Source organism: Pseudaquabacterium pictum, assembly GCF_005403045.1.
GTDB lineage: Bacteria > Pseudomonadota > Gammaproteobacteria > Burkholderiales > Burkholderiaceae_C > Pseudaquabacterium > Pseudaquabacterium pictum.
In genome coordinates this window covers 564731-789575 of record NZ_BJCL01000001.1, presented here as the reverse complement: position 1 = coordinate 789575, position 224845 = coordinate 564731, and the positions used below count along the sequence as shown (strand labels likewise).

At 69.7% G+C, this 224845-nt stretch carries 211 protein-coding genes and 8 tRNA genes (2 of these 219 cut by a window edge); 118 read left to right on the top strand and 101 right to left on the bottom strand.

The window, feature by feature from the left end:
• The 3 genes in view from FFT10_RS03560 to FFT10_RS03550 are tightly spaced (each overlapping or abutting the next) and all read left to right on the top strand, a layout consistent with a single transcriptional unit that may run on beyond the window.
• Nucleotides 1–492, top strand: partial view of a type I restriction-modification system subunit M gene (locus FFT10_RS03560; RefSeq protein WP_137731362.1) — the end only. It extends 1344 nt beyond the left edge of the window; only the last 492 of its 1836 coding nucleotides appear in the window; the start codon falls outside the window, past its left edge; the stop codon is at nucleotides 490–492.
• Nucleotides 489–1808, top strand: a complete 1320-nt coding sequence (locus tag FFT10_RS03555; RefSeq protein WP_137731361.1) for a restriction endonuclease subunit S — start codon at nucleotides 489–491, stop codon at nucleotides 1806–1808. Before FFT10_RS03560 ends, FFT10_RS03555 begins: the two co-directional genes overlap by 4 nt.
• Nucleotides 1805–4936 carry a type I restriction endonuclease subunit R gene (locus FFT10_RS03550; protein WP_137731360.1) on the top strand — a complete coding sequence of 1044 codons (3132 nt, stop codon included), beginning with the start codon at nucleotides 1805–1807 and terminating at the stop codon, nucleotides 4934–4936. Before FFT10_RS03555 ends, FFT10_RS03550 begins: the two co-directional genes overlap by 4 nt.
• Before the next feature lie 303 nt (nucleotides 4937–5239).
• On the opposite strand, the gene FFT10_RS03545 is transcribed toward FFT10_RS03550, so the two are convergent.
• From FFT10_RS03545 to FFT10_RS03535, 4 genes are all read right to left on the bottom strand, one after another.
• The gene (locus FFT10_RS03545; protein ID WP_137731359.1) at nucleotides 5240–5497 is read right to left on the bottom strand and encodes a hypothetical protein; all 258 of its coding nucleotides are present in this window, start codon (nucleotides 5495–5497) and stop codon (nucleotides 5240–5242) included.
• Complete coding sequence (locus FFT10_RS27935; protein ID WP_162854844.1) at nucleotides 5498–5641, bottom strand: hypothetical protein; 144 nt, start codon at nucleotides 5639–5641, stop codon at nucleotides 5498–5500.
• An 855-nt stretch (nucleotides 5642–6496) separates the two neighbouring features.
• On the bottom strand, nucleotides 6497–8470 hold the full coding sequence (locus FFT10_RS03540) for a site-specific integrase (protein WP_306446333.1): 1974 nt from the start codon (nucleotides 8468–8470) through the stop codon (nucleotides 6497–6499).
• A gap of 83 nt (nucleotides 8471–8553) precedes the next feature.
• A tRNA-Gly gene (locus tag FFT10_RS03535) sits at nucleotides 8554–8627 on the bottom strand.
• A gap of 86 nt (nucleotides 8628–8713) precedes the next feature.
• Between FFT10_RS03535 and FFT10_RS03530 the strand changes: the two genes are divergently transcribed.
• Nucleotides 8714–9622, top strand: a complete 909-nt coding sequence (locus FFT10_RS03530) for a GGDEF domain-containing protein (protein WP_137731357.1) — start codon at nucleotides 8714–8716, stop codon at nucleotides 9620–9622.
• 13 nt (nucleotides 9623–9635) lie between these two features.
• Here the strand turns inward: FFT10_RS03530 and FFT10_RS03525 are convergent, their stop codons facing one another.
• From FFT10_RS03525 to FFT10_RS03510, 4 genes are read right to left on the bottom strand one after another with little or no spacing between them, the layout of a single operon-like run.
• Nucleotides 9636–11114, bottom strand: a complete 1479-nt coding sequence (locus tag FFT10_RS03525) for an NAD-dependent succinate-semialdehyde dehydrogenase (RefSeq protein WP_137731356.1) — start codon at nucleotides 11112–11114, stop codon at nucleotides 9636–9638.
• Nucleotides 11115–11125: 11 nt separating this feature from the next.
• Nucleotides 11126–11410: a cupin domain-containing protein gene (locus tag FFT10_RS03520; RefSeq protein ID WP_137731355.1), complete on the bottom strand. Its 285-nt coding sequence runs from the start codon at nucleotides 11408–11410 to the stop codon at nucleotides 11126–11128.
• A 49-nt stretch (nucleotides 11411–11459) separates the two neighbouring features.
• Nucleotides 11460–12656: a CaiB/BaiF CoA transferase family protein gene (locus tag FFT10_RS03515; protein WP_137731354.1), complete on the bottom strand. Its 1197-nt coding sequence runs from the start codon at nucleotides 12654–12656 to the stop codon at nucleotides 11460–11462.
• Nucleotide 12657: 1 nt separating this feature from the next.
• Nucleotides 12658–13842, bottom strand: a complete 1185-nt coding sequence (locus FFT10_RS03510) for an acyl-CoA dehydrogenase (protein WP_137731353.1) — start codon at nucleotides 13840–13842, stop codon at nucleotides 12658–12660.
• A 150-nt stretch (nucleotides 13843–13992) separates the two neighbouring features.
• Between FFT10_RS03510 and FFT10_RS03505 the strand changes: the two genes are divergently transcribed.
• The 3 genes from FFT10_RS03505 to alaS are packed head-to-tail and all read left to right on the top strand — an operon-like array spanning nucleotide 13993 to nucleotide 17293.
• Nucleotides 13993–14256 (top strand): type II toxin-antitoxin system Phd/YefM family antitoxin, encoded by a 264-nt coding sequence (locus FFT10_RS03505; protein WP_137731352.1) that lies wholly within the window; start codon nucleotides 13993–13995, stop codon nucleotides 14254–14256.
• A complete protein-coding gene (locus FFT10_RS03500) occupies nucleotides 14253–14648 on the top strand; it encodes a type II toxin-antitoxin system VapC family toxin (protein WP_137731351.1) in 396 nt (131 codons plus the stop codon). The genes FFT10_RS03505 and FFT10_RS03500 overlap by 4 nt, the downstream gene beginning before the upstream one ends.
• Before the next feature lie 17 nt (nucleotides 14649–14665).
• Nucleotides 14666–17293, top strand: coding sequence for an alanine--tRNA ligase (gene alaS / locus FFT10_RS03495; protein ID WP_137731350.1), 2628 nt, complete (start codon nucleotides 14666–14668; stop codon nucleotides 17291–17293).
• A gap of 33 nt (nucleotides 17294–17326) precedes the next feature.
• Here alaS and FFT10_RS03490 read toward each other — a convergent pair whose 3' ends face one another.
• Complete coding sequence (locus tag FFT10_RS03490; RefSeq protein WP_137731349.1) at nucleotides 17327–17599, bottom strand: hypothetical protein; 273 nt, start codon at nucleotides 17597–17599, stop codon at nucleotides 17327–17329.
• A gap of 65 nt (nucleotides 17600–17664) precedes the next feature.
• Between FFT10_RS03490 and FFT10_RS03485 the strand changes: the two genes are divergently transcribed.
• Together FFT10_RS03485 and FFT10_RS03480 are read left to right on the top strand one after the other, a co-directional pair.
• Nucleotides 17665–18237, top strand: coding sequence for a GNAT family N-acetyltransferase (locus FFT10_RS03485; protein WP_137731348.1), 573 nt, complete (start codon nucleotides 17665–17667; stop codon nucleotides 18235–18237).
• Nucleotides 18234–19001 (top strand): UPF0149 family protein, encoded by a 768-nt coding sequence (locus tag FFT10_RS03480; protein ID WP_137731499.1) that lies wholly within the window; start codon nucleotides 18234–18236, stop codon nucleotides 18999–19001. Before FFT10_RS03485 ends, FFT10_RS03480 begins: the two co-directional genes overlap by 4 nt.
• A 46-nt stretch (nucleotides 19002–19047) precedes the next feature.
• Here FFT10_RS03480 and FFT10_RS03475 read toward each other — a convergent pair whose 3' ends face one another.
• The 3 genes from FFT10_RS03475 to FFT10_RS03465 are packed head-to-tail and all read right to left on the bottom strand — an operon-like array spanning nucleotide 19048 to nucleotide 22022.
• Complete coding sequence (locus FFT10_RS03475) at nucleotides 19048–20043, bottom strand: cytochrome d ubiquinol oxidase subunit II (RefSeq protein ID WP_137731347.1); 996 nt, start codon at nucleotides 20041–20043, stop codon at nucleotides 19048–19050.
• Between the two features lie 13 nt (nucleotides 20044–20056).
• Entirely contained in the window at nucleotides 20057–21409 is a 1353-nt protein-coding gene (locus FFT10_RS03470) for a cytochrome ubiquinol oxidase subunit I (RefSeq protein ID WP_137731346.1), read from the bottom strand.
• A gap of 52 nt (nucleotides 21410–21461) precedes the next feature.
• Nucleotides 21462–22022 (bottom strand): GbsR/MarR family transcriptional regulator, encoded by a 561-nt coding sequence (locus FFT10_RS03465; RefSeq protein ID WP_174246069.1) that lies wholly within the window; start codon nucleotides 22020–22022, stop codon nucleotides 21462–21464.
• A gap of 131 nt (nucleotides 22023–22153) precedes the next feature.
• Here FFT10_RS03465 and coaBC point away from each other — a divergent pair, with 131 nt between their 5' ends.
• Nucleotides 22154–23386: a bifunctional phosphopantothenoylcysteine decarboxylase/phosphopantothenate--cysteine ligase CoaBC gene (coaBC, locus tag FFT10_RS03460; protein ID WP_137731345.1), complete on the top strand. Its 1233-nt coding sequence runs from the start codon at nucleotides 22154–22156 to the stop codon at nucleotides 23384–23386.
• Entirely contained in the window at nucleotides 23383–23838 is a 456-nt protein-coding gene (gene dut / locus FFT10_RS03455; RefSeq protein WP_137731344.1) for a dUTP diphosphatase, read from the top strand. The genes coaBC and dut overlap by 4 nt, the downstream gene beginning before the upstream one ends.
• Nucleotides 23839–23926: 88 nt before the next feature.
• On the opposite strand, the gene FFT10_RS03450 is transcribed toward dut, so the two are convergent.
• Nucleotides 23927–24448 carry an FKBP-type peptidyl-prolyl cis-trans isomerase gene (locus tag FFT10_RS03450; RefSeq protein WP_137731343.1) on the bottom strand — a complete coding sequence of 174 codons (522 nt, stop codon included), beginning with the start codon at nucleotides 24446–24448 and terminating at the stop codon, nucleotides 23927–23929.
• Between the two features lie 70 nt (nucleotides 24449–24518).
• On the opposite strand from FFT10_RS03450, the gene FFT10_RS03445 reads away from it, so the two are divergent.
• The 3 genes from FFT10_RS03445 to FFT10_RS03435 all read left to right on the top strand — a co-directional run bounded on the left by FFT10_RS03445 (nucleotide 24519) and on the right by FFT10_RS03435 (nucleotide 26595).
• Nucleotides 24519–25661 carry a JmjC domain-containing protein gene (locus tag FFT10_RS03445; RefSeq protein WP_137731342.1) on the top strand — a complete coding sequence of 381 codons (1143 nt, stop codon included), beginning with the start codon at nucleotides 24519–24521 and terminating at the stop codon, nucleotides 25659–25661.
• An 11-nt stretch (nucleotides 25662–25672) separates the two neighbouring features.
• The gene (locus FFT10_RS03440; RefSeq protein ID WP_137731341.1) at nucleotides 25673–26209 is read left to right on the top strand and encodes a hypothetical protein; all 537 of its coding nucleotides are present in this window, start codon (nucleotides 25673–25675) and stop codon (nucleotides 26207–26209) included.
• Nucleotides 26210–26358: 149 nt separating this feature from the next.
• Entirely contained in the window at nucleotides 26359–26595 is a 237-nt protein-coding gene (locus FFT10_RS03435; protein ID WP_137731340.1) for a hypothetical protein, read from the top strand.
• Nucleotides 26596–26667: 72 nt separating this feature from the next.
• On the opposite strand, the gene FFT10_RS03430 is transcribed toward FFT10_RS03435, so the two are convergent.
• The gene (locus tag FFT10_RS03430) at nucleotides 26668–28452 is read right to left on the bottom strand and encodes a serine/threonine-protein kinase (RefSeq protein ID WP_228026929.1); all 1785 of its coding nucleotides are present in this window, start codon (nucleotides 28450–28452) and stop codon (nucleotides 26668–26670) included.
• A gap of 333 nt (nucleotides 28453–28785) precedes the next feature.
• On the opposite strand from FFT10_RS03430, the gene FFT10_RS03425 reads away from it, so the two are divergent.
• Nucleotides 28786–29475, top strand: coding sequence for a hypothetical protein (locus tag FFT10_RS03425; RefSeq protein ID WP_137731338.1), 690 nt, complete (start codon nucleotides 28786–28788; stop codon nucleotides 29473–29475).
• Between the two features lie 10 nt (nucleotides 29476–29485).
• On the opposite strand, the gene FFT10_RS03420 is transcribed toward FFT10_RS03425, so the two are convergent.
• Together FFT10_RS03420 and FFT10_RS03415 are read right to left on the bottom strand one after the other, a co-directional pair.
• A complete protein-coding gene (locus tag FFT10_RS03420) occupies nucleotides 29486–30562 on the bottom strand; it encodes a phosphotransferase (RefSeq protein ID WP_137731337.1) in 1077 nt (358 codons plus the stop codon).
• Nucleotides 30563–30575: 13 nt separating this feature from the next.
• Nucleotides 30576–31280, bottom strand: a complete 705-nt coding sequence (locus FFT10_RS03415) for a Crp/Fnr family transcriptional regulator (protein WP_137731336.1) — start codon at nucleotides 31278–31280, stop codon at nucleotides 30576–30578.
• Between the two features lie 204 nt (nucleotides 31281–31484).
• Between FFT10_RS03415 and FFT10_RS03410 the strand changes: the two genes are divergently transcribed.
• On the top strand, nucleotides 31485–33035 hold the full coding sequence (locus FFT10_RS03410; protein ID WP_137731335.1) for a hypothetical protein: 1551 nt from the start codon (nucleotides 31485–31487) through the stop codon (nucleotides 33033–33035).
• Between the two features lie 12 nt (nucleotides 33036–33047).
• Here FFT10_RS03410 and FFT10_RS03405 read toward each other — a convergent pair whose 3' ends face one another.
• The 5 genes from FFT10_RS03405 to lptF all read right to left on the bottom strand — a co-directional run bounded on the left by FFT10_RS03405 (nucleotide 33048) and on the right by lptF (nucleotide 37906).
• Complete coding sequence (locus tag FFT10_RS03405) at nucleotides 33048–34235, bottom strand: pyridoxal phosphate-dependent aminotransferase (RefSeq protein ID WP_137731334.1); 1188 nt, start codon at nucleotides 34233–34235, stop codon at nucleotides 33048–33050.
• 7 nt (nucleotides 34236–34242) lie between these two features.
• Complete coding sequence (locus tag FFT10_RS03400; RefSeq protein WP_137731333.1) at nucleotides 34243–35199, bottom strand: CysB family HTH-type transcriptional regulator; 957 nt, start codon at nucleotides 35197–35199, stop codon at nucleotides 34243–34245.
• 75 nt (nucleotides 35200–35274) lie between these two features.
• Nucleotides 35275–35676 carry a sirohydrochlorin chelatase gene (locus tag FFT10_RS03395; RefSeq protein ID WP_137731332.1) on the bottom strand — a complete coding sequence of 134 codons (402 nt, stop codon included), beginning with the start codon at nucleotides 35674–35676 and terminating at the stop codon, nucleotides 35275–35277.
• Between the two features lie 8 nt (nucleotides 35677–35684).
• The gene (lptG, locus tag FFT10_RS03390; protein WP_137731331.1) at nucleotides 35685–36818 is read right to left on the bottom strand and encodes an LPS export ABC transporter permease LptG; all 1134 of its coding nucleotides are present in this window, start codon (nucleotides 36816–36818) and stop codon (nucleotides 35685–35687) included.
• Complete coding sequence (lptF, locus tag FFT10_RS03385) at nucleotides 36815–37906, bottom strand: LPS export ABC transporter permease LptF (RefSeq protein ID WP_137731330.1); 1092 nt, start codon at nucleotides 37904–37906, stop codon at nucleotides 36815–36817. The genes lptG and lptF overlap by 4 nt, the downstream gene beginning before the upstream one ends.
• 26 nt (nucleotides 37907–37932) lie before the next feature.
• On the opposite strand from lptF, the gene FFT10_RS03380 reads away from it, so the two are divergent.
• The 3 genes from FFT10_RS03380 (at nucleotide 37933) to FFT10_RS03370 (ending at nucleotide 41254) form a co-directional block, all read left to right on the top strand.
• Nucleotides 37933–39387 (top strand): leucyl aminopeptidase, encoded by a 1455-nt coding sequence (locus FFT10_RS03380; protein WP_137731329.1) that lies wholly within the window; start codon nucleotides 37933–37935, stop codon nucleotides 39385–39387.
• A 107-nt stretch (nucleotides 39388–39494) separates the two neighbouring features.
• Nucleotides 39495–39932, top strand: a complete 438-nt coding sequence (locus tag FFT10_RS03375; protein ID WP_137731328.1) for a DNA polymerase III subunit chi — start codon at nucleotides 39495–39497, stop codon at nucleotides 39930–39932.
• Nucleotides 39933–40123: 191 nt separating this feature from the next.
• Complete coding sequence (locus FFT10_RS03370; RefSeq protein WP_137731327.1) at nucleotides 40124–41254, top strand: branched-chain amino acid ABC transporter substrate-binding protein; 1131 nt, start codon at nucleotides 40124–40126, stop codon at nucleotides 41252–41254.
• Nucleotides 41255–41315: 61 nt separating this feature from the next.
• Here FFT10_RS03370 and malQ read toward each other — a convergent pair whose 3' ends face one another.
• The 4 genes from malQ to FFT10_RS03350 are packed head-to-tail and all read right to left on the bottom strand — an operon-like array spanning nucleotide 41316 to nucleotide 49670.
• Nucleotides 41316–42818: a 4-alpha-glucanotransferase gene (malQ, locus tag FFT10_RS03365; protein WP_137731326.1), complete on the bottom strand. Its 1503-nt coding sequence runs from the start codon at nucleotides 42816–42818 to the stop codon at nucleotides 41316–41318.
• A 16-nt stretch (nucleotides 42819–42834) separates the two neighbouring features.
• The gene (gene glgX, locus FFT10_RS03360) at nucleotides 42835–44970 is read right to left on the bottom strand and encodes a glycogen debranching protein GlgX (RefSeq protein ID WP_137731325.1); all 2136 of its coding nucleotides are present in this window, start codon (nucleotides 44968–44970) and stop codon (nucleotides 42835–42837) included.
• Nucleotides 44958–47168, bottom strand: coding sequence for a 1,4-alpha-glucan branching protein GlgB (glgB, locus tag FFT10_RS03355; RefSeq protein ID WP_137731324.1), 2211 nt, complete (start codon nucleotides 47166–47168; stop codon nucleotides 44958–44960). The genes glgX and glgB overlap by 13 nt, the downstream gene beginning before the upstream one ends.
• A 57-nt stretch (nucleotides 47169–47225) precedes the next feature.
• Nucleotides 47226–49670: a glycogen/starch/alpha-glucan phosphorylase gene (locus FFT10_RS03350; protein ID WP_137731323.1), complete on the bottom strand. Its 2445-nt coding sequence runs from the start codon at nucleotides 49668–49670 to the stop codon at nucleotides 47226–47228.
• 212 nt (nucleotides 49671–49882) lie between these two features.
• Between FFT10_RS03350 and glgC the strand changes: the two genes are divergently transcribed.
• The 3 genes from glgC to FFT10_RS03335 are packed head-to-tail and all read left to right on the top strand — an operon-like array spanning nucleotide 49883 to nucleotide 53464.
• On the top strand, nucleotides 49883–51160 hold the full coding sequence (glgC, locus tag FFT10_RS03345; protein ID WP_137731322.1) for a glucose-1-phosphate adenylyltransferase: 1278 nt from the start codon (nucleotides 49883–49885) through the stop codon (nucleotides 51158–51160).
• Nucleotides 51161–51170: 10 nt separating this feature from the next.
• A complete protein-coding gene (glgA, locus tag FFT10_RS03340; RefSeq protein ID WP_137731321.1) occupies nucleotides 51171–52637 on the top strand; it encodes a glycogen synthase GlgA in 1467 nt (488 codons plus the stop codon).
• Complete coding sequence (locus tag FFT10_RS03335; RefSeq protein WP_228026928.1) at nucleotides 52634–53464, top strand: gamma-glutamyl-gamma-aminobutyrate hydrolase family protein; 831 nt, start codon at nucleotides 52634–52636, stop codon at nucleotides 53462–53464. The genes glgA and FFT10_RS03335 overlap by 4 nt, the downstream gene beginning before the upstream one ends.
• Before the next feature lie 10 nt (nucleotides 53465–53474).
• On the opposite strand, the gene modC is transcribed toward FFT10_RS03335, so the two are convergent.
• The 10 genes from modC to FFT10_RS03285 form a co-directional block, all read right to left on the bottom strand.
• Complete coding sequence (gene modC, locus FFT10_RS03330; RefSeq protein ID WP_137731320.1) at nucleotides 53475–54551, bottom strand: molybdenum ABC transporter ATP-binding protein; 1077 nt, start codon at nucleotides 54549–54551, stop codon at nucleotides 53475–53477.
• Nucleotides 54548–55243: a molybdate ABC transporter permease subunit gene (modB, locus tag FFT10_RS03325; RefSeq protein ID WP_137731319.1), complete on the bottom strand. Its 696-nt coding sequence runs from the start codon at nucleotides 55241–55243 to the stop codon at nucleotides 54548–54550. The genes modC and modB overlap by 4 nt, the downstream gene beginning before the upstream one ends.
• A 7-nt stretch (nucleotides 55244–55250) precedes the next feature.
• Entirely contained in the window at nucleotides 55251–56006 is a 756-nt protein-coding gene (modA, locus tag FFT10_RS03320) for a molybdate ABC transporter substrate-binding protein (protein WP_137731496.1), read from the bottom strand.
• Nucleotides 56007–56047: 41 nt separating this feature from the next.
• Nucleotides 56048–56872 (bottom strand): TOBE domain-containing protein, encoded by an 825-nt coding sequence (locus FFT10_RS03315; RefSeq protein WP_137731318.1) that lies wholly within the window; start codon nucleotides 56870–56872, stop codon nucleotides 56048–56050.
• A 90-nt stretch (nucleotides 56873–56962) separates the two neighbouring features.
• Nucleotides 56963–58822 (bottom strand): arsenical pump-driving ATPase, encoded by a 1860-nt coding sequence (gene arsA / locus FFT10_RS03310; RefSeq protein WP_137731317.1) that lies wholly within the window; start codon nucleotides 58820–58822, stop codon nucleotides 56963–56965.
• Between the two features lie 109 nt (nucleotides 58823–58931).
• The gene (locus FFT10_RS03305) at nucleotides 58932–60587 is read right to left on the bottom strand and encodes an AMP-binding protein (protein WP_137731316.1); all 1656 of its coding nucleotides are present in this window, start codon (nucleotides 60585–60587) and stop codon (nucleotides 58932–58934) included.
• 23 nt (nucleotides 60588–60610) lie between these two features.
• Nucleotides 60611–60943, bottom strand: a complete 333-nt coding sequence (locus FFT10_RS03300; protein ID WP_137731315.1) for a thioredoxin family protein — start codon at nucleotides 60941–60943, stop codon at nucleotides 60611–60613.
• A 90-nt stretch (nucleotides 60944–61033) separates the two neighbouring features.
• Nucleotides 61034–61124 (bottom strand) — tRNA-Ser (locus FFT10_RS03295).
• A 17-nt stretch (nucleotides 61125–61141) separates the two neighbouring features.
• Nucleotides 61142–61522, bottom strand: a complete 381-nt coding sequence (locus FFT10_RS03290) for a DUF2237 family protein (RefSeq protein WP_137731314.1) — start codon at nucleotides 61520–61522, stop codon at nucleotides 61142–61144.
• 83 nt (nucleotides 61523–61605) lie between these two features.
• A complete protein-coding gene (locus FFT10_RS03285) occupies nucleotides 61606–63693 on the bottom strand; it encodes a 3-hydroxyacyl-CoA dehydrogenase NAD-binding domain-containing protein (protein WP_137731313.1) in 2088 nt (695 codons plus the stop codon).
• A gap of 183 nt (nucleotides 63694–63876) precedes the next feature.
• Between FFT10_RS03285 and FFT10_RS03280 the strand changes: the two genes are divergently transcribed.
• Nucleotides 63877–64941 carry an NAD-dependent epimerase/dehydratase family protein gene (locus tag FFT10_RS03280; RefSeq protein ID WP_137731312.1) on the top strand — a complete coding sequence of 355 codons (1065 nt, stop codon included), beginning with the start codon at nucleotides 63877–63879 and terminating at the stop codon, nucleotides 64939–64941.
• 7 nt (nucleotides 64942–64948) lie between these two features.
• Here the strand turns inward: FFT10_RS03280 and FFT10_RS03275 are convergent, their stop codons facing one another.
• From FFT10_RS03275 to FFT10_RS03220, 12 genes are all read right to left on the bottom strand, one after another.
• Nucleotides 64949–65860, bottom strand: a complete 912-nt coding sequence (locus FFT10_RS03275) for an SPFH domain-containing protein (protein ID WP_137731311.1) — start codon at nucleotides 65858–65860, stop codon at nucleotides 64949–64951.
• 18 nt (nucleotides 65861–65878) lie between these two features.
• The gene (locus FFT10_RS03270; RefSeq protein ID WP_137731310.1) at nucleotides 65879–66316 is read right to left on the bottom strand and encodes an NfeD family protein; all 438 of its coding nucleotides are present in this window, start codon (nucleotides 66314–66316) and stop codon (nucleotides 65879–65881) included.
• Between the two features lie 92 nt (nucleotides 66317–66408).
• On the bottom strand, nucleotides 66409–67305 hold the full coding sequence (locus FFT10_RS03265) for an SMP-30/gluconolactonase/LRE family protein (protein ID WP_137731309.1): 897 nt from the start codon (nucleotides 67303–67305) through the stop codon (nucleotides 66409–66411).
• A complete protein-coding gene (locus FFT10_RS03260) occupies nucleotides 67302–68129 on the bottom strand; it encodes an NAD-dependent epimerase/dehydratase family protein (protein ID WP_137731308.1) in 828 nt (275 codons plus the stop codon). Before FFT10_RS03260 ends, FFT10_RS03265 begins: the two co-directional genes overlap by 4 nt.
• A 36-nt stretch (nucleotides 68130–68165) precedes the next feature.
• On the bottom strand, nucleotides 68166–70583 hold the full coding sequence (locus FFT10_RS03255; protein ID WP_137731307.1) for a pectinesterase family protein: 2418 nt from the start codon (nucleotides 70581–70583) through the stop codon (nucleotides 68166–68168).
• Nucleotides 70580–71713, bottom strand: coding sequence for an oligogalacturonate lyase family protein (locus tag FFT10_RS03250; RefSeq protein WP_137731306.1), 1134 nt, complete (start codon nucleotides 71711–71713; stop codon nucleotides 70580–70582). Before FFT10_RS03250 ends, FFT10_RS03255 begins: the two co-directional genes overlap by 4 nt.
• 9 nt (nucleotides 71714–71722) lie before the next feature.
• Nucleotides 71723–73027 (bottom strand): ABC transporter substrate-binding protein, encoded by a 1305-nt coding sequence (locus FFT10_RS03245; RefSeq protein ID WP_137731305.1) that lies wholly within the window; start codon nucleotides 73025–73027, stop codon nucleotides 71723–71725.
• Complete coding sequence (locus FFT10_RS03240; RefSeq protein ID WP_137731304.1) at nucleotides 73021–74175, bottom strand: ABC transporter ATP-binding protein; 1155 nt, start codon at nucleotides 74173–74175, stop codon at nucleotides 73021–73023. Before FFT10_RS03240 ends, FFT10_RS03245 begins: the two co-directional genes overlap by 7 nt.
• A 1-nt stretch (nucleotide 74176) precedes the next feature.
• The gene (locus FFT10_RS03235; RefSeq protein WP_137731303.1) at nucleotides 74177–75034 is read right to left on the bottom strand and encodes a carbohydrate ABC transporter permease; all 858 of its coding nucleotides are present in this window, start codon (nucleotides 75032–75034) and stop codon (nucleotides 74177–74179) included.
• Nucleotides 75031–75921 (bottom strand): carbohydrate ABC transporter permease, encoded by an 891-nt coding sequence (locus FFT10_RS03230; protein WP_162520682.1) that lies wholly within the window; start codon nucleotides 75919–75921, stop codon nucleotides 75031–75033. The genes FFT10_RS03235 and FFT10_RS03230 overlap by 4 nt, the downstream gene beginning before the upstream one ends.
• A gap of 13 nt (nucleotides 75922–75934) precedes the next feature.
• The gene (locus tag FFT10_RS03225) at nucleotides 75935–78775 is read right to left on the bottom strand and encodes a TonB-dependent receptor domain-containing protein (protein WP_137731301.1); all 2841 of its coding nucleotides are present in this window, start codon (nucleotides 78773–78775) and stop codon (nucleotides 75935–75937) included.
• 68 nt (nucleotides 78776–78843) lie between these two features.
• Nucleotides 78844–79608 (bottom strand): FadR/GntR family transcriptional regulator, encoded by a 765-nt coding sequence (locus FFT10_RS03220; RefSeq protein WP_137731300.1) that lies wholly within the window; start codon nucleotides 79606–79608, stop codon nucleotides 78844–78846.
• A gap of 185 nt (nucleotides 79609–79793) precedes the next feature.
• On the opposite strand from FFT10_RS03220, the gene FFT10_RS03215 reads away from it, so the two are divergent.
• From FFT10_RS03215 to FFT10_RS03175, 9 genes are all read left to right on the top strand, one after another.
• Nucleotides 79794–80951 carry a mandelate racemase family protein gene (locus FFT10_RS03215; protein ID WP_228026927.1) on the top strand — a complete coding sequence of 386 codons (1158 nt, stop codon included), beginning with the start codon at nucleotides 79794–79796 and terminating at the stop codon, nucleotides 80949–80951.
• Between the two features lie 8 nt (nucleotides 80952–80959).
• Nucleotides 80960–82603 carry an ABC transporter substrate-binding protein gene (locus FFT10_RS03210; protein WP_137731299.1) on the top strand — a complete coding sequence of 548 codons (1644 nt, stop codon included), beginning with the start codon at nucleotides 80960–80962 and terminating at the stop codon, nucleotides 82601–82603.
• On the top strand, nucleotides 82600–83610 hold the full coding sequence (locus tag FFT10_RS03205; protein WP_137731298.1) for an ABC transporter permease: 1011 nt from the start codon (nucleotides 82600–82602) through the stop codon (nucleotides 83608–83610). Before FFT10_RS03210 ends, FFT10_RS03205 begins: the two co-directional genes overlap by 4 nt.
• The gene (locus FFT10_RS03200) at nucleotides 83607–84488 is read left to right on the top strand and encodes an ABC transporter permease (protein WP_137731297.1); all 882 of its coding nucleotides are present in this window, start codon (nucleotides 83607–83609) and stop codon (nucleotides 84486–84488) included. The genes FFT10_RS03205 and FFT10_RS03200 overlap by 4 nt, the downstream gene beginning before the upstream one ends.
• Nucleotides 84485–85351, top strand: a complete 867-nt coding sequence (locus FFT10_RS03195; RefSeq protein WP_137731296.1) for an ABC transporter ATP-binding protein — start codon at nucleotides 84485–84487, stop codon at nucleotides 85349–85351. Before FFT10_RS03200 ends, FFT10_RS03195 begins: the two co-directional genes overlap by 4 nt.
• A 2-nt stretch (nucleotides 85352–85353) precedes the next feature.
• Entirely contained in the window at nucleotides 85354–86112 is a 759-nt protein-coding gene (locus tag FFT10_RS03190) for an ABC transporter ATP-binding protein (RefSeq protein ID WP_228026926.1), read from the top strand.
• Between the two features lie 33 nt (nucleotides 86113–86145).
• Nucleotides 86146–87228, top strand: a complete 1083-nt coding sequence (locus FFT10_RS03185) for a mandelate racemase/muconate lactonizing enzyme family protein (RefSeq protein WP_137731295.1) — start codon at nucleotides 86146–86148, stop codon at nucleotides 87226–87228.
• Complete coding sequence (locus tag FFT10_RS28005) at nucleotides 87225–89252, top strand: rhamnogalacturonan acetylesterase (RefSeq protein ID WP_194150894.1); 2028 nt, start codon at nucleotides 87225–87227, stop codon at nucleotides 89250–89252. Before FFT10_RS03185 ends, FFT10_RS28005 begins: the two co-directional genes overlap by 4 nt.
• A 127-nt stretch (nucleotides 89253–89379) precedes the next feature.
• A complete protein-coding gene (locus FFT10_RS03175; protein ID WP_137731294.1) occupies nucleotides 89380–91632 on the top strand; it encodes an arginine/lysine/ornithine decarboxylase in 2253 nt (750 codons plus the stop codon).
• Nucleotides 91633–91700: 68 nt separating this feature from the next.
• Here FFT10_RS03175 and FFT10_RS03170 read toward each other — a convergent pair whose 3' ends face one another.
• The gene (locus tag FFT10_RS03170) at nucleotides 91701–93896 is read right to left on the bottom strand and encodes a sodium-translocating pyrophosphatase (protein WP_137731493.1); all 2196 of its coding nucleotides are present in this window, start codon (nucleotides 93894–93896) and stop codon (nucleotides 91701–91703) included.
• Between the two features lie 233 nt (nucleotides 93897–94129).
• Here FFT10_RS03170 and ppa point away from each other — a divergent pair, with 233 nt between their 5' ends.
• Complete coding sequence (gene ppa, locus FFT10_RS03165; protein WP_137731293.1) at nucleotides 94130–94672, top strand: inorganic diphosphatase; 543 nt, start codon at nucleotides 94130–94132, stop codon at nucleotides 94670–94672.
• An 85-nt stretch (nucleotides 94673–94757) separates the two neighbouring features.
• On the opposite strand, the gene FFT10_RS03160 is transcribed toward ppa, so the two are convergent.
• Both FFT10_RS03160 and FFT10_RS03155 read right to left on the bottom strand, forming a co-directional pair.
• Nucleotides 94758–97445, bottom strand: coding sequence for a bifunctional acetate--CoA ligase family protein/GNAT family N-acetyltransferase (locus FFT10_RS03160; RefSeq protein ID WP_137731292.1), 2688 nt, complete (start codon nucleotides 97443–97445; stop codon nucleotides 94758–94760).
• 100 nt (nucleotides 97446–97545) lie between these two features.
• Nucleotides 97546–98703, bottom strand: a complete 1158-nt coding sequence (locus tag FFT10_RS03155; RefSeq protein ID WP_137731291.1) for a GNAT family N-acetyltransferase — start codon at nucleotides 98701–98703, stop codon at nucleotides 97546–97548.
• A gap of 33 nt (nucleotides 98704–98736) precedes the next feature.
• Here FFT10_RS03155 and FFT10_RS03150 point away from each other — a divergent pair, with 33 nt between their 5' ends.
• On the top strand, nucleotides 98737–100440 hold the full coding sequence (locus tag FFT10_RS03150) for an NAD+ synthase (protein WP_137731290.1): 1704 nt from the start codon (nucleotides 98737–98739) through the stop codon (nucleotides 100438–100440).
• Between the two features lie 36 nt (nucleotides 100441–100476).
• Nucleotides 100477–100815, top strand: a complete 339-nt coding sequence (locus tag FFT10_RS03145) for a P-II family nitrogen regulator (RefSeq protein ID WP_137731289.1) — start codon at nucleotides 100477–100479, stop codon at nucleotides 100813–100815.
• A gap of 60 nt (nucleotides 100816–100875) precedes the next feature.
• Here the strand turns inward: FFT10_RS03145 and FFT10_RS03140 are convergent, their stop codons facing one another.
• Genes FFT10_RS03140 through FFT10_RS03115 form a run of 6 tightly spaced genes read right to left on the bottom strand, consistent with a single transcriptional unit; the run spans nucleotide 100876 to nucleotide 104115 of the window.
• Nucleotides 100876–101463: an LOG family protein gene (locus tag FFT10_RS03140; RefSeq protein WP_137731288.1), complete on the bottom strand. Its 588-nt coding sequence runs from the start codon at nucleotides 101461–101463 to the stop codon at nucleotides 100876–100878.
• Nucleotides 101460–101840, bottom strand: coding sequence for a diacylglycerol kinase (locus FFT10_RS03135; RefSeq protein ID WP_137731287.1), 381 nt, complete (start codon nucleotides 101838–101840; stop codon nucleotides 101460–101462). Before FFT10_RS03135 ends, FFT10_RS03140 begins: the two co-directional genes overlap by 4 nt.
• The gene (locus tag FFT10_RS03130; RefSeq protein WP_228026925.1) at nucleotides 101837–102349 is read right to left on the bottom strand and encodes an RDD family protein; all 513 of its coding nucleotides are present in this window, start codon (nucleotides 102347–102349) and stop codon (nucleotides 101837–101839) included. The genes FFT10_RS03135 and FFT10_RS03130 overlap by 4 nt, the downstream gene beginning before the upstream one ends.
• On the bottom strand, nucleotides 102346–103044 hold the full coding sequence (locus tag FFT10_RS03125; protein ID WP_228026924.1) for a DUF3106 domain-containing protein: 699 nt from the start codon (nucleotides 103042–103044) through the stop codon (nucleotides 102346–102348). The genes FFT10_RS03130 and FFT10_RS03125 overlap by 4 nt, the downstream gene beginning before the upstream one ends.
• Before the next feature lie 49 nt (nucleotides 103045–103093).
• The gene (locus FFT10_RS03120; protein ID WP_306446319.1) at nucleotides 103094–103552 is read right to left on the bottom strand and encodes a DUF3619 family protein; all 459 of its coding nucleotides are present in this window, start codon (nucleotides 103550–103552) and stop codon (nucleotides 103094–103096) included.
• A complete protein-coding gene (locus FFT10_RS03115) occupies nucleotides 103549–104115 on the bottom strand; it encodes an RNA polymerase sigma factor (protein WP_137731284.1) in 567 nt (188 codons plus the stop codon). The genes FFT10_RS03120 and FFT10_RS03115 overlap by 4 nt, the downstream gene beginning before the upstream one ends.
• A gap of 273 nt (nucleotides 104116–104388) precedes the next feature.
• Between FFT10_RS03115 and FFT10_RS03110 the strand changes: the two genes are divergently transcribed.
• The 7 genes from FFT10_RS03110 to pbpG all read left to right on the top strand — a co-directional run bounded on the left by FFT10_RS03110 (nucleotide 104389) and on the right by pbpG (nucleotide 113478).
• Nucleotides 104389–106170 (top strand): acetolactate synthase 3 catalytic subunit, encoded by a 1782-nt coding sequence (locus tag FFT10_RS03110; protein ID WP_137731283.1) that lies wholly within the window; start codon nucleotides 104389–104391, stop codon nucleotides 106168–106170.
• Between the two features lie 177 nt (nucleotides 106171–106347).
• On the top strand, nucleotides 106348–106839 hold the full coding sequence (ilvN, locus tag FFT10_RS03105) for an acetolactate synthase small subunit (protein ID WP_137731282.1): 492 nt from the start codon (nucleotides 106348–106350) through the stop codon (nucleotides 106837–106839).
• A gap of 50 nt (nucleotides 106840–106889) precedes the next feature.
• Nucleotides 106890–107906 (top strand): ketol-acid reductoisomerase, encoded by a 1017-nt coding sequence (gene ilvC, locus FFT10_RS03100; protein WP_137731281.1) that lies wholly within the window; start codon nucleotides 106890–106892, stop codon nucleotides 107904–107906.
• Between the two features lie 66 nt (nucleotides 107907–107972).
• Nucleotides 107973–108806, top strand: a complete 834-nt coding sequence (gene pssA / locus FFT10_RS03095) for a CDP-diacylglycerol--serine O-phosphatidyltransferase (RefSeq protein ID WP_174246068.1) — start codon at nucleotides 107973–107975, stop codon at nucleotides 108804–108806.
• A gap of 207 nt (nucleotides 108807–109013) precedes the next feature.
• Entirely contained in the window at nucleotides 109014–110729 is a 1716-nt protein-coding gene (leuA, locus tag FFT10_RS03090; protein WP_137731490.1) for a 2-isopropylmalate synthase, read from the top strand.
• 34 nt (nucleotides 110730–110763) lie between these two features.
• On the top strand, nucleotides 110764–112305 hold the full coding sequence (locus tag FFT10_RS03085) for a 2-isopropylmalate synthase (protein ID WP_137731280.1): 1542 nt from the start codon (nucleotides 110764–110766) through the stop codon (nucleotides 112303–112305).
• A 108-nt stretch (nucleotides 112306–112413) separates the two neighbouring features.
• A complete protein-coding gene (pbpG, locus tag FFT10_RS03080) occupies nucleotides 112414–113478 on the top strand; it encodes a D-alanyl-D-alanine endopeptidase (RefSeq protein WP_137731279.1) in 1065 nt (354 codons plus the stop codon).
• Nucleotides 113479–113498: 20 nt separating this feature from the next.
• Here pbpG and FFT10_RS03075 read toward each other — a convergent pair whose 3' ends face one another.
• From FFT10_RS03075 to hpnC, 4 genes are all read right to left on the bottom strand, one after another.
• A complete protein-coding gene (locus tag FFT10_RS03075) occupies nucleotides 113499–114272 on the bottom strand; it encodes an IclR family transcriptional regulator (protein ID WP_137731278.1) in 774 nt (257 codons plus the stop codon).
• A gap of 73 nt (nucleotides 114273–114345) precedes the next feature.
• Nucleotides 114346–115677: a hydroxysqualene dehydroxylase HpnE gene (gene hpnE, locus FFT10_RS03070; RefSeq protein ID WP_228026923.1), complete on the bottom strand. Its 1332-nt coding sequence runs from the start codon at nucleotides 115675–115677 to the stop codon at nucleotides 114346–114348.
• Entirely contained in the window at nucleotides 115641–116495 is an 855-nt protein-coding gene (gene hpnD, locus FFT10_RS03065) for a presqualene diphosphate synthase HpnD (protein WP_137731277.1), read from the bottom strand. Before hpnD ends, hpnE begins: the two co-directional genes overlap by 37 nt.
• A gap of 5 nt (nucleotides 116496–116500) precedes the next feature.
• The gene (gene hpnC, locus FFT10_RS03060; RefSeq protein ID WP_228026922.1) at nucleotides 116501–117355 is read right to left on the bottom strand and encodes a squalene synthase HpnC; all 855 of its coding nucleotides are present in this window, start codon (nucleotides 117353–117355) and stop codon (nucleotides 116501–116503) included.
• 218 nt (nucleotides 117356–117573) lie between these two features.
• Here hpnC and FFT10_RS03055 point away from each other — a divergent pair, with 218 nt between their 5' ends.
• The 10 genes from FFT10_RS03055 (at nucleotide 117574) to FFT10_RS03010 (ending at nucleotide 129689) form a co-directional block, all read left to right on the top strand.
• Nucleotides 117574–118671 (top strand): efflux RND transporter periplasmic adaptor subunit, encoded by a 1098-nt coding sequence (locus FFT10_RS03055; RefSeq protein WP_306446316.1) that lies wholly within the window; start codon nucleotides 117574–117576, stop codon nucleotides 118669–118671.
• 8 nt (nucleotides 118672–118679) lie between these two features.
• Complete coding sequence (locus tag FFT10_RS03050) at nucleotides 118680–121832, top strand: efflux RND transporter permease subunit (RefSeq protein ID WP_137731274.1); 3153 nt, start codon at nucleotides 118680–118682, stop codon at nucleotides 121830–121832.
• A gap of 73 nt (nucleotides 121833–121905) precedes the next feature.
• Nucleotides 121906–121992, top strand: a tRNA-Leu gene (locus tag FFT10_RS03045).
• A 26-nt stretch (nucleotides 121993–122018) separates the two neighbouring features.
• Nucleotides 122019–123326 (top strand): trigger factor, encoded by a 1308-nt coding sequence (tig, locus tag FFT10_RS03040; RefSeq protein ID WP_137731273.1) that lies wholly within the window; start codon nucleotides 122019–122021, stop codon nucleotides 123324–123326.
• A 147-nt stretch (nucleotides 123327–123473) separates the two neighbouring features.
• Nucleotides 123474–124082, top strand: a complete 609-nt coding sequence (clpP, locus tag FFT10_RS03035) for an ATP-dependent Clp endopeptidase proteolytic subunit ClpP (protein WP_137731272.1) — start codon at nucleotides 123474–123476, stop codon at nucleotides 124080–124082.
• Between the two features lie 92 nt (nucleotides 124083–124174).
• Nucleotides 124175–125446, top strand: a complete 1272-nt coding sequence (gene clpX, locus FFT10_RS03030; protein WP_137731271.1) for an ATP-dependent Clp protease ATP-binding subunit ClpX — start codon at nucleotides 124175–124177, stop codon at nucleotides 125444–125446.
• Between the two features lie 116 nt (nucleotides 125447–125562).
• Entirely contained in the window at nucleotides 125563–127992 is a 2430-nt protein-coding gene (lon, locus tag FFT10_RS03025) for an endopeptidase La (RefSeq protein WP_137731270.1), read from the top strand.
• A 116-nt stretch (nucleotides 127993–128108) separates the two neighbouring features.
• A tRNA-Gly gene (locus FFT10_RS03020) sits at nucleotides 128109–128184 on the top strand.
• A gap of 58 nt (nucleotides 128185–128242) precedes the next feature.
• Nucleotides 128243–128316: transfer RNA gene (locus tag FFT10_RS03015), tRNA-Cys, on the top strand.
• A 173-nt stretch (nucleotides 128317–128489) separates the two neighbouring features.
• Nucleotides 128490–129689 carry a site-specific integrase gene (locus FFT10_RS03010; RefSeq protein WP_162520681.1) on the top strand — a complete coding sequence of 400 codons (1200 nt, stop codon included), beginning with the start codon at nucleotides 128490–128492 and terminating at the stop codon, nucleotides 129687–129689.
• Here FFT10_RS03010 and FFT10_RS03005 read toward each other — a convergent pair.
• The 16 genes from FFT10_RS03005 to FFT10_RS02930 all read right to left on the bottom strand — a co-directional run bounded on the left by FFT10_RS03005 (nucleotide 129686) and on the right by FFT10_RS02930 (nucleotide 139755).
• A complete protein-coding gene (locus tag FFT10_RS03005) occupies nucleotides 129686–129934 on the bottom strand; it encodes a hypothetical protein (RefSeq protein WP_137731268.1) in 249 nt (82 codons plus the stop codon). The genes FFT10_RS03010 and FFT10_RS03005 overlap by 4 nt on opposite strands.
• Complete coding sequence (locus FFT10_RS03000; RefSeq protein ID WP_137731267.1) at nucleotides 129931–130347, bottom strand: sigma factor-like helix-turn-helix DNA-binding protein; 417 nt, start codon at nucleotides 130345–130347, stop codon at nucleotides 129931–129933. Before FFT10_RS03000 ends, FFT10_RS03005 begins: the two co-directional genes overlap by 4 nt.
• Nucleotides 130344–130688: a DUF4326 domain-containing protein gene (locus FFT10_RS02995; protein ID WP_137731266.1), complete on the bottom strand. Its 345-nt coding sequence runs from the start codon at nucleotides 130686–130688 to the stop codon at nucleotides 130344–130346. The genes FFT10_RS03000 and FFT10_RS02995 overlap by 4 nt, the downstream gene beginning before the upstream one ends.
• Nucleotides 130685–130987, bottom strand: a complete 303-nt coding sequence (locus tag FFT10_RS02990) for a helix-turn-helix domain-containing protein (protein ID WP_137731265.1) — start codon at nucleotides 130985–130987, stop codon at nucleotides 130685–130687. Before FFT10_RS02990 ends, FFT10_RS02995 begins: the two co-directional genes overlap by 4 nt.
• Nucleotides 130984–131520, bottom strand: a complete 537-nt coding sequence (locus FFT10_RS27615; protein ID WP_154694075.1) for a hypothetical protein — start codon at nucleotides 131518–131520, stop codon at nucleotides 130984–130986. The genes FFT10_RS02990 and FFT10_RS27615 overlap by 4 nt, the downstream gene beginning before the upstream one ends.
• Before the next feature lie 92 nt (nucleotides 131521–131612).
• Nucleotides 131613–133241, bottom strand: a complete 1629-nt coding sequence (locus tag FFT10_RS02980) for a DNA cytosine methyltransferase (RefSeq protein ID WP_137731264.1) — start codon at nucleotides 133239–133241, stop codon at nucleotides 131613–131615.
• 3 nt (nucleotides 133242–133244) lie between these two features.
• Nucleotides 133245–133832 (bottom strand): WDGH domain-containing protein, encoded by a 588-nt coding sequence (locus tag FFT10_RS02975; protein WP_137731263.1) that lies wholly within the window; start codon nucleotides 133830–133832, stop codon nucleotides 133245–133247.
• A gap of 2 nt (nucleotides 133833–133834) precedes the next feature.
• Complete coding sequence (locus tag FFT10_RS02970; RefSeq protein WP_228026921.1) at nucleotides 133835–134395, bottom strand: metal-dependent phosphohydrolase; 561 nt, start codon at nucleotides 134393–134395, stop codon at nucleotides 133835–133837.
• The gene (locus tag FFT10_RS02965; RefSeq protein WP_137731262.1) at nucleotides 134382–134873 is read right to left on the bottom strand and encodes a hypothetical protein; all 492 of its coding nucleotides are present in this window, start codon (nucleotides 134871–134873) and stop codon (nucleotides 134382–134384) included. The genes FFT10_RS02970 and FFT10_RS02965 overlap by 14 nt, the downstream gene beginning before the upstream one ends.
• 46 nt (nucleotides 134874–134919) lie before the next feature.
• On the bottom strand, nucleotides 134920–136860 hold the full coding sequence (locus FFT10_RS02960) for a ParB/RepB/Spo0J family partition protein (RefSeq protein WP_137731261.1): 1941 nt from the start codon (nucleotides 136858–136860) through the stop codon (nucleotides 134920–134922).
• Nucleotides 136861–136877: 17 nt separating this feature from the next.
• The gene (locus FFT10_RS02955; protein WP_137731260.1) at nucleotides 136878–137255 is read right to left on the bottom strand and encodes a hypothetical protein; all 378 of its coding nucleotides are present in this window, start codon (nucleotides 137253–137255) and stop codon (nucleotides 136878–136880) included.
• A complete protein-coding gene (locus tag FFT10_RS02950; RefSeq protein WP_137731259.1) occupies nucleotides 137245–137463 on the bottom strand; it encodes a hypothetical protein in 219 nt (72 codons plus the stop codon). The genes FFT10_RS02955 and FFT10_RS02950 overlap by 11 nt, the downstream gene beginning before the upstream one ends.
• Nucleotides 137464–137540: 77 nt before the next feature.
• Nucleotides 137541–137798 (bottom strand): hypothetical protein, encoded by a 258-nt coding sequence (locus FFT10_RS02945; protein ID WP_137731258.1) that lies wholly within the window; start codon nucleotides 137796–137798, stop codon nucleotides 137541–137543.
• An 8-nt stretch (nucleotides 137799–137806) separates the two neighbouring features.
• Nucleotides 137807–138568 (bottom strand): hypothetical protein, encoded by a 762-nt coding sequence (locus FFT10_RS02940; RefSeq protein WP_137731257.1) that lies wholly within the window; start codon nucleotides 138566–138568, stop codon nucleotides 137807–137809.
• Between the two features lie 253 nt (nucleotides 138569–138821).
• Complete coding sequence (locus tag FFT10_RS28925) at nucleotides 138822–139082, bottom strand: ECs_2282 family putative zinc-binding protein (protein ID WP_444544321.1); 261 nt, start codon at nucleotides 139080–139082, stop codon at nucleotides 138822–138824.
• A gap of 43 nt (nucleotides 139083–139125) precedes the next feature.
• On the bottom strand, nucleotides 139126–139755 hold the full coding sequence (locus FFT10_RS02930) for a S24 family peptidase (protein WP_137731255.1): 630 nt from the start codon (nucleotides 139753–139755) through the stop codon (nucleotides 139126–139128).
• A gap of 70 nt (nucleotides 139756–139825) precedes the next feature.
• Between FFT10_RS02930 and FFT10_RS02925 the strand changes: the two genes are divergently transcribed.
• The gene (locus FFT10_RS02925; protein ID WP_137731254.1) at nucleotides 139826–140107 is read left to right on the top strand and encodes a YdaS family helix-turn-helix protein; all 282 of its coding nucleotides are present in this window, start codon (nucleotides 139826–139828) and stop codon (nucleotides 140105–140107) included.
• A 146-nt stretch (nucleotides 140108–140253) separates the two neighbouring features.
• Here FFT10_RS02925 and FFT10_RS02920 read toward each other — a convergent pair whose 3' ends face one another.
• On the bottom strand, nucleotides 140254–140484 hold the full coding sequence (locus FFT10_RS02920; RefSeq protein ID WP_137731253.1) for a hypothetical protein: 231 nt from the start codon (nucleotides 140482–140484) through the stop codon (nucleotides 140254–140256).
• A 355-nt stretch (nucleotides 140485–140839) separates the two neighbouring features.
• Here FFT10_RS02920 and FFT10_RS02915 point away from each other — a divergent pair, with 355 nt between their 5' ends.
• The 30 genes from FFT10_RS02915 (at nucleotide 140840) to FFT10_RS02770 (ending at nucleotide 167503) form a co-directional block, all read left to right on the top strand.
• Nucleotides 140840–141049, top strand: a complete 210-nt coding sequence (locus FFT10_RS02915) for a hypothetical protein (RefSeq protein WP_137731252.1) — start codon at nucleotides 140840–140842, stop codon at nucleotides 141047–141049.
• Complete coding sequence (locus tag FFT10_RS02910) at nucleotides 141046–143835, top strand: DUF5906 domain-containing protein (protein ID WP_137731251.1); 2790 nt, start codon at nucleotides 141046–141048, stop codon at nucleotides 143833–143835. Before FFT10_RS02915 ends, FFT10_RS02910 begins: the two co-directional genes overlap by 4 nt.
• A 403-nt stretch (nucleotides 143836–144238) precedes the next feature.
• The gene (locus tag FFT10_RS02905; RefSeq protein ID WP_228026920.1) at nucleotides 144239–144745 is read left to right on the top strand and encodes an HNH endonuclease; all 507 of its coding nucleotides are present in this window, start codon (nucleotides 144239–144241) and stop codon (nucleotides 144743–144745) included.
• Nucleotides 144742–145308 carry a P27 family phage terminase small subunit gene (locus FFT10_RS02900; protein ID WP_137731250.1) on the top strand — a complete coding sequence of 189 codons (567 nt, stop codon included), beginning with the start codon at nucleotides 144742–144744 and terminating at the stop codon, nucleotides 145306–145308. Before FFT10_RS02905 ends, FFT10_RS02900 begins: the two co-directional genes overlap by 4 nt.
• A 4-nt stretch (nucleotides 145309–145312) precedes the next feature.
• Nucleotides 145313–147034, top strand: a complete 1722-nt coding sequence (locus FFT10_RS02895) for a terminase large subunit (protein WP_137731249.1) — start codon at nucleotides 145313–145315, stop codon at nucleotides 147032–147034.
• Nucleotides 147031–148326 carry a phage portal protein gene (locus tag FFT10_RS02890; RefSeq protein ID WP_228026919.1) on the top strand — a complete coding sequence of 432 codons (1296 nt, stop codon included), beginning with the start codon at nucleotides 147031–147033 and terminating at the stop codon, nucleotides 148324–148326. The genes FFT10_RS02895 and FFT10_RS02890 overlap by 4 nt, the downstream gene beginning before the upstream one ends.
• The gene (locus FFT10_RS02885) at nucleotides 148307–149134 is read left to right on the top strand and encodes a head maturation protease, ClpP-related (RefSeq protein WP_137731248.1); all 828 of its coding nucleotides are present in this window, start codon (nucleotides 148307–148309) and stop codon (nucleotides 149132–149134) included. The genes FFT10_RS02890 and FFT10_RS02885 overlap by 20 nt, the downstream gene beginning before the upstream one ends.
• 34 nt (nucleotides 149135–149168) lie before the next feature.
• Nucleotides 149169–150425, top strand: a complete 1257-nt coding sequence (locus FFT10_RS02880; protein ID WP_137731247.1) for a phage major capsid protein — start codon at nucleotides 149169–149171, stop codon at nucleotides 150423–150425.
• A 91-nt stretch (nucleotides 150426–150516) separates the two neighbouring features.
• On the top strand, nucleotides 150517–150801 hold the full coding sequence (locus FFT10_RS02875; RefSeq protein ID WP_137731246.1) for a hypothetical protein: 285 nt from the start codon (nucleotides 150517–150519) through the stop codon (nucleotides 150799–150801).
• Between the two features lie 67 nt (nucleotides 150802–150868).
• Entirely contained in the window at nucleotides 150869–152236 is a 1368-nt protein-coding gene (locus FFT10_RS02870; RefSeq protein ID WP_137731245.1) for an SGNH/GDSL hydrolase family protein, read from the top strand.
• A gap of 40 nt (nucleotides 152237–152276) precedes the next feature.
• Complete coding sequence (locus tag FFT10_RS02865; protein ID WP_137731244.1) at nucleotides 152277–152744, top strand: hypothetical protein; 468 nt, start codon at nucleotides 152277–152279, stop codon at nucleotides 152742–152744.
• A 4-nt stretch (nucleotides 152745–152748) separates the two neighbouring features.
• On the top strand, nucleotides 152749–153552 hold the full coding sequence (locus FFT10_RS02860) for a hypothetical protein (RefSeq protein ID WP_137731243.1): 804 nt from the start codon (nucleotides 152749–152751) through the stop codon (nucleotides 153550–153552).
• A gap of 2 nt (nucleotides 153553–153554) precedes the next feature.
• Nucleotides 153555–154286 (top strand): hypothetical protein, encoded by a 732-nt coding sequence (locus tag FFT10_RS02855; protein WP_137731242.1) that lies wholly within the window; start codon nucleotides 153555–153557, stop codon nucleotides 154284–154286.
• Nucleotides 154287–154296: 10 nt separating this feature from the next.
• Nucleotides 154297–154878, top strand: coding sequence for a head-tail connector protein (locus tag FFT10_RS02850; protein WP_137731241.1), 582 nt, complete (start codon nucleotides 154297–154299; stop codon nucleotides 154876–154878).
• Nucleotides 154879–154881: 3 nt separating this feature from the next.
• Nucleotides 154882–155232, top strand: a complete 351-nt coding sequence (locus tag FFT10_RS02845) for a head-tail adaptor protein (RefSeq protein WP_137731240.1) — start codon at nucleotides 154882–154884, stop codon at nucleotides 155230–155232.
• Nucleotides 155222–155731: an HK97-gp10 family putative phage morphogenesis protein gene (locus tag FFT10_RS02840; RefSeq protein ID WP_162520680.1), complete on the top strand. Its 510-nt coding sequence runs from the start codon at nucleotides 155222–155224 to the stop codon at nucleotides 155729–155731. Before FFT10_RS02845 ends, FFT10_RS02840 begins: the two co-directional genes overlap by 11 nt.
• Entirely contained in the window at nucleotides 155728–156126 is a 399-nt protein-coding gene (locus tag FFT10_RS02835; RefSeq protein ID WP_137731238.1) for a DUF3168 domain-containing protein, read from the top strand. Before FFT10_RS02840 ends, FFT10_RS02835 begins: the two co-directional genes overlap by 4 nt.
• A 42-nt stretch (nucleotides 156127–156168) precedes the next feature.
• Nucleotides 156169–157383 carry a phage tail tube protein gene (locus FFT10_RS02830; RefSeq protein ID WP_137731237.1) on the top strand — a complete coding sequence of 405 codons (1215 nt, stop codon included), beginning with the start codon at nucleotides 156169–156171 and terminating at the stop codon, nucleotides 157381–157383.
• A 54-nt stretch (nucleotides 157384–157437) separates the two neighbouring features.
• Nucleotides 157438–157875 carry a hypothetical protein gene (locus FFT10_RS02825; RefSeq protein ID WP_137731236.1) on the top strand — a complete coding sequence of 146 codons (438 nt, stop codon included), beginning with the start codon at nucleotides 157438–157440 and terminating at the stop codon, nucleotides 157873–157875.
• 20 nt (nucleotides 157876–157895) lie between these two features.
• Nucleotides 157896–158210: a phage tail assembly chaperone gene (locus FFT10_RS02820; RefSeq protein WP_137731235.1), complete on the top strand. Its 315-nt coding sequence runs from the start codon at nucleotides 157896–157898 to the stop codon at nucleotides 158208–158210.
• Complete coding sequence (locus FFT10_RS02815; protein ID WP_137731234.1) at nucleotides 158207–160489, top strand: coiled-coil domain-containing protein; 2283 nt, start codon at nucleotides 158207–158209, stop codon at nucleotides 160487–160489. Before FFT10_RS02820 ends, FFT10_RS02815 begins: the two co-directional genes overlap by 4 nt.
• The gene (locus FFT10_RS02810) at nucleotides 160486–161616 is read left to right on the top strand and encodes a hypothetical protein (RefSeq protein WP_137731233.1); all 1131 of its coding nucleotides are present in this window, start codon (nucleotides 160486–160488) and stop codon (nucleotides 161614–161616) included. The genes FFT10_RS02815 and FFT10_RS02810 overlap by 4 nt, the downstream gene beginning before the upstream one ends.
• Nucleotides 161616–162212: a hypothetical protein gene (locus FFT10_RS02805; RefSeq protein ID WP_137731232.1), complete on the top strand. Its 597-nt coding sequence runs from the start codon at nucleotides 161616–161618 to the stop codon at nucleotides 162210–162212. The genes FFT10_RS02810 and FFT10_RS02805 overlap by 1 nt, the downstream gene beginning before the upstream one ends.
• A gap of 21 nt (nucleotides 162213–162233) precedes the next feature.
• Nucleotides 162234–162629: a DUF6950 family protein gene (locus FFT10_RS02800; protein ID WP_137731231.1), complete on the top strand. Its 396-nt coding sequence runs from the start codon at nucleotides 162234–162236 to the stop codon at nucleotides 162627–162629.
• On the top strand, nucleotides 162626–165553 hold the full coding sequence (locus tag FFT10_RS02795; RefSeq protein ID WP_137731230.1) for a phage tail protein: 2928 nt from the start codon (nucleotides 162626–162628) through the stop codon (nucleotides 165551–165553). Before FFT10_RS02800 ends, FFT10_RS02795 begins: the two co-directional genes overlap by 4 nt.
• Complete coding sequence (locus tag FFT10_RS02790; protein WP_137731229.1) at nucleotides 165550–166014, top strand: tail fiber assembly protein; 465 nt, start codon at nucleotides 165550–165552, stop codon at nucleotides 166012–166014. Before FFT10_RS02795 ends, FFT10_RS02790 begins: the two co-directional genes overlap by 4 nt.
• Before the next feature lie 154 nt (nucleotides 166015–166168).
• Complete coding sequence (locus FFT10_RS02785) at nucleotides 166169–166597, top strand: hypothetical protein (RefSeq protein ID WP_137731228.1); 429 nt, start codon at nucleotides 166169–166171, stop codon at nucleotides 166595–166597.
• Between the two features lie 29 nt (nucleotides 166598–166626).
• Nucleotides 166627–167007, top strand: coding sequence for a hypothetical protein (locus FFT10_RS02780; protein WP_162520679.1), 381 nt, complete (start codon nucleotides 166627–166629; stop codon nucleotides 167005–167007).
• A gap of 11 nt (nucleotides 167008–167018) precedes the next feature.
• Complete coding sequence (locus FFT10_RS02775) at nucleotides 167019–167282, top strand: hypothetical protein (RefSeq protein ID WP_137731226.1); 264 nt, start codon at nucleotides 167019–167021, stop codon at nucleotides 167280–167282.
• Entirely contained in the window at nucleotides 167282–167503 is a 222-nt protein-coding gene (locus FFT10_RS02770) for a hypothetical protein (RefSeq protein ID WP_137731225.1), read from the top strand. The genes FFT10_RS02775 and FFT10_RS02770 overlap by 1 nt, the downstream gene beginning before the upstream one ends.
• A gap of 22 nt (nucleotides 167504–167525) precedes the next feature.
• Here FFT10_RS02770 and FFT10_RS02765 read toward each other — a convergent pair whose 3' ends face one another.
• Nucleotides 167526–167786, bottom strand: a complete 261-nt coding sequence (locus FFT10_RS02765) for a hypothetical protein (protein ID WP_137731224.1) — start codon at nucleotides 167784–167786, stop codon at nucleotides 167526–167528.
• Here FFT10_RS02765 and FFT10_RS27610 point away from each other — a divergent pair.
• A tRNA-OTHER gene (locus tag FFT10_RS27610) sits at nucleotides 167778–167925 on the top strand. The genes FFT10_RS02765 and FFT10_RS27610 overlap by 9 nt on opposite strands.
• A gap of 54 nt (nucleotides 167926–167979) precedes the next feature.
• Here FFT10_RS27610 and FFT10_RS02760 read toward each other — a convergent pair.
• The 3 genes from FFT10_RS02760 to FFT10_RS02750 all read right to left on the bottom strand — a co-directional run bounded on the left by FFT10_RS02760 (nucleotide 167980) and on the right by FFT10_RS02750 (nucleotide 169870).
• Nucleotides 167980–168243: a DUF1488 family protein gene (locus FFT10_RS02760; RefSeq protein WP_137731223.1), complete on the bottom strand. Its 264-nt coding sequence runs from the start codon at nucleotides 168241–168243 to the stop codon at nucleotides 167980–167982.
• A gap of 80 nt (nucleotides 168244–168323) precedes the next feature.
• Nucleotides 168324–168539 (bottom strand): hypothetical protein, encoded by a 216-nt coding sequence (locus FFT10_RS02755; RefSeq protein WP_137731222.1) that lies wholly within the window; start codon nucleotides 168537–168539, stop codon nucleotides 168324–168326.
• 83 nt (nucleotides 168540–168622) lie between these two features.
• The gene (locus tag FFT10_RS02750; RefSeq protein ID WP_137731221.1) at nucleotides 168623–169870 is read right to left on the bottom strand and encodes a polyhydroxyalkanoate depolymerase; all 1248 of its coding nucleotides are present in this window, start codon (nucleotides 169868–169870) and stop codon (nucleotides 168623–168625) included.
• Nucleotides 169871–170007: 137 nt separating this feature from the next.
• Here FFT10_RS02750 and FFT10_RS02745 point away from each other — a divergent pair, with 137 nt between their 5' ends.
• Complete coding sequence (locus tag FFT10_RS02745) at nucleotides 170008–170667, top strand: glutathione S-transferase family protein (protein ID WP_137731220.1); 660 nt, start codon at nucleotides 170008–170010, stop codon at nucleotides 170665–170667.
• Nucleotides 170668–170692: 25 nt separating this feature from the next.
• Here the strand turns inward: FFT10_RS02745 and FFT10_RS02740 are convergent, their stop codons facing one another.
• Nucleotides 170693–171130, bottom strand: coding sequence for a cupin domain-containing protein (locus tag FFT10_RS02740; protein WP_137731219.1), 438 nt, complete (start codon nucleotides 171128–171130; stop codon nucleotides 170693–170695).
• 109 nt (nucleotides 171131–171239) lie between these two features.
• Between FFT10_RS02740 and rraA the strand changes: the two genes are divergently transcribed.
• The 3 genes from rraA (at nucleotide 171240) to FFT10_RS02725 (ending at nucleotide 172374) form a co-directional block, all read left to right on the top strand.
• Nucleotides 171240–171737, top strand: a complete 498-nt coding sequence (gene rraA / locus FFT10_RS02735) for a ribonuclease E activity regulator RraA (protein ID WP_137731218.1) — start codon at nucleotides 171240–171242, stop codon at nucleotides 171735–171737.
• Entirely contained in the window at nucleotides 171734–172285 is a 552-nt protein-coding gene (locus FFT10_RS02730; protein ID WP_228026918.1) for a hypothetical protein, read from the top strand. Before rraA ends, FFT10_RS02730 begins: the two co-directional genes overlap by 4 nt.
• 12 nt (nucleotides 172286–172297) lie before the next feature.
• Nucleotides 172298–172374 (top strand) — tRNA-Pro (locus FFT10_RS02725).
• An 82-nt stretch (nucleotides 172375–172456) separates the two neighbouring features.
• Here the strand turns inward: FFT10_RS02725 and FFT10_RS02720 are convergent.
• A complete protein-coding gene (locus FFT10_RS02720; protein ID WP_137731217.1) occupies nucleotides 172457–173128 on the bottom strand; it encodes a hypothetical protein in 672 nt (223 codons plus the stop codon).
• Nucleotides 173129–173289: 161 nt separating this feature from the next.
• Nucleotides 173290–173366, bottom strand: a tRNA-Arg gene (locus FFT10_RS02715).
• Between the two features lie 127 nt (nucleotides 173367–173493).
• On the opposite strand from FFT10_RS02715, the gene FFT10_RS02710 reads away from it, so the two are divergent.
• From FFT10_RS02710 to upp, 3 genes are read left to right on the top strand one after another with little or no spacing between them, the layout of a single operon-like run.
• Nucleotides 173494–174222 (top strand): acetyltransferase domain-containing protein, encoded by a 729-nt coding sequence (locus FFT10_RS02710; RefSeq protein WP_137731216.1) that lies wholly within the window; start codon nucleotides 173494–173496, stop codon nucleotides 174220–174222.
• 22 nt (nucleotides 174223–174244) lie between these two features.
• Nucleotides 174245–174994, top strand: coding sequence for a 23S rRNA (guanosine(2251)-2'-O)-methyltransferase RlmB (rlmB, locus tag FFT10_RS02705; RefSeq protein ID WP_137731215.1), 750 nt, complete (start codon nucleotides 174245–174247; stop codon nucleotides 174992–174994).
• A 55-nt stretch (nucleotides 174995–175049) separates the two neighbouring features.
• Nucleotides 175050–175691 carry a uracil phosphoribosyltransferase gene (gene upp, locus FFT10_RS02700; protein WP_137731214.1) on the top strand — a complete coding sequence of 214 codons (642 nt, stop codon included), beginning with the start codon at nucleotides 175050–175052 and terminating at the stop codon, nucleotides 175689–175691.
• A 19-nt stretch (nucleotides 175692–175710) separates the two neighbouring features.
• Here the strand turns inward: upp and FFT10_RS02695 are convergent, their stop codons facing one another.
• Nucleotides 175711–177870 (bottom strand): putative bifunctional diguanylate cyclase/phosphodiesterase, encoded by a 2160-nt coding sequence (locus FFT10_RS02695; protein WP_162520678.1) that lies wholly within the window; start codon nucleotides 177868–177870, stop codon nucleotides 175711–175713.
• 261 nt (nucleotides 177871–178131) lie between these two features.
• On the opposite strand from FFT10_RS02695, the gene FFT10_RS02690 reads away from it, so the two are divergent.
• From FFT10_RS02690 to ntrC, 11 genes are all read left to right on the top strand, one after another.
• Complete coding sequence (locus tag FFT10_RS02690) at nucleotides 178132–178950, top strand: TIGR00266 family protein (protein WP_137731212.1); 819 nt, start codon at nucleotides 178132–178134, stop codon at nucleotides 178948–178950.
• A gap of 1 nt (nucleotide 178951) precedes the next feature.
• Nucleotides 178952–181036, top strand: a complete 2085-nt coding sequence (locus FFT10_RS02685; RefSeq protein WP_137731211.1) for an alpha/beta hydrolase family protein — start codon at nucleotides 178952–178954, stop codon at nucleotides 181034–181036.
• 163 nt (nucleotides 181037–181199) lie between these two features.
• Nucleotides 181200–182150: a YncE family protein gene (locus FFT10_RS02680; RefSeq protein WP_137731210.1), complete on the top strand. Its 951-nt coding sequence runs from the start codon at nucleotides 181200–181202 to the stop codon at nucleotides 182148–182150.
• The gene (locus FFT10_RS02675) at nucleotides 182137–182937 is read left to right on the top strand and encodes a polysaccharide deacetylase family protein (protein WP_137731209.1); all 801 of its coding nucleotides are present in this window, start codon (nucleotides 182137–182139) and stop codon (nucleotides 182935–182937) included. Before FFT10_RS02680 ends, FFT10_RS02675 begins: the two co-directional genes overlap by 14 nt.
• 10 nt (nucleotides 182938–182947) lie before the next feature.
• Nucleotides 182948–183898, top strand: a complete 951-nt coding sequence (locus tag FFT10_RS02670; protein ID WP_162520677.1) for a sterol desaturase family protein — start codon at nucleotides 182948–182950, stop codon at nucleotides 183896–183898.
• 74 nt (nucleotides 183899–183972) lie between these two features.
• Nucleotides 183973–184872 carry an EI24 domain-containing protein gene (locus tag FFT10_RS02665; RefSeq protein ID WP_137731208.1) on the top strand — a complete coding sequence of 300 codons (900 nt, stop codon included), beginning with the start codon at nucleotides 183973–183975 and terminating at the stop codon, nucleotides 184870–184872.
• Between the two features lie 11 nt (nucleotides 184873–184883).
• Nucleotides 184884–185681, top strand: a complete 798-nt coding sequence (locus FFT10_RS02660) for a competence/damage-inducible protein A (protein ID WP_137731207.1) — start codon at nucleotides 184884–184886, stop codon at nucleotides 185679–185681.
• A 231-nt stretch (nucleotides 185682–185912) separates the two neighbouring features.
• Nucleotides 185913–187328, top strand: coding sequence for a type I glutamate--ammonia ligase (gene glnA / locus FFT10_RS02655; RefSeq protein ID WP_137731206.1), 1416 nt, complete (start codon nucleotides 185913–185915; stop codon nucleotides 187326–187328).
• A gap of 116 nt (nucleotides 187329–187444) precedes the next feature.
• Nucleotides 187445–187975 (top strand): hypothetical protein, encoded by a 531-nt coding sequence (locus tag FFT10_RS02650; protein WP_137731205.1) that lies wholly within the window; start codon nucleotides 187445–187447, stop codon nucleotides 187973–187975.
• Nucleotides 187976–187996: 21 nt separating this feature from the next.
• A complete protein-coding gene (glnL, locus tag FFT10_RS02645; RefSeq protein WP_137731204.1) occupies nucleotides 187997–189076 on the top strand; it encodes a nitrogen regulation protein NR(II) in 1080 nt (359 codons plus the stop codon).
• A 39-nt stretch (nucleotides 189077–189115) separates the two neighbouring features.
• Nucleotides 189116–190642 carry a nitrogen regulation protein NR(I) gene (gene ntrC / locus FFT10_RS02640; protein WP_137731203.1) on the top strand — a complete coding sequence of 509 codons (1527 nt, stop codon included), beginning with the start codon at nucleotides 189116–189118 and terminating at the stop codon, nucleotides 190640–190642.
• A 25-nt stretch (nucleotides 190643–190667) separates the two neighbouring features.
• Here the strand turns inward: ntrC and FFT10_RS02635 are convergent, their stop codons facing one another.
• Nucleotides 190668–191354, bottom strand: a complete 687-nt coding sequence (locus FFT10_RS02635) for a hypothetical protein (RefSeq protein ID WP_137731202.1) — start codon at nucleotides 191352–191354, stop codon at nucleotides 190668–190670.
• A 94-nt stretch (nucleotides 191355–191448) separates the two neighbouring features.
• Entirely contained in the window at nucleotides 191449–192216 is a 768-nt protein-coding gene (gene xth, locus FFT10_RS02630) for an exodeoxyribonuclease III (RefSeq protein ID WP_137731201.1), read from the bottom strand.
• Nucleotides 192217–192433: 217 nt separating this feature from the next.
• Between xth and FFT10_RS02625 the strand changes: the two genes are divergently transcribed.
• The 7 genes from FFT10_RS02625 to nanR all read left to right on the top strand — a co-directional run bounded on the left by FFT10_RS02625 (nucleotide 192434) and on the right by nanR (nucleotide 200795).
• A complete protein-coding gene (locus FFT10_RS02625) occupies nucleotides 192434–193501 on the top strand; it encodes an alpha/beta hydrolase (protein WP_137731200.1) in 1068 nt (355 codons plus the stop codon).
• Nucleotides 193502–193603: 102 nt separating this feature from the next.
• Nucleotides 193604–195316: a gamma-glutamyltransferase gene (ggt, locus tag FFT10_RS02620; protein ID WP_137731199.1), complete on the top strand. Its 1713-nt coding sequence runs from the start codon at nucleotides 193604–193606 to the stop codon at nucleotides 195314–195316.
• Between the two features lie 106 nt (nucleotides 195317–195422).
• Complete coding sequence (locus FFT10_RS02615) at nucleotides 195423–196253, top strand: phosphogluconate dehydrogenase C-terminal domain-containing protein (protein WP_137731198.1); 831 nt, start codon at nucleotides 195423–195425, stop codon at nucleotides 196251–196253.
• Between the two features lie 101 nt (nucleotides 196254–196354).
• Nucleotides 196355–197335, top strand: coding sequence for a TRAP transporter substrate-binding protein (locus tag FFT10_RS02610; RefSeq protein WP_137731197.1), 981 nt, complete (start codon nucleotides 196355–196357; stop codon nucleotides 197333–197335).
• Between the two features lie 25 nt (nucleotides 197336–197360).
• The gene (locus FFT10_RS02605; protein ID WP_137731196.1) at nucleotides 197361–198644 is read left to right on the top strand and encodes a ribulose-bisphosphate carboxylase large subunit family protein; all 1284 of its coding nucleotides are present in this window, start codon (nucleotides 197361–197363) and stop codon (nucleotides 198642–198644) included.
• A complete protein-coding gene (gene oiaK / locus FFT10_RS02600; protein ID WP_137731195.1) occupies nucleotides 198638–200044 on the top strand; it encodes a 3-oxo-isoapionate kinase OiaK in 1407 nt (468 codons plus the stop codon). Before FFT10_RS02605 ends, oiaK begins: the two co-directional genes overlap by 7 nt.
• Before the next feature lie 22 nt (nucleotides 200045–200066).
• Entirely contained in the window at nucleotides 200067–200795 is a 729-nt protein-coding gene (nanR, locus tag FFT10_RS02595) for a transcriptional regulator NanR (protein WP_137731194.1), read from the top strand.
• Nucleotides 200796–200802: 7 nt separating this feature from the next.
• Here the strand turns inward: nanR and FFT10_RS02590 are convergent, their stop codons facing one another.
• Nucleotides 200803–201885, bottom strand: coding sequence for an isocitrate/isopropylmalate dehydrogenase family protein (locus FFT10_RS02590; RefSeq protein WP_137731193.1), 1083 nt, complete (start codon nucleotides 201883–201885; stop codon nucleotides 200803–200805).
• 104 nt (nucleotides 201886–201989) lie between these two features.
• Between FFT10_RS02590 and FFT10_RS02585 the strand changes: the two genes are divergently transcribed.
• Complete coding sequence (locus FFT10_RS02585) at nucleotides 201990–202868, top strand: NAD(P)-dependent oxidoreductase (RefSeq protein WP_228026917.1); 879 nt, start codon at nucleotides 201990–201992, stop codon at nucleotides 202866–202868.
• 6 nt (nucleotides 202869–202874) lie between these two features.
• On the opposite strand, the gene FFT10_RS02580 is transcribed toward FFT10_RS02585, so the two are convergent.
• Together FFT10_RS02580 and FFT10_RS02575 are read right to left on the bottom strand one after the other, a co-directional pair.
• On the bottom strand, nucleotides 202875–204608 hold the full coding sequence (locus FFT10_RS02580) for an N-acyl-D-amino-acid deacylase family protein (protein ID WP_137731192.1): 1734 nt from the start codon (nucleotides 204606–204608) through the stop codon (nucleotides 202875–202877).
• Nucleotides 204609–204713: 105 nt separating this feature from the next.
• Nucleotides 204714–205325 (bottom strand): LysE family translocator, encoded by a 612-nt coding sequence (locus FFT10_RS02575; RefSeq protein WP_137731191.1) that lies wholly within the window; start codon nucleotides 205323–205325, stop codon nucleotides 204714–204716.
• Between the two features lie 99 nt (nucleotides 205326–205424).
• Here FFT10_RS02575 and FFT10_RS02570 point away from each other — a divergent pair, with 99 nt between their 5' ends.
• Genes FFT10_RS02570 through selB form a run of 3 tightly spaced genes read left to right on the top strand, consistent with a single transcriptional unit; the run spans nucleotide 205425 to nucleotide 209305 of the window.
• Complete coding sequence (locus tag FFT10_RS02570) at nucleotides 205425–206858, top strand: thioredoxin domain-containing protein (protein ID WP_137731190.1); 1434 nt, start codon at nucleotides 205425–205427, stop codon at nucleotides 206856–206858.
• A complete protein-coding gene (locus tag FFT10_RS28720; RefSeq protein WP_273701380.1) occupies nucleotides 206855–207391 on the top strand; it encodes a UGSC family (seleno)protein in 537 nt (178 codons plus the stop codon). The genes FFT10_RS02570 and FFT10_RS28720 overlap by 4 nt, the downstream gene beginning before the upstream one ends.
• A 21-nt stretch (nucleotides 207392–207412) precedes the next feature.
• A complete protein-coding gene (selB, locus tag FFT10_RS02555; RefSeq protein WP_137731187.1) occupies nucleotides 207413–209305 on the top strand; it encodes a selenocysteine-specific translation elongation factor in 1893 nt (630 codons plus the stop codon).
• Between the two features lie 17 nt (nucleotides 209306–209322).
• Here selB and FFT10_RS02550 read toward each other — a convergent pair whose 3' ends face one another.
• The 7 genes from FFT10_RS02550 to FFT10_RS02520 form a co-directional block, all read right to left on the bottom strand.
• On the bottom strand, nucleotides 209323–210033 hold the full coding sequence (locus tag FFT10_RS02550) for an ABC transporter ATP-binding protein (protein ID WP_228026916.1): 711 nt from the start codon (nucleotides 210031–210033) through the stop codon (nucleotides 209323–209325).
• Entirely contained in the window at nucleotides 210033–210758 is a 726-nt protein-coding gene (locus FFT10_RS02545) for an ATP-binding cassette domain-containing protein (protein ID WP_137731186.1), read from the bottom strand. Before FFT10_RS02545 ends, FFT10_RS02550 begins: the two co-directional genes overlap by 1 nt.
• The gene (locus FFT10_RS02540) at nucleotides 210755–211807 is read right to left on the bottom strand and encodes a branched-chain amino acid ABC transporter permease (protein ID WP_137731185.1); all 1053 of its coding nucleotides are present in this window, start codon (nucleotides 211805–211807) and stop codon (nucleotides 210755–210757) included. The genes FFT10_RS02545 and FFT10_RS02540 overlap by 4 nt, the downstream gene beginning before the upstream one ends.
• On the bottom strand, nucleotides 211804–212670 hold the full coding sequence (locus FFT10_RS02535; protein ID WP_137731184.1) for an ABC transporter permease subunit: 867 nt from the start codon (nucleotides 212668–212670) through the stop codon (nucleotides 211804–211806). The genes FFT10_RS02540 and FFT10_RS02535 overlap by 4 nt, the downstream gene beginning before the upstream one ends.
• A gap of 19 nt (nucleotides 212671–212689) precedes the next feature.
• Nucleotides 212690–213916, bottom strand: coding sequence for an urea ABC transporter substrate-binding protein (locus tag FFT10_RS02530; protein ID WP_137731183.1), 1227 nt, complete (start codon nucleotides 213914–213916; stop codon nucleotides 212690–212692).
• 35 nt (nucleotides 213917–213951) lie between these two features.
• Nucleotides 213952–215469 (bottom strand): amidase, encoded by a 1518-nt coding sequence (locus FFT10_RS02525; RefSeq protein WP_137731182.1) that lies wholly within the window; start codon nucleotides 215467–215469, stop codon nucleotides 213952–213954.
• A gap of 199 nt (nucleotides 215470–215668) precedes the next feature.
• The gene (locus FFT10_RS02520) at nucleotides 215669–216826 is read right to left on the bottom strand and encodes a substrate-binding domain-containing protein (protein ID WP_228026915.1); all 1158 of its coding nucleotides are present in this window, start codon (nucleotides 216824–216826) and stop codon (nucleotides 215669–215671) included.
• Nucleotides 216827–216959: 133 nt separating this feature from the next.
• On the opposite strand from FFT10_RS02520, the gene FFT10_RS02515 reads away from it, so the two are divergent.
• From FFT10_RS02515 to FFT10_RS02495, 5 genes are all read left to right on the top strand, one after another.
• Complete coding sequence (locus FFT10_RS02515) at nucleotides 216960–217394, top strand: MarR family winged helix-turn-helix transcriptional regulator (RefSeq protein ID WP_137731181.1); 435 nt, start codon at nucleotides 216960–216962, stop codon at nucleotides 217392–217394.
• 104 nt (nucleotides 217395–217498) lie between these two features.
• Nucleotides 217499–218089: a polyhydroxyalkanoate synthesis repressor PhaR gene (gene phaR, locus FFT10_RS02510; protein WP_137731180.1), complete on the top strand. Its 591-nt coding sequence runs from the start codon at nucleotides 217499–217501 to the stop codon at nucleotides 218087–218089.
• A 30-nt stretch (nucleotides 218090–218119) separates the two neighbouring features.
• Nucleotides 218120–219529, top strand: a complete 1410-nt coding sequence (gene rimO / locus FFT10_RS02505) for a 30S ribosomal protein S12 methylthiotransferase RimO (protein WP_137731179.1) — start codon at nucleotides 218120–218122, stop codon at nucleotides 219527–219529.
• Nucleotides 219530–219556: 27 nt separating this feature from the next.
• Nucleotides 219557–220741 (top strand): PLP-dependent transferase, encoded by a 1185-nt coding sequence (locus FFT10_RS02500; protein WP_137731178.1) that lies wholly within the window; start codon nucleotides 219557–219559, stop codon nucleotides 220739–220741.
• Nucleotides 220742–220865: 124 nt separating this feature from the next.
• The gene (locus FFT10_RS02495; protein ID WP_137731177.1) at nucleotides 220866–221801 is read left to right on the top strand and encodes a GGDEF domain-containing protein; all 936 of its coding nucleotides are present in this window, start codon (nucleotides 220866–220868) and stop codon (nucleotides 221799–221801) included.
• Nucleotides 221802–221826: 25 nt separating this feature from the next.
• Here FFT10_RS02495 and argG read toward each other — a convergent pair whose 3' ends face one another.
• The 4 genes in view from argG to FFT10_RS02475 are tightly spaced (at most 35 nt apart) and all read right to left on the bottom strand, a layout consistent with a single transcriptional unit that may run on beyond the window.
• Nucleotides 221827–223167 (bottom strand): argininosuccinate synthase, encoded by a 1341-nt coding sequence (gene argG / locus FFT10_RS02490; protein ID WP_137731176.1) that lies wholly within the window; start codon nucleotides 223165–223167, stop codon nucleotides 221827–221829.
• Nucleotides 223168–223202: 35 nt separating this feature from the next.
• Complete coding sequence (locus FFT10_RS02485; RefSeq protein ID WP_137731175.1) at nucleotides 223203–224132, bottom strand: DMT family transporter; 930 nt, start codon at nucleotides 224130–224132, stop codon at nucleotides 223203–223205.
• Complete coding sequence (locus FFT10_RS02480) at nucleotides 224129–224632, bottom strand: methylated-DNA--[protein]-cysteine S-methyltransferase (protein WP_137731174.1); 504 nt, start codon at nucleotides 224630–224632, stop codon at nucleotides 224129–224131. Before FFT10_RS02480 ends, FFT10_RS02485 begins: the two co-directional genes overlap by 4 nt.
• On the bottom strand, nucleotides 224629–224845 hold the final stretch of the coding sequence (locus tag FFT10_RS02475) for a DNA-3-methyladenine glycosylase 2 family protein (RefSeq protein ID WP_137731173.1). The gene runs 1244 nt beyond the window's last position; only the last 217 of its 1461 coding nucleotides appear in the window; its start codon lies off the right edge, out of view — the gene reads right to left on this strand; it ends in the stop codon at nucleotides 224629–224631. The genes FFT10_RS02480 and FFT10_RS02475 overlap by 4 nt, the downstream gene beginning before the upstream one ends.

Sequence of the window (224845 nt, the reverse complement as noted above, 5' to 3'; positions counted from 1 at the left end):
GAGGCCAGCCAGGTCACTGTGCTGGGCGCCGATGGCAAGGAGATCAGCCGCCAGGTGCTGATGGACGGCGAGACGCATCCTGCAGCCCCGGCCGGAGGCAAGGTGAAGACCGTGCCGATCTCGCGCATCTTCCGCAACGAGGACTTCGGCTACCGCACCATCACTGTTGAGCGCCCGCTGCGCGACCAACAGGGCAAGCCCGTGGTGGGGGTCAAGGGCAAGCAGAAGGGCCAACCACAGCCCGACAGCAGCCTGCGCGACACCGAGAACGTGCCCTTGTCAGAAGACGTCGAGGCGTACTTCAAGCGCGACGTGCTGCCCCATGCGCCCGACGCCTGGATCGACCACGACAAGACCAAGGTGGGCTACGAAATCCCGTTCAATCGGCACTTCTATGTCTTCGAGCCGCCGCGCGAGTTGGCCGAGATCGATGCCGACTTGAAGAAGGTCATCGAGCGCATCAAGGCCATGATAGACGGACTCTCAGCATGACTGCTAAAAAGTATGCCCGATATAAAGAATCGGGAGTCGAGTGGCTAAATTGCGTGCCTGATCACTGGACCCTGCGGCGCCTCGGCTACTATTTTGAGGAGCGCCGTGAGAAGGTGAGTGATGCAGATTTTATCGCCCTCTCGGTGACAAAGAGCGGCATCGTTCCGCAATTGGAAACTGCAGCAAAGACCGACGACGGTGACAACCGAAAGCGAGTCGCTGTCGGTGACTTTGTGATCAATAGTCGATCGGACAGGAAGGGATCCTCTGGCGTTTCGGATCTTGACGGATCGGTGTCATTGATCAACACGGTCTTGATCCCACGCGATGAATTGCGCGGTAGATTTGTCCACCATCTCTTGAGATCGACAGTCTTTCAGGAAGAATATTATCGATTCGGTCGAGGCATCGTGGCCGATCTGTGGAGTACCAACTATTCGGAAATGCGAAACATCCAGCTCGCTGTCCCGCCTATAGATGAACAGATTGCCATTTCAGACTACCTCGACGTCGAGACCGCGAAAGTCAATGCATTAGTCGAAGAGCAGCGGCGCCTTATCGAGTTGCTGAAGGAGAAGCGCCGCGCGGTCGTCTCAAATTGTGTTACCAAGGGGCTCAACACGACCGTGCCGATGAAGGATTCGGGGGTGGATGGGTTGGGCAAAGTGCCGTCGCATTGGACAATCGCTCCACTTGGATGCCGGTACAGTGTGCAGCTTGGCAAGATGCTCGACACTTCCCGGATCACCGGCCAAAACCTTCGTCCATATCTTCGAGTTTTCGATGTGCAGTGGGGCTGCATCAACACCGAAGATCTCCCGCGAATGGACTTCAGCAAGCAGGAAAGAGAGAAGTTCCAGCTAATGCCAGGTGACTTGCTGGTGAATGAAGGCGGAAGCTACCCAGGCCGTTCGGCAATCTGGCGAGGCGAACTTGTCGACTGCTACTATCAAAAGGCTCTTCACCGCCTCCGAGCCAACCAAGTCCAACACGACACCTCAGAGTTTCTCTTTTACGTGATGCTGTGGGCGGCAGATCGGGGGGTGTTCAGAGCAGGAGGTAATGAAGCAACCATAGAACATCTCCCGGCTGAAAAGCTAAGGCGCTATCGACTGCCCTTCCCACCGATCAACGAGCAAAAATCGATCGCAGAGTTTCTCAGCTCAGTAACAAGCCGGTTTGACGCACTTATCGAAGAAGCATCTTCTGCAATGCTGCTGCTTCAAGAGCGCCACTCTGCCATAGTTTCTGCCGCCGTCACTGGCAAAATTGACGTGCGCGGCCTGGTGCCGCAACCAGAGGCAGTTGCTATATGACCATCCACAAGGAAATCCGCCTCGAAGATGAAATCTGTACCGGCCTGAAGGCCACCGGCTGGCTCTACGACGCGGCTGATGCGGGTCGCTACGATCGCACGCTGGCGCTGTTTGTTGACGACACCATTGCCTGGATTAAGGCCAGCCAGCCCAAGGCGTGGGAAATCATTCACGCGAACCACGGAGTCGGCGCCCCCAAGGTGGTCGCTGAGCGCTTGCGCAAGGCTTTGGACGGCCAGGGTGCGCTGCCCGTGTTGCGCCAAGGCTTCGACCTGATCGGCCTGAAGCACCCGGTCGCGATGTGCCAGTTCAAGCCCGCACTTTCGATGAATCCGGACCTGCAAGCCCGCTACGCCGCCAACCGACTGCGCGTGGTGCGGCAGGTGCGCTATTCCGTCCACCACGAGAACAGCGTCGACCTAGTGCTGTTCGTCAACGGCATTCCGGTGGCCACGATCGAGTTGAAGAGCCATTACACCCAGGGTGTGCAGGACGCGGTCTACCAATACAAGACCGATCGCCAGCCGGTGTTCAAGGCCAAGAATGCGCCCGAGCCGCTGCTGTCCTTCCCTGGTGGCGCACTTGTGCACTTCGCGGTGAGCAACAGTGCGGCCGAGATGAGCACGAGGCTGGCGGGCCTGGACACCGTGTTCCTGCCCTTCAATCTGGGTAACGCAGGCGGCGCTGGCAACCCGCCCAAGGCCGGCATCGCCACCGACTACTTGTGGCGTGAGGTGTGGCAGCGCGACAGCTTCCTGCAGATCCTCGGCCGCTACCTGGTCCCGGTGAAGAACAAGAAGGCCCAGCTGGTCGGCTGGATCTTCCCCCGCTACCACCAGCTGGCCGTCACCCGCAAGCTGGTGGCCGCGGTGCTGCAAGATGGCCCGGGCGCCAAGTACCTGGTGCAGCATTCGGCCGGCTCGGGCAAGACAAATTCGATCGCATGGACGGCGCATTTTCTGGCAGACCTGCACGACGCCAAGGATCAGAAGGTCTTCGACAGCGTGATCGTGATCTCCGACCGCACCGTGCTGGATGCCCAGCTGCGCGATGCCATCGAATCCTTCGAGCGCACCAAGGGCGTGGTGGCGGTGATCACCGGCGAGGGTGCCAGCAAGAGCAAAGAGCTTGCCGAGGCCCTGGCCGCGGGCAAGAAGATCGTGGTCTGCACGATCCAGACCTTCCCGTTCGCGCTGGAGGCGGTGCGCGAGCTGGCGGCCACCCAGGGCAAGCGATTTGCGGTGATCGCCGACGAGGCCCACTCATCGCAGACCAACGACACCGCGGCCAAGCTCAAGCTGGTGCTGGGCGCCGCCGAGCTGGCCGAGCTGCAGGATGGTGGTGAGATCAGCACCGAGGACGTGCTGGCCGCCCAGATGGCGGCCAAGGCCGGCGCCGACGAGAAGGCCGGCATCACCTACGTGGCATTCACCGCCACCCCCAAGGACAAGACGCTGCAGCTGTTCGGCACCCGGCCTGACCCGACCCGACAGGCCGCGGCCGACAACATCCCGGCGGCCTTCCACGTCTACTCGATGCGCCAGGCCATCGAAGAGGGCTTCATCCTCGACGTGCTGAAGACCTACACCGCTTACAAGGTGGCGTTCTCGCTGGCGCATGGCGGCAAGACCATCGACTCCGACCAGGTGGACCAGTCCGAGGCCATGAAGGGCATCATGGGCTGGGTGCGGCTGCACGCGTACAACATCGCCCAGCGCGTGCAGGTGGTGGTGGAGCACTACCGCAAGCATGTGGCCGGCCTGCTGGACGGCAAGGCCAAGGCGATGGTGGTGACCGGCAGCCGCAAGGAAGCGGTGCGCTGGCAGAAGGCCACGCGCAAGTACATCGCCGACCATGGCTACAAGATCGAGGCGCTGGTTGCCTTCTCGGGCGAGGTGATCGACCCCGAGAGCGGGCCCGATCCGTTCACCGAGAACAGCAAGGATCTCAACCCTAAGCTCGGCGGGCAGGACATCCGCACGGCATTCAAGAGCGGCGACTACCAGCTGCTGCTGGTGGCCAACAAGTTCCAGACCGGGTTCGACGAGCCGCTGCTGTGTGCCATGTACGTGGACAAGCGGCTGGCCGGCATCCAGGCCGTGCAGACCCTGTCCCGCCTGAACCGTTGCTACCCGGGCAAGGACCAGACCTACGTCGTCGATTTCGTCAACGACCCCGCCGACATCCTGGCGGCGTTCAAGCCGTACTACGAGACCGCAGAGCTGGACGGGGTGACTGACCCCTACATCGTCCATGAGCTGAAGGCCAAGCTCGACGGGCAGGCCCTCTACGACACCTTCGAGGTCGAGCGGGTGGTGAAGGTGGCGCTCAAGGGCAAAAAGGCCAAGACCTCGGACCTGGACGAGGCGATCGTCCCGGTGGCCAGCCGGCTGGTGGCGGCTTTCGCGGATGCCAAGAAGGCGCTGGAGGCTGCAGGTGACAACCAGAACGCCGCCAGAGCCGCCAATGACCGCATGGGTGCGCTGGTACTGTTCAAGAATGACATCGCCGCCTACGTGCGGATCTACGGCTTCCTGGCGCAGATCTTCGACTACGGAAACACCGACGTCGAGAAACGGTCGATCTTCTTCAAGCTGCTGCACCCGCTGCTGACCTTCGGGCGTGAGCGCGATGGCGTAGACCTGTCGGCCTTGAAGCTGACGGCGTACACGATCAGGAGCCTAGGTGACCCGACACTCGCCCTGGCAGCGAGCGAGCCGGTCAAGCTGTACGTCTCCGATGATGTGGGCTCTGGGCAGGTGCAGGACAAGACGAAGGTGGCTCTTGCCGAGTTGATTGCCAAGGTGAATGACCTGTTCGAGGGCGACCTGACGCCGGGTGACAAGCTGGTCTACGTGAACGAGGTGATCAAGGGGAAGCTGATGGAGTCGGAGAAGCTGGTCGAGCAGGCGGTGAACAACACGCAGCAGCAGTTCGCAGCGTCACCCGACCTGGACCAGGAGATCCTGAACGCAGCCATGGACGCGCTGACCGCACACAGCGCGATGAGTAAGCAGGCCCTGCAATCCGAGGAATTGCGTGCCGACATTCGGAACGTGCTGCTCGGGGCGGGCAAGCTCTGGGAAGCATTGAGGGCAAAGGGGCATGGATCCCAAGCGGGCGCTTGAACCGCGCCTCGCTGAACTGTCAGGGGCGATGAGCAACTGGCTCAGCGACTTCGCCCGGAATCATCTGATCGTCTGGTACCCAGACCCATCTCCCGCCGCGTGGGTGCGATCCAGCATCGAACGGGGACGGCCAGCACTTTGCAAAGTTGACGAACTCCTCGGCTGTCATCGGCGAAGTTTGACCAGGCGATGCCGAGTGATTCGACGGACCTAGCGCGATCTTCCGAAACTTGTTCTTCACTGTCGCTCCATCTCCACGTAATCGGGGCGGTCCTGTCGATTCGGCACCGCCCCGCAGAACTACTAGCTGGTGGTCAACGCATTCGGGCTGCGCAGGGTGCGGCGTGTTGCCCAGTCCGTCACCTGAGCGACCCACATTCCATCATCTGCGTCGATGAACTGACTGAAGTGATCGCGCAGGTTCGATGCGGTCGTGTTGAAGCGGTTGAAGCACCAGCTCGACTCAAGCATGCGGACTGCATTGAACCGGGCGAGTTCGTCGTAAAGGGGCTGGTAGGAGCGCTGCTTCCGCAGATCGTAGTCCAGAAAGTACAGAGCCATCTACTTCCCCTTCGGCTTGACCCGCTGGGTCAGCGCCGATGCCGCGACGGTCTTCACCGCGGGGGAGGTCCTCGGGTTGCGCAGCAGCTTGCTGGCAGTGGTGGCCACGCGGGCCGATGTGGTTTCATTTGGCTTCTTCGCCATGATGAACTTCCTAAAAAGTTGGTCGAGCTGCACCAGCAGCGAACCCGGATGGTTCGCTGCAAGCTGGAATCAGTCGGCCTTGGCTACTAGCATTCGGGTTGACTTGAGGCCCATCCTGCGTGTAGTGATTACCCCGAAGTTGTAACCACCGCGTAGACAGGACGCCATAGGTATGCCTAAACTAGTAGCCTGCTAGAGGCAACCGCTAGCAGGCCGTGAGGCAGTCACGCTCTATCGATAGGTGGACGGAACAGGTAGGCCCAGTTCGGGTCCGTTTGTTCGTCCGCAATTGCTAGTTGCATTCGATTGCCTTTCTCGGTCACTCAAAGCCTGCGTCCGTAGGCGCCCCGCCTGGGCAAAGTTGCAGAGGAGCTCGGCTGTGGTGCAAACACAGTCCGAGCTTTTTTCTTGTGCGGCTAGAGCAAGAGAGTTGGTCGAGCGGCAGCACAAGCTGTCCGTATTGTGCACGCGCTTTTGGAGCGTTGCTTCGAGGAATCGATGCTGCGCCGCAGCATGCTGAAAAAGTTATCCACAGGCAGTCAAGTTCACTTTACTGATGCTGCTTTACCTATGCGGCAGGTCTTGGGTGTTGAGGCACATGACCGCACTTACTCACAGCCGAGCTATCGCGCCTAGTACGCGGGCATATGCTCTGTCTTTGGGGCGGCGCAATCAGTTGCAAACTACTTCTTAAGCGCCGTTGGCGCTTAAGGTTAGCGACATTCAAGCCCTGTGGATAACCTCAGTCCAACTGTTTCAAGTTGTTACAATTCCGCTGGTTGATCAATTCCTACTAATTTTGTCGGAATTTAGGCGCATGGCTACGTCGCAGGCCACTCATCGGCCTTCGGCAACTCAGTCTTCTTCGGCGCCCAGGCCGCGGTTCTTCCGGTCGAGGGCATCCTTGACCGCCTTCAAGCCAGCGCTGATGTCAAAGGCCACGACACTTCCGAGAAAGTTGTAGTTGACGGAGTCGATCAAGCGCACCAACTTGCTGTCGGCACCGTCCGCCGTGACGTCCTTGCGGTAGGTGTTCACGGTCGTGCTATCCCCGCGCTCATGTCCCAGCACCTGCTTGGCGAGGACCGTGGGCGCGTCCAGCTCGTTGAGGAGCTTGTTGGTCATGTTGTGACGGAAGCTGTGGAACACTTTGCGTCCGTTGCGCGGCATTCCAAGTCCGCTGAGGTAACGCGAGAACGCCTTGGTGAACGACTTGCCGTAGCCCTTGACCTTGTCGTATTTCAGTTCGGGGAAGAGCCGCGTGTAGCCAGCTTCTCGCAACCGTTCTGTCCAGTCGATCAGCCCAATTCGAACAAGCTCGCGGTGAACAGGAATTTGCCTACGCGCATTGACGTTCTTCAGCCGCTTCTTGCCGGGAGCACCGTTCTCATCTTCGTCGCTGCCGTCGATGATGTCGAAGAGCCAGATCCCGTGATCGTTCTGCCAGATGTCTTCGAGATTCAGCTGCGCAATTTCGCCAAGGCGCGCGCCCGTATACAACCCGATCAACGGCATCCACGTGTTAGCAGGCATCCAGGTGCGATACGTGCCGTTCGCAGTCAATGCGCCATGGCCATCGCGAAACCAGCTGGCGCTGAAAATTCGCTCGAGCTCTTCTGCAGTGAACGGGTCACGCTTGTCCTGCTCCTTGCGAGACCGACGCCGCTCAGTGGCTTGGCGACCAGCGTGACCACCGCCGGCAATGCCTTCGATCAGCGAAGGTTCGGCCCAGCCCTCTCGGCCTAGCCATTCCAGCCAACCGGCGAGCCACCCGATGCGCTTCAGTTGCTGATCCGCAGACATTCGCGGCCAGTCGGTGCCTGCCACCGCTGCAATAGACTCGGTAACGCTGCTCGTCTTGTGGATCAGTCGAACCTTGTTCTCGTTGGCGGGCAGGGTGGGCAGCAGGTCATCGCGGTATCTGCGCATCAGGTCGCGTGACAGATCACAGCCTCGGAGCTCGGTGCCCATCAGGGCCAAGAACAAGGTGCATGCGTCTCGGATGCGGCGGGTTTGCTCATCACCTCGGGGCCGCGAGTGGTCACTCAAGAATGGCTCGATCGACTCCTTGAGCGGCCGGTGATCATGCGAACGCGCCGAAGTCGCCTGCCTGGTGCGATCGACGCTTGCCAAGTCGATCTGCTCCTGGGTGACCAGCATGGCGTGCCCGCGTCGCAAGGACTCGACCTCGCGTGCGACCAGTTCGATCGACTTCCTTCCCAATGCCAGCGCCTGATCGGGTGCAAATCCACGCTGAGGATCGTTCGGGATACCAAAAAGCACGGCACAGAAGCTGCCGCCAGCCAGCAGGTGAGCAGCCGCTTCCTCGCTGTCTAGCACCTGCAGGATGCCTGTTAGGTTCTCCTCAACAGCAGCTTCCGGCATCCGGTCAGGTTGAGGAACATCCCATCCGCCTTCCGGGTTTCGGTCTAGCGCATCGAAGGGCACTCGCATGCCTCGGCACCGGAGCAGGCGGGCGAAGAGCTGCAGCCGCCCCCTTGCTGCATCCCGCAGGAGGCTGTCCTCACCGATCCCGGAGGCTGTGGCGGCTTCAGCGAGGGGCAGGTACCCCGTGCCGCTGGTCAGCGCTGGCGAGCCGGTGGCGACCCTGAGAATGTCAATGTCCATGGGCGTTTGAAGGCGGTCAAGATCAAGGAACCTGCGCCGCCACTGTGCCAGCAGCTCGCCCGCAACGATGCGCGCAAGGGGCAGGTCTCGGGCACCAGTCGAGGCGATGAGTTCGGTCTGGCCGACCAACGCTCTGAGCCGCAATGGCACGGTCAGGCGTGCAACGTAGATGCCACTGGGGCGTCGAGAAAGTCCATCCACAGAAACGCACCTTCGTATGAGTGCGCTGTATCAGGGGCCTACAAGCCAAGAAATCGATCTCGGATCAACACCTTGGCGAGACGTGGAGCGGGTGATGGGAATCGAACCCACGTATCAAGCTTGGGAAGCTGGCGTTCTACCATTGAACTACACCCGCGGCGGGAGCAGTTTAACCGAGCGGCGACACCCCGTAGTTCCCAGCGTGGCGGGTGAGCGGGCACTGCGGCATCATCGATGCAGCCCATGAACGATCCCATCCAGCTCCTGCACCTCGGTGCCGCCGCGCCCGATCTGTCCACCTCGGCCTACGGCCCCTTCGTGGTGCACGACGTGCCGTCTTTCGATGAGCTGTCGGCGGCGCTGGACAGCCAGCATTACGACGCCATCGTGTTGCACCACGCCCGGCCCGATGGCCTGCGCCAGCTGGCTGCCTGGCCCGGCCTGGCCCGGGCGGTGCTGGATGCCGCGGTGCTGGTGGTGGCGCCCGAGCCGGCCAGCAGTGAGGCTCTGCGCCTCGTGCAGCTGGGCACGCAGGATGTGCTGCCACCGCACGATGCCCATCCGGCGGCGCTGGCGCGGGCAGTGCGCCTGGCGGTGGAGCGCAAGCGCCTGGAGCGTGCTGCGCGCAAGGCCTATGCCACCGACCTGGCCACCGGCCTGCCCAACCATGCGCAACTGATGGAGCACATGAACCACCTGCTGGCCCTGCGCGAGCGCGAGCCGGCGGTGATGGCCCTGCTGGCCCTGCGCATCGAGGGCCTGGCGGCCACCGAGGCACGCCTGGGCACCGAATCGGCCAACGTGCTGCGCCGCAAGGTGGCGGTGCGGCTGCGCTCCGGCCTGCGTGCCAGCGATGTGGTGGCCTCGGTGGGGGTGGACAGCTTCGCGGTGCTGCTGGCCTGGATCGACGATGCCGGCGATGGCGAGCGGGTGGCGGTGAAGCTGGCGCAATCGCTGCAGCGGCCATTCACCGTGGCCGGGCAGGATGTGGCGGTGGCGGTGTGCGTGGGCGTGGCCCAGTACCCGCAGCACGGCAAGGATGCCGACAGCCTGCTGCGCCGCGCCCTGGGCCAGGCCGGCGAGGGCACGGCCATCGGCCGCAGCGGGCTCAGCCCGCATGCGGCGGGCACGCCCGCCGCCAACGACGACTGAACCCGGCTGGCGACTACTTCAAGATATCGCCGAGGCAGAGGTACTTGATCTCGATGTAGTCGTCTATGCCCTGGTGGGCGCCTTCGCGCCCCAGGCCACTCTGCTTGACGCCGCCAAACGGCACCTCGGCCGTGCTGATCAGGCCGGTGTTGATGCCCACCATGCCGTACTCCAGCGCCTCGCCCACGCGGAACACCCGGCCGATGTCGCGGCTGTAGAAGTAGCTGGCCAGGCCGAATTCGGTGTTGTTGGCCAGGGCGATGGCCTCGGCCTCGGTCTCGAAGCGGAACACCGGCGCCACCGGGCCGAAGGTCTCCTCGCGGGCGCAGAGCATCTCGCTGGTCACGTCGGCCAGCACCGTGGGGGTGTAGAAGCGGTCACCGATGCGCTGGCCGCCGGCCACCAGGCGCGCGCCCTTGCCCAGGGCGTCGGCCACATGGCTTTCCACCTTGTGCACGGCCTGGTCATCGATCAGCGGGCCCTGGTGCACGCCGGCTTCGAAACCGTTGCCCACCTTGATGCCGCGGCTCTTGGCGGCCAGCTTCTCGACGAAGCTGTCGTACACGCCGGCCTGCACATAGAAGCGGTTGGCGCAGACGCAGGTCTGGCCGGCGTTGCGGTACTTGCTGACCATCGCGCCTTCCACCGCCGAGTCCAGGTCGGCATCGTCGAACACGATGAACGGCGCGTTGCCGCCCAGTTCCAGGCTGATCTTCTTGACGGTGGGGGCGCATTGCCGCGCCAGGATGCGGCCCACCTCGGTCGATCCCGTGAAGGACAAATGCCGCACCACATCGCTGCTGCACAGCACCTGGCCCACGGCGATGCTCTGCTCGGCGTCGGCGGTGATGATGTTCAGCACGCCGGCCGGCATGCCGGCGCGCTGGGCCAGCTCGGCCACGGCCAGGGCCGACAGCGGCGTGGCCTCGGCCGGCTTGATCACCACGCTGCAGCCAGCGGCCAGCGCCGGCGCCACTTTGCGGGTGATCATCGCGATCGGGAAGTTCCACGGCGTGATCGCCGCGCACACGCCGATGGGCTGCTTGATGACGATGTAGCGCTTGTTGTTGTCGGTGGTGGGGATGGTCTCGCCGTAGACGCGCTTGGCCTCCTCGGCAAACCACTCGATGAAGCTGGCGCCGTAGACCACCTCGCCACGCGCCTCGGCCAGCGGCTTGCCCTGCTCGGCCGTCATGATGCGGGCCAGGTCGTCGGCATGCTGGTGGATCAGGTGGAACCACTTCATCATCACTGCACCCCGTTCCTTGGCGGTCTTGCTGCGCCAGGGGCCCCAGGCCTTGTCGGCCGCCACGATGGCGTTGTGGCAGTCCACCGGGCCCAGGTTGGCCACGCTGGCCAGCTTCAGGCCGGTGGCGGGGTCGGTCACGTCGAAGCGGCTGTTGCCGCCCACCCACTCGCCGCCGATCAGGGCGTCGGTCTTCAGCAGGCCGGGGTCGGCCAGCGTGGCCAGGGGGGAGGTGCTCATGTCCATGGGGCGTTCCTTCACTTGATCTCGATCTCGACGAACACCACCTCGTGGTCGGTGTTGTTGATCACGTTGTGTTCCACACCCACCTGCCGGTTGTACGAGCGGCCCTTGACCAGCGGGGCTGTGCGGTTGCCTTCCGGCGTTTCCAGCAGCAGCTCGCCGTCGGTCATCGGCACCACCACGTAGTCGTGGCCATGGCGGTGCCAGCCGGTCTCGGCACCGGGGGCGAAGCGCCATTCGGTGACGATGACGCGGGCGTCGTCGATCTGCACGGTGGGCACGGCTTGCGGGCGGGTCATCGGTGTGTCCAGTCTGGGATGGGCCGGCCGCAACGGGCCGGCCTGGGGGTCAGCGGGCCGGCCAGCCGGTGCCGGCGGCCAGCGCGGCGCGGATGGCGTCGCCCTGTTCGTCGATCTTGGGCGGCGGCTGGTCGGCCATCGCACGCTGGCCGTCGAACAGCATCGGGTTCGGGATGGTCGGCATCGGCCGGTCGGCGCCCACGTCGAAGCCGGCCTGCATGCCGCGCGCCACCACCTGCTTCTGGGCGAACACGCCAGGCAGGGTGAGGATGGGCGCGCAGGGCACCGCATGCGGCTCCAGCAGGTCGATCCAGCCTTGCGTGGTGCGGGTCAGCATCCAGTCGGCGATCTGCGGGATCAGCGCCTCGCGGTTGGCCAGGCGGGCCGAGTTGGTGGTGAAGCGGGCATCGGCCGCCACCGCGGCATGGCCGGCCAGCTCGCAGAAACGGGCGAACTGGCCGTCGTTGCCCACGGCCAGCACGATGTGGCCGTCGGCCGTGGTGAACACCTGGTAGGGCACCACGTTCAGGTGGGCATTGCCCATGCGCTGCGGAATGATGCCGCCCACCAGGTGGTTGCTGGCCTGGTTGGCCAGCATGGCCACCTGCACATCCAGCAGGGCGGCGTCGATGTGGCGGCCCTGGCCGGTGCGGCCGCGTTCGACCAGCGCCGCCAGGATGGCGGTGGTGGCATACACGCCGGTGAACAGGTCGGCCACCGCCACGCCCACCTTCTGCGGCTGGCTGCCGGGCGTGCCTTCCTTCTCGCCGGTCACGCTCATCAGGCCGCCGGTGGCCTGGATCGCGAAGTCGTAGCCGGCAGCGGTGGCCATCGGCCCGGTTTGGCCGTAGCCGGTGACCGAGCAGTACACCAGCCGCGGGTTCAGCTTGCTCAGGCTGGCGTAGTCCAGCCCGTACTTGGCCAGCTGGCCGACCTTGTAGTTCTCCAGCACCACATCGGCCTCGGCGGCCAGCTGGCGGACCAGATTCGCGCCTTCTTCATGCGCGATGTCGATGGCGATCGACCGCTTGCCGCGGTTGGCGCTGAGGTAGTAGGCCGACATGCGGTCGGCCGGATCGCCCCACCAGGGTGGGCCCCAGGTGCGGGTGTCGTCGCCGCCGCCGGGGCGCTCGACCTTGATCACGTCCGCGCCGTAGTCGGCCAGGATCTGGCCCGACCAGGGGCCGGCCAGCACGCGGGACAGGTCGAGGACGCGCACGCCCTCCAGCAGCGACAGCCCGGCCATGTCAGTTGGCGAAGGCAGCGATGCCGGTGATGGCACGGCCCAGGATCAGCGCATGCACATCGTGCGTGCCTTCGTAGGTGTTCACCACCTCCAGGTTCACCATGTGGCGCACCACGCCGTATTCATCGCTGATGCCGTTGCCGCCCAGCATGTCGCGGGCCATGCGGGCGATGTCCAGCGCCTTGCCGCAGTTGTTGCGCTTGAGGATGCTGGTCACTTCCACGCTGGCGGTGCCGGCGTCCTTCATGCGGCCCAGCTGCAGCACGCCTTGCAGGCCCAGGGCGATCTCGGTCTGCATGTCGGCCAGCTTCTTCTGGATCAGCTGGTTGGCGGCCAGCGGGCGGCCGAACTGCTGGCGGTCCATCACGTACTGGCGGGCGCGGTGGAAGCAGTCTTCCGCAGCGCCCATGGCGCCCCAGGCGATGCCGTAGCGGGCGCTGTTCAGGCAGGTGAACGGCCCTTTGAGGCCGCGCACCTCGGGGAAGGCGTCTTCCTCGGGGCAGAACACGTTGTCCATCACGATCTCGCCGGTGATGGAGGCGCGCAGGCCCACCTTGCTGTGGATGGCCGGTGCGGACAGGCCCTTGGCACCCTTGTTCAGGATGAAGCCGCGGATCTGGCCGCCGTCGTCCTTGGCCCACACGACGAACACATCGGCGAACGGCGAGTTGCTGATCCACATCTTGCTGCCGGTCAGGCTGTAGCCGCCATCGACCTTGCGGGCGCGGGTGACCATGCTGCCGGGGTCGCTGCCATGGTTGGGCTCGGTCAGGCCGAAGCAGCCCACCCATTCGCCGCGGGCCAGCTTGGGCAGGTACTTCTGCTTCTGCGCCTCGGTGCCGAAGTCGTTGATCGGCACCATCACCAGGCTGCTCTGCACGCTCATCATGCTGCGGTAGCCGGAATCCACCCGCTCCACCTCGCGCGCCACCAGGCCGTAGCAGACGTAGTTCAGGCCCGAACCGCCGTACTCGGTGGGGATGGTGGGGCCCAGCAGGCCCAGCTCGCCCATCTCGTTGAAGATGGCGCGGTCGGTCTTCTCATGGCGGAAGGCCTCCAGCACCCGCGGTGCCAGCCGCTCCTGGCAGTAGGCATGGGCGGCGTCGCGCACCGCACGCTCGTCGTCGGTGAGTTGGGCATCGAGGTTCAGCGGGTCTTCCCAGCTGTATTTGGCGTGGCTGGCCATCGGAGGCTCCTGGGGATTGAGGCGAAACATGCACGATAACAACTCTGCCCGCCTCCAGGCTGCCGCATCGACGACAGACCCCCTGGCGGGCAGGCCAAGCCGGGTCGGCTCCGCTAGAATCTGGTTGATTCAACCAATTCGGGGCCAGCCGTGGAATCCATCGGTCTGTTCGAAGCCAAGACCCATCTGTCGGAGCTGATCGCCCGGGCCGAGCGTGGCGAGGAGGTGATCATCACCCGCCACAACAAGCCGGTGGCCAAGCTGGTGCCGATCAACGAGGTGCCGGCCGACTTGATCGCCCGCCGCCGCCGTGCCCTGGCCGAGCTGCAGGACATCGGCCGCCGCATGGTCGCGCGCGGTGGCCCGATCACCATCGAGGAGATCCTGCAATGGCGTGATGAGGGCCGCCGGTGATCGTCGTCGACTGTTCCTACACCATGGCCATGGTCATGCCCGACGAGCAACTGCCCGCCAGCATCCACCAGGCGATCGAGGGTCGGTTGGTGGCGCCGGCGCTGTGGCCCTTCGAGGTGGCCAACGTGCTGCGCAACGTGGTGCGCCGCGGCCGCCTGCAGAGCGACGAGATCGCCGAGGTCTGCGCCCGGCTCGATGTCTACGGCATCGAGGTGCTGGGCCATCTCGACGTTGCCATTCAGCAGCGCTTTGCCGCTGCCGTTGCCCATGACCTCACCGCCTATGACGCGGCCTACGTGGACCTGGCGGTGCAGCGCCGCTGTCCGCTGGCCACCGTCGATTCCCGCATGGCCGCTGCCGCGCAGCGTGCCGGCGTCACTGTTCTGAACTGAAGCCCGAAGAGCCCACCATGAAAGCCGCCGAGATCCGCTCCACCTTCCTCCACTTCTTCGAGAGCAAGGGCCACACCATCGTGTCCAGCTCGCCGGTGATCCCGGGCGACGACCCGACGCTGCTGTTCACCAACGCCGGCATGAACCAGTTCAAGGACGTGTTCCTGGGCTTCGACAAGCGCCCGTACAGCCGCGCCACCACCAGCCAGAAGTGCATCCGCGCCGGCGGCAAGCACAACGACCTGGACAACGTGGGCTACACAGCGCGGCACCACACCTTCTTCGAGATGCTGGGCAACTTCAGCTTCGGCGACTACTTCAAGAAGGATGCGATCGCCTATGCATGGGAGCTGCTGACCGTCCACTTCAAGCTGCCCAAGGACAAGCTCTGGGCCACGGTGTATGCCGAGGACGACGAGGCCTACGACATCTGGCTCAAGGACATCGGCCTGCCCGCCGAGCGCATCGTGCGCATCGGCGACAACAAGGGCGGCCGCTACATGTCCGACAACTTCTGGATGATGGGCGACACCGGCCCCTGCGGCCCGTGCAGCGAGATCTTCTACGACCACGGCCCCGAGGTGGCGGGCGGCCCGCCCGGATCGCCCGAGCAGGACGGCGACCGCTACATCGAGATCTGGAACAACGTGTTCATGCAGTTCAACCGCACGGACGACGGCGTGATGCACCCGCTGCCCAAGCCCAGCGTGGACACCGGCATGGGCCTGGAACGCCTCGCCGCGGTGCTGCAGCATGTGCACAGCAACTACGAGATCGACCTGTTCGCGCAGCTGCTGGCCGCGGCCAAGGGCGCGGTCGAAGCCTCTGGCGGCACCGATGTCGACCCGGCCAGTCCCAGCCTGAAGGTGATCGCCGACCACATCCGCGCCTGCACCTTCACCATCGTCGACGGCGTGATCCCGGGCAATGAGGGCCGTGGCTACGTGCTGCGCCGCATCGCCCGCCGGGCGATCCGCCACGGCTACAAGCTGGGTGCGCGCAAGCCGTTCTTCTACACCCTGGTCGCGCCGCTGGCCGCGGTGATGGGCGAGGCCTACCCCGAGCTGAAGCGCGACGCCGACCGCGCCACCGCGGTGCTGAAGGCCGAGGAAGAGCGCTTCTTCCAGACCATCCAGCACGGCATGGAAATCCTGGAAGCCGCCCTGGCCGGCGGGACGCAGCAGATCGATGGCGACACCGCCTTCAAGCTGCACGACACCTTCGGCTTCCCGGTCGACCTGACCGGCGATGTCTGCCGCGAACGCGGCGTCACGGTGGATGAGGTCGGCTTCAATGCCGCCATGAACCGCCAGCGTGAACAGGCCCGCGCCAGCGCCAAGTTCAAGATGGCCGCCGGCCTGGCCTACGAGGGCACGCCCACCACCTTCCACGGCTACGAGCACCTGGTCTGTGAGACCAGCAAGGTGACCGCGCTGTACGTGGACGGCGCGGCCGTGGCCAGCGTGAAGGCCGGCGACGATTGCGTGATCGTGCTCGACCACACGCCGTTCTATGCCGAAAGCGGCGGCCAGGCCGGCGACAGCGGCGAGCTGCGCAATGCCGTGGCCCGCGTGCTGGTGGAAGACACCACCAAGATCCAGGCCGACGTGTTCGGCCACCAGGGCCGGGTGGTCGAAGGCAGCATCGCCGTGGGCGACAGCCTGGCCGCCAAGGTCAACGCCGAACAGCGCGTCAAGACGGTGCGCAATCACAGCGCCACCCACCTGATGCACAAGGCCCTGCGCGAGGTGCTGGGCGGCCATGTGCAGCAGAAGGGCAGCCTGGTGAACGCCGAGCGCACCCGCTTCGACTTCGCCCACAACGCGCCGGTGACCGATGAGCAGATCCGCCGCGTCGAGGCCATCGTCAATGCCGAGATCCTGGCCAACGCCGGCGCCACCGCCCAGGTGATGGCGCTGGACGATGCGCAGAAGAGCGGCGCGATGATGCTGTTCGGCGAGAAGTACGGCGACACGGTGCGCGTGCTCAGCATCGGCAGCAGCAAGGAGCTGTGCGGCGGCACCCACGTCAAGGCCACCGGCGACATCGGCCTGTTCAAGATCGTGGCCGAGAGCGGCGTGGCAGCAGGCATCCGCCGCGTGGAAGCGGTGACCGGCGACAACGCGCTGGCCTACCTGCAGTCGCTGGAAGCCACCGTCGGCCAGGTGGCCGGCGCGCTGAAGGCCACGCCGGCCGAGCTGCCGGTGCGCCTGGGCGCGGTGCTGGACCAGGTGCGCGCGCTGGAGAAGGAGATCGCCGCGCTCAAGGGCAAGCTGGCCAGCGCCCAGGGCGACGAGCTGCTGGCCCAGGCGGTCGACATCAAGGGCCTGAAAGTGCTGGCCGCCGTGCTGCAAGGCGCCGACGCCAAGACCCTGCGCGACACGCTGGACAAGCTGAAGGACAAGCTCAAGACCGCGGCCATCGTGCTGGCGGTGGTCGAGGGTGGCAAGGTGCAGCTGGCGGCCGGCGTCACCGCCGACAGCACGGCCAAGGTCAAGGCCGGCGAACTGGTGAACTTCGTCGCCCAGCAGGTGGGCGGCAAGGGCGGTGGCAAGCCCGACATGGCCATGGCCGGCGGCACCGATCCGTCGCGCCTGGCCGAGGCGCTGGCCGGCGTGGCCGGCTGGGTGGGCGAGCGGGTCTGATCCCGGGCCGGGCAGGCCGCCCGGTTTGGCCCGTCAGGCCAGGCCGCGCGCCAGCAGCTCGGCCACCAAGCCGTTGAGCCCGCCGTCGTGGCTGGTGGCGCGCTCGCGCAGCTGCTGCGCCAGCGGCGCCGGCAGCTTGCAGGCAAACGGCACCAGGCCGGCAGCGGCATCCAGCTTGCGCTGGGCCTTGCGGTCGGGCATGGCGGCCGCAGCCTCGCCGAAGCGGCCGGGCACGCCCGCGGCCTTGCGCTGGTTGGCGAGCTTGCTCTCGAGCTGGCGCACCAGGTCGAATTTCTTGGAAGGCATGGCAGGGTCGTCTGGGCAGGTGGTCAACGGCTACATTGTCGGTCCCCGCGCTTGCTGCTCCGCCCATGACGCACCGCCCCGTCCACATCCGCCGCGCCGTCATCGGTGATGCAGCCGCATTCGCCCGGGTGATGGGCCACCCCGATGTCTTTCCCGGCACGCTGCAGCTGCCCCACACCAGCGAGGCCCTGTGGCTGGCCCGCCTGACCGACACCCTTGCCCTGGGCAAGCCCGACCTGATGCTGGTGGCCGAGCTGCCCGACAGCCGCGGCCAGCTGCAAGTGGTGGGCACCGCCGGCCTGCACCCGACCAGCGCGGCCCTGCGCCGCCGCCACGTGATGAACCTGGGCATCGCCGTGCATCCCGATGGCCAGGGGCAGGGCGTCGGCCATGCGCTGATGGCCGCGCTGTGCGACTGGGCCGACCATTGGGGCCAGGTGCTGCGCACCGAGCTGACGGTGTTCGTCGACAACGCCCGCGCCATCCGCCTCTATGAACGCCACGGCTTTGTGCAGGAGGGCCGCCACCGCGGCTATGCGCTGCGCAACGGCCAGTACACCGATGTGTTCTCGATGGCCCGTCTGCATCCACATCCACCCCGCTGGGACGCCCCGGCCCAACCCGAGACCCCCGCATGAGCCGCGTCGCCCGCCAGAGCACCGAAGCCGAGATCGCCGCCCTGGAGCAGGTGTGCGAACGCCTGGCCAACTTCGGCGCCGACATCTCGCTGGAATGGGTGGACGGCTACCTGACCGCGCTGCTGGCCAGCCGCCGGGTGTTCACGCCCAGCGAATGGCTGCCGCCGCTGTTCGGCGATGACTTCGGGCGCGTCTTCGCCGACCCCGACGATGTGCAGCAGGCCATGGCCGCGCTGATGGCCCGCTGGAACGTCATCGCCAGCCAGCTGGACGTGGACAGCCTGCTCGACGACCCCGAGACCGTGCGCCTGTCGCCGCTGATGGTCAGCTTCGACGATGCCGCCCGTGCCGAGGTGGTGGCCGCCGGCCACATGACGGCCGAGGAGGCCGACGACCAGCTGCAGACCGGCGCGCTGTGGGCCGAAGGCTTCCTGCAGGCCACCGACGACTTCGCCGACGACTGGCCCGACCTGGACACCGACACCGAGGACGGCCGCTGGTTCGACGACTGCTTCAGCCGCCTGCTGGCCCTGACCATGGGCCGCGCCGACCTGGCCGAGCACCAGGCACAGCACTACCCCGGCGAGACGCTGGCGCGCGACCAGCTGATCGACGAGGCGCTGTTCGCGGTGCAGGACCTGCGCCTGTTCTGGCTGGACCATGCGCCCAAGCCCGAAACCCGCCGGGTGGCGCCCACGCCCGGCCGCAACGACCCTTGCCATTGCGGCAGCGGCAAGAAATTCAAGAAGTGCCACGGCGCCTGAGGGCGCCACTGCAACCGCGCGCCTGAGCCGTGGCCTGCGTTGAACCTCAGGCGTAGCTGAGCGGCTGCGCCTTGCCGCCGAACACCCGGTAGGCAAAGATGCTGTATCCCACGATGGCCGGCACCGCAAAGCAGCAGCCCACGGCGATGATGGCCAGCGCCTCGGTGCTGCTGGCCGCCTGCCAGACGGTGAGCCGGTCCATCACCACATACGGGTACAGGCTGTAGGCCAGGCCCAGCCCGCCGAGCAGGAACACCGCCACCACGGCGGCCATCGGCAGCACGCACCATCGGCCCAGCACCTGCGGCTGCTGCAGCAGCCAGCGCAGCCCCAGCAGCGCGGTGGCGGTGGCCAGCGGGATGGGCAGCAGGGCGATGAATTCGGGCATGGCGAACCAGCGCTCGCGCACCGTGGCGCTGACCACCGGCGTGGCCAGCGACACCGCCAGCAGCCCCAGCACCAGCGGCCACCAGGCCCGCAGCGCCCAGCCGCGGGCGGCCTGCTGCAGCGCGCCCTCGGTCTTCAGCACCAGCCAGCAGGCGCCCAGCAGCACATAGGCCGCCGGCAGGGCCACCGCGATGGCGGCGGCAAACAGCGTGGCGCCCCAGCCCTCGGCCAGGCCGGTGACGTAACGGCCCAGCATCCAGCCCTGGGCGGCCGACGCCAGGAAGGAGCCGCCCATGAACACCTGGCTCCACAACCGCTGGCGTGCCGCATCCTTGGCGCGGAACTCGAAGGCCACGCCGCGCAGCACCAGGCCCACCAGCATCAGCGCCACCGGCAGGTACAGCGCGCCCAGCACCATGCCGTGGGCCTTGGGGAAGGCGATCAGCAGCACGCCCACGCCCAGCACCAGCCAGGTCTCGTTGGCATCCCAGAACGGGCCGATGCTGGCCACCATCATGTCCTGCTCGGCGGGCGCGGCGTGGTGCATCAGCATGCCCACGCCCAGGTCGTAGCCGTCCAGCACCACATAGGCCAGCATGGCCACGCCCATCAGCACCAGGAAGACCACCGGCAGGGTGTGCGTCCAGTCGATCATCACCGCAGCCTCCTCAGGCAAACGCCCGGCTGGGCAGCGACCGGCCGGCGGGCAACAGGCTGGCCTCGGGCTTCTCGGCCAGGTGGCGCACCACCGCCACATAGGCCACCAGCAGGCCCAGGTACAGGGTGCAGTACAGCGCCAGCGTCAGTGCGATGTGCGGTGCCGGCACGGCGCTGGCGACATCGGCGGTGCGCAGCAGGCCGTGCACGATGAAGGGCTGGCGGCCGATCTCCGTCACGTACCAGCCGGCCAGCGTGGCCACCCAGCCGGAGAAGGCCATGCCGGCGATCGGCCACAGCAGCCAGCGGGGCAGCGCGTCGGCGGCCCAGCGGCGGCGCCACAGCAGGCCCAGGCCGACAAAGGCCACCACGCCCATGAGCACGCCGGTGCCTACCATCACCCGGAAGCCGTAGAACACCGGCTTGACCGGCGGGTGCGCGCCCTGGAATTCATCCAGCCCGCGAAGGGTGCCGTTCAGGTCGTGCGTCAGGATCAGGCTGGCCAGCTTGGGGATGCCGATTTCCAGATGGTTGCTGCGCGTGGCTTCATCCGGCACGGCGAACAGCAGCAGCGGCGCGCCCGCTTCGGTCTGCCACACGCCTTCCATCGCCGCCACCTTGGCGGGCTGGTGTTCCAGCGTGTTCAGGCCGTGCAGGTCGCCCACCAGCACCTGCAGCGGCACCAGCAGCGCGCCCATGGTCAGGCCGGTGCGCAGCACCTTGGCCGTGCTGCGGTTGGTGGTGCCGCGCAGCAGCTGCCAGGCGGCCACGCCAGCCAGCAGGAAGGCCACGGTCAACGCCGAGGCCAGCAGCACATGCGCCAGCCGGTACGGGAAGCTGGGGTTGAAGATCACCTGCATCCACGAGGTGACGTGGAACACGCCGTCTTCCAGCCGAAAGCCGGCCGGCGTCTGCATCCAGCTGTTGAGCGCCAGGATCCAGAACGCGCTCATCGTGGTGCCGAAGGCGACCAGGAAGGTGGCCAGCAGGTGCATGCGCTCGCTGACCCGGCCGTGGCCGAACAGCATCACGCCCAAGAAGGTGGCTTCCAGGAAGAAGGCGGTCAGGACCTCGTAGCCCAGCAGCGGCCCGGCGATGTTGCCCACCCGCTCCATGAAGCCCGGCCAGTTGGTGCCGAACTGGAAGCTCATCACCAGGCCGCTGACCACGCCCAGTGCAAAGCTTAGCGCGAAGATCTTGGTCCAGAAGCGGTAGGCCAGCAGCCAGGCCGTCTGGTGGGTGCGCAGCCAGCGCCAGCGGAAGAACAGCAGCACCCAGCCCAGCGCGATGGTGATGGTGGGAAACAGGATGTGGAAGGAGATGTTGGCGGCGAACTGCAGCCGCGCCAGCACGAGGGCGTCCATGTCGGATCCGGGTTGAATGAAAGGGAACAGGGCAGGGTGGAGCGTGGGCCCGTCAGGGTTTGCCGCCGGCCACCACCTTCACCTTGCCGGTGAACTCCAGCAGCCGCTGCACCTTGCTGCCCATCTTCATCAGCTGCTGCAGCGTGGCCGCGTCCATGCGCTGCACGTCGTCGAACCAGGTCATCAGCATCTCGATCAGGTCGTGCATGCCGCGCATGCGCTCCTGGGCGATGCGATCGTCGTCGCTGGCGGGTGTCTCCAGCAGCGCATTGCGCAGCATTGACAGCGTGGGCTCGATCTCGCGGCGGCGGCGCTCCTCGGCCAGGGTGCGGAAGATCTCCCAGGCGTCGGTGGGCGCCTCGAAGTATTCGCGCCGATCACCGGGCAGGTGCTTGAGCTTCACCAGCCGCCAGGCCTGCAGTTCCTTCAGCCCCATGCTGACGTTGCCGCGGCTGAACTCCAGGTGGGCGGCGATGTCGTCGGCATTCAGCAGCACCGGCGAGACGAAGATCAGCGCGTAGATTTGGCCGACCGTGCGGTTGATGCCCCAACGGCTGCCCATCTCGCCGAAATGGCCGATGAAGCTGCGCATCAGGGGAGACAGGGTGTTCATCACAAGCTCTCAGGGTTTGTCCTGGGTCATATTCTGCTCTGATTTCAGAAAAAACTGAAAGTTCAGAACGTCAAAGTCCGCACGTCCAGGGTGGCAGCAGCGGCCGTTGGCCGTGCGCTACATTGCCCGCCATGTCGATTCCCGTCCCCCATCCCGCGCTGCCTTTGGGTGGCCGCCACATCGTGCTGGGCCTGTCCGGCGGCATCGCCTGCTACAAGAGCGCCGAGCTGGTGCGGGCCCTCACCCAGGCCGGCGCCAGCGTGCAGGTGGTGATGACCGAGGCCGCCTGCCAGTTCATCACCCCGGTGACGATGCAGGCCCTGTCGGGCCAGCCGGTGGTGCTGAGCCAGTGGGATGCGCGTGAGCCGAACAACATGGCGCACATCAACCTCAGCCGCGAGGCCGACGCCATCCTGGTGGCGCCTGCGTCGGCCGATTTCATCGCCCAACTGGTGCAGGGCCGGGCCAACGACCTGCTGGCCCTGCTGTGCCTGGCGCGGCCCATCGCCAGCTGCCCGCTGCTTCTGGCCCCGGCGATGAACCGCGAAATGTGGGACCACCCCGCCACCCGCCGCAACTGCGCCCAGGTGGTGGCCGATGGCGCCACGCTGCTGGGCCCCGGCAGCGGCAGCCAGGCCTGCGGCGAGACCGGTGACGGCCGCATGCTGGAAGCCGCCGAGCTGTGCGAGGACCTGATCGCCTTCTTCCAGCCCAAGCTGCTGGCCGGCCGCCGGGTGCTGATCACCGCCGGCCCCACCTTCGAGGCCATCGACCCGGTGCGCGGCATCACCAACCTGAGCAGCGGCAAGATGGGCTTTGCCATCGCCCGCGCCGCCCGCGAGGCTGGCGCCGAGGTGACCCTGGTCGCCGGCCCGGTGCACCTGCCCACGCCGCGCGGCGTGCGCCGCATCGACGTGCAGAGTGCGCAGCAGATGCACGATGCGGTGCTGCCCCTGGCGGCGCAGCACGGCGTGTTCATCGCCACCGCCGCGGTGGCTGACTGGCGGCCCGCCGCAGCGGCCGGCGAGAAGATCAAGAAGGATGGCTCGGGCCAGGTGCCGGCCATCGGCTTCACCGAGAACCCCGACATCCTGGCGGCGGTGGCGCGCCTGCCCGGTGGCCCCTACTGCGTGGGCTTCGCGGCCGAGAGCCACGACCTGGCCCGCCACGCCCGCGAGAAGCGGCTGCGCAAGGGCGTGCCGCTGATCGTCGGCAATGTCGGCCCCGCCACCTTTGGCAAGGACGACAACACGCTGCTGCTGGTCGATGCCGACGGCGAGCGCGCCCTGCCCACCGCCGACAAGCTGACGCTGGCCCGCGCCCTGGTGGCCGACATCGCCCAGCGCCTGGGAACTGCCGCATGACCACCGCCACCATCGACCTGAAGATCCTCGACCCCCGCATGGCCGGCCAGCTGCCGGCCTATGCCACGCCCGGCAGCGCCGGTCTGGACCTGCGCGCCTGCCTGGACGCGCCGCTGGTCATCGAGCCCGGGCAGACGGTGCTGATCCCCACCGGCCTGGCGGTGCACATCGCCGACCCCGGCCTGGCCGCGATGATCCTGCCGCGCTCGGGCCTGGGCCACAAGCACGGCATCGTGCTGGGCAACCTGGTCGGCCTGATCGACAGCGATTACCAGGGCGCGCTGATGGTCAGCTGCTGGAACCGCGGCAGCATGGCCTTCACCGTGCAGCCGCTGGAGCGCATCGCGCAGATGGTCATCGTGCCGGTGGTGCAGGCCGCCTTCCGCGTGGTCGACGACTTCGGTGCGTCGCAGCGTGGCGGCGGCGGCTTCGGCTCGACCGGCCGCGGCTGAGCGCCGACGCGCGTCAGAGCCTGGCGGCGTGTACCGCCGCCAGTCCTTCGCCAGCCTGCGAACGCCTTCCGGCATTCGCAGCGCGGGCTCAGTGCAGGTGCTGCGAGCCCGGCACCGGTGACAGGATGCTGACCGCGCCTTCGTCCACCGACTGGGCGGCGATCTCGTCCTCGGTGGCCTCGCGCACGGCCTGCACCTGCACCGCCAGGCGCAGCGCCATGCCGGCCAGCGGGTGGTTGCCGTCCAGCACCACGTGCTCCGGGTAGACCTCGGTGATGGTGTAGATCAGCGACGGCGGCATGTCCTTGGTCACGGCGCCTTCGGGCAGGCCGTCGAACTGCATGCCTTCCTCGATGTGCTCGGGGAAGATGCCGCGCGCCTCGAAGCAGACCAGCGCCGGGTCGTAGTCACCGAAGCCATGCTCTGGCTCCAGGTGCAGGTCGCAGGTGAAACCGGCTTCCTGGCCGGCGATGGCTTCTTCCAGCTTGGCCAGCAGGTCGTCGCCGCCGTAGAAAAACTCCACCGGGTCGGTCAGTTCGTCCAGCGTGGCGCCTTGGGCATCGGCCAGCGTCCAGGTCAGGCTGACGACGCAGGGTGAGGTGATCAACATCAGGGAATGATCGCACAGGGCCGCCGCGCCCATGCCGGGCGGGGCAGGGCGCCAGCGACAATCCGGCCCCATGGATGTCACCCTGCCCACCCCCTTGCTCGACGGCCTGTCGCCGGCCCAGTTCATGCGCCGCCATTGGCAGAAGAAGCCGCTGCTGGTGCGCCAGGCCTGGCCTGGCGTGCAGAGCCCCATCGGCCGCAGCGCACTGTTCGACCTGGCCGGCGCCGAAGGCGTGGAGGCGCGCCTGCTCACCGCCTTCGACGGCAACTGGACGCTGCGCCACGGCCCGTTCAGCCGCCGCGCGCTGCCGCCGGTGAAGAAAACGCACTGGACGCTGCTGGTGCAGGGGCTCGATCTCCACTGGCAGCCAGCCCACACGATGCTGCAGGCCTTCCGCTTCCTGCCCGAGGCCTGCCTGGACGATCTGATGATCTCCTACGCCACCGATGGCGGCGGCGTTGGCCCGCACCTGGACAGCTACGACGTCTTCCTGCTGCAGGTGCACGGCAGCCGGCGCTGGCGCATCGGGCCGGTGCCCGACCGCACGCTGGTGCCCGACCTGCCAGTGCGCATCCTGGCCAACTTCCAGCCCACCGAAGAATTTCTGCTGGAACCCGGCGACATGCTCTACCTGCCGCCGCTGTGGGGCCATGACGGCGTCGCCGAGGGCGAGTGCATGACCTGCTCGATCGGCTTCCGTGCCGCCACCGAAACCGCGCTGGCGCAGGAGCTGCTGCACCAGCTGGCCGACGAGCTGGAGCCGCCGTCGGCCGATGCCAGCGGGCGTGCCGCCGAGCGCATCTACCGCGATCCACGCCAGCCCGCCACCGCCACGCCGGGCCGGCTGCCTGACAGCCTGCGCCAGTTCGCCCAGGCCGCGCTGCAGAAGGCGCTGCGTGACCCGCAGGCACTCGACCGCGTGCTCGGCGGCCTGATGACCGAGCCCAAGCCCCAGGTCTGGTTCGACCCCGGCGCACCACTGCCACCCAGCAGCGGCGCGGTGCTGGACCGCCGCAGCCGCATGGCCTACGACGACACCCATGTCTTCATCAACGGCGAGGCCTTCCGCGCCGGTGGGCGTGATGCCCGCCTGATGCGCCAGCTGGCCGATGCGCGCCAGCTGTCCGCTGCCGAGGTCGACCGGCTCAGCGCCGATGCCCGCGCCCTGCTCGACGACTGGGCCGACGCCGGCTGGGTGCAGCCCGCGCCCTGAGGCCGCAGCAGATGCAGAACGCACCTGCCCCGGCACCGTGGCCAGCGGGCGGCCTGCACCAGGGCCGCCAGGTCTGCACCGACCTGCTGCGCCAGGCCCTGCTGGCGCTGTCGCCCACCGCGGGGGATGGTGCCTGGCCGCTGGCCGGCACCCGTCAGCTGTGGCTGGCCGACACCGACTTCGCCGACTGGCCGCTCGATGAGCCGGCCGTCCAGACAGCACTTGGTGCCTGGTTGCGCCAGGGCGGCCGCCAGCTGTGCATGGCTGGCGAACAGTTCGACATGGCGGCGCGCCTGCATCCGCGCTTCGCCCGCTGGCGCCGCGACTGGACACACGCCATCGCCACCTGGGCGCCGGTCGAAGGCCGCCTGCCACAGGCATTGCATGGCCTGCTGGCCGCACCGCTGTGGCTGCAGTGGCAGGACGCACCGGACTGGCGCATCCGCTGCTTCACCGATGCGGTGCATGCACGCGCCATCCAGGCCCAGATTGCAGACTTTTTACAACGCTGCGAGCCCGCTTGGCCGGCCACCACGTTGGGTTTATAGGTGGCTTCCCTATGTTTGCTATAATTTTTGGCTAGCTTCAGATGTGCTCGAGCTTTCTGAATCTGGTTTCTGAACACTCGGCTCCGCTGAATGCCTCGGATCCTGTTTCTCCCGCAAATGTTGATCAACACTTCTCACTGAGGACACCAATGAACAAGTCGCTCCTGCTGGCCACCCTGATCGCCGCCGCCGCCCTGACCGCCTGCGGCAAGAAGGAAGAAGCCGCTCCCGCCGCCGCCCCGGCCGCTGCCCCCGTGGCTGAGGCCGCTTCGGCTGTCGCCGCTGCCGCTTCTGGCGTGGCTGACGCTGCCGCCTCGGCTGCCACCGCTGTCGACGCTGCCGCTTCGGCTGCCGCCGGCGCCGCTGCCGCTGCCGCCAGCAAGTAATCGGTCTTCAGCCGATGCGAAAAAGCCGCCCTCGGGCGGCTTTTTTCATGGCCGGACCCGGGCTGACGGCGCTCAGTTCACGACGTCGACCGAAAACAGCGCCGCGCCATAGCGGTCGCAGCCGGCGGTGTTGCAGCGTGCCTTGCCCGCCATCACCGATCCGGGCCCGGCATGGCCATTGGCCAGGGCGCTGCCGGCCGCGCCGGTGGGCAGGCTCAGGAACCAGGCCACCTGCTGCTTGCTGAGGTGAGAGAAGTCGCGCGGGTGCTCCGACACGATCACCGCAAAGTGCTCCGGCCCGGCCGGCTCGGAGGTGTCCAGCGGCCAGCTGGATTGCGGCAACGCCAGTGTCTGGCCGGCGCGGATGCGGTTGTCGCTGGCCATCGCGTTGGGATAGAGCAGCAGCAGCGAGCCATCGGGCCCGCCCACCAGCACGTAGACATGGCCGTCACGCGATGACGTCACCTTGAAGCCAAGGCGGTCCTTGCCGATGCGCAGTTTGGGCGCGTTGGCGCGGGCTTGCACATCGAAGTCGGCGCTGCGGGCCTGCAGCAGGCGGTCGAACTCACCCTGGATCGACAGGTTGACCGGCTGCGCGGTGGTCGCGGGGACGGCTGCTGGCGCTGGCGCAGGGGCTGCGGCCCCCACAGCCGCTGGTGCAGCTGTCGCCGCCGGCTGCTGGCGCTGCCCAGCCCAGAAGGCCAGCCCGGCCAGCAGCAGCACGGCGGCACCCACACCGCCCAGCAGCACCGGGCGCGGCAGGCCGCCGGTGCGCGGCATCGGCAGCGGCGCCAGTGGCGCGGCGGCACCGGCAGCGGGGCGGGCGGCAGGTCCCGGCGCGGGTGCCGGGCGGGCCGGCATCGGCGCCGCCCCGGCTGGCAGGTCGTCGATCCCCAGGGCCTGGCGGAATTCCTGCACCGATTGCGGCCGGCCGTCGGGCCGCACGCTCAGGCCGGCGTCGATGGCCTGCAGGAAACGCGGGGAGTAGCGCCCGGCGGCCGCCTCCACCAGTGGCACGCAGCTGTCCGACACGGTGCGGGCCACCGACACCGGTGGCTTGCTGCCCATCACCGCGGCATAGATGACGGCGCACAGCGCGTAGATGTCGGTCCACGGCCCCTGCTTCAGCGACGGCACCTCGGCGTACTGCTCCACCGGCGCGTAGCCGGGCTTCAGGATCGCGGTCAGCGCCTGCGTGGCATCGCCGATCACCTGGCGGGCGGCGCCGAAGTCCAGCAGCAGCGGCCGGCCGCTGTCGGCAAGCAGCAGCACGTTGTCGGGCGCGATGTCGCGGTGCAGGCAGTGCTCGGCATGGATCACCGCCAGCGCCTCGGTCAGCGAGGCCAGCAGCGCGGTCAGCCAGCGCTCGTCGGGCGGGCTGCCCATCTGGCGCAGCGTGTCCTTCAGCGTGGCGCCCTCGTAGAACGGCATCACCATGTAGGCCGTGCCGTTGGCGCGCCAGAAACGGTAGACCTTCAGCAGCGACGGGTGGTCGAACTGGGCCAGCAGCCGGGCCTCGTTGATGAAGCTGTCCAGGCCGGCATCGAACACCGGCTGGTGCTTGTCGGCAGTGACCACCACATCCAGCGGGCCCGAGCGCATCGCCAGCGTCGACGGCATGTACTCCTTGATCGCCACCCGGCGCTGCAGCGAATGGTCGTGCGCCAGGTAGACGATGCCGAAGCCGCCTTCGCCCAGCACCCGCAGCAGTTCGAACTCGGCCAGGTGGGCGCCGGTGGGCAGGGCGTTGCCGCGTCCGGGCGCCGGCCGCGGCAGCACCTGCGTGGCTTCCCAGGCCGCGCCGGCAGGCGGCTGGGCAGGGGTCGGCGGCGATGGCTCGGGCGTTGGGCTGCTCATGGCGGCGGGATGCGACGGGTGGACACATTGTGATGCACCGGGCGGCAACGCCATCCCCAGGGAAGCCGATCCGTGCGCCGGCGGCGCCGCGGCTGCGGCGGTGGCGCCACAGCGCGGGGCCTGCTGCACGTCGCCGCGGCACAAACCGACAGGAATCGCACGGACTGGCCGGCCTCCGGGTGCCTGCACCAACGCATGCCAGCGACGGCCCAGGCATACACTTTCAAGCTCTGTCACCTCTGCAGGGCGGCCACCGGTCGGCTGCCACCTTCAACCATGCTGAAGACATTGCGCCGGTTGCTTTCCGGGGCGTCCGGGCAGGCGGATCCCACCGTGCTGCGGCAATGGGCGGAAGAGCGCGGCCACAGCTGGAGGCGGGTGCGCGACGCCGAGGGCTGCGTCATCGATGGCCGGATGGGCCAGCAGGACTGGCGCATCGAATGGGGCGCACCCCAGCGCGACTACATCAGCGGCATGGAGCTGCGCCTGATGGCCGAGCTCGATCTGCCGAAGGAACTGATCGCCATGGTGCTGAATCGCCAGCTGATGGAGGCGATGGAGAAGGCGGTCTACGAGCGCTATGTCGATGACGTGCAGACCCGCATCGAGACCGACACGCCGGCCGAGATGCGCTGGCTGGTGATGTTCCCGAAGACCGTGGCCGCCGACCTCGGCCGGCTGAAGGACCGCTACGGTGCGGTGAGCAGCATCGAGCCCTGGATGCAGCAGTGGTTGCAGAGCCCGCTCAACGATGCCCTGGTCGCCACGCTGGACATGGTCGATCCGGCCGACGCCGTGGTGCTGACCATCGGCCGGAGCCGCCTGACCTTGCGCACCAGCCTGCCCCAGCCGGATGCCAAGCGCCTGGCGCAGTGGTTTTCGGTGTTCGAGCATGCGCTGCGCGAGGCCAAGCGCCTCGGCACCGAATGGCGGGATGTGGCCGGCGCCGGGCTGACCACCCAGCCCAGCGCCTGGGCGCAGAGCGAGCTGCCCACCACCCGCCTGCCCGACATCCGGCTCTGAGCCAGGCCGCTCAGGCCCGGCTGGCGAAGGCCCAGCCCAGCTCGGCCAAGGGCCGGGTGGCGGCGCCGGTGGCGCGCGCCTGGGCGCTGGCGGCGGTGCCATCAACCACCCGCTTGGCGATGCCCTGGGTGATGGCTGCCAGACGGAACAGGTTGTAGGCCAGGTAGAAGTTCCAGTCGGCCAGCAGGGCATCGGGCGCGCCGCGGCCGGTGCGCACGCAGTAGCGCTGCACATAGTCACGCTCGGCCGGGATGCCCAGCGCCGGCAGGTCCAGCCCGGCGATGCCGCGGAACACGCCCGGCGGGATGTGCCAGCTCATGCAGTGGTAGCTGAAGTCGGCCAGCGGGTGGCCGATGGTGCTCAGCTCCCAGTCCAGCACCGCAATCACCCGCGGCTCGTGCGGGTGGAAGATCAGGTTGTCCAGGCGGTAGTCGCCATGCACGATGGCCACTTGCGTGTCGTCCAGCGCACTGGCGGGCAGGTGCGCCGGCAGCCAGTCGATCAGCTGGTCCATCTCGGCGATGGGCTCGGTGACCGAGGCCTGGTACTGCTGGCTCCAGCGCTTGATCTGGCGGCCGAAATAGTTGCCCGGCCGGCCGAAGTCCGACAGGCCCACGGCCTTGACCTCGACGTTGTGCAGCGCGGCCAGCACCCGGTTCATCTCGTCATAGACGGCGGACCGCTCGGCCGGCTGCAGGCCAGGCAGCGATTGCTCCCAGAACACCCGGCCCTCGACGAAGTCCATCACGTAGAAGGCGCGGCCGATGACCGACTCGTCCTCGCACAGCACATGCATGCGGGCCACCGGCACGCCGCTGAGGGCCAGCGCGTCCATCACGCGGAACTCCCGCTCGATGGCATGGGCCGACGGCAGCAGCTTGGCCAGCGGGCCGGGCTTGGCCCGCATCACGTACTGCCGGCCGGGCGTGACCAGCTTGAAGGTGGGGTTGGACTGGCCGCCCTTGAACTGCTCGACCGTCAGCGGGCCGGCAAAGCCGGGCAGGCGGTCAGTGAGCCAGCGCTCCAGGGCAGGAATGTCGAAGGCATGCTGCTGCGACACCGCGCCGCTGCCGGTGAATTGGTCCATCAGATGTCCTTGCTCAGCCTTCGGCGATGTCGAGCAGCTTGTCGCGTGACAGCACCACCAGCCGGGTGGGCTCGACGCGCACGGCGCCTTCCCGTTCGAAGCCCTTGAGCTCCTGGTTGACGCGCTGGCGCGAGGCGCCCAGCAGCTGGGCCAGGTCTTCCTGCGCCAGTTGCAGGCCGATGCGGATTTCCTCGCCCTGCTCGATGCCGTAACTCTTGGCCAGCATGATGATCTGCTTGGCCAGGCGCGCCGACAGCGGCTTGGTGTTGAGGTCCTCGAACTGGTTGAACATCAGCCGCAGGCGGCGGCAGTTCAGCCGCAGCAGCGCGTCGTACAGCTCGGAGTGCTGCGACAGCAGTTCCTTGAAATCGGCCTTGCGCACGCACAGCAGCGTGGTCTCGCCGTGGGCGTCGGCATCGTGGGTGCGCGGCAGGCCGTCGAACAGCGCGATGTCGCCGAACCAGACGCCCGGCTCGCAGTAGGTCAGCGTGACCTGCTTGCCCGACAGCGACACCAGCGACACCCGCACCGCGCCGCGGGCCACACCGCACCATTCTTCGGCCGGCGTGCCCCGCGAGGCCAGCGGTCCGCCGTCGCTCAGCCGCCGCACATACGCCCGGGACAGGATGGCGTGTCGCAGCGGCTGCGAGAGCTTGGAGAACCATGCACCGGACTCGATGTTTTGACGCTCTTCGATGGTAAGAACCGGGGTATTCATGTCTTGTCCCAGGTGCGACAACCGCACCAGCATGCACGGCCTATTGTCGTCCAGCTTGGCAGTGGGTGGTGCGCGGATGCGCCCGGGTGGCGGCACTGCCCCACGCCCGCGCTGGCGACGAGAAATCTGGCGGGTTTCGGCAGGTCGGTGCACGGGGCCTGCGTGCTAGAGTCAATTCCGACTTTCCACACCCACGGCCACCGCTTGGCAGCTGCTCCCATCCGCACCGCCCCTGGCCTGCGCCACCCCATCGCCGCCGCGGCAGCGACCTTGGTGCTGTGCGTGGTGCTGGCCGCGCCGGGGCGGGCCCAGGTGGTGCCGGAGCCGGTGCAGCAGCCGGCCACAGGCCCGGCCACCGCCGACGACATGCGTTCACTGGACCAGCAGGTGCAGACCGTGCTGGCCGAGGCCCGGCGCCAGCAGGAGCAGATCGCCCAGCAACGTGAACGCTTGAGCCGCGCCGAGGCTGCCAACCTGTGGCTGCCCTGGCTGGGGATGGCGGTGCTGGGCCTGGGTGGCCTGTCAGGCTGGCTGGGCTGGCGGCTGTGGCGGCTGCAGCGCCAGCAGGTGCAGCCGCCCGCGGCGCCTGCGGCGGCAGCGCCGGTCGACGACCCGGCCGCATTGAACATGGCGGCCCTGGTGGCCGCGGCCATGCCGGACAGCTTTTCGTCGCGCGGCACGGAACGGCCGCTGCTGTCGACCCCGGCGGCCGGCATCGCGCCGCCGGACATGACGGTGGCACAGGCCCGCCGGGTGCCGCTGCAGCGCGACAGCAGCGGCGCCAGCCTGGCCGGCAGCAGCGAGTTCTCGCTGGGCACCGGCGTGCCGCCGCGGCCGGTGACCGTCGAAGAGTTGCTGGACCTCGACCAGCAGGTGGATTTCTTCCTGGCGCTGGGCCAGGCCCAGTCGGCGATCGACCTGCTGCTGGGCCATGTGCGCGGCAGCGGCGGCGCCAGCGCGCTGCCTTACTTCAGGTTGCTGGAGATCTACCGCCAGCAGGGCGACGAGGAGGCCTACGAGCGCACCCGCGAGCGCTTCAACCAGCGCTTCAATGCCTACGCGCCCGACTGGTCGGGCGACCTGGCCGGCGGCCGCCTGCTGGAAGACTATCCCGATGTGCTGCGGCGGCTGCAGCGCGCCTGGCCGCAGCCCATCCGCGCGGTGGCCGAGATGGAAGGGCTGCTGCTGCGCCGGGCCGACCTGGAGCCCTTCGACCTGCCGGCCTACCGTGATCTGCTGATGCTGCACGCGCTGGTGCGCGACATGCCGGCGACGCCGGCCGTGCCGGAAGCGCGTGCGCTGCCCACGGTGCCGGCTGCCGCGCCACCTCGCCGGGCGGCACCGCCGATCACCACACCGGCGGTGCTGAACCTGGGCGACGCCGTGTCACCCCCCGACGGCGAGAGCGTGGACCTGCTGCTGCCGCTGGACGACGACCCGCTGGACATCACCGCGCCGCGGCCACACCTGGCCGAACAGGCGAATGCGCAGGCGATGTTGGCCGACTGGGTGTTCACCCGCGCGGCGCAGGCCCGGCGCGGCCATGCCGAGAGCCCGCGGGCGCAGCCGGCGGCACCCGTGCGGCGCGGCATCACGCTGGATCTGGACCTGAGCGAGCATGCACCCGCGCCGCGGGAGTTCACCCGACCCGCCGCCTTCACCGACATCGACATGCGCCGCGACAAGCGCCTGTCCGACCTGGGCGGGCTGGACGAGATCGACAGCGATCCGACGCCGCTACCGTCGCGCCGCTGAAGTCGGCCGCTGCTACAGCTTGGCCAGGCGGGCCAGCGCGGCCTGCAGCGTCTCGTCCTTCTTGGCGTAGCAGAAGCGGGCCAGGCCCTGGTTGCGGCCGTCGTCGTAGAAGGCCGACAGCGGGATCGCGGCGACGCCGATCTCGGTGGTCAGCCACTGGCAGAACTCGCCCTCCGGCAGGCTGCTGATGGCGCTGTAGTCGACCACCTGGAAGTAGCTGCCCTCGCTGGGCAGCAGGCGGAAGCGGGTGCTGGCCAGGCCGGCGCGGAAGAGATCGCGCTTGCGCTGGTAGAACGCCGGCAGCTCCAGGTAGGGCGCCGGGTTGGCCAGGTAGCGGGCCAGGCCGTGCTGCATCGGCGTGTTGACGGTGAACACGTTGAACTGGTGCACCTTGCGGAACTCGGCCGTCAGTGGCGCCGGTGCGGCCACGGTGCCGATCTTCCAGCCGGTGACATGGAAGGTCTTGCCGAAGCTGCTGACGACGAAGGCCCGGGCCGCCAGCTCGGGGTGGGCGCTGGCGCTGGCATGCGGCTCGCCGTCGTAGACCATGTGCTCGTAGACCTCGTCGCTGATCAGCAGCGCGTCGGTGGGGCGCAGGATCTCGGCCAGGCGGTCGAAGTCGGCCTGGCGCCAGATGGTGGCGCTGGGGTTGTGCGGGGAGTTGACCAGGATGGCCCGGGTGCGCGGCGTGATGGCCGCGGCGATGGCATCGAAATCGGGCCGGAACGTGCCGGCCTGCAGCGCCACCCGCACCACGGTGCCGCCGGCCAGCTCGATGTTGGGCACGTAGCTGTCGTAGTTGGGCTCCAGCACGATGACCTCGTCGCCGGGGCCGACGACGGCGAGGATGCAGGTGATGATGGCCTGCGTGGCGCCAGCGGTGACGGTGATCTCCGTGTTGGCGTCGTAGTGGCGGCCGTACAGCGCTTCGATCTTGCGCGACACCGCCTCGCGCAGCGCCGGCACGCCGGCCATCGGCGGGTATTGGTTCAGGCCCTCGCGCATCGCCTGGCCCACCGCATCGACCAGGGCCGGATCGCCCTCGAAATCGGGGAAGCCCTGGCCCAGGTTGACGGCGCCGCGTTCGGCGGCCAGTGCCGACATCACCGTGAAGATGGTGGTGCCCACCTTGGGCAGACGGCTGGGCGGCAGGGGCGTGCGGTGGCTGGCCGGGGCGGCGGTTGTCGTGGCGGTGGTCATGGCGCGGTCAGAGCTCGTAGGACGTGGGGGTGCTGCCAGGCCGCTCGGCCATGGCTTTCTCGATCAAGGGGCGGTTCAGGCGTTCGCTCAGCAGTTCGGCGAAGGCGTAGACGAAGTGGCGCAGGTAGGCGCCGCGCTTGAAGGCCACGCGCGAGGTGTTGGGGCCGAACAGATGGCCCACCGGGCGCCAGGCCAGGTCGCCGCCTGGCGGGTCGTCGCGCACCGCCATTTCGGCCACCAGCCCCACGCCCAGGCCGAAGCGCACATAGGTCTTGATGACGTCGGCGTCGATGGCCTCCATCGCGATGTTGGGCTTGAGCCGGGCGCGGGCGAAGGCCTCGTCGATGCGGCTGCGGCCGCTGAAGGTGGGGTGGTAGGTGACCAGCGGCTCGGCCGCCAGCTGTTCCAGCGTGGGCCGCTCCACATCGGCCAGCGGATGCTTGGCCGGCACCACCAGCACGTGCTGCCATTCATAGCAGGGCAGGGTGACCAGGCCGTCGACATCGGCCAGCGCTTCGGTGGCCAGGCCGATCTCGGCCACGTCGTCGGCCAGCATGCGGGCCACGTCGCCAGGCGTGCCCTGGTGCATCTGCACCTGCACCTTGGGGAACATGCGCCGCAGCCGCGCCACCGGCTCGGGCAGCACGTAGCGGGCCTGGCTGTGGGTGGTGGCGATGGACAGGGTGCCGGCGTCCTGCTTGCTGAACTCGTCGCCGATGCGCTTGAGGTTGGCCACCTCGCGCATGATGATCTCCACGCTCTGCAGCACCAGGCGCCCCGGCTCGGTGACACGGCGGATGCGCTTGCCGTGGCGGGCGAAGATGTCGACGCCCAGTTCCTCTTCCAGCTCCAGGATGGCCTTGCTGATGCCCGGCTGCGAGGTGTGCAGGGCCTTGGCGGTCTCGGTCAGGTTGAGGTTGCGCCGCACGGCCTCCTGCACGAAGCGGAACTGGTGCAGGTTCATGTCAGTCCCGCCCGGCCGTTCCGAAGGGACTGACCGCCACCTTGGGGGGCAGCGAACGCAGTGAGCGTGGGGGCATCATCGCCAGGCGATCTCCGGCCGGGTGCTGTCCAGCGCCACCGTGGCCATGGCATCGACCAGCGCCGCGGCTTCGCCGACGGCAGGCCGCAGCGTGAAGCGCACGCCGGGGTGCACCTCCTGCAGCCTGGCCAGCAGCACCGGCAGATCCTTGCGCACATGGCCGCCGGCGCCCAGGAACAGCGGCACCACATCCACCGCGGTGCAACCGGCAGCCACCAAGGTGTTGCCGCCGGCCACCAGGTCGGGCGCCATGAATTCCAGGAAGGCCAGCGCCACGCGGTCATCGCCGCGCTGCGCGCGGCAGCGCGCGGCCACCGCCTCGAAGGGGCGGGCCCATTGCGGATCGCGGGCGCCGTGGGCGAACAGCAGCAGGCCGGTGGAGGTGGTGTGGTCGGTCATCGGGGGAGTCAACGGAAGCGGACGAGCCAGGCGAAAGCGCCCATGGAGATCAAGAGGTACAGGCCGCTGGGGGCGGCGGCGGCCATCCAGGGCGTCCACTGCCGCAGCAGGCCCAGGTGGCCGCTGGCATTGTTCAGCAGCACGAAGCTGATGCCCAGCATGATGCCGCCGAAGACCTTGTAGCTGACACCGCCGGCGCGCGCATGCAGGTAGGCGAACGGCAGGGCCAGCGCCACCATCACCACGCAGGCCAGCGGGTACAGCGCCTTTTTCCAGAACTGGATCTGGTGGCTCTGCACCGCCTGGTCCTGGTCGGCCAGGTGGCTGGTGTAGCGCCACAGGTCGATGGTCGACATGTTCTTGGCCGGCAGAAGGGCGGCCGCCACCACGGTGGCGTCCAGCGTGCTGGGCCAGTCGAGGCTGTCCTGCGTCTGCAGGCGCAGCGGCTGGGCATCGCGGGCAGCCTCGGGCGTGGGCCAGTCGGTGCGCTGCACCTCGCGCAGCCGCCAGTGGCCGTTGGCCAGCACCTGGCCACTGGCGGCCTCGATGCGGCTGCGCAGCCGGCCGTCGGTGTCGAACTCGAAGATGCGCACGCCCAGCAGCGCGCCGCCCACGCCGGCCGCCCGCACGTTGACCGAGATGCTGCGCTCGCTGGTGTCGGCCGTCGCCGGGCCGGTGCCGGGGCGGCGCTCCTTCAGCCAGGCGCCGTTGCTGCCCAGGCTCACGCCGCCGCGCAGCCCGGCTTTCAGCGCCAGCGCCTCGCGCTCGGTGAAGGGCGCCACGTAGTCGCCGACGACGAAGGTGACGGCTGCAAACACCAGGCCGGGCAGGGCCAGCAGCCGCAGCGCCCGCCACGGCCCGAGGCCGCCGGTGCGCAGGATGGTGAACTCCGACGACTGCGCCAGCCGCGCCATCGCATAGATGGTGCCGATCAGCACCGCGATCGGGAACAGCTCGTAGAAATGGCCCGGCTGTTCCAGCAGGCCGCGCAGCACTGCCTGGCCCAGGGTGTAGCCGTTGCGGCCCACGTTCTCCAGTTCGTCGACGAAGTCGATGAAGAAGAACAGGCTGAGGAAGGCCAGGGCCACGAAGACCACCGACCAGACGATGTCGCGGTAGAGCAGCCGGCGCACGGTCCTCATGCCGCGGCCCTCCGCGGCAGCAGGCGCAGCACGGCGGCATGGTCGCGCCACCAGATCAGCGCCAGACCCAGCACGAACATGCCGCCGTGCAGCACCAGCAAGGCCGTGCCCATGCCGAATTTGCCGCTGGCGATCCAGGCCTGGGACAGGTTGATCAGGTTGAAGTAGACGATGAAGCTCAGCAGCGCCAGCAGCAGGTTCCAGTTGGTGGCGCGGCGCGGCGGGGTGGCGGCCAGGCCCACGCCCAGCAGCAGCAGGTTGGCCGCGGCCAGCAGCAGGCCGAAGCGCCAGGCCAGCTCGGCCTGGTGGCGCAGCGTGGGCTCGCGGATCAGTGCCAGCGTGGGCAGGGCCTTGGGCGCGGCGGCCTCGGCCTGGCGCGCCGCGGATTCGCCCACCACCACCCGGTACTGCTCGAAGCTGGAGAGGGTGTGCACGCCGGTCTGGCTGTCGGTTTCGGTGCGCTGGCCGGCGTCGAGCTGCAGCACGCGGTCGGCGCCCTCGGTCAGCAGCTGGCCGCTGCGCGCCGACACCACGCTCTCCAGCGGCGGCTGGCGCGTCAGCACAAAGACATTGTGGCCTTCCACGCCCTCCCGGCTGGCGCGGTCGACGAAGAACACGCGGCTGCCATCGCGCGAGGACTGGAAGACGCCGGGCGCCACCCGCGACAGGTCGCTGCGCTGTTCATACCGGCTGCGCAGTTCGGCGCTGCTCTGGTTGCCCCAGGGCCAGACGAACAGCAGCAGCGCGCCCACCACCACCAGCACCGGCCAGGCCATGCCCAGCACCGGCCGCACGAAGCGGCCCAGGCCCAGGCCGCTGGCGAACCAGATCGCCATCTCGCTGTCGCGGTACATGCGGCCCAGGCTCACCACCACCGCCACGAACAGGCTCAGCGCCAGCATGGTGGGCAGGTGGCCCAGCGCGGTGTAGCCCAGCAGCAGCACCACGTCCTCCGGCGCCACCGAGCCGCCCGCCGCCAGCCCCAGGGTGCGGATCAGCATCATCGTGATCACGATGGTGAGGATGACCACCAGGGTGGCGCCGAAGCTGCGGGCCAGCTCTCGGCGCAAGGTCGCATCGAATAACATCTTCGGATCTTATGACGAGGCTGAACATGGACTTCCAGACCCAACCGATGGCCCCCGGCGCCACCGCCAAACTGACAGCCGATGCCCTGCTGCTGGTGCTGGTGGGCGACAAGCTGCCGGCCGACCTGGACGCGCCGCTGGCCGATGCCGTGGCCGAGGCGATCAAGCTGGGCGACCTGGCGCTGAAGCCCGGCAAGACGCTGTATCTGCGCCAGGTGCCGGGCGTGAAGGCGCCGCGCGTGGCCGTGGCCGTGGCCAAGGACGGCAGCGCCCGTGCCATCAAGGCCGCCGGCGCCGCCGGCATCGGCGTGGTCAAGGGCCTGGGCGTGAAGCACCTGGCCGTGCTGGCGGCGGGCCCCATCGGCGCAGCGCAGGCCGAGGCATTGGCCACCGCGGCGGCCGATGCCGTCTACCTGTACCGCACCACCAAGCCCAGCGCCGGCGAGGCGCCTGCATTGGCCAAGCTGACGCTGCTGGTGGCCAAGGCCGATGCTGCCGATGCCGCCGCCGGCCTGGCCCGCGGTGCCGCCATCGCCGAAGGCGTGACGCTGGCGCGCGAACTGGCCAACCGCCCCGGCAACCACTGCACGCCCACGCTGCTGGCCGCCGAGGCCCGCAAGATGGCCAAGGCCCAGGGCCTGAAGATCGAGGTGCTGGACCGCAAGCAGCTCGAGGCGCTGGGCATGGGCAGCTTCCTGGCAGTGGCCCAGGGTTCGGACGAGCCGCCGAAGTTCATCGTCATGCACTACCAGGGCGCGGCCAAGACGGTGCCGCCGCTGGTGCTGGTGGGCAAGGGCATCACCTTCGATTCCGGCGGCATCAGCCTGAAGCCGGGCGAAGGCATGGACGAGATGAAGTTCGACATGGGCGGCGCCGCCAGCGTGGTCGGCACGCTGCGGGCGGTGGCCCAGCTCAAGCCCAAGCTCAACGTGATCGGCGTGATCGCCGCCTGCGAGAACATGCCCAGTGGCCGCGCACTGAAGCCGGGCGACGTGGTCACCAGCATGTCGGGCCAGACCATCGAGGTGCTGAACACCGATGCCGAGGGCCGGCTGATCCTGTGCGACGCGCTGACCTATGTGGAACGCTTCAAGCCGGCCGCGGTGGTCGACATCGCCACCCTGACCGGCGCCTGCGTGGTGGCGCTGGGCGCGGTGCATTCGGGCATGTTCTCGCCCGACGACGCGTTGGCCGCCGACCTGCTGGCCGCCGGCCATGCCGCGCTGGACACCTGCTGGCGCATGCCGCTGGACGACGACTACGACGAGGGCCTGAAGAGCAACTTCGCCGACATGGCCAACATCGGCGGCCGGCCGGGCGGCGCCATCACCGCGGCCATGTTCCTCAAGCGCTTCACTGCCAAGCTGCGCTGGGCCCACCTGGACATCGCTGCCACCGCCTGGAAGAGCGGCGCTGCCAAGGGCGCCACTGGCCGGCCGGTGGGCTTGCTGACGCATTGGGTGCTGTCGCAAGCCAAGTGAGCGGTCGATGCTGAACGAAGGGGGCGGGACGAGCGCCGGGCCGCTCCCAAGCCGGCCCGCCATCCCCTCGGGGGATCGTCGGCCGTTCTGGACGGCGAGGGGCTGACATGCACCAGCAGGTCGATTTCCACACCGGCTTGGGCGACAAGCTGGCCTACGCCTGCCGGCTGCTGCGCAAGGCGCACCGCAGCCGGGCGCGGGTGGTGGTCACCGGGGATGCCGCCCAGCTGGCGCGGCTGGACCAGCTGCTGTGGATCTTCGACCCCGGCGAGTTCATCCCCCATGCCCGCCTGCGTGCCGGCGAGCGCCCCACGCCGCGGCTGGCGCGCACGCCGCTGTGGCTGGCCGATCAGCCGGCCGATGCCGGTGCCTGCGATGTGCTGGTGAACCTGGGGCCGGGGGGTGTCGACGGCCAGCCGCTGCCGGCCCGCACCATCGAACTGGTGGCCCGTGCCGACGATGAAGTGGCCGCCGGCCGCCAGCGCTGGCGCGCCCATCTGGCCGCCGGCCGCGCGCCGGTCAACCATCCGCAGTCCGACGGCTGACAGCGGCCGCGGCAAACGCGGCACGCACCTTGCTCGTTGACGCTGCCGCGAGGCGTCTGCGCTAGGGCAAGCCCCGAGGGGCAGACCGCCGGAACCGGGCTGCAACCGGTGTATCGTCTCGCCGTTTGAGGAACAGCCGATCCGGCCGCGTTTCCACACACCATCCATCCATCCCATCCGGAGGTTTCTGCATGCAAGTCAAGCTCAATGTGATCGTCGCGGCCGCCGCGTCGGTGCTCACCGGCACCGTCATGGCGCAGGACATGGTCGTCAAGATCGGCCACGTCGGCCCGGTGTCGGGCGCCCAGGCGCACTACGGCAAGGACAACGAGAACGGCGCTCGCATGGCCATCGAGGATCTGAACGCCAAGGGCGTGACGATCGGCGGCCGCAAGGTCAAGCTGGAGCTGGTGGCCGAGGATGACGCTGCCGACCCCAAGCAGGGCACCGCCGCTGCGCAGAAGCTGTGCGATGCCAAGGTGGCGGGCGTGGCTGGCCACCTGAACTCGGGCACCACCATCCCGGCGTCGTCGGTGTACAACCAGTGCGGCATTCCCCACATCACGCCGTCGGCCACCAACCCCAAGCTGACGCAGCAGGGCTTCAAGACCACCTTCCGCCTGCTGGCCAATGACAACGCGCTGGGCGCCGGCCTGGCCCTGCATGCCGCCAACAACCTGAAGCTCAAGCGCGTCGCGATCATCGACGACCGCACCGCCTACGGTCAGGGCGTCGCCGAGGTGTTCAAGAAGACCGCGCTGGCCCAGGGCATCCAGGTGGTGGACGAGCAGTACACCAACGACAAGGCCACCGACTTCATGGCCATCCTGACGGCCATCAAGAGCAAGAACCCCGACGCGGTGTTCTACGGCGGCATGGACCCGCAGGCCGGCCCGATGCTGCGCCAGATGGACCAGCTGGGTCTGTCGAACCTGAAGTTCTTCGGTGGCGACGGCATCTGCACGGCCAAGCTGGCCGAGCTGTCGGGCGGCGCCAAGAGCCTGGGCGGCGTGGTCTGCGCCGAAGGTGGTTCCAGCCTGGAGAAGATGCCTGGCGGCAAGGCCTGGAAGGCCCGCTACGACGCCAAGTACCCGAACCAGTTCCAGGTCTACAGCCCGTACGTCTACGACGCGGTGCATGTGCTGGTGGACGCCATGGTCAAGGCCGGCTCGGCCGACCCCAAGGTCTACCTGCCCCGTCTGGCCGCCACCGACTACCAGGGCGTCACCACCAAGGTGGCGTTCGAGGCCGACGGCGAGCTGAAGAACCCGGCCATGACGCTGTACATCTACAAGGACGGCAAGAAGGTCGCCCTGAACTGAGCGGCGCAGCCGCGAAGACAAAAGGCGCCGCAAGGCGCCTTTTTTTCGTCTGGTGTGGGGCTCAGCCTCTGCCGAACAGCCTCGTCATGTCGGCCAGGCGCTGGCCGTGCCAGGGGTGGACCTGGCTCCAGTCGAAGCGCCACACCCACCAGCCGCTGGGGCTGCCGGGCAGGTTCATGCGGCAATCGGTGGGCAGCACCAGGATGTCCTGCATCGGGTGCACCACGGTGTCGGCCACGCTGGCGGCGCCGGCGCGCATCATGGCCCAGGCGATGTCGTGGCCGTCGGTGCCCAGGTAGGCTCGGGCATGGTGGCGTTCATGCTCGGTGGCGCTGGCCCACCAGCCGACGGTGGTGTCGTTGTCGTGGGTGCCGGTGTAGACCACGCTGTGCTGCTTGTGGTTGTGCGGCAGGAAGGGGTCGGTGGCATCGCCGGCAAAGCCGAACTGCAGGATGGCCATGCCGGGGAAGCCGGTGGCGGCCATCAGGTCCTTCACCGGCTGCGACAGCACGCCCAGGTCCTCGGCGATCAGCGGCAGCGGACCCAGCGCCGCGCGGATGGCATCGAACAGCGCCGCACCAGGCCCCGGCAGCCAGCGGCCGTTGACCGCGGTGGCTTCGCTGGCCGGGATCTCCCAGTAGTCGGCGAAGCCGCGGAAGTGGTCGATGCGCACGATGTCCACCAGCTCCAGCGTGCGCCGCACCCGCTCGATCCACCAGGCATAGCCCTCGGCGGCATGGGCCTCCCAGCGGTACAGCGGGTTGCCCCAGCGCTGGCCGGTGGCGCTGAAGTAGTCGGGCGGCACACCGGCCACCACGGTGGGCCGGCCGCTGGCATCCAGCGTGAACAGGTCCTGCCGGGCCCAGACCTCGGCGCTCTGGTGGGCGATGAAGATCGGTGCGTCGCCGATGATCTTCACGCCCCGGGCATGGGCATGGGCACGCAGCGCGGCCCACTGGCGGTAGAAGCACCACTGGCAGAACTGCCAGAAGCCGATGGCCTCGGCATGGCGCTGCCGCGCGGCGGCCATGGCGGCGGGCGTGCGCTGCGCCAGGCCGTCGGGCCAGGTGGGCCAGTCGGCCCAGCCGGTGGCTTCGCACTGGGCCATGAACAGCGCGTAGTCGTCCAGCCAGCTGGCCTGGCGCTGGCAGAAGGCGCTGAAGTCGGCATGGTCGGCGGCATCGCTGCTGGCGGCGAAGGCGCGGGCCGCCTCGGCCAGGCGCGCCATGCGCCAGGGCACCATGGTGGCGAAGTCGATGCGGTGCGGGTCGGCCGCTGGCGGGCTTGCCAGCGCATCGGCGGCCAGCCAGCCCCGTTGCTGCAACTCGGCCAGGTCGATCAGCAGCACATTGCCGGCAAAGGCCGAGCTGCTCATGTACGGCGAGTTGCCCGGACCGATGCCGCCCAGCGGCAGCGTCTGCCACAGCGTCTGGCCGGCGCTCTGGAGCCAGTCGATGAAGTGGTAGGCGGCGGGGCCGAGGTCGCCGCTGCCATGCGGGCCGGGCAGGGACGTGGGGTGCAGCAGCACACCGCTGGCGCGGGGCAGTCGCGAAGAGGTCGGCATGGTGGTCAGGTGCTGGTCAGGCGCTGGTGCGCGGTGGGGGAACGGGGTGCGCCGGCCCGGCCAGCAGCGCCACGCTGCGCGCGCGCAGCGGGAACTGGCCATGCACCGGCGCCGTGGTGTCGGGGCCGACGGCATCGTCGGCGGTGTCCAGCAGAGGCTGCCAGGCGCCACGTGGCAGCACGAAGCCGGTGTCGGCGGGCTCGGCATTGAACAGCAGCAGCAGCGGCCGCTGGCCGCGGCCCGGCGCGCCGATGAAGGCGCCCAGCACCCGCGAGGCGGATTGTGTCCAGTCCCAGTCGTTCAGCGCACCCCCGCCGCGGCGCAGCCAGCTCAGGTCGTGCAGGCCGCGCGCATCGGCCAGGCCGGTGTACCAGCTGGGGCGCAGCGGCAGCCACTGGCGGCGCAGGGCCAGCAGCCGGGCGGTGAACCGGCGCAGCGGTTCGTCGGCCTGCTGCCAGTCGATCCAGGTGATCGCGTTGTCCTGGCAGTAGGGATTGTTGTTGCCCTGCTGGGTGTGGCCCAGCTCGTCGCCGGCGGCCAGCATTGGCGTGCCCTGGCTCAGCAGCAGCGTGGCCAGCAGGGCCCGCTGCAGGCGGCCGCGCAGGCGCAGCACCTCGGGGTCGTCGGTGTCACCCTCGATGCCGCAGTTCCAGCTGAGGTTGTGGCCATGGCCGTCACGGTTCTGCTCGCCGTTGGCCTCGTTGTGGCGGAAGTCGAAGCTGACGAGATCTCGCAGCGTGAAGCCGTCGTGCGAGATGACGTAGTTCACCGATTCCGACGGCCCGCGCCGGGCCGCCTGCAACCGCTGCGACGAGCCGGCCAGCGCCTGGGCGAACTGGCCGCGGGTGACGGCGCCGCCCAGCCAGAAGGCGCGCACCGTGTCGCGGAAGCTGTCGTTCCATTCCAGCCAGCCACGCGGGAAGTTGCCGACCTGGTAGCCGCCGGGGCCCAGGTCCCAGGGCTCGGCGATCAGCTTGCCGGCGGCCAGCAGCGGCGCCAGCACCGGGTCCTGCGCGATGGCCTGGAAGAACGGACCGTCGCGCTCGAATCCACCCTGGCCGCGGCCCAGCGCGGTGGCCAGGTCGAAGCGGAAGCCGTCGACATGCATCTCCTGCACCCAGAAGCGCAGGCTGTCGAGCACCAGGCGCAGCATCGCCGGCTGGCGCATGTCGATGGTGTTGCCGCAGCCGCTGTAGTTGTCGTAGGCGGCGCGTTGCTCCGGCGGCAGGCGGTAGCTGCCGGCGTTGTCCAGCCCGCGCCAGCTGATCGTCGGGCCCAGTGCGTCGCTTTCGGCCGTGTGGTTGAACACCACGTCCAGCAGCACCTCGATGCCCGCGCCGTGCAGGGCCTTGACCATGCTGCGGAACTCCTGCCGGGCGTTGGCCGGATCGGCCGCCAGCCGCGGCGCCGGGCAGAAGAATCCCAGCGTGTTGTAGCCCCAGTAGTTGGTGAGGCCCATGCCGACCAGGCGCAGTTCGTCCAGCCACTGGTGCACCGGCAGCAGGCTGACCGCGGTGATGCCCAGGTCCTGCAGGTGGCGCAGCACGGCGGGCTGGGCCAGGCCGGCATAGGTGCCGCGCAGGGCGTCGAGCACGCCGGGGTGCAGGGCGGTGTAGCCCTTCACATGCAGTTCGCACAGCACGGTGTCGGCCAGCGGCGTGCGTGGCGGGCGGTCGTCGCCCCAGTCGAATTGGTCATGCACCACCCGGGCCTTCAACGCGGTGGCGGCGTTGTCGCGCGGGTCGGGCTGCAGCGGGTGGTCGCCGTCGTGGCCGAAGTGCTCGGGGCCCCAGTCGAAGTCACCGACGATCTGGCGGGCGTACGGGTCGAGCAGCAGCTTGCGCGGGTTGAAGCGGTGGCCGCGGTCGGGCCGCCACGGGCCGTGGGCGCGCAGGCCATACAGCTGGCCGGGGTGGCCCAGCGTGCTGCCGGCATCGGCCCGCAGGTAGCCGTGCCAGATGTCCAGCGTGCGGCCGGGCAGGCTGCCGCGGTGGGTTTCGCGCCGGCCGTCGGCATCGAACAGGCACAGCTCGATGGCATGCGCCGTGGTGCTGGCCACGGCGATGTTCAGGCCCTGGCCGTCCCAGTGCACACCCAGCGGCCACGGGCGGCCGGCGTCCAGCGCCAGCGGCGTGGGGCTCAGGCGGTCCATTCGAAGAACACCGTGGCCAGCGGCGGCAGCGTGATGTGGATGGACTGCGGCCGGCCGTGGGCGGCGATGGCCTCAGCCTGCGCCGCGCCCAGCGGCAGGCCGACATTGCTGCCGCCGTAGTGGGCGCTGTCGGTGTTCAGCCGTTCCGTCCAGGTGCCGGCGCGCGGCACGCCCACCCGCCAGCCGTGGTGCACCACCGGGGTGAAGTTGCAGACCACCAGCACCGGCCGCGCGTCGCCCTCGCCATGGCGCACCCAGGCCAGCACGCTGTGGGCGGCATCGTCGTGGCTGATCCACTCGAAGCCGTCGGGCGTGCAATCGCGCTGGTGCAGGGCGGGCAGGGACTTGTGCAGGGTGTTCAGGTCACGCACCAGGGCCTGCAAACCGGCATGGGCCGGGTCGGCGCCGGGCTGCAGCAGGTGCCAGTCGAGGCTGCTGTCGTGGTTCCATTCCCTGGCCTGGGCGAACTCGCCGCCCATGAACAGCAGCTTCTTGCCCGGGTGGCCCCACATGAAGCCGTAGTAGGCGCGCAGGTTGGCGAACTTCTGCCAGCCATCGCCCGGCATCTTGGCAATCAGGCTGCCCTTGCCGTGCACCACCTCGTCGTGCGAGAGCGGCAGCACGAAGTTTTCGTTGAAGGCGTACACCAGGCCGAAGCTCAGCTCGCCCTGGTGGTGGCTGCGGTGGATCGGGTCGCGCGCCATGTAGGCCAGGGTGTCGTGCATCCAGCCCATGTTCCACTTGAAGTGGAAGCCCAGGCCACCCGCGTAGGTGGGACGCGAGACGGCCGGAAAGGCGGTGGATTCCTCGGCCAGGGTGATGGCCTGGGGCCGCTCGCCGCCCACCACCTCGTTCAGCCGGCGCAGGAAGCTGATGGCCTCCAGGTTCTCACGCCCGCCGTGCACATTGGGAATCCACTCGCCGTGCTTGCGGCTGTAGTCGCGGTAGAGCATCGAGGCCACCGCATCCACCCGCAGGCCGTCGACGCCGAAGCGCTCCAGCCAGTACAGCGCATTGCCGATGAGGAAGTTGCGCACCTCCGTGCGGCCCAGGTTACAGATCAGCGTGTTCCAGTCGGGGTGGTAGCCCTCGCGCGGATCGGCATACTCGTAGAGGTGGGTGCCGTCGAAGTTGGCCAGGCCGTGGGCGTCGGTGGGGAAGTGGGCCGGCACCCAGTCAAGGATAACGCCCAAACGCGCTGCATGGGCGGCCTGCACGAAGCGGCGGAAGCCGGCGCCGTCACCGAAACGGGCCGTCGGCGCATACAGCCCCAGGGGCTGGTAGCCCCAGCTGCCGTCGAATGGGTGCTCGCTGATCGGCAGCAGCTCGATGTGGGTGAAGCCCAGGCCGGCCGCGTAGGGCACCAGCTCGGCCGCCAGCTCGTCCCAGGTCAGCCAGCGGTTGCCCTCCTCGGGCTTGCGCCGCCAGGAGCCGGGGTGCACCTCGTAGATGCTGATCGGCGCGCCCAGGGCGTTGGCCGCCTGGCGGGTGGTGCTGGCCGGCACCTTGTCGGGCAGTGGCGCCACCACGCTGGCGGTGGCCGGCCGCAGCTCGGCGGCCCGGGCCATCGGGTCGGCCTTCTGCGGCAGCAGCTGGCCCTGCGGACCCAGCAGCTCGTACTTGTAGCGCTCGCCGGCCGCCACGCCGGGGATGAACAGCTCCCACACGCCACATTCGCGGCGCAGGCGCATCGGGTGGCGGCGGCCGTCCCAGTGGTTGAAATCGCCGACCACGCTGACCCGCATGGCATTCGGCGCCCACACCGCAAAGCTGGTGCCGGCCACGCCGCCGTGCATGCGCGGCGTGGCGCCCAGCACCTCGAACGGGCGCAGGTGCGTGCCCTCGGCCAGCAGCCACGCGTCCAGCTCGCCCAGCACCGGGCCGAAGCGGTACGGGTCGTCGGCCACCTGCACCGTGCCGTCGGCCCAGGTGATCAGCAGACGGTAGTGGTGGATGTCGGCGGTGGCCGGGCCGGCCGGCAACGCCGCCGGGCCGGCCCACAGGCCGTCGGCATGCACCTGCTGCAGCGTGCCCAGCCGCTTGTCGCTGGCGGCGGCCAGCACCACCACCGCGCGGGCGCCGGGCAGGAAGGCGCGCACCGTCAGCCCGCCGGCCGCGTCCCGGTGCGGGCCGAGGATGGCGAACGGGTCGCCGTGGCGGCCCTGGCAGACCAGGTCGAAATCGGCGGCAGTGGCCATCACGGGATGTCTCGGTGGTTGTCGTTGTGGTGGCGGTGGCGGCAACCGCGGCCGGGGTCAGGCCTGCGGCGCCACGTGCCAGATCTGCGCAGCGTACTCGCGGATGGTGCGGTCGGCCGAGAACGGCCCCATGCCGGCCACGTTCGCGATGGCCTTGCGCGACCAGGCTTCCTGGTCCCGGTACAGCGCGTCGACCTTGGCCTGCGTGGCCACGTAGTCCTCGTAGTCGGCCAGCAGCAGGTAGTGGTCGCCGCCCCACAGCAGGCTGTCGATCAGCGGCCGGTAGCGCGCCGGCTCGTCGGGCGAGAAGGCGCCGGCGGCGATGGAATCGAGCACCGCCTTGAGCTGCGGGTTGCCCTCGTAGATGCGCATCGGCTGGTAGCCGGCGGCGCGGATGGCGGCCACCTCGGGCGTCTTCTTGCCGAAGATGAAGATGTTGTCGTCGCCGACGTTCTGGCGGATCTCGATGTTGGCGCCGTCGTCGGTGCCGATGGTCAGCGCGCCGTTGAGCGCCAGCTTCATGTTGCCGGTGCCCGAGGCCTCGGTGCCGGCGGTGCTGATCTGCTCGGACAGGTCGGCGCCGGGCATGATGGTCTCGGCCACGCTGACGCCGTAGTTGGGGATGAACACCAGCTTGAGCTTGTCGCCGATGCGGGCATCGTGGTTGATCACCTGGCCCACGTCGTGGATCAGCCGGATGATGTTCTTGGCCGTGGTGTAGCTGCTGGCCGCCTTGCCGGCGAAGACCACCACCCGCGGCACCCAGCCGGCGTTGGGCTGGGCCAGGATGGCGCGGTAGCGCGTCACCACATGCAGCAGGTTCAGCAGCTGGCGCTTGTACTCGTGGATGCGCTTGACCTGCACATCGAACAGGCTGGTGGGGTTGACGGTGACACCGGTGGTCTTGTGGATCAGCGCCGCCAGCCGGTGCTTGTTGTGGGCCTTGACGGCGCGGAATTCGGCGCGGAAGGCGGGATCGTCGGCCTGCGCCACCAGACCGCGCAGCAGGTCCAGGTCACGCCGCCAGGCGGTGCCCAGTCGGCTGTCGATCAGCTGGGTGAGGCCGGGGTTGGCCTGGGTGAGCCAGCGGCGCGGGGTGACGCCGTTGGTCATGTTGGTGAAGCGGTCGGGCCACAGCGCGGCAAAGTCCGAGAAGATGGTCTCGACCAGCAGATCACTGTGCAGCTTGCTGACGCCGTTGACCTTGTGGCTGCCCACGATCGACAGGTTGGCCATGCGCACGCGCCGCTCGCCACCCTCGTCGATCAGGCTGAGCCGGCGCTGGAACTCCATGTCGCCCGGCCGCAGCGCCTGCGCCTGCACCAGGAACTCATGGTTGATGCGGAAGATGATCTCCAGGTGCCGCGGCAGCACCTGCTGCATCAGTGCCACCGGCCAGGTCTCCAACGCCTCGGGCATCAGCGTGTGGTTGGTGTAGCTGAAGGTCTTCTGCGTCATCGCCCAGGCGGCCGCCCAGGTGAAGCCGTGCTCGTCGACCAGCAGGCGCACCAGCTCGGCCACGCCGATGGCCGGGTGGGTGTCGTTCAGGTGGATGGCCACCTTGTCCGACAGGTTGGCCAGGGTGCCGTGCTCGGCCAGGTGGCGGGCCAGGATGTCCTGGATGCTGGCGCTGGTGAAGAAGTATTCCTGGCGCAGCCGCAGCTCACGCCCGGCGGGCGTGCTGTCGTTCGGGTACAGCACCCAGGAGATGTTCTCGAACTGGTTCTTGAACTCGGCCGCGCGGGCGTAGTCGCCCGAGTTGAAGGCATGCAGGTCGATGTGGGCCGGGGCAGCGGCCTTCCACAGCCGCAGCGTGCTGACCCGCTCCGTGCCATGGCCGGGGATCACATGGTCGTAGGCCTTGGCCGACACCTCGCCGGCATGGCGCCACACCGGCACCGCATCGGGCGATTCGGCCCGCTCCACCCAGCCGCCGAAGCGCACCGGGTAGTGCACGCCGGGGCGCGGAAACTCCCAAGGCGTGCCATCTTCCAGCCAGGGGTCCGGGTGCTCGATCTGGCGGCCGCCCGAGATGCTCTGGGCGAACATGCCGAACTCGTAGCGGATGCCGTAGCCGAAGCTCGGCAGGCCCACGCTGGCCATGCTGTCGAGGAAGCAGGCGGCCAGCCGGCCCAGGCCGCCGTTGCCCAGCGCGGCATCGGGCTCGCAGGCCTGGATGTCTTCCAGCGTGCGCGCATGGTCGCCCACGCTGCCGGCGGCGGCGCTGTCCAGGCCCAGGGCGGCCAGGGCATTGCCCAGGCTGCGGCCGATCAGGAATTCCATCGACAGGTAGTACACCCGGCGGGCCTTGGCGGCGCGGTCGGCGCTGTCGCCGGCCACCCAGCGGCGCGACAGCTCGGCGCGGGCCACCTGGGAGACGGCGCTCATCAGGTCCACCGTGCCGGCATCGGCCGGGGCCACGCCCACGTTGTGCAGCAGGTGGCGCTCGACGCGGGCGGCCAGGGAGTCGGAGGCGTGGTTGGGGTTGTTGGTGGTGGGCATGGCGTTCCTGTTCGGGTTGCAGGGCGGGGCCACCGGCACCTCGCTGTGCGGATGGTGGTGCGGGCGGCCGGGGCCCCTGCAGGCTGGCAGCATTATTCATGCCTTGCCCGGGCGAAATCGCCCGCGAGGCATGGCACCATCCATCTTGTAACCACGTTGTTGCTGGCAAACGGGGCTGGCAGTGCGACAGTGGCTGCAGGAGACGAACCGACATGGCCAACAGTGATCTCGCGTCCAACTTCGACCTGCCCAAGCGCACGGTCGCCCTCGTGCTGGCGGGCGGCCGCGGCAGCCGGCTCAAGCAGCTGACCGACAGCCGGGCCAAGCCGGCGGTGTACTTCGGCGGCAAGTTCCGCATCGTCGACTTCGCGCTCAGCAACTGCCTGAACTCCGGCATCCGCCGCATCGGCGTCATCACCCAGTACAAGAGCCACAGCCTGCTGCGCCACCTGCAGCGCGGCTGGGCCTTCCTGAAGACCGAGATGAACGAGTTCGTCGACCTGCTGCCGGCCCAGCAGCGGGTGGACGAGGAGAGCTGGTACCGCGGCACCGCCGATGCGGTCTACCAGAACCAGGACATCCTGGCGGCCTACGGCGCCGACTACATCGTGGTGCTGGCCGGCGACCACATCTACAAGATGAACTACGCGCTGATGCTGGCCGACCATGTGGCCCAGGGGCATGACTGCACCGTGGGCTGCATCGAGGTGCCGCGCGACGAGGCCCATGCCTTCGGCGTGATGGCCATCGACGAACGCCGCAAGATCCTGGAGTTCGTCGAGAAGCCGCCCGAGCCGCCGGCCATGCCAGGCAAGCCCGACAAGAGCCTGGCCAGCATGGGCATCTACATCTTCAATGCCCGCTACCTGTACCGCGAGCTGGAGCGCGACCTGGCCGACCCGAACAGCACGCATGATTTCGGCAAGGACATCATCCCGGCGGCGGTGCGCAGCGGCAAGGCGGTGGCGCATCCTTTCGACCTGAGCTGCGTGGGCACCAAGCCAGGATCACTGCCGTACTGGCGCGACGTGGGCACGATCGACGCCTACTGGGACGCCAACATCGACCTGACGGCCACCGACCCCGAGCTGAACCTCTACGACACCCGCTGGCCGATCTGGACCTACCAGCCGCAGCTGCCGCCAGCCAAGTTCGTGCACAACCAGCCCGACCGGCGCGGCAACGCAGTGGAATCGATGGTCTCGGGCGGCTGCATCGTCTCGGGTGCGGTGTTCCGCTCGGTGCTGTTCTCCAGCGTGCGCGTGCACAGCTTTGCCACGGTGAACTGGAGCGTGCTGCTGCCCGAGGTGCAGGTGGGCCGCGGGGCGCGGCTGACCAAGGTGGTGGTCGACCGCGGCTGCCACATCCCCGACGGCATGGTGATCGGCGAAGACCCGGCCGAGGACGCACGGCGCTTCCACCGCAGCGAGCAGGGCGTGACCCTGGTGACACGCAGCATGCTGCGGGCGATCGAACTCGGCACGGTCTGATCGGATTTGCATGAAGGTTTTGCATGTGGCGGCGGAGGTCTATCCGCTGGTCAAGACGGGTGGGTTGGCCGATGTGACGGCGGCGCTGCCGCCCGCGCTGGCCGAGGCGGGCGCCGATGTGCGGCTGCTGCTGCCGGGGCTGCCGGCGATCCTGGATGCGGTGCAGTCGGCCCGCACCGTGGTCGACATCGGCAGCTGCTTCGGCGCGCTGCGGGTGCGGCTGCTGCTGGGCCGCATGCCGGGCACCCAGCTGCCGGTCTATGTGGTCGACGCGCCCCACCTCTACCGCCGCCCCGGCGGCCCCTACCAGGCGGCCGACGGCCAGGAATGGCCCGACAACCTGCGCCGCTTCGCCCTGCTGGGCTGGGTGGCTGCCCACCTGGCCGCCGACGATGCCGACCCGGCCTGGGTGCCCGATGTCGTGCACGCGCATGACTGGCACGCCGCGATGGCCTGCGCCTACATCGCCGACCATCCGGCCACGCAGGCCGCCTCGGTCTACACCGTGCACAACCTGGCCTTCCAGGGCCTGTTTCCCCACCATGACTGGGCGCTGCTGGGCATGAGCTCGCGCTTCATGTCGCCGGCCGGGCTGGAGTACCACGGCCAGCTGTCGTTCATGAAGGCGGGGCTGAAGTTCGCCGACAAGGTGACGACCGTCAGCCCCAGCTATGCCCGCGAGATCGCCACCCATGAGTTCGGCTGCGGCCTGGACGGCGTGATCCGCGGCCGTGGCAGCGATGTGAGCGGCATCCTCAACGGCATCGACGAGGCGGTGTGGAGCCCGGCGGCCGACCCGGCCATCGCCCAGCGCTACGACGCCGACCGCCTGTCCGGCAAGTGGGCCTGCCGCCAGGCGCTGCAGGCTGCGCTGGGGCTGGAGGCCGACCCCGATGCCCTGCTGCTGACGGTGGTGAGCCGGCTCACCGCCCAGAAGGGCCTGGACCTGGTGCTGGCGGCGCTGCCGGCGCTGGTGGCCGACGGCGTGCAGTTCGCGGTGCAGGGCACCGGCGAGCCGGCTCTGGAGGTGGCCTTCCAGATGGCGGCGCAGGCCCACCCGGGCCGGGTGGCGGTGCGCATCGGCTACGACGAGCAGCGTGCCCACGCGATGGTGGCCGGCGCCGACGTGATCGCCGTGCCCTCGCGCTTCGAACCCTGCGGGCTGACCCAGCTGTACGGCCTGCGCTACGGCACGCCGCCGGTGGTGCGGCGGGTGGGCGGCCTGGCCGACACGGTGAGCGACGGCGATGCCGCGCACCGCACCGGCTTTGTCTTCGACGCGGCCACGCCGGGCGCCTTCGAAGCCGCGGTGCGCAGGGCCCAGGCCTTGCGGCGCGATGTTGCGGCCTGGCAGACGGTGATGCGGCGCGGCATGGCACAGGAGCTGTCCTGGGCCGGCCCGGCCCAGGCCTACCTGGCGCTGTACACCCAGGCCCGTGCCGCCCGCGCCGCAGCGCCGCGCGGCCTGGTGGCGTGAGCCCGGCCACCCTGGCCGGCAGCACGGCCCGCCCGCTGCTGATCGGCGTCTCGGCCCGCATCTACCACCCGGCCAGCCCGGTGCTGGACCTGGGCGGCGTGTGGACCCGCACGTTGCACTACCTGGAGCAATCGGTGGCGCACTGGCTGATGTCGCCCCAGGTGCTGGCGGTGATGATCCCGGCGGTGGACCGCGACAGCATCGTGCAGCGCAGCGACCTCAGCCTGCACGGCTACGCCGATGCGCTGGACGGCCTGGTGCTGCAGGGCGGTGCCGACCTGGCGCCGACCACCTACGGCGAGACAGCGCTGCACCCTGACTGGGCCGGCGATGCGGTGCGCGACCGCTACGAGCTGGACCTGGTGCAGCGCTTCGTGCAGGCCGGCAAGCCGGTGCTGGGCATCTGCCGTGGCTGCCAGCTGCTGAACGTGGCCTTTGGCGGCACGCTGTGGCAGGACATCCCCAGCCAGCAGCCGCAGGCGCTGGAACATGTCTGCAGCAGCCGCTACGACCGGCTGCTGCACCCGGTGCGGTTGCTGCCGGGCAGCCGGCTGGCCGCGCTGTATCCGGGCCGTGCCGAGGCGGCCATCAACTCCATCCACCACCAGGCGGTGAAGGCCCTGGGCCGCGGCATGGTGGTGGAGGCGCAGGCGCCCGATGGCCAGGTCGAGGCCATTCGCTGGGACGGGCCGTCGTACGTGTTCGGCATGCAGTGGCATCCGGAATTCTTGGCGCTGCGCCAGCTGGATGCGCAGCAGCTGGACGGCGGGCCGATCCTGCAGGACTTCCTGGCGGCCTGCCGGGCTGCGCGGCAGCCCGGCGCCTGACCGGCCGCCGTCACATCAGCGCCACGCCCTTGATCTGGGCGAACAGCGCATCGCCGGGCTGCAGCGCCAGGGCGTCGGCGCTGCGGCGGGTGATGCGGGCCAGCAGCCACACCGGATCGCCTCCAGGTCCGCCCAGGCGCAGGCGCAGCAGGGCGGTGCTGCGGTCGGCCTGCACGCTGTCCAGCACCACCGGCAGCACATTGAGCACGCTGGTGTCCTGCGGCCGCTGGCGCGCCACGCTCACATCGCGGGCCAGCACCCGGGCCCGCACCGCCTCGCCTGGCGCGGCGGCGGTTTCGCCCACCCACAGCGTGCCGCCGTCGAAGGCCACCCGGGTCAGGCCATAGGCAGGGTCATGCTGGTCGACGCGGGCGCTGAGCACCACGCCGGCCTCGTCCTGCCGGGCCAGCGGCAGATCGGGCCTGGCCAGCAGTTCGGCCAGCGGGCCGGCGGCGCGCACGCGGCCGGCCTCCAGCAGCACCAGGTGGTCGGCCAGGCGGGCCACCTCGTCCATCGCATGGGTCACGTAGACGATGGGCAGGGCCAGTTCGCGGTGCAGCCGCTCCAGATAGGGCAGGATCTCGGCCTTGCGCGGCGCGTCCAGCGCGGCCAGCGGCTCGTCCATCAGCAGCAGGCGCGGTGCGGTGGCCAGGGCCCGGGCGATGGCCACGCGCTGGCGCTCGCCGCCTGACAGCGTGGCCGGCCGCCGGTCCATCAGGGCGCCGATGCCCAGCAGCGCCACCACCGCATCCAGCGCAAACGCCCGGGCGGCGCTGCCGGCGCGTTGGCGGCCGTAGTCCAGGTTGGCCTGCACGCTGAGATGCGGAAACAGCGCCGCCTCCTGGATCACGTAGCCCAGCGGCCGCTGGTGCGGCGGCACGAAGCGGCGCTGGGCATCGTCCTGCCATACGGCGTCGCCCAACGCCACCCGGCCGGCAGCGCGTTCCAGACCGGCCAGCGCGCGCAGCAGCGTGGTCTTGCCGCAGCCCGACGGGCCGAACAGCGCGGTGACACCCTGACCTGGCAGCTGCAGGTCGACATCGAGCGTGAAGCTGCGCCGGGCGAGCTGCAACCGGGACGCGATCACCGGGCGCCCCCCGGGTCGGCGCGGTCATCCCGAGGCGGGCGGTTGGCCAGGTACAGCGTCACCAGCACCAGCAGCGCGAACACCACCATGCCGCCGGCCAGGCGGTGGGCGGCGGCGAACTCGGCCGCCTCCACATGCTCGAACAGCGCCACCGACAGCACCCGCGTCTGCCCGGGGATGTTGCCGCCGATCATGAGCACCACGCCGAACTCGCCCACGGTGTGGGCGAAGCCCAGCACGCTCGCGGTGACGAAGCCCGGCCGCGCCAGTGGCACGGCCACGGTGAAGAAGCGGTCCAGCGGGCCGGCGCGCAGCGTGGCGGCGGCTTCCAGCGTGCGCTCGGGGATGGCCTCGAAGGCCTGCTGCAGCGGCTGCACCACGAAGGGCATCGACGCGATGACGGAGGCCACCACCAGGCCGCCGAAGGTGAACGGCAGCCGGCCCAGGCCCAGCCACTCGGTGAACTGGCCCACTGGCCCGTTCGGCCCCATCATCAGCAGCAGGTAGAAGCCGATCACCGACGGCGGCAGCACCAGCGGCATGGTCACCAGCGCCGCCAGCAGCGGCTTGGCCGGCGAGCGGGTGCGTGCCAGCCACCAGGCCAGCGGCGTGCCGATCAGCAGCAGCAGCACGGTGGTCAGCCCCGCCAGCTGGGCGGTGAGGCGCACGACGGTCCAGGTGGCGGCGTCCATGCCCGGGTCAGCCGCCGTAGCCGTGGGACTGGATCACCGCCTTGGCCGCTGGCGACTGCAGATAGGCCAGCAGCGCCTTGGCGGCGGGGTTGCTGGCGCCTGCCTTCAGCAGCACCGCATCCTGGCGGATCTCGCTGTGCAGGCTGGACGGCACGCGCCAGAACGAGCCGGTGACCGGCTTGCCGGGCACCACCACCTGCGACAGCGCCACGAAGCCCAGGTCGGCATTGCCGGTGAACACGAACTGGTAGGTCTGGGCAATGCTCTCGCCCGTCACCAGCTTCGGCGTGATCGCATCACCCAGGCCGCGGGCCTGGATCACCTGCAGCGCGGCCGCGCCGTAGGGCGCCAGCTTGGGGTTGGCCACCGCCAGCTTGTTGAACCTGCCGCTGGCCAGCACCGCGCCCTGGTCATCCACGACGCCGGGCCGGGCGCTCCACAGCACCAGCACGCCGATGGCATAGGTGAAGCTGCTGCCGGCCACCGCATGGCCTTCGGCGATCAGCTTCTTCGGCGTCTCGTCGTCCGCGGCGACCAGCACCTCGAACGGCGCGCCCTGGAGGATCTGGCTGTAGAACTTGCCGGTGGGCCCGGCCGAGGTCTTGACGGTGTGGCCGGTGGCGGCGGTGAAGCCTTCGGCGATGCGGGCCATCGGCCCGGCGAAGTTGGCGGCCACGGCCACCGTCACGTCACCGGCATGGGCGCTGTCTGTGGCCAGCAGGCAGGCGATGGCCAGGACCGACGTGCGCCACAGGTGCGGCATGGCCGGCATGCAGGCTCCTGGCAGGGCGCGGCGGGCGGGCGTCAATCGATCACCGCCAGGATCACGCTCGACACCTTGAACGCGGCGCAGGCGCGCACGCCCTCTGCCAGGCCCAGGCTGGCCACCGACTCCTGCGTGACCACCGCGGTGGCGCTGCGGCCGGCGCCCAGGTCGAGCGTGATCTCGGCATTCACCGGCCCGGTGACGATGCGGCTGACCGTGCCCCACAGCTGGTTGCGCGCGCTGATGCGCAGCGCGGGATCGGTCAGCAGCAGCAGTGCCGAGGCTTGCACCAGCACCAGCACCTCGCTGCCGACGGCCAGGCCCAAGGCCTCGGCCGCCGTGTGGGTGACCACCGCGGCCAGCTCGAGCGTGTCGTCCAGCCGCACCAGCACTTCCACGTCCACCGGGCCGCCGCGCAGGCTGCGCACCGTGCCGGCGAACTGGTTGCGCGCGCTGGTGCGCACCGCCATGCGCCGCAGCAGGCGCTGGAAGGCCGGCACATCGCCGCCGGGCGCGTCGGCCAGCTGGCCGGCCAGGCGGTCCAGCGACTGCTGGTGCTCGGCCTCCACCGCGCGGTACATGGCCACCACCCGGCGGCCATGCTCGGTCAGCACCGTGCCGCCGCCGGCGCGGCCGCCGGTGGTGCGGGCCACCAGCGGCTGGTCGGCCAGGTTGTTCATCGCATCCACCGCATCCCAGGCGGCCTTGTAGGACAGCGGCACATGCCTGGCCGCCTGCGAGATCGAGCCGTGCTGGCCGATCGCCTCGAGCAGGCGCACACGGGTGTCACCCAGGAAGTTGCCCAGCGCGGTGCTGATCTCCAGGCGGCCGGTGAGGCGGGGTGGCTGGCGTCGGGTGGGCATGGGGTGGCGGTCGGCAGGGCGTGCTGGCGCTGTATTCTGCGCGATATAACGCCATGCCCGCAGCGCACCGGTGCGCCACCTCCTGCAGCATCATGCCGATGCCGTGCCCTCGATGGGCGCGCGCGCCAGCGCCGCCAAGGCATCCAGCCCGACCGGTGGCGTGGCCAGCCAGGGCAGCGCGTAGAGCCGCCGGGCCAGGCCGGCGGTCAGGCGCGTGATCTGCCGGCGCTCGCCCGCCAGCCGGGCCTGCAGCAGGGGATCGTGCGTGCCGGCCGCCAGCACGCTCTTGTTCAGCACCCAGGCATGGGGTTCGATGCGGGCGCGGCGCAGGTCGTCCTGCAGGGCGGCGGCCTGCGACACCGGCGTCACCTCCGGCAGCGTGACCAGGATGATCTTCGTGTAGGCCGCATCCTGCAGCCGCATCAGCGGCGTGATCACGCGCCCCGCGCCATGGCCCTCGAAGGCGCGCGTCATCTGCCGGTGGTACGCGCCGGTCGCGTCCATCAGCAGCATCGAGTGGCCGGTGGGTGCGGTGTCCAGCACGACGAAGGCGCTGCGGCCCTCGCCGACGATGTGCGAGAAGGCGTGGAACACCGCCACCTCCTCGGTGCACGGCGATTGCAGGTCTTCCAGCAGCAGCGCCTGCGCCTGCGCGTCGAGCTGGGGCGACTTCGCGGCGAGGATCTTTTCGATGTAGCGCTGGGTCTCGACCTTCGGGTCGATGCGGCTCACCCGCAGGCCCGGCAGGTCGCCGTTCAGCGTGCCAGCGAGGTGGGCTGCGGGGTCGGTGGTGCTCAGGTGCACCGTCTTGCCGCGCTGCACCAGCCCGATGGCCAGGGCCGCTGCGATGGTGGTCTTGCCCACGCCGCCTTTGCCCATCACCATGACCAGCCCGTGGCCGGCGGCAGCCAGGTCGTCGGCCAGCGCGTCCAGGCCCGGGAGGGCATCGGAGGCTGCCGCCGGCAGCACGGCTGGCGCGGCGGGTGGCGTGGCGCGCGGGTCCAGCAGGGCCCGCAGCGCCGGCAGGCCGACGGTATCGAAGCCACGCAGCAGCACCTGGTCCTGAGGCAGGGCGCGCAGCGCTGCGGGCATGCTGTCCAGGGCCTGCTGGCCCAGGTCCTCGATGGCGCTGGCCACCGCGTCGCTGCGGTCGCTGGCGTGGAAGACGCCGTTGATCGCCAGGCGCTGGTTGCCCAGGCCCAGGGCCTGCAGCTCGACCGAGGTGCGGGCCGCCTCGGCGATGGCGCCGCGGTCGGGCCGGGTCACCAGCACCACGGTGGTCCGGGCCGGGTCACCCAGGGCGGCCAACGCGGCCTGGAACCGGGCTTCCTGCATCTTCAGGCCCGAGTGCGGCCCGAGGCAGGAGGCGCCGCGGTCGTTGCCGTCCAGGAAGCCCGACCAGGCCTTGGGCAGGCTCAGCAGGCGCAAGGTGTGCCCGGTGGGGGCGGTGTCGAAGACGATGTGGTCCCAGGCCGCTGACGCGTCGGCGAGCAGCGACGAGAACTCGTCGAAGGACGCGATCTCGGTCGTGCAGGCGCCGGAGAGTTGCTCCCGCACCGTGGACAGTTCCTCCTCGCTGGCCTGCGGCCCCATCTGCGCCAGCACCCGCTGGCGGTAGGCGGCTGCGGCGTTGTCGGGATCGATGTTCAGCACCGACAGGCCCGGCGCGCCGGGCACCGGCACCGGCGTGTTGCGCAGCGTGATGCCGAGCATCTCGTCGAGGTTGGATGCGGCATCGGTGCTGACCAGCAGTACCCGCCGGCCGGCGTCGGCCAGCGCCAGCGACGCGGCGGCCGACAGCGATGTCTTGCCCACGCCGCCCTTGCCGGTGAAGAAGAGGTGCCGCGTCGGGTGCTGCAGGAACCCGATGCCGTCCGGGCCCGCGACCGTGGTGGTCTCGTCTGTGCTGCCGCGCCTGCTGCCGTTCAATTCCGCAACCTGGATGTTCATCTGCTGGCCCTCCGAGGGAACTGTGCGCCCTCTGGCCGGGTGCCAGCTTGACCGCGATCAGCCTGACGGTGCGGCCACGCGGCGTCTGTTCACCACCGAACGCCCGGGGCTACTCGGCCGCCAGCCGGGCCTGCGCCATGTCGCGCAGCCGGGTGCGCTGGATCTTGGTGCCGTTGGCGCTGTGCACCACCGGAAAGGCCTCCACCCACCACAGGCGCGCCGGCACCTTGTAGGCGGCCAGCCTGTCGCGCACCGCCTGCAGTAGCGCGGCGCTGTCGGGCGCTGCACCCGGCGCGGCGATGGCAAAGGCCACCGCCCGGGCCTTGCCGTCCAGATCCACTGCCACCACCTGGGCCGCTGCCACGCCGGGCTGGGCGGTCAGCACTTCCTCGATCTCGGCCGGCGCGGTGAGGTAGCCGCCCAGTCGGATCGCGTCGCCCGCACGCGTCAGGTAGACGAAGCTGCCGTCGGCGCGCAGCTGGCCGATGTCGCCGCTGCTGAACCAGCCCTCGGCATCGATGGCACGGGCGGTGGCCTCGGGGTTGGCCAGGTAGCCGCTGAAGTTGCTGGGTGCGCGGAACTCCAGCAGCCCGGTGGCGCCGGGCGGCAGCAGGGCACCCGACTCGGCATCGCGCACCCGGATGGCCGCATCGGGGTTGACCGGCATGCCGCCACCCTCCAGCCGCTCGGCCAGCGGGCGGTCCAGGCCCTGGATGGCGAACAGCGCATGCACCTCGCTGGAGCCGTACAGCCCGGCCAGCGGCATGCCGCGGGCAATGCAGTCCGCCGCCACCGCTGCCGCCCCGGCGCGGAAGGCCGCAAAGCCGCATAGCCGCAGATGCGGGTAGGCCGGCACGGCCCGGGCATCGGGCGCCTGGGCGAGCAGGGCCTCGAACATCTCGTCGCTGCCGAAGCAGTGGGTGATGCGGTGGGCCACCAGCAGGCGCGCGGCTTCCACCGCGTCGAAGGTGTGTGGCGCCACCACCGGCTTGCCGGCGGCCAGCGCCGCCAGCATCGACACGTAGCCGAAGGTGCCGCCGAAGGGCAGTGCGGCGAGCAGGCGCACGCCGTCGGCGTGGTAGCCCATCGCATGGGCGACATGCTGCACATGCAGGCTGACGGTGCGCTGGGTGTGCACCACCAGCTTCGGGCCGCTGGTGGTGCCCGAAGTGGTGAACAGGATGGCGGGGTCGTCCGGCGCGGCCTGGCTGTCGGCCATCGCCAGGCAGCGGCCCGCCGGCAGGCTGGCCAGGTCGAAGCGCCAGGTGGGCCGGCCGAGCAGCGTGGCCGGCAACTGGCGCGCACCGGCAGCGCCTTCGGCGCCGGCGTCCACCACCACCACCTGTTGCAGGCTGGCGGCGCTGGCGGGGTCGATCTCCTGCAGCACCGCGCCGAAGTCGATGCGGCGGAAATGCTGCTGCAGCACCAGCAGGCGGGGCCGCGCCTGCGCCAGCAGGTGCGACACCTCGGCGCCGCGGTAGCGGGTGTTGACCGTCAGCACCGCCGCGCCCAGCCGGGCCAGGGCCAGGTGCAGCACCAGCCAGTCCAGCCGGTTGACCAGCCACAGCGCCACGGTGTCGCCCTGGGCCACGCCCTGGTCCTGCAGCCAGACGGCCGCGCGTCCGACCAGGGTGTCGAACTGGCGCCGGCTGAGCGCCTGTTCGGCACCGGTCTCGGGGTCGACCGTGGTGATGGCGGTGGCATCGGGCTGGCGGGCCAGCGGGCCGGCCAGCAGGGCATCCAAGGTGTGGGCGGTGTCGGGCATGCGGCGGGTCCTCGGTGCTGGCGTCACTGGCCGGTGAGGGCCTGCAGCGCGGCGGCGACCGGGGCCACCTCCCGCGGACGCACCAGGCGCTGGCGCTCCTGCCCGTCCTGCAGGAAGACCAGGGTGGGCCACAGCGTCACGCCGAAGCTGCGGCCCAGGGCGCGGCCCGGGCCGTCTTCCACCTGCACGTGGCGCACGCCGGGATGGGCAGCCAGCGCCTCGGCCACGGCCGGCCGGGCGGCACGGCAATGGCCGCACCAGCCGGTGCCGAACTCCAGCAGCAGCAGGCCGGGGGTGGTGTCGATGGCGGCGCGATCGGGCGCGTCGGCGGGGGCGAGGTAGTGGTGCGCGGGCATCGCGCCATTCTGGCGCCGGGCCGGCGGCGCTTGAATCCGGTGCCGCACAACGACAAAGCCCCGGCATGCGGGGCTTTGACTTGGGGGCGGTGGCGGAGAGAGCGGGATTCGAACCCGCGGGGGGCTGTTAACCCCCACACGCTTTCCAGGCGTGCGACTTAAACCGCTCATCCATCTCTCCGCGGCAAGCCTCAGATTCTAGCCGACGGCATCCAGCGCCTTCTCGCGCAACCAGTCCAGCGGCACGAAATCCGTCGCACGGGCGTGGGTGCTGTCCAGCACCACCGGCGGCGCGCAGCCGGCCAGGTAGGCCTCCTTCCAGCGCAGGGCACACACGCACCAGCGGTCACCGGCCTTCAACCCCTTGAAGCGGTAGTCCGGCCGCGGGGTGATCAGATCGTTGCCACGCTCGAACTGCTGGTTCAGGAAGGCCACCGTCACCCGGGCGCAGATCACATGGCTGCCATGGTCCTGCGCGTCGGTGTGGCAGCAGCCGTCGCGGTACCAGCCGGTCAGCGGGTCGTAGCTGCAGGGCACCAGGGGAGTGCCCAGCACGTTCAGGGCGGCATCGCGGGACATGGCCAGGGTTCCTTGTGTGGCAAACCCCGGATCATGCCCGGGCGCCGCCGGCCCGCTGGCCGTGCGGTTGCTTTTGGCAAGGTTCAGCGGGTGAAGAACCGGCCCTCGGCCGCCAGTTTCAGCAGCAGCGGCGAGATGCTGAAGCCCGCGCCCATGCGTTCGCCGTAGGCCTGGAGCTTGTCCACCACCGTGGCCGGGCCCACGGTGTCGGCGTAGAACATCGGGCCGCCGCGGTACACCGGCCAGCCATAGCCGTTGATGTAGACGGTGTCGATGTCGGATGCCCGCAGCGCGATGCCTTCCTCCAGGATCTTGGCGGCCTCGTTGACCATCGCGTAGACGGTGCGCTCGAGGATCTCGTCGTCGCTGATCGGGCGGGTGGTCTGGCCGGCCTTGGCCATGAAGTCGCGCACGATCTGGCGGGTCACCTCGCTGGGCTTGGCGTTGCGCTTGTCGTCGTAGTCGTAGTAACCGGCGCCGGTCTTCTGGCCGCGGCGGTCCATCTCGCACAGCACCTCGCGCACCGTGCTGCTCTTGCTCGTCTCCTTGCTCCAGCCGATGTCGAGGCCGGCCAGGTCGCTCATCGCGAACGGACCCATCGGCATGCCGAAGTCGTACAGCACGCGGTCGATGTCCCAGGGCATCGCACCTTCCATCAGCATGGCTTGGGCCTGCTCGCCGCGGGCGCGCAGCATGCGGTTGCCGATGAAGCCCGGGCACACGCCCGAGACCACCGCCACCTTGCCGATCTTCTTGCCGATCTGCATGGCGGTGGCCAGCGCGGTGTGGCTGGTCTTGGCGCCGCGCACCACCTCCAGCAGCTTCATCACATTGGCGGGGCTGAAGAAGTGCATGCCGACCACCGCCTCGGGCCGGCTGGCGGCGGCGGTGGCGATCTCGTTGACGTCCAGCGCCGAGGTGTTGGTGGCCAGCACCGCGCCGGGTTTGCAGATGGCATCCAGCTTGGCGAAGATCTCCTTCTTGATCGCCATGTTCTCGAACACCGCCTCGATCACCAGGTCGCAGCCGGCCAGGCTGTTCATGTCGACGCTGCCGGTCAGCAGGCCCATGCGCTTCTCGACCTGCTCGGCGGTGAGCTTGCCCTTCTTGGCGGTGTTCTCGTAATTCCTGCGCACCACGGCCAGGCCCTTGTCCAGCGCGGCGGGGGCGGTCTCGACGATGGTCACCGGGATGCCGGCGTTGGCAAAGCACATGGCGATGCCGCCGCCCATGGTGCCGGCGCCGATGATGCCGACGCTGGCCACCTTCACCGTCGGCGTGTCGTCGGGCACGTCGGGGATCTTGGCGGCGGCGCGCTCGGCGAAGAAGGCGTAGCGCTGGGCCTGGCTCTGGATGCCGCCCACCAGTTCCAGGAACAGCTTGCGCTCGACCGCCTTGCCTTCGTCGAACGGCAGGTTCACCGCTGCTTCGATGCAGCGGATGTTGTATTCGGGCGCCAGGAAGCCGCGGAAGCGCTTGGCGTTGGCCTGGCGGAAGTCGGCAAACAGCTCGGGCTTGCCGCGGAAGGGCAGCACCTTGTCGTCGCTGTCGCGCACCTTGCGCAGTGGCCGGCCTTCGGCCAGCACCTGGCGGGCGAAGGCGACGGCGCCGGCGCGCAGCTCACCTTCGGGCACCACCGCGTCCACCAGGCCGGAGGCCAGGCATTCGGACGCCGGGATGTGGGTGCCGGCGGTGATGTAGTCCAGCGCCTTGGCGGCGCCCACGATGCGCGGCAGCCGCTGTGTGCCGCCAGCGCCGGGCAGCAGGCCCAGGTGCACCTCGGGCAGGCCGCACTTGGCGCTGGGCACGGCCACGCGGTAGTGGCAGCACAGCGCCACCTCCAGCCCGCCGCCCAGCGAGGTGCCGTGGATCGCCGCGATGACAGGCTTGGTGCTGTTCTCGATCAGGTCTTGTGCCTCGTACAGCGACGGCGCCTGCGGCGGCTTGCCGAACTCGGTGATGTCGGCACCGGCCAGGAAGGTGCGGCCGTCGCAGATGAAGACGATCGCCTGCACATCCGGGTGGGCCTGGGCGGCCGCGATGCCATCGATGATGGCCTGGCGCATGCTGCGCGACAGCGCGTTGACCGGCGGATAGGCGACGGTGACGATGCCGATGGCGCCCTCGACATCGAGGCGCTGGGTGGCGTTGGCAGGGGCGTGGGTGGACATGGGGTCTCCTCGTGGACGGGCGCACCGGGCAGGCGGTGCGGGGTGTGGCGGGGCCAATGTGGCGCGCCGGGCGGCCTGCGGGCTGTCACCCGGCCGACTCCGCCGCCGGAATCCCGGTGCTAGCGTCGGCGCCGCAGGCTCAGGCCGGGCGCCGCCCGGGGCCGCGTGCACGAGGTGTTTGCCATGTCCCCAGTCCCCCGCCGCGGTGCGGTCATCGCCGTCACCGGCGCCGCCGGCTTCATCGGCGGCTGGGTGGTGCGCCAGTTGCTGGACCGTGGCCACCGGGTGCGCGCCTGCGTGCGTGACCCGGCTGACCTGGCCCGCACCGGTTTCTTGCGGGCCATGCCGGGCTTTGCCAGCGGCCGCCTGACGCTGCATGCGGCCGACCTGGACCAGCCCGGCTGCTACGACAGCATCTTCCGCGGCTGCCATGGCGTGGCCCACCTGTCGCACCTGGCCACTTACGACGACCAGGACCGCATCCGCCGCACCTGCGAGCACATCATCGCCAGCATCGAGGCTTCCGGCAGCGTCACCCGGGTGGTGGTCACCTCCAGCATCGCCGCGGTGATCTCCGAGATGGACCTGCAGGAACTGGTGCGCCGCCCGGTCTGCAACGAAGACCGCTGGCCCGACGAGACCAACCCCAAGCGCAGCCCCGAGCGTGGGCAGGGCTATTCGATGGGCAAGGTGCTGGCCGAGCGGCTGTTTGCCGCCGCCGCGGCCCGCCATGGCGGCTGGACATCGGTGGCCTGCTGTCCGGGCGACAACGTCGGCCCCATCCTGTCGGCCCACCAGCAGGACATGGGGCCGTGGCAGAAGCTGATCGCCGGCATGCTGCGCGGAGATTGCGTGCAGACCCCCGTCTACCGCCCCTGGATGCCGGTGGACGTGCGCGACGATGCGGCCTGCCACATCGGCTTGCTGGAAAGCGCTGCGGTGAAGAACGGCGAGCGCTACATCGCCTGGTCCACCGAGACGCGCCGGGTGGAAGACATCAACACCGACATCGGCCGCCTGCTGCCCGAACTGGGCCATGTGCCGGGGCCGGTGGTGGACGCGCAGGGCGAGCGCATCCGCGCCCGCGAGGCCGAGATGCGCGCGATCTGGGACGGCTGCGACCTGCGCAACGAGCGCATCCGCGCGCTGCTGGGCGTGGAGTTCCGGCCCTGGGACGTGTCGCTGCGCGACTGCGTGGAATCGCTGCTGGCCGTGGCCGGCGTGCAGCCCCAGCGCCGGGCCCGCTGACGGCGCGTCAGGCCTTGGGCGTGCCCTTCATCACCGCCATCGCGGTGGCGATCAGGCCCGACACCTCGGTCATGTTGCCGGGCACGATCATGGTGTTGTTGGACTTGGCCAGGTTGGCATAGGCGCCGATCGCCTTCTCGGCCACCTGCAGTTGCACCGCCTGGGCGCCGCCGGGCGCCTCGATGGCCGCGGCAATGCGGCGGATGGCATCGGCCGAGGCCTCGGCCAGCGCGGTGATCGCGGCGGCCTCGCCTTGCGCCTTGTTGATGTCGGCCTGCTTCTCGCCCTCGCTGCGGGCGATGCTGGCCTCGCGCTCGCCGGTGGCGATGTTGATCTGCTCCTGGCGCCGGCCCTCGCTGGCGGCGATCAGCGCGCGCTTCTCGCGCTCGGCAGTGATCTGCGCCTGCATGCTGCGCAGGATCTCGGCCGGCGGCGTCAGGTCCTTGATCTCGTAGCGCAGCACCTTCACGCCCCAGTTCAGCGCCGCCTCGTCCAGCGACAGCACCACCGAGCCGTTGATCTGGTCACGCTCCTCGAAGGTCTTGTCCAGCTCCATGCGGCCGATCACGCTGCGCAGCGTGGTCTGTGCCAGCTGGGTGATCGCGATGATGTAGTCGCTGCTGCCGTAGCTGGCGCGCATCGGGTCGGTCACCTGGAAGTACAGGATGCCGTCCACCGTGAGCTGGGTGTTGTCCTTGGTGATGCAGACCTGGCTGGGCACGTCCAGCGGGATCTCCTTGAGCGAGTGCTTGTAAGCCACCCGGTCGATGAAGGGCACCAGCAGGTTCAGGCCCGGGGTGAGGGTGGCGTGGTACTTGCCCAGGCGTTCCACCACCCAGGCATTCTGCTGCGGCACCACCTTCAGCGACCGGGCGATGAAGATGATGGTGATGACCAGCAGGATGGCGACGGTTTCCATGGCGGAGCCTTCAGGGGTTCAGTGGGGGGCGCGTTCGAGCAGCAGGCAGTTGCCGTCCACCGCGCGGATCACATGCAGGCCGGGCAGCAGGGGGCCGCTGCCGACATGGCGGGCCTCCCAGTGGCTGCCGCGGTAGGGGATGCGGGCCAGGCCGTCGGCGCCCCAGGCCGGCACCTGCACCGTGCCGCCCACATCGAGGTTGACGTCGCGGTTGGTGCTGGCCGGCTCGGCGGCTGGCTGGCGGCTGCGGTGCAGGTGCCACACCACCACCGCGGCGGCGCCCACCACCGCTGCGGTGGCGATCTGCCAGGTCAGCGGCACGCCGGCATGGGCTGCCACGGCACCGGCGGCGGCGCCCAGGGCCAGCATCAGCAGGTAGAAGGTGCCGGTGGCCAGCTCGGCGGCCACCAGCACGCCCGCGGTCACCCACCATGCCGTGGCGGCGTTCCAGTCCATCGTGCCTCCGGTTCTCTGGGTTGGCAGGCGGCCGGCTGGCCACCGCGGCGCAGTGTAGCCATGCGCCGTCCCGCACCCTGCCACCGGGGCGATCAGCCGCCGGCGGTGAACGGCGTGTCGGCCAGGCCCACGCAGCCCGGGTCGAGCACGAAGACCGCACCGGCCAGCGCGGGGTCCCAGCCGTCGATCGGCGCCGCCGGGCGGATGGTGGTGACCACCATCCGGTCCAGCCGCGGGCCGAAGAAGGCGCACATCGCCACCTTGGCTGCCGGCACGGCCAGCTGCCGGTCGAGCCGGCCGTTGGGCGTGAAGCGCAGCACCAGGCCGGCGTCGTTGGCGCAGATCCAGTAGCCACCGTCGGCGTCCACCGCCGCGCCGTCGGGCCGGCCCGGGTGCTGGCGCATGTCGATGAAGCCGCGGCGGTGGCGTGGTACGCCGTCGTCACCCAGGTCGAAGGCCCAGACCTGGCGCACCGTGGGGTGGGAATCGCTCAGGTACATCACCCGGCCGTCGGGGCTGAAGCCCAGGCCGTTGCCGGTGCGCAGGCCGTCGATGCTGCTGGGCGCCAGCCCGCCGGCATCGGCACGGTACAGCGCGCCGGCGGGGTTGGCGGCGGCCATGTCGCGCACCATGCTCGACACCCAGAAGCGGCCCTGGCGGTCGGTGCGGCCGTCGTTGAAGCGCATGGCCGGCAGCGGGAAGGCCACCGGTTGCCACAGCCGGCTGCCGACGGTGCCGTCGTCCTGCAGCTGCAGCAGGAACAGTCCCGTCTCCATCGCCGCCAGCAGGCCGCCGCCGGCCTGCAGCGCGATGGCGCCGATGCGCTCGGCCACCGGCCACTGGCGGTGGCGGCCAGCGGCGTCGACCCGGTGCACCGCGCGGCCCTCGATGTCGACCCAGTACAGCCACTGCGCCGCCGGATCCCAGAGCGGGCTCTCGCCGACCTGGCAGCGGACATCGCACAGCAGCTCGGGCAGCGCGGCACTCATTCGAAGAACGGCCCGGTGCGCACGAAGGCACCACCCTGGTGGTGGGTGGCAGGGTCGTTGCGGTCCAGCGGCGCCTGGCGCTGCTCGATCGCGGCGCGGAAGGGCTCCGAACTGTCCTGCGGCCGGAAGCCGATGTGGCGCGCCGGCGTGTTGTCCCACCAGGTCAGCGGGTTGTCGCTCATGCCGTAGACGATGCTGTGGCCGACCACCGGCGCGGTCAGTGCGGCGGCCACCAACCGCTCGGCGTCGTCGTAGCTGAGCCAGGTGGCCAGCATGCGCCGGTCCCGCGGCGCGGGGAACGACGAGCCGATGCGCAGGCTCACCGTCTCGATGCCGAAGCGGTCCCAGTAGAGCTGGGCCAGGTTTTCGCCGAAGGCCTTGCTCAGGCCGTACAGGCCGTCCGGGCGCACCGGATCGCGCGGGCTGACCACCTGGTCCTGCCGGTAGAAGCCGGTGACATGGTTGGAGCTGGCAAAGACGATGCGCCGGGTGCCGTGGGCGCGCGCCGCCTCGTACAGGTGCACCAGGCCGCGGATGTTGGCGTCGAGGATCGCGCCCCAGGCCTGCTCGGTGGACACGCCGCCCATGTGCACCACCGCGTCCACGCCCTCCAGCAGCGCATGCACCGCGGCGGCATCGGCCAGATCGGCGGGGACCAGTTCCTCGTCGTCGGCGGCCGCGCCCAGGTCGGCGCGGTCGGACAGGCGCAGCGTGCTGCACCAGCGCTTCAGGCGCGGGCGCAGCTGCTGGCCCAGGTTGCCGGCGGCGCCGGTCAGCAGCAGGCGGTTGAAGCGGATCTGCGTGGGCAGGGCGGGGTCGGTCATCGGTGGTCTCTCAGGCGCGTGTGGGAAAGGTGGGGATCATCGTGCCTCCAGCGGCAGCGCGACCAGCCGGCCGGCGCCGGCCAGGGCGCGCACACGGGCGGGCACCTCGGCGGCGGCGTCCAGCGGTGGCGGCGCCGGCGGCTGCCAGTCGACGGTGGCCGCCAGTGTGGCGGCCTCGGCCACATCGGCCAGCAGCGCGGCCCGGGTCAGTGGCTGGCCGTTCAGCGCCGAGCCCTGGTCGTCGAATGCGCGGGCCGTGCCCAGCCGCCGCACCAGGCGTGGCGGTGCCACGCCGCCGGTGGCCTGCCAGGCGTTGTGCCGGCTCAGCACCGAGGCCTGGTGACCCAGGCCGATGCTGTAGCCGAAGGCCGATGCGTCGGGCACCAGGTACAGGTTGTTGGCCAAGTGCACCTGGCCGAAACGCACCCGGGGTGCGCGCTCGCGGCTGGCCTGCCAGAGGTTGTGGTGGAAGCTGATCTGCAGCCGGCCGGCATCGTCGGTGTGGCGGTCGCTGCCGCCGATCAGCGCGGTCTTGTCGCCGCCGCGCAGCAGGCTCCAGCTGACGGTGACATGGGTCGCGCCTCGGGTGATGTCGAGCAGGCCGTCGGTGTGCTGCATCGTCCGGCCCAGCAGCACGGCCGGCGCCGGCGTGCCGGGCGCCAGCCGGTCGAACGTGCAGTGGTCGATCCACACCTGACTGGCGCGGCGCAGGGCCAGCAGGTCGTGTTCGGCGTTCCATTCGCCGTGGCCGTTGTCGACCGGATCCCAGGCGGGAAAGTGGTCGAACGCCTGCTGCAGGTGCAGGTTGCGCACGATCACGTCGCGCACGCCATCGAGCAGCAGGCCGCCGCCGCTGAGCGTGGCATCGGCGCCCAGGCCGATCAGCGTGGTGCGCGAGGGCACGCGCACGATGACATGCGCTGCCTGGGCCGCGGCCGAGGCGCGGCGGCCGTCTTCCAGCGGGCCGGCGGGTGGCCGGCGGCCCCAGGTGGCCGGGTCGTAGGCCGCGGCGAACGCCGGCCAGGAGAAGCCCGGCGCCTGGAAGTCGGCCGCGCCCAGCGGCCGGCCGGCGGCGTTGGTGGCCAGGTCGATGCGGCCCTGCACCTGCACGATGCGCGGCCGCGGGTGCGGGCGCAGCGCGGCCAGCAGCTCGGCGCGGTTGCGCACGGTGTGCACATCGCCTGGCGCGGCATCGGCGCCGCCGCGGGTGCCGCCGCCAGCGGTGGCCCAGCCGTGAGGCGCGGTCTCGCGGGCCGCGTCGGCCGGCGCGGGCTGGTTGTGGAACTCGGCAAAGCGGTTGGCGTTGGCGGCCGTGTCGGCCGACGGCGTGAACGGCCGCCGCGCGGTGGACGCGGCCCAGCCGCCGAGGTGCGGGCCCAGCGCGCTGTCGCGCACCAGGGCCTGGCCGTTGGGCGACACGCCGGCCTGCCAGGTGCCCGGTACGACGCCTTCGTCCCAGGCCCGGCCCAGGCTGGTGCTGGCGTCGGCCAGGCCGGGCTCGGCGATGAAACGGCTGCGCTGCACCAGAAAGCCCAGCGGCTGCGCGGCCGGCGTGCTGGGCGCCAGCACGTGGCCCCCGCCGCCGCTGCGCGAGCGCAGGCGGTCGGCCCGGCTGAGCAGGGTGCTGTCGTCGACCACCAGTGTGGCGTTGCCGAAGACGAAGTCGACATCGCCCTCGACCAGGCTGGCGCGCATGAACACCCGCGCCGGCGCACTCGGGGCGGGGCGGCGCACGTAGAGGGTGTCCTGGTGCGAGACCAGGCGCAGGTTGTCCAGCTGCACCCGGTCGGCCAGCGTCATCAGCGCCACTGCCTGCGCGCCCTCGCCCTGCGCGGCGGCGGGCAGCGGCGTGGGGCGGCTGAAGGCGCCAGTGGCGTCGTTGGCGATGGTCAGGTGGGCCAGCAGCACATCGGGGCTGGCGATCACCGCGGTGGCGCTGCCCGAGGTGCCATGCCGCTCGGCCTGCAGGTTGGGCTGGCAGGGCTGGGCGGGCGTGCCGGCGGGCTTGGCCAGGCCGGCATGGCGCTGGTCGACCAGCACCACGCCATCGCGGCCGCCGGCCGCACCCACCAGGGCCAGCGGCGGCTTGTCGCGCACGCACAGCGGCCCGCGGTAGACGCCGGGGCGGATGCGGATCACCCAGCGCCGGCCCGGGGTCGCAGCTGCGGCGGCGGGCACCGCATCGACCGCGGCCTGCACGCTGCGGTGGCTGCCGCTGCCATCGGCGGCCACGGTGAAGTCGGCGGTCAGGGCATCGGCATCGACGTCTTCCGGCTGCCAGGGCGACACGCCCTGCGCCAGGTAGGCCGCGGCGGTGTGGCGGGCGGCCGTGGCCGCATCGAGCTGCGGACGCCCCGCGTCGGCGGGCGTGGGCCCCGGCCCGGCGCAGCCTGCCAGCAGCAGGGCGGCCAGCGCTGCCGAGGCCACGCCGCCGGGCCGCCACCTGCAGTTCATGCCGGCAGCTCGGCCAGGTACAGCGCCGGCTCGCCGTCGCGGTCGCTGGAGAACAGCACCGCGCGGTCGTCGGGCGTGAACGAGGGATGCGGATGCGTGACCTGGCGGTTGCCCTTGTGCACCCGCCAGCTGCTGTCGTGCCGGGTGATGCGCCGCTGCGGCTGCACGGCGCCGGGCCGCAGATCGAACAGGTGCAGGTAAGGATCGCCCTGGTGGCCGTCGCCGGTCAGCAGCGTGCCGTCGTGGTTGCTCATCAGGTGCGAGCAGGGCGGCATCGTCGTCAGCAGGGTGGACTGCAACGTCACCGGGTCGAGCCGGCAGATGCGCCGCGGGCTGCCGGGCTGGTCATGCTGCAGGCTGACGTAGACCATGGCCGAGCCGTCGGGCACCCAGAACTCATGGGTGCAGTGCTCGCCGGGCGCATGCACCTTGCCGCAGCGGCGGTGGGCGCCGTCGTCGTCGATGAACCAGATGCGGGCGTCGATGCGGTCGCCCGGGCCTTCATGGCAGTAGGCCACGGTGCGGTCGTCGAAGGGGCGGAACTGCGGGTGGCCGAGCCAGCCCTGGCGCTCCAGGATCACCCGGCGCGCGCCGGTGGCCAGGTCGATGTCGATCAGCCGGCAACGCGGCCGGGCATCGAACAGCTGCGCGAACTTCTCCCAGGTGTCCAGTTCGAACCAGTCGGCCTCGGCGATCTCGATGCCCACCATGCGGGTGCAGGCGCTGTTGGCCACCCAGGTGCCGTAGCCCACCCAGCCGGGCGGCACGGTGTAGACCACCTGCTCGGCCAGCGTGTCCAGCGCCAGCCGCACCAGGGTGCGCTCGGCGCGCACGAAGTAGAGCTGGGTGTCGTCGGGCGACAGGAAGCCGCCGAAGGTGTTCTCGCCCTCGCCCTCGGTCAGCTGCAGGGCCTGGCCGGTGCGCAGGTCCAGCAGGTGGTAGTGCCAGTGCTGCGGGTGGTCGAAGCCTCCACCGAACAGCAGCTTGCTGCCATCGCGGGTGAAGCACTTCTGGTAGAAATAGTTGCGGTGGCAGGTCACGTCGGGCGGCGTCAACCGGGTGACGCGGGCGCCGGTGTCGGGGTCAGTGAAGTGGAGCGGCGACAGCGCGCGCAGGGTGTGCTTGGGCATGGTGAGGGGTCAGCGGATGCGGCGCAGCATGGCGTTGCCTTCGTCGACCAGGCGGCGCGCAGCGTCGGCATCGCTGGCCTTGCCGTAGGCCACGGTCTCGAAGACCTCGCGCATCAGCCGGTGCAGCCGGGCATGCTCGAACAACGGGTTGGGCAGGCCGATGCCTTCGGCGCTGCGGCGCTGCTGCTGGATCTGTTCATGCGCGGCCAGCTCCAGCGGTGGCAGCTGGCCGCCGGCCACCAGCGCCTGGAACGGCCCGCGCGCCGCCGGCACGCCGCGGGTGCGGCCCAGCAGCCTGGCCGCCTCGGGATCGGCCAGCAGGTGGCCGATCAGCGCGGCCGCCAGGTCGGGCTCGCGGCAGTTGCGGCCCACCGCGTACATCAGCGACGGGCGGCCGAACATGCCGCTGTCCAGCGCGCCGGCCATCCGCGGAAAGCGGCCCAGCGCCAGCGGCTGGTCCTTGGGCAGGGTGGAGCTGCGCAGCGCGATCACCGAATCCCAGGCGTAGTTGCCGGCCCAGCGGCCGGTGGTCCAGTCGGCCTGCTGCTCGGTGGGCTTCTCGGCGCCGCCCAGGCTGGCGCGCAGCGGCAGCGGCGTGGCCACCTGGCGGTCGATCAGTTGGCGGTAGATGCGCACCCAGTCCTGCGCGGCCGCCGGTGTCATGCCCACGCGCGCCTCGGTGGGATGCACATAGGCCATGCCGTGGCGTTGCTGCACCCAGGCCTGGGCCAGCAGCATCATGTCGTAGAGCTCGCCGTCCAGCGGATAGTGCTGCGGGCCCAGTGCTGCGCGCAGGCGTTCGCCGGCGGCAAACAGCTCGTCCCAGCCGGCGGGCAGGGGCAGGCCTGCGCGGGCGAAGGTGTGCTGGTTCCACAGCAGCACCCGCGCCGTGTACGACACCGGCAGCGCATTGAGCTTGCCGGCCACCCGGCCCAGCTGCAGGTCAGCCGGTGCGAACTGGTCCAGCGGCAGGCGCGCGGCATGCGCATCCAGATCGGTGAAGCCGTTGCCGCGCTTGCTGAACATCGCCAGCCACGCCCAGTTGATCTGCATCACGTCGGGCTCGGAGCCGCCGGCCACCTGCGCGGTCAGCCGCTCCAGGTAGCCGTTGAAGCCCATGTACTCGGCCTTGATGCGCACGCCCGGGTGGCGCTGCTCGAACAGGGCCAGTGCCTTCAGCGTGGCGGCATGGCGGCCGGCGCCGCCCCACCAGGCCATGCGCAGCACCCGCTGCGGCTGGGCATGCACCCAGGGGGCCTGCAGCGCCACCGGGGCGCCGGCCGCGGCCGCCAGCAGCGCCCGCCGCTTCAGCACAGGCGCACGCCGCTGTCGGCGTCGAACAGGTGGCAGGCGGTCATCTGCAGGTGCGCGGTGCAGGCCGCGCCGCGCTCGGCGCTGCCGAGCAGCGGCAGGTCTTCGGCCGGCACGCGGGCGGTCACCGGCAGGCTGCCCAGCAGCAGGTGCACGAACACCTCGTTGCCCATGTGCTCGACCGAGCGCAGGCGCGCCGCCACCGCGAAGGAGCGGCCATCGGCACGGGCGCGCAGGCCGATGTGCTCGGGCCGCAGGCCGAAGCGCACCGTCTGCGGCGCACCGGCCCGCTCGGGCAGGGCGGCGGCGGTGGCATCGGGCAGCGGCAGCCAGGGGCCGGGCAGCTCGCCATCGGTCGGGCGCAGGCGCACGCCGATCACGTCGCCCTGGCCGCTCACGTCGGCGGCATGGATGTTCATCTCGGGGCTGCCGATGAAGCCGGCCACGAAGGCATTGGCCGGCCGGTCGTACAGCGCCGTGGGCGTGTCGACCTGCTGGATGACGCCATCCTTGAGCACACAGATGCGCTCGCCCATGGTCATGGCCTCGACCTGGTCATGGGTGACATAGACCGCGGTGGCGCCACGGCCCTGCTCGCGCAGCGTGCGGTGCAGGTCGGTCAGCCGCACCCGCATGCTGGCGCGCAGCTTGGCATCCAGGTTGGACAGCGGCTCGTCGAACAGGAACACCCCCGGCTTCTTGACGATGGCCCGCCCCACCGCCACGCGCTGGGCCTGGCCGCCGGACAGCTGCTTGGGGTAGCGGTCGAGCAGGTGCTCCATCTCCAGCAGGCGGGCGGCCTCCTGCACCCGCTGCTGCACCTCGGCCTTGGGCGTGCCGGCCAGCTTCAGGCCGAAGGACAGGTTCTCGGCCACCTTCATGTGCGGGTAGAGGGCGTAGTTTTGGAACACCATCGCGATGCCGCGCTGCTTGGGCGGCAGGTCATTCACCCGCTGGCCGCCGATGTGCAGGTCACCGCCGGTGATGCGCTCCAGCCCGGCGATCATGCGCAGCAGCGTGCTCTTGGCGCAGCCGCTGGGGCCGACGAAGACCATGAACTCGCCGTCGCGCACCTCCAGGTCGACGCCATGCACGGCCTTGAAGCCGTTGGGGTAGGTCTTCTCGATCTTGCGCAGGCTCAGTGCAGCCATGTCATCCCTTGATGCCAGACGAGGAAGCGCCCTCGATGAAATGCCGTTGCGCGAGGAAGAACACCACCACGCTGGGGATCAGGGCCACCACCGAGATGGCGATCACGTTGGCCCACTCCACTTCCTCGGTGGCGCCGATGCTCATCTTCAGCGCCAGCGAGACCGGGTACTTCTCCACCGAGGCCAGGTAGACCAGCGGCCCCATGAAGTCGTTCATCGTCCAGATGAACTGGAAGACGACCACCGACACGATGGCCGGCTTGAGCAGCGGCACGATGATGTGCCACAGCAGCTGCAGCGCGTTGCAGCCGTCGATCACCGCGGCCTCCTCCATGTCGCGCGGGATGCCGCGCAGGAACTGCACCAGCATGAAGACGAAGAAGGTGTCGGTGGCGAAGGCGCTGGGCACGATCAGCGGCAGGTAGGTGTCCAGCCAGCCCAGTTCCTTGAACATCAGGTACTGCGGCAGCCGCAGCACGATCAGCGGCAGCATCATCGTGCCGACCATGATGCCGAACAGGAGCTTGCGGCCCCAGAACTCGAAGCGGGCGAAGGCATAGGCCACCAGCACGCAGGACACCACGGTGACCGCGATGCGCGGGATGGTGATCAGGAAGCTGTTGAGGAAGTAGGTGGCGAAGGTGTACTCGGTGCTGGTCTTCCAGCCCTTGGCATAGGCGCTGAAGTCCAGCCGGTCGGGGATGGGCCCGATCTCGGTGAAGATCTGCGCATTGGTCTTGAACGACGCGCCGACCAGCCAGATCAGCGGGTACAGCATCACCAGCGCCACGGCCAGCAGCAGCGTGGTGCGCACCAGCGTCTGGGTGCGGCTGGCGTGGTCCGACAAGGCGCTGCTCATCGCTTGCCCGCGTCCTTCTCACCGGCGTAGAACACCCAGTATTTGCTGCTCCAGAAGCTGATCGCGCTCAGCCCCGCCACCAGGGCCAGCAGCACCCAGCTCAGCGCCGCGCCGTAGCCCAGGTTGAAGAAGCGGAAGCTCTGGTCGTAGATGTAGAGCGCCAGCACATAGGTGCTCGACAGCGGGCCGCCCTCGGTGATCATGTACGGGCCGTTGAACTCCTGGAACGCGTGCACCATCTGCATGATCAGGTTGAAGAAGATCACCGGCGTGATCAGCGGCACGGTGATGCGCCAGAACTGCTGCCAGCGGCTGGCGCCGTCGCACTCGGCCGCCTCGTACAGGCTCTGCGGCACGTTCTGCAGCGCGGCCAGGAAGATCACGCAGGCCGAGCCGAATTGCCAGGTGAACAGCAGCACGATGGTCCACATCGAGTAGCGCTCGTCGGCCAGCCAGGCCACCGGCTCGAAGCCCAGCTTGACCAGCACCAGGTTGACCAGGCCGTACTTGCTGAAGATGAAGCGCCACAGCACCGCCACCGCGATGCTGCCGCCCAGGATGGACGGCAGGTAGAACGCGGCGCGGAAGAAGTTGATACCGCGCAGCTTGTAGTTCAGCACATGGGCCACGAACAGCGCAAAGCCCACCCGCAGCGGCACCGCCAGCACCGCGAACCACAGCGTCACGCCCAGGCTCTGGCGGAACAGCGGGTCGTCGCCGAACAGCTCGCGGTAGTTCTGCAGCCCCACCCAGACCGGCGGGTCGATGATGTCGAACTGGGTGAAGCTCAGCGCCAGGCTGGTGATGAACGGGAACAGCTTGAACAGCAGCACCCCCAGCACGAAGGGCAGCACGAACAGGAAGCCGGTCTTCTTGTCGTCGTACACGGGGGCAGGCGGATCAGAAGCTGTAGGTGGCCGACACGGTGTAGGCCCGGCCCAGCACATCGGCCACGCTGGTCAGGTAGCCGCGGTAGGAGCGGTGGTTGGTCAGCGGCGGGTTGGTGTCGAACAGGTTGTTGACGGCGGCATTCAGCGTCAGGTTGCGGAAGCCGGTGTAGCGCACCGACAGGTTGTACAGCGCGAACGACGACACATCCCGCGGCCCGGTGGTGCCCACACCGGTGGCGGCGGCCAGGTTCTGGTCGCGGATGGCGCTCTGGTAGCGCTGCGACAGCTGCAGCTTCCAGTCGGCGTTCTGCCAGGCCAGCTGGGCGGTGTGGCGCCAGCGGTTGTTCAGGCCGCGGGTGGCGTTGGACAGGCCGGCGTTGGGGTTGACCGGCACCACGTCGTTGTAGAAGCCCAGCGCGCTGACCCAGTTGGCCGACTCGGAGGCCCGGGCATCCCACTGGGTGAGGTAGGCGATGTCGATGCCGCCGCTGACCTGGCCCCAGGGGGCCTTGGGCGCGGTGAAGCGCAGGCCCACGTCGATGCCGGCCGCGCGCAGCGATCCCTGGTTGGCCGGCACGTTGTAGGCCGCCACCTTGTTGCCCGAGGCATCGGTCACGCCCAGCAGGTTGGTGGCCGGATCGCGCCGGAAGTAGCTGGCGTACAGCGCCGGGTTGGCCAGCATGTAGTCGATCGGGATGTTGCCGATCACGTTGTCGATCTGGGTCTTCCAGTAGTCGACCGTCATGGTCAGGTTCTTCACCGGCTCGAAGACCACGCCGAAGGTCAGGCTCTTCGAGGTCTCGGCCTTCAGGTCCAGCCCGGGCACCTTGGTGATCTGCCACAGCCGGCCAGCCGCGTTCGGGCTGAGGCCGCACACCTGCGCCGCGGTGTAGCCGGGCGCCGGCACCTTGACGCCACCGACCGTGGGGCACAGCAGCGGGTCGTCGAAGGTGCCGAGCTGGGTGTATTCCGTCTCGCGGGTGTAGAGCTCGGGCAGGCTGGGCGCGCGGAAGCCGGTGTTGGCCGAGCCGCGCAGCACCAGGCTGGGCAGCGGCTGCCAGCGCAGGCCGATCTTCGGGTTGACCGTGGTCTCCTTCAGGTCCTTGTAGTGGTCGGCGCGCACCGACAGGTTCAGCGTCAGGTCCTTGCGCAGCGGGGCATCCAGCTCGGCGAACAGCGAGCCAATGTCGCGGCCGATCTTGGTGCTGGTCTTGGAGTTGGCGCCGGCGGCCAGCGAGTCGCCGCCCAGGATGTCGACCTGGTTGTTCAGTGCGGCCACCACGTCGTTGCTGGCCAGGCCCTCGGCCTCCCAGGTGTCGCGCCGCAGTTCGGCGCCCAGCGCCAGGCTCAGCGGGCCGCCGGACAGCGCCATCAGCTCGCGGCTGAAGGTGGCATCCACGCTGGTGTTCTCGCCCTTGTGCACCCGCAGGGTCTGGCCCTCGATGCTGGCCGCCCGCAGCAGGGCCAGGCCCTCGGCCGTCTGCAGGCCGAAGGGGTTGAGCTTGGGGTCGAGGAAGAGGGTGGTTGCCGTGCCCTGCACGGTGGCAAGGCCGGTCACGCTGAGCCAGCCCGGGCCGGCCTTGGTCTCGCGCTTGGACCAGCCATGGTTGATGCCGCCGCGGTAGTCCCAGCCGGCCAGGCTGCCTTCCAGCGCCAGCACCAGGCGGTCGTTGTAGTGGTGGTCGTCGCGGATGCGCGGGCCGGCATCGGCCACCGACCACTGCACGTTGATCGGCCGGCCGGCCAGGTTCAGGCCGGCCACCGCCGGCACCAGGCCATTGCCCGGGTAGTAGGGGTGGGTGCTGGTCAGCCGCACCGTGGGCGCGGCGGCGGCGTTGTACTGGTCGACGCTGTAGTGGCTGTGGTTGAACTGGGCCGTCAGCAGGTGGTCGCCCAGGCGCAGCGAGCCCTTGGCGAAGAAGTTCTCGATGTCGTTCTTGTTGTTGAAGGCGGTGTACAGCACGTTGTCGTCCAGCACGCAGCGGTTGCCGGTGGCCGTGGGCGTGGAGTAGGGCGCCAGGCAGGTGCTGCCGTACGGGTTGAACAGCACCGTGCGCTGCGAACTGGTGGGGTTGTTCGGATCGGTGAAGTTGCCCGGCGTGGCCGCACCGGGGCTGGCCTGCAGCACGCCCAGGGTGTTGAGCACCGCGCGGTCGGTCAGCTCGGGGCGGTCGGCGCGCAGCAGCACGTCGCGCCGCTGGACATCCAGCGCGGCATAGACGTTCCAGCCCTGCTTGTCCAGGTTGCCCAGGCCGCCGATCAGCCCCAGGGAATGGGTGGCACCGCCGCCGCTCTTCTCCGGCTGGGTGGTCTCCAGCTTGACGCGGCCGCCCTGGAACTGGCCCAGGGTGTAGAAGGCCTGCACGCCGCCGATGGCGTCGGAGCCGTAGCTGGACGATGCGCCGTCGCGCAGCACATCGGTGCGGCCCAGCGCCATGCGCGGGATCACGTTGACGCTGGTGTACTGGTTGGTCAGCGGCTCCTTGGGCAGGCGGCGGCCGTCCAGCAGGGTGAGCGTGCGCATCGGGCCCAGGCCGCGCAGGCTGGTCATCGGCCCGGCGGTGCCCTGGTTGCTGCCCAGCGAGTTGGCCTGCGGCAGCTCGAGCATGAAGTCCTTCAGCTCGGTGTGGCCGCGCGCCTCCAGCTCGCCCGCGGTGATGCTGGTGACCGGCAGCGCGGTCTCGGCATTGATCGAGCGGCGGATGATCGAGCCGGTGATCTCCACCCGGCTGGTCGCTTCCGCCTGCTGGGCCAGCACGCTGGCCGGCAGGGTGAGCAGGCCGAGCACGGCCAGGTGGATGCGCGAGGGGCGGGCGGCGGGCATGGCGCTGCGGGGCAAGTGGGCGGGCATGGGCGTGTCTCCGTGGTCTGTCCAGGGGCGGTTGTTGTTCGGGGGGGCGGGCGTCCGGTGGGACAGCCTCAGCTGCCGCCGGCCGCCTGCATGCGGTCGCGGCTGTTGGTCAGGTGCATGTACATCGCCGCGCGGGCCAGGGCCGGGTCGCCGCGGCGCACGGCGTCGAGCACGGCGCGGTGCTCCTGTGCGGTGATGTCCTTGTTCGAGCGCAGCTGCGGCGACGGCTCGCCGAAGCGGGCGGGACGCGGCGCCGTCGGGCGGCGCTGGGGCCGGCCCGCGCTGCGCGGGATGGTGGCGCCACTGAGCGAGCGCAGCACCAGCACGAAGTATTCGTTGCCGGTGGCCTGGGCCAGCAGCTCATGGAAGCGGAAGTCGGCCTCGGCCGTGCCCTCGCCGATGCTGTGCTGGCGGTCGAAATCGGCCAGTGCGGCTTCCATCGCGGCCAGTTGCTCCGGCGTGCGGCGCTGGGCGGCCAGGGCCGCGGCGTCGGCCTCCAGGCTCATGCGCAGCTCCAGCATCGCCAGCTTCTGCCGCACCTTCAGGTCGGCCTGCGCCTGGGCGGCCAGCGGGTTCTCGGCCTGGGTGGCCAGCACGAAGCTGCCCACGCCATGGCGGGTGTGCACCAGGCCGTTGGCCTGCAGGCGCGACACCGCCTCGCGCACCACGCTGCGGCTGACACCGTACTCGCGCATCAGCGCCGGCTCGGGCGGCACCTTGCTGCCCGGGGTCAGCTCGCCGCTGCGGATGCGCGCCGTCACGCCATCGACCACGCGCTGTGACAGGCTGGTGGGGCGGGCGGCGTCGCCGGGCTGGGGGTCGACGGTGGGCATGGGGTGGTGGCTCGTGTCAAGTCATCAGACGACTGACTTCAGTATAGGCAGATCAATCCGCCGGCGGAACGGGTCACGCCCGGCTTGTTTCTCGGTGTTTTCCCCTGGAATCAGGGTTTTGGCGTGGTGGTGCGGATGGCTTGCTCTACACTTCAAGTCATCAGACGACTGATGAATCAATGCCCATGATCACGATCGCCAGCGTGGACGCGGTGGAGTTCTCGTTCCCCACCCGCCGGTCGGTGGATGCCGCCGGCCACAGCCATCCCGGCCCGCTGCGCACTGCGCAGCAGGCGCTGCTGCGCATCACCAGCAGCGATGGCGTCACCGGCTGCTGCTTCGCGCCCAGCCAGGTGGTGCGCCCGCATGTGCTGAACCAGTTCGTGCGCCGCGTGCTGCTGGGGCGCGACGCGCTGCAGCGCGAGGCCCTGTGGTGCGAGCTGGAGCATTGGCAGCGCGGCAGCGCCGGCCAGCTGACCGACCGCGCGATGGGCGTGGTGGACGCCGCGCTGCACGACCTGATCGGCCGCACGCTGGGCGTGCCGGTGTGGAAGCTGCTGGGCGGCGTGCGCGACCGCATCCCCGCCTACGGCAGCACCATGTGTGGCGACGAGCTGGCCGGCGGCCTGTCCACGCCCGCCGAATACGCCGCCTTCGCGGTGCAGCTGGTGGAGAAGGGCTACAAGGCGATCAAGCTGCACACCTGGATGCCGCCGGTGGCCTTCGCGCCCGATCCGGCCATGGACATCCAGGCCTGCACCGCGGTGCGGCAGGCGGTGGGCCCGGACATCGCACTGATGCTGGACGGCTACCACGAGTACAGCCGCACCGACGCGCTGCGCATCGGCCGTGCCCTGGAGGAGCTGGACTTCACCTGGTACGAGGAGATGATGAACGAGCAGAGCATGTCGTCCTACGTGTGGCTTGCGCAGCAGCTGCGCATCCCGCTGCTGGGGCCGGAGAGCCTGTCGGGCAAGCACTACGCGCGCGCCGAGTGGGTCAAGTCCGGGGCCAGCGACATCCTGCGTGCCGGCGTCAACGGCTGTGGCGGCATCGGCCCGGTGATGAAGGTGGCCCACCTGGCCGAAAGCTTCGGCATGCACTGCGAGGTGCACGGCAACGGCGCGCCCAACCTGGCGGTGTGCGGCGCCATCCGCAACACCACCTGGTACGAGCGCGGCCTGCTGCACCCCTTCCTCGACTACGACGAGCTGCCGCCCTACCTGCTGCGCCAGATCGACCCGCTGGACGCCGACGGCTGCGTGCCGATGCCGCCCGGCCCCGGCCTGGGCGAGGAGATCGACCACGACTACATCGCCCGGCACACCGTGGCGACCTTCTGAGCCCACCCATGCAGCGCCGCCAGTTCACTGCTCTGGCCCCTGCGGCAGCCGTGGCGGCCTGGGCTGCTGCGCCGGTGCAGGCTGCCGATGCCGCGGCCGACCAGCTGCTGGTGGGCATGAGCATGAACAACCTGCTGTCGCTGGACCCCGGCAGCGCCACCGGCCTGGACGCACTGGCCGTGGCCTGCAACCTCTACGACCACCTGCTGGAGACCGATGCGGCCGACACCACCCGGCTGCTGCCCGGGCTGGCCGAGGCGTGGCAGGTGGCCGAGGGTGGCCGCTTGCTGCAGTTCCGCCTGCGCAGCGGCCCGGCCTTCGCCGGCGGCCGGCCGGTGACGGCGGACGATGCCGCCTGGTCGCTGCAGCGGGTGCTGCGGCTGAACCTGGCGCCCGCCACGGTGTGGAAGAGCTACGGTTTCAGTGCCACCAACGCCGATGCCCTGGTGCGCGCCACCGATCCGCACACCCTGCAGATCACGCTGCCGCAGCCCACCGACCCGGCCCTGGTGCTCGCCACGCTGGCCACGTCGATGAGCGCCTGCGTGCTCGACCGGGCCGCCGTGATGGCCCAGGCCCGCACCGAGGCCCGGGGCAGCGACTTGGGCGCGACCTGGCTGACCACCCATGCCGCCGGCTCCGGCGCCTTCGTGCTGGAGGCCTGGCGGCCGAAGGAATTGCTGACGCTGCAGCGGGCCCCCGGCCACTGGCGCGGGCCGGCCCGGCTGCGCCGCGTGGTGCTGCGCCACATGACCGAATCGCAGACGCTGCGGCTGATGCTGTCGCGCGGCGACCTGGACGTGGCCGGGGGCCTGTCGGCGCCCGATGTGCGCGCCCTGGCCCGGCGGCCCGACCTGGCGGTGGAGCGGGTGCGCCGCGGCAACCTGTACTACCTGGCCGTCAACGCCCGCCGGGCGCCGTTCACCGACGAGCGGGTGCGGCGCGCCGTGCTGCGCCACCTGATCGACTTCCAGGGCGTGGCCGACGGCGTGCTGCCGTTCTACGGCGAGCTGCAGCAGCGCCCGGTGCCGCCGGGGCTGCCGGCCTCGCTGCCGCAGCCCGGCTACCGGCTCGACGTGGCAGAAGCCCGCCGCCTGCTGGCCGAGGCCGGCCTGGCCGGCGGCTTCGACACCACCATCCGCGTCATCGCCGAGGCGCCGTTCACTGCCATCGCCACCAGCGTGCAGGCCACGCTGGCCCAGGCCGGCATCCGCGCGTCCATCCTGCCCGGCACCGGCAACCAGGTCTATGGCGCGATGCGCGAGCGCAGCTTCGACCTCGTCGTCGGCCGCGGCGGCGGCGGGTCCGAGCCGCACCCGCACTCCAGCCTGCGCGCGCTGCTCTACAACCCCGACAACCGCGACAGCGCCAAGCTCAGCAACTTCCAGGGCTGGCGCACCGGCCATGCCGATGCGGTGCTCAACGGCCTGATCGAGCAGGCGCTGCTGGAGCGCGACCCAGCGCGTCAGCGTGCGCTCTACCAGCAGGCGCAGGAACGCGCCGATGCCGTGGTGGGCGGCCTGCAGCCGATCGCCCAGGTGCTGGACACCCAGGTGCTGCGCCGCGTGGTGCAGGGCTATGCCGGCCATCCGGCGGGCACGACGCGGCTGCACGGCGTGTCCAAGCTGCCGGCGGCGGAGGCCCGGGCATGACGGCGGGCAGACTGCTGCGCGGCAGCGGCGGCATCGCGGCCACGCTGCTGGGCCTGCTGCTGCTGACCTTCCTGATCGGCCGGGTGATGCCGCTGGACCCGGTGCTGGCCGTCGTCGGGCCCGACGCCGACCGCGCCACCTACGAGCAGGTGCGCCGCGACATGGGGCTGGACCAGCCGCTGGCGCTGCAGTTCGCGGGGTATCTGCATGCGCTGGCCCGGGGCGACCTGGGCCGGGCCCTGCTGACCGGCAATCCGGTGGCCACCGACCTGGCCCGTGTGCTGCCCGCCACGGTGGAGCTGGCCACGCTGGCCATCCTGATCGGCACCGTGCTGGGCGTGCCGCTGGGCGTGCTGGCCGCCAGCCACCACCGCCGCTGGCCCGATCACCTGGCCCGCGTCGTCGGCCTGCTGGGCCATTCCACGCCGGTGTTCTGGTTCGGCATGATGGGCCTGCTGGTGTTCTACGCCTGGCTGGGCTGGGCTGGCGGCATCGGCCGCATCGGACTGGCCTTCGAGGGCACGGTGCCCAACCGCACCGGCCTGCTGCTGGTGGATGCGCTGCTGGCCGGCGATGGCGCGGCCTTCCAGAGCGCGCTGCGCCACCTGCTGCTGCCGGCCTGCGTGCTGGGCCTGCACTCGATGGCCTACCTCAGCCGCATGACCCGCGCCTTCATGCTGGCGCAGCTGTCGCAGGAGTACGTCACCACCGCCCGGGTCAAGGGCCTGCCCGAGTGGCAGGTGGTCTGGGGCCATGCGTTCCGCAACATCCGGGTGCAGTTGCTGACCATCCTGGCCCTGGCCTACGGCGGCCTGCTGGAAGGCGCGGTGCTGGTCGAGACGGTGTTCGGCTGGCCCGGCTTCGGCAGCTACCTCACCAGCAGCCTGCTGCTGGGCGACATGAATGCGGTGATGGGATCGGTGCTGGTGGTGGGCCTGCTGTTCGTCGCGCTGAACCTGGGCGCCGATGCGCTGTACCGGGTGTTCGATCCGAGGGCCAGGGCATGACGGCGGCGGCGCAGGCATCCGCTGGCGCACGCAGCGCCTGGTCCGGTGAAGCGGCCGCGCTGGCGCGGCGGCTGCTGCGCAACCCGTTGACGGCGGCCGGCCTGGTGGTGATCGCGGGGCTGGTGCTGCTGGCCGCGCTGGCACCCTGGATGGCACCGCATGACCCGCTGGCGCAGAACCTGGCGCGGGCGTTGCAGCCGCCCGGTGCGGACCACTGGTTCGGCACCGACGAGTTCGGACGCGATGTCTTCAGCCGCCTGCTGCACGGCACCCGCATCACGCTGTTCATCGTCGTGCTCGTCACCGTCGTGGTCGGGCCGCTGGGCATGGCGGTGGGCGTGGTGGCGGGCTGGTTCGGTGGCGCCGTGGATGCGGTGCTGATGCGGCTGACCGACATCGTGCTGTCTTTCCCCGGGCTGGTGCTGGCCCTGGCCTTCGTCGCGGCGCTGGGCCCCGGCCTGGACCATGCCGTGCTGGCGATCGCGCTGACCGCCTGGCCGCCGATAGCCCGGCTGGCGCGGGCCGAGGCGATGACGCTGCGGCAGGCCGACTTCATCGTCGCCGCGCAGTTGCAGGGCGCCTCGCATGCCCGCATCCTGCTGCTGCACCTGGCGCCGCTGTGCCTGCCCTCGGTGCTGGTGCGGCTGACGATGAACATGGCCTCGGTGGTGCTGACGGCCGCCGGCCTGGGCTTCCTGGGCCTGGGCGCGCAGCCGCCGCTGCCCGAGTGGGGCGCGATGATCGCCGAGGGCCGCCGCTACATGCTCGACAGCTGGTGGCTGGTGGCCGCGCCCGGCGCGGCCATCCTGGCCGTCAGCATGGCCTTCAACCTGCTGGGCGACGGCCTGAACGACGCCCTGGATCCGCGCCAGCAATGACCACCACCGCCCCCCCGCCCACCCCGCCCACCACGCCGCTGCTGGACGTGCAGGACCTGCGCGTCACCTACGGCCAGGGCGCCGGCGCGGTGCCGGTGGTGCAGGGCGTGTCGTTCACGCTCGGCCGCGAGAAGCTGGCGCTGGTGGGCGAATCCGGCTCGGGCAAGACCACGGTCGGCCGGGCGCTGCTGCGCCTGCTGCCGCGCCAGGCGCAGATCACCGCGTCGCGGCTGCAGTTCGACGGATGCGACCTGCTGGCGGCCAACCCGGCGCAGATGGCCGCCCTGCGCGGCCGGCGCATGGCGATGATCATGCAGGATCCGAAGTTCTCGCTGAACCCGGTGATGACGGTGGGCGCACAGATCGCCGAGAGCGTGCAGCGCGACCGCCGCCTGCCGCGGGGCGAATGCGCCGACCGGGTGCACCAGCTGCTGGCGCGGGTGCACATCCGCGAGCCGCAGCGCGTGGCCGGCCAGCATCCGCACCAGCTGTCCGGCGGCATGGGCCAGCGGGTGATGATCGCGATGATGCTGGCGCAGACGCCGCAGCTGCTGATCGCCGACGAGCCCACCTCGGCGCTGGACGTGTCGGTGCGCCAGGAGGTGCTGGCCCTGCTGGACGAACTGGTGGCCGAGCAGGGTCTGTCGGTGCTGTTCGTCAGCCACGACCTGCCGCTGGTGCGCCGCTTCTGCGACCGGGTGCTGGTGCTGTATGCCGGCCGGGTGGTGGAGACCATCGCCGCGGCCGATCTGGACGAGGCCACCCATCCCTACACCCGCGGCCTGCTCGACGCCGTGCCCGGCCTGCGCCACCGCCGCGCGCAGCTGCCGGTGCTGCAGCGCGATGCGGCCTGGGCGCGATGACCATGACCGACACCACCCCGATGCTGCAGGTGCGCGGGCTCACGCTCGCCTTCGACGACGGTGCCGGCCGCGCACGCCCCGTGCTGCAGGGCATCGACCTCGACCTGGCCCCTGGCGAGGCCTTCGGCCTGGTTGGCGAATCGGGCTCGGGCAAGACCACGGTGCTGCGCTGCCTGGCCGGGCAGTACCGGCACTGGCAGGGCCGCATCGCCATCGCCGGCCAGCCCTATGCCGGCGGCGCCAGCGCCGCCCACGCGCGGCGGGTGCAGATGGTGTTCCAGGATCCGTACGGTTCGCTGCACCCGCGCCACACGGTGCACACCGCGCTGGCCGAGCCGCTGCGGGTGCAGGGGCTGGGTGACATCGACCGGCGCATCGATGCCGTGCTGGCCCAGGTCGGCCTGCCGCTGCACTTCCGCCACCGCTGGCCGCACCAGCTGTCGGGCGGGCAGCGCCAGCGGGTGGCCATCGCCCGCGCCCTGGTGCTGGAGTCGCCGCTGCTGCTGCTGGACGAGCCCACCTCGGCGCTGGATGTGTCGGTGCAGGCCGAGGTTCTGAACCTGCTGGCCACGCTGCGCCGCACCCAGGGTCTGAGCTACCTGCTGGTGAGCCATGATCTGGGGGTGGTGGCCCACCTGTGCGACCGGCTGGCGGTGATGCAGCAGGGCCGCATCGTCGAGACACTGACCACCGACGCCCTCTGCGCCGGCCAGGCCCGGCATGCCTACACCCGGGCGCTGCTGGCGGCGGCCGATGCCTGACAACCGAACCAAGCCCTTCTGGAGATCCCGACGATGACCCGCGTGGTGGCCTACACCTCCCTGTGCAGCCTGCAGCGCTGGGGCCGGCCGATCGGCGATGTGAACAGCATCAACCGTGACGGCAGCCGGCCGGTGCCGGTGCTGCTGCTGCACACCGACGACGGCCGCACCGGCGTGGGCCTGGCCCCGCACGAGGGCATCGAGCGCGTGTTCCCGGTGGTCGAGGGCGAAGACCCGCGTGCCGTGCCGGCGCTCTACGACCGCATGTTGGCCCGGGTGTTCAAGACCGGCCACGGCGGCGCGGTGTTCAGCGCCATCGGCGCCGTCGACATGGCGCTGTGGGACCTGAAGGCCCAGCTCGCCGGCGAACCGCTGTGGCGCCTGCTGGGCGGGCGCACGCCGTTCGTGCCGGGCTATGCCTCGGCGCTGGACTACGGGCTCGACGATGCCGCCCTGGTGGCCCTGCACGAGTGCTACCTGACCCACGGCTTCAGTGCGGCCAAGCTCAAGGGCGGCGCCGATCCGCAGGCCGACCTGCACCGGCTGCAGCTGCTGCAGCGTGTCTACGCCCGCAGCGGCCAGCCGGTGAAGCTGATGCTCGACATCAACGAGGCGCTGAGCCCGAAGGACGCGCTGCGCCATGTGGCGCAGATCGAGCAGGCGCTGCCGCTGCACTGGGTGGAAGAGCCGGTGCGCCGCTGGGATGCGCCGGGCCATGCGCTGGTGCGCGCCGGCGTGCGCGCCAACGTGGCCAGCGGCGAGAACCTGAGCGGCCTGGAGCAGTACCAGCCGCTGCTGGCGGCCGGCGCGCTGGACGTGGTGCAGACCTCGATGATCACCGGCATCACCCACTTCCTGCGGCTGGCCGCGGCGGCGCAGCTGCACGGCCTGCCGGTCAGCCTGGTCAGCTACCGCGGCCACCTGGTGGCGCATGCCGCCACCGCGGTGCCCAACCACACCCTGCTGGAGGTGAAGGAGCTGGACGAACGCCCGCTGGGCATCGACTACGACCAGCGCGTGGCCGACGGCGGCCTGCACCTGGGCGAGACGCCCGGCCTGGGCGTGCGGGTGGACCGGGCGGCCATCGAGGCGCACATGCGCGCCAGCGCGGCATGACGGCAGCCACCGGCCTGCGGCGCGCAGCCCGCCGGGCCGTGGCCCTGCTGCTGGCCGCTGCCATGCCCTGCCTGGCCCAGCCCGCACCGCCCGCGGCCTACCTGGTCGGCGATTCGACGATGGCCACCGCCACCGGCTACGGCGATGCGCTGTGCGCGCGGCTGCAGCCGGCGCTGGACTGCATCAACCTCGCCAAGGGCGGCCGCAGCACGCTGAGCTACCGCGCCGAAGGCCTGTGGGAGGCGCTGCTGGCCCGGCTGCGTGCCCGGCCGGCGGGCAGCGGCACGGCCCATGTGCTGGTGCAGTTCGGCCACAACGACCAGCCCGGCAAGCCCGGCCGCTCGACCGACCTGGACACCGAGTTCCCGGCCAACCTGGCCCGCTATGTGGCCGAGGCCCGGGCCGCCGGCGCGCAGCCGGTGCTGGTGACGCCGCTGACCCGCCGCAGCTTCCGTGGCGACCGGCTCGACGACAACCTCGGCCCCTGGGCCGCGGCGGTGCGGCGGGTGGCCAGCGCCCAGCGGGTGCCGCTGGTCGACCTGCATGCCGCCAGCATGGCCCTGGTGCAGCCGCTCGGCCAGGCCGGCGCCGACGACCTGGCCGAGGCGCCGCCAGGCGATCCGCGCTTCGACCGCACCCACCTCGGACACCGCGGCGCCTGTGTCTTCGCCGAGCTGGTGCAGCGCCAGCTGGCCCGGGCGGTGCCGGCGCTGGACACGCCGCGCACACCGCAGCCCGACTGCGCGACAGTGCTGCCGCCGTCACAGCGGTTTTCCATCGGCCCGGCCGACATGCGCGGCTGGACGGCCACCCGCGGCGGCGCCGGCGGCGCCATCCTGCGGGTGACCACACTGGCGGCCGACGGGCCCGGCTCGCTGCGGGCGGCGATCGACACGCCGGGCCCGCGCACCATCGTCTTCGAGGTCGGCGGCGTGATCGACCTGGCCGGCGGCACCCTGGAGATCCGCCAGCCGCACCTCACCATCGCCGGCCAGACGGCGCCCAGCCCGGGCATCACCCTCATCCGTGCCGAGACGGTGGTGCGCACCCACGATGTGGTGCTGCAGCACCTGCGCTTCCGGCCCGGTGGCTGGGGCCGGCCGCGGCAGGGCGGCGGCGACCAGGACGGGCTGTCGACCGCCGGCGGGGCCCGCGACGTGGTCGTCGACCACTGCAGCTTCTCCTGGGGCACCGACGAGAACCTGTCGGCCTCGGGCCCGCGCTTCGGCGCCGGCCGCGCCGACGAGACGCCCGACGACTGGCGCCGCGCCACCTCGCACCGCATCACCTTCAGCCACAACCTGATCTACGAGGGCCTGTCGCATTCGGTGCATGCCAAGGGCGAGCATTCCAAGGGCACGCTGGTGCACGACAACGCCACCGGCGTGCTGCTGTATGGCAACGTCTACGTGTCCAACCGCGAGCGCAATGCGCTGTTCAAGGGCGGCGCCCGCGGTGCGATGGTCAACAACCTGATCGTCAACCCCGGCCGGCTGGCGGTGCACTACAACCTGTGGCCGCAGGAGTGGGGCGACAAGCCCTGGCAGACCGGCCGCCTGAGCCTGGTGGGCAACCTGCTGCGCCACGGCCCGGACACCGAGCCTGGCACTGCGCTGTTCACGCTGCGGGGCGCCGGTCCGGTGGAACTGCACCTGCACGACAACCTGGCCTTCGACCGCCAGGGCGCGCCGGTGCCGCTGGTGGCCCTGGCCGGCACCGGCCAGGCCGCGGTGCTGCCGCTGCCCGAGGCCGACCTGCCGCCCGGCCTGCGGATCCGGCCGGCGGCCGTGCTGGCCGGCGAGCTGCCCGGCGCCGTCGGCGCCCGGCCCTGGGACCGCGACGACACCGACCGCCGGCTGCTGGCCGATCTGGCGGCCGGCCGCGCCCGCATCGTCGATGCCGAGCCGCCGCCCGGCCTGCCACCGGTGGCACCGCCCACCCGCCGGGCCTTCGACCCCGAGGCCTGGCACATCGACACCATGAGCCCGCGCCTGGGCTGGGCGCGCATCGGCCTGGTGCCCTGAGCCGCGGCGCGCTGTCATCGGCGTGCTGCGGTTCACCCCTACACTTCGCGCCTTGTCCGGCGGTGGCCCCCCTGGCCCGGCCGGTGGCACCCCTTGATTCCTGCCCCGCTCCCGAGGAGCCCCCCGCATGCTGCGTTTCCGCTTTCCCATCGTCATCATCGACGAGGACTACCGCTCCGAGAACACCTCGGGCCTGGGCATCCGGGCATTGGCCGACGCCATCCAGAAAGAGGGCTTCGAGGTGCTGGGCGTCACCAGCTATGGCGACCTGAGCAGTTTCGCCCAGCAGCAGAGCCGGGCCTCGGCCTTCATCCTGTCCATCGACGACGAGGAGTTCACCCCCGGCCCCGAGCTGGACCCGGCGGTGCTGAACCTGCGCAAGTTCATCGAGGAGATCCGCTTCAAGAACAGCGACATCCCGATCTACCTGTACGGCGAGACGCGCACCAGCCAGCACATCCCGAACGACATCCTGCGGGAGCTGCACGGCTTCATCCACATGTTCGAGGACACGCCCGAGTTCGTGGCCCGGCACATCATCCGCGAGGCCAAGAGCTACCTCGACGGCGTGGCACCGCCATTCTTCAAGGCGCTGGTGGACTATGCGCAGGACGGCAGCTACAGCTGGCACTGCCCGGGCCACTCCGGCGGCGTGGCCTTCCTCAAGAGCCCGGTGGGCCAGATGTTCCACCAGTTCTTCGGCGAGAACATGCTGCGTGCCGACGTGTGCAACGCGGTCGACGAACTGGGCCAGCTGCTGGACCACACCGGCCCGGTGGCCGCCAGCGAGAAGAACGCGGCGCGCATCTTCAATGCCGACCACTGCTTCTTCGTCACCAACGGCACCAGCACCAGCAACAAGATGGTGTGGCACCACACGGTGGCGCCGGGCGATGTGGTGGTGGTCGACCGCAACTGCCACAAGAGCATCCTGCACAGCATCATCATGACCGGCGCAGTGCCGGTGTTCATGACGCCCACGCGCAACCACTACGGCATCATCGGCCCGATCCCGAAGAGCGAGTTCAGCCGCGAGGCCATCGAGCGCAAGATCGCCGCCAATCCGCTGCTCAAGGGGGTGGACCCGAAGACGGTGCGCCCGCGGGTGATGACCCTGACCCAGAGCACCTACGACGGCGTGCTCTACAACACCGAGACCATCAAGGGCATGGTCGACGGCTACATCGACAACCTGCACTTCGACGAGGCCTGGCTGCCGCACGCCGCCTTCCACAAGTTCTACGGCACCTTCCACGCCATGGGCAAGAACCGGGTGCGGCCGCAGCAGGCGATGGTGTATTCCACCCAGTCCACCCACAAGCTGCTGGCCGGCATCAGCCAGGCCAGCCAGGTGCTGGTGCAGGATTCACAGACGGTCAAGCTGGACAAGCACCTGTTCAACGAGGCCTACCTGATGCACACCAGCACCAGCCCGCAGTACGCCATCATCGCCAGCTGCGACGTGGCCGCCGCGATGATGGAGCCGCCCGGCGGCACGGCGCTGGTGGAAGAGAGCATCAAGGAGGCGATGGACTTCCGCCGCGCGATGCGCAAGGTCGACAAGGAATTCGGCAAGGACTGGTGGTTCACCGTCTGGGGCCCCGACAAGCTGGTGGACGACGGCATCGGCCGCTCCGACGCCTGGACGCTGAAGGCCAAGGACAAGTGGCACGGCTTCGGCAACCTGGCCACCGGCTTCAACCTGCTCGACCCGATCAAGTGCACCCTGATCACCCCGGGGCTGGACATGTCGGGCAAGTTCGCCCCCACCGGCATCCCGGCGGGCATCGTCACCAAGTTCCTGGCCGAGCACGGCGTGGTGGTCGAGAAGACCGGCCTCTACAGCTTCTTCATCCTGTTCACCATCGGCATCACCAAGGGCCGCTGGAACACGCTGCTAACCGCGCTGCAGCAGTTCAAGGACGACTACGACCGCAATGCGCCGATGTGGCGCATCCTGCCGGAGTTCTGCCAGGCCCATCCGCAGTACGAGAAGATGGGCCTGAAGGACCTGTGCCAGGCCATGCACCAGGCCTATGCCGAGGGCGACATCGCCCGGCTGACCACCGAGATGTACCTGTCGGACCTGCAGCCGGCGATGAAGCCCAGCGACGCCTATGCCCACATCGCCCGGCGCCAGACCGAGCGGGTGGACATCGATGACCTGGAAGGCCGCATCACCACCGCGCTGCTGACGCCGTACCCCCCGGGCATCCCGCTGCTGATCCCGGGTGAGCGCTTCAACCGCAAGATCGTGCAGTACCTGAAGTTCACCCGCGCCTTCAACGCCCGCTTCCCCGGCTTCGCCACCGATGTGCATGGCCTGGTGGAAGACGAGGGCGGTGCCGAGGGCCGCTACTACGTGGACTGCGTTCGGTAACCTCGCTCGCCGGGCGCTATGAAAAAAGGGCCGCGTCAGCGGCCCTTTGTCATGCGTGGCAGGGCAGCTCAGTTGCTGGCAGCCGATGCCGCGGCCGGCGCAGCAGCAGGTGCCACCACCGCCGGCGCCGGCATGGCGGCCGGCGCGGTGACGGCGGCCGGCGCCGCATGCGCAGCGGCCGGCTTGGTGCTGGCGCTCATCGGCAGCAGCGGCACGATCAGCAGCGCCACGATGTTGATGATCTTGATCAGCGGGTTCACCGCCGGGCCGGCGGTGTCCTTGTACGGATCGCCCACGGTGTCGCCGGTCACGGCCGACTTGTGCGCGTCGCCACCCTTCTTGTGCAGCACGCCGGCTGCGTCGGTGAAGCCTTCCTCGATCAGCTTCTTGGCGTTGTCCCAGGCGCCGCCGCCGGTGCACATCGAGATGGCCACGAACAGGCCGGTCACGATGGTGCCCATCAGCAGGCCGCCCAGGGCCGCCGGGCCCAGCAGCAGGCCCACCAGCACCGGCACCACCACCGGCAGCAGGCTGGGCACCACCATCTCCTTGATGGCTGCGGTGGTCAGCATGTCGACGGCTGCGCTGTAGTTGGGCTTGCGCTTGCCGGCCATGATCTGGCCGTCCTTGAACTGGCTGCGCACCTCCACCACCACCGCGCTGGCTGCCCGGCCCACCGCCTCCATCGCCATCGCGGCGAAGAGGTAGGGGATCAGGCCGCCGATGAACAGGCCGATGATCACCATGTGGTCGCTCAGGTCGAACGCCACGTGCATGCCGCGGCCTTCCAGCGCATGGGTGTAGTCGGCAAACAGCACCAGCGCGGCCAGGCCGGCCGAGCCGATGGCATAGCCCTTGGTCACGGCCTTGGTGGTGTTGCCTACCGCGTCCAGCGGGTCGGTCACGTCGCGCACGCTGGCGGGCAACTCGGCCATTTCGGCAATGCCGCCGGCGTTGTCGGTGATCGGGCCGTAGGCGTCCAGCGCCACCACGATGCCGGCCATGCTGAGCATGGAGGTGGCTGCGATCGCGATGCCGTACAGCCCGCCCAGCTGGAAGGCCACCATGATGGCCGCGCAGACGAACAGCACCGGCCAGGCCGTGCTGCGCATGCTGACGCCGAGGCCGGCGATCACGTTGGTGCCATGGCCGGTGGTGCTGGCCTGGGCCACATGCTGCACCGGGCTGTATTGCGTGCCGGTGTAGAACTCGGTGATCCACACCAGCGCCGCGGTCAGCACCAGGCCCACGGCGCAGGCGCCGATCATGCGCATCTGGGTGCCGGCACCCAGCGCGTCGTCGGGCATCACCGCCATGGTCACGCCGATGAAGGCGATGAACGACAGCACGCCGGCGACGATCAGGCCCTTGTAGAGCGCGGGCATCACGTTCTTCATGCCCGGGCTGGCCTTGACGAAGCCGCAGCCGATGATCGACGCGATGATCGACACACCGCCCAGCAGCAGCGGGTAGACCACCGCGGCCATCGGCGCGGCGGTGACCATGATCGCGCCCAGCGCCATGGTGGCGATCAGCGTGACGGCGTAGGTCTCGAACAGGTCGGCGGCCATGCCGGCGCAGTCGCCCACGTTGTCGCCCACGTTGTCGGCGATCACCGCTGGGTTGCGCGGATCGTCCTCGGGGATGCCGGCTTCCACCTTGCCCACCAGGTCGGCGCCCACGTCGGCGCCCTTGGTGAAGATGCCGCCGCCCAGCCGCGCGAAGATCGAGATCAGGCTGGAGCCGAAGGCCAGGCCCAGCAGCGGCTTGAGCACGCTCGACAGGCTCTTGTCGGGCGTCATGTTGCCGTTGCCGGTGATGAACAGGAAGAAGATGCCCACGCCCAGCAGGCCCAGGCCCACCACCAGCATGCCGGTGATGGCGCCGCCCTTGAAGGCGACATCCAGCGCCGGGCCGATGCCTTTGGTGGCTGCCTGCGCAGTGCGCACGTTGGCCTTCACCGACACGTTCATGCCGATGAAGCCGCAGGCCCCCGACAGCACCGCACCCAGCACGAAGCCGGCGGCGGTGGTGCCGTCCAGGAACACGCCGATGGCAATCGCCAGCACCACGCCGACGATGGCGATGGTCTTGTACTGGCGTGCCAGGTAGGCCGCCGCGCCTTGCTGGATGGCGTCGGCGATTTCCTGCATGCGGGCGTTGCCAGCGTCCTGCGACAGGATCCAGCTGCGCTGGATGAATCCATAGATCACGGCAGCGATGCCGCACGCAAGCGCGATGTAGAGCGCCATGTTGGTCGATATCAAGGTATCTCCTTCCTCGGTCTAGCCCTGTGAACAAACGCGCCCGATGGGTGTTGTCGCCGGCTGGCCTGCGTGCGCCGCCGTGCCCGGGTCGCCAGGGCAATGTACGGCGCAGGCGCCGGGGTGGTGACGGTGTTTTCCTCCGGTGTCCCCGGCGCGACGTCAGGGCATGGCAAGCGCGCTTCGTAGAATGCGGGTGAACCCTTGTTCCTCCCACTCCAACGAGCCCATCCATGAGCCTGCACAACGTGACCCCCGGCGCCAAGGCGCCCCAGGAATTCAACGTGATCATCGAGATCCCGATGAATGCCGACCCGATCAAGTACGAGGTGGACCACGAGACCGGCGCGCTGTTCGTCGACCGCTTCATGAGCACGGCCATGCACTACCCGTGCAACTACGGCTACATCCCCAACACCCTGTCGGGCGACGGCGACCCGGTGGACGTGCTGGTGATCACGCCGGTGCCGCTGATCCCGGGCGTGGTGGTCACCTGCCGTGCGCTGGGCATGATGCAGATGGAAGACGAGGCCGGCGCCGACAACAAGCTGCTGGCCGTGCCCATCGACAAGGTGCTGTCGATCTACAGCCAGTGGAAGAAGCCCGAAGACCTGAACCCGCTGCGGCTGAAGACCATCCAGCACTTCTTCGAGCACTACAAGGATCTGGAGCCCGGCAAGTGGGTCAAGGTCACCGGCTGGACCGGCGTGGACGGCGCCCACAGGGAAATCACCGACGGCATCGCCAATTTCGCCTCGCAGAAGGACAAGGCCTGAGCAAGCGGGCCCCGTGGAACCGGCTTTGCCGGACCACTGGGGCCGCCCCTTTGAGGGGGAGCGCCGCAGGCGCTTCGGGGGTGGGTCATAACGCCTTGCTCACGAGCTTGAAATCCGGGTCCTCGGGGAACGGATGCACGGTGTAGCCCAGGCCGGTCATCAGCCGCAGCATGTTGGGGTTGTTGGCCAGCACCAGGCCGTCGATCTCGCTCAGGCCCTTGGCCCGGGCGAACTCCATGATCGACAGCATCAGCCGTGAGCCCAGGCCCTGGCCCTTGAACTGGTCGGATACCACCAGGCTGAACTCGCAGCTGGTCTGGTCGGGGTTGGTGATGTAGCGCGAGACGCCGATGATCTGCTCGGTCTCGGTGAAGGCGCCGTCGTCGCCCGCGGTGCGGGTGCGGTGCACCGCCACCAGGGCCATCTCGCGGTCGTAGTCGATCAGGGTGTAGCGGGCCAGCATGCGCGGCGGCAGCTCGGGCATGGCGCTGGCGAAACGGAAGTAGCGGCTCTCCTGCGACAGGCCGCGGACGAAGGCCTGCAGCATGTCGGCATCGTCGGGCTGGATCGGGCGGATGGTGTAGAGCCCGCCGCCCTTCATCGGCCACTCGCGCTCGTAGGCGCTGGGGTAGGGCAGGATGGCCAGGTGGTTGTAGTCGCCACTGCCATGGTGGTTGGGCGGCGCATGCTCGATCACCACCCGGGCGTCCACCGCCACCGCGCCGGTTTCGTCGACGATGATGGGGTTGATGTCCATCTCGCGCAGCTGCGGCAGCTCGCACACTATTTCCGACACCCGCAGCAGGATCTGCTCGACCAGCTCCAGGTCGGCCGCCGGCGCGCCGCGCCAGGCGCCCAGCATCTCCGAGACCCGGCTGCGCTCGATCAGCCGCCGCGCCAGGAACTGGTTCAGCGGCGGCAGCTCCATCGCCCGGTCGGCGATCAGCTCGATCATGATGCCGCCGGCGCCGAAGGTGATCACCGGGCCGAACGGGTCGTCGGTGGTCAGGCCGATGTAGATCTCGCGGCCATGGCGCAGGCCGGACATCGGCTGGATCGTCACGCCGTTGATGCGCGCGGTGGGCTGGGCCCGTTTCACCGCGGCCAGCATGTCGTTGTAGACATCACGCACCTGGGTGGCGCTCAGCACGTTCAGCGCCACGCCCTGCACATCGCTTTTGTGGCTGATGTCGGGCGAGTCGATCTTCAGCGCCACCGGGTAGCCCAGCTGGGCGGCGATCAGCATCGCCTCGTTGGCGGTGCGCGCCAGCATGGTGCGGGTGACGGGGATGTGGAAGGCCGCCAGCAGCGCCTTGCTCTCCATCTCGGTCAGCACCTTGCGGCGCTCGGCCAGCACGCCCTCGATCAGCAGGCGGGCGCCTTCCACGTCGGGCTTGGCCAGGCTGGAGTTGGGCGGCGGTGTCTGCTGCAGCAACTGCTGGTTCTGGTAGAAGCTGGCGATGTTGCCGAAGGCATCCACCGCCGCCTCGGGCGTGCGGAAGCTGGGAATGGCCACGCCGTTGAGCACGTCCCGCGCTTCCTTCACCCGTGCGTCGCCCATCCAGCAGGCCAGCACCGGCTTGCCGGTCAGGCGGAACACCTCGGCCACGCCGCGGGCCACGGCGGCCGGGTCGCTGTCGGGCTTGGGCGAGTAGATCGCCAGCATGCCGTCCACGCCGGTGTCCTTGCCCAGGGCCAGCAACGCGGCGCTGTAGTGGGCGGCCAGCGCGTCCTCGCCGAGGTCGATGACCGACTGCAGGTCGGTGCCCGGCGGCAGCTGCGGCGCCAGGCCGGTGCGGCCGGCTTCGGCCAGCGTGGCCACGTCCAGGCCGATCTCGTTGGCCCAGTCGGCCGCCAGCACGCCCGGCCCGCCGCCGTTGGTGACGATGGCCAGCCGTTTGCCCACCGGCCGATAGCGCGAGGCCAGGCACTTGGCGGCCGAGAACAGCTGGGTGAACAGCCGCACCCGCACCGCACCGGCGCGGCGCAGCGCCGCCTCGAAGACATCGTCGCTGCCGACGATGGCCGCCGAGTGCGTCAGCGCCGCCTTGCTGCCGGCCGGCTTGCGCCCGGCCTTCATCACCACCACCGGCTTGGCATAGGCGGCGGCACGCAGTGCGCTCATGAAGCGGCGGGCGTTGCGGATGCCCTCCATGTAGACCAGGATGGACTTGGTGCTGGCATCGTTGGCCAGGAAGTCCAGCGCCTGCGGCAGGTCGACGGCGGTGTTGGGCCCCAGCGAGACCACGGCCGAGAAGCCCACGCTGTTCTGCTGCGCCCAGTCGAGGATGGACGCCGTGAGCGCGCCCGACTGCGAGATCAGCGCCAGCGGCCCGGGCGCGGCCATCGCTCCCAGCGCGCTGGCATTGAGCTGCAGCAGCGGCCGCTGGAAACCCAGGCTGTTGGGCCCCAGCAGGTGCACGCCGTGGCGCTTGGCAATCGCCAGCAGCTCGGCGCAGGGCGCCGCGCCCAGGCCCGACGACAGCACCAGCGCCGCGCGGCAGCGGATGCGGCCAGTGACTTCCAGCGCCGCGGCCACCTGGGCGTCGGGCAGGGCGATCAGCGCCAGATCGGCCCGCGACTGCGCCAGATCGGCCAGCGTGCCGGTCATGTGGATGTCGAGGTGGGTGACGGTGCCGGCATAGCCGCCGTCGCGCAGGTTGGCCAGCAGGGCGCGGGCCTGCGGGGTCTGCGTCTCGGGCCGGTCACTGTCGCCGGCGAAGACGACGATCGACTGCGGCGAGAACAGCGGGGTCAGGTAGTGTTTGTCCATGGGCAGAGCCTGTCGGCCGGCCGTTGCAGGCGTAGCCGCCAGCATAGGCCAGCACGGCGTTGAGACAACGGGTTTTCCCAGGCCCGCCGCTTGCGGTGCGTCAAGTGCCGGTCTTGAACGGGCTGTGCTCGCGCAGTTCGTCCACGTAGGCGGCGATGCCGTGGCCTTCGCGCTGCAGGAAGTCGGCCACCGCGGCCGAGAACTGCGGGTGCGCCAGCCAGTGCGCCGAGCGCGTGCCCACCGGCAGCAGGCCTCGGGCCATCTTGTGCTCACCCTGGGCGCCGCCCTCGAAGCGGCGGAAGCCGTTGTCCATGCACCACTGCAGCGGCTGGTAGTAGCAGGCCTCGAAGTGCAGGCAGGGAATGTAGGTGGTGGCGCCCCAGTAGCGGCCGTAGGCCTCGCCGCGCTCGCGGTCGATGGCCACCAGTGACGCGCCCACCGGCTCGCCGCCCAGCCGTGCCACGCACATCAGCCAGTGCTGCGGCAGCGTGGCGGCCATGGCCTGGAAGAAGGCCGCGCTCAGGTAGGGCGTGGAGCCATGCGCCCGGTAGGTGAGGGTGTAGCACTGGTGGAAGAAGCGCCACAGGCCGGCATCGATGGCGTCGCCCTCGTGCAGGGTGAACACCACGCCAGCCTCGGCCACCCGCCGCCGCTCCTGCTGGATCTTCTTGCGCTTGTCCCGCTGCAGGCTGGCCAGGAAGGCGGTGAAGTCGGCATGCGGGGCCGCCGGGTCCTGCGTCCAGTGGAACTGCACGCCCTGGCGGGCCAGCCAGCCCCGGGCGGCAATGGCCGGTGTCTCGTCGGGCTCGTGGAACAGCAGGTGCACCGACGAGGCGTCCTCGTCCTCGGCCACCTGGGCCAGGCCGGCCAGCAGGGTGTGGCGGGCGGCGTCGTCGGCAGCCAGCAGGCGGCTGCCGGGCACCGGGGTGAAGGGCACGGCCACCAGCAGCTTGGGGTAGTAGCGCAGGCCGTGGCGCTGGTAGGCATCGGCCCAAGCCCAGTCGAACACGTACTCGCCGTAGGAATGGCTCTTCAGGTAGGCCGGCGCGGCGGCCACCAGCTCGGCGCCGCGGTGCACCGTGACGAAGCGCGGCGCCCAGCCGGTGCGCGGCACCGCGCTGCCCGAGGCATGCAGTGCCGCCAGGTATTCCCAGCGCATGAAGGGGGTGGGGCGGCTCTGCGCGGCCAGCAGCGCGTTCCAGGCCACGCCATCCAGCGCGCAAGGGTCTTGGTGGACCCGGATAACATCCTTCGTCATTGATTCGAACCCGGTCTGCTCGCCCACCACAACATGTCCAATTCCACCCCTGCGGTCCGCATTGCACTGGCCCAGTTCAATGCCACGGTCGGTGATCTGGCCGGCAACGCGCGCCGCATTGTGGACTGTGCACGGGAAGCCCATGCCGGCGGTGCGGCCCTGCTGGTGGCGCCGGAGCTGGCGCTGACCGGCTATCCACCCGAAGACCTGCTGCTGCGACCGGCGTTCATGCAGGCCTGCGCCCGCGAGCTGGCCGCGCTGGCCACGGCGCTGGCGGCGTTCGACGGCCTCACCGTGGTCGTCGGACATCCGCACCAGTTCGAGGGGCAGGGCGACCAGCGCACCCGATCACATGCCGTGGTGCAGCGCTTCAATGCCGCGTCGGTGCTGGCCGGCGGCCAGGTGCAGGCCACCTACTGCAAGCGGGAGCTGCCCAATTACCAGGTGTTCGACGAGCGGCGTTATTTCGTGTCGGGCCGGGATGCGGGGCAGGGCGCGGTGGTGTTCACCGCCGGCGGCCGCCGCATCGGCTTGCTGATCTGCGAGGACGCCTGGTTCGACGAGCCGGCCCAGGCCGCCCGCGCGGCCGGTGCCGAGGTGCTGTGCGTCATCAACGCCTCGCCGTTCCATCTGGACAAGAGCGGCGAGCGTGAATCGCGCATGGTGCAGCGGGTGCAGGCCACCGGCCTGCCGCTGCTCTATGCCCACCTGGTGGGCGGGCAGGACGAGGTGGTGTTCGACGGCGCCTCTTTCGCCCTCGACGCCCAGGGCCAGGTGGCCGCGCGCGGCGGCTGCTTCACCGAGCACCTGGTCTGGGTCGACTGGCATGCCGACGGCCGCATGACCGGCGAGGTGCAGCCGGTGCCCGAGCTGGAAGCCCAGGCCTGGGCGGCGCTGGTGACCGGCGTGCGTGACTACATCGGCAAGAACGGCTTTCCCGGCGCCATCATCGGCTTGAGCGGCGGCGTCGATTCGGCCCTGGTGCTGGCGATTGCGGTCGATGCGCTGGGCGCCGACCGGGTACGCACCGTGATGATGCCCAGCCCCTACACCGCCAGCATCTCCTGGATCGACGCCCGCGACATGGCCGAACGGGTGGGCGTGCGCTACGACGAGATCTCGATCCTGCCGATGTTCGAGGCCTTCAAGGGCGCGCTGGCGGCCGAGTTCGCCGGCCGGCCCGAGGATGCGACGGAAGAGAACATCCAGGCCCGCATCCGCGGCACGCTGCTGATGGCGCTGTCGAACAAGTTCGGCTCCATCGTGCTGACCACCGGCAACAAGAGCGAGATGGCCACCGGCTACTGCACGCTGTACGGCGACATGGCCGGCGGCTTCGCGGTGATCAAGGACGTGGCCAAGACCCTGGTCTACCGCCTGTGTGAATGGAAGAACCGCCAGCCCACCCGGCGTGCCGACGGCACGGTGGGCCCGGTCATCCCGGAGCGCATCATCACCCGCCCGCCCTCGGCCGAGCTGCGCCCCGACCAGACCGACCAGGACAGCCTGCCGCCCTACGAGGTGCTGGACGCCATCCTGGCGCGCTACATGGAGGAAGACCAGTCCATCGATCAGATCGTGGCCGCCGGCTATGCCGCGGCCGATGTGGAACGGGTCACCCGGCTCATCAAGATCAACGAGTACAAGCGCCGCCAGTCACCGGTGGGCATCCGCATCACCCACCGTGCTTTCGGGCGGGATTGGCGCTACCCCATCACCTCGAAGTTCCGTGCTTAAATTCAAGCCAATCCCCCTCAGTGTCCGGAGCCGCGCATGAAACAGATCACCGCCATCATCAAGCCGTTCAAGCTGGAGGAGGTGCGCGAATCCCTGGCCGATGTCGGCGTCTCCGGCCTCACCGTCACCGAGGTCAAGGGCTTCGGCCGCCAGAAGGGCCACACCGAGCTCTACCGCGGCGCCGAGTACGTGGTCGACTTCCTGCCCAAGGTGAAGGTGGAAGTGGTCGTCAAGGACGCTGACGTCGACCGCTGCCTGGAAGCCATCGTCAAGGCCGCCAAGACCGGCAAGATCGGCGACGGCAAGATCTTCGTCACCCCGGTGGAGCAGGTGGTGCGCATCCGCACCGGCGAGACCGACGAATCGGCCGTCTGATCTGGCGTCCACGCCACCAAGGGCAGGCTGCGGCCTGCCCTTTTGCATGGCGCGGGCGCTTCAGATCTGGCTGAAGTTGTCGTCGGTGGGGTCGCCGGCCCGGGCGGCCAGGGTGTCGAGCAGGCGCTCGACCTGGTCGTCGGTGTGCAGCATGGCCATCTGGTCGTCGCCCATGAAGCCCTCGGCCACTGAATGGTGCAGGAACTTCAGCATCGGCGCCCAGTAGCCCTCGACATCCAGCAGGCCGATGGGCCGGTCGTGGTAGGCCAGGTGGCGCCAGGTCCAGACCTCGAACAGCTCTTCAAAAGTGCCGATGCCCCCGGGCATGGCGATGAAGGCGTGGCTGCGCTCGGCCATCATCTGCTTGCGCTGGTGCATGGTCTGCACCACATGCAGCTCGGTCAGGCCGGCATGGCCGACCTCCAGGTTCATCAGCGATTCCGGGATCACGCCCACCACCGTGCCGCCGGCGGCCAGCGTGGCATCGGCCACCGCGCCCATCAGGCCGGCACGGCCGCCGCCGTAGACCAGCTGCCAGCCGCGCCGGCCGATGGCCGTGCCCAGGCGCAGGGCCAGGTCGCGGTAGGCGGGGCGCGCCCCGTTGCGCGAGCCGCAATACACCGCCACGGAAAACGGTGTGCCGCTCATGCCATCCACCGCTGGTAGATCACCGTGGCCCACACGCCGCCGCACCACAACAGTGCCAGCAGCACCGCGGCGCTGCCGTAGTCCTTGGCGCGTTTGGCCAATTCATGCAGGTCCAGCGACACCCGGTCGACCACCGCCTCGATGGCCGAATTCAGCAGTTCGACGATCATCACCAGCAGCACCGATCCGGCCAGCAGCGCCACCTCCATCCAGTTGCGGCCCAGCCAGAAGGCGGCCGGCAGCATCACCACTGCCAGCGCGGCTTCCTGGCGGAAAGCGCTTTCGAAGCGCAGCGCCGCCGAAAAGCCCTGCATCGAATAGCCAAACGCATGCAGCACCCGGTCCAGCCCGGTGCGCATCTTGTGCGGATTGTTCATGCCCTGGATTTTGCCTTGGCGGGCAGCGGCGGCTTGTGGTCCACCAGGCGGGTGCCGCAGACCACGTCGTGCCAGAACTGCCGGTCCGGGCGCAGCCATGCCAGCGCCGCATAGGCCAGGACGCCGGCGAGCATGGCCGCGGCGATGGCTGCCTTGCTGTGCAAGCCGGCGCTGTACACCGCAGCGCTGGCCGGCAGGAACCACAACCAGGCCAGCAGGTAGCGCCCCCAGGCGCGGCGCATCGTCACAGGCGCATCGTTCGCCGTGCGCAGCCGGATGTGCCAGGCCTTCATCGCCACCGTCTGGCCGCCGTGCGTCCAGAACCAGGTGAAGTACACGCCCAGCACCACGAACAGGTAGACCATCATGCCGATGCGGCCCTCGATGGCATGGCGCTGCTGCGTGACCAGCGAATACAGCAAGCCGGCGATCATCACCACGCCGAACAGCAGCACGCCTTCGTAGACGAACGCGGCCAGCCGCCGCGCCAGGGCCGGTGCCTGGCTCACGGCTGCCGGGGTGCCGATGCGGCAGCGGTGGCCTGCGGACCCAGCTGGGGCAGCAGCGTCTGGCGGTTCACCTGGTCCGGCTTGGCCGCAATCTTGGGCTGCCCCGGCTTCTGGTGGGCCGGGGGGGAGGCGGGCCGGGTCATCAGCGTGGTGGTGGCGCCAGGCTTGGCCTGCACGATGGTCGGCGTCACTGGCTTGACCGGCGGCGCCGAGGCGCCAGAGCGCGGCAACTGGGCCGACTTCTTGGGCACGGCGGCGTCCAGCGGTGGGGCGGCCAGTGGCGGCCTGCGGGCGTCCGCGGCCGGCTTGGCGCGCTCGGCCAGCGCCTGGCGCTTGTCGTCCGGCAGCGCCTTGTAAGCCTCCCAGCGCTCCTGCTTCTGTTCACGCGTCAACTGCTTCGACTCCTGGAAGGTCAGCCGGGCACGGCCGCGTTCGGCCGGCGTCATGCGCGCCCAGTCGGCCATGCGTTCCTGCACGCGCTGGCGCTCCTCGGCCGGCATCGACGGAAACCGCGCAGCCACTTCCAGCCACTTGGCCTTGCGCGGGGCGTCGATGGTGTGCCAGTCGCGCTGCAGCGGCCCCAGCACCTGGCGCTGCTGCACGCTCAGCGTGGCCCAGCCAGGGCCGCCAGCATCGGCATCCGATGGCCGGGCGGGTTCGGCGGCTGCACACCAGCCTGCCGCGACCAACAGCAACGTCAGGATGGAAGAACGGATCAGTGCAGACACAGCCGGCGCGCCGTCCTCACGGGGCCTCGCCGCTGCGCAGGAACTCACTGAAGCCCGGGTCACCATAGGCGGCTGGTGGCAGGTCATCGGCCAGCAGGGCGCTGTCGATCTCGGCGGCCACCTCGATCTGCTGCAGGTCATGGTGGTGCTGGATGAACACCAGCCCGGCCACCAGCACCACCAGCGGCAATGCCGACACCAGGCGCAGCCACAGCGACGGCGGGCTGCCCAGGGCGGCAGCGCGGCCGGAGCCAGATGCGACCACCACCGGCGCGGTGGCCAGCACGGCCACGGCGCGACGCGAGGCCAGGGCACGCTCGCGGCTGAAGCGCAGCCGTTCGGTGATGTCATGTGGCAGCGCCTGCGCGCCGCCGTTGAGGTGGGCGGTCAGGCGCAGCGCGAACTGGCCTTCCAGGCCTTCCAGCCTTGGCGGGTGGCCGAGGGACGGTGATGGGGTGGTGGTCAACGGGTTCACGGCACGATTCCCTTGCTTCGCAGCGCCTTGGCCAAGGCATGGACCGCCCGGGAGCAATGTGTCTTGACACTGCCTTCCGAACAACCCATGACAGCAGCCGTCTCGGCGGTGTCGAGCTCCTCCCAGTAACGCAGCAGGAACGCTTCCCGTTGACGTGCAGGCAACTCCTCGATCTGGCCCTCGATCAGAAGCAAGATCTGTGACCGGCTGACTGTTTCGGCGGCACTTTCGGCGCCGAGCATGCCGTCGGCGGATTCCAGGCTCTCGAGCAGATCGAAATCCTCGCTGCCGCCGTCGGTGTCGAAGTCCGACATGTTCTGCAGCACCGCATTGCGCACCTTCTGGCGGCGGAACCAGTCCATTGTGGCGTTGGACAGGATGCGCTGGAACAGCAGCGGAAGCTCCGCCGCCGGCCGATCGGCGTACTTCTCGGCGAGCCGGATCATCGCGTCCTGCACGATGTCGAGCGCTGCATCCTCGTCGCGCACCGCATAGACGGTGCGCTTGAAGGCGCGCTTCTCAACACTCTTGAGGCAGTCGGAGAGTTCTTTGTCGCTGGCCAAATGGGTCCCGGCGCCCAGGCTGGGCGGCGGCCGAAAACGGCCCGGATTATGTCACCGGGTCGACACGGTGCACCGTTGGGGCGCGGTGCGCCTCGATCTGATGCGATAATGCTGCTTCGCACAAAGCGTCACTGGTCTCAAGCAGGCTCACCGACCCCGGGAGCCTTCGTTTTTTGATCGCGCAATCATTGCGCAGGTGCCACATCCGCCTCACGAGGGCGCGAAGAGGCACACCGATGGTTTTTCGTCAGAGAAATTCACAGAGGTTCCCCAATGGACATGTCTGCCGCGGAAGTCAAGCGCGCCTCGACGGCGCCGCCGCAAACCCCCCCCTCCCATCCGCCTGAGCTCAACGGCTCGGAAATCATGGTCCGCTGCCTGCAGGCAGAGGGCGTCAAGTTCATGTGGGGCTACCCCGGTGGGGCGGTTCTCTACATCTACGACGCGCTCTACAAGCAGCAGACGATCGAGCATGTGCTGGTGCGCCATGAGCAGGCGGCCGTGCACGCCGCCGACGGCTATGCCCGCGCCACCGGCGAGGTGGGCGTGGCCCTGGTCACCAGTGGCCCGGGCGTGACGAATGCCATCACCGGCATCGCCACCGCCTACATGGATTCGATCCCGATGGTGATCGTCACCGGCCAGGTGCCGACGCCGGCCATCGGCCTGGACGCCTTCCAGGAATGCGACACCGTGGGCATCACCCGCCCCATCGTCAAGCACAACTTCCTGGTGAAGGACGTGCGCGACCTGGCGCTGACGATGAAGAAGGCCTTCCACATCGCCCGCACCGGCCGGCCCGGCCCGGTGGTGGTCGATATCCCGAAGGACGTCTCCCTCAAGACCTGTCCCTTTGTCTACCCCGACAAGGTGGAGATGCGGTCGTACAACCCGGTCAAGAAGGGCCACGGCGGGCAGATCCGCAAGGCCATGCAGCTGCTGCTGACCGCCAAGCGCCCCTACATCTATGCCGGCGGCGGCGTGATCCTGGGCAATGCCGCGGCCGAGCTGCGCGAACTGGCCGACATGCTCGGCTACCCCTGCACCAACACCCTGATGGGCCTGGGCGCCACCTCGGCAGCCGACCCCAAGTTCCTGGGCATGCTGGGCATGCACGGCACCTACGAAGCCAACATGACGATGCAGCACTGCGATGTGCTGATCGCCGTGGGTGCGCGCTTCGACGACCGGGTGATCGGCAACCCCAAGCACTTCGCCTCGGTCGAGCGCAAGATCATCCACATCGACATCGATCCGTCGTCGATCAGCAAGCGCGTCAAGGTCGACATCCCCATCGTGGGCGACACCAAGGATGTGCTGCAGGAGATGATCGCCTTCGTCAAGGAAAGCCCCCTGCGCGCCGATGTGCACGCGCTGTCGGCCTGGTGGAGCCAGATCAACGAATGGCGCAAGCGTGAATGCCTGGCCTACAAGACCAGCGACGACGTCATCAAGCCGCAGTTCGTGGTGCAGACGCTGAGCGAGCTGACCAAGGACATCGACACCTACATCACCAGCGATGTGGGTCAGCACCAGATGTGGGCGGCGCAGTTCTACCGCTTCCACGAGCCGCGCCGCTGGATCAACAGCGGGGGCCTGGGCACCATGGGCGTGGGCCTGCCCTATGCCATGGGCATCAAGTTGGCCAAGCCCGACAGCGAGGTGTTCTGCATCACCGGCGAAGGCTCGATCCAGATGTGCATCCAGGAGCTGTCGACCTGCCTGCAGTACCGCACGCCGGTGAAGATCGTCGCGCTGAACAACCGCTACCTGGGCATGGTGCGGCAGTGGCAGCAGCTGGACTACGGCGGCCGCTACTCCCACAGCTACATGGACGCGCTGCCTGATTTCGTGAAGCTGGCCGAGGCCTACGGCCACGTCGGCATCAAGATCGAGAAGCCGTCCGAGGTGGAGCCGGCTCTGAAGGAGATGATCCGCCTGAAGGACCGCACCGTCTTCCTGGACGTGCGCACCGATCCCACCGAGAACGTCTGGCCGATGGTGCAGGCGGGCAAGGGCATCACCGAGATGCTGCTGGGGTCCGAGGACCTGTGACCGGCTGAAGCGCACCCGGGCGCTGGCGGTCACCACCGCCGGCGCAGTGGGTGGGCGACAGGCCGGCCACGACCCGGAGCACCCACCGGACCGACCGAATCCCAACCTCTGATGGGCGTGGCCAAGGGCCGGCGATCACCGTCGCCGGTCTGAAGAACCACCGCCCGAAGGACCGACATGAAACACATCATTGCCGTGCTGCTCGAGAACGAGCCCGGCGCCTTGTCCCGCGTGGTGGCCCTGTTCAGCGCCCGCGGCTACAACATCGAGAGCCTGACGGTGGCCCCCACCGAAGACCCCAGCCTCTCGCGCATGACCATCGTCACCACCGGGTCAGACGAGGTCATCGAGCAGATCACCAAGCACCTGAACCGCCTGATCGAGGTGGTGAAGGTGGTCGACCTGACCGAAGGCAGCTACACCGAGCGTGAGCTGATGCTCATCAAGGTGCGCGCCGTCGGCAAGGAGCGCGAGGAGATGAAGCGCATGGCCGACATCTTCCGCGGCCGCATCATCGATGTGACCGAAAAGAGCTACACGCTGGAGCTCACCGGCGACGCCGGCAAGCTCGATGCCTTCATCGAGGGCATCGACCGCACGGCGATCCTGGAGACAGTGCGCACCGGCGCCAGCGGCATCGGCCGCGGCGAACGGATCCTGCGCGTCTGAGCTCTGCACCACCCCACCGCACAACGACCACCCCAACACTGGAGAACCCCATGAAGGTCTATTACGACAAGGACGCCGATCTGAGCCTGATCAAGGGCAAGAACGTCACCATCATCGGCTACGGCTCGCAGGGCCATGCCCACGCCCAGAACCTGAACGACAGCGGCGTGAAGATCACCGTCGGCCTGCGCAAGGGCGGCGCCAGCTGGGTCAAGGCCGAGAAGGCCGGCCTGAAGGTGGCCGAGATCGCCGACGCGGTGAAGACCGCCGACGTGGTGATGATCCTGCTGCCCGACGAGCAGATCGCCTCGGTCTACAACGCCGACGTGGCCCCCAACATCAAGCCCGGCGCGTCGCTGGCCTTTGCCCACGGCTTCAATGTGCACTACGGCCAGGTCGTGCCGCGTGAGGACATCGATGTGTGGATGGTGGCGCCCAAGGCCCCCGGCCACACCGTGCGCAACACCTACAGCCAGGGTGGCGGCGTGCCGCACCTGATCGCCGTGCATGCCGACAAGACCGGCAAGGCGCGTGACCTGGCCCTGAGCTATGCCGCGGCCAACGGCGGCGGCAAGGCCGGCATCATCGAGACCAACTTCCGCGAGGAGACCGAGACCGACCTGTTCGGCGAGCAGGCCGTGCTGTGCGGCGGCACCGTCGAGCTGATCAAGGCTGGCTTCGAGACGCTGGTGGAAGCCGGCTACGCGCCCGAGATGGCCTACTTCGAGTGCCTGCACGAGCTGAAGCTGATCGTCGACCTGATCTATGAAGGCGGCATCGCCAACATGAACTACTCGATCAGCAACAACGCCGAGTACGGCGAGTACGTCACCGGCCCGAAGATCGTCACCGACGCCACCAAGGCGGCGATGAAGCAGGCGCTCAAGGACATCCAGACCGGCGAGTACGCCAAGAGCTTCATCCTGGAGAACAAGGCCAACGCGCCCACGCTGCTGAGCCGCCGCCGCCTGACCGAAGAGCACCAGATCGAGGTCGTGGGCGAGCAGCTGCGCGCCATGATGCCCTGGATCAAGGCCAACAAGCTGGTCGACAAGAGCCGCAACTGATCTGTTGCCCCGCTGACGGAAGCCGCCCTCGGGCGGCTTTTGTCGTCTGCGCTATCCTCGCCGCCGATGACTGACCTGCGATCCACCGACCCGGCCGACGCCGACGAGCCCGCGGCACCCGTGCCGCCGCGGCGCAAGGGCATCTACGCGCTGCCCAATGCGATCACCCTGTCGGCGCTGTTCGCCAGCTTCTACGCCATCGTGATGGCGATGAACGGCCGCTTCGAGACGGCCTGCATCGCGATCTTCGCTGCGGCCGTGCTCGACAGCCTGGACGGCCGGGTGGCGCGCATGACCAACACCCAGAGCGCCTTCGGCGAGCAGATGGACAGCCTGGCCGACATGGTGAGCTTCGGTGCCGCGCCAGCGCTCATCGTCTACCAGTGGGCCCTGCAGGACCTGGGCAAGCTGGGCTGGATCCCGGCCTTTGTCTACATCGCCGGCGCCGCGCTGCGGCTGGCCCGCTTCAACGTCAACATCGGCGTGGTCGACAAGCGCTTCTTCCAGGGCCTGCCCAGCCCGGCGGCTGCGGCGCTGGTGATGGGGCTGATCTGGGTGGTCGACGACGCTGGCATCAAGAATGTTGGCCGCATCGACTGGGCAGCCTGGTCGGCGTTCGGCGTCACGCTGTATGCCGGCCTGTCGATGGTGACGAACGCGCCGTTCTACAGCTTCAAGGTGTTCGGCGGTCGGCGCACCGTGCCCTTCGTGGTGCTGGTGGCCATCATGCTGGTGATCGCCGTGGTGGCGCTGGACCCGCCGCGGGTGCTGTTCGTGCTGTTCTGTGCCTATGGCATGTCGGGTTACCTGGTCTATGCCTGGCGCAAGTTCAAGGGCAAGCCGGTCAGCGTGATCGCCACCAGCACCGACGAACCCGACGAGATCGGCCTTCACCGCTGAGCCGCTGTGCTACATTCGAACGCATGTCGATCCTGACCCAGACCCTGCTACTAGGCGTGCCGCCGGCGCGCTAGGTTCCTTCGTCTTCACGTTTTCAGGATCCACGGCCCGCCAGCGTCTCGCAGCGGGCCGTTTCTGTTTCTGGAACCCACTCCCTGCTGCGGCGCACCCCCACCGCCCGCTTCACCCACGGAGAGTTCCATGCCCATGTTGCCCGACCCCGCCGCCAAGTACCGTGCCTTCGCCCCGGTGCGCCTGTCCGACCGCACCTGGCCCGATGCGGTGATCACCCGCCCACCGGTGTGGTGCAGCGTCGATCTGCGCGACGGCAACCAGGCGCTGATCGAGCCGATGGACCCGGCGCGCAAGCTGCGCATGTTCCAGATGCTGGTGCAGATCGGCTTCAAGGAGATCGAGGTCGGCTTCCCGTCGGCCTCGCAGGCCGACTTCGACTTCGTGCGCCTGCTGATCGACCAGCGGCTGATCCCCGACGACGTGACCATCCAGGTGCTGACCCAGGCGCGGGACCACCTGATCAGCCGCACCTTCGAGGCCCTGGTGGGTGTGCCGCGCGCCATCGTGCACCTGTACAACGCCACCGCGCCGGTGATGCGCCAGGTGGTGCTGGGGCAGGACGAAGACGGCATCGTCGACCTGGCCACCACCCATGCCCGCATGGTGCGGGATCTGGCTGCGCAGCAGCCGGGCACGCAGTGGACGCTGCAGTATTCGCCCGAGATGTTCTCGGGCACCGAGCTGCCGTTTGCCAAGCGGGTGGTCGATGCCGTCACCGCGGTGTGGCAGCCGACCCCCACGCACAAGTGCATCATCAACCTGCCGTCGACGGTGGAGCACAGCACGCCCAACATCTTTGCCGACATGGTGGAGTGGATGCACCGCCACCTGGAACGGCGCGACAGCATCGTGCTGTCCATCCATCCGCACAACGACCGCGGCACCGGCACCGCCGCGGCCGAGCTGGCCATCATGGCCGGCGGCGACCGCATCGAAGGCTGCCTGTTCGGCAACGGCGAGCGCACCGGCAATGTCGACGTGGTGAACCTGGCGCTGAACCTCTACACCCAGGGCGTGCATCCGGGCCTGGACTTCAGCGACATCGATGCGGTGCGCCGCACGGTGGAGCACTGCAACCAGCTGCCGGTGCACCCGCGCCATCCGTATGTGGGCGACCTGGTCTACACCTCGTTCTCCGGCTCGCACCAGGATGCGATCAAGAAGGCCTTCGCCGCCCGGCGCGAGGGTGATGTGTGGGACATGCCCTACCTGCCGATCGACCCCAAGGACCTGGGTCGCAGCTACGACGCGGTGATCCGCGTCAACAGCCAGTCGGGCAAGGGCGGCATCAGCTACCTGCTGGAGGCCGACCACGGGCTGGAGCTGCCGCGCCGGCTGCAGATCGAGTTCTCGTCGCAGGTGCAGGCGGTGATGGATGTGCAAGGCAAGGAACTGACCTCGGCCGACATCTGGGGCCTGCTGCGCGAGGCCTACCACCTGGGCGATGGTGACGTGGTCATCAGCGACCAGCACATCGACGAGCAGCCCGACGGCCGCGTGCGGCTGGCGCTGCAGTTGCGCGCCGCCGGCCAGCACCTGGCGCTGCGCGGCGAGGGCAACGGGCCGGTGGATGCGTTCGTCGATGCGCTGCAGCGCGCCAGCGGCGTGGCGATCGAGGTGCTGGACTACCACGAGCATGCGATCGGCAAGGGCCCCGGCACCGGCGCCAGCGCCCGCGCGGCGGCCTATCTGGAGCTGCGCATCGCCGATACTCGCACGCTGTTCGGCGTGGGGATCGACGGCAACATCGTCACCGCGTCGATGAAGGCGGTCGTCTCGGGCCTGCTGCGCAGCGGCGCCTGGACCAGCCAGCCCGAACAGCCGCGTACCCAGGCCGCCACTGCCTGAGCCGCCACGCCCACCAGACACCGAGGAGCACGCCATGGCCGACCAACTGATCATCTTCGACACCACGCTGCGCGACGGCGAGCAGTCCCCGGGCGCGTCGATGACGCGCGACGAGAAGCTGCGCATTGCCCGCCAGCTGGAGCGGCTGAAGGTCGATGTGATCGAAGCGGGTTTCGCGGCGTCGAGCAATGGCGACTTCGAGTGCGTGAAGGCGATCGCCAACACCATCAAGGACTCCACCGTCTGCTCGCTGGCACGCGCCAACGACCGCGACATCGCCCGCGCCGCCGAGGCGCTGGTGGGCGCCAAGCGCTCGCGCATCCACACCTTCATCGCCACCAGTGCGCTGCACATGGAGAAGAAGCTGCGCATGTCGCCCGACCAGGTGTTCGAGCAGGCCAAGCTGTCGGTGCGCTTTGCCCGCAACCTGTGCGCCGACATCGAGTTCAGCCCCGAAGACGGCTACCGCTCGGACCCCGACTTCCTCTGCCGTGTGCTGGAGGCGGTGATCAACGAAGGTGCCACCACGCTGAACATCCCCGACACCGTGGGCTATGCCGTGCCCGAGCTGTATGGCGAGTTCATCCGCAGCCTGCGCGAGCGTGTGCCCAACAGCGACAAGGCGATCTGGAGCGTGCACTGCCACAACGACCTGGGCATGGCGGTGGCCAACTCGCTGGCGGGCGTGAAGATCGGCGGCGCGCGGCAGGTGGAATGCACCATCAACGGCCTGGGTGAGCGTGCCGGCAACTGCTCGCTGGAAGAGATCGTGATGGCGGTGAAGACCCGGCGCGACTACTTCGGGCTGGACGTCAACATCGACGCCACCCAGATCGTGCCGGCCTCGCGCATGGTGAGCCAGACCACCGGCTTCGTGGTGCAGCCGAACAAGGCGGTGGTGGGCGCCAACGCCTTTGCCCATGCCAGCGGCATCCACCAGGACGGCGTGCTGAAGGCCCGCGACACCTACGAGATCATGCGCGCCGAGGATGTGGGCTGGGCGGCCAACAAGATCGTGCTGGGCAAGCTGAGCGGCCGCAATGCCTTCAAGGCGCGCCTTCAGGAACTGGGCATCGAGATGGAGAGCGAGGCCGACATCAACACGGCGTTCGCCCGCTTCAAGGACCTGGCCGACCGCAAGTCGGAGATCTTCGACGAGGACATCATCGCCCTGGCCAGTGACGAGAGCGTGACGCGCGAGCAGGAGCACTACCGCCTGGTCAGCCTGCGCCAGCATTCCGAGACCGGCGAGCGGCCGCAGGCGTCGGTGGTGTTCGCCGCCGGTGGCGTGGAGCACAGCGCCGAGAGCGATGGCAACGGCCCGGTCGACGCCAGCCTGAAGGCGATCGAATCCCAGGTCGGAAGTGGCGCCGAACTGGTGCTTTATTCGGTCAATGCCATCACCAGCGGCAGCACAGAATCCCAGGGCGAAGTGACCGTGCGGCTGCAGCATGGTGGCCGGGTGGTCAACGGCGTGGGCGCCGATCCGGACATCGTGGTGGCGTCAGCCAAGGCCTATCTGGCAGCCCTGAACAAGCTGCATTCGAAGGCGGAACGGGTCGCAGCGCAGGGCTGAGTGGATTCACTTTACAAAACGCACGCAAGTTTTTGATCTTGCGTGTGTTTTTGGGGTGGCCTACACTTGAGAAGTGGTTTTTTCCCCAATTTGCCTGCCTGGAATCCCATGAAACTGACCCTGCCGATGCTGCTGCTGGCCCTGTGTGCGGCCCTGACGATCGGCACACCCGCTGAAGCCCGGCAGGACAGCCAGCGCACCAGCGCGTCCAAGGCCAGCAAAACCGGCAAGGCAGCCAAGGCCAACCCGGCCCGCAGGCCGACCACCGCCTCCAAGGCCCGCGCTCCGCAACGCAGCGTGGCCGTGCGGTCTGCGCAGACCCGCCGCGTGGCGCTGCAGCCGGTCGAGCCGGCCCGCCCCAGCGTCGGCCAGGTGCTGGGCCTACATGGCAGCAGCGACCCGCTCGACCTGAAGTCCAGCGTGGCCCTGGTCGTCGACCAGGACACCAATGAAGTGCTGTTCAGCAAGAATCCCGGCGCGGTGCTCCCGATCGCATCGATCACCAAGCTGATGACCGCGCTGGTGGTGGCCGAGTCCAAGGTCTCGCTCGACGACGTGCTGACGATCTCCCAGGACGACATCGACACCGAGAAGGGCAGCCGTTCGCGCCTGGCGGTGGGCACCCAGCTCACCCGCGGCGAGATGATGCACCTGGCGCTGATGTCGTCGGAGAACCGCGCTGCCAACGCCCTGGGCCGCCACCACCCGGGCGGCCTGCCGGCCTTTGTCGACGCGATGAACCGCAAGGCGGTGGCCCTGGGCATGCGCGACACCCACTACGTGGAGCCCACCGGCCTGTCGAGCAAGAACCAGTCGAGCGCGCAGGATCTGGCGGTGCTGGTGCGTGCTGCCCACCAGGTGCCGCTGCTGCGTGAGTTGTCCACCTCGCAAGAGGCGCAGGTCGCGGTGGGCCACCGCGTCATGCAGTTCCGCAACACCAATGGCCTGATCAGCAACCCGCAGTGGGACATCGGCCTGCAGAAGACCGGCTACATCGTGGAGGCTGGTCGCTGCCTGGTGATGCAGGCGCAGCTGGCCGGCCGCAAGCTGATCATGGTGCTGCTCGATTCCTCGGGCAAGTATTCGCGCATGGGTGATGCCGAGCGCATCCGCAAGTGGCTGGGCACGGCCCAGATGCCCGTGGCCACGCCGGTGGCGGCGCGCCTGGGCTGAAGTGCAGGGGCCCGCGCCGCTCAGCCGGCGTGGTGGCCCAGGGCCTGGGAGATCTGCGCCGCGGTGGCGCGCACCCGGTCGGCCCAGGATTCCTCCAGCCGGTCGGCCGGCGCCGACACCGACAGCCCGGCCACCAGCCGGCCCTGGTCGTCGTAGATGCCGGCGGCCATGCAGCGCACGCCCAGTTCCAGTTCTTCGTCGTCGCGCGCGAGTGTGTTCTGGCGCACCTGCGCCAGTTCGCGCTCCAGCCGGCTGATCTCGGTGATGCTGTTGCGGGTGTGGCCCGACAGCCCGGTGCGTGCGGCATAGGCCCGCACCCGCTGCGGGTCTTCATGGGCCAGGAACAGCTTGCCCACCGAGGTGAGGTGCAGCGGCGCCCGGCCGCCCACCGCCCGCACCACCTGCATGCCGGAGCGTTCGCTGTAGGTGCGCTCGATGTACACGATCTCGTCGCCCTGGCGCACCGACAGGTTCACCGGCTGGTGGGTGAGCTTGTGCAGCTCGCGCATCGGGCCGATGGCGGCATCACGCACATCCAGCCGGGCCTTCACCAGGTTGCCCAGTTCCAGCAGGCGCATGCCCAGGCGGTAGCTGCCGGCCTCGGGCCGGTCGACGAAGCGGCCGATCGCCAGGTCATTGAGGATGCGGTGGGCGGTGGACGGGTGCAGGCCGGTGCGCTCGCTCAGCACCTTCAGCGACACCGGGTCCTGGTGCGCCGCCAGCGCGTCAAGCAGCGAAAACATGCGCTCGATGACCTGGATGGCGGGCGTCTGGCCTTCTTTGGTGGGGGTCATGGGCGGTCCTCGGGTGGCACCCTATTTTGCATGGCGAAACCGCACCGTGCATCGTGGACACGAGATCCGGCGCTCAGTTTGGCGTCATGCAGGCGTCAGCAGCCGCGATGCCGCTGCGCACCGCGCCTTCCAGCGTGGCGGGGTAAGGGCCGTCCACATGGTCGCCAGCCGCCATGATGGCGGGCGCGATCCGCATGGCCGGCCGGTCCAGCGCCGGCGTGCAGGCGAAGGTGGCGCGGCGCTCCGCTGCGGTGTGCAGCAGCACCTGTGCATCCGCCCCGCGGAAGTGACCGGGAAAGGCCTGCCGCGCCTGCGCCAGCATCGCCTGACCGCAGGCGGCCTGCCCATCGGCCAGCCAGGGCGCGGCGCTGCTGGCAACAAACGCCCAGATGCCCTGCATGGCCGGATCCCGGTGCAGCCGTCCCAGGTCGAAGGCGAACTGCGCAGGCGCCAGCGGGCCGGGTGGCAGTGCCACCATCGGCTCGCGGGCGGTCAACGTGGTGTCGCGCAGCCAGGCGGTGGCGATGGGCTCGTAGCGCAGACCCGCGGCGCAGCGGGCCCAGGCCGGGTTGACCGCGGCAGCCAGACGCGCCGCCTCGGTGGCGCTGCAAGCCAGCACCATGGCATCGAAGCGGTCGCCATCGACCTGCCAGCCGGCGCCCACTGCCTGCACGCTGGCCACCCGCCGGCCGGTGTGCAGCGCGGCGCCGCGCCCGGCCAGCCACTGCCAGGCCGGATCGGGCAGCAGCGCCGACAGCGGCGCCCGTGGCAGCAGCAGGTCGGCGCTGCCGCGGCCGCTGAACAAGGCATCGCGCAGCACCCGCAGGAACACGGCCGCGCTGGCCTCGGCCATGGGCGTGTTCAGCGCAGCAACGCACAGCGGGTCGATCAGCTCGGCCAGCACCACCGGCGGCAGGTGGCCGCACAGCCGCTGCACCGTCCAGTCGGCCGGGCAGCGGAAACGACGCGCCAGCCAGCCACCGGCAGCGCTCAGAAGGGCCAGCCGGCTGGCCAGCGGCCAGGGGCTTGCGCCCAGCACCGCCCGGGTGAAGGCCGGCAGGGGCGGCCCGGGTGGCAGCCGCAGGCCGCGGCCGGCGGGGTCGACCAGGGCCAGCGGCTGGCGCAGCAGCAGGGCGTCGGGGTCGGCGCCGACCTGGCGCATCAGCCCCAGCGTGGCGCTGTAGGCGCCGATCAGGATGTGCTGGCCGTTGTCGAAGCCCTGGGCGGCGCCGTCGGCCTGCCTCGCCCGGCCACCAGGCCGGCGCGCCATCTCGAACACGCTGACCTGCGCGCCGCGCTGCACCAGCTGCACCGCCGCCGCCAGCCCGGCCCAGCCGGCGCCGACCACGGCCACGCGGCGCGGCGCCGTCACCGCCCGCGCCAGTGGGTCATCAGCGCGATCCACAGCTTGCGGATCGGCGTGAGCGAGGTGCGCTGGTGCAGCACCTGGAAGTTGTCGGCCTCGATCTCGCGCAGCAGGCTGCGGTAGATGTTGGCCATCATCAGGCCGGGCTTCTGCGCCTGGCGGTCGGCCTCGGGCAGGAGGGCCAGGGCCTCGTCATAGGTGGCGTGGGCGCGCTCGGCCTGGAAGCGCATTAGCGCGGTGAAGCGCTCGCTGTAGCCCCAGGGCCGTTCGCGCTTGAGCAGCTCATGGGCCTTCACGTCGAAGCGCTGCAGCTCGCTCACCGGCAGGTAGATGCGGCCACGGCGCGCATCGTCGCCGACGTCGCGGATGATGTTGGTCAGCTGCAGCGCCCGGCCCAGGCGGTGGGCGTACTGCAGGGTCTGCGGGTCGGTGTGGCCGAAGATGCGCGCGGCCACCTCGCCCACGATGCCGGCCACCAGGTGGCAGTAGCGCTGCAGGCCGGGGTAGTCGAGGTAGCGGGTCTGCTCCAGGTCCATGCGGCAGCCTTCGATCACTGCCAGCAGGTGCTCGGCGGTGATGCCGTAGACCGGCGCATGCGGCATCAGCGCCTGGGTGACCGGATGGGTGGCGCCGCCGGCGAAGGCGCGGCCCACTTCCTGCTGCCACCAGGCCAGCTTGGTGGCGGCCACGCCGGCGTCGCGCATCTCGTCAACCACGTCGTCCACCTCGCGGCAGAAGGCGTAGAAGGCAGTGATCGCGGCGCGCCGCGGCGGCGGCAGGAACAGGAAGGCGTAGTAGAACGAGCTGCCGCTGCCGGCGGCCTTCTCCTGCACGTACTGCTGGGGCGTGGTCGTCATCCGCGTCAGCCCAGGTGGAAGCCGGGCGTGGGCCGGGCAGGGCGCATGCGCACGGCGCGCCACAGCAGCACAGGCAGGTCGGCGGGGCCCAGCGTGGGCCGCTGGCGCAGGGTGCGGTATTGCATCGCACTGATTCTCTCAAGGATGCGCAGCCCGCCCTGCACCACCAGCCGCAGTTCCCAGCCCAGGCGGCCGGGCACCTGGCAGGCCAGCGGCGCGCCGGCGGTCATCAGGTCGCCGGCCCAGTGGCACAGCGCGCGCAGCAGGGCCTGGCTGGCAGGGCTGTCGCCCTGCCGGGCCAGAGCGTCCAATGTCAGGCCGTGCTGGCGGGCATCGGCCTCGGGCACGTAGTGGCGGCCACGGGGCAGGTCCACGCTCGGGTCCTGCCAGAAGTTGATCAGCTGCAGCGCGCTGCAGATCGCATCGGACTGGGCCAGCGCCTGGGCGCCGTGCACGCCGGCCATGTGCAGCATCAGCCGGCCCACCGGGTTGGCCGAGCGGCGGCAGTAGTCCAGCAACTGGTCGCGGTCGGCGTAGCGCGGGTTGTGGGTGTCCTGGGTGAAGGCGTCGAGCAGGTCGTCCAGCAACTGCAGTGGCAGCTGGTGGCGGCGGATGGCCTGGTCCAGCGGGCCGAACACCTGCGCCCAGGGGCCGGTGGGCGGCCGGCCTGCGGCAGCATCCTGCAGCGCCTGACGGTATTGCTGCAACTGCTGGCGGCGGGCATCGGGTGGCGCGTCGCCTTCGTCGGCGATGTCGTCGGCCGTGCGGGCGAAGTGGTAAAGCGCGGTGACGCCGGCACGCATGGCCGGTGGGCACAGCAGCGAGGCGACGGGGAAATTCTCGTAGTGGTCGACGGGCACGGCGCGGATTGTCGGGGCTGCGCGGACAGCACCGGTCGGACCGCCGCCGATGGGCCTCGGGCGGGCCGCGACCATGGTTTGACAGCCGCCGGCGGGACTTCTATATTACTGACCAGTCAGTCATTAGCCTGGCTGCAGACAGCCTGCCGTCCACGGCACGCCCCCGCTCCATCCACCGGTCCGTGCCCATGCGCCTTGTCCTGCTGCCCCTGGTTTCCGTGTTGTTGCTGACTGCCTGCAGCAAGCCCGAACCGGCGCCCGAGCCCATCCGCGCGGTGCGCACCCTCACCGTGCAGGCTGGCAGCGCCAACCTGCTGCACGAGTACCCGGCCGAGGTGCGGGCCCGGGCCGAGAGCCGGCCGTCGTTCCGCGTCGGTGGCAAGCTGGTCAAGCGCATGGTGAACGTGGGCGACGTGGTCAAGGCCGGCCAGGCGCTGGCCGAGATCGACCCGGGCGACCTGCGCCTGGGCCAGGATGCCGCGCGCGCATCGTTGAACGCCGCCCAGGCCCAGCTGGCCTTCGCCGAATCAGAGTTCAAGCGCTATGTCACGCTGCGCGAGCAGGGCTTCATCAGCGGTGTCGAGCTGGAGCGGCGCGAGGCCGCCTTGAAAGCCACCCGCAGCCAGGCCGAACAGGCCATCGCCCAGGCGCGGCTGCAGACCAACCAGGCCGGCTATGCAGTGCTGACGGCCGAGGTGCCCGGCATCGTGGTGGCCGTTGATGCCGAACCCGGCACGGTGCTGAGCGCCGGCGCGCCGGTGTTGCGCCTGGCGCACGATGGCCCCCGCGATGCCGTCTTCAGCGTCCCGGAGGACCGCGCCGCCGACATGCGCGCCGCGCTGGGCAAGCCCGGTGCGCTGCAGCTCAAGCCCTGGGGCGCCACCGCCACCCAGCCGGCCGCCGTGCGCGAGGTGGCCGCCGCCGCCGACCCGGTGACCCGCACCTTCCTCGTCCGCGCCGACATCGGCCGCACCGACCTGCGCCTGGGCCAGACCGCCACCGTGCTGGTGGCCATGCCGCCGGTGCCCGGGGTGGTCAAGCTGCCGATGACCGCGGTCTTCGAGCAGGGTGGCAAGACCAGCGTCTGGCTGGTCGACCGCAGCGCGATGACGGTCAAGCCCCAGCCCATCGCCGTGGCCGGTGCCGACGGCAACCTGGTGGTGGTGGCCGGCGGCCTGCAGCCCGGCCAGGCGGTGGTGACCGCCGGCGTGCACACGCTGACCCCCGGCCAGAAGGTGCGCTGGTATGCCGAGCCGGGCGCCGCACCCGCGCCTGCAGCATCGGCCGCCACGACCGCCCCCGCCGCGTCGCGCTGAGCCCGGCCATGCACAGCACGCCGACCCCGGGCAGCCAGCCCTCCGGTTTCAACATCTCGCGCTGGGCGCTGGAGCACCCGGCCCTGACCCGCTACCTGATGGTGGTGATGATGGTGCTGGGCTTCGCGGCCTACTTCCAGCTGGGCCAGGACGAGGACCCGCCGTTCACCTTCCGGGTGATGGTGGTGCAGGCCTTCTGGCCGGGCGCCACCGCCCAGCAGATGGCCGAGCAGGTGACCGACAAGATCGAGCGCACGCTGCAGGAGGTGCCCAACAGCGACGTGATCCGCAGCTACACCAAGCCCGGCGAATCGCTGACCTTGCTGGAGCTGAAGGACAGCACCCCGCCCAAGGACGTGACCGGCACCTGGTACCAGGTGCGCAAGAAGATCGGCGACATGCGCAGCACGCTGCCGCAGGGCGTCATCGGGCCGGTCTTCAACGACGACTTCGGCGATGTCTACGGCAGCATCTTCGCGCTGTCGGCCGACGGTTTCAGCGACGAGGAACTGCGCGTCTTCGCCGAGCAGGTGCGCACCCAGCTGCTGCGGGTGCGCGATGTGGCCAAGGTGGAGGTGTTCGGCGCCCAGGCGGAGAAGATCTTCGTCGAGATCTCGCAGAAGCGGCTGGCGGCGCTGGGCCTGGACATGAACCAGGTGATCGCCCAGCTGGCGGCGCAGAACACGGTGGAGGGCGCCGGACTGCTGGACGCCGGCACGCAGAACTTCCAGGTGCGGGTGGAGGGGGCGTTGCGCTCGGTGGACGACCTCAAGCGCTTCTCGATCCGCGCCATCAACCCCGCCACCGGCCAGGCCAGCACGCTGCGCCTGGGCGACATCGCCGACATCCGCCGCGGCACCATCGACCCGCCGGCGGTGAAGGTGCGCCACCAGGGCAAGCCGGTGATCGCGCTGGGCGTGTCGATGGCCAAGGGTGGCGACATCGTCGACCTGGGCAAGGCATTGCAGGTGCGGGTGGCGCAACTGCGCGCCGACCTGCCCGCCGGCATCACGCTGGAGCAGGTGCAGGACCAGCCGGCCGCCGTCACCCGATCGGTCAATGAGTTCGTCAAGGTGCTGATCGAGGCGGTGGTGGTGGTGCTGGCCGTCAGCTTCCTGAGCCTGGGCCTGCACACCCGGCCGCTGCGCATCGACATCTGGCCCGGCCTGGTGGTGGGCATCACCATTCCGCTGGTGCTGGCCATCACCTTCATCACCATGTTCTATTGGGGCGTGGGCCTGCACAAGATCAGCCTGGGCAGCCTGATCATCGCCCTGGGCCTGCTGGTGGACGACGCCATCATTGCGGTGGAGATGATGGTGCGCAAGCTGGAGGAGGGCTGGGACAAGAAGGCCGCCGCCACCTACGCCTACGAGGTGACCAGCATGCCGATGCTGACCGGCACGTTGATCACCGCGGCCGGCTTCCTGCCCATCGGCATGGCCAAGTCGGTGACGGGTGAATACACCTTCGCCATCTTCGCCGTCACCTCGGCGGCGCTGGTCATCAGCTGGGTGGTGTCAGTGTACTTCGTGCCCTACCTGGGCGCCTGGCTGCTTCACACCCGCAAGCAGACCACCGGCACGCCGCACGAGCTGTTCGACACGCCGTTCTACGAACGCTTCCGCCAGCTGGTGGGTGCCTGCGTGCGCCACCGCTGGATCACGCTGGCGCTGACGCTGGCGCTGTTCGGCGGCGGCATCTTTGCGCTGGGCAAGGTGCAGCAGCAGTTCTTCCCCGATTCCAGCCGGCCCGAGATCCTGGTCGACCTGTGGCTGCCCGAGGGCAGCACCCAGCGCGAGACCGAGGCGCTGGCCCGCCGCTTCGAGGCCAGGATGATGAAGGAGCCTGACCTGCAGAGCGTCACCTTCTGGATCGGCGCCGGCGTGCCGCGCTTCTACCTGCCGCTCAACCAGATCTTTCCGCAGAGCAACGCCAGCCAGGCCATCCTGCTGCCCAAGGACCTGGCCGCGCGCGAGCGCATCCGCCAGAAGCTGCCGGCGCTGCTGGCCGAAGAGTTTTCGGAAGCCCGCGCCCGGGTGAAGGTGCTGCCCAACGGCCCGCCGGTGGACTATCCGGTGATGTTCCGCGTGCTGGGCGACGATGGTGCCGTGGTGCGCCAGTACGGCGACCAGGTCAAGGCCATCCTGGCCGGCCACCCGGCGATGCGCGGCGTCAACGACAACTGGAACGAGCAGATCAAGACCCTGCGGCTGCAGATCGACCAGGACAAGGCCCGTGCGCTGGGCGTCAGCAGCCAGTCCATCGCCCAGGGCTCGCGCGGCGGCCTGAGCGGCACCACCGTGGGCCAGTACCGCGAGGGCGACAAGCTCATCGACATCGTGCTGCGCCAGCCGCTGGACGAGCGCAACGTGCTCACCGACATCGGCAATGCCTTCGTGCCCACCAGCACCGGCCGCAGCATCCCGCTGACGCAGATCGCCAAGATCGACCTGGCCTGGGAGCCGGGCGTGCTGTGGCGCGAGGGACGGCAGTACGCCATCACCGTGCAGGGCGACGTGATCGACGGCGTGCAAGGCCCCACCGTCACCCAGGCAATCTGGCCGCAGCTGCAGGCGCTGAAGGCGAGCATGCCGCCAGGCTACGACATCCGCATCGCCGGCGCGCAGGAGCAGAGCAGCAAGGGCACCGGCAGCATCGTCGCCGGCATGCCGATCATGCTGTTCATCATCTTCACCCTGCTGATGCTGCAGCTGCACAGCTTCTCGCGGGCGATGCTGGTGTTCCTGACCGGGCCGCTGGGCATTGCCGGCGTGGCGGCGGCGCTGCTGCTGTTCAACCGGCCGTTCGGCTTCGTGGCGCTGCTGGGCGTGATCGCGCTGATGGGCATGATCATGCGCAACTCGGTGATCCTGATCGACCAGATCGAGCAGAACCGCGCCCACGGCCTGCCGGCCTGGGACGCGATCGTCGAGGCCACGGTCGGCCGCTTCCGGCCCATCGTGCTGACGGCCGCCGCCGCGGTGCTGGCGATGATCCCGCTCACCCGCAGCGTGTTCTGGGGCCCGATGGCGGTGGCCATCATGGGCGGGCTGATCGTGGCCACCGCGCTGACGCTGCTGGCCCTGCCGGCGATGTATGCGGCATGGTTCCGCGTGCGGCGGGAAGACCCGGCCGACCCGGCAGTGGCAGCGGGCTAGAATCGCCGGTTTTCCGGCGTGTCCGGCGGGCCTGCACCCGGTCGTGCGGGCCTGCTGCCCTCAGAGATTTCCCGCGCGGGTGGCGAAATCGGTAGACGCACCAGGTTTAGGTCCTGACGCCTTCACGGGCGTGCCGGTTCGAGTCCGGCCCCGCGCACCAGCCCCAACCTTTCCAGCGAGTCCCCCATGGCTGTCACCGTCGAAACCCTTGAAAAGCTCGAGCGCCGCATCACGCTGCTGATCCCGGCCAATGACCTCAACGCCGAGATCGAGACCCGGCTGAAGAAGCTGTCCCGCACCGTCAAGGCCGACGGCTTCCGCCCCGGCAAGGTGCCGATGAGCGTGGTGGCCCAGCGCTACGGCTACTCGGTGCAGAGCGAGGTGATGAACGACAAGATCGGCCAGGCCTTCGCCAGCGCCGCCAACGAAGCCCAGCTGCGCGTGGCCGGCGTGCCGCGCGTCACCCCCAAGGAAGGCGCGCCCGAGGGCCAGCTGGCCTTCGACGCCACTTTCGAGGTCTACCCCGAGGTGACCCTGGGTGACCTGACCACCGTGGAAGTCGAGCGCTTCAGCAGCGAGGTGACCGAGGCCGCGATCGACCGCACCGTCGACATCCTGCGCAAGCAGCGCCGCACCTTTGCCCAGCGCCCGGCCGCCGAAGGCGCCGCCGAAACCGACCGCGTCACCATCGACTTCGAGGGCAAGATCGACGGCGAGACCTTCTCCGGCGGCAAGGCCGACGCCTTCCAGTTCATCATCGGCGAAGGCCAGATGCTGGAGCAGTTCGACAAGGCCGTGCGCGGCATGAAGGTGGGCGACAACAAGACCTTCCCGCTGCAGTTCCCCGAGGACTACCACGGCAAGGACGTGGCCGGCAAGGAAGCCGATTTCCTGGTCACGATGAAGAAGATCGAGGCCCAGAACCTGCCCGAGCTGACCGAAGCCTTCATCCAGAGCCTGGGCATTGCCGATGGCACGGTGGACGGCCTGCGTGCCGACGTGAAGAAGAACCTGGAGCGCGAGGTCAAGTTCCGCGTGCTGGGCCGCAACAAGGGCGCCGCGATGGACGCGCTGCTGAAGGTGGCCACGCTGGACGTGCCCAAGGCCCTGGTCGACAACGAGCTGGAGCGCCTGGTGGCCAATGCCCGTGACGACCTGAAGCAGCGCGGCATCAAGGACGCCGACAAGGCGCCGATCCCCAGCGAGCTGTTCCAGCCGCAGGCCGAGCGCCGCGTGCGCCTGGGCCTGGTGGTGGCCGAGCTGGTGCGTGCCAACAACCTGCAGGCCAAGCCCGAGCAGCTGCAGGCGCACATCGAAGAGATGAGCCAGAGCTACGAGAAGCCGGCCGACGTGATGCGCTGGTACCTGTCGGACCGCCAGCGCATGGCCGAGGTGGAAGCAGTGGTGATCGAGAACAACGTCACCGCCCATGTCTTGAGTCTGGTCAAGGTGGTCGACAAGGCCCTGCCTTTTGACGAGCTGATGACGGCCTGATCGCTGCAGAAGCCGCCCTGCAGAGGGCGGCGCTGCGGCCACCGGGGGCGCACGACTGACAGGTCGGCGCCCCTTTTTTCATCGCCTGCAAGCCCCTGTGCAGGGGGCCATAATCGGCGCAGTCAGTCAAATCATCCGAGGACAACCATGAGTGCATTGGAGACGCAAGCCCTGGGCATGGTGCCCATCGTCATCGAGCAATCGGGACGGGGCGAACGCGCCTACGACATCTACAGCCGCCTGCTGCGCGAACGCATCATCTTCCTGGTCGGCCCGGTCAATGACGCCACCGCCAACCTGGTGGTGGCCCAGATGCTGTTCCTGGAAAGCGAGAACCCCGACAAGGACATCTTCCTGTACATCAACAGCCCGGGCGGCAGCGTCAGCGCCGGCCTGTCGATCTACGACACGATGAACTTCATCAAGCCCGATGTCAGCACCCTGTGCATGGGCATGGCCGCCAGCATGGGCAGCTTCCTGCTGATGGCCGGCGCCAAGGGCAAGCGCATCTCGCTGCCCAACGCCAAGATCATGATCCACCAGCCGTCGGGTGGCGCGCAGGGCCAGGCCACCGACATCGAGATCACCGCCCGCGAGATCCTCAAGACCCGCGAGCAGCTCAACCGCATCTACGCCGACCGCACTGGCCAGAGCTTCGAGAAGATCGCCGCCGACATGGAGCGCGACTACTACATGTCGCCCGAAGAGGCCAAGACCTATGGCCTGATCGACCAGGTGATCGCCAAGCGCGGCTGATCACCCGCCTGCGGTGTCGCGAAAGCCACCGCGGGCGATTGCTCTATCATCGATGTCAATCCCCAACGCCTGAGCAAAGCACACCTCTACACATGGCCGACAAGAAGGGCGCCTCCGGCGAAAAAGTCCTGTACTGCAGCTTCTGCGGCAAGAGCCAGCATGAGGTGAAGAAGCTCATTGCCGGCCCGTCGGTCTTCATCTGCGACGAGTGCATCGAGCTGTGCAACGACATCATCCGTGACGAGGCCCCGGCCGAGCCAGGTGGTGCCAAGGCAGCCAAGTCCGATCTGCCAGCGCCGCTGGAGATCAAGACCACCCTCGACCAGTACGTGATCGGCCAGGATGCGGCCAAGCGCACGCTGTCGGTGGCCGTCTACAACCACTACAAGCGGCTGAAGTTCATCAGCGCCAATGCGGCCAAGGAAGAGGTGGAGCTCACCAAGAGCAACATCCTGCTGATCGGCCCCACCGGCAGCGGCAAGACCTTGCTGGCGCAGACCCTGGCCAAGCTGCTGAACGTGCCCTTCGTCATCGCCGATGCCACCACGCTGACCGAAGCCGGCTACGTGGGCGAGGATGTCGAGAACATCATCCAGAAGCTGCTGCAGAACTGCAACTACGACGTCGAGCGGGCCCAGCGCGGCATCGTGTACATCGACGAGATCGACAAGATCAGCCGCAAGGCCGACAACCCCAGCATCACCCGTGATGTCTCGGGTGAGGGCGTGCAGCAGGCCCTGCTGAAGCTGGTCGAAGGCACGATGGCCAGCGTGCCGCCGCAGGGCGGCCGCAAGCATCCGAACCAGGACTTCCTGCAGATCGACACGACCAACATCCTGTTCATCTGCGGCGGTGCCTTCGACGGCCTGGAGAAGGTGATCCAGAACCGCACCGAGAAGTCGGGCATCGGCTTCGGCGCCAGCGTGCACAGCAAGACCGAGAAGCGCGCGGCCGACCTGTTCCGCGAGGCCGAGCCTGAAGACCTGATCAAGTTCGGGTTGATCCCCGAGCTGGTGGGCCGCCTGCCGGTGGTGGCCACCCTGGGCGAGCTGACCGAGTCGGCCATGATCCAGATCCTCACCGAGCCGCGCAACGCACTGGTCAAGCAGTACCAGAAGCTGTTCGGCATGGACGGGGTGGAGCTGGAAGTGCGCCCCTCGGCCCTGTCTGCCATTGCCCGCAAGGCGCTCAAGCGCAAGACCGGTGCGCGCGGTCTGCGCTCCATCATGGAGAACGCCCTGATCGACACCATGTTCGACCTGCCGACGATGGACGGCGTGGCGAAGGTGGTGATCGACGAGCACATCGTCGAGGAGGGCGCCAAGCCCCTGCTCGTGTACCGCGAACAAAAGGCCAGCGCCTGAGCGCCGCTGTCGCCGTTGTGATCCAGGCCAGCGGGGTTGCCGGCCAGCGTGCCGCCCCCGTCCTTGCATTCGCCCGCTCAAACCCCATGTCGGTTTGAGAAAGAGAGGTTCCCCTCATGTCTGGACATCCCATTCTTCCGCCTGACCCCATCACCCTGCCGCTGCTGCCGCTGCGTGACGTGGTCGTGTTCCCGCACATGGTCATCCCGCTGTTCGTGGGCCGGCCCAAGTCCATCAAGGCGCTGGAAGCCGCGATGGAAGCCGGCCGCCAGATCATGCTGGTGGCCCAGAAGGCCGCCGGCAAGGACGAGCCGAAGCCCGAGGACATGTTCGAGATCGGCTGCGTCTCCAGCATCCTGCAGATGCTGAAGCTGCCCGACGGCACGGTGAAGGTGCTGGTCGAAGGCGTGCAGCGCGCCGAGACCCAGGCCATCCACGACACCGCCGAGCACTTCACCGCCGATGTGGTGCCGGTGCAGCCGGCCGGCGAGCCGTCGCCGGAAGTCGAGGCCCTGCGCCGCGCCGTGACGCAGCAGTTCGACCAGTACGTCAAGCTCAACAAGAAGATCCCGCCCGAGATCCTGACCAGCATCGCCGGCATCGACGATCCGGGCCGCCTGGCCGACACCATCGCCGCGCACTTGCCGCTGAAGCTGGAGGCCAAGCAGAGCGTGCTCGACCTGTTCGTCGTGGCCAAGCGGCTGGAGAAGCTGCTGGAGCTGCTGGAACATGAAGTCGACATCCTGCAGGTGGAAAAGCGCATCCGTGGCCGCGTCAAGCGCCAGATGGAGAAGAGCCAGCGCGAGTACTACCTGAACGAGCAGGTCAAGGCCATCCAGAAGGAACTGGGCGATGGCGAGGAGGGCGCCGATCTCGAGGAACTCGAGAAGAAGATCGAAGCCGCCAAGATGAGCAAGGAGGCCCGCAAGAAGGCCGACTCGGAGCTGAAGAAGCTCAAGCTCATGTCGCCCATGTCGGCCGAAGCCACCGTGGTGCGCAACTTCATCGACACGCTCATCGGCCTGCCCTGGGCCAAGAAGAGCAAGGTCAAGCACGACCTGCCGCTGGCCGAAGAGGTGCTGAACGAAGACCACTACGGCCTCGACAAGGTCAAGGAACGCATCCTCGAGTACCTCGCGGTGCAACAGCGTGTCGACAAGGTCAAGGCGCCGATCCTGTGCCTGGTCGGCCCCCCGGGCGTGGGCAAGACCTCGCTGGGCCAGAGCGTGGCGCGCGCCACGGGCCGCAAGTTCGTGCGCATGGCCCTGGGCGGCGTGCGTGACGAAGCCGAGATCCGCGGCCACCGCCGCACCTACATCGGCAGCATGCCGGGCAAAGTCCTGCAGAGCCTGACCAAGGTGGGCGTGCGCAACCCGCTGTTCCTGCTCGACGAGATCGACAAGTTGGGCATGGACTTCCGTGGCGATCCGAGTTCGGCGCTGCTGGAGGTGCTCGACCCCGAGCAGAACCACACCTTCAGCGACCACTATGTCGAGGTCGACTTCGACCTGTCGGACGTGATGTTCATCGCCACGTCCAACAGCATGAACATTCCGCCGGCGCTGCTCGACCGGATGGAAGTCATTCGCCTGTCGGGCTACACCGAGGACGAGAAGGTCTCGATCGCCCAGCGCTACCTGCTGCCCAAGCAGCGCAAGAACAATGGCGTGAAGGACGACGAGCTGGACGTCACCGAATCGGCCATCCGCGGCATCATCCGCTACTACACCCGCGAGGCCGGCGTGCGCTCGCTGGAGCGCGAGGTCTCGAAGATCTGCCGCAAGACCGTCAAGAGCATCCAGCTCAAGAAGGTCGACGGCAAGGTGGTGGTCAACGAGGACAACCTGAACGACTTCCTCGGTGTGCGCAAGTTCGACTACGGCCGCGCCGAGAAGAAGAACCAGGTCGGCCAGGTGGTTGGTCTGGCGTGGACAGAAGTCGGCGGCGACCTGCTCACCATCGAGGCGGCGGTGATGCCCGGCAAGGGCAACATCATCCGCACCGGCTCGCTGGGCGACGTGATGAAGGAGTCGGTGGAAGCCGCCCGTTCGGTCATCCGCAGCCGTTCACGCCGCCTGGGCGTGAAGGACGAGATGTTCGAGAAGCGCGACATCCACATCCACGTGCCCGACGGCGCCACGCCCAAGGACGGCCCCAGCGCCGGTGCGGCCATGGCCACCGCCTTCGTCTCGGCACTGACCAACATCCCGGTGCGCGCCGACGTGGCGATGACCGGCGAGATCACGCTGCGCGGCGAGATCACGGCGATCGGCGGCCTGAAGGAGAAACTGCTGGCGGCCCACCGCGGCGGCATCAAGACGGTGCTGATCCCGGAAGAGAACGTCAAGGACCTGCAGGACATTCCCGAGAACGTGAAGAACCACCTCGAGATCGTGCCGGTGCGCTGGATCGAGCGGGTGCTGGAGATCGCGCTGGAGTCCATGCCGCCCTCCCTGCCCGAGGACGAGCCGGTGCCGGCCAAGGTCGAGGCCGCCAAGCCCGACGTGGCGTCGGCCACCGGATCGTCGGACGCCCTGCCGCACTAAAAAGTTTTGCGAGGGGCTTGCCAGATCGCATCAAACGCCCCTAGAATGCTAGCTTCGCTGAACACGAAAACAAGTGCGCAGCGAAGCAGGCAAGAATCCAGGCAACTGGATGCCCTGCGGGAGTAGCTCAGTTGGTAGAGCGCAACCTTGCCAAGGTTGAGGTCGCGAGTTCGAGACTCGTCTCCCGCTCCAAATTCGAAACGGGAAGCCTAGGCTTCCCGTTTTTGTCAGAGAGCCCGGTTTCCGGCATGGCGCGATAGCAAAGCGGTTATGCAACGGATTGCAAATCCGTCTAGTCCGGTTCGACTCCGGATCGCGCCTCCAAGAAATCACTGCAACGACAAGCACTTAGACGCCCCGCACCCTCGGGGCGTTTTGCTTTCCGCCCCAGGAATCCGTCAGAATCTGTGGCATGCCACCCGCAGGAGGTGGCAATGCCACCCGCAGGCGGACCATGTTGGCCGTCCAGTCGAGTGGCATCTGCGCTGGAGGTGCCCATGTCCCACCACGTCAGGCCACGGGGCGCGCGGTTCGAGCTGCGGGTGAAGCACCGGCTGCTGCCGCGGCCGTTCTATGCCACGTTCGCCACCGAGGCCGAGGCCGACAGCTACGGCCAGCAGATGGACGCCATGCTGGACCGCGGCGTGGTGCCGGCTGAGCTGATGGCTGGCGAGCCCCGCGCGGCCGACGATCCGCTGCTGGTGGCGGTGGTGCGCGGCTACTTGAACAGCGCCCCGCACCTGACGGCAAGCGACAGCAAGCTGCTGGGCACCATGCTGCCCGAGCTGGCCGGCCTGCGCGTGAGCGCCGTCACCTACCGCTGGGCGACCGACACCTGGGTGCGTGAGCTGAAGATGAAGCACCACCAGGCGCCCGGCACCATCCGCAAGCGCGTGGGCGCGCTGGCCAGGGTGCTGGACTGGCACCTGGCCAGCACCGTGAAGGCCGGCGACACCGCCGCAGCGCCGGTGAACCCGCTGCGCCTGCTGCCGGTGGGCTACAGCCAGTACACCGAGGCTGAGCAGCGCGAGCTGGCCGGCCGATCAGTGAAGGGCCGGCCGCTGGCGCCACGGCACGATGTGCAGCGTGATCGCCGGCTGCTGCCGGCCGAGGAAGCCGCCATCCGCCAGGCGCTGGCCGGCGTGAAGCGCGACGACCGCGAGCGGCCGTGGACGGGCGCGGCCGGCGCCGGGCCCGATCTGGCCTTCGAGCTGTTCTTCAGCGTGATCCTGGACACCGGGCTGCGCCTGCGCGAGGCCTACCGCCTGCGCGCTGACCAGGTGGACACCGCCAAGGGCATCTTGCGGGTGGAGGGCAGCAAGGGCACGCGCGGCGCCATCAAGCCGCGGGTGGTGCCGCTGAAGCGCCACCTGCGTGATGCGCTGGCCAGCTGGTGCGCCGGCCGCGTGGGGCTGCTGTGGCCGTACTGGAAGGGCACGCCGGAAGACCTGGACCCAGCCACGCGGCGCCTGTCGGCGCGCTTCGCTTCGCTGTTCCGCTATGCCGGCGTGCCGGCGTTCACCGAGCACGATCTGCGGCACGAGGCCACCTGCCGGTGGTTCGAGCTGCGCGATCCGGCCGGGCGCTGGGTGTTCAGCGATGTGGAGATCGCGCGGATCATGGGCTGGTCAAGCTTGGCGATGGCGCTGCGGTATGCCAGCCTCCGGGGCGAGGATCTGGCGGCGCGACTGGGCTAGATGCCCCTCGCGTCGTCGATGGCGTCTTGCGCGGCCAAAGTTGCCAGAAGGATCAGCGTGTTCTCGCTGATCGGTTTGGGGTTGGCATGCCCGGCATGCAGGTGCCATGCACGCTGCACCAGCTCATGCACGATGTGCATCGTGGCTGTCGCGCGCTGGGTGTTCATCTGCAGCTCAGCCAGCTGCATTTCCAGCAGGCGCATTGCGGTCACCAGGCGGTCAGTGCACTCGTCGATCTCGCTCATGGATTCACATGCCTGTTTGCCAGCCGCTGCAGCACACCCAGGGCCTTGACTTCGATCTGGCGAACACGCTCCTGGGTTACCAGCATTCGTGCCCCGGTCTCTTTCAAGGTCAGGTCGTGGATGTACCGAAATCGCAGCACATCAACCTCGCGCCATGTCAGGTGCCGCAAAGCCAAGCGCCAGAGCTGTGCGCACGCGGCGCCGGCCTTGTCGTCGTCGTCTTCCAGCACCATCAGAGCGCGCATGCCAAAGGCCGGAGTTTCTGCCGGCTCGTCGCCGCTGCTCAGCCACATGCGGTAAGCCTCGCCATGCAGTGCTGACCACCGGCTACCGTAGGGCTGCCGACCGCGCGGGCGCTGCCCGACAGTCGCATTGAGCTGACGGTAAAGAGTGGCGTCGCAGGCAATCTTCATCGTTTCATGCCCTCGTTCGCCAGCCGCAGCAGCTCGTCAGCGTGGCAGGGCGTGCCAGCACGGCACCAGCAGGCCAGCGACTTGCCGCGCAGCTCGGCTGCATCCTTCAGGGCCATCGCTCGGTACTGCTCCAGCGCCTTGTAGCCCGCAACGCTGCTCATGTGGATGGCCCCGCCGAGCATCAAGCGGAACCAGTAGACGCACTGCGCCTGGGTGCCATCCTTGCCCACGATGAACGGGTTCCCCCACTTCGTCGTGCGGTCAACCTTCACGGTGTTCGGGGGCATGCGCCAGCCCTTGGCGCGCGACAGCCGCACGCGGATCGGCTTGTCGTCGCTCATGCCTGCCCACCCATCGGCACCAGCTTGGGCAGCGCGCGCGGCTTCGGGCCGCGCCGGGGCTTGTCGACCTGGTGCACCGTGGTGGCCACCGGTGCCGGCGTCTTGCGGCGGCCGGCGGCCTGCTCCAGCGCCAGCTGGTCCAGCCGCTGGGCCAGCGCACCGGCCGGGAACACCCAGCCGCCGCCCGGCTTCACGCCGGCCAGCTCGCCGTCGCGGGCCATCTGCTCCACGGTCTTCACGGCGCAGCCGAGCAGCTGCGCCACCTGCTCTGCGGTGTAGACGGTGACGGTGGTGCTCATGCTTCCTGTCCTTCCTTCTTCTGCTGGGTCTGCGCGCGCATCTGCAGCGCCGCGGCCTCCAGTCGTTCAACCTCGCGCTGGCTCCAGTCGGCCGCCTGGCAGGCGGTGGCGGTATCCACCAGCTCGGCCAGCTGGTCCATGTAGACCACGCCGTCGCGGGCCAGCTGCATGTCAGGGCCATCGAACAGCACGCGGCCGGTGCGGCTCCAGCGTTCGCACAGGCGAGCGGCCACCTCCAGCTGCGCGTCCATCTCGTCCACGCCGGCCTGTAGCAGCTGCGCGGCCTTCCACCAGCACAGCACGCTGCCGATGAAGTCCCACAGCATCGTGGGCTCGGCCTTGCCGCTGCAGATGGCGTCCAAGTTCACGTGGTGGGCCATGCTCAGCTCCTGGCGCTGGCTGGCAGACAGCGGCTGCGCGCCGCGCTTGGCAGCCTGCCGGGCTGCCTGGCTGATGTGCATGCGGGCCAGCAGCTGGGCCTTGCGGGCCTGCTGCTGCAGCAAGGCCCTGGTGGGCAGGCGAGACGTGGCCACGGTCACTCGTTCCACACATAGGGCTTGCCGCCCAGGCCCAGGGCCCACAGGGCCCACTTGATGATGTTCATGTGCTCGGTCCTTCCAGCGGCTTACGCCGCGCGCTTGAGCGCCTGGCGCTCGCTGTAGTTCGCCCGCACCAGCGCCTCAGCCAGCGGCGGGCACACGCTGTTGCCGCACATCCGCACCTGGGCGGCCTTGCTCAGCGCCCGGCCGTCGGCGCCGCGGTCGATCACGTAGCTGGACGGGAAGCCCTGCGCCATGTACAGCTCGCGCGGCTGCAGCATGCGCATGCCGATGTCGGCAATGGCGTGCGGTACGCCGTCGACCATCACCAGCGCGAACCGCGGCTTGGTGGTGACGGTGTGCATGGGGTCAGCCAGCGGGGTGTCCTGGTCGCTGCCGTAGTAGGCGGTCAGGAACGCTGCCACCACGGCTGTGTCGGCCTTGGCTGTCACCGTGCGCGCCGGTCGGTCGGCGCTGTAGCTGCTGGCCTGACCCTGGCCGGTGCGGCCGCCCACGCCCACCAGCGTGCCGGCCACCAGGCTGTGGTGGTCGCTGGTGGTCACCGTGCCCAGTGGCTGCTCCACGCCGTGGCCGGTGACGCCGCCGTAGTGCTTGGCCAGGAAGGCGGCCACAAGCGCATGCTTCTGGCCGCCCACCACCGTGCCCAGCGGCTTGTCGATGCCGGGCACGCGCGGCGCCTGGCCGGGGCGCTCGCCATAGCCGGTCTGCACCAGGGTGGGCACGGCCAGCATGTGCTCGGCCTTGGTGGTGATGGTGGGCGCCGGCTTGTCGATGTCATGCGCGCCGCTGCCCCAGCGCTGCACACCGCCGGGCTTGCCCTCGCCGTGGGCGATGTGAACGATGAAGGGCTTGGCCGCCTCCACCACATAGCGCATCACCCCGCGCGCCACGCGGCGCAGCGTCGCCTCGGCCAGCGGGCGATCGCGCTCGAAGATGCTGGGGCACGGCAGGCTCCAGTCGATGCACTCGGCCGCCGTGCGCCAGGGCTTCAGGCCGCTGCCCTTGGCCGCCGTGCGCCAGGGCTTCAGGCCGCTGCCCTTGGCCGGCTTCGCGGCGTGGGTGGGCTCGGGCCACACGATGGGCTGGCCGTCGCGCCGCGCCACCAGAAACAGCCGCTTGCGGATGGTGGGCGCGCCGTAGTCGCAGGCGCGCAGCTCGCGCCATTCCACAACGTACCCCAGGTTGCGCAGCTGGGCCACCCAGCGGCCGAAGCTGCTGCCGCGGCGCTCAGGGCAGGGCGTGCCGTCGGCCAGCAGCGGGCCCCAGTGCTGAAACTCTTCCACGTTCTCCAGGTGGATGACGCGCGGGTGCTGGCCGGTGGGCTTGAGCATGCGCACCCACTTCACCACGATGCTGGCCAGGCCACGGCGGCGGCGCGCCTTGTTGCGGTCGCGAAAGGGCTTGCCGCCCCGGGCCTTGCTGTGGAAGGTGCAGTCAGGGCTGGCCCACAGCAGGCCGATCGGCCGGCCGGCGCACACCACGCGCGGGTCCACCTCCCACACGTTGCTGACGTGGTGCTCGGTCTGCGGGTGGTTGGCCTGGTGCAGGCTCACCGCCTCGGGGTCGTGGTTGACCGCAATGTCCACGTGCCGGCCGATGGCCTGCTCGATGCCGCAGCTGGCGCCTCCACCGCCGGCAAACAAGTCGACCACCAGCTCGTCGGCGAGGGGCAGGATGTACTGGGGGCGCAGCATGTCTTAGCCCGCCTCGCTGGCCGGCGTGCCGGTGGGCTGCGCTGCCACCGGCGGCGGCGTCACAACGCCCAGGCGCAGCCCCGCGTCCAGCACCATCGCCTTCACGTCAGGGCCGAAGGCGAGGGTGGCGACGTCTTTCAGCATGCGGCGCTGGTCGCCGGTCAGCAGCCGGTCGCACTGCAGCACCGCCACGTCGCCGGCCTGCATCTCCAGCCGCTGCAGCTGGTTCACCAGAAAGCTGGGCCGGCCGCCTTCAAACGCCATGGCCACGCGGCGGTACTTCTCGGGCGTGTCGTGCCCATCCCACGCGCCGGTGTAGGCCGGCAAATCGCTGAACAGGTGCGCCTGGCTGTCGTGGTAGTGCCAGCTGGCCTGGCCGGTGGGCAAGTCGATGTAGACGCAGCCGTGCCAGTCTTCGCTCCAGCCTTCGATGGCCGTGCGCGCGGTGCCGGCCGTCCAGCCCATGGCCAGCGCCATGCGGGCGATCAGCGCCACGCAGCAGTTGCGCTCCAGGTACGCGGCATCCTTGCGGGCCGTCATTGCGGCCAGATCGGCGGTGGCCTGGGCGTAGTCGGTGATGCACTTGCTCATGCTTACGCCCCAGTCAGCTTGTTGAATCGGCTCAGGAACATCAGGCACGCCTCTTCGCAGGGCCAGGGGTCAATGCGATCGACCAAGGGGTGCAGGCCGGCAATGCACTCCCAGGTGTGACGGTCGCCTGGCATCAAGTCACGCTTCTCAGTGGCCAACATCACCAGATCGGCCTCTTTCACGCACAGCGGCAAGTCAGCCGGTAGTCCAAAGCGGCTGAACACTGCCGCTTCGACGCGCTTCTCGATTGCTTTGTAGTCGGGCAGCAACTGCTTCAGCGGCTTGGCCACATCGCCAATGAATGCCTCGGCCGCGTCATGCAGCAACCCGGCCAGCGCGTGCTCGGGCGGCACGATGCGCGACACCAGCACGCTGTGCTGTGCCACCGAGTAGAAGCTGCGGCTGTGGCCAGTGAAGCGGCAGATGTGGGACAGCGCATGTGCGATGTCGCCGATGCCGAAGTAGCTTTCCTCGGGTTGCAGGAAATCGAAGTAGTGCCCGCTGACGGTCAGGATGTCCGGCTTCATGGCCAGCGCTGCGGTCTTATGGTCAGAGAGGGCCATCGTTGTCTCCCGCGTCATCGGCCGCGATCAGCGCGCTGCTGCGCGTCAGCTGCAGCAGGGCCTGGCGCTCAGCCTCGGGCACCGAGTCCAGCGCGCTGTGCAGGCTGATCAGCTTCAGCGGGCTGGCCTTGATCTGCACCGCGGCCAGGCGGGCGGTGGCTTCGTCCACCCAGTGGATGGTGAACACGGCCGGGTGGCCCACGCTGCGGCTGTGCGCAGGGATGCGGCGCTCCACGTCCACGAACGCGCCGTTGCGCCACACGCTGTCGAGGTACACCACCTCGGGCACGTCCACGCGCATCAGCGGCGCGCCGAAGGTCAAGTCATGGCTGATGGTGCCGGCCACGCGCTGGTGGCCCATCAGTTCAACGATGGCCCACATCTGCGGGATCTGCGGGGTGGGCTGGGCAGCAGCGGCTGCCGGCTGCTGCGGCGGGCTGGCCACCTGGTGGCCAGCGCTGGGGTCGGTGGGGTGCACGGTGCTTCTCCTGTGTGTTGCTGGTGGCAGTGGGGCATCGGCCCCCTCAGATGTGACCCTTGGGGAATTCCCAGTTGGGGTCGGTGACGGGCTCACGCCTGGGGGCCGATGCCTCGTCGGACACTTCATCCGCCCCGCTTGCGGGGCGGTGGGCCGCCACGAATGCGGCCGTGGCGTCTTGCACTGGGGCGCCCCGCACGGCGATGCGCGCATCGCGCAGCACCCGGTCGAGCGGGATGCCGAAGTGCTTGGCCAGCACACCGGCCGGCCGCACGTGCATGGTGGCTGCGGGCACCAGCTCGTCAGCGCAGTCACGCGCGGCCAGCACCAGCATCAGCAGCCCGGCCAGCGCCGCGCCATCGGCCACGCGCACGCGGCGGGCGAAGTCTTCGCTATAAGCGCCGTCCAGCGTCCAGCCCATCACGGTGTAGAGCAGGCTGCACTCTTCGGCACTGGCTTCATCCCACATGGCAGTGATCGCCAGCCGCAAGATCAGCAGCGGCGGCTCGCCGCCTTCGGCCAGCGCTTCCTCCAGCTCGGCCAGCAGCAGCTCGCCGAACTTGGCACGCTCCAGCGCTTCGGCCGTGGCCGCGTCATTCACCGTCACCGCCACACCGCGGCCCGGCGCGGGGGTGTTGTCTTCCATGCCGGCACCACCGGTGCCGGCATCCTTCGCCACCGCCGCCCCCTCCCCCCGCGGTGGAGGGGCTTCGCCAGTGGTTGCGGGCTCTGCGGCGGGTGCGCTGCATACACCGGCGCCGCTGTCGGTGGCCTTGGGCTTGAACAGCGGCTGGGCCGGCGCTGCAGCCGGGGCGGCCTTAGCCGGCGCAGCCTTCACCGTCTGCGAACGCAGCAGCCCGCGGGCCTTGATGGCGCGCTGTGCGGCGTCGGCCGTCACCAGCTCCAGCGGGGCGCTGCCGGGCACGTCCACCACCACGATGCTGCCGGCGAAGCCGCTGCCCAGCAGGGCGCGCAGCGGGCGCTGGCTGTCGGTCAGCGCCGGGCAGGGGGCATCCAGCCGGTAGTGGCCGATGGGCTCGGCATCAGGCCGGGGCAGCACCTTGCGGGCGGCGGCGCCCTGCAGCACGGTGCGGCCGGCATCGCGCGCGGCCTGCAGCAGCTGCTGGTGCGCCTCTTCGGCCTTGGCCTGGTAGCAGCGGGCGTCCTGGCACAGGTCGCCACCGCCGGCCACATCTGCAAACAGGTCAGGCGCGGCGCCGCTGCGCTTGGGGCAGGCGCTGCAAGGGCCGGCCACGTTGTAGGTGGCGGTGGTGTCGAAGCGCGCCAGCGTCAGCGCCAGCATGAACTCGCGCTTCAGGAACTCACTGGCCTGGCGGTAGCTGTACGGCTCACCACCGAAGCCGCTGACGATGCGCGCCGTGGCGCGGGCCTGCTCGGTCTGGTCAGGCATGCGGGCGATCAGCAGCGCCACGCTGGCGTCGATGGTGCCGGCCAGGAAGGCATCACGCGCGGGCTTGCACAGGTTGCGCAGCTTCAGGCGCTGGTACACGTAGCTGGGGCTCACGCCCACGGCGGCGGCCAGGTCTTCCTTGCTGGCATAGCCCTGCAGGCCGTCGTCAGCGCGCAGCAGGGCGGCAAAGCCGTCGGCCTCTTCCAGCGGGTGCAGGTCCTGGCGCTTGGTGTTCTCGGCCAGGGCCAGCTTGATCAGCTCCTGGTCGGTGCAGTCACGCAGCACCGCGTCCAGCGCGTCCAGGCCAGCCTGGGGTGCGGCGCGCCAGCGGGTTTCACCCACCACGATCTCATACGGCGGGCGGCCGTTGCTGGGGGTATGCAGCGGGTTGGGCCGCACGCGGATGGGCTGGATCTGCGCGTTGACGGCCATGTCGGCGGCCATGGCGGCCACCTTCTCGGGCTTCCAGGTCTTGCGCGGGTTCAGCGGGCTGGGGGTGATCAGCCCCACGGGGATGCGCAGCGCGCCTTCCAGCGGCTGCACGGCGGCCGGGGCGGCCAGGGTGGTGTCGGTCATGGTGATGGTGGTGAGGGTCAATCGGCGGCCGTGGTGGGGCCGGTGGCGGGGCTGGTGTCGGGCTGCCAGCCGCCCCGCAGTTGCTGCGTGCGGCGCACGCCAGGGCTGAACCACACCAGCTGCAGTTCGGCATCGCGCTCAGTGCTGGCCAGGCCAGCGGCACGCAGGCGCTGCAGCACGTAGCGGGCGCGCTCTTCGTCGAAGATGCGCGGGTCAGCCCGGCGCATCACGGCCCGCACCACCGACGTGCGAACGCCGGCCGGGTGCTGTGCCAGCAGCTGAAGCACAGCCATGCGGCCTGGGCTGCCGCGCTCAGCAAAGCCTGGCAGGTTGTCAGCGGCAGCGGCGGCACCACCGATGAGGGCCGGCGCGGTGGTGGTGCAGTCAGTCGTCATCGTCGGTGTCGCCTGCGGCCAGGCGCTTGCGGTCAGGAGGGCTGGGCAGCGGGCTGGTGGTGGCTGAGGGCCGGCGGGGCGGCCAGGGCGTGCGGTGCGGGCTGGGCTGTGCCGCCTGCAGCTGCGCGCGCTTGGCCGCGCGGGCATCGCGCAACATGGTCTGCAGCGCGGTCATGTTCACCAGCCGGCTGTACAGCGGGTCAGCCATGGCGGCATCGAAGGTGGCGGGCCAGGTGCGCCGCTTGCAGCGCTGCCAGGCCGCGACCAGCTGCTCAGCCGATGGGATCAGCACCCGGGGCATTGCACGGCCTGCCACACGGTGTACGCCAGCACCATCAGCAGCGCCGTGCTGCCGCAGCCACAGATCAGCCCGCTGCTGAAGCCCCACCACCAGCCGGCGCGGTAAGCGCGGCGCTCCACCACCTCCAGCAGCCAAGGCCGGGCTTGCTGGGCCTGGTGCTGCGCGGTGCCGGGTTGCACCGTGGCGCCGTTGGCCAAATGCACCTGGCCCGCCTCAGCGCCCAGGCTGTCGTCATCAGACACAGCGGCGCTCATCGTGCGCACCCGGGTGCGCTGGCGGTGCACACCACGCTGGGCGTGGGCACATCGGGCGGGCCGTCTTCGGGGTCGCCACCGCCGCAGGCGGTCAGCAGCAGCGCGGTGAGGCCGGCCACCAGGGCGCGCACCTGGCGACGGGTGAGCACCAGGCGGTCTTCGTCGTGCTCGAGCAGCACGCTGTACAGCGGATCACGGCTGCGCCAGTGCGGGTCGTCCTGCACCAGCAGGGTGGCCGCGTGGCCGGTGTAGTACGGCTCGGGCAGGCGGATGGCCTGCACGTCATCGTCGGGCTTGCTGGCCTGGGCCGTCTGGTGCATGGCATGCAGGGCGCTGCCGGGGCGCACCGGGGCGCTGAACTGGTCCATCCACTCGCAAGCGGCCTGGTCGATGGTGTAGAGGCTGGCGTACCAGTCGGTGTTGGCCTGGGCTGCTGCGGCGCCCAGCTCACGCAGGTTGCCGAAGTCGTCGACCACATAGTCCTGCATGGCCAGGGACGCGGTGCTGCCCTGGTGCGGATACACCGCCACCGTCCAGGTGCCGCGCGCGTGGTTGCGGAAGGCTTCCCACAGCTCGTTGCGCAGCACCGGCTTGTCGGTGGGGCGGGCCGGCCAGTTGGCTGGCGCGGGCACCGGCATGTCCGGTGCGGCCACCCAGAAGCGCCGGTCGTGCGGCGCCAGGTTCAGCGGGTTGGCCTCCCCGCTGAGGTACACGATGTTGGGCGGCCTGTCGCCGCCGAGGTCGATGCCAGATGCCACGGTTGCCTCAGCACCCCCGGCGGTTGCCGTTGTTCGGGGGGTGTGAGGAAGACTTTAACGTAAGCGAAAGTCAACGGCAATAGCGACCGCTAAATTTCTTGCAGAATCCGCCAGCCGCATGTCGCGGCGCAGTGGCCCGCTGATCGGGCAAGTGGGGTTGGGGATGGTGGATCTACACCAGCAAGCGCCGCAGGTTGGCCGCATCACTCTGGTCTTGGACTGCAGCGATCTGCAGCGCGCAATTGGCGAGGCGCTACGGGAGCTTCTTCCAGCCCTTGACGCCTTTGAGCCCCTCAGTGAAGAGGCCGGCGGCAAGCTGGCGCGCACGCTCGCTGATGGCATGGTCTCGAAGCTGCGCTATGGTGGCGACGGCACCGCAGGCGGTGCAGGAAAGCTGGTCGTCGTCTTTGACGTTGGCGGGGTGAGTGAACTGTGTGCCTCCGCACTGAAGACACTGGAGGCTGACGGCCTCTTGGTGAGGCGCGCCGCCGGGGTTGCTGGGCTCTGACTGCATTGGGGCTCTCCGGTCGGTGCCCGGTAGCGCCGGGCGCGCGGTGTCAACGTGCAAGGGCTGACCAGGGCCGGTCAATGCCCACGAACACGCCCAGCACCACCAGCGCGTGCTGCTCGCTGTGCAGCACGGGGTAGGCCTTGTTGCTGGGGTGCGCTTCCCAGGCACCGCCCAGCAGCGCCCGCATCTCTCGGAAGAACGGCTCACCCTGCGGGCCAGCCACCAGCACGGCATCACCGGGCTGAGCCTTGCGGCGGGTGTCGAACTTCACCTTGGTGCCGGCCGGTGCTACGGGTGCCATCGCATCGTCTGGCAAGACCACGTAGAACTCGGCCGGAAGTTGTCGGGGTTCCATCTTCAGTTGCTCCCATGGGACAGTGGGAGCGACTGTTTCGGTTGGCAGGCTCAGTTTGTGAGCTATACCCCCGGCCTCGGCGGGTGTGCTTTCGACCAGTGCTGTGGCGGCATCCAGGTGCTGAACGTCCATCCAGCGCTCCGGTTTGCGCAGCATTTGCTCAATGTGGCGCGCGCTGTCTTCTTCGATGCTGCGATACCCCTTAAGCCATTGACTAACTTGAGAGGGGGCCTTGTGGATTCGCTTGGCCAAGCTCTTTTTCATGTCGAACTCGCCCACCAAGCGATGGAGGTTCTGGCGGCGAATTTCGCGGATGTCCATGGCGAGACTTTAGGCCGCACTAATTTAGCGATGGTTGCATAAACACTTTCGCTTGCGTTAAAGTGTTCGCATGACCTACGACATAGACCAGATCGGCGGCACGGTGGCCGTGGCCCGCATGGCGGGTGTGGCGCCGCCGTCTGTCACGGGCTGGCGCAAGCGCGGCATCCCGTCTGAGCGTTGCGCGGCCATCGAGCGCGGCAGCGAGGGCAAGGCCACCTGCGAGCAGCTGCGCCCCGATGTCGCCTGGCATCGCGTGCCCGACCCCGACTGGCCCTGGCACCCCGCCGGCCGCCCGCTGATCGATGTGACCCGCCAGCCCAACCCCCAGGAGACGAAAGATGCTGCGTAGTAGCGTGAACCACGTGTTGTGCCGCAAGCGGCGCGAGGCAATTGCCAAGCGGGCGCCTGACTTCCACGGCTGGGGCCATGGACTGCGCGCCCAGCGGGACCGCCAGCACATGCTGGCCTGTTGGGATGCGATGGTGTCGCGGCGCTTCAGGTTTGCGGACGATCTGGCGCCACCCGAGCCAGCGCATGCAGATCGATGAAGAACATCTCTTCTGTCGTCTCGCCGCGCTTTTCGGCGTTCTTGGCTAAGCCGGCCAGGTCTTGCGCAAAGGCTGCCTGCCTGTCCGCGGGCAGCTGGCGCACAGTGGCGAAGACGATCCCGGCCATCACGTTGAACATGGCGTTCAGCGTCTGCGCGTTGACAGGTAGTTTGTCCATGGTCGCCCTCCTGTGGCGTTTGGTGTGTGGAAACCCAAGCGTACAGCCGCAGGCCGGGCGGCCACCCTTTGTCTCCCACGTGCACGGTGCACGTGTTCGCCGCCCGGGTGAAAGCCTGGGCGGCTTTTTCATGGGCGGCGGTGGTGTGCATGGCCGCAGCTTGCGCCTGTTAGGCCGGCGCGTGAATCCACTCAACTGATCAAACCGGCTGCGCCTGCGCGCATGCCTTTTGCCCACCGTGACACCTTCGACACTCACCCCACAGCCCGGCACCGACCGGGCTGATTCAACAGCCGCCCCCGATGCGTTGTCGGATGAAGCTATCAGCCACGGTGAGCGGCTGAGCGCCGACGACATGGCCACTGCGCGTGAAGCCCAGTTCACCGCTGCCGCGCTGGCCGCTGCCCGCCGCCCGGTGCACACGGCACCGGCTGGCGTGTGCGGCAACTGCCAGGCGCGCTGCCTGCCCACGGCCAAGTACTGCGACGAAGACTGCCGTGCCGACCATGAGCGCCGGCTGTCCACGCTGCGCCGCCAGGGCAGGGCACCGGGGGGAATGCGTTGACGGCGCCGGCCAAGCCCAGCAGTGCCGCGCTGCGTGCCGCGGTGCTGGCAGAGCGGGCGGATCTGGTGCAGCGCCTGCAGGCCATGCCGGCCGACATGGCCGATCAGCCGCAGTGGCTGCTGTGGAAGCTGGTGGACAAGCCCGGCGCGGCCAAGCCGGCCAAGGTGCCGTTCTACGCCAGCGGCAAGCTGCGGGGCTGGCCGCATGGCAAGCCGAAGGACGGCGTGCCCACGGCTGAGCAGCCGCAGGTGGAGCAGGGCGCCGAGCTGGACCGTGCGCACCTGGTGCCGCTGCAGCAGGCGCTGCAGGTGTTCAACAGCAGCCCGGCCTGGGCCGGCGTGGGCTTCGCCTTCCTGCCGGGTGATGGGCTGATCGGTGTGGACATTGACGGCGCTGTCGATCGTGACACGGGCGAGATGTCGGCGCTGTGCGCCGAGCTGCTGGCCAGCTGCGCCAGCTACGCCGAGACCAGCGTGAGCGGCACCGGGGTGCACATCATCCTGCGTGGCGCCACGCCCAAGTTCAAGTCAGACCGCATCGGGCTGGAGGTGTACTGCGGCAGCCAGTACTTCACGTGCACGGGCCGCCCGGTGGGCGAGCGCCTGCCGGTGGCCGATGCCAAGCCCGAGGTGCTGGAGCGCATGCGCCAGCTGGTGGAGGCAGCCAACGAGGCCGAGAAGATCGAGCGTGATGCCGCGCGTGAGGCGGCCCGCGCGGCAGCCCGCGCTGCGGCCCCGCCGGCCCCGCGGCGTACACCTGCGCCTGCACCTGCAGGCGGATCTGCGCGTGATGACTTCCGCCTGGTCAACGATGCGGCGCTGCAGGCCCTGGCGCGCTGGGTGCCCAGTGCGCTGCCCGGCGCGCGGGCCTGGGCCGATGGCTACCGCGTCACCAGCAAGGCGCTGGGGCGTGATCTGCAGGAGGATCTGCAGCTGCTGCCCAGCGGCATCTATGACTTCGGCGAGGAAGAGGCCAAGAGCCCCATCGACGTGGTGCTGCAGTGGCTGCCCGGGATGGCCGCGCCCAAGGATGCGTTGCACTGGCTGGCCCGCGCCGTGGGCGTGGAGCTGGCGCCGCTGGCTACCCGCCGGGCCCCGCGGCCGGCGGCTGCAGCACCATCGGTCGCGCCCCCACCCCCACCCCCACCCACCCCCGCCCCCCACGGTGCCCCGCCGGCTGGGCCTGATCAGCCGGGCGATGTCGACCAGGCCAAGCCCGGCCCGCTGGGCGATGACCCGCCGCTGCCCGATGAGGCGCAGCATGGCGGCAACGTGGTTCCCCTGCCTGTTCAAGCGGCGCGCCCCCGCGCGCACGGCCCGGGGGAGGGCGCCACCGATCAAGCACCCGCCGGCACGGCGGACGACGATGCCGGCGGGGATGGCGGTGGTGATGGCGGCGGCCGGCCGGGCCGCAAGATCCCGCCCGAGACCTGGGAGCTGGTGGAGGTGATGTGCCAGCGCTTCGTGCTGATCTACAGCACCGACACGGCCTGGGACCGCGTGGAGCTGATGCTGGTGAAGATCGCGGCCATGCGCCTGGCCTTCGGCAAGACGGCGGTGAACCTGTGGCTCAGCCGGCCGGCGCCGGTGCGGCAGATGGTGCGGCCGGTGGATCTGGTGTTCGAGCCCGGCGTCAAGGTGCCCGAGCCGCAGATCAACATGTTCGCCGGGCTGGAGCTGGAGCCCGTGGAGTGCACGGACGCTGACGTGCAGCCCATGCTGCGGCTGCTGCGCCATCTGTGCAGCGAGAGCCAGACGCCGGCCGATGATGTGGACGCGGTGATGCACTGGGTGCTGTGCTGGCAGGCGGTGCCGCTGCAGCGCCTGGGCACCAAGATGCAGACCGCCATCGTGATGCACGGGGCCCAGGGCACAGGCAAGAACCTGTACTGGGACATGTGGCGCGATCTGTTCGGCGACTACGGCGTGACCGTGGGGCAGACCGAGCTGGAAGACAAGTTCAACGGCTGGATCAGCCGCAAGATGGCTATCCTTGGTGACGAAGTTGTCTCCCGCCAGGAGATGTACCACAACAAGAACCGGCTCAAGATGGTCGTCACCCAGCAGGACAAGTTCCCCATCCGCGACATCCAGCAGGCCACGCGGTGGGAGAGCAACCACGCCAACGTGGTGTTCCTGTCCAACGAGTCGCAGCCCCTGGCGCTGGAGGAACGCGACCGGCGCTTCCTGGTGGTGTACACCCCGCTGGAGGCCGACGCTGCGCTGTACGAGGCAGTGCGCGACTTCAAGCGCAATGGCGGCCTGGCCAAGTGGCTGTACTACCTGCAGCACTACCCGGTGGGCGACTTCGACGCCCATGCCAAGCCGCTGATGACGCGGGCCAAGGAAGACTTGATCGAGGCCGGGTGGAAGCCCGCCGTGCGCTTCGTGTACGAGTGGATGGAGGGCCTGCTGGAGCTGCCTGTGCGCGTGTGCAGCGCCGAGCAGCTGTACCGTGCCTTCCGCCGCTGGTGCGACCTGACCGGCGCCAAGTGGCCGCCTGACCAGGCCGGCTTCACCAGCGAGGTGAAGCGCTTCGTCAATGAGCGGGTGAGGCGCAACGCCGAGGGCAAGCTGGGCCAGCCCAAGCTGCACTACAAGCAGGTGGCGTTGAAGGATGCCGTCACCCTGACTCGCAAGACAGTGCGCTGCTGGCTGCCTGACGGCACCGGACCGTTGAACGGCGTGAGCGAGGGCGAGTGGGCCTGCGATGCGGTGAAGACCTTCGAGGCTGACCTGCACCGCTTCTGCCGCCGGCCTGGTGGCCTGGACGACGACGCGCAATGACCACGCATCTGCCGGGCTGTTGCGCCCATATCCCGCCGATATTCCGCGCTAAGTTGTTGTGGTTACTTGTGTTCCGCCTGTTCCGCCATTCTCCCGTGCGTGCGCACATACCGTGCACAGACACAGTAACCACCGCCTCCACGGTGGATAGTGCTTCCCGTATGCGCGAAACCCCGTAACAGGCGGAACACAAGTAACGACAAGCACTTAGCGCGGGACAACCGCGGGACACACCCGTAACGCACGCGCGCGCCCATTCCCCCCCTCACCCTTCACCGAGGAAAGAAAGAGAGTGGTTGGGGAATGTGCTTGGTGGCATTGAATATCTCCGCGTGATTCATAGAATCGCGATGTCTGCAAAACACCGGCCGCCTGAACAGCGGCCATCCACTGTGAAACCCCGTTGGCGCAAGCCACCGGGGTTTTCGTCTTTATGCCCCTGGCCTGCCCCAAGCCCTGCAGTGAACCCGGATGCCGCGCCCTTGTGGTGGGCGGCGGCACGCGCTGCCAGGACCACAAGGCCCGGCGTGGCAGCTTCGGCGACCGCACCCGGGGCACCCGCCACGAGCGTGGCTATGGCGCCGCCTGGGATCGCCTGCGTGTGCAAGTGCTGCGCCGCGATGCCGGCATCTGCCAGCACTGCCTGAAGCTGTCAGGCGCTGTGCACCAGGGCACCGAGGTCGACCACCGGCTGCCCAAGGCGCAAGGCGGCACCGACGACCTGGACAACCTGCAGACCATCTGCAAGGCAGCGCACCGTGCCAAGACCCAGGCAGAGACGCGCGGCACCCCCGGGGGGGGTCAGATCTCTGGCCCGATCCCCGACAGGACCGACCAGGTAGCCAAATTTTTTCGCGCGGGAGTTTTGACCGGGGGGGTACCCCCAGTTGCGGTTGGGGGTCGATCATGACCGGCACGCGCGGGCCCAAGTCGTTGCCTTCGAACGTGCATGCCCTGCGGGGCAACCCGTCGAAGCTGCCCCTGTCGCAGCTGATGGACGAGCTGCAGCCGGTTGTCGAGATCCCCAACTGCCCGGGGCACCTGCTGCCTGAGGCCAAGGCCGAGTGGCGGCGCATCACCCCCGAGCTGGAGCGGTACGGGCTGATCAGCAAGCTGGACCGCGCCGCCCTGGCGCTGTACTGCCAGGCCTACGCCACCTGGGTGTGGGCCGACAAGCAACTGCAGCTGGCTGTGGCTGCGGCTGCGGCCGGCCGGGCCGCTGCTGAGGCCGAAGGCAAGCCCTGGGTGGGCGGCGACGGGTACACCTACCCCTCGCCCAATGGCCACGTGATCTACAGCCCGCACTGGGTGATCCGCAACAAGGCAATGGAGCAGGTCAAGCAGTTCGCGGCCGAGTTCGGGCTGAGCCCGGTGCACCGGGGCCGGGTGTCAATGAGCAACAACCGCCAGGCCGACTGGGTTGGCCACGGCGCGGACGACGACCAGAAGCCGCAAGGCTTTGGTGCGCTGTAAGGCCATGAAGGACTACGCCGCCATCGCCACCCGGTACGCGCAGGACGTGCTGGATGGCCGCATCCCTGCGTGCAAGTGGGTGCAGCTGGCTGCCCAGCGCCACATGCGCGACCTGGCGCGCGCTGGCACGCCTGACTTCCCGTACCTGTGGAACCCCGAGCTGAAGGACACGAAGGGCAAGACCTACCGTCCCGCCGACCGCGCCTGCGGGTTCATTGAGCTGATGCCGCACATCAAGGGCGACTGGGCGGCGCGCAAAGAGCTGGTGAGGCTGGAGCCGTGGCAGGTCTTTGTGGTGGGCAGCATCTTCGGCTGGATCAAGCAAGGCACGCTGAAGCGCCGGTTCTTGAAGGCCGACCTGTACGTGCCGCGCAAGAACGCCAAGTCGACCAAGGCCGCTGGCATCGGCAACTTCATGCTTGCCGCCGACGGGGAACACGGCGCTGAGGTCTACAGCGGTGCGACCAGCCGCGACCAGGCGCACGAGGTGTTCCGCCCGGCGCAGCTGATGGCAAAGATGAACGCAGCTTTCCGCAGCCACTACGGCGTGCTGGCCAACGCCAGCAACCTGGCGGTCATCGAGACCAACAGCCGCTTCGAGCCGCTGATCGGCAAGCCTGGCGATGGTGCGTCGCCCAGCTGCGCGATCGTCGACGAGTACCACGAGCACGCCACCAGCGAGCTGTACGACACCATGTGGACCGGCATGGGCGCGCGCAGCCAGCCGCTGCTGCTGGTGATCACGACCGCCGGCAACAACATTGGCGGGCCGGCGTACACGCACCAGGTGGAGCTGCAGAAGATCTTGCAGGGCGTGACCGTCGACGAGACCCGCTGGGGGATCATCTTCGGCATCGACGCCGAGGACGACTGGACCGACCCAGCGGTGCTGCGCAAGGCCAACCCCAACTTCGGCGTCAGCGTCAGCGGCGAGTTCCTGGAGGCAGCCCAGCGCGAGGCGATCAACGACCCGCGCAAGCAGGCCATCTTCAAAACCAAGCACCTGAACGTGTGGGTCAACAGCGGCAACCCGTGGGTGGACATCGCCAAGCTGCAGGCCTGCGGCGACACCACGCTGCGTGAGGAAGACTTCCGCGGCGAGACCTGCTGGATCGGCACCGACCTGGCCAGCAAGACCGACATTGCCACCAAGGCCAAGATCTTTCGCCGCCGCCTGGACGACGGACGCGTTCACACCTACCTGTTCACGCGCAACTACCTGCCGCAGGCCTGTGTGCAAAGGCCTGAGAACGGCCACTACAAGGGCTGGGTGGTGCAGGGCATGTTGACCGAGACCAGCGGCAACATGATCGACCTTGGCCACATCAGCGACAGCATCTTGGCTGACGCCGAGCTGCATGTGGTGGCTGAGATCGGCATGGACGCCTGGGGCTCCCGCGAGATCGCGCCGCAGCTGCAGGCCGAAGGCTTCACCGTGGTGGATGTGCCCATGACAGTGCGCCACCTGTCCGAGCCGATGAAGGAGATCAACGCCCTGATCGAGGACGGTCGTTTCCACCACGACGGCAACCTGGCCACGGTGTGGATGTTCAGCAACGTGGAAGTGCAGCCCGACCGCAACGACAACATCTTCCCGCGCAAGGCCAGCGCCGAAAAGAAGATCGACGCCGCGGTGGCAACCATCCTGGCCGTAGGCCGAGCCATGGCCAGCGCTGGGGCTGACGAGGACGTTGTGCCTCAGATCATCACACTGGACCTGGCATGAGCGCACAGCTTCTTGACCTGAACGCGCGGCGGCACGAAGCCGGCACCCTGATGAGCTGGCTGGCGTCGCGTGACGGCGCCGCCCAGCGAGCCGGCTTGATTTCGGCCCCGCGGGCTGAGAACGCCACCACCACCAACCTGACGGCAAACGAGCTGTCGTCGGTGCTGGGCCTGGTGAACCTGACTGCATCGGGCGTGGCGGTGACCCCCGACACCGCTATGCGCGTGGCCACGGTGTACGCCTGCGTCAGCCTGCTGGCGGGCACCATCAGCACGCTGCCGTTTGCGGTGTTTGAACGCGACGGCGACACCCGCAAGCGCGCGCAGCACGACTACTGGTGGATGCTGAATGAGCAGGCCCACGACAAGGCCACCAGCGCCAGTGCGTGGGAAGCGCTGATCAGTGGCAAGCTGTTCTATGGCGACGGCTTCGCCCGCCTGCTGCGGCCGGGCTTTGCCAGCAGCCGCGTCATCGGCTGGGAGCCGCTGCACCCGATGCGCGTGCAACCGTTTGAAGACACCGAAGGTACGGTGTACTACCGGTACCAGCCCAGCAAGGGCCCGCAGCTGGTGCTGGACGCCGCCGATGTGGTGCACCTGCCCAGTCTGGGCTTCGACGGGCTGAACAGCCCCAGCCCGATCACCTACGCCGCCCGCGAGGCCATCGGCACCAGCATTGCTGCCGAGCAGTACAGCGCCCGGTTCTTCAGCCAGGGCGCCACGTTCGACTACGCGCTGAAGACCGAAGGCAAGCTGAACAAGGATCAGCTGGACGATCTGAAGGACAGTCTGCGCGCGCGGCTGCAAGGTAACGCCCGTGGGCCGCTGATCCTGACTGGCGGCTTACAGCCTGCGCAGCTCAGCGTCAACTCGAAAGACGCCGAGATCCTGGCCACGCGGCTGTTCAGCGTGGAAGAGATCTGCCGCATCTTTGGCGTGCCGCCGCACATGGTGGGCCACACCGACAAGAGCACCAGCTGGGGCACCGGCATCGAGCAGCAGGGCATCGGGTTCGTGCGGTACACGCTGCAGCGGCACCTGACGCCGCTGGCGCAAGAGTTCAACCGCAAGTTGTGGCCGGTTCGCCAGCGCTACTTTGTCGAGCACATCACCGACGCGCTGGTGCGCGGCGACCTGAAGAGCCGGTACGAGTCGTTCCGCATCGCCCTGGGCCGCGCTGGTGAGCCCGGCTGGATGACGCCCAACGAGGTGCGCCGCATCGACAACCAACCGCCGATCGACGGCGGCGACACCATCAACCTGGGAGGCAGCGATGCCACACCGACTGCTTAAGCTGCTGGCCGACAACCGGCAAGCCCCGTTGCGCCAGTTCGCCGTGCGTGCGCTGGCCGATGACGAGGCCGAGATCCTGCTGTATGACGCCATCGTCGACGACCAGCTGGAGGCTGAGTACTGGGGGGGCGTGGCACCGCTGGGGTTCATCCAGGAGCTGCGCGGCATCACTGCCAGCACCATCCACCTGCGCATCAACAGCCCCGGCGGCAGCGTGTTTGCGGCCCGTGCCATTGAGCAGGCGCTGCGTGAGCACAGCGCCCGAATCGTGGTGCACATCGACGGCCTGGCGGCCAGCGCAGCCACGTTCATTTCCATGGCCGGCGATGAGATCGTGATGGCCAAGGGCGCGCTGTTCATGATCCACAACGCCTGGACGTTTGCCTACGGCAACGCAGCCGATCTGAAGGCCACGGCCGACCTGCTGGACAAGATCGACGGCACGCTGGTGCAGACCTATGCCGACCGCACCAAGCAGAAGCCTGAGCAGGTAGCGAGCTGGATGGCGGCTGAAACCTGGTTCACCGCTGACGAGGCGGTGGCCGCAGGCTTTGCCGACCGCCTGGCGGAAGCTGACAAGGCCGACCAGTCAGCCAAGGCCGCCTGGAACCTAAGCGCCTACGCCCATGCGCCCGGCAAAGGCTCTGCCCCGGCGCCGGCGGCAGAGCAGACGCCGCCCGCTGCTGCACCGGCACCGCAGCCCACGGCCACCACCGACCACCGCGCCCGCCAGCAGCAGCGTCTGCAGGTGCTGGCGCTCACCGAATCGCGTAGCGCCCTCGCGCAACCGAGCCCGGCCGCCGCCTGAGCGGCCAACCACCACCACCTGAAAAGGAAACACCATGAGCAAACTCGCTCAACTGCGCGAGCGTCGCACCGCCAAGGCCCAAGAAGCCAACGCCCTGAACGCCCGCTTCCCGGCTGACCAGCGCATGCCCGCTGCTGAAGCATCAGCGCTCGACGCGCTGCTGGCTGAGATCGAGGCCATCGACAACGACATTGCCCGCGAGGCGCGCATGGCCAAGCTCGCCGCCGAGCAGACCGACAACCTGCTGGACCGTGTGCGTGAAGGCGCCACCCGCGACCCCGCCAAGCACAGCGAGCACGCGCATGCCCTGAAGGCCTACTTCCGCGGCGGCCTGCAGGGCCTGAGCCCGGAGCAGCTGGCGGAACACAACGCCCGCGTCACGCCCGACATCCGCGCCGCGATGAGCACCACCACCACCACGGAAGGCGGCTTCACCGTTGCCACCGAGTACAACCGTGCGCTGGAGCAGGCCATGAAGGCCTACGGCGGCATGCTGCAGGCGGCCGACATCATCAACACCGCCAGCGGTGCGACGATGAACTTTCCCACCAGCGATGCCACCAGCGAAGTGGGCGCCATCGTCGGCCAGAACACCACGGTCAGCCGTGTCGACACCGTGTTTGGCAACGTGGCGGTCGATGCCTACAAGTACACCAGCAACGACATCGCCATCCCGTGGGAGCTGATCCAGGACTCGTTTCTGGACATCGAAGCGTTCATCCAGGAGCTGCTGGCCACGCGTCTGGGTCGCATCCTGAACACGCACGCCACCGTGGGCACTGGAACGGGCCAGCCGCGCGGCGTCATTCCTGCGGCGGCGCTGGGCAAGACCGGTACCACCGGCCAGACGCTGACGGTCACCTACGACGACCTGATCGATCTGGAGCACTCTGTCGACCCGGCCTACCGCGCGCTGCCTGGCGTCGGTTTCATGATGAACGACAGCAGCCTGAAGGTGGTGCGCAAGATCAAGGACAGCAATGGCCGGCCGATCTTCGTGCCCGGCTACGAGCAGGGCAACCCTGGCGGCGCGCCTGACCGGTTGCTGAACCGGGCCATCTTCATCAACCAGGACATGGCCAGCATGGCGGCCAACGCCAAGAGCATCGCATTCGGCGCCTTCAAGAAGTACAAGATCCGCCGCGTGATGGACCTGACCATCTTCCGCATGACCGACAGCGCGTTCACCCGCGCCGGCCAGGTGGGCTTCGTGGCCTTCCAGCGCATGGGCGGCAATCTGGTCGACGTGAGCGGCGCCACCGTCAAGTACTACGCCAACTCGGCGACCTGACGCGAACTGCTGTTGAGATAGGCGCCTGGCCTGGTGCCGGCGCCTGTCAATGCAGCAGCGGCCCCTTCACAGACCACTGGAGAAGCAACCCATGAGCAAGAAGAACGCGGCGCAGCTGCAGATGGCGGGCCTGGCCATGGCCCTGGTGCTGTGCGACATGCCAGGCGAAGACCTGCTGGCCGGTCACCTGGTGCAGGCGGCGCCTGATCTGATCGGCACGCTGAAGGGCCAGGGCATCGTGGACGACCACGAGGCGGCCGTGACCTATGCGCTGAGTCAGCAAGCCAAGGTGCAGCGGCCTGCCAGCGAGCTGCGCGCCGAAGCTGAAGCAGCCGCTGCACAGGCCGCTGAGGACGCGGCGCCGCCCAGCGCCTGACCAGCGCACCAGCCCCACCGACATCAACGGCGCCACAGCGCGCTGACAGCCTGACGAAAGCCCCGCCATGACCATCCAGATGCTGACCCCGTACTCGCTGGGCCGATACACCATCCCTGCCGGGGTGGTTGTCGGGCTGTTTGACGCGGCAACCGAGGCGGGGCTGATCGCTGCAAAGCAGGCCATTGCGACAGCGGCTGCGGCCAACTGGATTGTGCCGGTCGACAACCCGCAGCCGGCGACGCTGACTGAGGCGCAGGTGGAGCAAACCCAAGCCCTGGTGTCAGGGGCTCGGAATCAATCACTGGCAACGGCTGCGGGCGCGTTTGGGCTGGGCGCATCGGCAAACGGCAGCACAAGCAACCAGACCCTGATCCGGCAGCATCAGGCGCTCGGCCCGTACTACGGGTACAGGCTGGTGTACGCCAACAAGGGTATCGCCCAAACGATCACGCTGGCAAAGGCTGGCGGCGCGGCGACCGACCAGCAGGTTTCAAACACCCTGGGCAGCGTTGCCAGCGTGACCTTCGGCGGCGCAACAACGGTTGTTGAAGCGGCCGGCAGCGGGGCAGCGGCCGATGGTGTGCCGGCTTTCACGCTGTCGGACTGGATCATGCAGCCTTCCGTGGCGCGCACCGATTTCCCGACTGAGCAGCCACTTTTGCAGACGCTGACCCATTACGCGGGCACCTACACGCAGATGCTGACCAGCGCCACGATGGCGACGGAACTGCTGGCGGCGCCGGGCTATCGGGTGGGCGGGCGGCAGCGGCCGGGCGATGAAGTCACAACGGTGAGCGCATCGCAGCCCTTGCCTGCTGGCACTTCGTTGATCCCCTACGGAGTGCAGTTTCTGTATGAACAAACGTGGACGGTGGTTGCGGACATCGGCGATTCCCGCATCCGTGGCCAGATCAGCAGCACCACGACCACTGGTTATCGGTCGCAAGCCGAGCGTGTGTCTGCACTGGCCCGCGCTGCCGGCCTGCGCTGGACGCCAATTTCCACCGCAGTGACCGGCCAAGGCCACGATGCCAGTTATCAAACTGGCCTCGCGCTGGTGACGGCATTGCAACCCACTTACCTGCTGATCCCAGCTCTATCGGTCAATGACTCGATGACGGCGGCAAACATGCAGGCGAGCTTCGCCCGCTGTATGGCGCTGGTGGAGCATTGCCGGCGCAACAACGTCACCCCCGTGCTGCTGACGGTGCCGCCGCGTGACTCCTACAGTGGCGCAGAACTGGCAATCCTCCAGGCGCAGAACAACCGCATCCTTGCTTTGCGCGGGCAACTGCTGGTGGCCGACTTTGCTGGCATTGTGTGTGACACAACCGGCTACATCGCGGCGGCCTATGACAGCGGCGACGGTGTGCATATCAACGAGGCTGGCACGGCAGCGGGCGCGGCTGCTGTGTACGCTGCGATGGCCTGATCCCATCCCCTGCCGGTACACCCAAGAAAGCCCCTCCTAAATGGCCGTCACCACCGCAATGTGCGCCAGCTTCCGCCAGGAGCTGCTGGCGATGTCTCCGCACACCGCTGCCGATGCCTACCGGCTGGTGCTGATCAAGGCAGGGCACGCCGGCAACTACGGGGCAAGCACCACCAACGTGGGCACGCCAGGCACCGGCACGCCCAGCACCAGCAACTTGGGCACCGATGCGGTGGCGGTGAGTGGCGACTACAACTCGGTCAACGGCATCACGCTGGCGGGCTTCACGGTCACCCTGGACAGCGGCACCGCGGTGCTGACCTTCACCGAACCCGCCGCGCTGACCGGCACCACGATCAGCGCCGACGGCGCGATCCTCTACAACAGCAGCCGCAGCAATCGCGCGGTGGCGGTGTTCAGCTTCGGCGGCACCATCACCAGCACTGCAGGCCCGTTCGACATCAACCTGCCGGCAGCCACGGCTGCAGCTGGCCTGATCAGGGTCTGACGTCGTGGCGATCACCACACTGGACGGCGCTCTGGCTGGCATGCGGCCGCCCGAATTCTTTGCCAAGGGCACCAGCCCGACGCTGGCGGCTGGGCGCCCCTTCAGCCCGTTCTACCTGGGCGGCTATCCCGGCGCGGCCGTTGCGCCTGCGCCAGGCATTGCCGGCGCCGCGCTGACCAGCTACGCCGGCCAGATCCCGTTTCCTGCAGCCAGCGGCAACACGCACCTGGCGCGCTTCAGCGGCGCCTGCTCGTCGCAGTCCGGCATGCTGCTGCTGTGCGACCGGCTGTGGCACAACAGCGGCATCAGCGTCACGACGACAACGGCGCAGACCGTCAACAGCGTGGCCTGGCCGGCTCGGGACAAGAACGGCGCCATCGATGGCGACGGCGTGCTCATCGGCCTGGAGATCTCAGCCGCCACGGGTGTGGGCGCTGCAACACCCAGCATTTCTTACACGAACAGCGCAGGCGTGTCTGGCAAGACAAGCACCACCGTTGACGCCTACGCGGCCAGCTCGGCGCTGGGCATGTTCTACCGCCTCGGCCTTCAGGCTGGTGATGTCGGCGTGCAAAGCATCCAGTCCGTGACGCTCGGCGTTTCGATGACCAGCGGCAGCGTCTCCCTGGTCGCGTACCGGGTGCTGGCTGCGCTTGAGCTGTCCGCATCCGGCGTGCCAAACGCGGTCGATGCGCTGACTGCGGGGCTGCCCAGGCTGTACGACAACACCGTGCCGTTCCTGCTGTTCATCCCGCAGACGACGGCTGCGGGCCAGATCACCGGCAGTCTGGTCTACACGCAAGGCTGAGCATGCCCATCAACGGCCAGGTCAACGCCATCACCAGCCTGCTTCGCCGGCCCCGCTACCGTGGGCAGGTGCCGCTGGTGCCGGCTGGCCCAGCTAGCGCCGGGCCGGCTGTGGCCGGCGATCTGCTGTTCGCCCCGGCAGACGCGTCAGCTGTCGCCAGCCTGGTCGGCGCTGCGGCTGCGCCTGCAGTCGGCGCGCTGGCTGCCGAGGGTGGCGGCATGGCGGTGGCGACCCTGGCCGGCGTCCCGGCCTCTCCAGCCGCTGGTGCTTTGCAAGCCACAGGCGCAGCGCAGATCCTCGTGCCCGGCCTGCTGGCCACCGCCGCCGTTGGGGTGGTGGCAGGCGGTGCCGGTGCAGCGCGGCTGCTGGTCGGTGCTGCAGCAGAGCCTGCCGTGGGCGTGCTGCAGGCGCTGACTGGATCGGCCGCAGTGATCGCCCTGCCAGGCTGCGCAGCATCGCCCACGGTCGGCTTGCTGGCAGCGGCCGGTGGCGCGCAGATCCTGGTGCCGGCCGTGCAGGCCGCCCCTGGTTTGGGCGCCCTGCAGATCCAAACCGGTGCCGCGGTGGTGTTCGGCAGTCTGTCGGCGCGCAGCAAGCCCGCGCGGCAGGCTGACATCCGCCCAGCTCAGCAGGCGCAGCACACACGACCGTTGGCCCACCTGGCTGATCGACCGGCGGCACTCGCTGCCGGTGCGCGTCCCACCACCGCGACCGGCCGCCGCCCGGCGCAATGACGGTACGACCATGACACTCACACTGATCACACCGCCCACCACCGAGCCCATCAGCCTGGAAGAGGCGCGGCTGCAGTGCCGCATCACCGCCGGCGACACGACCGAAGATGCGCTGCTGAACCTGTACATCCAAGCCGCGCGCGAAGCGGCTGAACACGAGCTGGGCCGCGCCCTGCTGGAGCAGGCCTGGGAGCTGACGCTGGATGCCTTCCCGGCCGGCGAGATCAGCCTGGGCCGTGGCAAAGCGCTGGCCATTACCAGTGTCAAGTACCTGGACGTGGCCGGTGCGCTGCAGACCCTGGACCCCGGCGCCTACACGCTGGATGCTGCGACCTTGCCCGGCTGGCTGCTGCCGGCTGCCGACACCAGCTGGCCAGCCACCGCCAGCGTGGTGAATGCGGTGCGCATCCGCTTCACCGCAGGTTATGGCGCCACGGCAGCCAGCGTGCCTGCGGCGGTACGCCAGTGGCTGCTGGTGACGCTGGCCGCGCTGTACTCGCAGCGTGAGGCGCTGGACGCCAGCGGCCGGGTGGCCGTGCTGCCGGGCCGCTTTGTCGACCGCCTGCTGGATGCAGAGAAAGTGTGGGCCTGAGCCATGGCATTGCAGCTCAGCGCCGGCCAGCTTGACCGCCAGGTCGTGATTGAGGCCGCCACCGCCAGCAAGGACGGCACCTTCGGCGCCCAGGTGCTGACCTGGGCCACCCTGGCCACCGTGTGGGCCCAGGTGCTGGAAAGCAGCGCCGAGCCCGGCAGCAACCCCGGCCAGACCGCCGCGGTGGCCGCCTATGTGCGGCCCACCAAGGTGCGCATGCGCTGGCGCGGCGACGTGACCACCCGCCACCGCGTGCGCCATGGGGCCCGGCTGCTGCAGATCACCGGCGTGGCCGAGCTGGGCCGCAGGGAGTTCCTGGAACTGTCTTGCCAGGAGTGGGCCCATGAGCAGTGACACCACCAAGGTCAAGGGCCTGGCCGAGCTGCAGGCCGCGCTGGACCAGCTGCCCGCGCAAATCGAGCGCAACATCATGCGCGCTGCGCTGCGCAACGGCGCCAAGGTGCTGCTGGCCGAGGCGCAAGGCACGGCGGCCTTCGCCGACGCCACCGGCGCCCTGCGGGCCAGCATCCGCATCAGTACCAGCGTGAGGCGCGGCACGGTCACCGCAGCCGTGAAGGCCGGCCCCAGCAAGCGCGACAAGCGCCCGTGGTACGCCCGCCTGGTGGAGTACGGCACCAAGGCCCACATCATCCGCGCGCGCCAGGGCAAGCTGCTGGCCATCGGCGTGAGCAAGGTGCACCACCCGGGCGCCAAGGCGCGCCCCTTCATGCGACCGGCGCTGGACGCCAAGGCGCAGGAAGCTGTGCAAGCCACGGCCGAGTACATCCGGCAGCGCCTGGCCAGCCGCCACGGGCTCACCGTGCCCGCACCGCTGCAGGACGGTGACGAATGAGCGCCGAGGCCGCCGTGTACAGCCTGCTGGCCGCCGCGCCTGCCGTCACCGCGCTGGTGGGCACGCGCATCTTCCCAGGCCAGCTGCCAGAGGGGCAGCCGCTGCCGGCGCTGACCATCGAGCACATCAGCAGCGTGCGCCTGGGCCGGCTGGATGCGCAGGCCGCCACGCACCCCACGCAAAGCCGCATCCAGGTCAACGTGCAGGCCGCCACTTACCCGATGGTGAAGGCGCTGCGCGATGCAGTCACCGCGGCGCTGCAGTTCCAGCGCGGCGCCATCGGCGGCGGTGCCGTCATTGCCATCCTGCCCGATGTGGCAGGCCCCGACCTGGTGGACCCCGGCATGGGCCTGATTCACCAGCCGCTGGACTTTCTGGTGGTGCACGAGTCGTAGCCCCACCGCCCACCACCACCCCCATCCGATCAGGAGCCCACCATGCCCCAAGCATCCGGCGTCTTCAAGCAGCTGGCCCGCAAGCGCGAAACCACCTACGGCACGGCAGCCGGCGCCAGCGGCGCCAAGCTGCTGCGGCGCGTCACCTCCGATGTGTCGCTGACCAAGCAGACGTACCAGAGCAACGAGATCCGGCCTGACCAGCAGGTGGCCGACTTCCGCCACGGCGTGCGCAGCGTGGAAGGCACGCTCAGCGGCGAGCTGTCGCCCGGCACCTATGCCGATGAGATCTCGGCCGTGCTGCGTCGGGACTTCACTGCAGGCGCTACCGCCAGCAGCCTGAGCCTCACCATTGCCGGCAGCGGCCCCACCTACACCATCACCCGTGCGGCCGGCGACTGGCTGGCCGACGGCTTCAAGCGCGGCAAGGTGGTGCGCCTCTCGGGCGGCGGCTTGAACGTGGCCAACACGGCGAAGAACCTGCTGATCCAGTCGATGACCGCCACCGTGCTGACCGTGCGCGTGCTGAACGGCAGCGCCTTGGCGGCTGAAGGCCCCATCGCCAGCTCCACCTGCACCGTGGTAGGCAAAGACACGTTTGCGCCCACCACCGGCCACACCAACGTCAGCTACAGCCTGGAGCACTGGTTTGCCGACGTGACGCAGAACGAGCTGTTCACCGGCGTGCAGCCCACCAAGGTGGATATCGGCCTGCCGCCCACCGGCATGGCCACCATCAGCATCCCGGTGGTGGGGCAGAACGTCACCACCGCCACCAGCCGCTACTTCACGAGCCCCAGCGCGGCCAGCACCACCGGCATCTGCGCGGCCGTCAATGGCGTGGTGCTGCTGGGCGGCGTGGCGGTGGCCCTGCTGACCGGCCTGTCCATCAGCATCGACAGCCCGCGCAGCGGTGACCCGGTGGTGGGCAGCAACACCATTCCCACGCGCTTCCCGGGCCGCATCACCGCCAGCGGTCAGGCCACCGCCTACTTCGAAGACGCCACGCTGCGCGATGCCTTCATCAACGAGACCGAGGTGGAGCTGATCGTGGTGCTGACCTCGGACAACTCCGCGGCCAGCGACTTCGTGGGCATCACCCTGCCGCGGGTGAAGCTGGGCGGCGCCAGCAAGAGCGACGGGGAGCAGGGCATCGTGCAGACGCTGCCCTTCACCGCGCTGCTGCCGCTGACCGGCGGCTCGGGCGTGGCCAACGAGCTGAGCACCGTCGTCGTGCAGGACTCGGCCGCGCCCTGATCGCGCCCACCCAGCGGCCCACCAACGCAACCAACCCACCAACCGCACCCACCCATGGCCAGCAACCCCACAACCCAACCCAGTACCGACGCAGCGGCCGAGCCTTTCGACATCCTGGCGTTCGAGGATGCCGAGGCGGCTGATCTGCGCATCAAGCACCCCATCACCGGCGCGCCCACCACCATGGTGGTGCAGCTGGCCGGGCCTGAGCACCCGGTGCGCCGCCGCATCGTGCTGGCCCGCCAGCGCCGCATGCGGGCCCAGCTGGCGCAGACGGGCGAGCTGCAGGTGACCGACCCCGAGGAAGACGAGCTGGACGAGCTGGAGCTGCTGGTGGCCTGCACCCTGGGCTGGCGTGGCGCGGCGCAGCCCTACAGCCCCGCCGCGGCGCGTGATGCGTTCAACGACCCGCGCCGACGCTGGCTGCGCGACCAGGTGCAGCGGGGGCTGAAAGACCGCCAGTTTTTTACGCGCAGCTGCGTGCCGGGCTGATCGCACACGCGGAGCACCAGGTGCGCCTGTCTCACCCCCAGCCCGATGGCGCCACGCTGCGCGTGCACCTGCAGCGCGCGGCCAAGTCTGCCGGCCGGGCCGACCCACTGCTGCTGCGCCGGGCCCCTGCGGCCGGCCGGCAGGTGTGGGCCACGTTCTGTGAGCTGAGCGCCCTGCGCCCCCCAGGCGGCCCCATCCCGCTGGGTGAGGTGGAAGCATGGCAACGCCTGCACGGCGTGCGCCTCACGGGGTGGGAGGTGGAGTGCATCACCGCCATGGATGCCGCGGCCCGCGCGGTGGCTGAAGAACTGCAACGCAAGGCCCGACCGCAATGACCATCGCAGGCGCCATCGAGATCCAGATGCTGGCCGATCTGGCCAGGCTGAAGAAGGACATGGACCAGGCCAAGGGCATGGTGGGCAGCGCCACGGCCGAGATGCAGCGCTATGCCGACATCACCAAGACCGCGCTGGGCGCCATTGGCGTGGGCCTCTCGCTGGGGGCGCTGAAGCAGATGGTGCAGGACAGCATCGACGCGGCTGAGGCGCTGAACGACATGGCCATCGTCACTGGCGTGTCGGTGGAGAACCTGAGCGCGCTGACCGAGGTGGGCCGCACCACCGGCACCACGCTGGACACCATCGGCAGCGCGGTGGGCCGCCTGGCCAAGAACATGGCCGGCAGCACCGAGGAGAGCCGCGGCGCCGCCCAGGCCGTGAAGGCGCTGGGCATCAACTTCGACGAGTTCAAGCGCATGCAGGGCGACCAGCAGCTGCTCACGCTGGCCCAGGCCATGGACCGGTTTGCCGACGGCAGCGGCAAGAGCGCTGCTGCCCAGGCCCTGCTGGGCAAGGAAGGTGCCAAGCTGCTGCCCTTCATGAAAGACTTGGCAAGCAGCGGCGAGCTGGTGGCCACCGTCACCGCCGAGCAGGCCGCCATGGCCGACCGGTACAACGACAGCGTGGAAGCCACCCGCATGCGGGTGGATGCGCTCAAGCGCGATCTGGCCATGGGCTTGCTACCCACGATGGTGGACCTGCACGACCTGACCATCGGCCTGGGCAAGGCCCTGGGCGAGTACCTGACCGGCGATGCCAAGGCGGCCAGCGGCCAGGCCGATGTGCTGGCCCTGGCCCTGGGCGGGGTGGGCACTGTGCTGGAGACCATGCTGGTGCTGGGCGCCAACGTGGGCTTCGTCTTCAAGCAGATGGGCCGCGACATCGGCGCCAGCGCGGCAGCCTTCGTCGAGATGCAGAAGTGGAACTTCGCCGGGGCGCGGCAGATCCTGGCCGCCGCCACCGACGACGGCCAAGCCAACCGCGCCGCGCTGGATGCGTTCGAGAAGAAGGTGTTGGGCGCCACCGACCGCGCCCTACAGGCCCGCTCCGCGCTGCGCAACGGCGGCACCAGCCGGGCAGACGACGCGCGCGAGCTGGCCCGCATGGACGAGGCTACCGGCCGTGCCGCCAAGGGCCAGCTGCAGTACGCCGCTGCGGCCGAGAAGACCAAGAAGGCCGTGCAGGAGCAGCGCGCCGAGCTGGACAAGCTGTTCGAGCGCCTGGGCGTGCGCGGCGCTGAGCAGGCGGCCGAGCTGCAGGGCGGCCAGCAGCTCACCCAGTCGCAGAAGGAAGCGCTGGACATCATGGTCAAGCTGCGTGATGGCACGCTGAAGCTGACCGAGGCCCAGCAGCTGCGCCTGGCCAGCCAGATCGAGCTGATCGACCAGCAAGAGCGCCACATCGCCATCCAGAAAGCCGAGGCCCAGCTGCAGGCCGACATGCTGACCGACCGCCAGCAGATCGAGGCCGACCTGGCCGCCGAGACCGCCCGCCTGGCTGAGGCCGTGAGCACTCAGCGCGAGCAGAACCTGGCGCTGGCCCTGGGCGCCGATGCCTACGCTCAGCTGCAGCAGGCCCGCTTGCGCGCCCGCGCTGATGAGCTGGAATCCATTGCCACCACCAGCACCAACAGCGACGAGCTGCGCAAGCAAGCCGCCCTGGTGCGCGAGCAGGCCGGCCTGCTGAACGAGCGGCGCGGCCTGGAGGGCGCCGCCAAGCCGCTGGGCAATGAGACCTACACCGAGGTGCGCGATGCGCTGGCCGCAGCTTTCCGCGACACCAAGAACCCCGTCAAGGCATTCGCCGAGGGCCTGGGCAACGCCATCTTCAGCCGCGTCACCAGCCGGCTGGCCGATGCGATGGCCATCCAGCTGGTGGGCAGCAGTGGCGCCGGCGGCCTGTTTGGCAGCGTGCTCAGCGGCCTGGGCAGCTTGCTGGGTGGTGGCGTGCCGTTCGGCGATGGCACCGGCGCCACCGGTGACTTCGCCCGGTTTGACCGCATGGCCACCCCGCTGGCCACCGGCACCAACTACGTGCCGCGCGACAACTTCCCCGCGCTGCTGCATGAAGGGGAGGCCGTGGTGCCCAAGGCATTCAACCCAGCGGCCGGCGGCGGCAGTGCGGGGCGCCAGGCGCTGAACTATGCGCCTGTCTACAACATCAACGTCGACAGCCGGGCCGACCGCGCCGCGGTGCAGCAGGATGTGGCGCAGATCGTGGCCGACGGCAGCCGCCGGCAGATGGCCGAGCTGCAGCGCCTGGGAGTGCTGGCATGACAGTGCTGACCTTCCCCGATGCCTGTGCCCTGCAGCTCGCGGCCTACTCGCTGGGCCAGCAGCGGTTTGACTACACCGAGCAGAGCGATGGCAACGGCCACACTGCCACCCGGGTAGGCGCGCCGCCGCGCTGGCGCGTCAGCTTGCGCAGCGTGCCCGCGCTGCTGCAAGCTGATGCCGCCCGCTGGAAGGCGCTGCAGCTGGGCCTGCGCGGCCGGATCAACCACCTGGCGCTGTGGGATGTGACCAACCCGCAGCCCCGCGGCACCGCGCGGGGCGCCATCACCACCGGCTCGGCGTTGTCCGCCGGGGCGATCAGCGCCGCGCTGGAAGGCGCCCGCGGCGTCAACCTCACGCTGTTCGGTGGCATGGACATCGACAGCAACGCCGACGGCATCAGCAACGGCTGGATCAGCTACACCGCCGGCACGACTTCGGGCGTGGCATTCAGCCGGCCAGGCGGCCCTGATGGTTTCGCTCAGCGCGTGGCCGCCACCAGCATCGGTGGCACGTCTTCGTCGGCAGCGGGCATTGCGCTGGCTGCCCGCCAGGCCATCACGGCCGGGCAGGTCTACACCATCTCGGCTGACATCCTGGGGTTCAACTCCACCCAGCGCATCGAGTGCGCTTTCTACAACTCCGGCGGCGGCCTGGTGGGCAGCGTGAGCTTTGCCGACTGGTTGGGCGCCGGTCTGGGCTACGACCGGCGCAGCATCACCGTCACCGCACCAGCTGGCGCGGTGGATGTGCAGCTGTGGATCTACATGCACAGCGGTACCGGCGCCTCGCCGGAGATCCGCATCGACCGGGTGCTGATCGCCGAGGGCACGACCACCACCTGGGTGCTGCCGACGTTACTGGCGGGCGATTGGTTGCAGATCGGGTCTGGCGTCGGCTCGCACTACTGCATGTTGACCGCCGATGCCACGGCCAACGGGGCAGGGCAGATCACCGTCAGTTTCGAGCCGCCGACCCGGGCCGCTATCGGTGGTGGCACAGCCGTCATCTGGGACAAGCCGGTCTGCCACTTCAAGCAGATGGCCGACGCCGTGGCCTGGGACGCCGTGCCGGGCGGCACGGATGTGGGCGGGTTTGCCATGGAGCTGATCGAGGACTGGAACGCCTGATGCTCACGCTTGACACCTCGGCGCAGACCCAGATCGACGCCAACGTCCGCGGCGTGCAGTGGCTCGTCGCGCTGGACTTCGCCAGCGGCATGGTGCGCTACACCACTCACGCTGTGGACATCATCTCTGGCGGCTACACCTGGCAAGGCTTTGGCCAGCTGGTGACGGTGAACGACCTGCGCGAATCTGAAGACGGTTCACCGGGCGATGTGACGCTGGGCCTGTCGGTTGTCAGCACGGCCATGCTGGCCGCCGCCATCGGCAGCGTGGAGAACTACCGCAACCGTTCGGCGCGGCTGTCGCTGCAGCTGATCGGGCCCAACTTCCAGCCGGTGGGCGCGCCGGTGGCGCGCTGGTCCGGCTATATGAACAAGGTGCGAATCAAGCGCAGCAGCAGCAAAGCCGGCAGCAGCTCGGGCAGCATCGAGATGGTCTGCAGCCGTGCTGGGGCCAACAGGTCGCGCGCTGCCACCGGCCTGCGGCACACGCACGCGCAGCACATCCAGCGCTTCCCGGGCGACAACGGGTTTGAGTACCTGCAGACGTTGATCGACAAGCCTGCGCTCTGGGTGAGCAAGGCCTTCCTGCAACGCTGAGCACCAACTGCCCATCCACCCATGCCCCAAAGCATTGCATCCCGCCTGACCGACTACCTGGGCGCCTGCCCGCCGTTTGACTGGGCGGCGCACAACTGCACCCACTTTGCCGCTGGCTGGCTCCAGCAGGTGGAGGGTGCGGCGCCCAACCTGCCGGCCGTGGCCGGCCCGGTGCCCGCCATGCGTGCCATCTGGCGCCTGGGCACTGACCTGGCTGACGCCACCACCCGCGTGCTGGGCCGGCAACCGCTGCCCGCCGCCCAGGCCCGGGTGGGCGACCTGGTGCAGGTGCCCGCGCCGCAGGGCGGCCAAGCGTTGGGCATTTGCGCCGGGCGCACGGCCGCGCTGATCACGCCGGCTGGCGTGGCCCACGTGGACATGGCGGCTGCCGTGCAGTGCTGGGCGGTGCAGGCATGAAGCCCGGCCGCTGCGCGCTTCGCCCCACGGTGGTGGCCGCTGCGGCTGCGGTGGCCCTGCTGGCGCCGCCCGCGGCCCAGGCCGACCCGATCAGCCTGATCGCCATTGGCGCCAACCTGGGCTTCACGGGCACGGCCGCGCTGGTGGCTGGCGCCATCTCGGCCTACGGCGGCTACGCGCTGCTTGGCCTGCAGATCTACGGCGGCATCGACGCGCGCCGCCGCGCCAAGGCGGCCCAGCGCGATGCCACGCGCCGGTACAACGCCAGCGTCACCGACCGCAGCGTCTCGCTGCTGCAGGGCACGCCACCATGGCGCATCGTCTACGGCGAGTGCATCACCGGCGGCAGCGTGGTGGCCATGTTCACCAGCGACAAGACCACTGTGAGCAGCCGCGGCATCGCATCCGTCAAGCCCGACGGCCTCAAGCACCTTGTCATCCTGATGGCCTCGCACGAGGTCCAGGCCCTGGGCGAGTGCTTCATCGACGGCGTGAGCCTGGGCACGCTGGACAGCAGCGGCTACAGCACGGCCAGCGACTGGACCACCGGCACATCACAGCGGCTGGTCACCGTCACCTTCAGCACCACCACCACGCTGAGCGCTGCGGCCATCGAGATCGTCAGCGCCACCACCGCCGGCGTGAACGAGGGCGGCCCCTGGAACATCGACCGCACAGTGGCGATCAGCGGCGGCGGGCTGACGCTCACCGTAACCGATGGCTTGGGCAGCGACCTGGTGACCGTGGTCTACAAGGCCGGCGTCAACCCCGCAGTCATCAGGGTGCAGAAGCACCTGGGCAGCGACAGCCAGACCGTCAATACCTACCTCAGCGGCTTGAAGCCCACCGAGTGGGACAGCAGCCACCGGCTGCGCGGCTGCGCCTACCTGGTAGTGACGCTGGATCTGGAAGACCCGCGCTTCCAGGGCGGCCCGCCCAACCTCACCTGCAGGGTGAAGGGCAAGAAGCTCTACGACCCGCGCAAGGACAGCACCAACGGTGGCAGCGGCAGCCACCGCTACGCCACGCCCAGCACCTGGGAGTGGAGCGACAACCCGGCGCTGTGCACGCGAGACTGGATCGTCGGCGAGTACGGCATGGCCAGCGACAACGCCGACATCATCGACAGCTTCACCATCGTCGCGGCCAACGCCTGCGACGTGACCTTCAGCTTCAACATCGGCATCACCGGCTTCACGCAGCCCACCTACCGCTGCAACGGTGTGGCTACCACCGAGGATGGCCGCGAGGCGGTGCTGGACAAGCTGGCCGACAGCATGGCCGGCTTCGCCATCTACGGCGCCCAGTGGCAGATCCTGGCCGGCGCCTGGACAGCGCCGGTGATGGCCCTGACCGATGACGACTTGGACGGGCAGATCGAGGTGATCCAGGCCGGTGCCGGCATCGACGAGCTGTTCAACGGCGTGCGCGGCACCTACATCGGCATCGACAGCGCCAGCCCCACCGACTTCGACCCGTACCAGAACACCACTTTCGTGACGGCCGACGGCGAGGCCTTGTGGCAGGACGTGGGCCTGCCGTTCACCAACACCAAGATCCACGCCAAGAACATCGCCCGCGTGCTGGTGGAGCGGGGCCGCAACAGCCAGGTCATCCAGTACCCGGCCAAGCTGCGCGCCTGGCCGCTGCAGATCGGTGACCGGGTGACCGTCACCAGCGCGGAGTACGGCATCACCACGCCGAAGACCTACCGCGTCACCGACTGGCAGTTCGGCCTGGCATCACCCGTCACCCTGGCGCTGCAGGAGGATGCGGCCGACGCCTACGACACGAACGACGCAGCCTTGGCCGACCCGACGCCGAACACCGATCTGCCATCGCCCTGGCTGGTCGAGACCATCGCGCTGGCCACGCCGGAGAGCGGCACCGACCACCTTCTGCGGGCCAACGACGGCACCATCAGCCCGCGCGTGTGGGTGTCGTGGTCGACACTGACCGGCGCGTACTTGAAGGACGGCCAGGGCAGGGTGGTTGTGCGCTGGCGCCGGGTGGGCCCCGATACAGACTGGCGCGAGGTTCAGGCCGATGCATCGGACTTCGGCGTCTACCTGCTGGGCGTGCAAGACGGCGACCGCGTGGTCATCGAGGCCTGGGCAGTCAACAGCGGGGGCTTCCGCGGCGCATCCGACACCAAGGTGCACACGGTCGTGGGCAAGACCCAGGCGCCTGACAACGTTGCAGGCCTGGCCGCCACATTGCAGCCCGGCGGCGTGGCCATCACCGTGACGCCGAGCACGGAGCTGGACGTGCGGGCCGGCGGTGCGCTGGAGATCCGCGTTGGCGCCAGCTGGGCCGGCGGGCTGCGGATCTTCCGCGGGCCCGTGGATAGGTGGGTTTGGCCGTGGCCGGCGCTGGGCACCTATACCGTGCGCGCGAAGTGGTTCGACAGCAGCGGCAACGAGTCGGCCAGCGATGCCGCGATCAGCATCACGGTGGACGAGGCGAGCCTGATCAACGTCGATGAGTTGCGAGAGAACGCCGCCACCAAGGTGCACACGGCCAGCGCTTCGAGCGTGAGTGTCACCGGTGAGAAGGGCGTGCCCACGGGCACATTCACCGACCTGGTGACCTACACCTTCACCCCGCCACATGACTGCGAGGTGCTGATCACCGCCGAGGGCACGGGCTCCATTTCCACCGCGGCCAGTGGCACGCTGGGCGACTACGCCATGTTGTCGACCAGGCTCACGGTCAACGGCACCCAGCAGGGAGCGCTGCGCAACTACGCCATCGACCAGCAGATCGGCTTCAGCAAGCAGGCATCCTGTGGCTTCGCGCGGGCGCAGCGGTTCACAGCTATCGGCGGCGTCAGCTACACGGTGGTACTGCAAGGCCAGCAGTACGTGGTGGCCACGACTTGCACCGTCGACGCAACCCTGCGCATCGAGGAGATCCGGCGATGACGATCCGCACCTGGCACTTCTACCGCCTGGCCGACGGCATCCTGACCGGCCGCGCCGTCACTCTGGACGACAGCGACGAGGCCCTGCTGCAGGCCAACACGCCGCCCGACTGCGCTGCGGTGGCCGGCGTGAGCGACTGGCAGGCCCAGCGTGTGGACTTGGCCTCCGGCGCCCTGATGGATTGGCAGCCTCCACAGCCGGCCGACACTGCGCTGCAGACCTGGCGGTGGGATGCCGCGGCCCGCCGCTGGCTGCCCGTGCCCACCACCGCGGCGCTGGCCGCCGAGGTGCGCCGCACCCGAGACCAGCGCCTGGCTGCGTGCGATTGGGTGCTGCTGCGCGCCCTGGAACTGGCCCAGCCGCTGCCAGCTGAGTGGGCGACCTACCGCGCCGCGCTGCGCGCCGTGCCTGACCAGCCAGGCTTCCCCGCCACCGTGCTGTGGCCTGCGCAACCTGAATAATCACTGGAGCCCACATGCCGACAATCTTCGGAGTCCGAACCTTGATCGCCCGCGCCCTGGTGCGCCTTGCCGTGGTCGCTGCGCCGGCTGACATGGCCGGCCGGCTGATCAATGTCCTGGGAGGCGGTGGGCCGCGCCCAATCCCGCCGCAGCAATGAGCGCCGCGGTCGGCCGCTGGCTGCTAGGCCGCCTGCAGTGGTGGCGCCAGCAGCCCCACCACGTCGTCGGGGCGCTGCTGCTGATCGGCGCCTGGGTGACCTTCTACGCCTACGAGTTCGCCGCGCCGCGCCTGTGGGCTGAGCTGTGGAACATCGGCGGCGCGCTGGGCCGGCTGCTGCTGCTGGGCCTGGTGGTGCTGGCCTACCGCAGCGCGCCGGTCACCGCTGCGGCCTTGTGGTGGGCGGTCGAGGATCTGCAGGTGGTCGGCTGCGGCGTCTGGTGGATGGTCAGCCCATGGCCGCTGGAGAGCGGAGAGAACCAATGCAGCACGCTCGTCGGCGTGCCGCTGAGCCTGGCGGGGCTGAGTCTTGGTGCAGTCCTGGCCTGGGTGGTGCACCGCGCAACCGTGGAGCCTGCGCGATGACGCCGCCAGATCACACCCAGCTTGACATAGTGACCGTCGCGGTCGTCCTCATCACGGCGATGGCTGGCGGCGAGATCGCCCGCTATGCCGGGCCCTACCTGGTCATCATCGTGGCGGCCCTGGTCGGGTCGTACTTTGCCCTGCAGCGCCGGCCCGAGTACACCGTCTGGCGCAGCCTGGGCTTCGTGGTCGCCATGACCGCCCTCGCGGTTGTCGCCACCGGTGCCGCGTCTGTGGTGGCGGCTGCCGCGCTGTCGAAGGTGGGCATCGAGGCCGGTGCGCACTACCTGCTGGTGCCGATTGCCTGCGGCATCGCCTGGGTCGGCCCGGACTGGCCCGAGGTGGGCGCCTGGCTGGGTGGGCTGGTCAAGCGCCGGATCGAGCGGCGCGTCGATGGGAGCGGCCAATGAAGCCCGAGTTGTTGCTGGCGATCCAGGGGGTGGCGACCATCATGGCCATGGTGGTGCTGATCTGCCGCGCCGGGCGGATGACCCGCGACACGCCGGCCGCGGTGCGCCACCAGCACGCGGCGCTGTTCGCCGGCCTGGCCGTCTCGTTGGTGGTGCCGCCGCTGGCCGGCAAGGCGGCTATCACGCTGGGGATCGTCGCTTTCCTTGCGCTGTCGGCGCCGCGCTGGCGGCACGGCGTGCCGGCTGACCTGCAGCGCGGCGACCGGCAGATGTGATGCTGGCCCCGGCCGCCCACGTCCCGCACATCCTGGAGGGCGAGGTGCGCGGCACCGATGGCAGCGTATCCTGGGGCATGACCCACCCAAGGGTGCCAACCGTGGACCTGTGGGCGCAGGACCGGGACCGCTGCAACTTGGCGCGGGTGCAGTTGGACCGGGCCGGCTGCGACCGGCTGATCCTGCTGCTGCAGGCCATGCGCGACACGCTGTCGGGGTAGGGCTGGCGCGGTCGCCCGGCTGCTATGCCGGGTCAACCCGCCCGCACCCAGCGCGCGCCTGGTGTGCCGCGACTGCACCAGCCCCGGCGCCTGACTGTACGCTCGGCCCGGCAATGCAGGCATGGCCCTGTTCGATGGCATGCCGCACCTCGTCGGTGCCCGGGATCAGCTGTGCGGTGGGATCGGTGGCCAGGGCGTCGGCCTCGGTCATCAGGTGGCGGGTAGGCCGGCGGCGGCCGTCGCGGCCGGTGACCAGCCAGCGGTGCAGGATGATGGTGCGCATGGCTCAAGGGTAGGGCGCTGCTGGCTCAGCCGCTGCGCCTGTGCGGTTACAGGTGGCGGCGCTGCAAGCTGTTGTCGCAGCTTGCGTCGGGGCCCTTGCAAATCCGTCTAGTCCGGTTCGACTCCGGATCGCGCCTCCAAGGAACCTGTTCAACGCCCCGGCCACCCGGGGCGTTTTGCTTGGTGCGCCGGCTTCAGCGTGGTGGCTGCGGCAGGTCGTGCTCGCGCAGCATCACCGGCTCGATCGAACCCGTTGCCACGCGCCGGCGCACGGCATCGTGCAGCAGGTCGGCATGGGCGGTGTAGGTGGCCAGCGGCTGGTCGTCGTCGGTGCGGCCGGGCATGAAGCGGTGGTGCAGGGTCTGGCGGCTGACCGAGGCGCCGACGGCGTTGCCGTCGACCATCACCCAGAAGCGCACGCTGCCGGAGTCGTCGTGCCAGAAGGCGGGTTGGGGCATGCGGGACTTTCGGCTGGAGAAACCGCCGACCATACGCCTTCGGCCGCCCCGGCGTGCAACGCGGCTCCGCGCGTGGCCGGCTACACGCTGCCGGCCCAGGGCAGCAGGTCTTCCAGCGGCAGCTCTTCCTGGTGCAGGCCCGAGAACGACAGCAGCGCCTCGGCAGCGCGCAGACCGTCCAGGAAGGCCGACGCGGCCACAGCCACCACCGAACGTGCCTGGTCCACCCGCACCAGGAACAGCACCAGGCGGTTGCCTGGCAGCAGGTGGAGTTCGACTGCGGTGTCTTCGCGCATGGTGCGGCCATGGTGGCGCAGCGCCTGACGGCCAAGCCGCCGATCAGCGCCCACAAGGCCCGGCTGATGACGCGCTGGCAGTGTCAGTGGAAGCTCTGGATCATCTCCCGCACACGCGGATAGATCTGCGTCTGCCAGCGCCGGCCGCTGAACACGCCGTAGTGGCCCACGCCGAGCTGGACATGGTGGGTCTTCATGTAGGGGCGGATGCCCGGGCAGAGGTCATGCGCGGCCACTGTCTGGCCGATGGCGCAGATGTCGTCGCGTTCGCCCTCCACGGTGAACAGCGCCGTGCGGCGGATGGCGCCGGTGTCCACCCGGCGCCCGCCCACCTGCAGCTCTCCCTTCGCCAGTGCATAGCGCTGGAACACCTGGGCCACCGTCTCCAGGTAGAACTCGGCGGCCAGGTCGTTGACCGCGAAGTATTCGTCATAGAACGCGCAGGTGCGCTGCGCGGCCTCGCTGTCGCCGGTGGCCAGGTCTTCGTACAGGCTGGCGAAGGCCTTGGCATGCCGGGTGGTGTTCATGCTCATGAACGCGGTCAGCTGCAGGAAGCCCGGGTACACCCGGCGCCCGCCGCCGGGATGGCGTGCTGGCACGCGGCTGATCAGGTGTTGCTCGAACCATTCGATCGGCTTGCCGGTGGCCAGGTGGTTGACCTGGGTCGGGTTGATCCGGCAGTCGACCGGCCCGGCCATCAGCGTCATCGAGCGCGGCTGCGCCGGATGGTTGTCCATCGCCATCAGCGCCACCGCGGCCAGCGCCGGCACGCAGGGCTGGCAGACCGCCAGCAGGTGGGTGCGCGGGCCCAGCACGGCCAGGAAGTCGATCACATGCTGCACATACTCGTCCAGGCCGAAACGGCCGTGCTGCAGCGGCACGTCGCGGGCGTTGTGCCAGTCGGTGATGTAGACATCGTGGTCGGCCAGCATGGTGCGCACGGTGTCGGCCAGCAGCGTGGCGAAGTGGCCCGACAGCGGGGCGACGATCAGCACCCGTGGGCGCGGCGGCTGGTCAGCCGCCGGCAGGTCGGCACGTTCAAAGTGCAGCAGCGTGCCGAAGGGGGTGCGGTGCACCGCCTTCTCCTGCACCTGCACCAGTTGCCGGCCCGCTGGCGTGTCCGCCTGCACCGAAGTGATGCCGTAGGCCGGCCGCTGGTGGGTCAGTCGCAGTCGGGAGAACACGTCCCAGGCGGCGCCCAGCGGCTGCAGCAACGGCCGCCAGGCGGATGCGGCGGGCACCGCCTGGTCCAGCCAGCCGGCCGCTGAGCGGGCGCTGTCCTGCAGGGGGCTGAGCCAGTCGATCTGGGCCTGGTAGGCGTTGTAGAGCATCGTTGCGGCACAAGGGCCGTGGATGGCCGGGGCACCGCTGTCGATCAGGCAAGTTGCAGGCCACCGCGGCGGACAGCGCCACCATGGCGTGCTTGGCACAGCGCTTGCGCATCCGCCGGTACCCACCGGAGCCGCCCATGCCCAAGACCACGCTCACCCTCAGCAGCAAGAACTACTCGTCCTGGTCGCTGCGCGGCTGGCTGCTGGCGCGCTTCGCCGGCCTGGACTTCGAGGAGGAAATGGTCGCCACCGACGATGCCGATGCCCGCGCCGAGATGCTGCTGCTGGCGCCGTCGATCCTGGTGCCTTGCCTGCGCCACCAGGGCGTGAAGGTCTGGGACACGTTGGCCATTGCCGAGTACCTGGCCGAGGTCAAGCCCAAGGCCGGCCTGCTGCCAGCCGAGCGCGCGGCGCGCGCCCACTGCCGTGCGATCTGCGGCGAGATGCACTCCGGCTTCGTCTCGCTGCGCTCGGCGCTGCCGATGAACCTGAAGGGCCACTACCCCGACTACAAGGTGTGGAGCCGTGCCCAGGGTGACATCCAGCGGGTGCTGGCGATCTGGCAGGAATGCCTGGCCACCTACGGCGGGCCCTGGCTGTTCGGCCAGCAGCGCTCGATGGCCGACGCGATGTATGCACCGGTCGTCACCCGCTTCCGCACCTACGACGTGGCCGTGCCCGATCCGGCCAGCCGTGCATGGTGCGACCGCATCCTGGCCCTGCCCGAGATGCAGGAATGGACCGCGGCTGCGCTGCTGGAGCCCGAGGCCATCGACGAGCTCGAGGTCGAGTTCTGACGGTCGTCCTCGGGCCGGCCCGGCGCTACAGCCCCCAGCCCTTCGACGCCGGCACGTCGCACGGCGCCGGCACATCCACCGTGCCGAAATCGGCCGGGCCGACGATCTCCAGGTACTCCATGTCCGGCGAGTAGTCGAACAGGTAGTGCGGGATGCCCGGCCGCTGGTGCACGCAATCGCCGGCGCTGACCAGGGTTTCCCGGTCCTCGTACATGAAACGCGCCCAGCCGCGCAGCATGATGACGATGTGGAAGTCGGCGTCATGCCGGTGCCAGCCGGTGCCTTTCTCCGGTGCGTTGTGGGCGATGACCAACTGCGCCATCACCTTGCCGCCGGTGGCCGCGGCCACGCCCAGATCGCGGTAAAGGAAGAAATCGCGCAGGCCGTCGCCCTTGAAGGGCGTGTCGCCCGGCTTCACATGCGAGAAGAGGGTGGGTGTGGGCGCCTTGACCGTGTCCAGCATGGTGCACTCCGCGCGGCAACCGCGCCGCATGCATGCTGCGATGCACAAAGCATTCCCGCCACAGGCCGCCGCCTATCATCGTTGCCACCGATCCCTGGAGCCTGAACCCATGACGACACCGCTGACCTGCGACCTCTGCGACCTGCACAAGCACGACACCAGCGGCGCCTTCCGGGTGCTGCCGCCGGTGTTCCAGGCCTATGGCGGCAAGGCCGCGTTCGCCGGGCCGGTGGCCACGGTCAAGTGCCATGAGGACAACACCTCGGTGAAGGCGATGGTCGAGTCGCCCGGCCACGGCCGGGTGCTGGTGGTCGACGGCGGCGGCTCGCTGCGCCATGCGCTGGTGGGCGGCAACCTGGCGGCAGCGGCGGCGCGCAACGGCTGGGTGGGCGTGGTGGTCGACGGCTGCGTGCGCGACGTGGCCGAACTGGCCGCCACCGACCTGGGCATCCGCGCCCTCGGTCTGATGCCGCTGCCCACCGAGCGCCGACACGCTGGCCTGGTGGAGGTGCCGGTGCGGCTGCAGGGCGTGGTGGTGCGCCCGGGCGACTGGCTGGTGGCCGATGCCGACGGCATCGTGGTGCTGGCCGAGCGGCCGTCGGCATGAGTGCGACGGAGCGACTGCGGGGCGCCTTCGCGCGGGTGCGCCAGCCGGCCGCCCCAGCCAATCCGTTGCCCGAGACTGGCGACGCGCTGGCCAAGGTGGCGCAGCGCTGCCGGCAGCGGGTGCGCCAGCGTGCGCTGATGGCCGCCGGCGTGGCCATGGTGCCGGTGCCGGGCATCGATTGGGTGACCGACGTGGGCGTGCTGGTCCAGCTGCTGCCCGAGATCAGCGCCGCCTTCGGTCTGAGCCCGCAGCAGGTGGAACGGCTGGCACCGGACCGCCGCATCGTCGTCTACAAGGCCATCTCTGCCGGCGGCAGCGTGGTGCTGGGCAAGCTGGTCACCCGCGAGCTGGTGTTGATGCTGCTGAAGACGGTGGGCGTGCGCCTGAGTGCCCAGCAGGCCGCCAAGTACCTGCCGATCGCCGGGCAGGTGGCCTCGGCCGCGCTGACCTACTCGGCGCTGCACTATGTGTGCGAACAGCACATCCGCCAGTGCGAGGCGGTGGCCCGCCAGCTGCTGCTGCCGGCACCGCCACCGGCCGCGGGCTAGAATCTAAGTCTTCGGGGTGTAGCGCAGTCTGGTAGCGCATCTGCTTTGGGAGCAGAGGGTCGCACGTTCGAATCGTGTCACCCCGACCAGGATTCCGGTTCCAGACCGCCACAGGGCCGTGCAGCATGCACGGCCCTTGTCGTTTGGGCCGCCCCGTCGTCGGGGCGGGCCTCAGGCCAGGCGCCGGCCCAGCGCCAGCAGGCCCAGTGCCATCAGCACCAGGCCCAGGCCTGCTGGTTCGGGCACACGGCTGGCGGGCGGCGGCACGGGTGTGAAGACGACAAAGTCCTGTGCCACGCTGCTGTAGAGCCGCTGGGCGTCGAACGACCGGCTGGCACCGGGGGCCAGCACCGCCGTCAGCCAGGCATCGGCACGGTTGCGCTGGGCGTTGCTGGCGCCGCTGATCAGGTGGAAGTCGCCACCAGTCACGGTGCCCGGCCTGGTGTCATACAGCAGCTCCCAGACCGCCAGCTGGAACGCCACGCTGTCGGTGGTGTTGGTCGCTGCGCCGCCAGCGGCGGTGTAGAGCTTGCCCAGCCGGTCGGCCTGGGTGCTGCTGAAGCCGTGGGTGCTGCCATTGGCCACCAGCGTGTAGGTGTAGTTCCGGCCCCAGTGGAAGCTCTGGAACAGGTCGGTGCAGTAGGTCAGGAACGAGGTGCCGTCGTAGCTGCCCTGGAACTGGCCGGCACCGACCGTGCCAAACCTGTCGAGGGTGACGTCCACCGCGGCGTGGCCGTTGGAGAAGCGGTCGATGCGGATGGCGACATCGGTGCCGGAGACCAGGCCTGCGGTGGCTTGGAACGACAGGGCGGCGAGCGCCGCGGCAAGGGCAGTGCGGAACATGGCGGATGGGCCGGCGGCGGCCGTAGCTGCGGGCGCCTGGCCCGCGGTACCGGCACCTTAGCCAAGCCCGGGCATGCGTGGGGGCGTCTTCGGCCGCCGGGCTGCACGCAGACGGCGCGGGCGTGAAGTGCTGCCGCCGGGCGTGGCGGCGCAGACGCGCCTGGCCTGCCCGGAGGGACTCGAACCCCCGACCTGCTGCTTAGAAGGCAGCTGCTCTATCCAGTTGAGCTACGGGCAGATGCCACGATTCTAGGAGTGCGGCCCCCGGGGCCTGCGGTGCAGCCGCTGCATTACGATCCGCCGCACATCGCCTGTGCCGCGCCTGCCATGGTCTCTTCACCTCCCTCAACCCGTCCACGCCCGGCATGCCGCTGACCGCCGAGCGCTTCGACCGCCTGGATGCGCTGCGCGGCCTGGCCATCGTCTGGATGGTGGCCTTCCACTTCGCCTTCGACCTGAACCACTTCGGCTGGCTGCAGCCGCCGCAGCGCTTCACCCAGGATCCGCTGTGGACGACGCAGCGCACGCTGATCGTCAGCCTGTTCCTGCTGTGCGCCGGCGCCGGCCAGGCGGTGGCGCTGCACGCGGGCATGGGCTGGCCGCGCTTCTGGCGGCGCTGGGCGCAGGTGGCGGGCTGCGCGGTGCTGGTGTCGGCCGGCTCGGCGCTGATGTTCCCGCGCAGCTGGATCAGCTTCGGCGTGCTGCACGGCATTGCGCTGATGCTGGTGGCCGCCCGCCTGCTGGCGCCGCTGCGTGCCGGCCTGTGGCCGCTGGGGGCGCTGCTGGTGGCCTTGCCGCACTGGGTGCAGCACCCGTTCTTCGACAGCCGGCTCACCAACTGGGTGGGCCTGGTCACCCGCAAGCCGGTGACCGAGGACTATGTGCCGCTGCTGCCCTGGCTGGGCGTGCTGCTGTGGGGCCTGGCGGCCGGCCAGTGGCTGCTGGCGCACCGCCGCGCCGTGCTGTCAGGCCCGCTGCCGTGGCCGGCGCTGGGGCGGCGCCTCGCCTGGCTGGGCCGCTGGCCGCTGCTGGTCTACATGCTGCACCAGCCGCTGCTGATCGGCGCGTTGACGGCGGTGCAGGCCCTGCGCTGAGGCCCAGCGGCGACAATGCGGCATGAGCACCAAGATCCTGTTCGGCTTCCACGCCGTCACCGTGCGGTTGAAGACCGCGCCCGCCTCCGTCCTCGAGGTGCATGTCGATGCCACCCGGCGTGATGCCCGCATGCGCCAGTTCGTCGAGCGCGCCAAGGAGGCCGGCGCCAAGCTGGTCGACAGCGACGACCAGCGCCTGATCCGCCTGGCCGGCAGCCCGCGCCACCAGGGTGTGGTGGCCAAGGTGGAGGCGCTGGCGGCGGTGCATTCGCTGGACGACGTGCTCGACGCGGTGGCCGGCGAGCCGCTGGTGCTGGTGCTCGACGGCGTGACCGACCCGCACAACCTGGGCGCCTGCCTGCGGGTGGCCGACGGCGCCGGCGCCCATGCGGTGGTGGCGCCCAAGGACCATGCCGTGGGCCTGAATGCCACCGTGGCCAAGGTGGCCAGCGGTGCGGCCGAGACCGTGCCCTACCTGATGGTGACCAACCTGGCGCGCAGCCTGAACGAGTTGAAGGACCGCGGCATCCAGGTGGTGGGCACGGCCGAGGATGCCGAGCAGACGCTCTACGACATCGACTTCACCGGCCCGGTGGCCCTGGTGCTGGGCGCCGAGGGGCCCGGCATGCGCGCGCTGACCAAGAAGACCTGCGATGTGCTGGTGCGCATCCCGATGGCCGGCGCGGTGGAAAGCCTGAACGTCTCGGTGGCTGCCGGCGTCTGCCTGTTCGAGGCGCTGCGCCAGCGACGCGCGGCGGCCGCCGCGGGCTGAAGCCGCCCGGCAGCGCTGGCTACACTGGCGCGCATCCCCCTGAAGGTTGCTTGCCATGCCCGTGATCGCCGTCGCCCATCCCCTGGTCCGCCACAAGATCGGCCTGCTGCGCGAAGACCAGATCTCCACCAAGAAATTCCGCGAGCTCACCCATGAACTGGCGCGCCTGCTGGCCTACGAGGCCACGGCCGATTTCCCGCTGGAGAAGACCACCATCCAGTGCTGGAGCGGGCCGGTCGAGATCGACCAGATCGCCGGCCGCAAGGTCACCATCGTGCCGATCCTGCGCGCCGGCCTGGGCATGCTGGACGGTGTGCTCGACCTGGTTCCCAATGCCAAGATCAGCGTGGTCGGCCTGGCCCGTGACCATGAGACGCTGCAGCCGGTGCACTACTTCGAGAAGTTCGTCGGCCACCTGAGCGAACGCACCGCGATCATCGTCGACCCGATGCTGGCCACCGCCGGCTCGATGATCGCCACCATCGATCTGCTCAAGGCCCGTGGCTGCCGCGACATCCGCGCCCTGGTGCTGGTGGCCGCGCCCGAGGGCATCGCCGCGCTGGACGCCGCCCACCCCGACGTGCGCTGCTGGACGGCCGCGGTGGACAGCCACCTCAACGAGATCGGCTACATCATCCCCGGGCTGGGCGATGCGGGCGACAAGATCTTCGGCACCAAGGACGAAGACACCGTCTGAGCCACCGCCCGCGGCAGGCTCAGTGCCGCAGTGCCGACACCGCCTGCAACGCCATCGGCAGCGTGGTGGCGGTCGGCGGCTCCACCAGCCCGGTCTGCGCCAGCAGCGCCGGCACGGCCTCGGCAGCCAGCGGTGGCGCCAGGTGGTAGCCCTGGCCCTGCAGGCAGCCCATCGCACGCAGCAGGGCCAGCTGGCTGGCCGTCTCGATGCCCTCGGCGATCACGCCCTTGCCCAGCGAGCGGCCCAGTTCCACCACCGCCCGCACCACCGCCGCATCGGCGCCCGCACCCTGGCTGGCCTGCAGCGCCTGCACGAAGGACGGGTCGATCTTCAGGCTGTCGATCGGCAGGCTGTGCAGGTGCTTCAGCGACGAGTAGCCCGAGCCGAAGTCGTCCAGGCTCAGGCCGATGCCGGCGGCGCGCAGCATCGCCAGCACCGGCATCGCGGCGGTGATGTGCTGCATCAGCGTGTCCTCGTCCAGCTCCAGCCGCAGGTGGTGCGGCTGCAGGCCGCTGGCCTGCAGCGCCAGCAGCAGGCGCTCGGCCAGGCCGCTGTGCACCAGGTCGCGGCCGGTGATGTTGACGTGCATGGCCAGGCCGTCGGTGCCGCCCAGCGTGGTCTGCCAGTGGCGCAGCTGGCGGCAGGCGCGGCCCACCAGGCGGTCGGTCAGCTCGGTGACCAGGCCGGCCTCGGCGGCGATGGCCACGAAGGCGCCCGGTGACACCGGGCCCAGGTCGGCATGCGTCCAGCGGGCCAGGGCCTCGAAGCCGGTGACCTTGCCGCTGCCCAGATCGAAGATCGGCTGGTAGACCAGGCCGATCTGGTCGCCCTGCACCGCGCGGCGCAGGTCGGTCTCCAGCCGCAGGCGCTGCAGCACCTGGGCATGCAGCTCGGCATCGAAGACGGCGTGGCGGGCCTTGCCGTTGGCCTTGGCGCGGTACATCGCGATGTCGGCGTCGCGCAGCACATCCTCGGGCCGGTCGTAGGGCAGGGCGCTGGAGGTGATGCCGATGCTGGCGCTGGTGGCCAGCTCGGTGCCGCTGACCCGCAATGGCGCCCGCAGCGCCTCCTGCAGCCGCCCGGCCAGGGTGATGGGCGCGTCGGGCAGCGCCGGGTCCACCATCAGCACCGCGAACTCGTCGCCGCCCAGCCGGGCCAGCAGGTCGCCATCGGCCAGCTCGGTCTGCAGGCGCTGCGCCACCTGCACCAGGAAGTCGTCGCCGGCGGCATGGCCCAGGCTGTCGTTGACCAGCTTGAAGCGGTCGAAATCCAGGAACAGCACTGCAAAGCCGTGGGCCTGCGGCGCCGCAACCGCGCGGCCCACCGTCTCCGCCAGCCGGGCCTGGAAGCTGCGGCGGTTGGGCAGGCCTGTCAGGCCGTCGTGGAATGCGATGTGCTGCAGTTCCTGCAGGTGGCGCGCGGCCAGCGTGGCCTCGCGGGTGGCGGCTTCCTCGGCGGTGCGGCGGGTGGCGGCGTCGGCCTCCTGCTGGCGGAAGAAGTAGTGCAGCGTGGCCAGCATCATCGCGATCAGCGGCACCACGGCCACCAGCACGCCGATGCCCGACTGCCGGTAGCTCAGGTACAGCAGCGCTGCCACGGTGGCGCTGGCCGCGTAGGCGGTGGCGATCCAGCCGAACGGGCCGAACACATCGGCCGCGCGCAGCCGCTCGGCGCGCTTGAGCCGCGGCAGCGCCGCCATCAGCCCGGCATTGCAGCCGAAGTACAGCAGCGCGAAACCGATGCTCGCCAGCACCAGCAGGCCCGGGTTGTGCCAGCCCCGCTGCTGCAGCACCGCCAGCAGCGCCTGCAGCGCGTGGCCGGCGGCGGTCATCGCCAGGGCCGCCATCGCCGGGCTGGCGATGCGGCTGGTCCAGCGGCGTGAGCTGCGCCAGGAGCCGGCCAGCGCGTCGGCGCTGGCGGCCAGCGTGGCGGCGGCCGGGCCGTGCAGCAGCAGCAGCAGGAAGATGAAGATCTCGCCGGCGGTGACCGAGTGCACCGAGCGCGGAATGCGCACCGGAAAGCTGCCCGCCAGCACGGTGATGGCCACGCCGGTGGCCACCTGCCAGCCGGCGGCGGCGTCCAGCGTGGCCAGGTCGGCCAGCGCCCAGGCCAGGGCCAGCGCGCCCAGCGCCACCACCGTCCACCAGAACGCGGCGGCGCGTCGGTTGTAGTCCGGCATCAGCAAGGCATGCAGCCGCCCGGGCGGGGGGGCGGGCGGCGCGGATCTGGAATTGTTGTTCTGCATGCAAGCCTGTCGCCGGTTTGCGGTGGATGGCGCCACCTGCCGGCGGAACGCGCGTCGTCGTCTGCCGGGTTGTCGGCCGTCTGAGCGGCGACTTGAGCGCTTTTCACTGCCATGGCGCCGGGGGTGGATTGGGTACCATCGCGGGCGTTCGCAATCAGGCTTGCACAGGCCGACAACCAGACAGGAGCAGCACCCATGGCGATGGACGTGGTCGACTATGAAATCAAGGGCTCGGAGATGCAGTTCGTCGAGGTGGAGCTCGACCCGGGTGAAGCCGCGGTGGGCGAGGCCGGCAGCCTGTTCTTCATGGACGCCGGCATCGGCATGGACACCGTCTTCGGCGATGGCTCGGGCGGCGGTGGCGGCGGCTTCTTCGGCAAGCTGCTGGGCGCCGGCAAGCGGCTGGTGACCGGCGAATCGCTGTTCACCACCGTCTACACCAACAACGCGCCGCAGAAGCAGCGGGTGGCCTTCGGCGCGCCGTACCCGGGCAAGATCCTGCCGATGGACCTGCGCCACCTCGGCGGCATGCTGGTCTGCCAGAAGGACAGCTTCCTGTGCGCCGCGCGCGGCGTGTCGCTGGGCATCTACTTCCAGCAGAAGCTGTCGGTCGGCTTCTTCGGCGGCGAAGGCTTCATCATGCAGAAGCTCGAGGGCGACGGCCTGGCCTTCGTGCATGCCGGCGGCACCGTGGTCAAGCGCGAGCTGCAACCCGGCCAGACGCTGATGGTGGACACCGGCTGCGTGGTGGCCTTCACGCCCAACGTGAACTTCGAGATCCAGTACGTCGGCAAGATCAAGACCGCGCTGTTCGGCGGCGAGGGCCTGTTCTTCGCCAAGCTGTCCGGCCCGGGCACGGTGTGGCTGCAGAGCCTGCCGTTCAGCCGCCTGGCCAGCCGGGTGTTTGCCGCAGCGCCGCAGAACGGCGGCTCGCGCGAGCAGGGCTCGGTGCTGGGCGGCATTGCCGGCGGCGGCCTGCTGGGCGGCATCCTGGGTGGTGGCGACGAGGACTGAGTTGGCCGGGCCGAGGTTCTGGGCCCGCACCTGGCTGGCCGCCCTGGCGGCGGCACTTTTCCTGCTCGGTCTCGCGCCGGTGGCGCGGGCGCAGCCGGACCTGCCGGCGCAGCTGTTCTTCCAGCCGCCCCAGGTGCTGGACATCGCCCTGTCGCCCAGCGGACGGCGCCTGGCCCTGAGCGTGCAGGCGCCCAACAAGCGGGTGGGCGTCTTCGTGTTCGATCTGCAGCAGGCCGGCATGCCGGCCACGCGTGCCGCGCTGTTCGACGATGCGGACGTGCCCGACTTCGACTGGGTGGATGACCAGCGCCTGGTGTTCAGCGTGACCGACCTGCAGGTCGGTCTGGGCGAAGACCGGGACATGGCACCCGGCCTGTTTGCGGTGCGTTTCGACGGCAAGGAGCTTCGCCACCTGGTCGAGCGGCAGGGCCGTGCGTTCTTCAGCAGCGGCGAGCGCAACCGCACGCTGCCCTGGAACCACCGTCTGCTGCATGTGCCGGTGCCGTCGGACCAGGCGGACGGCGCGCAGGCTGACGAGGTCATCGTCGGTGCGATGACCTTCCGCCGGAGTGAGCTGGTCCATGTGCAGCCGAAGTGGCTGAACACCCGCACCGGCGCCACCCGCGACCTGTGGGTGGATGCCGAGCCCGCTGGCGCATTGCAGTGGTGGTTCACACCGCAGGGCGTTCCGCGGCTGGTGCGCACCCGCGAGGACGGGCGCGAGGCCTTGCACTGGTACACACCGCCGGCCGGCGGCACCCGTGGCCAGTGGCGCCAGCTTGCGCAGGGGCCGCTGCACGGGCTCCCGTTCCTGCCGCTGTGGGTGGGGCAGGGTGATCGGCTGTACGTGCGCCTGCCGCGTGGCCCGGCCGGCGAGGCGGTGGTGGCGCCGTTCAACTTCGCCACCGGCCAGCCTGGCGAGACCCTGGTCAACGCGCCGGGCTTCGATTTCAGCGGCCAGCTGCTTGGCGACCGCACCGGCGAGCGCCTGCAGGGCGTGCGCGTCGACGCCGATGCCGAGCAGACAGTCTGGTTCAGTGCCGCGCACAAGGCGGTGCAGGAGCGGGTGGACAAGAGCCTGCCAGGCGGGGTGAACCGCATCACCTGCCGCCGCTGCGGCAGCGACGACGCGGTGGTGCTGGTGCGCTCGTTCGCCGACCGCCTGCCAGGCGAACTGCTGCTGTGGCGCCAGACCGACAACGGCGGCAAGGGCGGCTGGCAGCGCGTGGCCCTGCAGATGCCCGGCATCGATCCCGAGCGCATGGGCCGGGTGGAGCTGGAACGCATCCGCGCCCGCGACGGCCGCGACCTGCCGGTGTGGCTGACCAAGCCCGCGGGCATGCGTGACCAGGGCGACGCACGGCCGGCGGTGGTGCTGGTGCATGGCGGGCCCTGGGTGCGCCAGGGCCACTGGCGCTGGGAGCCGATGGCGCAGTTCCTGGCCTCCCGCGGCTGGCTGGTGATCGAGCCCGAGTTCCGCGGCAGCGACGGGTACGGCCGGGCGCACCTGGACGCCGGCTTTCGCCAGTGGGGCCAGGCCATGCAGGACGACGTGGCCGACGCGCTGCTGTGGGCGCGGGCGCAAGGCCTGGCCAATGACCGCGCCTGCATCGCCGGCGCCAGCTACGGCGGCTACAGCGCGCTGATGGGGCTGGTGCGTCATCCCGAGCTCTACCGCTGCGCGTCGGCCTGGGTGGCGGTGACCGACCCGTTCCTGTTCCTGGAGGGGTCGTGGTGGGTGCGCGACGACATCAGCGGCTCCGCCCGCCGGCACAGCCTCCCGGTGATGGTGGGCGATCCGGAGAAGGACCGGGCCATGCTGCTGGCGAATTCGCCGCTGGCCCAGGCGGCGCGCATCCAGGCGCCGCTGCAGCTGATCTGGGGTGGCCAGGACTTGCGCGTGCCCATCGTGCATGGCGAGCGCCTGCGTGATGCGCTGAAGGCGGCCGGCCGACCACCGGAATGGATCGTCTACCCGGACGAGGCCCACGGCTTTGCCCGCGGCGAGAACCGCCTGGACATGGCGCAGAAGCTGGAGCGCTTCCTGCGCCGGCATCTGCAGCCCGATGCCCCGGTCCGGCCTTGACCTGCGTCGTCCGGCGCGCCATCGCCAGCGCCTACACTGACGGGCTTTGGCCTTTCTGCAGTGCCCAGCCGGGTGCCCCCACGCCTCCATGCCGTCGATTCCGCGCCGCCGCGCTCTGCTTGCCCCGCTGGCCGCGCTACCGGTCCCGTCCTTTCTCGCCGGCATGCTGCCCACTGCGGCCCGTGCCACGGCCGGGCCGCGGCCGATCTTCGTGCTCAACTCGCTGGACGCCACGGTCAGCGTGATCGACCCGGTGCGCTTCAGCGAGATCAAGCGCATCCCCACCGGCAAGGAGCCGCACCACCTCTACCTGACGCCGGACGAGAAGAGCCTGGTGGTGGCCAATGCGCTGGGCAACTCGCTGACCTTCATCGATCCGGTGACGGCCGAGGTGCAGCGGGTGCTCAGCGACATCATCGACCCGTACCACCTGCGCTTCTCGCCCGACATGAAGTGGTTCGTCACCGCGGCCAACCGGCTGGACCATGTCGACCTTTACCACTGGCAGCCCAAGGATGCGGCCCAGCCGCTGAAGCTGGTCAAGCGCATCGCCGCGCCCAAGACGCCCAGCCACCTCTACATCGACAGCCGCAGCACCGTGGTCTATGTGTCGCTGCAGGACAGCGACGAGCTGCTGGCCATCGACCTGGCCACCCAGGCGCCGCGCTGGAAGATCCCGGTGGGCAAGATGCCGGCCGACGTGTTCCTCAGCCGCGATGACAAGCGCCTGTTCGTCGGCCTGACCGGTGACCGCTTCGTCGAGGTGTACGACGTGTCGGGTGCGGCCCCGAAGCTGCTGCAGCGCATCGCCACCGGCATGGGTGCCCATGCCTTCCGCGCCCGCGGCGACGGCAGGCACCTGTTCGTCAGCAACAGGGTGGCCAACACCATCAGCATGCTCGACATCCAGGCCATGACCGTGGTGGCCGAGCTGCCCGGCCCCAGCGGGCCGGACTGCATGGAGGTGCTGGCCGATGGCAAGACCCTGCTGGTCAGCTCGCGCTGGGCGCGCAAGCTGAGCTTCATCGACATCGACAGCCGCAAGCTGCTGCGCCAGGTGCCGGTGGGCAAGTCGCCACACGGGGTGTGGACACTGGACCATGCGCCGCGCTGATCGCGCCCGCCGCCACCTGCTGGCCGCCGTGGTGGCGGCTGCAGCGGGTGCTGCCGCGGCCGCACCCGCGGCCTGCAGCAAGCCGGTGTACCTGACCTTCGACACCGGCCACATGGGCGTGGCGCCGCTGGTGGCCCAGGTGCTGCAGGACGAACAGGTCCCGGCCACCTTCTTCCTGGCCAACGAGCGCACCCGCACTGGCGGCTGGAGCCTGGACGACCAGTGGGCGCCCTGGTGGCGGGAGCTGGCCGCATCACCCCTGGGCCACGCCTTCGGCTCGCACACCTGGGACCACCACAGCTGGCTGGCCGACCGGCCCGACGGCGGTTTCGACACCCGGCCTTCGATGGGCCCGCAGGCCGGCCAGCGCCAGGTGCTGAGCGCCGCGCAGTATTGCGCCGAGCTGCAGCGCCCGGCCGACCGCTTCCGGGCCATGACCGGCCAGGCCTTGCTGCCGCTGTTCCGCGCGCCCGGCGGCAAGACCTCGCCGGCGCTGCTGCAGGCCGCCCAGGCCTGTGGCTGGCAGCATGTGGGCTGGGCGCCGGCCGGCTTCCTGGGCGACGAGCTGCCCAGCGACAAGTACCCCAACGACCAGTTGCTGAAGAAGGCGCTGGCCGGCATCCGCGCCGGCGACGTGCTGGTGGCCCACCTGGGCATCTGGTCGCGCCAGGACCCGTGGGCGCCGGCAGTGCTGAAACCGCTGGTGACCGGGCTGAAGGCGCGCGGCCTCTGTTTCGCCACGCTGCGCGAGCACCCGGCCTACCGGGCGCATCTGGGTGTGAAGTGAGGTCCAGGCGGTGGATGCACTGACCGATGCCTTCGGCCTGGCCCAGCAGTGGCTGTTCGAGGGCCTGCTGCAGCCGCTGATGTTCCACCTGGGCCTGGGCAACCTGCTGGCCGAGGGCTACCGCGCCACCGGCTGGCTGCTGGTGGGCCTGCTGCAGATCGTGCTGATGCTGACGCTGATGCGGGCGCTGGAGCGCTGGCGTCCGGTCGAGCCGGTGACCGACCGGGCCGCGGTGCGCACCGACATCGTCTACACCCTGGTCCACCGGCTGGGCCTGTTCCGGGTGGTGCTGTTCCTGACCATCGATCCGCTGTGGGATGCGCTGACCGGCCAGCTGCGCCTGGGCGGGCTGCACGGCTTCCAGCTCGACGGCCTGTGGCCCGGCGTCACCGACCTGGCCTGGGTCAGCTTCGGGCTGTACCTGCTGCTGTTCGACCTGGTGGACTACGGCTACCACCGGCTGCAGCACAGCGTGGGCTGGTGGTGGCAGCTGCATGCGGTGCACCACAGCCAGCGGCAGATGACGCTGTGGAGCGACAACCGCAACCACCTGCTCGACGACCTGCTGCGCGACAGCGTGTTCGTGCTGCTGGCGCTGGCGGTGGGCGTGGCGCCGGGGCAGTTCGTCGCCATCGTGGCCATCACCCAGCTGGTGGAGAGCCTGTCGCATGCCAATGTGCGGCTGCACTTCGGGCCGCTGCGCTGGCTGCTGGTCAGCCCGCAGTTCCATCGCCTGCACCATGCCGTGGGCCTGGGGCACGAGTCGGCCGGGCAGGGCAGCCTGGGTGGCCACAACTTCGCAGTGCTGTTCCCGGTCTGGGACCTCCTGTTCCGCAGCGCCCGTTTCGATGATCCGCTGCAGCCCACCGGCATCCGCGACCAGCTGGAGGGCCGCGACTACGGTCGCGGCTTCTGGGCCCAGCAGTGGCTGGGGCTCAAGCGCCTGGCCGGGCGCGCCTGAACGCCGTCCGAAGCCCGCCACCGGCAGCGCCCGGCGGCGCTGGGCTATCCTCGTCGCCAGATGAACGCCATCCCATGAGACACCTGCTCGATTCCTTCTGGCGCGCCGGCGCCTACTGTCTGCATCCCAAGGTGATCGGCCTGTCGTTGCTGCCGCTGCTGATCGGCATCGCCATCGCGCTGGGACTGGGCTGGTTCTACTGGGAGGCCGCGGTGGCCGGCGTGCGCGCCACGCTGGAGACCTGGTCGCTGGTGGATGCGGCGCTGAAGTGGGTGGAATCGCTGGTCGGCAGCAGCTTCCGCACCGTGTTGGCGCCGCTGATCGTGGTCGCGCTGGCCGCGCCGATGATCGTGGTGCTGTCGGTGCTGCTGGTGGCCTGGCTGATGACGCCGGCCATCGTCAACCTGGTGGCTGCGCGGCGCTTTCCGGCGCTGGAGCGCAAGCGCGGCGCGGGCATCGCCAGCAGCATCCTCTGGTCGCTGGGCTGCACCGTGCTGGCCCTGCTGGCGTTGGTGATCAGCATTCCGCTGTGGTTCATTCCGCCACTGGTGCTGGTGGTGCCGCCGATGATCTGGGGCTGGCTCAACTACCGGGTGATGGCCTTCGACGTGCTGGCCGACCATGCCAGCGCCGACGAGCGCCGCCAGATCATGCAGCGCCAGCGCCTACCGCTGCTGGGCATCGGCGTGGTCTCGGGCTTCCTCGGCGCGGCGCCGTCGCTGCTGTGGGCCGCCAGTGCGCTGACGCTGGTGTTCGCGCCGCTGCTGATCGTGGTGTCGGTGTGGCTCTACACCCTGGTGTTCGGCTTCTCGGCGCTGTGGTTCACCCACTTCGGGCTGCGCGCCCTGGCCGAGTTGCGCGGCCAGGCCGCCCAGGTCGACCGCGAGCCGGCACCACCCGGCGAGATCATCGACATCCCTGCCGCGGCGCCGCCGCCGGCACCCACCGCGGCGCTGCCGCCACCTGCACCCTGAGCACGTTCCCCATGCGAAATTTCGGCCTCATCATCGTCGGCGACGAGATCCTCTCCGGCAAACGCCAGGACAAGCACATGGCCAAGGTCATCGCCATGTTGGGCGAGCGTGGCCTCAGCCTGGCCTGGGCCCGCTACGTGGGCGACGACCGCGCCAACATCACCGCCGCGCTGCAGCATGCCTTTGCCAGCGGCGACATCGTCTTCAGCTGCGGCGGCATCGGCGCTACGCCCGACGACCACACCCGCCAGTGCGCCGCTGCCGCCCTGGGCCGGCCGCTGGCGCTGCATCCCGATGCGGCCGTGCTGATCCGCGAGCGCATGCAGGATGTCGCCCGCGAGCAGGGCACGCCCTACGAGCCCGACCGCCCCGACAACCTGCACCGGCTGAACATGGGCACCTTCCCCGAAGGCGCGGCCATCATCGCCAACCCGTACAACAAGATCCCGGGCTTCAGCGTCGGCGACGTTCACTTCGTGCCCGGTTTCCCGGTGATGGCGCACCCGATGATCGAGGCGCTGCTCGACGGCCCCTACCGCGCGCTGCACGGCAGCCACGTGCAGACCGAGCGCTCGGTGATCGTGATGGGCGCGATGGAGGCGGCGCTGACGCCGCTGATGGAAGCCATCGAGTCGCGCTTTGCCGGCATCAAGGTGTTCAGCCTGCCCAGCGTCGACCACCCGACCTACGGGCGCCACATCGAACTGGGCGTCAAGGGCCGGCCCGATGCCACGGTGCCGGCCTATGCGGCGCTGCTGACCGGCCTGCGCGACTTTGGCGCGCAGCTCGGCCCCGAAATGGTGCGCTGAGGGCGCACCAAACAGGATCCCGCATTTGCACCCATAAGGTGCGCATCAGCGGGCGTCAGCGCCCTGGCTCCCCGGGGCAGCTGCCGGTTGGCAGCCGGTCTGGCACCCCGGTCGGTGGCATGGTTTCTGCTACATTCTTGTGCGCCCGGCAGGCTCCACAGCCCGTTGCGGCCTGCACAACGCCCCTAATCCCCCCCCCCCTGCAATTAGCGTCCCGCTAGGAGATTCCTGATGGCAAAGACCGTCGCCGATGTGATGGCCATGGTGAAGGAAAACGAGATCAAGTTCGTTGATTTCCGTTTCACCGACACCCGCGGCAAGGAACAGCACGTTTCCGTTCCCGTCTCGCATTTCGATGAAGACAAGTTCACGTCGGGCCACGCCTTCGACGGCTCCTCGATCGCCGGCTGGAAGGGCATCGAAGCGTCGGACATGCAACTCATGCCCGACCCGAACACGGCCAACATCGACCCGTTTTTTGAAGAGCCGACGCTGATCCTGACCTGCGACGTGGTCGACCCCGCCGACGGCAAGCCCTACGAGCGCGACCCCCGCAGCCTGGCCAAGCGCGCCGAGGCCTACATGAAGAGCACCGGCCTGGGCGACACCGCCTACTTCGGCCCGGAGCCCGAATTCTTCGTGTTCGACAGCGTCCGCTGGGGCGTGGACATGTCGGGCTGCTTCTCGAAGATCGAGAGCGAAGAAGCCGCCTGGAACACCGGCAAGGAATACGAGCACGGCAACAGCGGCTTCCGTCCCGCGGTCAAGGGTGGCTACTTCCCGGTGCCGCCGGTCGACAGCGGCCAGGACCTGCGCTCGGAGATGTGCCTGATCCTCGAAAGCCTGGGCATCCCGGTCGAGGTGCACCACCACGAGGTGGCCAACGCCGGCCAGATGGAGATCGGCACCAAGTTCAGCACGCTGATCCAGCGCGCCGACTGGGTGCAGCTGCAGAAGTACGTGATCCACAACGTGGCCGCCGCCTACGGCAAGACCGCCACGTTCATGCCCAAGCCCATCGTCGGCGACAACGGCAGCGGCATGCACGTGCACCAGTCGGTCTGGAAGGACGGCAAGAACCTGTTCGCCGGTGACGGCTACGCCGGCCTGAGCGACTTCGCGCTGTACTACATCGGCGGCATCATCAAGCATGCCCGTGCACTGAACGCCATCACCAACCCCGGCACCAACAGCTACAAGCGCCTGGTCCCCGGCTTCGAAGCCCCGGTGAAGCTGGCCTACTCGGCCAAGAACCGCTCGGCCTCGATCCGCATCCCGTACGTGGCCAACCCCAAGGGCCGTCGCGTGGAAGCCCGCTTCCCCGATCCCCTGATGAACCCGTACCTGGGCTTTGCCGCGCTGCTGATGGCCGGCCTGGACGGCGTGGAGAACAAGATCCACCCGGGCGAAGCCGCCACCAAGGACCTGTACCACCTGCCGCCGGAAGAAGACGCGAAGATCCCGACCGTCTGCGCCAGCCTCGAGCAAGCGCTGGAGTACCTGGACAAGGGCCGCGCCTTCCTGACCAAGGGTGGTGTGTTCACCGACAGCTACATCGACGCCTACATCGACCTGAAGATGCAGGAAGTCACCCGCTTCCGCATGGCCACCCACCCGGTGGAATTCGACATGTACTACACCCTGTGATGGGGTGGCGTGGCCCGGTGCCACGCAGCAGCAAGGGCGGCGCGAGCCGCCCTTTTTCATTGCAGGCCCTGCGCCACAATGCCGGCTTCCGGCCGTGCGCCGCTGCCCGAGATCCGATGTCGCGCTCCTTCCGTCTCCTGCTCGTGGCCTGCGCCGCGTTGCCCGGCCTGCTGCATCCGGCCGCTGTGCTGGCCCAGGGTGTGTCGGTCTACCGCTGCCCCGGGCCGCCGGTGCTCTACACCGACGCCCTGACGGCCGAGGAGGCCCGCGACCGCGGCTGCCGCACCATCGAGGGCGCGCCCATCACCATCGTGCAGACGCCGCGGCCGCGGCCGCCGGCCAATGCCACCTCGGCACCGGCGCCCGCCACCAGCGCGGCCCGGCCGGGCGATCCCAAGGTCGACCCCGCCGCCCAGCGCCAGCGCGACACCGACGCCCGCCGCATCCTCGAAGCCGAACTGAAGCGCGAGGAAGAGCGCCTGGCCGTGCTCAAGCGCGAGTACAACAACGGCGAACCCGAGCGGCGCGGCGACGAGCGCAACTACCAGAACTACCTCGACCGCGTGGCCCAGATGAAGGCCGGCATCCTGCGCAGTGAGAGCGACGTGGCAGCCCTCAAGCGCGAGCTGAGCAAGCTGCCTCCCTGACCCTGATCCTGAGCGAACGCCATGAGCCCCCGGCCTGAACCCTCCCGCTACGACGCCTTCGACATGCTGGCCACCATGGTGGCCGTGGTGCGGCCCGATGGCGGCCTGCTGTTCGTCAACGCCATGTTCGAGAACGTGGCCGGCATCTCGCGCCGCACGCTGATGCGCACCCGGCTGGGCGACTGGTTCGTCGACCAGCATCCGCTGGCCGAGACCCTGGCCGCGGTGGCCCGCAACGAGATCGCCACCGGCCGCTTCGACGGCGTGATGAAACGCGCGCCGGTGTCGGCCCACGAGCAGCTGCCGGTGCATGTGATCGTCACCCAGATCGACCAGGGCGGCGACGCCGTGGTGGTGGAGCTGCTTGAGATCGAGCAGCAGACGCGGCAGGACCGCGAGGAGCGCGCCCTGGGCCAGGTGCAGGCCAACAAGGAGCTGATCCGCAACCTGGCGCACGAGATCAAGAACCCGCTGGGCGGCATCCGCGGCGCGGCCCAGCTGCTGGCGATGGAGATCAACAGCCGCGAGCTGTCGGAGTACACCAACGTCATCATCCACGAGGCCGACCGCCTGCAGGCCCTGGTCGACCGGCTGCTGGCGCCGCACCGCAAGCCGCACGTGGTCAGCGACGTCAACATCCACGAGGTGTGCGAGCGGGTGCGCTCGCTGATCCTGGCGGAGTTTCCGCGTGGGCTGACCGTGCACCGCGACTACGACATCTCCATCCCCGATTTCCGCGGTGACCGCGAGCAGCTGATCCAGGCGGTGCTCAACATCGCCCACAACGCGGCCCAGGCCCTGGCCGAGCGCATCGCCGCCGGCGATGCGCTGCTGGTGCTGCGCACCCGGGTGGTCCGCCAGGTGACGATCGGCAAGCGCCGTTTTCGACTGGCACTGGAATTGCATATCGAAGACAACGGGCCCGGCGTGCCCGAGGACATCCGAGACCGCATCTTCTACCCCCTGGTGTCGGGGCGCGATGGCGGCTCGGGACTCGGGCTCACCCTGGCGCAGACCTTCGTGCAGCAACACCAGGGCACGATCGAATGCGACAGCACGCCGGGCCAGACCGTGTTCCGCATCGTCATCCCGCTGCCGTAGTCGCGCAGCTCGCAATCTCAGGAAACAGGCCGCCGCCGCATGAAACCCATCTGGATCGTAGACGACGACCAATCCATCCGATTCGTGCTGGAGAAGGCGCTGGCGCGCGAGCAGTTCGCCACCCGCAGCTTCAGCAACCCCCGCGACGTGCTGGCCGCGCTGGACGATGACGAGCCGCAGGTGCTGGTCTCCGACATCCGCATGCCCGGCGGCTCGGGCATCGATCTGCTGGGCAAGGTGAAGGCTCGGCTGCCGGGCCTGCCGGTCATCATCATGACCGCCTACTCCGACCTGGACTCGGCCGTCTCGGCCTTCCAGGGCGGCGCCTTCGAGTACCTGCCCAAGCCCTTCGACCTGACCCGCGCGGTGGAGCTGATCCGCCGGGCGGTGGAAGAAAGCCTGCGCGAGGAAGTGCGCGACCTCGGCCATGCCGAGATGCCCGAGATGCTGGGCCAGGCGCCGGCGATGCAGGATGTCTTCCGCGCCATCGGACGGCTGAGCCAGAGCAACGTCACCGTGCTGATCACCGGCGAGAGCGGCTCCGGCAAGGAGCTGGTGGCGCGCGCGCTGCACAAGCACAGCCCGCGGGGTGATGCCGGCAGCAACGGCCCGTTCATCGCGATCAACACCGCCGCCATCCCGAAGGACCTGCTGGAGAGCGAGCTGTTCGGCCATGAGCGTGGCGCCTTCACCGGCGCGCAGACCATGCGCCGCGGCCGCTTCGAACAAGCCGACGGCGGCACGCTGTTCCTCGATGAAATCGGCGACATGCCGTTCGACCTGCAGACCCGCCTGCTGCGGGTGCTGAGCGACGGCCAGTTCTACCGTGTCGGTGGCCACCAGCCGCTGAAGGCCAATGTGCGGGTGATCGCTGCCACCCACCAGAACCTGGAACAGCGGGTGCGCGAAGGTGCGTTCCGCGAGGATTTGTTCCACCGCCTCAACGTCATCCGCCTGCGCCTGCCGGCGCTGCGCGAGCGGCGCGAGGATGTGCCGTCGCTGACCCGCTTCTTCCTGGCCAAGAGCGCCAAGGAGCTGGGCGTGGAAGCCAAGCGCATCACCGAGCCGGCGGTCGAGCGGCTGATGGCCTTCGACTTCCCCGGCAACGTGCGCCAGCTGGAGAACATCTGCCACTGGCTGACGGTGATGGCGCCGGCCCAGGTCATCGAGCCCAAGGACCTGCCGCCCGAGCTGATGGCCGGTGACGTGGCACGCCAGCCAGCGCCTGCGCCGGTGCATGCCGCCGCGGCGCCCGAGGCGCTGGCGCTTGCCGCCGCGCCGCCAGCACTGGGCGCGCCCGCGGCCCATGCCAGTCTGCCGCCGGCCGGCATGGTGGTGGGCGGGCTGCCCAGCGGCTGGCTGCTCGACCTGCAGCGCGAGGCCCGCCGCCTGCTGGAATCAGGCGACCCGGAGGTCTGGGACACGCTGACCCGGCAGTTCGAGGGCCAGCTGATCCACACCGCGCTGGAGATCACCCGCGGCCGCCGCATCGAGGCTGCGCACAAGCTCGGCATCGGCCGCAACACCATCACCCGCAAGATCCAGGAACTGGGCCTGGACGATTGAGCGACAGCCGCCGCCCGGCGGCGGTTCAGCTGCGGTACCAGCCTGAGGTGTTGGCGGCGCCGTCCTGGGCGGGCAGGCTGCCCTGCACCAGGTCGTCGTAGGCCGAATCCGGCAGCTCGGTGACCTCGAGACCGCCGTGGCCGCTGTGCGTCGTGCTGCGGCCACCGATCTGGCTGTCCAGGCCGCCCATGAAGCTGTCGGGCGACTCCTGCTTCGGCGGGCGCTGGGCCGGGGGTGCGCTGCGCTGCTGGATGGCCTCGACCAGGCGCTGCTGCAGCACGCTGAACTGCACCCGCTCGCCCAGGTTGTCGGCCGGCAGGCGCGACAGCTGCTGCAGGCCGCGCTGCAGCACCCACACCGGCATGTCCAGCAGCGCGGCCGAGCCTTGGCGGGACAGCGCGCGCTCGATGTAGTACAGGTGGGGCAGCACCCGGCGCAACGCACGCTGGGCGCGCATGCGGTCGCGCAGTGCACGGTGGGCCAGGCGCAGGGCCTGGCCGCGGCCGGCTTCAGGCAGGGTGGTGGCTTCGGCCACCGCGGGATCGGCGCGCAGCTGCGGATCGGGCCGGCGCGGCTTGGGCGCCACGGGCCAGCGCGGCCATGCCGTCAGCGATGCCAGCCAGCCCGTGCTGGGCGCCGGCGCCTGCTCGGCCGCCTCGAACGTCCAGACGGACAGCTGGCTGTCCTGCGCGCGTTCCGTTGATCGTCCCATGGGATCCCCCGCCTGCTGTACCGATTCCACCGGGCGGTCGTCTCTGCTGGACGCTGGTGCCCGTCATGAGCGGCGTCGATGATGCCACACCGGCTCAGCCGGCCAAGGTGGCCAGCACGGGTGCGTGGTCGCTGGGCCGCTCGTTCTTGCGCGGCAGCTTGTCGACGGTGCAGGCCGACACCTGCGGCTGCAACGCCTGGCTGACCAGGATGTGGTCGATGCGCAGTCCCTGGTTCTTGCGGAAGGCCAGGTTGCGGTAGTCCCACCAGCTCCAGGTGCGCGGCGGTTGGTCGAACAGGCGGAAGGCGTCGACGAGGCCCAGGCCGCACAGCGCCTGGAAGTGGGCGCGCTCCTCTGGCGTGCAGTGGATCTGGCCGGCCCAGGCCACCGGATCGAACACGTCGCGGTCGTCCGGCGCGATGTTGAAGTCGCCCATCAGCACCAGCTGCGGGTGCGCAGCCAGCTCGGCGCGCAGCCAGTCCTGCAGCGCCTGCAGCCAGGCCATCTTGTAGGCGAACTTGTCGCTGCCCGGCGCCTGACCGTTGGGAAAGTAGGCGCCGACCACCCGCAGCCCGCCCACCGTGGCGGCGATCACCCGGGCCTGCGGATCGTCGAAGCCGGGGATGTTGTGCACCACGTCGGCCGCCGGCGTGCGGGACAGCAGCGCCACGCCGTTGTAGGTCTTCTGGCCGAACCACACGCTGTGCCAGCCGGCGGCCGTGATCTCGGCCTGCGGGAACTTGTCGTCGGTGAGCTTGGTTTCCTGCAGCACCAGCACATCGGGCTGCTGCTGGCCCAGCCAGTCGAGCAGCTGCGGCAGGCGCACGGCGAGGGAGTTGACATTCCAGGTGGCGAGTTTCAAGGTCGTCCTCGGTGGCTGTTCTTGTCGGGTGGGTGGGGTGCCGGATGGCCCGCCGCGGCATCCTACAGGCGGTCGGTGGCTGCCTGCGCTGGCGGGTCCATCCTGCAGTCGTAGGACACGCGGGGGCTTTCCCTGTGCTGCTGCCGCACGCCGCCGACCATCATCGGCCACGCCTGCGCGGCCCGCGCGGCCGTCCACAACGCCACAGGGAGTGCACATGTTGATCTTCACGAACCGGGTGATCCAGCCGGGCACCGACCCGTCGGCGCTGACGCGCCAGTTCCAGCCAGGATCAGATGCCATCGGCGTGGTGCAGGCGGTGCGCAGTGGTGCGGGCTTCCAGGTGGGTGGTGCCCAGGCGTCCCTCGACGATGCCGCAGCCATGCAACTGCTGGTGCCGCTGTTCCAGGCCAGCAGGCCGGTGGTGCTGTACCTGCACGGCAACAACAATCCGCCGGCCGCCTGCTTCGAGCGCTGCGCGCGGCTGGAGGAAATCTACGGCCTGGAGGTCGTCGGCTTCTCCTGGCCGTCCGAGGGCTACCTCTCGTCGGGGAACGCGCTGCCCAACCTGCCCGCACCGGCGACTGGCCACACCGACGATGGCGACGATGGCGACGGCCTGGCCGACATCACCGCCGGCAACCGCAAGGACGGCTGGGCCGAGCGCAAGATCCGCCGCTATCGGCAGGCCAAGACCAACGCCCAGGAGTCCAGCGATGCCCTGGCCCGGTTCCTCAGGCTGCTGGCGGCGGCACGCCTGTATGCCAACGGGCAGCGGCTGAGCATCGCCGCCCACAGCCTGGGCTGCCACTACCTGCAGTACACGATCGAGACCGAAGGCGCGGCCGAGTCGCTGGCCGCGGCGCACAACATCGCCTTGCTGGCTGCCTGCTGCCGTGCCGACGGCCATGGGTCCTGGGTGCGCAAGCTCACACCCAAGGGGCAGGTGTTCATCACCTACAACAAGGCCGATCTGGTGCTGTTCGGTGCCTACATCGCCGATGGCAGCCAGACCAAGCTGGGTGCCGAACCGGGCCAGCGTCTGGTCGATCCGCGGGTGCGCTATGTGAGCTTCAGCAATGCCCAAGTCGGCTGGGGCGGGCATGGCTACTTCGTCAGCAAGCCGGGGGACAAGCTGCCCAAGGCGGCGAAGAAGGTGTTCCAGCGCATGTTCGGCAGCGAGCGCGACATCCAGGAAGACAAGGGCGAATACCCGCGCAAGGTATACCCGGTCGGCTGCGATGTCGATGGCAGCACCTGCTACATGGCGATGCCGCCGGCGTAGCGGGGGGCGGTGGCGGCGGTGCTGACCCGCGGGTGACGCCGGACGCGGCCCGGGCTGCGGCACCATGGGCGCCGCGACACCGCACAACGACGGAGACCCACCATGTCCACCTGGCGCGCCCTGGCTGCCACCCCGTTCACCACCGAGAAGCGCCCGGCCACCGGCAGCCGCGGCATGGTGGTCACCAACCACCCGCTGGCCTCGGCCGCCGGCGCCGAGATGCTGGCTGCCGGCGGCAACGCGGTGGATGCGGCGGTGGCCGCGCTGTTCACGCTGACGGTGGTCGAGCCGATGATGGTCGGCATCCTGGGCGGCGGCTTTGCCAACCTGCGGCTGGCCGACGGCACGCAGACCATCCTGGAAGGCCAGGGCCGCTGCCCGCAGGGCGTGGGGCCCACCACCTTCACGCCCGACCCCGCCGCCGGCCCCGGCGTGCTGGACGCGGTGGGCCGCCGCAACAGCGTGGGCCGCGCTGCGGTGGCCGTGCCCGGCAACCTGATGGCGTGGTGCCAGCTGCTGCAGCGCCACGGCAGCCTGCCGCTGGCCGATGTGGTGGAGCCCGCCATCCGCCATGCCGAGCGTGGCTACGCCGCCACCGCCTACTTGGCCGACTGCGTGGCCGACTGCGCCGCCGATCTGGCGCTGGACCCGGAGATCGCCCGCGTCTTCCTGCCCGGCGGCCAGCGGCTGCAGGCCGGCCAGCGGGTGGTCAATGGCGCCTATGCCGACACCCTGCGCGCCATCGTGCGCGAAGGCCCCGGCCTGCTGTACGGCGGCGCGCTGGGCCAGGCGCTGGCCGACGACATGCAGCGCCACGGTGCCTACCTGTCGCTGGACGACCTGCGCGGCTACCGCACCAACGACATGGCGGTGCTGCGCAGCAGCTACCGCGGCTTCGAGATCACCGGCCCGCCGCCCCCTTGCGCCGGGCCGCTGCACATCGCCCAGATGCTGAACATCCTGGAAGGCGTCGACACGGCGGGCACCGGCTTCGGCACGGTGGATGGCGTGCACCGCCTGGCCGAGGTGCTGCGCATCGCCTTCGCCGACCGCGCCGCCTGCACCGCCGACCCTGACTTCGTGCCGGTGCCGGTGGACGCGCTGCTCGACCGCGCCTATGCGGCCCGCCGCCGCGCGGCCATCGACCCCGCGCGCAGCCAGGCCTGGACGGCTGGCGTCGAGGCCGGGCCGCTGCGCGCCGCCGGCGGCATTGAAAGCGCCAACACCACCCACCTGACGGTGGCCGACCGCGACGGCCGCATCGTCTGCGCCACCCAGACCATCAACTCGCTGTTCGGTGCCCGCTACATGGTGCCGGGCTTCGGCGCGATCCCGAACAATTACCTCTACGTGTTCAACCCGCGCCCCGGGCTGGCCAACTCGCTGGCGCCGGGCAAGCGGGTCACCTCGTCGATGGCGCCGCTGATCGTGCTGAAGGACGGCCAGCCACGCTTTGCGCTGGGCCTGCCGGGGGGCCTGCGCATCTTCCCGTCGGCGCTGCAGGCGGTGCTGAACCTGATCGACCACGGCATGTCGCTGCAGGAGGCGGTGGAGGCGCCGCGGGTGTGGACGCAGGGCTTCGGCCTGGAACTGGAGCCGCACTTCCCGGATGGCGTGGCCGACGGCCTGGCGGCGCGCGGCCACGCCATCGAGCGGGTGCCCAACGTCGGCGGCGGCATGGGCGGCATCCAGTTCCATGCCAATGGCGACATGGAAGGCGCGGCCTGCTGGCGGGCCGATGGCACGCCGATCGGTGTGGGCGGCGGCTTCGCCCGCGCCGGCGTGCGCTTCCTGCCGGAGGCTCGGCGCCCCTAGGGCCAGCAGGGCCCCGGCGGCATGCGCTGGGGTTGACCCTGGCCTGTCGACTCATCAACTCGTCATACCATCACGCCACCATACAACGGCTTTGGAAGGCGAGACGATGACGAGCAAGATTGCGCTGTTCGGCGCGGGCGGCAAGATGGGCGTGCGCCTGTCGAAGAACCTGCAGGGGTCGGCCTACCAGGTGCGGCACGTGGAGCCGGGCGAGGTCGGCCGGCGCCGCCTGCAGGACGAGCTGGGCATCACCTGCGTGCCGGTCGCCGCCGCGCTGGATGGCGTCGACGTGGTCATCCTGGCCGTCCCCGACACCCTGATCGGCAAGCTGGCGGCCGAGATCGCGCCGCAGCTGCCCGCCGGCACGATGGTGATCACGCTGGATGCTGCCGCGCCGTTTGCCGGACACCTGCCGCAGCGGCCCGACCTGGTGTACTTCGTCGCCCATCCCTGCCATCCCACCATCTTCAGCCCCGAGGTGCACACCCCCGGCGCCACCGACTACTTCGGCGGGGCCACCGCGCCGCAGTCCATCGTCAGCGCGCTGATGCAGGGCCCGGACGAGGCCTTTGCCCTGGGCGAGGCCATCGCCAAGACCATCTACCAGCCGGTGCTGCGCTCCTACCGGGTGACGGTGGAGCAGATGGCGCTGCTGGAGCCCGGCCTGTCGGAGACGGTCTGCGCCACCCTGCTGGACGTGATGCGCGAGGCCATGGACGAGGTGGTGGCCCGCGGCGTGCCGGCCGACTGCGCGCGCGACTTCCTGCTGGGCCACATGACCATCCTGGCCGCGGTGATCTTCAAGCAGATCCCCGGCCAGTTCTCCGATGCCTGCAACAAGGCCATCGTCAACGGCAAGCCGCGGCTGATGCGCGACGACTGGAAGCAGGTGTTCCAGCGCGACGAGATCGCCGAGAGCATCCGCCGCATCACCTGAACAGCCGCCATCGGCCGCAACCGCAGCCGCCTTTCCCCGCATTCCAACGACGCGCCGCCGACCGCCGCAGCGCGCGCCCCACCACCCCCTGGAGACAAGCCATGCCCCAAACCACCGTCGCCCGTCTGTCCACCCTGGCCCTGCTGGCCGCGACCACGCTGGCACCGGTCGCCGCGCAGACCGTGCTCAAGATCGGCTACACGCCCGTGCGGGATTCGCACTACGGCGTGGGCGCCAACGTGTTCTGCGACGAGATCGCCAAGGGCACGGCCAACCGCTACAGCTGCCAGCACTTCCCCAACTCGGCCCTGGGCGGCGAGCGCGAACAGATCGAGGCGGTGCAACTCGGCACCCAGGACCTGACCAACGTCTCCACCGGCGCCCTGGGCAACTTCGTGCCCGAGGTCAAGGTCGTCGACATCCCGTTCCTGTTCCGCGACTACGACCATGCGCGCAAGGTGCTCGATGGCGCCATCGGCCAGGACCTGCTGAAGAAGATGCAGGCCAAGGGCCTGATCGGCCTGGCCTGGGGTGAGAACGGGTTCCGCCACATGACCAACAACAAGCGGGCCATCAACCAGGCGGGCGACGCCGCGGGCCTGAAGATGCGCACCATGGAGAACAAGGTGCACATGGCCGGCTACAAGACCTTCGGCATCCTGCCCACGCCGATGGCCTTCCCCGAGCTGTTCACCGCGCTGCAGCAGGGCACGGTCGACGGCCAGGAGAACCCGATCCCGGTGATCCTGTCGGCGAAGTTCTCGCAGGTGCAGAAGCACCTGTCGCTGACCGGCCATGTCTATTCGCCCGCGGTCATCCTGATCACGCCGAAGGTCTGGACCCAGCTGTCGGACGCCGACAAGAAGGTGTTCACCAGCGCCGCGGTGGCGGCCGCGGCGGCCCAGCGCAAGCGGGTCAACGACGACGAGGCCAACGGCATCGCGCAGCTGAAGAAGGACGGCATGCAGGTGGTGGAGAAGCCGGACGGCGAGAGCTTCCGCAAGGCCGTGGCACCGGCCTATGCCGAGTTCGCCAAGGAATTCGGCGCCGACCGGATCGCCGCCATCCAGGCCGTGAAGTGACGGCGACCTCGCTGCCAGCCACCGCATGACGCCGTCCACCTTGCCCGATCTGCCGCCCCTGTCGGCGGCCGACGGCCGTGTCCATGCCCGCTACTGGCTGGAAACCGGCGACGACCCGCAGCGGGCCGCCGAGGTGATCGCCGGCGAGCAATCCAGCGGCACCTTCACCGCCGTGCCCGGCGAAACCCCGGCGCTGAAGGCCCGCTCGGGCGCGGTGGTCGAGCAGCTGCAGCTGCTGGATGTGGTCAGCCAGCCCAGCCTGCCCGGCATCCTGGTGGCGCCGCGCTACCAGCGCTGCCTGCTGGAGCTGTCGTGGCCGCTGGCAAACTTCGGTCCGTCGCTGCCCAACCTGATGGCCACGGTGGCCGGCAACCTGTTCGAGCTGCGCCAGGTCTCGGGCCTGCGCCTGCTCGACCTGGCCGTGCCCACCGCGTTTGCCGCTGCCTGCCCTGGCCCGGCCTTCGGCATCGCCGGCACGCGCCGCCTGGCTGGCGTGGCCACCGGGCCGCTGATCGGCACCATCATCAAGCCCAGCGTCGGCCTGTCGCCGCAGGAGACGGCCGACACCGTGCGCCAGCTGCTGGCCGGCGGCATCGATTTCATCAAGGACGACGAACTGCAGGCCGACGGCCCGCATTGCCCGTTCGACCAGCGCGCCGCCGCCGTGATGCAGGCGGTGCATGCTGCCGCGCAGGCTCAGGGCAAGCAGGCCATGGTGGCCTTCAACATCACCGGCGAGGTGGACGAGATGCGCCGCCGCCACGACCAGGTGCTGGCCCTGGGCGGCACCTGCGTGATGGTCAGCCTCAACAGCGTGGGCCTGGCCGGCCTGCTGGCACTGCGCCGCCACAGCCAGCTGCCGATCCATGCCCACCGTTGCGGCTGGGGTTACCTGAGCCGCCACCCGGCGCTGGGCTGGGACTACGCGCCCTGGCAGGCGCTGTGGCGTCTGGCGGGCGCCGACCACCTGCATGTCAACGGCCTGGCCAACAAGTTCAGCGAGGCCGACGACAGCGTCATCGCCGCCGCCCGCGCGGTGCTGCGGCCGCTGGATGCGGCCCATCCGATGGTGGCCATGCCGGTGTTCAGCTCGGGCCAGACCGGCCTGCAGGCCGCGCCCACCCATGCGGCGCTGGGCTGCACCGACCTGATCCATGCCGCCGGCGGCGGCATCCTGGGCCACCCCGGTGGCATCGCTGCCGGCGTGTCGGCCATGCGCGAGGCCTGGGTGGCGGCCGAGGCCGGCGTGCCGCTGGCCGACCATGCCCGCCAGCACCCGGCCCTGGCCCAGGCGCTGCAGACATGGTGAGCCCGGCGCAGCCGCCAGCCAGCCCGCTGCTGCTGGCCTACTACGGCGACGACTTCACCGGCTCCACCGACGCGCTGGAGGCCCTGACCAGCGCCGGCGTGCCCACCGTGCTGTTCCTGCAGACGCCCACGCCGGCGCTGCTGCAGCGCTTTCCCGGTGTGCGGGCAGTGGGCATGGCCGGCCAGGCCCGTGGCCGGTCGCCGGCCTGGATGCGCGCGCACCTGGCGCCGGCGCTGCAGGCCCTGGCCGCGCTGGGCGCGCCGATCCTGCACTACAAGGTCTGCTCCACCTTCGATTCCTCGCCGCAGATCGGCTCGATCGGCTGCGCCATCGAGCTGGGCCTGCCGCTGGTGGCCGGCCGCTGGTCGCCGATGGTGGTGGGTGCGCCGCGGCTGGGCCGCTACCAGGCCTTCGGCCACCTGTTCGCCGTGGCCCAGGGCGTGGGCCACCGGCTCGACCGCCATCCGACCATGGCGCGGCATCCGGTCACGCCGATGCACGAATCCGACCTGCAGCGCCACCTGGGCGAACAGACCACGCTGCGCCGCGCACTCATCGATTTCACTCAGCTCAAGGCCGGCGCCGGCGCAGCCCGGCTGGAGGCCATCTGCGCAGGCAGCCCCAACGACGCCGATGACCGGCCGGTGGTGCTGATCGATGTGCTCGACGACGAGACTCTGCGCGCCGCCGGCGCGCTGGTGTGGTCGCAGCGGGGTGCCGGGCTGTTCACCGCCTCGTCCTCGGGCCTGCAGGACGCGCTGGCGGCGCACTGGCAGGCCACCGGCGTGGTCGCCGGCCCGGCCAGCCTGCCGCCGGCGGCCGCGGTGCCGGCCATCGCCGCCGTCAGCGGCAGCTGCTCGCCAGGCACCGCGGCGCAGATCGCCTGGGCGGCGGACCATGGCTTCGCCACGCTGCGGCTGGACCTGCCGGCCCTGCTGCAGGGCGGCGCGGCCGAGACCGACCGGCTGGTGGATGCGGCCGTGGCGGCGCTGGCAGCCGGCCGCAGCCCGCTGGTCTACACCGCGGCCGGACCGGACGATCCGGCCGTGCAGGGCTTCGATGCGGTGGCCGCGGCCGCCGGGCTGGACCGCCAGCAGGCCGCCGAGCGCACCGGCCAGGCCCTGGCCACCGTGCTGTGCGCGCTGCTCGACCGTGTGCCCGCGCTGCGGCGGGTGGCGGTGGCCGGCGGCGACAGCTCGGGCGCGGTGGCTGCCGCGCTGGACGTGCTGGCCCTGACCCAGCAGGCCAGCCTGGTGCCCGGCGCACCGCTGTGCCGGGCCTGGTCGGCACGGCCCGGGCGTGACGGCCTGGAGATCGTGCTCAAGGGCGGCCAGATGGGCGGCGACGACTTCTTCGGCCGGGTGCGCGACGGCGTTGGCGGCGGCGCTCTGGCATGCTGATGCCTTTGCAGCCGCCCTGCGCATGAACACCGACCAGCCCATCCAGAAACGCAAGCTCTACCAGGAGGTGCAGGACCGCCTGATGCAGCGCATCCAGACCGGCGAGATCGCGCCCGGCGAGCAGCTGCCGCCCGAGCGCGAGCTGATGGAGGTCTACGGCGTCGGCCGCCCGGCGGTGCGCGAAGCGCTGCAGGCGCTGGAGCGTTCGGGCATCGTCGAGATCTCCCACGGCGAGCGGGCGCGGGTGGTGGTGCCCAGCGCCCACAGCCTGATCCAGCAGATCGCCGGTGGTGCGCGCCACCTGCTGCAGATGCAGCCCGAGACGCTGGAGCACCTGCGGCAGGCGCGCATCTTCCTGGAGGAGGGCACGGCCCGCATGGCGGCACAGCGCGCCACCGCAACCGACGTGGCCGCGCTGCGCGCCAACATCCAGGCCCACCGCGACTCCTTGCCGCGGCTGGACGAGTTCCTGGCGCACGACATGGCCTTCCACCGCGCGCTGGCCCGCATCAGCGGCAACCCGATCTTCCCGGCCATCGTCGAAGCCATCTTCCAGTGGGCCAGCGCCGACTACCGGCCGCTGGTGCGGGCGCCGGGCGCCGAACTGCTGACGCTGGAGGAGCACAGCCGGGTGGTCGATGCCATCGCCGCCGGTGACGCCGACGCGGCGGCGGCGGCAATGCGGGCCCACCTGGCGCGGTCGAATGCGCTGTACCGGCGCATCGAGGAGGCGCAAGATCGCCCGTCCTGACCTGGCCTCAGCCCAGCTGGCGGCAGATGGCCGCGGTCATGTCGGTGCAGCTGGCGGTGCCGCCCAGGTCGCGCGGCACCGTCTCGCCGGCGGCCAGCACCGCTTCCACCGCGCGTTCCACCCGGCTGGCGGCCGTCAGCAGGTCGGCATCGGCATGGCGCTCGCCCAGCCAGCGCAGCATCAGCGCACCCGACAGGATGGTGGCCACCGGGCTGGCCAGGTTCTGGCCGGCGATGTCGGGCGCCGAACCATGGGCGCCCTGGAACAGGCCGTGGTGTTCGCCCAGTTCGGCCGACGCGGCGATGCCCAGGCCACCCACCGTTCCGGCGCCCAGGTCGGACAGGATGTCGCCGAACATGTTCTCGGCCACGATGACATCGTAGAAGTCGGGCTTCTTCAGCATGTGCACGGTGATGGCGTCGGCATAGGCATGGTCTCGCTGCACATCGGGGTAGGCCGCGCCGACCTCGTCGAACACCGCGCGGAAGAAGGCATAGCTGCGCAGGATGTTGGCCTTGTCGCAACAGGTGACGCGGCGCTGGCTGTCGCGCGGCGCACCGCTGCGCTGGCGCGCCAGCGCGAAGGCGAAGCGCGCCACCCGTTCCACGCCCTTGCGGGTGACCACCAGGGTGTCGGTGGCCAGCTCGCCGCGCAGGTTGATGCCCGCGCCGCGGCTGGCATACAGGCCCTCGGTGTTCTCGCGCACGATCACGTAGTCAATCTGGCCCGGCTGCCAGCCGCGCAGCGGCGACTGCACGCCCCGGTACAGCTTGATCGGCCGCACGTTGGCGAACAGGTCGAGCCGGAAGCGCAGCTGCAGGTGCAGATCGTTGCCGACCTCGGTGCCGTCCGGGTAGGTGATGCCCGGCAGCCCGGCTGCGCCATGCAGGATGGCATGCGCGCCGCGGCAGGCGGCTTCGGTGTCGGCGGGCAGCACCGCGCCGCTGCGCGCGTAGTGCGCGGCACCGCCGTCATGGGCGGTGAAGCGCAGCCGGCTGCCGCAGGCCTCGTGCAGCACTGCCACCGTGGCCTGGCAGACCTCCGGGCCGATGCCGTCGCCGTCGATGGTGGTGATGTCGTAGTGCTGCATGGCGTGTCTGGCGCTTTCGTGGTGCAAGGTTCACCAGCCTAACACCGTATCCGGGCGGCCTGCGGCGCGGCCCGACCCCTTCCACCTTTCAGGAGCAACTCAGCATGAACCTCGGCATGAACATCGGCATGGTGGGCATCGGCCTCATGGGCCACGGCATCGCCACCAACCTGGTGAAGCGCGGCCATGCACTGGCGGTGCTGGAGCACCCCGGCAACCAGCCGCTGGACGGCCTGAAGGCCGCCGGTGCCCAGGCCTTCACCAGCGCCGCGGCGCTGGCGGCGCGCTCGGAGGTGGTGATCCTGGTGCTGACCGGGTCGCCGCAGGTGGAGACGGTGCTCACCGGCCCGGATGGCGTCCTGCAGGGCCTGCGCCCGGGCAGCGTGGTGATCGACTGCTCCACCGCCATTCCGGCATCCACGCTGCGCATGGCCGCCGCGGTGCAGGCCGCCGGCAGCCGCTTCCTGGATGCGCCGATGACCCGCACGCCCAAGGAGGCCGCCGAAGGCCGCTTGAACCTGCTGGTGGGCGGCGATGCCGACCTGCTGGAACGCTGCCGGCCGGTGCTGCAGTGCTTTGCCGAGAACATCAGCCATGCCGGCCCGGTGGGCGCCGGGCACAGCATGAAGCTGCTGCACAACTATGTGTCGCTGGGCATGGTCACGCTGCTGGCCGAGGCCGCCGCCTGCGCCCAGCGCAACGGCGTGGCACTGGACGTGTTTGCCGATGTGCTGGCCAAGGGCGGCGGCGGCGGCACGGCGCTGGAGCGGCTCAAGCCCATGCTGCTGGCCGGCGATCCGTCGGGCCTGCGCTTTTCCATCGCCAATGCCGCCAAGGACCTGGGCTACTACAACGCCATGGCGGGTGATGCCCAGGCCCAGCGCGCCGTGGCCGCCGCGGTGCTGGGCACGCTGGACGGTGCGTTGGCCCAGGCCGCGCCGGGCGCGCTGATGCCCGAACTGGTGACACTGCTGGCGCGCTGAGTCCGCTCAGCCCGCCGGCATGGTTTGCGGCCCGCGCACCAGCCGGCCGGGCAGGGCGCCTGTGGCCTCGCCATCGCGGTAGGTGACGGCACCCGCCACCACCGTGGCGACATAGCCATCGGCGCGCTGCAGCAGGCGCTGTCCGCCGGCCGGCAGGTCGTCGGCCATCACCGGCGCGCGCACCCGCAGCCGGTCCATGTCGATCACGTTCAGGTCGGCGCGGTAGCCCGGGGCCACCAGGCCGCGGTCCAGCAGGCCCACGGTGCGGGCGGTGTCAGCAGTCTGACGCTTGACCAGCCAGCCCAGGTCGAAGCGGCCCCGGGTGCGGTCACGCCCCCAATGGCTCAACAGGTAGGTGGGAAAACTGCCATCGCTGATCACGCTGACATGCGCCCCACCATCGCCCAGGCCGGGCACGGTGTGCGGATGGGCCAGCATGTCGTGGCAGGCATCCAGGTGGCCGTGGGCATAGTTGGCGAAGGGCGCGAACAGGAAGGCCCGGCCGTTGTCGGCCAGCAGCAGGTCGTAGGCGGTTTCGGCCGGTGTCTGGCCACGTTGCTGGGCGAGGGCGGTGACGGCCATCTCCGGCGGCGGCTCGTAGTCGGGCGGGTCGCCGAAGGCATAGACGCGGCTGAAGTCGGCAAAGCGCGGCAGCAGCGGGTCGGCCGGCCGGCCATCCAGCTGCTGCAGCTCGGCCAGGATGCGTGCACGGGTGGCTGGCTGGCGCAGCAGGGCCACACGCTGGTCCAGGCTCAGGTGGGCGATGGCCTGCATGCCCGGGCAGCTGGAGAACGGGTTGCGGCTGCCCTGCAGGCCCAGCAGCACGCCGATGGGCCGCGGCGCCACCTGGGCGGCCATCGCCAGGCCCTGGGCGTTGGCATCGGTCGTCAGCGCCAGCAGCTGGCGCCAGCCCTCGGGTGCACTGTGGCGCTGGCCCAGCGAGAACGACAGCGGCCGGCCCGAATCGCGCACCAGCCGGGTCAGCATCGCGAACTCTTCCTCCAGCGACGGCATGTTGAAGTCGGAGATGAACTGCAGCACGCCGCGGCCGGCATCCTTCAGGCCGGCGGCGATGGCCTGCAGCTCGGCCTCCGTCGCGCGCAGGCTGGGCGTGGGCTCGCCCTTGACCGAGCGGTGGTTGACCGAGCGCGAGGTCGAGAAGCCGATCGCCCCGGCCTGGATGGCGGCGGTGGCCAGGCGGCGCATCGCCGCGCAGTCGTCGGCGGTGGCGGCTTCCAGCCGGGCGCCACGCTCGCCCATCACGTAGACGCGCAGCGCGCCATGCGGCAGCTGGGCGGCGATGTCGATGTCGCGCGGCTGGCCGGCCAGCGCATCCAGATAGTCGCCGAAGCTCTCCCACTGCCAGCTCAGGCCCTCGTGCAGCGCGGTGCCGGGGATGTCTTCCACGCCCTCCATCAGCTCCACCAGGCGCTGGCGGTGGTGGGCATGCACGGGCGCGAAGCCGACGCCGCAGTTGCCCATCACGGCGGTCGTCACGCCGTGCCAGCTGCTGGGCTGCATGCGGGCATCCCAGCTGGCCTGGCCGTCGTAGTGGGTGTGGATGTCGACGAAGCCGGGCGTCACCAGCTTGCCGCGGGCGTCGATCTCCTCGCGGCCGGTGCCGGGCACGCGGCCGACCGCGGTGATGCGGCCCTGGTCCACCGCCACATCGGCATGGCGCAGTGGGCCGCCGTGGCCGTCGGCCAGTTCACCGCCGCGGATGACGAGGTCATGGCGCATGGTCCGGATCCTTTCGCTGCCAGGGTGCGGCGCAGTCTGCGCCCGGGGTGCGGCGGCCTGAAGTCGCCTGCGTGACCCCGCAGTGCAGCAATCTCAGCGGCGGGATCAGCGCGTCAGCGGCAGGGCCACGCCCATGGCCACGAACATGCCGCCGCAGGCCCGGTTGAAGCGCTTGCCCAGCCGCTGCAGCCAGCCACGCACCCGGTGGGCCATCAGCGCCAGCGCCCATTCCACGCCGATCTCCACCACCACGAAGACCGTGGCCATGATGAGGAACTGGGTCAGCAGGTCGCGCGCGGGGTCGATGAACTGCGGCAGGAAGGCGCCGTAGAACAGCAGTGCCTTGGGGTTGGAGACCGCTGTGAGCAGCCCCTGGCGGAACAGGGCGCTGCCAGCGGCCTGCGGCGCGCCCGCATCGGCCACCAGCGTGATCGCCGGCGCCCGCCACAGCTGCACGCCCAGCCACACCAGGTAGGCGCCGCCCAGCCACTTCAGCAGCGTCAGCGCGCTGGCCGAGGCCTGCAGCAGCGCGCCGATGCCCAGCATCGACAGGCCGATCAGCAGCGTGAAGCCGGCGGCGCCGCCGGCCACGGTGAACAGCGTGCGGCGGTGGCCATGCAGCGCGCCGTGGGTCAGCACCAGCAGGCTGTTGGGGCCGGGTGTCAGCGACAGGCCGATGGCCGCGGCCAAGTAGAGCAGCCAAGTGTGCAGTGCCATCCAGCCAGTCTATGCGCGCCGCCTTGTCGCAGCCGGGACAAACCGCCATGGGGCCGCAATGCCACGATGCCGGTTGCTCCAGCCACCGAGACCCTGCCCATGGCCTTGCCCGATGGCCTGATCGTGATTGCCAAGCGTGAATGCCCCACCTGCACCCTGGTGGAGCCACTGCTGGCCCGCCTGGCCGCCGGTGGCGCGCCCCTGACCGTGCTGGTGCAGGACGACCCGGCCTACGCCGCCGGCGTGCCCGGCGCGGTGTTCGACAGCACGCTGGAGCAGAGCTTCCGCCTGGGCATCGAGTTCGTGCCCACGCTGATCCGCATGGCGGGCGGCCGCGAGGTGGCCCGCACCCATGGCTGGCACCGCGGCGATTGGCAGGAGATCAGCGGCCAGCCCGACCTGGGCGCCGACCTGCCGCCGTTGCGCCCCGGCTGCGCCAGCAAGACCCTGGACCCGGGCATCGCCGAGGCGCTGCAGCTGCGCTATGGCAGCACCGGCCTGACGGCACGCAACGTCACCCTGGGCGATGCCGAGGATCCGGTGGAGGCCTGTCACGACCGTGGCTGGACCGACGGCCTGCCGGTGGTGCCGCCCACGCCCGAGCGGGTGCTGCGCATGCTGGCCGGCACCCCGCGCGCGCCGGGCGAGGTGCTGGGCCTGGTGCCGCCCGACCTGGCGCCCTGCACGGTGGAAAAGGTCGCCATCAACGCGGTGATGGCCGGCTGCAAGCCCGAGTACATGCCGCTGGTGCTGGCCGCGGTGGAGGCGGCGCTGATCGACGAGTTCGGCATGCACGGCATCCTGTGCACCACCATGTTCTGCGGTCCGCTGGTGGTGGTGAACGGGCCGATGGGCCGGGCGGTGGGCGTCAATTCCGGCGTCAACGCGCTGGGCCAGGGCCACCGGGCCAACGCCAGCATCGGCCGGGCGCTGCAGCTGGTCATCCGCAACGTGGGCGGCGGCCGGCCCGGCGAGGTGGACCGCGCGACGCTGGGCACGCCGGGCAAGTACAGCTTCTGCTTCGCCGAGGCCGAGATCCCCGAGTGGGAGCCATTGCATGTGCAGCGCGGCTTTGCGCGCGAGGCGTCCACCGTCACGCTGTTTGCGGGCGAGGGTGTGCAGGGCGTGGTCGACCAGAAGAGCCGCACGCCCGAATCGCTGGCCAAGAGTTTTGCCGCCTGCCTGCGGGTGGTCGACCACCCGAAGCTGGCGATGGCCGGCGACGCGATCCTGGTCGTCTCGCCCGACCACTGCCGGGTGTTCCTGGAGGCCGGCTGGTCCAAGGCCCGGCTGCTCGATGAACTGACCCGCCTGCTCACCGTGCCGGGTGAGCAGCTGGTGGCCGGTGCCGACGGCATTGCCGAGGGCATCCCGGCCGCGTTGGCCGGCAAGCCCATCCCCAAGTTCCGCCCCGGCGGCCTGCTGATCGTGCGGGCCGGCGGTGGCGCCGGCCTGTTCTCGGCCATCATCGCCGGCTGGGCCGCCTCAGGCCCGGTCGGTTCCATTCCTGTCACGAAGGAGATCACGGCATGACTGCCTCTCTGGTGTTGCTGGACCCCACCTCGGAGCGATCACCCGTCGCCCGGGCGCTGGCGGTGCGGCCGCCGTCCCTGCACGGCCTGGCCGTCGCGGTGCTCGACATTTCCAAGGCCCGCGGCAATGTGTTCCTCGACCGCGTGGCCGAGTTGCTGGCGGCGCAGGGCGTCACCGTCAACCGCTACCGCAAGCCCACCTTCACCCGGCCGGCACCGACCGCACTGCGCCAGCAGATCGCGGCCGAGAACCAGCTCGTCATCGAAGGCCTGGCCGACTGAGGATCGTGCACGTCGTGCTGTATGCATGACATCGCAGATCTGGAGTCGCGCGGGCTGCCCGGTGTGGGAGTGGCGTCGAGTGAATTCGTGCAGGCGGCAGCGGCGCAGGCGCAATCGCTGGGCTTCGACCCGGCGATGGTGTTCGTCGCCCATCCGATCCAGGACCGCAGCGACGACGAAATGCGCGCCCTGGCCGATGCCGCCTTGCCCGGCATCGTGGCGCGCCTGGTGGCCGCGCAGGCCACTGGATAGCCGCAGCCCGGCCGGCGTGGCGTGATCATCGCCACCGCCGGCCATGTGGACCATGGCAAGACCACGTTGGTGAAGGCGCTCACCGGCGTTGACACCGACCGGCTGCCAGAAGAACAGGCCCGTGGCATGACCATCGACCTGGGCTTTGCCCAGGCCGACCTGGCGCCCGGCCTGCGGGTGGGCTTCATCGACGTGCCGGGCCATGAGCGCCTGGTGCGCAACATGCTGGCCGGCGTGGCTGCCATCGACCTGGCGCTACTGGTGGTGGCCGCCGACGACGGCCCGATGCCGCAGACCCGCGAGCACCTGGACATCCTGGCCCTGCTGGGCGTGCCGCAGCTGGTGGTGGCGCTGACCAAGGCCGACCGGGTGGATGCGGCGCGGCTGGCCGCCGCCCGGGCCGAGGTGGCGGCGCTGCTGCAGGCCGGACCGCATGCCGGCGCGCCGGTGCTGGACGTGGTGGCGCCCACTGGCCAGGGCGTGGCCGCGCTGCGCGAACACCTGGCGGGCGCCGCCCGGGCGGTGGCCACGCGGCCGGCGGACGGCCACTTCCGCCTGACCATCGACCGCAGCTTTGCGGTGGATGGCGCTGGGCGGGTGGTCACCGGCGCGGTGCTGGCCGGCCAGGTGCAGGTGGGCGATGCGGTGCAGTTGCTGCCGCAGGGCACGGCGCTGCGGGTGCGCGGGCTGCAGGTGCTGGGCAAGGCGGTGCAGTCGGCGCGGGCCGGCCAGCGCTGTGCCGTCAACCTGGCCGGCGCCGACCTGAAGCGGGCGGCGCCGGCGCGGGGCGACTGGCTGGCCGCCAGCAACGCACCGCCGCCCAGCAGCCAGCTGGATGTGCAGTTGCAGTGGTTGCCGGCTGCCGGCCCCCCGCCGGTGCCGCGGGCGCAGCTGCTGCTGCACATCGGCGCGGCGGCGGTGCCGGCGCGTTGGTCACCGCTGGGCGATGTGGCACCCCAGGCCGGCGGCAGCGGCTGGGCGCGGTTGACGCTGGCGCAGCCGGTCAGCGCGGCCTGGGGCGACCGCTTCATCCTGCGTGAGGCTGCTGCGCACCGGAGCCTGGCCGGCGGCTGGGTGGTCGACGCCTTCGGGCCGTCGCGCGGACGCAGCCAGCCGCAGCGGCTGGCGCAGCTGGCAGCGCTGGCGCTGGCCGATCCGGCCGCGGCGCTGTCGGCATTGGCCGGGCAGTCGCCCGACGGCGTCGACCTGGACCACTTCCGCCAGGCCCGCAGCCTGCCGGCGGCGCAGGCCGATGCGCTGCATCGCCTGCTGAGCCTGCACTGCGTCCCAAGGCCGCGGGGCCTGCTGGGACTGACTGCCGCGCAGTGGCAGCATTGGCAGCAGCGGCTGCTGCAGGCGGTGGATGCCTGGCATGCGGCCCGGCCCGACAGCCTGGGACCGGATGAGCAGGCGCTGCGGCAGGCGCTGGACACCGATGCGGCGCTGCTGCGTGCCAGCGTGGGTGCCACGCTGGCCAGCGGCGCGCTGGTGCGCGATGGCCTCTGTATCCGGCGCCCCGACCACCAGCCGGTGCTGCCCACCGACGAGGCCGACCTGCTGCAGCGGGTGGCCGCCCAGTTGCAGCCCGCCGGCCTGCGGCCGCCGATCGTCGGTGACCTGGCGCAGCAGCTGGACCTGACCTTGCCTGTTCTGCTGGACGGCCTGGCGCGGCTGACCGCGCGTGGCCTGCTGGTGCGGGTGGCACCCAACCGCTGGTACCTGCCGCAGACGGTGCAGCAGCTTGCCGCCGTGGCCCGTGAGCTGGCCGCCGCCAGCCCCGACGGCGCCTACGACGCCGCGGCCTACCGGGACCGCAGCGGCATCGGGCGCAACCTGACGGTGCAGGTGATCGAGTTCCTGGACCGCGCCGGCATCACCCGCTTCGACGGCAGCCGCCACCACCTGCGCGGTTGAGGCGCCATGGCCGGCGATCAGCCGTGCACGCCGGTGTACTCGCTCATGATCGCCAGGTCGCCCAGGTGCGCCCGCGGGATCTCCTCGCCCAGTTGGCCGCGCTTGATCACCAGCACCCGTTGCGACACCGCGGCGATGAACTCCAGGTTCTGCTCCACCAGCACGATGGTCAGCTGCATGCGGTCGCGCAGCGCGGCCAGGGTCTCGGCGATCTCTTCGATGATCGACGGCTGGATGCCTTCGGTGGGCTCGTCCAGCAGCAGCAGGCTGGGCTGGCCGGCCAGGGCGCGGGCCAGGGCCAGCAGCTGCTGCTCGCCGCCCGACAGCGAGCCGCCGGCACGGTCGAGCAGGGGCTTCAGCCGCGGGAAGTCGGCCAGCAGCCGGTCAACGCCGTCGATGCCGGGCTGGCCGGTCTTGACCAGGCCCATGCGCAGGTTGTCCAGCACGCTCAGCGCCGGGAAGATCTCGCGGCCCTGCGGCACATAGGCCATGCCCAGGCGGGCCCGGGCATGCGGTGCGGCACGGGTGATGTCGGCACCGTTGAGTGTCACCGTGCCGGCCGTGGCCCGCAGTGCGCCGATCAGCGTGCGCAGCAGCGTGGTCTTGCCCATGCCGTTGTGGCCCAGGATGCCCACCGATTCACCCGGCGCAATGGACAGCGTGATGTCGCGCAGCACCGGAATGGCGCCGTAGCTGGCGCACAGGCCGTTGGCTTCCAGCATGGCCATCAGTGGGCCTTTTTCCCGAGGTAGATCTGCTGCACCAGCGGGTCGCTCATGATGCGGTCGGGCGTGTCCTCGCGCAGGATGGCGCCCTGGTGCAGCACCGTCACCTTCTTGGCGATCATGCGGATGAAGTTCATGTCGTGCTCCACCACCACCAGCGCATGCTGGCGGTTGATCTCCAGGATCAGTTCGGCGGTGCGGGCCACCTCGGCGTCGCTCATGCCGGCGGCGGGCTCGTCCAGCAGGATCAGCGGCGGGTCGGCGGCGATCACCACCGCAATCTCCACCCACTGCCGCAGGCCGTGGGCCAGCAGGCCGGCCAGGTTGTCCTTGTAGGCCAGCATGCCCACCCGCTCCAGCGTGTCGCGGGTGATGCGCTCGGCCTGCTGGGCACTGTTGGTGCGGCGGGCCGAGAGCCACACGTTCTCCCACACGCTCAGGCCGTTGAACAGGCTGGGCACCTGGGTCTTGATGCCGATGCCCAGCCGGCCGGGCTGGTGCGGCTGCATGTTGGAGATGTCCTGCCCGCGGAACAGGATCTGGCCCGAGCTGGGCTTGGTCTGGCCGGTCAGCAGCTTGAAGAAGGTGCTCTTGCCGGCGCCGTTGGGGCCGATGACGCAGCGCAGCTCCGCCTCGGCCAGGCTGAAGTTGACATCGCGCGTGGCATGCACGCCGCCGAAGCGCACGTTGAGCATGCGGGTCTCGAGCAGGGGGACGGGCGTGCTCACCGGGCGTTCTCCGTCTGCGGCAGCGGCGCTGGCGGCAGCGAGTCCGCCGCTGGCTGGCGGCGCCGCCAGACCGCCTCGATCAGATCGCCCAGGCTGGGCACGATGCCCCGTGGCACCAGCAGCACGAAGACCACCAGGATGGCGCCCAGCACCAGGTTGGAATTGAAGGTCTGCTGGGTGCCGATGCTGGTGGTCAACCACTGGATGGCGATGCAGCCCACCACCGGGCCCACCAGCGTACCCAGGCCACCCACGATCACCCAGATGATGATCTGCGCCGACATTGCCAGGCCGAAGATGGTGGGGCTGGTGAAGGCGCCCCAGTTGGCGAACAGGCAACCCGCCAGCCCGGCGATGGCGCCGCCCAGGGTGAAGCAGCCCAGCTTGTAGGCACGGGCGTCGTAGCCCAGCAGCAGCACGCGCTGCTCGTTCTCTTTCGCGGCGATGATCACCCGGCCGATCTTGGAGGCGATCAGCCAGCGCAGGCCGGCATACACCACCAGCAGGCAGACCATGGCGATCGAGAACAGCGCCTGCTGGCTGAGCACCTCGTCCACGTTGCCGGGCAGGTTCAGCGTCGGGATGCCCGGGATGCCGTTGAAGCCGCCCAGCGGCGCATTGCCGATCTTCCACTCCGGCCCGGCCGTGCTGTTGACCAGGTTGAACAGGATCAGCGTGACGGTCAGCGTGATCACGCCCATGTACACATCGGACAGGCGGCCGTAGAAGATCACATAGCCCAGCAGCGCGGCAAACAGCGCCGGCACCACGATGGCCAGCAGGAACGGAACCGTGCTGTCGCCGAGGTTGATCACCGCAATGGCGTAGGTGTACGCCCCCAGGCCGAAGAAGGCGGCCTGGCCGAAGCACAGGATGCCGCCGAAGCCCCAGATGAAACCCAGGCTGACACCCAGGATGGCCATCACCACATAGATGGTCAGCTGGATCAGGGTGAAGTCATCGACCAGCCCGGGAAGCAGGAAGAGTAGGGCGGTGCCGATGGCCAGCGTCAGCGCCGCGCTGTGCCAGGAGTTGACGAAGCGCTTCACAGCGAACCCTTGAAGAAGCGGCCGGTGATGCCCTGCGGCAGCAGGCGCAGCATCACGATGGCCGCGAACAGCAGCGCCACCTCGCCGAACACTGGCGTGGTGAGGAAGGTGGCCACCTGGTTGATGGCGCCGAACAGCGATGAGGCGCCCACCAGCCCGGCCAGGATGGCCGGCCCGCCGCCGATGACGGTGATGAAGGCCTTGGCGATGAAGGCGCCGCCCATGGTGGGCACCACGCCGGTCAGCGGCGCCAGCAACGCGCCGGCCAGGCCCGACAGTGCCGCACCGGCGGCGAAGGTGACCGAGTACACCTTGCCCGGGCTTATGCCCAGCGCGTCGGCCATCTCCGGCTTCTGCATGGTGCCGCGGGCGATCAGGCCCCAGCTGGTGCGCAGCAGCACCCAGCGGATGGCCAGCGCCAGCACCACCGCCACGCCGATGATCACCAGCGTGTACCCGCTGACCGAATAGGCGCCGATGCGGAAACTGCCCAGCGGCGCCGACACACCCGCCGTGGTGTTGCCCGCCACCGAGGTGACGATGCCCACCAGCAGCAGCGACAGGCCCCAGGTGGCCAGCATGGTGTCGACCATGCGGCCGTAGAGCCGGCGGATCACCAGCCGCTCCAGCACCACGCCGATCCCGCCCACCACCACCGGCGCCACGATGAACATCGCCAGCCAGAGGTTCAGGCCCAGGCCGTGGGCGGTGATGGTGGCGTAGGCGCCCAGCATCATGAACTCGCCATGCGCCAGGTTGATCACCTTCATCATGCCGAAGATGACAGCCAGCCCGGCCGACGCGATGACCAGGCTGGCCACCGCGTACAGCACCTGGATCAGGACAACAGCAGCAAGGTCCATGTCGGGGCGCCTGGCGGGGTCAGACCTTGATCACATATTGCTGGTTGTCGCGCGGGTTCTTCTGCAGGTTGCACACCGCGCTGGTGTCGGTGGGCGCCTGCTGCTGGAAGGTCTGCACGATGTTGAGCTGCTTGTTGCGCGTCTCGGCGATGCTGACGTTGAGCACGCAGTGGTGGGTGGCGGGGTCGATGCTGACCTTGCCGCTGGGCCCGTCGATGCTGATGCCCGACTCCAGCGCGGTGGTCACCTTGGCGATGTCCACCGAGCCGGCCTTCTTCACCCCCTCGGCCCACAGCTTGAAGCCTTGGTAGGTGCCCATCGCCAGCTCGGTGATGTTGGGGTAGTCCTTGCCGAAGCGGGCGTAGAACCGCTCCTTGAAGGCCTTGTTCGCCGGCGTGTCCAGGTTCTGGAAATAGTTGTAGCAGACCAGGAAGCCGTCGGTCTCGGCGGCCGACAGCACCACATGCTCGTTGCCGCCGGCAAAGGTGGTGGAGGCCAGCGGGATCTTCTTGGTCAGGCCCGCCGCCGCCCATTGGCGGTAGAACGACATGTGGGCGCCGCCCACCAGGGCCGAGACCACCATGTCGGGCTTGGCCGCCTCGATCTTGGCGATGGTCGGGCCGAAGGCGGTCACGTCCAGCGGGAAGAAGTCGATGGCTGCCACCGAGCCGCCGTTCTCCAGGGTGAACTTCTTCACCCATTGCGAGGTGATCTGGCCGTAGTTGTAGTCGGCGGCGATCACGTAGACCTTCTTGCCCCACTTGTTCATCGCATAGGGCACCAGCTTGGCCACGGTCTGCGCCGGCGTCACGCCGGTGCAGAAGGTGCCGCGGTCACAGACGCCGCCCTCGTACTGCGTGTTGTAGAAGTACAGCGTCTTGCTGCGGTTGAGCACCGGGCGGATCACCTCGCGCGAGGCGGAGGTGATGCCGCCATGCACCACCGCCACCTTGTCCTTCAGCGCGGCCTGCTGCGCGAACTGCGCGTACATCTGCATGTTGCTCTGCGGGTCGTAGCTGACCAGCTTGAGCTTCTTGCCCAGCAGGCCGCCGGCCTTGTTCTGCTCCTCGATGGCCAGGGTCAGTGCGTCGAGCATCGGCTTGCCGTAGATGTCGAGCCCGCCGGACAGGTCGTGGATGCTGCCCACGCCGATCTCGTCGGCGGCCAGCGCCGACAGGGGCAGGACGACGGAGCTGCCCGCCAGTGCGGCAGCGCCCGATGACTGGATGAATCTGCGACGGTCCATGTTGGTTCCTGTTGTGTGGAGTGCGGGAGAGAGGCTCAGATGGTCTTCCAGTCGCCAGACTGTTCGAAGGCGTAGGCGGCGCGGTAGATGGTGGCTTCGTCGTAGTGCTTGCCCACCAGCATCATTCCCACCGGCAGGCCGTCGACCAGGCCGCAGGGGATGCTGATCGCCGGGTGACCGGTGATGTCGAACGGGCAGGTGTTGGGCAGCATCTCGAAGGCGCGGGCCACCACTTCCTCGACCGGCGCGCCGGGCTTGGGGATGGGCGTGGCCACCATCGGCAGCGTGGGCATCAGCAGCAGGTCGAAGTCGGCCAGCGTGGCGTCGTAGGCGTCCTTCAGCTGGCGCGCCAGGTTCTGCGACTTGGCGTAGAAGTGGCCGCGGTAGTGCTGGATGAAGTATTCGCCCAGCACCATGGTCAGCTTCAGCGTCTCGCTCAGCTCGTCGGCCCGGGCCTTCCAGCCGGCGTGGAAGTCGACCATGCTGGTGACGTACAGGCCCTTCCAGTTGAAGCCGTGGCCGTTGTCCTTCATCATCTGCTGGGTGGCGCCCTCCGCGGCGATCGGCAGCCAGATGGCCGGGCCGACCAGGTGCATCGGCACCGACACCTCCGACACCTTGGCACCCAGCGCGGTGAATACCGCCGCCGCCTTCTTCACCTTGGCATCGCTGTCGGCCAGGCTCTGCGGCCAGCCGAAGCCCTCCTTGACGATGCCGATCTTGAGACCGGCCACACCCTGCTTCATCAGATCGGCATAGGGCTTGGGGCCCTGGCCGGCATGTTGGCGCGGGTCCAGCCCGTCGGGGCCGGCCAGCACCTCCAGCATCAGCGCGTTGTCGCTCACGTTGGCCGTCATCGGGCCGGTGTGGTCGATGGTCAGCTCGATGGGCATCACGCCGGTGTAGGGCACCAGGCCGTGCGTGGGCTTCATGCCGACGATGCCGCAGTAGGACGCCGGCATGCGGATCGAGCCGCCCTGGTCGCCGCCGATGGCCAGATCGACCTCGCCGGCGGCCACCAGGGCCGCGCTGCCGGACGAAGAACCACCGGCCGAGTAACCCATGCGCCAGGGGTTGTGCACCGGCGCGGGCGAACTGGTGTGTGATCCGCCGGAGAAGCAGAAGTATTCGCAGGTGGCCTTGCCCACCACGGTGGCGCCGGCATCGAGCAGGCGGGTGACGATGGTGGCGTCGACGTTCGGCACATAGCCTTCCAGCGTGGAGGCGCCGTTCATCATGGCCACGCCGGCCACGCAGACGTTGTCCTTCAGCACCACGGTCTTGCCGGCCAGCTTGCCCTCGGGCTTGCCCTTGATCGTGGACTTGACGTACCAGGCGCCGTACTTGTTTTCCTCGCCGGCCGGAAAGTAGCCGGGCGTGCGCGGGTAGGTGACGCGCGGCAGGTAGTCGGGCAGGGCGTCGACCACGTCGTAGGCATCGAAGTTCGCCTGCAGCAGGGTGTTGTACACACCGGCCTGCTCGGGCGACAGGTGGATGCCCAGGCTCAGGGCCACGTCTTGCAGCTGGTCGAGGGTGGGGCGCTTGATGGCCATGTTGACTCCGGAGGGGGGTGGATCCTGCGCCGCCTGGCCGGGGTCTCCCGCCCGGCGCGGCGCTGCCTGCATCGGCGGCGTTCCGTGCAACACGTCACGCTGCCGATGCCTCCGGATTCTGGGCATCGGTATTTTCCAAGTCAAGCAAAAAGATTGCCTTGGAAAATGATTGGCCCGACTGCGGGCCACCGCCCGGGCGCTACAGGCGGGTGATCACCTTGAACACATGGCCCTCGGCCCGGGCCAGGTAGATGGGGGTGTCGCTGACGCCGCCGCCGGCATAGTGCGCGGCCCGTGCGCTCTGGTAGTGCAGCGGCGCCCGGCCCATGGTGTCCCAGTCGTGGTGGGAGCGCAGCGCCTGGTTGAACAGCGCCGCCAGGAAGTGCACGCCCTCGTAGGTGGACTGGCCGAAGGTGTTGAGCGTGGGCGCGCGTTCGCCGAAGTGGCTGCGGTAGCGCGCCTTGAAGGCCAGGTTCTCGTCGGTGTCCAGCGTGGCGAAGTAGCCGCTGGAGACGAACAGGTCGTCGGCGTTGTCGGCGCCGATGCCCAGCAGCTCGTTCTCGCCCAGCGCACCTGAAAGCCGCAGGATGCCGCGCGACAGGCCGGCGCGGCCGAAGGCGCGGTTGAACTCGACCGAATCCTGTCCCACCAGCGACACCAGCACCGCATCGGCCCGGAAGCGGCGGATCTGGTCGAGCACCGCGCTGAAATCGGTGGTGCCGAAGGGCAGGTAGGCCTCGGCCACCATCTCGGCGCCGGCCTCGGCGATGTAGCTGCGGGCCTGGCGGTGCGACACATGCGGCCAGACGTAGTCGTTGCCCACGGCGAACCAGCGCTTCGGCCGCCGGTGTGCGCCCAGCCAGCGGATGGCCGGCGCCAGCTGGTTGGCCGTGACCTCGCCGATGGCGAACACCCCGGGCGTCGATTCACCGCCCTCGTACAGCGGCGTGTAGACGAACGGAATGTGGCCGCCCACGGCGCGCAGGATGCGGTGGCGCACCGCGCTGGTGTGCATGCCGATCAGCGCATCGACGCTGCTGCTCTCCACCAGCTCGACCAGCACCGATTCGATGTCGGGTGCGTCGTCCGACGCGTTCACCGTGATCAGCCGGCAGCTCTGACCGCTGATGCCGGCGCCGCGGTTGAGCTCGGCCACCGCCAGCCGGGCGCAGGCCAGGCCCGACGGCCCCCAGATGCCGGCCGAGCCGCCCAGCGGCACGCACAGCGCCACCGTGATCTCGCGCTGGTCGGGCAGGGGCTGGTGCCGCTGGCCCGGCCGCAGGCGCGGTCGCAGCAGTGGCGCGTGCAGGTGGCTGTCACCCGGCGTGGCCAGGGAACCCGGACTTGATGAGGCCATCAGACGTACTCCTGGTGATGCACCAAGTTGGATTCGGGTGTTCGAGCTTTGCGCAGCCCGCACCACGGTGGTTTCCCTGGAAAGTGATTTTGCGTAGACTTCGCTCGCGACTGTGACCGTGATTGCACTGACCATGCCCGCCGACCAAGACATTTCCGAGTACCTCGCCTACCTGCTGGCGTCGGCCAACCGCCGCATGCACCTGGGCCTGGCGCAGTCGATCGCGCCCGAGGAGGTGACCGAGGAGCATTGGCGGGTGCTGCAGGTGCTGTCCGACGAGCAGGGCCGCTCGATGGGCGAACTGGCCGAGCGGGTGCTGATGAACCACCCCGCGCTGACCAAGAACATCGACCGCCTGGTCAGCCGCGGCCTGGTGCAGCGGGCCGCCGATGCCCAGGACAACCGCAAGGTGCTGGTCTACATCAGCGACTTGGGCCTGGAAGTGGTGCAGCGGCTCAAGGTCAATGTCGACGCCCACCACGGCGCGGTGGCCGAGGCCATGGGCCCGCGCAAGGTCGAGCAGCTGAAGAAGCTGCTGAAGCAGTTCATCGACGAATCGGCCACCTGAGCCTGGCGACCGGCCAGCAAGGGGAAACCGCAACGGGAAACTCCTGTCGGCGGCGGCGGGGGCGCTCCCTAGAATGGGCCTTCCGCCCCCAGGAGCCGCTCTCGATGCCATCCCAACGCCGCAGTGCTGCCAAGCCGGCCCCTGAAGCCGCAGCTGCTGGCGCCATGCGGGTGCTCAAGAAGTACCCCAACCGGCGGCTGTACGACACCCGCACCAGCAGCTACATCACGCTGACCGACGTCAAGCAGATGGTGCTCGAGGGCGAGACCTTCGAGGTGCGCGACGCCAAGACCGGCGAGGAGATCACCCGCAGCATCCTGCTGCAGATCATCCTGGAGGAGGAAACCGGCGGCATGCCGATGTTCACCACCCAGATGCTGGCCCAGGTGATCCGCTTCTACGGCCATGCCATGCAGGGCATGATGGGTTCGTACCTGGAGAAGAACCTGCAGACCTTCGTCGACCTGCAGGGTCGGTTTGCCGAGCAGAGCAAGGGCTTGTACGACCCGAAGAGCTTCACACCCGAGATGTGGAGCCAGTTCATGACCGGCCAGGCACCGCTGATGCAGGGCCTGATGGGCAACTACCTGGAGCAGAGCAAGAACCTGTTCGTGCAGATGCAGGAGAAGGTGCAGGAGCAGATGCAGGCCGGCGCGCTGTTTCCCGGCATTCCGGGGCTGATGCCCAAGAAGTGAGGCGCGGGCGTTGTCGCGGACAATCGCGGCATGTCTGACACCACCACCACGGCTGCCGCTGCAGCCCCCAAGATCGGCTTCGTCTCGCTGGGCTGCCCCAAGGCGCTGACCGATTCCGAACTGATCCTCACCCAGCTCAGCGCCGAGGGCTACCAGACCAGCAAGCGCTACGAGGGCGCCGATCTGGTCATCGTCAACACCTGCGGCTTCATCGACGACGCGGTCAAGGAAAGCCTGGACACCATCGGCGAGGCACTGGCCGCCAACGGCCGGGTGATCGTGACCGGCTGCCTGGGCGCCCGAGAGGCCGACGGCGGCGGCAACCTGGTGCGCAGCATGCACCCCAGTGTGCTGGCCGTCACCGGCCCGCATGCGACGCAGGAGGTGATGGACGCGGTGCACCTGCATGTGCCCAAGCCGCATGATCCCTTCGTCGACCTGGTGCCCGAGGTGCGCAGCCAGTTCCGCGGCGAGGCGGGCATCAAGCTGACGCCGCGCCACTACGCGTATCTCAAGATCAGCGAGGGCTGCAACCACCGCTGCACCTTCTGCATCATCCCCAGCATGCGCGGTGATCTGGTCTCGCGCCCGGTGGGCGATGTGCTGGCCGAAGCGCGCGCGCTGTTCGAATCCGGCGTCAAGGAACTGCTGGTGGTCAGCCAGGACACCTCGGCCTACGGCGTGGATGTGAAGTACCGCACCGGCTTCTTCGACGGCCGGCCGGTCAAGACCCGCATGACCGAGCTGTGCGCCGCGCTGGCCGAGCTGGCCAAGCCGCACGGCGCCTGGGTGCGGCTGCACTATGTCTATCCTTATCCGCATGTGGACGAGCTGCTGCCGCTGATGGCCACCGGCGCGGTGCTGCCCTACCTGGACGTGCCGTTCCAGCACAGCCACCCCGATATGCTGCGCCGCATGAAGCGCCCGGCCAGCGGCGAGAAGAACCTCGACCGCCTGCTGCAGTGGCGCGCTGCCTGCCCCGAGCTGGTGATCCGCTCCACCTTCATCGCCGGCTTCCCGGGCGAGACCGAGGCCGAGTTCCAGCACCTGCTGGACTTCGTGCGCGAGGCGCAGATCGACCGGGCCGGCTGCTTCGCCTACTCGCCGGTCAACGGCGCCGCCGCCAACGAGCTGCCCGGCGCGCTGCCGGCCGAACTGCGCGAGGAGCGCCGCGCCCGCTTCATGGCGGTGGCCGAAGAGGTGTCCATCGCCCGGCTGCAGCGCCGTGTGGGCGCCACCATGCAGGTGCTGGTCGACCATGCACCGGCCTTGGGCCGCAAGGGCGGCACCGGCCGCAGCTATGCCGATGCGCCCGAGATCGACGGCACCGTGCGCCTGCTGCCGCCCGAGAAGGCCAGCAAGACGCTGAAGGCCGGTGAATTCACCCGCGCCCGCATCGTGGCCACCGACGGCCATGACCTGGTCGGTCAGCCGATCTGACGCCCGCATTTCACTGCAGAGATCGCCATGAGTACGCCTTCCGACACCCCGCAGGACCTGGTCACCCACCTGCTGCACCACCCCTACCAGCCGCCCGACACCTGGGATGCCGTGCCGCCCGGCGTGTTCAAGGCGTCGACGGTGATCTTTCCCGACACCCACGCGCTGCGCAGCCGCACCTACACCGCCAAGACCGGCTACACCTACGGCCTGCGCGGCACGCCCACCACCTACACACTGGAAGAGCGCCTGGCCGCGCTGGAAGGCGGGCGTTTCTGCATCCTGTCGCCCAGCGGGCTGGCGGCCATCACCAACGTCAACCTGGGCCTGCTGCGCCAGGGTGACGAACTGCTGCTGCCGGCCAATGTCTACGGCCCGTCCAACGACATGGCGGTGAACGTGCTGTCGCGCTGGGGCATCACGCACCAGTTCTACGACCCCATGGACCCGGCCGACCTGTCCGCCAGGATCGGCCCGGCCACCCGGCTGGTGTGGGTGGAGGCGCCAGGCTCGGTGACGATGGAGTTCCCGGATCTGCCGGCCCTGGTGGCCGCGGCCAAGGCGCGCGGGGTGCTGGTGGCGCTGGACAACACCTGGGGCGCCGGCCTGGCCTTCCGGGCGTTTGATCTTGGCATCGACATCGTGATGCAGGCCCTGACCAAGTACCCGTCCGGCGGTGCCGACGTGCTGATGGGCTCGGTCGTGACCCGCGACGAGGCGCTGCACCAGAAGCTGCTGAAGCTGCACGGCCAGCTGGGCATCGGCGTGGCCGCCAACGATGCGGAATTCATCCTCAAGGGCCTGCCCACCATCGCGCTTCGCTACCACGCGCACGATGCCGCGGCCCGCCAGCTGGCCGCCTGGCTGGGCACCCAGCCGGCGGTGCGCCAGGTGCTGCACCCGGCGCTGCCCGGTTCGCCCGGCCATGCCCACTGGGCGGCCACCTGCACCGCGGCGGCTGGGCTGTTCTCGGTGATGCTGGACCCGGCGCTGACACCGGCGCAGGTGGACGGCTTCGTCGACGCGCTGCGGCTGTTCAAGATCGGCTATTCCTGGGGTGGCCCGGTCAGCCTGGTCGTGCCCTACGACCTGAGCGCCATGCGCACCGACCGCTCGGCGCTGCCCGGGCACCTGGTGCGTTTCTCCATCGGGCTGGAGGCGGTGGCCGATCTGCAGGCCGACCTGGCCCAGGCGCTGGCCACGCTGCGCTGAGCCCGCGCGCACGCCACCGGCCGGGCTGCGCACAACTGCGCAGCCGGGGCCAGGCGGCCTCGCCGGTGGGGCGCCGGCTGCGGTACAACCCAGGGCTTCCTGTTGCCCGATTGCCCCGCCGCCGATGTCCAACTGGGACCCGTCCACCATCGCCATCGACCCCAGCCAGCTCACGCTGCTGCAGGGACTGGACAGCGAAGAAGCCCGCCGCTGCAGCCTGGTGGTCTACAGCGGTGGCGACACCGGCCGGCAGATCACACTGCCCGAGGGCACCAGCTCCATCGGCCGCTCGGCGGCCGCCAGCCTGCAGATCGACGGCCCGGGCATGAGCCGCCTGCATGCCGAGGTGGTGGTCGACGGCACCCAGGTGCTGCTGCGGGACCTGGGCTCGGCCAATGGCAGCTATGTGCAGGATGTGCGCCTGACCGGCCCGCGCCCGCTGCGCGATGGCGACCGCGTGCGCCTGGGCAGCGTGCTGCTGAAGTTCTACGAGCACCAGAGCGTGGACGCCGCGCTGCACGACCGTGTCTACCGCATGGCGATGGTCGATGCCGGCACCGGCCTGTACAACCGCCGCTACCTGCACGAGACCCTGCGCCGCGAATTGCGGCAGACCCGCCAGGGCGGCCGGCCGATGGCGGTGATCAGCTTCGATCTGGACCGCTTCAAGTCGGTCAACGACACCCACGGCCATGCGGCGGGCGATCTGGTGCTGCGGGAGTGCGCAGTGGTGGTCAGTGGCGTGGTGGGCGCGGGCGGGCCGGGTTCGCCCACGCTGGGCCGGCTGGGTGGCGAGGAATTCCTGGTGCTGATGCCCGGGGCCACCCTGCCGGTGGCGCGGGCGCTGGCCGAGCGCCTGCGTGCTGCCGTGGCTGGCCACACCTTCGTGCTGCCGGCCGGCCTGGCCGACAGCCGGCCGCTGGTGGCCCACCGGCAGACCATCTCGCTGGGTGTGGCCGAATGGACCAGCGCGATGCTGGATGCATCGGACCTGCTGGACGCCGCCGACCGGCGCCTCTACCAGGCCAAGCACGAAGGCCGCGACCGGGTCTGCAGTTAGCAGACGACCGGCTCAGCTTCAAGCTTCACTCGCCTGCCGGGCCCGCCAGCAGCGGGATGGCGCCATCGGAGCTGGCGCCCAGCAGACCCACGCTGCTGTAGATGCCCAGTTTCTGGCGGGTGTCCTGGATGTCCAGGTTGCGCATGGTCAGCTGGCCGATGCGGTCGGCCGGCGTGAAGGCGCCTTCCACCTTCTCCATGCTCAGCCGTTCGGGCTGGTAGGTCAGGTTGGGGCTGGTGGTGTCCATGATGGAGTAGTCGTTGCCGCGGCGCAGCTGCAGCGTCACCTCGCCGGTGATGGCGCGTGCCACCCAGCGCTGGGCGGTCTCGCGCAGCATCAGGCACTGCGGGTCGAACCAGCGGCCCTGGTACAGCAGGCGGCCCAGGCGGCGGCCGTTGTTGCGGTACTGCTCGATGGTGTCCTCGTTGTGGATGCCGGTGACCAGGCGCTCGTAGGCGATGTGCAGCAGCGCCATGCCCGGGGCCTCGTAGATGCCGCGGCTCTTGGCCTCGATGATGCGGTTCTCGATCTGGTCGCACATGCCCAGGCCATGGCGGCCGCCGATGCGGTTGGCTTCCTCGAACAGCGCCACCGGGCTTTCGAAGCTGCGGCCGTTCAGCGCCACCGGCTGGCCTTCCTCGAAGCGCACCGTCACCTCCTCGGCCTTGACCACCACGTCGTCGCGCCAGAAGGCCACGCCCATGATCGGGTTGACGATGTGCATGCCGGCGTTCAGGAACTCCAGGTCCTTGGCCTCGTGGGTGGCGCCCAGCATGTTGCTGTCGGTGCTGTAGGCCTTCTCCACGCTCATCTTGTAGTCGAAGCCGTGGGTGATGAGGAACTCGCTCATCTCCTTGCGGCCGCCCAGCTCGTCGATGAAGGTCTGGTCCAGCCAGGGCTTGTAGATGCGCAGCGCCGGGTTGGCCAGCAGACCGTAGCGGTAGAAACGCTCGATGTCATTGCCCTTGTAGGTGCTGCCGTCGCCCCAGATGTGCACGTCGTCTTCACGCATCGCCACCACCAGGGCGGTGCCGGTGACGGCACGGCCCAGCGGCGTGGTGTTGAAGTAGGTGGCGCCACCGGTGCTGATGTGGAAGGCGCCGCACTGGATGGCGGCGATGCCTTCGGCCACCAGCTGGGGGCGGCAATCGATCAGGCGGGCCTTGTCGGCGCCGTAGGCCAGTGCCTTGCGCGGGATCTCGTCGTAGTCGCTCTCGTCAGGCTGGCCCAGGTTGGCGGTGTACGCGCAGGGCACGGCGCCCTTGCTGCGCATCCACAGCACCGCTGCGCTGGTGTCCAGGCCGCCGGAGAAGGCGATGCCGACACGTTCGCCGACGGGAAGACGTTGAAGGATGTTGGCGGCCACGGTGCTTGGTCTCTCTGCGGGGAAAACCGCGCATTTTAGGTGCTGGCGATCTTGTCCCGGAGTGCTGGCCGCCGAGGCCACAGGCCCAGCACCAGCGCCGTGCCGGCCAGGATCACCGCGCCGCCGGCCAGCATCGGCAGCGTGGGCACCTCGGCCAGGAAGAGGCCGCCCCACAGCGCGGCGAACACCGGCACCAGGAAGGTGACCGACGCGGCCCCGGTGGGCCCGACCCGGGTGATCAGCCGGAAGTACAGGATGTAGGCCAGGCCCGAGGCCAGCACCGCCAGGCCGGCGGCTGCCAGCCAGTCCCGCAGGCCCGGTGGCTGCACCGGCCACAGCAGTGCCGCCGGCACGGCCAGCGCCAGCGCCGCGGCCAGCTGGGTACCGGCGGCCATGGCCATGGCGGGCACGCCGGTCAGGTGGCGCTTGGCATGGTTGCCGGCATAGCCATACAGCAGCGTGCCCAGCAGGCAGGCGCCGATGGCCAGCAGCGTGGGGCCGTCGAAGCGCAGCGCCGCCAGGCCGGCGCCGGCCGGCGTGGTCAGCGACTTCACCAGCGCCAGCCCCGCCACGCCGGCAAAGCCCAGCGCCAGGCCCAGGCTGCGCCAGCGGTTCAGCGGGTCGCCCAGCCAGGCCCAGGCGATCAGCGCGGTGCACAGCGGCGTGGCGGCATTGAAGATGGCCGCCAGCGCCGCCGGCAGGGTGTAGACCGCGTAGCCGAACAGCAGGAACGGCAGGGCCGAGTTGGTCAGCCCCAGCACCAGCAGGGCCCGCCAGCGCTGGCGCAGCACCGGTGCCTCGCCGCGCAGCAGCAGCATCGGCAGCAGGAACAGCGCCGCCCCCGCCACCCGCACGAAGGCCAGTGCCACCGGTCCGAAGGCCGGCACCGCCATGCGCATGAACAGGAAGGACGCGCCCCAGATCGCGGCCAGCAGCAGCAGGTCGGTCAGATCGCGTGGCTTCATGCCAGCAAGACGCCTTCGGCCTGCAGCAGCGCCGTCTTGCGGTGCAGGCCGCCGGCGTAGCCGGTCAGCGATCCGTCCCGCCCCAGCACCCGGTGGCAGGGCACCAGCACCGACACCGGGTTGCGGCCGATGGCGGCACCCGCCGCGCGCACCGCGGCAGGTGAGCCGGCGGCACTGGCGATCTGCCCGTAGGTGCTGGTGGCGCCGCGCGGCAGGGCGATCAGCGCCCGCCACACCGCCTGCTGGAACGCCGTGCCGTGCATGTCCAGCGGCACGGACTGCAGCGGCTCGGCGGCGCCGTCGAAGTAGGCCTGCAATGCCCGGGCGGCTGCCTGGAGTTGCGGATGGCCAGCGTCGTCGGGCACCGGCAGCGGGCCGGGGTGGTGGGCCTGGCCGTCGAACCACAGGCCGGCCAGGCCGGCGGCGGTGGCAGCGGCGGTCATGGTGCCCAGCGGGGTGGCGAGGCGGGCCTGGGCCTGCAGGTGGGGGTGGATGGTCATGGGGTTTCCAGGGACAGCCAGAGTTTGAACACGGCATAGCCGCGCCAGGGCCGCCAGGCTTCGGCGATGGCGGTGCCGGCGGCAGGATCGCGGGTGGCGGCGGTCTGGCCCAGTGCCTTCAGCAGCGCGATGTCGGCGGCCGGCCAGGCATCGGGCCAGCCCAGGGTGCGCAGGGCGATCAGCTGCGCGCTCCAGTCGCCGATGCCGGGCAGG

Bases quoted from the DNA above. Each gene is read 5' to 3' on its own strand.
- FFT10_RS03440 (WP_137731341.1), top strand. From the start codon at position 25,673: ATGCAGAACGCACCTGCCCCGGCACCGTGGCCAGCGGGCGGCCTGCAC.
- FFT10_RS03200 (WP_137731297.1), top strand. From the start codon at position 83,607: ATGACGGCGGCGGCGCAGGCATCCGCTGGCGCACGCAGCGCCTGGTCC.
- leuA (WP_137731490.1), top strand. From the start codon at position 109,014: ATGTTGCCCGACCCCGCCGCCAAGTACCGTGCCTTCGCCCCGGTGCGC.
- ntrC (WP_137731203.1), top strand. From the start codon at position 189,116: ATGAAACCCATCTGGATCGTAGACGACGACCAATCCATCCGATTCGTG.
- FFT10_RS02480 (WP_137731174.1), bottom strand. From the start codon at position 224,632: ATGACCATCCACCCCCACCTGCAGGCCCAGGCCCGCCTCGCCACCCCG.
- FFT10_RS03135 (WP_137731287.1), bottom strand. From the start codon at position 101,840: ATGAACAATCCGCACAAGATGCGCACCGGGCTGGACCGGGTGCTGCAT.
- FFT10_RS02710 (WP_137731216.1), top strand. From the start codon at position 173,494: ATGCCGCTGACCGCCGAGCGCTTCGACCGCCTGGATGCGCTGCGCGGC.
- FFT10_RS03280 (WP_137731312.1), top strand. From the start codon at position 63,877: ATGTCCCCAGTCCCCCGCCGCGGTGCGGTCATCGCCGTCACCGGCGCC.
- FFT10_RS03210 (WP_137731299.1), top strand. From the start codon at position 80,960: ATGCAGCGCCGCCAGTTCACTGCTCTGGCCCCTGCGGCAGCCGTGGCG.
- FFT10_RS27935 (WP_162854844.1), bottom strand. From the start codon at position 5,641: ATGGCGAAGAAGCCAAATGAAACCACATCGGCCCGCGTGGCCACCACT.
- glgB (WP_137731324.1), bottom strand. From the start codon at position 47,168: ATGGCCACTGCCGCCGATTTCGACCTGGTCTGCCAGGGCCGCCACGGC.
- FFT10_RS03305 (WP_137731316.1), bottom strand. From the start codon at position 60,587: ATGCCCGACACCGCCCACACCTTGGATGCCCTGCTGGCCGGCCCGCTG.
- FFT10_RS02845 (WP_137731240.1), top strand. From the start codon at position 154,882: ATGGCATTGCAGCTCAGCGCCGGCCAGCTTGACCGCCAGGTCGTGATT.
- FFT10_RS03205 (WP_137731298.1), top strand. From the start codon at position 82,600: ATGACGGCGGGCAGACTGCTGCGCGGCAGCGGCGGCATCGCGGCCACG.
- FFT10_RS02800 (WP_137731231.1), top strand. From the start codon at position 162,234: ATGCCCCAAAGCATTGCATCCCGCCTGACCGACTACCTGGGCGCCTGC.
- clpX (WP_137731271.1), top strand. From the start codon at position 124,175: ATGGCCGACAAGAAGGGCGCCTCCGGCGAAAAAGTCCTGTACTGCAGC.
- oiaK (WP_137731195.1), top strand. From the start codon at position 198,638: ATGGTGAGCCCGGCGCAGCCGCCAGCCAGCCCGCTGCTGCTGGCCTAC.
- FFT10_RS02625 (WP_137731200.1), top strand. From the start codon at position 192,434: ATGTTGATCTTCACGAACCGGGTGATCCAGCCGGGCACCGACCCGTCG.
- FFT10_RS02925 (WP_137731254.1), top strand. From the start codon at position 139,826: ATGACCTACGACATAGACCAGATCGGCGGCACGGTGGCCGTGGCCCGC.
- FFT10_RS02970 (WP_228026921.1), bottom strand. From the start codon at position 134,395: ATGGCCCTCTCTGACCATAAGACCGCAGCGCTGGCCATGAAGCCGGAC.
- FFT10_RS03555 (WP_137731361.1), top strand. From the start codon at position 489: ATGACTGCTAAAAAGTATGCCCGATATAAAGAATCGGGAGTCGAGTGG.
- FFT10_RS03530 (WP_137731357.1), top strand. From the start codon at position 8,714: ATGAACGATCCCATCCAGCTCCTGCACCTCGGTGCCGCCGCGCCCGAT.
- glnL (WP_137731204.1), top strand. From the start codon at position 187,997: ATGAGCCCCCGGCCTGAACCCTCCCGCTACGACGCCTTCGACATGCTG.
- rlmB (WP_137731215.1), top strand. From the start codon at position 174,245: ATGAGCACCAAGATCCTGTTCGGCTTCCACGCCGTCACCGTGCGGTTG.
- FFT10_RS02615 (WP_137731198.1), top strand. From the start codon at position 195,423: ATGACGAGCAAGATTGCGCTGTTCGGCGCGGGCGGCAAGATGGGCGTG.
- alaS (WP_137731350.1), top strand. From the start codon at position 14,666: ATGAAAGCCGCCGAGATCCGCTCCACCTTCCTCCACTTCTTCGAGAGC.
- FFT10_RS03545 (WP_137731359.1), bottom strand. From the start codon at position 5,497: ATGGCTCTGTACTTTCTGGACTACGATCTGCGGAAGCAGCGCTCCTAC.
- FFT10_RS02605 (WP_137731196.1), top strand. From the start codon at position 197,361: ATGACGCCGTCCACCTTGCCCGATCTGCCGCCCCTGTCGGCGGCCGAC.
- FFT10_RS03260 (WP_137731308.1), bottom strand. From the start codon at position 68,129: ATGACCGACCCCGCCCTGCCCACGCAGATCCGCTTCAACCGCCTGCTG.
- FFT10_RS02590 (WP_137731193.1), bottom strand. From the start codon at position 201,885: ATGCAGCACTACGACATCACCACCATCGACGGCGACGGCATCGGCCCG.
- FFT10_RS02695 (WP_162520678.1), bottom strand. From the start codon at position 177,870: ATGCCGGACTACAACCGACGCGCCGCCGCGTTCTGGTGGACGGTGGTG.
- FFT10_RS02815 (WP_137731234.1), top strand. From the start codon at position 158,207: ATGACCATCGCAGGCGCCATCGAGATCCAGATGCTGGCCGATCTGGCC.
- FFT10_RS03290 (WP_137731314.1), bottom strand. From the start codon at position 61,522: ATGTCCCGCGATGCCGCCCTGAACGTGCTGGGCACTCCCCTGGTGCCC.
- FFT10_RS02955 (WP_137731260.1), bottom strand. From the start codon at position 137,255: ATGACGACTGACTGCACCACCACCGCGCCGGCCCTCATCGGTGGTGCC.
- FFT10_RS02610 (WP_137731197.1), top strand. From the start codon at position 196,355: ATGCCCCAAACCACCGTCGCCCGTCTGTCCACCCTGGCCCTGCTGGCC.
- phaR (WP_137731180.1), top strand. From the start codon at position 217,499: ATGCCATCCCAACGCCGCAGTGCTGCCAAGCCGGCCCCTGAAGCCGCA.
- FFT10_RS02835 (WP_137731238.1), top strand. From the start codon at position 155,728: ATGAGCGCCGAGGCCGCCGTGTACAGCCTGCTGGCCGCCGCGCCTGCC.
- FFT10_RS03415 (WP_137731336.1), bottom strand. From the start codon at position 31,280: ATGAATACCCCGGTTCTTACCATCGAAGAGCGTCAAAACATCGAGTCC.
- FFT10_RS02730 (WP_228026918.1), top strand. From the start codon at position 171,734: ATGAGTGCGACGGAGCGACTGCGGGGCGCCTTCGCGCGGGTGCGCCAG.
- FFT10_RS02875 (WP_137731246.1), top strand. From the start codon at position 150,517: ATGAGCAAGAAGAACGCGGCGCAGCTGCAGATGGCGGGCCTGGCCATG.
- FFT10_RS03420 (WP_137731337.1), bottom strand. From the start codon at position 30,562: ATGGACCAATTCACCGGCAGCGGCGCGGTGTCGCAGCAGCATGCCTTC.
- FFT10_RS03190 (WP_228026926.1), top strand. From the start codon at position 85,354: ATGACCGACACCACCCCGATGCTGCAGGTGCGCGGGCTCACGCTCGCC.
- ilvC (WP_137731281.1), top strand. From the start codon at position 106,890: ATGAAGGTCTATTACGACAAGGACGCCGATCTGAGCCTGATCAAGGGC.
- FFT10_RS03520 (WP_137731355.1), bottom strand. From the start codon at position 11,410: ATGACCCGCCCGCAAGCCGTGCCCACCGTGCAGATCGACGACGCCCGC.
- FFT10_RS02760 (WP_137731223.1), bottom strand. From the start codon at position 168,243: ATGCCCCAACCCGCCTTCTGGCACGACGACTCCGGCAGCGTGCGCTTC.
- FFT10_RS03150 (WP_137731290.1), top strand. From the start codon at position 98,737: ATGTCCAATTCCACCCCTGCGGTCCGCATTGCACTGGCCCAGTTCAAT.
- FFT10_RS03490 (WP_137731349.1), bottom strand. From the start codon at position 17,599: ATGCCTTCCAAGAAATTCGACCTGGTGCGCCAGCTCGAGAGCAAGCTC.
- FFT10_RS03375 (WP_137731328.1), top strand. From the start codon at position 39,495: ATGCACCAGCAGGTCGATTTCCACACCGGCTTGGGCGACAAGCTGGCC.
- FFT10_RS02550 (WP_228026916.1), bottom strand. From the start codon at position 210,033: ATGGCCATGCTGGAAGCCAACGGCCTGTGCGCCAGCTACGGCGCCATT.
- FFT10_RS03195 (WP_137731296.1), top strand. From the start codon at position 84,485: ATGACCACCACCGCCCCCCCGCCCACCCCGCCCACCACGCCGCTGCTG.
- FFT10_RS02930 (WP_137731255.1), bottom strand. From the start codon at position 139,755: ATGGACATCCGCGAAATTCGCCGCCAGAACCTCCATCGCTTGGTGGGC.
- ppa (WP_137731293.1), top strand. From the start codon at position 94,130: ATGAGCCTGCACAACGTGACCCCCGGCGCCAAGGCGCCCCAGGAATTC.
- FFT10_RS03010 (WP_162520681.1), top strand. From the start codon at position 128,490: ATGTCCCACCACGTCAGGCCACGGGGCGCGCGGTTCGAGCTGCGGGTG.
- FFT10_RS03450 (WP_137731343.1), bottom strand. From the start codon at position 24,448: ATGTTGATCACCTCACCCTGCGTCGTCAGCCTGACCTGGACGCTGGCC.
- FFT10_RS02975 (WP_137731263.1), bottom strand. From the start codon at position 133,832: ATGAGCAAGTGCATCACCGACTACGCCCAGGCCACCGCCGATCTGGCC.
- FFT10_RS03285 (WP_137731313.1), bottom strand. From the start codon at position 63,693: ATGTCCACCCACGCCCCTGCCAACGCCACCCAGCGCCTCGATGTCGAG.
- FFT10_RS02895 (WP_137731249.1), top strand. From the start codon at position 145,313: ATGAAGGACTACGCCGCCATCGCCACCCGGTACGCGCAGGACGTGCTG.
- FFT10_RS02915 (WP_137731252.1), top strand. From the start codon at position 140,840: ATGGCCACTGCGCGTGAAGCCCAGTTCACCGCTGCCGCGCTGGCCGCT.
- FFT10_RS03215 (WP_228026927.1), top strand. From the start codon at position 79,794: ATGATCACGATCGCCAGCGTGGACGCGGTGGAGTTCTCGTTCCCCACC.
- FFT10_RS02755 (WP_137731222.1), bottom strand. From the start codon at position 168,539: ATGCGCGAAGACACCGCAGTCGAACTCCACCTGCTGCCAGGCAACCGC.
- coaBC (WP_137731345.1), top strand. From the start codon at position 22,154: ATGTCGATTCCCGTCCCCCATCCCGCGCTGCCTTTGGGTGGCCGCCAC.
- FFT10_RS03465 (WP_174246069.1), bottom strand. From the start codon at position 22,022: ATGAACACCCTGTCTCCCCTGATGCGCAGCTTCATCGGCCATTTCGGC.
- FFT10_RS02750 (WP_137731221.1), bottom strand. From the start codon at position 169,870: ATGCTCTACAACGCCTACCAGGCCCAGATCGACTGGCTCAGCCCCCTG.
- FFT10_RS03075 (WP_137731278.1), bottom strand. From the start codon at position 114,272: ATGACCCCCACCAAAGAAGGCCAGACGCCCGCCATCCAGGTCATCGAG.
- glgA (WP_137731321.1), top strand. From the start codon at position 51,171: ATGAAGGTTTTGCATGTGGCGGCGGAGGTCTATCCGCTGGTCAAGACG.
- FFT10_RS03160 (WP_137731292.1), bottom strand. From the start codon at position 97,445: ATGGACAAACACTACCTGACCCCGCTGTTCTCGCCGCAGTCGATCGTC.
- FFT10_RS02795 (WP_137731230.1), top strand. From the start codon at position 162,626: ATGAAGCCCGGCCGCTGCGCGCTTCGCCCCACGGTGGTGGCCGCTGCG.
- FFT10_RS02575 (WP_137731191.1), bottom strand. From the start codon at position 205,325: ATGGCACTGCACACTTGGCTGCTCTACTTGGCCGCGGCCATCGGCCTG.
- clpP (WP_137731272.1), top strand. From the start codon at position 123,474: ATGAGTGCATTGGAGACGCAAGCCCTGGGCATGGTGCCCATCGTCATC.
- FFT10_RS03405 (WP_137731334.1), bottom strand. From the start codon at position 34,235: ATGACCACCGCCACGACAACCGCCGCCCCGGCCAGCCACCGCACGCCC.
- nanR (WP_137731194.1), top strand. From the start codon at position 200,067: ATGAACACCGACCAGCCCATCCAGAAACGCAAGCTCTACCAGGAGGTG.
- FFT10_RS02995 (WP_137731266.1), bottom strand. From the start codon at position 130,688: ATGAGCGACGACAAGCCGATCCGCGTGCGGCTGTCGCGCGCCAAGGGC.
- FFT10_RS03525 (WP_137731356.1), bottom strand. From the start codon at position 11,114: ATGGACATGAGCACCTCCCCCCTGGCCACGCTGGCCGACCCCGGCCTG.
- FFT10_RS02515 (WP_137731181.1), top strand. From the start codon at position 216,960: ATGCCCGCCGACCAAGACATTTCCGAGTACCTCGCCTACCTGCTGGCG.
- FFT10_RS03445 (WP_137731342.1), top strand. From the start codon at position 24,519: ATGGATGTCACCCTGCCCACCCCCTTGCTCGACGGCCTGTCGCCGGCC.
- FFT10_RS03220 (WP_137731300.1), bottom strand. From the start codon at position 79,608: ATGCCCACCGTCGACCCCCAGCCCGGCGACGCCGCCCGCCCCACCAGC.
- FFT10_RS03240 (WP_137731304.1), bottom strand. From the start codon at position 74,175: ATGGCTGCACTGAGCCTGCGCAAGATCGAGAAGACCTACCCCAACGGC.
- FFT10_RS03145 (WP_137731289.1), top strand. From the start codon at position 100,477: ATGAAACAGATCACCGCCATCATCAAGCCGTTCAAGCTGGAGGAGGTG.
- FFT10_RS02950 (WP_137731259.1), bottom strand. From the start codon at position 137,463: ATGGCTGACCCGCTGTACAGCCGGCTGGTGAACATGACCGCGCTGCAG.
- FFT10_RS02495 (WP_137731177.1), top strand. From the start codon at position 220,866: ATGTCCAACTGGGACCCGTCCACCATCGCCATCGACCCCAGCCAGCTC.
- ilvN (WP_137731282.1), top strand. From the start codon at position 106,348: ATGAAACACATCATTGCCGTGCTGCTCGAGAACGAGCCCGGCGCCTTG.
- rraA (WP_137731218.1), top strand. From the start codon at position 171,240: ATGACGACACCGCTGACCTGCGACCTCTGCGACCTGCACAAGCACGAC.
- FFT10_RS02980 (WP_137731264.1), bottom strand. From the start codon at position 133,241: ATGCTGCGCCCCCAGTACATCCTGCCCCTCGCCGACGAGCTGGTGGTC.
- glgC (WP_137731322.1), top strand. From the start codon at position 49,883: ATGGCCAACAGTGATCTCGCGTCCAACTTCGACCTGCCCAAGCGCACG.
- FFT10_RS02580 (WP_137731192.1), bottom strand. From the start codon at position 204,608: ATGCGCCATGACCTCGTCATCCGCGGCGGTGAACTGGCCGACGGCCAC.
- FFT10_RS02535 (WP_137731184.1), bottom strand. From the start codon at position 212,670: ATGGACCTTGCTGCTGTTGTCCTGATCCAGGTGCTGTACGCGGTGGCC.
- FFT10_RS03400 (WP_137731333.1), bottom strand. From the start codon at position 35,199: ATGAACCTGCACCAGTTCCGCTTCGTGCAGGAGGCCGTGCGGCGCAAC.
- FFT10_RS02585 (WP_228026917.1), top strand. From the start codon at position 201,990: ATGAACCTCGGCATGAACATCGGCATGGTGGGCATCGGCCTCATGGGC.
- FFT10_RS02830 (WP_137731237.1), top strand. From the start codon at position 156,169: ATGCCCCAAGCATCCGGCGTCTTCAAGCAGCTGGCCCGCAAGCGCGAA.
- FFT10_RS03050 (WP_137731274.1), top strand. From the start codon at position 118,680: ATGCACAGCACGCCGACCCCGGGCAGCCAGCCCTCCGGTTTCAACATC.
- FFT10_RS03250 (WP_137731306.1), bottom strand. From the start codon at position 71,713: ATGCCCAAGCACACCCTGCGCGCGCTGTCGCCGCTCCACTTCACTGAC.
- FFT10_RS02570 (WP_137731190.1), top strand. From the start codon at position 205,425: ATGGCCTTGCCCGATGGCCTGATCGTGATTGCCAAGCGTGAATGCCCC.
- FFT10_RS03395 (WP_137731332.1), bottom strand. From the start codon at position 35,676: ATGACCGACCACACCACCTCCACCGGCCTGCTGCTGTTCGCCCACGGC.
- FFT10_RS02825 (WP_137731236.1), top strand. From the start codon at position 157,438: ATGGCCAGCAACCCCACAACCCAACCCAGTACCGACGCAGCGGCCGAG.
- FFT10_RS02745 (WP_137731220.1), top strand. From the start codon at position 170,008: ATGCCCAAGACCACGCTCACCCTCAGCAGCAAGAACTACTCGTCCTGG.
- FFT10_RS03435 (WP_137731340.1), top strand. From the start codon at position 26,359: ATGAACAAGTCGCTCCTGCTGGCCACCCTGATCGCCGCCGCCGCCCTG.
- FFT10_RS03005 (WP_137731268.1), bottom strand. From the start codon at position 129,934: ATGAGCGAGATCGACGAGTGCACTGACCGCCTGGTGACCGCAATGCGC.
- FFT10_RS02805 (WP_137731232.1), top strand. From the start codon at position 161,616: ATGCTCACGCTTGACACCTCGGCGCAGACCCAGATCGACGCCAACGTC.
- FFT10_RS03275 (WP_137731311.1), bottom strand. From the start codon at position 65,860: ATGGAAACCGTCGCCATCCTGCTGGTCATCACCATCATCTTCATCGCC.
- modA (WP_137731496.1), bottom strand. From the start codon at position 56,006: ATGCCGCACCTGTGGCGCACGTCGGTCCTGGCCATCGCCTGCCTGCTG.
- hpnD (WP_137731277.1), bottom strand. From the start codon at position 116,495: ATGACGACCACGCCCCAGCAGTACGTGCAGGAGAAGGCCGCCGGCAGC.
- FFT10_RS02530 (WP_137731183.1), bottom strand. From the start codon at position 213,916: ATGGACCGTCGCAGATTCATCCAGTCATCGGGCGCTGCCGCACTGGCG.
- FFT10_RS03155 (WP_137731291.1), bottom strand. From the start codon at position 98,703: ATGACGAAGGATGTTATCCGGGTCCACCAAGACCCTTGCGCGCTGGAT.
- FFT10_RS02920 (WP_137731253.1), bottom strand. From the start codon at position 140,484: ATGGACAAACTACCTGTCAACGCGCAGACGCTGAACGCCATGTTCAAC.
- pbpG (WP_137731279.1), top strand. From the start codon at position 112,414: ATGAAACTGACCCTGCCGATGCTGCTGCTGGCCCTGTGTGCGGCCCTG.
- FFT10_RS03235 (WP_137731303.1), bottom strand. From the start codon at position 75,034: ATGAGCAGCGCCTTGTCGGACCACGCCAGCCGCACCCAGACGCTGGTG.
- FFT10_RS02790 (WP_137731229.1), top strand. From the start codon at position 165,550: ATGACGATCCGCACCTGGCACTTCTACCGCCTGGCCGACGGCATCCTG.
- FFT10_RS02870 (WP_137731245.1), top strand. From the start codon at position 150,869: ATGACCATCCAGATGCTGACCCCGTACTCGCTGGGCCGATACACCATC.
- FFT10_RS02865 (WP_137731244.1), top strand. From the start codon at position 152,277: ATGGCCGTCACCACCGCAATGTGCGCCAGCTTCCGCCAGGAGCTGCTG.
- FFT10_RS02650 (WP_137731205.1), top strand. From the start codon at position 187,445: ATGTCGCGCTCCTTCCGTCTCCTGCTCGTGGCCTGCGCCGCGTTGCCC.
- FFT10_RS02485 (WP_137731175.1), bottom strand. From the start codon at position 224,132: ATGAAGCCACGCGATCTGACCGACCTGCTGCTGCTGGCCGCGATCTGG.
- FFT10_RS02900 (WP_137731250.1), top strand. From the start codon at position 144,742: ATGACCGGCACGCGCGGGCCCAAGTCGTTGCCTTCGAACGTGCATGCC.
- arsA (WP_137731317.1), bottom strand. From the start codon at position 58,822: ATGAACATCCAGGTTGCGGAATTGAACGGCAGCAGGCGCGGCAGCACA.
- FFT10_RS02500 (WP_137731178.1), top strand. From the start codon at position 219,557: ATGAGTACGCCTTCCGACACCCCGCAGGACCTGGTCACCCACCTGCTG.
- pssA (WP_174246068.1), top strand. From the start codon at position 107,973: ATGACTGACCTGCGATCCACCGACCCGGCCGACGCCGACGAGCCCGCG.
- FFT10_RS03270 (WP_137731310.1), bottom strand. From the start codon at position 66,316: ATGGACTGGAACGCCGCCACGGCATGGTGGGTGACCGCGGGCGTGCTG.
- FFT10_RS02740 (WP_137731219.1), bottom strand. From the start codon at position 171,130: ATGCTGGACACGGTCAAGGCGCCCACACCCACCCTCTTCTCGCATGTG.
- FFT10_RS02525 (WP_137731182.1), bottom strand. From the start codon at position 215,469: ATGGCCATCAAGCGCCCCACCCTCGACCAGCTGCAAGACGTGGCCCTG.
- FFT10_RS02680 (WP_137731210.1), top strand. From the start codon at position 181,200: ATGCTGCCCACTGCGGCCCGTGCCACGGCCGGGCCGCGGCCGATCTTC.
- glnA (WP_137731206.1), top strand. From the start codon at position 185,913: ATGGCAAAGACCGTCGCCGATGTGATGGCCATGGTGAAGGAAAACGAG.
- FFT10_RS02840 (WP_162520680.1), top strand. From the start codon at position 155,222: ATGAGCAGTGACACCACCAAGGTCAAGGGCCTGGCCGAGCTGCAGGCC.
- FFT10_RS03510 (WP_137731353.1), bottom strand. From the start codon at position 13,842: ATGGCCAGCCACGCCAAATACAGCTGGGAAGACCCGCTGAACCTCGAT.
- dut (WP_137731344.1), top strand. From the start codon at position 23,383: ATGACCACCGCCACCATCGACCTGAAGATCCTCGACCCCCGCATGGCC.
- FFT10_RS03265 (WP_137731309.1), bottom strand. From the start codon at position 67,305: ATGAGTGCCGCGCTGCCCGAGCTGCTGTGCGATGTCCGCTGCCAGGTC.
- tig (WP_137731273.1), top strand. From the start codon at position 122,019: ATGGCTGTCACCGTCGAAACCCTTGAAAAGCTCGAGCGCCGCATCACG.
- FFT10_RS02720 (WP_137731217.1), bottom strand. From the start codon at position 173,128: ATGTTCCGCACTGCCCTTGCCGCGGCGCTCGCCGCCCTGTCGTTCCAA.
- FFT10_RS03255 (WP_137731307.1), bottom strand. From the start codon at position 70,583: ATGAACTGCAGGTGGCGGCCCGGCGGCGTGGCCTCGGCAGCGCTGGCC.
- FFT10_RS03110 (WP_137731283.1), top strand. From the start codon at position 104,389: ATGGACATGTCTGCCGCGGAAGTCAAGCGCGCCTCGACGGCGCCGCCG.
- FFT10_RS02765 (WP_137731224.1), bottom strand. From the start codon at position 167,786: ATGCGCACCATCATCCTGCACCGCTGGCTGGTCACCGGCCGCGACGGC.
- FFT10_RS03430 (WP_228026929.1), bottom strand. From the start codon at position 28,452: ATGAGCAGCCCAACGCCCGAGCCATCGCCGCCGACCCCTGCCCAGCCG.
- FFT10_RS02890 (WP_228026919.1), top strand. From the start codon at position 147,031: ATGAGCGCACAGCTTCTTGACCTGAACGCGCGGCGGCACGAAGCCGGC.
- FFT10_RS03480 (WP_137731499.1), top strand. From the start codon at position 18,234: ATGAGCCGCGTCGCCCGCCAGAGCACCGAAGCCGAGATCGCCGCCCTG.
- FFT10_RS03380 (WP_137731329.1), top strand. From the start codon at position 37,933: ATGGACTTCCAGACCCAACCGATGGCCCCCGGCGCCACCGCCAAACTG.
- FFT10_RS03475 (WP_137731347.1), bottom strand. From the start codon at position 20,043: ATGATCGACTGGACGCACACCCTGCCGGTGGTCTTCCTGGTGCTGATG.
- FFT10_RS03000 (WP_137731267.1), bottom strand. From the start codon at position 130,347: ATGAAGATTGCCTGCGACGCCACTCTTTACCGTCAGCTCAATGCGACT.
- FFT10_RS03470 (WP_137731346.1), bottom strand. From the start codon at position 21,409: ATGGACGCCCTCGTGCTGGCGCGGCTGCAGTTCGCCGCCAACATCTCC.
- FFT10_RS03485 (WP_137731348.1), top strand. From the start codon at position 17,665: ATGACGCACCGCCCCGTCCACATCCGCCGCGCCGTCATCGGTGATGCA.
- FFT10_RS02885 (WP_137731248.1), top strand. From the start codon at position 148,307: ATGCCACACCGACTGCTTAAGCTGCTGGCCGACAACCGGCAAGCCCCG.
- FFT10_RS02880 (WP_137731247.1), top strand. From the start codon at position 149,169: ATGAGCAAACTCGCTCAACTGCGCGAGCGTCGCACCGCCAAGGCCCAA.
- FFT10_RS28005 (WP_194150894.1), top strand. From the start codon at position 87,225: ATGACGGCAGCCACCGGCCTGCGGCGCGCAGCCCGCCGGGCCGTGGCC.
- FFT10_RS03315 (WP_137731318.1), bottom strand. From the start codon at position 56,872: ATGCCCACCCGACGCCAGCCACCCCGCCTCACCGGCCGCCTGGAGATC.
- FFT10_RS02855 (WP_137731242.1), top strand. From the start codon at position 153,555: ATGCCCATCAACGGCCAGGTCAACGCCATCACCAGCCTGCTTCGCCGG.
- lon (WP_137731270.1), top strand. From the start codon at position 125,563: ATGTCTGGACATCCCATTCTTCCGCCTGACCCCATCACCCTGCCGCTG.
- FFT10_RS02665 (WP_137731208.1), top strand. From the start codon at position 183,973: ATGAGACACCTGCTCGATTCCTTCTGGCGCGCCGGCGCCTACTGTCTG.
- FFT10_RS03370 (WP_137731327.1), top strand. From the start codon at position 40,124: ATGCAAGTCAAGCTCAATGTGATCGTCGCGGCCGCCGCGTCGGTGCTC.
- FFT10_RS02635 (WP_137731202.1), bottom strand. From the start codon at position 191,354: ATGGGACGATCAACGGAACGCGCGCAGGACAGCCAGCTGTCCGTCTGG.
- FFT10_RS02675 (WP_137731209.1), top strand. From the start codon at position 182,137: ATGCGCCGCGCTGATCGCGCCCGCCGCCACCTGCTGGCCGCCGTGGTG.
- FFT10_RS02770 (WP_137731225.1), top strand. From the start codon at position 167,282: ATGCTGGCCCCGGCCGCCCACGTCCCGCACATCCTGGAGGGCGAGGTG.
- FFT10_RS03085 (WP_137731280.1), top strand. From the start codon at position 110,764: ATGGCCGACCAACTGATCATCTTCGACACCACGCTGCGCGACGGCGAG.
- modB (WP_137731319.1), bottom strand. From the start codon at position 55,243: ATGGACGCCGCCACCTGGACCGTCGTGCGCCTCACCGCCCAGCTGGCG.
- FFT10_RS28925 (WP_444544321.1), bottom strand. From the start codon at position 139,082: ATGCAGTCAGAGCCCAGCAACCCCGGCGGCGCGCCTCACCAAGAGGCC.
- rimO (WP_137731179.1), top strand. From the start codon at position 218,120: ATGTCTGACACCACCACCACGGCTGCCGCTGCAGCCCCCAAGATCGGC.
- FFT10_RS02960 (WP_137731261.1), bottom strand. From the start codon at position 136,860: ATGACCGACACCACCCTGGCCGCCCCGGCCGCCGTGCAGCCGCTGGAA.
- FFT10_RS03550 (WP_137731360.1), top strand. From the start codon at position 1,805: ATGACCATCCACAAGGAAATCCGCCTCGAAGATGAAATCTGTACCGGC.
- FFT10_RS03175 (WP_137731294.1), top strand. From the start codon at position 89,380: ATGCTGCGTTTCCGCTTTCCCATCGTCATCATCGACGAGGACTACCGC.
- FFT10_RS02785 (WP_137731228.1), top strand. From the start codon at position 166,169: ATGAGCGCCGCGGTCGGCCGCTGGCTGCTAGGCCGCCTGCAGTGGTGG.
- FFT10_RS03515 (WP_137731354.1), bottom strand. From the start codon at position 12,656: ATGGCCGGGCTGTCGCTGCTGGAGGGCGTGCGCGTCCTCGACCTGTCC.
- FFT10_RS02660 (WP_137731207.1), top strand. From the start codon at position 184,884: ATGCGAAATTTCGGCCTCATCATCGTCGGCGACGAGATCCTCTCCGGC.
- upp (WP_137731214.1), top strand. From the start codon at position 175,050: ATGCCCGTGATCGCCGTCGCCCATCCCCTGGTCCGCCACAAGATCGGC.
- FFT10_RS03300 (WP_137731315.1), bottom strand. From the start codon at position 60,943: ATGCCCGCGCACCACTACCTCGCCCCCGCCGACGCGCCCGATCGCGCC.
- FFT10_RS03140 (WP_137731288.1), bottom strand. From the start codon at position 101,463: ATGAGCGGCACACCGTTTTCCGTGGCGGTGTATTGCGGCTCGCGCAAC.
- FFT10_RS03225 (WP_137731301.1), bottom strand. From the start codon at position 78,775: ATGCCCGCCCACTTGCCCCGCAGCGCCATGCCCGCCGCCCGCCCCTCG.
- malQ (WP_137731326.1), bottom strand. From the start codon at position 42,818: ATGCCGACCTCTTCGCGACTGCCCCGCGCCAGCGGTGTGCTGCTGCAC.
- ggt (WP_137731199.1), top strand. From the start codon at position 193,604: ATGTCCACCTGGCGCGCCCTGGCTGCCACCCCGTTCACCACCGAGAAG.
- FFT10_RS03350 (WP_137731323.1), bottom strand. From the start codon at position 49,670: ATGCCCACCACCAACAACCCCAACCACGCCTCCGACTCCCTGGCCGCC.
- FFT10_RS02990 (WP_137731265.1), bottom strand. From the start codon at position 130,987: ATGAGCACCACCGTCACCGTCTACACCGCAGAGCAGGTGGCGCAGCTG.
- FFT10_RS02520 (WP_228026915.1), bottom strand. From the start codon at position 216,826: ATGGCCTCATCAAGTCCGGGTTCCCTGGCCACGCCGGGTGACAGCCAC.
- FFT10_RS02810 (WP_137731233.1), top strand. From the start codon at position 160,486: ATGACAGTGCTGACCTTCCCCGATGCCTGTGCCCTGCAGCTCGCGGCC.
- FFT10_RS02850 (WP_137731241.1), top strand. From the start codon at position 154,297: ATGACACTCACACTGATCACACCGCCCACCACCGAGCCCATCAGCCTG.
- FFT10_RS03185 (WP_137731295.1), top strand. From the start codon at position 86,146: ATGACCCGCGTGGTGGCCTACACCTCCCTGTGCAGCCTGCAGCGCTGG.
- glgX (WP_137731325.1), bottom strand. From the start codon at position 44,970: ATGGACCGCCTGAGCCCCACGCCGCTGGCGCTGGACGCCGGCCGCCCG.
- lptF (WP_137731330.1), bottom strand. From the start codon at position 37,906: ATGTTATTCGATGCGACCTTGCGCCGAGAGCTGGCCCGCAGCTTCGGC.
- FFT10_RS02690 (WP_137731212.1), top strand. From the start codon at position 178,132: ATGGCGATGGACGTGGTCGACTATGAAATCAAGGGCTCGGAGATGCAG.
- lptG (WP_137731331.1), bottom strand. From the start codon at position 36,818: ATGAGGACCGTGCGCCGGCTGCTCTACCGCGACATCGTCTGGTCGGTG.